223 protein-coding genes, 5 tRNA genes and 6 pseudogenes (2 of these 234 cut by a window edge) are annotated in these 230,686 nt (G+C 31.5%); 130 read left to right on the top strand and 104 right to left on the bottom strand.

Features of this window, described 5'->3' with window-relative positions; all coding sequences use genetic code 11:
- The 49 genes and pseudogenes from EAG11_RS22390 to EAG11_RS14110 all read left to right on the top strand — a co-directional run.
- Nucleotides 1-374 carry the 3' portion of a polysaccharide biosynthesis/export family protein gene (locus EAG11_RS22390; RefSeq protein ID WP_242499167.1) on the top strand. Its footprint begins 307 nt before the window's first position, so 374 of the gene's 681 nt are visible here — the last part of the coding sequence; its start codon lies off the left edge, out of view; its stop codon occupies nucleotides 372-374.
- Nucleotides 338-1,135: an SLBB domain-containing protein gene (locus tag EAG11_RS22385; protein WP_242499166.1), complete on the top strand. Its 798-nt coding sequence runs from the start codon at nucleotides 338-340 to the stop codon at nucleotides 1,133-1,135. Before EAG11_RS22390 ends, EAG11_RS22385 begins: the two co-directional genes overlap by 37 nt.
- Before the next feature lie 14 nt (nucleotides 1,136-1,149).
- Nucleotides 1,150-2,139, top strand: a complete 990-nt coding sequence (locus EAG11_RS22380) for an SLBB domain-containing protein (protein ID WP_242499165.1) — start codon at nucleotides 1,150-1,152, stop codon at nucleotides 2,137-2,139.
- Between the two features lie 14 nt (nucleotides 2,140-2,153).
- Nucleotides 2,154-2,333, top strand: a complete 180-nt coding sequence (locus tag EAG11_RS22375) for a hypothetical protein (RefSeq protein WP_242499164.1) — start codon at nucleotides 2,154-2,156, stop codon at nucleotides 2,331-2,333.
- Nucleotides 2,330-3,226: a lipopolysaccharide biosynthesis protein gene (locus tag EAG11_RS14320; protein ID WP_242499163.1), complete on the top strand. Its 897-nt coding sequence runs from the start codon at nucleotides 2,330-2,332 to the stop codon at nucleotides 3,224-3,226. Before EAG11_RS22375 ends, EAG11_RS14320 begins: the two co-directional genes overlap by 4 nt.
- Before the next feature lie 45 nt (nucleotides 3,227-3,271).
- On the top strand, nucleotides 3,272-4,393 hold the full coding sequence (gene wecB, locus EAG11_RS14315) for a non-hydrolyzing UDP-N-acetylglucosamine 2-epimerase (protein WP_129539769.1): 1,122 nt from the start codon (nucleotides 3,272-3,274) through the stop codon (nucleotides 4,391-4,393).
- Nucleotides 4,394-4,395: 2 nt separating this feature from the next.
- Complete coding sequence (locus tag EAG11_RS14310) at nucleotides 4,396-5,793, top strand: lipopolysaccharide biosynthesis protein (RefSeq protein ID WP_129539768.1); 1,398 nt, start codon at nucleotides 4,396-4,398, stop codon at nucleotides 5,791-5,793.
- A complete protein-coding gene (locus EAG11_RS14305) occupies nucleotides 5,786-6,352 on the top strand; it encodes an acyltransferase (protein WP_129539767.1) in 567 nt (188 codons plus the stop codon). Before EAG11_RS14310 ends, EAG11_RS14305 begins: the two co-directional genes overlap by 8 nt.
- A 162-nt stretch (nucleotides 6,353-6,514) precedes the next feature.
- Entirely contained in the window at nucleotides 6,515-8,128 is a 1,614-nt protein-coding gene (locus EAG11_RS14300) for an FAD-dependent oxidoreductase (protein WP_207209602.1), read from the top strand.
- 4 nt (nucleotides 8,129-8,132) lie between these two features.
- Nucleotides 8,133-9,212, top strand: coding sequence for a polysaccharide pyruvyl transferase family protein (locus EAG11_RS14295; RefSeq protein WP_129539766.1), 1,080 nt, complete (start codon nucleotides 8,133-8,135; stop codon nucleotides 9,210-9,212).
- A gap of 277 nt (nucleotides 9,213-9,489) precedes the next feature.
- On the top strand, nucleotides 9,490-10,575 hold the full coding sequence (locus tag EAG11_RS14290; RefSeq protein WP_129539765.1) for a hypothetical protein: 1,086 nt from the start codon (nucleotides 9,490-9,492) through the stop codon (nucleotides 10,573-10,575).
- A gap of 358 nt (nucleotides 10,576-10,933) precedes the next feature.
- The gene (locus tag EAG11_RS22885; protein ID WP_129539764.1) at nucleotides 10,934-11,665 is read left to right on the top strand and encodes an EpsG family protein; all 732 of its coding nucleotides are present in this window, start codon (nucleotides 10,934-10,936) and stop codon (nucleotides 11,663-11,665) included.
- Nucleotides 11,666-11,688: 23 nt separating this feature from the next.
- Nucleotides 11,689-12,804, top strand: coding sequence for a glycosyltransferase family 4 protein (locus EAG11_RS14280; protein WP_129539763.1), 1,116 nt, complete (start codon nucleotides 11,689-11,691; stop codon nucleotides 12,802-12,804).
- Nucleotides 12,805-12,807: 3 nt separating this feature from the next.
- Nucleotides 12,808-13,899 (top strand): glycosyltransferase, encoded by a 1,092-nt coding sequence (locus EAG11_RS14275; protein ID WP_129539762.1) that lies wholly within the window; start codon nucleotides 12,808-12,810, stop codon nucleotides 13,897-13,899.
- Nucleotides 13,900-13,911: 12 nt separating this feature from the next.
- The gene (locus EAG11_RS14270) at nucleotides 13,912-15,078 is read left to right on the top strand and encodes a glycosyltransferase (protein WP_129539761.1); all 1,167 of its coding nucleotides are present in this window, start codon (nucleotides 13,912-13,914) and stop codon (nucleotides 15,076-15,078) included.
- Nucleotides 15,079-15,082: 4 nt separating this feature from the next.
- Nucleotides 15,083-15,982 (top strand): NAD-dependent epimerase/dehydratase family protein, encoded by a 900-nt coding sequence (locus tag EAG11_RS14265; RefSeq protein WP_129539760.1) that lies wholly within the window; start codon nucleotides 15,083-15,085, stop codon nucleotides 15,980-15,982.
- 3 nt (nucleotides 15,983-15,985) lie between these two features.
- The gene (locus EAG11_RS14260) at nucleotides 15,986-16,951 is read left to right on the top strand and encodes a glycosyltransferase family 4 protein (RefSeq protein WP_129539759.1); all 966 of its coding nucleotides are present in this window, start codon (nucleotides 15,986-15,988) and stop codon (nucleotides 16,949-16,951) included.
- A complete protein-coding gene (locus EAG11_RS14255; protein WP_129539758.1) occupies nucleotides 16,948-17,373 on the top strand; it encodes a WxcM-like domain-containing protein in 426 nt (141 codons plus the stop codon). Before EAG11_RS14260 ends, EAG11_RS14255 begins: the two co-directional genes overlap by 4 nt.
- Nucleotides 17,366-18,505: a DegT/DnrJ/EryC1/StrS aminotransferase family protein gene (locus tag EAG11_RS14250; RefSeq protein WP_129539757.1), complete on the top strand. Its 1,140-nt coding sequence runs from the start codon at nucleotides 17,366-17,368 to the stop codon at nucleotides 18,503-18,505. The genes EAG11_RS14255 and EAG11_RS14250 overlap by 8 nt, the downstream gene beginning before the upstream one ends.
- Before the next feature lie 23 nt (nucleotides 18,506-18,528).
- On the top strand, nucleotides 18,529-19,077 hold the full coding sequence (gene rfbC / locus EAG11_RS14245; RefSeq protein WP_129539756.1) for a dTDP-4-dehydrorhamnose 3,5-epimerase: 549 nt from the start codon (nucleotides 18,529-18,531) through the stop codon (nucleotides 19,075-19,077).
- Nucleotides 19,077-19,928, top strand: coding sequence for a dTDP-4-dehydrorhamnose reductase (rfbD, locus tag EAG11_RS14240; protein WP_129539755.1), 852 nt, complete (start codon nucleotides 19,077-19,079; stop codon nucleotides 19,926-19,928). The genes rfbC and rfbD overlap by 1 nt, the downstream gene beginning before the upstream one ends.
- 42 nt (nucleotides 19,929-19,970) lie before the next feature.
- Nucleotides 19,971-20,855 carry a glucose-1-phosphate thymidylyltransferase RfbA gene (rfbA, locus tag EAG11_RS14235; RefSeq protein WP_129539754.1) on the top strand — a complete coding sequence of 295 codons (885 nt, stop codon included), beginning with the start codon at nucleotides 19,971-19,973 and terminating at the stop codon, nucleotides 20,853-20,855.
- A 68-nt stretch (nucleotides 20,856-20,923) separates the two neighbouring features.
- Nucleotides 20,924-22,888, top strand: coding sequence for a nucleoside-diphosphate sugar epimerase/dehydratase (locus tag EAG11_RS14230; protein ID WP_129539753.1), 1,965 nt, complete (start codon nucleotides 20,924-20,926; stop codon nucleotides 22,886-22,888).
- A gap of 197 nt (nucleotides 22,889-23,085) precedes the next feature.
- Nucleotides 23,086-23,954: pseudogene (locus EAG11_RS14225) on the top strand (ABC transporter permease).
- Nucleotides 23,955-24,011: 57 nt separating this feature from the next.
- Nucleotides 24,012-25,271 carry an ABC transporter ATP-binding protein gene (locus EAG11_RS14220; protein ID WP_129539752.1) on the top strand — a complete coding sequence of 420 codons (1,260 nt, stop codon included), beginning with the start codon at nucleotides 24,012-24,014 and terminating at the stop codon, nucleotides 25,269-25,271.
- 9 nt (nucleotides 25,272-25,280) lie between these two features.
- A complete protein-coding gene (locus tag EAG11_RS14215; RefSeq protein ID WP_129539751.1) occupies nucleotides 25,281-25,808 on the top strand; it encodes a methyltransferase domain-containing protein in 528 nt (175 codons plus the stop codon).
- Nucleotides 25,809-25,813: 5 nt separating this feature from the next.
- Nucleotides 25,814-27,286, top strand: a complete 1,473-nt coding sequence (locus EAG11_RS14210) for a glycosyltransferase (protein WP_164998711.1) — start codon at nucleotides 25,814-25,816, stop codon at nucleotides 27,284-27,286.
- Nucleotides 27,287-28,210, top strand: a complete 924-nt coding sequence (locus EAG11_RS14205) for a glycosyltransferase family 2 protein (protein ID WP_129539749.1) — start codon at nucleotides 27,287-27,289, stop codon at nucleotides 28,208-28,210.
- On the top strand, nucleotides 28,207-29,073 hold the full coding sequence (locus EAG11_RS14200; protein WP_129539748.1) for a glycosyltransferase: 867 nt from the start codon (nucleotides 28,207-28,209) through the stop codon (nucleotides 29,071-29,073). The genes EAG11_RS14205 and EAG11_RS14200 overlap by 4 nt, the downstream gene beginning before the upstream one ends.
- A gap of 92 nt (nucleotides 29,074-29,165) precedes the next feature.
- Complete coding sequence (locus tag EAG11_RS14195) at nucleotides 29,166-30,062, top strand: FkbM family methyltransferase (RefSeq protein WP_129539747.1); 897 nt, start codon at nucleotides 29,166-29,168, stop codon at nucleotides 30,060-30,062.
- 11 nt (nucleotides 30,063-30,073) lie between these two features.
- Complete coding sequence (locus EAG11_RS14190; protein WP_129539746.1) at nucleotides 30,074-31,006, top strand: beta-1,6-N-acetylglucosaminyltransferase; 933 nt, start codon at nucleotides 30,074-30,076, stop codon at nucleotides 31,004-31,006.
- A gap of 14 nt (nucleotides 31,007-31,020) precedes the next feature.
- Nucleotides 31,021-31,272, top strand: coding sequence for a hypothetical protein (locus EAG11_RS14185; protein WP_129539745.1), 252 nt, complete (start codon nucleotides 31,021-31,023; stop codon nucleotides 31,270-31,272).
- Nucleotides 31,273-31,376: 104 nt separating this feature from the next.
- A complete protein-coding gene (locus EAG11_RS14180) occupies nucleotides 31,377-31,985 on the top strand; it encodes a hypothetical protein (protein WP_164998710.1) in 609 nt (202 codons plus the stop codon).
- Nucleotides 31,986-31,991: 6 nt separating this feature from the next.
- Entirely contained in the window at nucleotides 31,992-32,927 is a 936-nt protein-coding gene (locus tag EAG11_RS14175) for a glycosyltransferase family 2 protein (RefSeq protein ID WP_129539743.1), read from the top strand.
- Nucleotides 32,927-33,559, top strand: coding sequence for a CatB-related O-acetyltransferase (locus EAG11_RS14170; RefSeq protein ID WP_129539742.1), 633 nt, complete (start codon nucleotides 32,927-32,929; stop codon nucleotides 33,557-33,559). The genes EAG11_RS14175 and EAG11_RS14170 overlap by 1 nt, the downstream gene beginning before the upstream one ends.
- On the top strand, nucleotides 33,537-34,229 hold the full coding sequence (locus EAG11_RS14165) for a cytidylyltransferase domain-containing protein (RefSeq protein ID WP_242499161.1): 693 nt from the start codon (nucleotides 33,537-33,539) through the stop codon (nucleotides 34,227-34,229). The genes EAG11_RS14170 and EAG11_RS14165 overlap by 23 nt, the downstream gene beginning before the upstream one ends.
- Nucleotides 34,226-35,266, top strand: a complete 1,041-nt coding sequence (locus EAG11_RS14160) for an N-acetylneuraminate synthase family protein (protein WP_129539741.1) — start codon at nucleotides 34,226-34,228, stop codon at nucleotides 35,264-35,266. The genes EAG11_RS14165 and EAG11_RS14160 overlap by 4 nt, the downstream gene beginning before the upstream one ends.
- Nucleotides 35,259-36,392 carry a UDP-N-acetylglucosamine 2-epimerase gene (gene neuC / locus EAG11_RS14155; protein ID WP_305775261.1) on the top strand — a complete coding sequence of 378 codons (1,134 nt, stop codon included), beginning with the start codon at nucleotides 35,259-35,261 and terminating at the stop codon, nucleotides 36,390-36,392. Before EAG11_RS14160 ends, neuC begins: the two co-directional genes overlap by 8 nt.
- A gap of 87 nt (nucleotides 36,393-36,479) precedes the next feature.
- Entirely contained in the window at nucleotides 36,480-37,913 is a 1,434-nt protein-coding gene (locus EAG11_RS14150; RefSeq protein WP_129539740.1) for an MBOAT family protein, read from the top strand.
- Nucleotides 37,913-38,797, top strand: coding sequence for a hypothetical protein (locus tag EAG11_RS14145; protein ID WP_129539739.1), 885 nt, complete (start codon nucleotides 37,913-37,915; stop codon nucleotides 38,795-38,797). The genes EAG11_RS14150 and EAG11_RS14145 overlap by 1 nt, the downstream gene beginning before the upstream one ends.
- 72 nt (nucleotides 38,798-38,869) lie before the next feature.
- Nucleotides 38,870-40,249, top strand: coding sequence for a hypothetical protein (locus EAG11_RS14140; protein ID WP_129539738.1), 1,380 nt, complete (start codon nucleotides 38,870-38,872; stop codon nucleotides 40,247-40,249).
- Between the two features lies 1 nt (nucleotide 40,250).
- The gene (locus EAG11_RS14135; RefSeq protein WP_129539737.1) at nucleotides 40,251-41,399 is read left to right on the top strand and encodes a glycosyltransferase family 4 protein; all 1,149 of its coding nucleotides are present in this window, start codon (nucleotides 40,251-40,253) and stop codon (nucleotides 41,397-41,399) included.
- 43 nt (nucleotides 41,400-41,442) lie between these two features.
- Nucleotides 41,443-41,997, top strand: coding sequence for a serine O-acetyltransferase (locus EAG11_RS14130; protein WP_129539736.1), 555 nt, complete (start codon nucleotides 41,443-41,445; stop codon nucleotides 41,995-41,997).
- Complete coding sequence (locus EAG11_RS22880; protein WP_371414592.1) at nucleotides 41,997-42,446, top strand: hypothetical protein; 450 nt, start codon at nucleotides 41,997-41,999, stop codon at nucleotides 42,444-42,446. Before EAG11_RS14130 ends, EAG11_RS22880 begins: the two co-directional genes overlap by 1 nt.
- Entirely contained in the window at nucleotides 42,428-43,114 is a 687-nt protein-coding gene (locus EAG11_RS22875; RefSeq protein ID WP_371414591.1) for a glycosyltransferase, read from the top strand. The genes EAG11_RS22880 and EAG11_RS22875 overlap by 19 nt, the downstream gene beginning before the upstream one ends.
- Nucleotides 43,111-44,184, top strand: coding sequence for a glycosyltransferase (locus tag EAG11_RS14120; protein ID WP_129539735.1), 1,074 nt, complete (start codon nucleotides 43,111-43,113; stop codon nucleotides 44,182-44,184). The genes EAG11_RS22875 and EAG11_RS14120 overlap by 4 nt, the downstream gene beginning before the upstream one ends.
- A gap of 160 nt (nucleotides 44,185-44,344) precedes the next feature.
- Nucleotides 44,345-44,902: a hypothetical protein gene (locus tag EAG11_RS22870; RefSeq protein WP_371414590.1), complete on the top strand. Its 558-nt coding sequence runs from the start codon at nucleotides 44,345-44,347 to the stop codon at nucleotides 44,900-44,902.
- Complete coding sequence (locus tag EAG11_RS22865) at nucleotides 44,872-45,513, top strand: O-antigen ligase family protein (protein WP_371414589.1); 642 nt, start codon at nucleotides 44,872-44,874, stop codon at nucleotides 45,511-45,513. Before EAG11_RS22870 ends, EAG11_RS22865 begins: the two co-directional genes overlap by 31 nt.
- Before the next feature lie 118 nt (nucleotides 45,514-45,631).
- Nucleotides 45,632-47,026 carry an exopolysaccharide biosynthesis polyprenyl glycosylphosphotransferase gene (locus EAG11_RS14110; RefSeq protein ID WP_129539734.1) on the top strand — a complete coding sequence of 465 codons (1,395 nt, stop codon included), beginning with the start codon at nucleotides 45,632-45,634 and terminating at the stop codon, nucleotides 47,024-47,026.
- On the opposite strand, the gene EAG11_RS14105 is transcribed toward EAG11_RS14110, so the two are convergent.
- Both EAG11_RS14105 and EAG11_RS14100 read right to left on the bottom strand, forming a co-directional pair.
- Nucleotides 47,027-48,166 carry a DUF4105 domain-containing protein gene (locus tag EAG11_RS14105; RefSeq protein WP_129539733.1) on the bottom strand — a complete coding sequence of 380 codons (1,140 nt, stop codon included), beginning with the start codon at nucleotides 48,164-48,166 and terminating at the stop codon, nucleotides 47,027-47,029. It lies immediately after the preceding gene.
- Nucleotides 48,167-48,208: 42 nt separating this feature from the next.
- A complete protein-coding gene (locus EAG11_RS14100) occupies nucleotides 48,209-49,195 on the bottom strand; it encodes a PorV/PorQ family protein (protein WP_129541107.1) in 987 nt (328 codons plus the stop codon).
- A 273-nt stretch (nucleotides 49,196-49,468) separates the two neighbouring features.
- On the opposite strand from EAG11_RS14100, the gene EAG11_RS14095 reads away from it, so the two are divergent.
- Nucleotides 49,469-50,185 carry a phosphatidylcholine/phosphatidylserine synthase gene (locus tag EAG11_RS14095; protein ID WP_129539732.1) on the top strand — a complete coding sequence of 239 codons (717 nt, stop codon included), beginning with the start codon at nucleotides 49,469-49,471 and terminating at the stop codon, nucleotides 50,183-50,185.
- A 12-nt stretch (nucleotides 50,186-50,197) separates the two neighbouring features.
- Nucleotides 50,198-51,055, top strand: coding sequence for a glycoside hydrolase family 25 protein (locus EAG11_RS14090; RefSeq protein ID WP_129539731.1), 858 nt, complete (start codon nucleotides 50,198-50,200; stop codon nucleotides 51,053-51,055).
- Between the two features lie 104 nt (nucleotides 51,056-51,159).
- On the opposite strand, the gene lptB is transcribed toward EAG11_RS14090, so the two are convergent.
- From lptB to EAG11_RS14070, 4 genes are all read right to left on the bottom strand, one after another.
- Nucleotides 51,160-51,900, bottom strand: a complete 741-nt coding sequence (gene lptB / locus EAG11_RS14085; RefSeq protein WP_129539730.1) for an LPS export ABC transporter ATP-binding protein — start codon at nucleotides 51,898-51,900, stop codon at nucleotides 51,160-51,162.
- Nucleotides 51,901-52,033: 133 nt separating this feature from the next.
- The gene (locus tag EAG11_RS14080; protein WP_129539729.1) at nucleotides 52,034-52,384 is read right to left on the bottom strand and encodes a carboxymuconolactone decarboxylase family protein; all 351 of its coding nucleotides are present in this window, start codon (nucleotides 52,382-52,384) and stop codon (nucleotides 52,034-52,036) included.
- Nucleotides 52,377-53,171 (bottom strand): twin-arginine translocase subunit TatC, encoded by a 795-nt coding sequence (tatC, locus tag EAG11_RS14075; RefSeq protein WP_164998758.1) that lies wholly within the window; start codon nucleotides 53,169-53,171, stop codon nucleotides 52,377-52,379. Before tatC ends, EAG11_RS14080 begins: the two co-directional genes overlap by 8 nt.
- 26 nt (nucleotides 53,172-53,197) lie before the next feature.
- Nucleotides 53,198-54,163, bottom strand: coding sequence for an SIS domain-containing protein (locus EAG11_RS14070; protein ID WP_164998709.1), 966 nt, complete (start codon nucleotides 54,161-54,163; stop codon nucleotides 53,198-53,200).
- An 84-nt stretch (nucleotides 54,164-54,247) separates the two neighbouring features.
- Between EAG11_RS14070 and recQ the strand changes: the two genes are divergently transcribed.
- Nucleotides 54,248-56,443: a DNA helicase RecQ gene (gene recQ, locus EAG11_RS14065; RefSeq protein WP_129539727.1), complete on the top strand. Its 2,196-nt coding sequence runs from the start codon at nucleotides 54,248-54,250 to the stop codon at nucleotides 56,441-56,443.
- 148 nt (nucleotides 56,444-56,591) lie between these two features.
- On the opposite strand, the gene EAG11_RS14060 is transcribed toward recQ, so the two are convergent.
- Entirely contained in the window at nucleotides 56,592-56,837 is a 246-nt protein-coding gene (locus EAG11_RS14060; RefSeq protein ID WP_129539726.1) for a hypothetical protein, read from the bottom strand.
- Between the two features lie 300 nt (nucleotides 56,838-57,137).
- Between EAG11_RS14060 and EAG11_RS14055 the strand changes: the two genes are divergently transcribed.
- The 4 genes from EAG11_RS14055 (at nucleotide 57,138) to EAG11_RS14045 (ending at nucleotide 60,642) form a co-directional block, all read left to right on the top strand.
- Nucleotides 57,138-58,697 carry an NAD(P)/FAD-dependent oxidoreductase gene (locus EAG11_RS14055; protein ID WP_129539725.1) on the top strand — a complete coding sequence of 520 codons (1,560 nt, stop codon included), beginning with the start codon at nucleotides 57,138-57,140 and terminating at the stop codon, nucleotides 58,695-58,697.
- A 113-nt stretch (nucleotides 58,698-58,810) separates the two neighbouring features.
- A complete protein-coding gene (locus EAG11_RS22365) occupies nucleotides 58,811-59,119 on the top strand; it encodes a hypothetical protein (RefSeq protein ID WP_242499160.1) in 309 nt (102 codons plus the stop codon).
- Entirely contained in the window at nucleotides 59,107-59,508 is a 402-nt protein-coding gene (locus EAG11_RS22360; RefSeq protein WP_242499159.1) for a hypothetical protein, read from the top strand. The genes EAG11_RS22365 and EAG11_RS22360 overlap by 13 nt, the downstream gene beginning before the upstream one ends.
- A 42-nt stretch (nucleotides 59,509-59,550) precedes the next feature.
- Nucleotides 59,551-60,642, top strand: a complete 1,092-nt coding sequence (locus EAG11_RS14045) for a hypothetical protein (RefSeq protein ID WP_129539724.1) — start codon at nucleotides 59,551-59,553, stop codon at nucleotides 60,640-60,642.
- A 221-nt stretch (nucleotides 60,643-60,863) separates the two neighbouring features.
- On the opposite strand, the gene EAG11_RS14040 is transcribed toward EAG11_RS14045, so the two are convergent.
- The 4 genes from EAG11_RS14040 to msrB all read right to left on the bottom strand — a co-directional run bounded on the left by EAG11_RS14040 (nucleotide 60,864) and on the right by msrB (nucleotide 64,585).
- Nucleotides 60,864-61,823 carry a quinone oxidoreductase gene (locus EAG11_RS14040; RefSeq protein WP_129539723.1) on the bottom strand — a complete coding sequence of 320 codons (960 nt, stop codon included), beginning with the start codon at nucleotides 61,821-61,823 and terminating at the stop codon, nucleotides 60,864-60,866.
- A 48-nt stretch (nucleotides 61,824-61,871) separates the two neighbouring features.
- Nucleotides 61,872-63,290: an aminopeptidase P family protein gene (locus EAG11_RS14035; protein WP_129539722.1), complete on the bottom strand. Its 1,419-nt coding sequence runs from the start codon at nucleotides 63,288-63,290 to the stop codon at nucleotides 61,872-61,874.
- Nucleotides 63,291-63,411: 121 nt separating this feature from the next.
- Nucleotides 63,412-64,020 carry a peptide-methionine (S)-S-oxide reductase MsrA gene (gene msrA / locus EAG11_RS14030; protein ID WP_129539721.1) on the bottom strand — a complete coding sequence of 203 codons (609 nt, stop codon included), beginning with the start codon at nucleotides 64,018-64,020 and terminating at the stop codon, nucleotides 63,412-63,414.
- Nucleotides 64,021-64,024: 4 nt separating this feature from the next.
- A complete protein-coding gene (msrB, locus tag EAG11_RS14025) occupies nucleotides 64,025-64,585 on the bottom strand; it encodes a peptide-methionine (R)-S-oxide reductase MsrB (RefSeq protein ID WP_129539720.1) in 561 nt (186 codons plus the stop codon).
- Between the two features lie 288 nt (nucleotides 64,586-64,873).
- Between msrB and idi the strand changes: the two genes are divergently transcribed.
- The 8 genes and pseudogenes from idi to EAG11_RS13985 all read left to right on the top strand — a co-directional run bounded on the left by idi (nucleotide 64,874) and on the right by EAG11_RS13985 (nucleotide 68,152).
- The gene (idi, locus tag EAG11_RS14020; RefSeq protein WP_129539719.1) at nucleotides 64,874-65,401 is read left to right on the top strand and encodes an isopentenyl-diphosphate Delta-isomerase; all 528 of its coding nucleotides are present in this window, start codon (nucleotides 64,874-64,876) and stop codon (nucleotides 65,399-65,401) included.
- 12 nt (nucleotides 65,402-65,413) lie between these two features.
- A pseudogene (locus EAG11_RS14015) lies at nucleotides 65,414-65,823 on the top strand (6-pyruvoyl tetrahydropterin synthase family protein).
- A 1-nt stretch (nucleotide 65,824) separates the two neighbouring features.
- Nucleotides 65,825-66,283: a peroxiredoxin gene (locus EAG11_RS14010; protein ID WP_129539718.1), complete on the top strand. Its 459-nt coding sequence runs from the start codon at nucleotides 65,825-65,827 to the stop codon at nucleotides 66,281-66,283.
- Between the two features lie 68 nt (nucleotides 66,284-66,351).
- On the top strand, nucleotides 66,352-67,320 hold the full coding sequence (locus tag EAG11_RS14005) for a type I phosphomannose isomerase catalytic subunit (protein WP_129539717.1): 969 nt from the start codon (nucleotides 66,352-66,354) through the stop codon (nucleotides 67,318-67,320).
- A 56-nt stretch (nucleotides 67,321-67,376) separates the two neighbouring features.
- Nucleotides 67,377-67,643 carry a hypothetical protein gene (locus EAG11_RS14000; protein ID WP_129539716.1) on the top strand — a complete coding sequence of 89 codons (267 nt, stop codon included), beginning with the start codon at nucleotides 67,377-67,379 and terminating at the stop codon, nucleotides 67,641-67,643.
- Between the two features lie 79 nt (nucleotides 67,644-67,722).
- Nucleotides 67,723-67,796, top strand: a tRNA-Thr gene (locus EAG11_RS13995).
- Nucleotides 67,797-67,898: 102 nt separating this feature from the next.
- Nucleotides 67,899-67,972 (top strand) — tRNA-Thr (locus tag EAG11_RS13990).
- A 106-nt stretch (nucleotides 67,973-68,078) separates the two neighbouring features.
- Nucleotides 68,079-68,152, top strand: a tRNA-Thr gene (locus EAG11_RS13985).
- 411 nt (nucleotides 68,153-68,563) lie between these two features.
- Here EAG11_RS13985 and EAG11_RS13980 read toward each other — a convergent pair.
- From EAG11_RS13980 to htpG, 14 genes are all read right to left on the bottom strand, one after another.
- A complete protein-coding gene (locus EAG11_RS13980) occupies nucleotides 68,564-69,274 on the bottom strand; it encodes a DUF4369 domain-containing protein (protein WP_129539715.1) in 711 nt (236 codons plus the stop codon).
- Between the two features lie 121 nt (nucleotides 69,275-69,395).
- A complete protein-coding gene (locus EAG11_RS13975) occupies nucleotides 69,396-71,258 on the bottom strand; it encodes a peptidase M61 (RefSeq protein WP_129539714.1) in 1,863 nt (620 codons plus the stop codon).
- A gap of 113 nt (nucleotides 71,259-71,371) precedes the next feature.
- Nucleotides 71,372-71,650, bottom strand: a complete 279-nt coding sequence (locus EAG11_RS13970; RefSeq protein WP_039111648.1) for a DUF2805 domain-containing protein — start codon at nucleotides 71,648-71,650, stop codon at nucleotides 71,372-71,374.
- A gap of 122 nt (nucleotides 71,651-71,772) precedes the next feature.
- On the bottom strand, nucleotides 71,773-72,600 hold the full coding sequence (locus EAG11_RS13965; protein WP_129539713.1) for a sterol desaturase family protein: 828 nt from the start codon (nucleotides 72,598-72,600) through the stop codon (nucleotides 71,773-71,775).
- A 207-nt stretch (nucleotides 72,601-72,807) separates the two neighbouring features.
- Nucleotides 72,808-73,050, bottom strand: coding sequence for a GlsB/YeaQ/YmgE family stress response membrane protein (locus tag EAG11_RS13960; RefSeq protein WP_129539712.1), 243 nt, complete (start codon nucleotides 73,048-73,050; stop codon nucleotides 72,808-72,810).
- 45 nt (nucleotides 73,051-73,095) lie between these two features.
- Nucleotides 73,096-73,803: an aquaporin Z gene (aqpZ, locus tag EAG11_RS13955; RefSeq protein ID WP_129539711.1), complete on the bottom strand. Its 708-nt coding sequence runs from the start codon at nucleotides 73,801-73,803 to the stop codon at nucleotides 73,096-73,098.
- A 30-nt stretch (nucleotides 73,804-73,833) separates the two neighbouring features.
- On the bottom strand, nucleotides 73,834-74,190 hold the full coding sequence (locus EAG11_RS13950) for a MauE/DoxX family redox-associated membrane protein (RefSeq protein WP_129539710.1): 357 nt from the start codon (nucleotides 74,188-74,190) through the stop codon (nucleotides 73,834-73,836).
- Between the two features lie 83 nt (nucleotides 74,191-74,273).
- Nucleotides 74,274-75,170, bottom strand: coding sequence for an EamA family transporter (locus tag EAG11_RS13945; RefSeq protein WP_129539709.1), 897 nt, complete (start codon nucleotides 75,168-75,170; stop codon nucleotides 74,274-74,276).
- A gap of 498 nt (nucleotides 75,171-75,668) precedes the next feature.
- Nucleotides 75,669-76,229, bottom strand: coding sequence for a hypothetical protein (locus EAG11_RS13940; protein WP_164998708.1), 561 nt, complete (start codon nucleotides 76,227-76,229; stop codon nucleotides 75,669-75,671).
- A 138-nt stretch (nucleotides 76,230-76,367) separates the two neighbouring features.
- The gene (locus EAG11_RS13935) at nucleotides 76,368-76,547 is read right to left on the bottom strand and encodes a hypothetical protein (RefSeq protein WP_129539707.1); all 180 of its coding nucleotides are present in this window, start codon (nucleotides 76,545-76,547) and stop codon (nucleotides 76,368-76,370) included.
- A gap of 62 nt (nucleotides 76,548-76,609) precedes the next feature.
- A complete protein-coding gene (locus EAG11_RS13930) occupies nucleotides 76,610-77,842 on the bottom strand; it encodes a hypothetical protein (RefSeq protein WP_129539706.1) in 1,233 nt (410 codons plus the stop codon).
- A 95-nt stretch (nucleotides 77,843-77,937) separates the two neighbouring features.
- Entirely contained in the window at nucleotides 77,938-78,435 is a 498-nt protein-coding gene (locus EAG11_RS13925) for a TIGR02594 family protein (RefSeq protein ID WP_129539705.1), read from the bottom strand.
- 90 nt (nucleotides 78,436-78,525) lie between these two features.
- Nucleotides 78,526-78,720 (bottom strand): hypothetical protein, encoded by a 195-nt coding sequence (locus EAG11_RS13920; protein ID WP_129539704.1) that lies wholly within the window; start codon nucleotides 78,718-78,720, stop codon nucleotides 78,526-78,528.
- A 277-nt stretch (nucleotides 78,721-78,997) separates the two neighbouring features.
- Complete coding sequence (gene htpG / locus EAG11_RS13915) at nucleotides 78,998-80,881, bottom strand: molecular chaperone HtpG (RefSeq protein WP_129539703.1); 1,884 nt, start codon at nucleotides 80,879-80,881, stop codon at nucleotides 78,998-79,000.
- A 184-nt stretch (nucleotides 80,882-81,065) separates the two neighbouring features.
- On the opposite strand from htpG, the gene EAG11_RS13910 reads away from it, so the two are divergent.
- From EAG11_RS13910 to EAG11_RS13900, 3 genes are all read left to right on the top strand, one after another.
- A complete protein-coding gene (locus tag EAG11_RS13910; RefSeq protein ID WP_129539702.1) occupies nucleotides 81,066-81,569 on the top strand; it encodes a lipocalin family protein in 504 nt (167 codons plus the stop codon).
- A gap of 27 nt (nucleotides 81,570-81,596) precedes the next feature.
- Nucleotides 81,597-82,286 carry an OmpA family protein gene (locus EAG11_RS13905; RefSeq protein ID WP_129539701.1) on the top strand — a complete coding sequence of 230 codons (690 nt, stop codon included), beginning with the start codon at nucleotides 81,597-81,599 and terminating at the stop codon, nucleotides 82,284-82,286.
- A gap of 134 nt (nucleotides 82,287-82,420) precedes the next feature.
- A complete protein-coding gene (locus EAG11_RS13900; RefSeq protein WP_129539700.1) occupies nucleotides 82,421-83,371 on the top strand; it encodes an ABC transporter ATP-binding protein in 951 nt (316 codons plus the stop codon).
- A gap of 106 nt (nucleotides 83,372-83,477) precedes the next feature.
- Here the strand turns inward: EAG11_RS13900 and EAG11_RS13895 are convergent, their stop codons facing one another.
- The gene (locus EAG11_RS13895; protein ID WP_129539699.1) at nucleotides 83,478-85,892 is read right to left on the bottom strand and encodes a prolyl oligopeptidase family serine peptidase; all 2,415 of its coding nucleotides are present in this window, start codon (nucleotides 85,890-85,892) and stop codon (nucleotides 83,478-83,480) included.
- 264 nt (nucleotides 85,893-86,156) lie between these two features.
- Between EAG11_RS13895 and EAG11_RS13890 the strand changes: the two genes are divergently transcribed.
- Both EAG11_RS13890 and EAG11_RS13885 read left to right on the top strand, forming a co-directional pair.
- Nucleotides 86,157-87,164 (top strand): 3-oxoacyl-ACP synthase III family protein, encoded by a 1,008-nt coding sequence (locus tag EAG11_RS13890; RefSeq protein WP_129539698.1) that lies wholly within the window; start codon nucleotides 86,157-86,159, stop codon nucleotides 87,162-87,164.
- Nucleotides 87,165-87,323: 159 nt separating this feature from the next.
- Complete coding sequence (locus tag EAG11_RS13885; RefSeq protein WP_129539697.1) at nucleotides 87,324-87,995, top strand: copper homeostasis protein CutC; 672 nt, start codon at nucleotides 87,324-87,326, stop codon at nucleotides 87,993-87,995.
- Between the two features lie 85 nt (nucleotides 87,996-88,080).
- On the opposite strand, the gene EAG11_RS13880 is transcribed toward EAG11_RS13885, so the two are convergent.
- Nucleotides 88,081-90,480, bottom strand: coding sequence for an outer membrane beta-barrel family protein (locus EAG11_RS13880; protein ID WP_129539696.1), 2,400 nt, complete (start codon nucleotides 90,478-90,480; stop codon nucleotides 88,081-88,083).
- Between the two features lie 320 nt (nucleotides 90,481-90,800).
- On the opposite strand from EAG11_RS13880, the gene argS reads away from it, so the two are divergent.
- From argS to EAG11_RS13865, 3 genes and pseudogenes are all read left to right on the top strand, one after another.
- On the top strand, nucleotides 90,801-92,582 hold the full coding sequence (gene argS / locus EAG11_RS13875) for an arginine--tRNA ligase (protein WP_129539695.1): 1,782 nt from the start codon (nucleotides 90,801-90,803) through the stop codon (nucleotides 92,580-92,582).
- Between the two features lie 63 nt (nucleotides 92,583-92,645).
- A complete protein-coding gene (locus EAG11_RS13870) occupies nucleotides 92,646-93,176 on the top strand; it encodes a helix-turn-helix domain-containing protein (protein ID WP_129538344.1) in 531 nt (176 codons plus the stop codon).
- A pseudogene (locus tag EAG11_RS13865) lies at nucleotides 93,170-94,009 on the top strand (IS3 family transposase); the annotation flags it as partial. The gene EAG11_RS13870 and the pseudogene EAG11_RS13865, both read left to right, overlap by 7 nt.
- A gap of 76 nt (nucleotides 94,010-94,085) precedes the next feature.
- On the opposite strand, the gene EAG11_RS13860 reads toward EAG11_RS13865, so the two are convergent.
- Nucleotides 94,086-94,994 carry a DUF6607 family protein gene (locus tag EAG11_RS13860; protein WP_129539694.1) on the bottom strand — a complete coding sequence of 303 codons (909 nt, stop codon included), beginning with the start codon at nucleotides 94,992-94,994 and terminating at the stop codon, nucleotides 94,086-94,088.
- Nucleotides 94,995-95,099: 105 nt separating this feature from the next.
- Between EAG11_RS13860 and EAG11_RS13855 the strand changes: the two genes are divergently transcribed.
- From EAG11_RS13855 to EAG11_RS13795, 13 genes are all read left to right on the top strand, one after another.
- The gene (locus tag EAG11_RS13855; RefSeq protein WP_129539693.1) at nucleotides 95,100-97,217 is read left to right on the top strand and encodes a TonB-dependent siderophore receptor; all 2,118 of its coding nucleotides are present in this window, start codon (nucleotides 95,100-95,102) and stop codon (nucleotides 97,215-97,217) included.
- A 17-nt stretch (nucleotides 97,218-97,234) separates the two neighbouring features.
- Nucleotides 97,235-98,329, top strand: a complete 1,095-nt coding sequence (locus tag EAG11_RS13850) for an HmuY family protein (RefSeq protein WP_129539692.1) — start codon at nucleotides 97,235-97,237, stop codon at nucleotides 98,327-98,329.
- Nucleotides 98,330-98,415: 86 nt separating this feature from the next.
- The gene (locus EAG11_RS13845) at nucleotides 98,416-99,993 is read left to right on the top strand and encodes a hypothetical protein (protein ID WP_129539691.1); all 1,578 of its coding nucleotides are present in this window, start codon (nucleotides 98,416-98,418) and stop codon (nucleotides 99,991-99,993) included.
- 343 nt (nucleotides 99,994-100,336) lie between these two features.
- Entirely contained in the window at nucleotides 100,337-101,815 is a 1,479-nt protein-coding gene (locus tag EAG11_RS13840) for an SGNH/GDSL hydrolase family protein (RefSeq protein ID WP_129539690.1), read from the top strand.
- Nucleotides 101,808-103,229 carry a GDSL-type esterase/lipase family protein gene (locus EAG11_RS13835; RefSeq protein WP_129539689.1) on the top strand — a complete coding sequence of 474 codons (1,422 nt, stop codon included), beginning with the start codon at nucleotides 101,808-101,810 and terminating at the stop codon, nucleotides 103,227-103,229. Before EAG11_RS13840 ends, EAG11_RS13835 begins: the two co-directional genes overlap by 8 nt.
- Before the next feature lies 1 nt (nucleotide 103,230).
- A complete protein-coding gene (locus EAG11_RS13830) occupies nucleotides 103,231-104,916 on the top strand; it encodes an MBOAT family protein (protein WP_129539688.1) in 1,686 nt (561 codons plus the stop codon).
- A 250-nt stretch (nucleotides 104,917-105,166) separates the two neighbouring features.
- A complete protein-coding gene (ffh, locus tag EAG11_RS13825) occupies nucleotides 105,167-106,519 on the top strand; it encodes a signal recognition particle protein (RefSeq protein ID WP_039112390.1) in 1,353 nt (450 codons plus the stop codon).
- A gap of 127 nt (nucleotides 106,520-106,646) precedes the next feature.
- Nucleotides 106,647-107,531: a bifunctional 5,10-methylenetetrahydrofolate dehydrogenase/5,10-methenyltetrahydrofolate cyclohydrolase gene (locus EAG11_RS13820; RefSeq protein ID WP_129539687.1), complete on the top strand. Its 885-nt coding sequence runs from the start codon at nucleotides 106,647-106,649 to the stop codon at nucleotides 107,529-107,531.
- A gap of 260 nt (nucleotides 107,532-107,791) precedes the next feature.
- Nucleotides 107,792-108,250: a hypothetical protein gene (locus tag EAG11_RS13815; protein ID WP_129539686.1), complete on the top strand. Its 459-nt coding sequence runs from the start codon at nucleotides 107,792-107,794 to the stop codon at nucleotides 108,248-108,250.
- Nucleotides 108,251-108,352: 102 nt separating this feature from the next.
- On the top strand, nucleotides 108,353-110,095 hold the full coding sequence (locus EAG11_RS13810) for an ATP-binding protein (RefSeq protein WP_129539685.1): 1,743 nt from the start codon (nucleotides 108,353-108,355) through the stop codon (nucleotides 110,093-110,095).
- Nucleotides 110,088-110,834: a LytTR family DNA-binding domain-containing protein gene (locus EAG11_RS13805; protein WP_129539684.1), complete on the top strand. Its 747-nt coding sequence runs from the start codon at nucleotides 110,088-110,090 to the stop codon at nucleotides 110,832-110,834. Before EAG11_RS13810 ends, EAG11_RS13805 begins: the two co-directional genes overlap by 8 nt.
- 388 nt (nucleotides 110,835-111,222) lie before the next feature.
- The gene (locus EAG11_RS13800) at nucleotides 111,223-111,567 is read left to right on the top strand and encodes a mannan-binding lectin (protein WP_129539683.1); all 345 of its coding nucleotides are present in this window, start codon (nucleotides 111,223-111,225) and stop codon (nucleotides 111,565-111,567) included.
- A gap of 172 nt (nucleotides 111,568-111,739) precedes the next feature.
- The gene (locus tag EAG11_RS13795; RefSeq protein ID WP_129539682.1) at nucleotides 111,740-112,834 is read left to right on the top strand and encodes a glycosyl hydrolase family 18 protein; all 1,095 of its coding nucleotides are present in this window, start codon (nucleotides 111,740-111,742) and stop codon (nucleotides 112,832-112,834) included.
- An 85-nt stretch (nucleotides 112,835-112,919) separates the two neighbouring features.
- Here the strand turns inward: EAG11_RS13795 and rluF are convergent, their stop codons facing one another.
- The 3 genes from rluF to EAG11_RS13780 all read right to left on the bottom strand — a co-directional run bounded on the left by rluF (nucleotide 112,920) and on the right by EAG11_RS13780 (nucleotide 115,381).
- Nucleotides 112,920-113,732 (bottom strand): 23S rRNA pseudouridine(2604) synthase RluF, encoded by an 813-nt coding sequence (gene rluF, locus EAG11_RS13790; RefSeq protein WP_129539681.1) that lies wholly within the window; start codon nucleotides 113,730-113,732, stop codon nucleotides 112,920-112,922.
- 131 nt (nucleotides 113,733-113,863) lie between these two features.
- The gene (locus EAG11_RS13785; protein ID WP_129539680.1) at nucleotides 113,864-114,199 is read right to left on the bottom strand and encodes an antibiotic biosynthesis monooxygenase; all 336 of its coding nucleotides are present in this window, start codon (nucleotides 114,197-114,199) and stop codon (nucleotides 113,864-113,866) included.
- A 15-nt stretch (nucleotides 114,200-114,214) separates the two neighbouring features.
- A complete protein-coding gene (locus EAG11_RS13780) occupies nucleotides 114,215-115,381 on the bottom strand; it encodes a cytochrome P450 (RefSeq protein WP_129539679.1) in 1,167 nt (388 codons plus the stop codon).
- A 76-nt stretch (nucleotides 115,382-115,457) separates the two neighbouring features.
- Here EAG11_RS13780 and EAG11_RS13775 point away from each other — a divergent pair, with 76 nt between their 5' ends.
- On the top strand, nucleotides 115,458-116,138 hold the full coding sequence (locus EAG11_RS13775; RefSeq protein ID WP_129539678.1) for a helix-turn-helix transcriptional regulator: 681 nt from the start codon (nucleotides 115,458-115,460) through the stop codon (nucleotides 116,136-116,138).
- A 73-nt stretch (nucleotides 116,139-116,211) separates the two neighbouring features.
- Here the strand turns inward: EAG11_RS13775 and EAG11_RS13770 are convergent, their stop codons facing one another.
- The 3 genes from EAG11_RS13770 to EAG11_RS13760 are packed head-to-tail and all read right to left on the bottom strand — an operon-like array spanning nucleotide 116,212 to nucleotide 118,996.
- Nucleotides 116,212-117,066, bottom strand: coding sequence for an alpha/beta fold hydrolase (locus EAG11_RS13770; RefSeq protein WP_129539677.1), 855 nt, complete (start codon nucleotides 117,064-117,066; stop codon nucleotides 116,212-116,214).
- A gap of 52 nt (nucleotides 117,067-117,118) precedes the next feature.
- Nucleotides 117,119-117,898, bottom strand: coding sequence for a zinc ribbon domain-containing protein (locus tag EAG11_RS13765; protein WP_129539676.1), 780 nt, complete (start codon nucleotides 117,896-117,898; stop codon nucleotides 117,119-117,121).
- A gap of 3 nt (nucleotides 117,899-117,901) precedes the next feature.
- Nucleotides 117,902-118,996, bottom strand: a complete 1,095-nt coding sequence (locus EAG11_RS13760) for a Nif3-like dinuclear metal center hexameric protein (protein ID WP_129539675.1) — start codon at nucleotides 118,994-118,996, stop codon at nucleotides 117,902-117,904.
- A 126-nt stretch (nucleotides 118,997-119,122) separates the two neighbouring features.
- Between EAG11_RS13760 and lpxK the strand changes: the two genes are divergently transcribed.
- On the top strand, nucleotides 119,123-120,148 hold the full coding sequence (gene lpxK / locus EAG11_RS13755; protein WP_129539674.1) for a tetraacyldisaccharide 4'-kinase: 1,026 nt from the start codon (nucleotides 119,123-119,125) through the stop codon (nucleotides 120,146-120,148).
- On the top strand, nucleotides 120,120-120,932 hold the full coding sequence (locus EAG11_RS13750) for a purine-nucleoside phosphorylase (RefSeq protein WP_129539673.1): 813 nt from the start codon (nucleotides 120,120-120,122) through the stop codon (nucleotides 120,930-120,932). Before lpxK ends, EAG11_RS13750 begins: the two co-directional genes overlap by 29 nt.
- On the opposite strand, the gene EAG11_RS13745 is transcribed toward EAG11_RS13750, so the two are convergent.
- From EAG11_RS13745 to lipA, 3 genes are read right to left on the bottom strand one after another with little or no spacing between them, the layout of a single operon-like run.
- On the bottom strand, nucleotides 120,929-123,049 hold the full coding sequence (locus EAG11_RS13745; protein ID WP_371414588.1) for an ATP-binding protein: 2,121 nt from the start codon (nucleotides 123,047-123,049) through the stop codon (nucleotides 120,929-120,931). The two genes, EAG11_RS13750 and EAG11_RS13745, sit on opposite strands and share 4 nt — an antisense overlap.
- Nucleotides 123,033-124,136, bottom strand: a complete 1,104-nt coding sequence (gene gap / locus EAG11_RS13740; protein ID WP_129539671.1) for a type I glyceraldehyde-3-phosphate dehydrogenase — start codon at nucleotides 124,134-124,136, stop codon at nucleotides 123,033-123,035. The genes EAG11_RS13745 and gap overlap by 17 nt, the downstream gene beginning before the upstream one ends.
- 28 nt (nucleotides 124,137-124,164) lie before the next feature.
- Entirely contained in the window at nucleotides 124,165-125,034 is an 870-nt protein-coding gene (gene lipA, locus EAG11_RS13735) for a lipoyl synthase (RefSeq protein ID WP_129539670.1), read from the bottom strand.
- Between the two features lie 275 nt (nucleotides 125,035-125,309).
- On the opposite strand from lipA, the gene EAG11_RS13730 reads away from it, so the two are divergent.
- Nucleotides 125,310-126,176: a M48 family metalloprotease gene (locus EAG11_RS13730; RefSeq protein WP_129539669.1), complete on the top strand. Its 867-nt coding sequence runs from the start codon at nucleotides 125,310-125,312 to the stop codon at nucleotides 126,174-126,176.
- A gap of 51 nt (nucleotides 126,177-126,227) precedes the next feature.
- Here EAG11_RS13730 and EAG11_RS13725 read toward each other — a convergent pair whose 3' ends face one another.
- The 10 genes and pseudogenes from EAG11_RS13725 to EAG11_RS13680 all read right to left on the bottom strand — a co-directional run bounded on the left by EAG11_RS13725 (nucleotide 126,228) and on the right by EAG11_RS13680 (nucleotide 135,009).
- Nucleotides 126,228-126,608 carry a PH domain-containing protein gene (locus EAG11_RS13725; protein WP_129539668.1) on the bottom strand — a complete coding sequence of 127 codons (381 nt, stop codon included), beginning with the start codon at nucleotides 126,606-126,608 and terminating at the stop codon, nucleotides 126,228-126,230.
- A gap of 152 nt (nucleotides 126,609-126,760) precedes the next feature.
- On the bottom strand, nucleotides 126,761-127,582 hold the full coding sequence (locus EAG11_RS13720; protein WP_129539667.1) for an energy transducer TonB: 822 nt from the start codon (nucleotides 127,580-127,582) through the stop codon (nucleotides 126,761-126,763).
- 153 nt (nucleotides 127,583-127,735) lie between these two features.
- Nucleotides 127,736-128,287, bottom strand: coding sequence for an RNA polymerase sigma factor (locus tag EAG11_RS13715; RefSeq protein ID WP_129539666.1), 552 nt, complete (start codon nucleotides 128,285-128,287; stop codon nucleotides 127,736-127,738).
- Nucleotides 128,278-129,387, bottom strand: a complete 1,110-nt coding sequence (locus EAG11_RS13710; protein ID WP_129539665.1) for a glycosyltransferase — start codon at nucleotides 129,385-129,387, stop codon at nucleotides 128,278-128,280. The genes EAG11_RS13715 and EAG11_RS13710 overlap by 10 nt, the downstream gene beginning before the upstream one ends.
- A gap of 82 nt (nucleotides 129,388-129,469) precedes the next feature.
- Entirely contained in the window at nucleotides 129,470-130,084 is a 615-nt protein-coding gene (locus EAG11_RS13705) for an FMN-binding negative transcriptional regulator (protein WP_129539664.1), read from the bottom strand.
- Between the two features lie 16 nt (nucleotides 130,085-130,100).
- Nucleotides 130,101-131,114 carry a UDP-N-acetylmuramate dehydrogenase gene (murB, locus tag EAG11_RS13700; protein WP_129539663.1) on the bottom strand — a complete coding sequence of 338 codons (1,014 nt, stop codon included), beginning with the start codon at nucleotides 131,112-131,114 and terminating at the stop codon, nucleotides 130,101-130,103.
- A 228-nt stretch (nucleotides 131,115-131,342) separates the two neighbouring features.
- Nucleotides 131,343-132,401 carry a glycosyltransferase gene (locus tag EAG11_RS13695; RefSeq protein ID WP_129539662.1) on the bottom strand — a complete coding sequence of 353 codons (1,059 nt, stop codon included), beginning with the start codon at nucleotides 132,399-132,401 and terminating at the stop codon, nucleotides 131,343-131,345.
- Between the two features lie 72 nt (nucleotides 132,402-132,473).
- The gene (locus EAG11_RS13690) at nucleotides 132,474-133,151 is read right to left on the bottom strand and encodes a DUF2461 domain-containing protein (protein WP_129539661.1); all 678 of its coding nucleotides are present in this window, start codon (nucleotides 133,149-133,151) and stop codon (nucleotides 132,474-132,476) included.
- A 13-nt stretch (nucleotides 133,152-133,164) separates the two neighbouring features.
- Nucleotides 133,165-133,866: a thioredoxin domain-containing protein gene (locus tag EAG11_RS13685; protein WP_129539660.1), complete on the bottom strand. Its 702-nt coding sequence runs from the start codon at nucleotides 133,864-133,866 to the stop codon at nucleotides 133,165-133,167.
- A gap of 64 nt (nucleotides 133,867-133,930) precedes the next feature.
- Nucleotides 133,931-135,009: pseudogene (locus EAG11_RS13680) on the bottom strand (DNA replication/repair protein RecF).
- A gap of 240 nt (nucleotides 135,010-135,249) precedes the next feature.
- On the opposite strand from EAG11_RS13680, the gene EAG11_RS13675 reads away from it, so the two are divergent.
- The 7 genes and pseudogenes from EAG11_RS13675 (at nucleotide 135,250) to EAG11_RS13645 (ending at nucleotide 142,374) form a co-directional block, all read left to right on the top strand.
- Complete coding sequence (locus EAG11_RS13675; RefSeq protein WP_129539659.1) at nucleotides 135,250-136,035, top strand: tol-pal system YbgF family protein; 786 nt, start codon at nucleotides 135,250-135,252, stop codon at nucleotides 136,033-136,035.
- An 84-nt stretch (nucleotides 136,036-136,119) separates the two neighbouring features.
- On the top strand, nucleotides 136,120-136,689 hold the full coding sequence (gene ribH / locus EAG11_RS13670) for a 6,7-dimethyl-8-ribityllumazine synthase (protein ID WP_129539658.1): 570 nt from the start codon (nucleotides 136,120-136,122) through the stop codon (nucleotides 136,687-136,689).
- 140 nt (nucleotides 136,690-136,829) lie between these two features.
- Nucleotides 136,830-137,513: a DUF6624 domain-containing protein gene (locus EAG11_RS13665; protein WP_129539657.1), complete on the top strand. Its 684-nt coding sequence runs from the start codon at nucleotides 136,830-136,832 to the stop codon at nucleotides 137,511-137,513.
- Between the two features lie 169 nt (nucleotides 137,514-137,682).
- Nucleotides 137,683-139,587: a DNA mismatch repair endonuclease MutL gene (gene mutL, locus EAG11_RS13660; protein WP_129539656.1), complete on the top strand. Its 1,905-nt coding sequence runs from the start codon at nucleotides 137,683-137,685 to the stop codon at nucleotides 139,585-139,587.
- Nucleotides 139,584-140,399: a rhomboid family intramembrane serine protease gene (locus tag EAG11_RS13655; protein ID WP_129539655.1), complete on the top strand. Its 816-nt coding sequence runs from the start codon at nucleotides 139,584-139,586 to the stop codon at nucleotides 140,397-140,399. The genes mutL and EAG11_RS13655 overlap by 4 nt, the downstream gene beginning before the upstream one ends.
- 41 nt (nucleotides 140,400-140,440) lie before the next feature.
- The gene (locus EAG11_RS13650; RefSeq protein WP_129539654.1) at nucleotides 140,441-141,307 is read left to right on the top strand and encodes a rhomboid family intramembrane serine protease; all 867 of its coding nucleotides are present in this window, start codon (nucleotides 140,441-140,443) and stop codon (nucleotides 141,305-141,307) included.
- A 21-nt stretch (nucleotides 141,308-141,328) separates the two neighbouring features.
- A pseudogene (locus EAG11_RS13645) lies at nucleotides 141,329-142,374 on the top strand (endonuclease/exonuclease/phosphatase family protein).
- 9 nt (nucleotides 142,375-142,383) lie between these two features.
- Here EAG11_RS13645 and EAG11_RS13640 read toward each other — a convergent pair.
- The 7 genes and pseudogenes from EAG11_RS13640 to EAG11_RS13610 all read right to left on the bottom strand — a co-directional run bounded on the left by EAG11_RS13640 (nucleotide 142,384) and on the right by EAG11_RS13610 (nucleotide 149,338).
- Nucleotides 142,384-142,998, bottom strand: a complete 615-nt coding sequence (locus EAG11_RS13640) for a WbqC family protein (protein ID WP_129539653.1) — start codon at nucleotides 142,996-142,998, stop codon at nucleotides 142,384-142,386.
- A gap of 81 nt (nucleotides 142,999-143,079) precedes the next feature.
- Nucleotides 143,080-144,684: a signal peptidase I gene (gene lepB / locus EAG11_RS13635; RefSeq protein ID WP_129539652.1), complete on the bottom strand. Its 1,605-nt coding sequence runs from the start codon at nucleotides 144,682-144,684 to the stop codon at nucleotides 143,080-143,082.
- 44 nt (nucleotides 144,685-144,728) lie between these two features.
- Nucleotides 144,729-146,285: a signal peptidase I gene (gene lepB, locus EAG11_RS13630; protein WP_129539651.1), complete on the bottom strand. Its 1,557-nt coding sequence runs from the start codon at nucleotides 146,283-146,285 to the stop codon at nucleotides 144,729-144,731.
- A gap of 71 nt (nucleotides 146,286-146,356) precedes the next feature.
- Nucleotides 146,357-147,055, bottom strand: a complete 699-nt coding sequence (dapB, locus tag EAG11_RS13625; RefSeq protein WP_129539650.1) for a 4-hydroxy-tetrahydrodipicolinate reductase — start codon at nucleotides 147,053-147,055, stop codon at nucleotides 146,357-146,359.
- Nucleotides 147,056-147,104: 49 nt separating this feature from the next.
- Nucleotides 147,105-147,668 carry a DUF5683 domain-containing protein gene (locus EAG11_RS13620; protein ID WP_129539649.1) on the bottom strand — a complete coding sequence of 188 codons (564 nt, stop codon included), beginning with the start codon at nucleotides 147,666-147,668 and terminating at the stop codon, nucleotides 147,105-147,107.
- Nucleotides 147,661-148,566 carry a ParB/RepB/Spo0J family partition protein gene (locus EAG11_RS13615; RefSeq protein ID WP_129539648.1) on the bottom strand — a complete coding sequence of 302 codons (906 nt, stop codon included), beginning with the start codon at nucleotides 148,564-148,566 and terminating at the stop codon, nucleotides 147,661-147,663. The genes EAG11_RS13620 and EAG11_RS13615 overlap by 8 nt, the downstream gene beginning before the upstream one ends.
- 5 nt (nucleotides 148,567-148,571) lie before the next feature.
- Nucleotides 148,572-149,338, bottom strand: a pseudogene (locus EAG11_RS13610) (ParA family protein).
- Between the two features lie 811 nt (nucleotides 149,339-150,149).
- On the opposite strand from EAG11_RS13610, the gene EAG11_RS13605 reads away from it, so the two are divergent.
- The gene (locus EAG11_RS13605; RefSeq protein WP_129539647.1) at nucleotides 150,150-150,455 is read left to right on the top strand and encodes a hypothetical protein; all 306 of its coding nucleotides are present in this window, start codon (nucleotides 150,150-150,152) and stop codon (nucleotides 150,453-150,455) included.
- 89 nt (nucleotides 150,456-150,544) lie between these two features.
- Here EAG11_RS13605 and EAG11_RS13600 read toward each other — a convergent pair.
- Nucleotides 150,545-150,619 (bottom strand) — tRNA-Pro (locus EAG11_RS13600).
- Nucleotides 150,620-150,770: 151 nt separating this feature from the next.
- On the opposite strand from EAG11_RS13600, the gene trxB reads away from it, so the two are divergent.
- Nucleotides 150,771-151,718, top strand: a complete 948-nt coding sequence (gene trxB / locus EAG11_RS13595; RefSeq protein ID WP_129539646.1) for a thioredoxin-disulfide reductase — start codon at nucleotides 150,771-150,773, stop codon at nucleotides 151,716-151,718.
- An 84-nt stretch (nucleotides 151,719-151,802) separates the two neighbouring features.
- On the opposite strand, the gene EAG11_RS13590 is transcribed toward trxB, so the two are convergent.
- The 5 genes from EAG11_RS13590 to EAG11_RS13570 form a co-directional block, all read right to left on the bottom strand.
- Nucleotides 151,803-152,636, bottom strand: coding sequence for a GIN domain-containing protein (locus EAG11_RS13590; protein WP_129539645.1), 834 nt, complete (start codon nucleotides 152,634-152,636; stop codon nucleotides 151,803-151,805).
- Nucleotides 152,637-152,715: 79 nt separating this feature from the next.
- Nucleotides 152,716-153,456, bottom strand: coding sequence for a head GIN domain-containing protein (locus EAG11_RS13585; protein WP_129539644.1), 741 nt, complete (start codon nucleotides 153,454-153,456; stop codon nucleotides 152,716-152,718).
- A 2-nt stretch (nucleotides 153,457-153,458) separates the two neighbouring features.
- A complete protein-coding gene (locus EAG11_RS13580) occupies nucleotides 153,459-155,189 on the bottom strand; it encodes a PspC domain-containing protein (protein WP_129539643.1) in 1,731 nt (576 codons plus the stop codon).
- Nucleotides 155,190-155,191: 2 nt separating this feature from the next.
- Nucleotides 155,192-155,524 carry a PadR family transcriptional regulator gene (locus EAG11_RS13575; protein WP_039112343.1) on the bottom strand — a complete coding sequence of 111 codons (333 nt, stop codon included), beginning with the start codon at nucleotides 155,522-155,524 and terminating at the stop codon, nucleotides 155,192-155,194.
- A 225-nt stretch (nucleotides 155,525-155,749) separates the two neighbouring features.
- Entirely contained in the window at nucleotides 155,750-156,229 is a 480-nt protein-coding gene (locus tag EAG11_RS13570; RefSeq protein WP_242499158.1) for a DUF4870 domain-containing protein, read from the bottom strand.
- 231 nt (nucleotides 156,230-156,460) lie between these two features.
- On the opposite strand from EAG11_RS13570, the gene EAG11_RS13565 reads away from it, so the two are divergent.
- Nucleotides 156,461-156,913: a DUF4442 domain-containing protein gene (locus EAG11_RS13565; protein WP_129539642.1), complete on the top strand. Its 453-nt coding sequence runs from the start codon at nucleotides 156,461-156,463 to the stop codon at nucleotides 156,911-156,913.
- A gap of 71 nt (nucleotides 156,914-156,984) precedes the next feature.
- Here the strand turns inward: EAG11_RS13565 and EAG11_RS13560 are convergent, their stop codons facing one another.
- The 21 genes from EAG11_RS13560 to EAG11_RS13450 form a co-directional block, all read right to left on the bottom strand.
- On the bottom strand, nucleotides 156,985-157,197 hold the full coding sequence (locus EAG11_RS13560; RefSeq protein ID WP_129539641.1) for a hypothetical protein: 213 nt from the start codon (nucleotides 157,195-157,197) through the stop codon (nucleotides 156,985-156,987).
- A 411-nt stretch (nucleotides 157,198-157,608) separates the two neighbouring features.
- The gene (locus EAG11_RS13555; RefSeq protein ID WP_129539640.1) at nucleotides 157,609-158,250 is read right to left on the bottom strand and encodes a hypothetical protein; all 642 of its coding nucleotides are present in this window, start codon (nucleotides 158,248-158,250) and stop codon (nucleotides 157,609-157,611) included.
- 46 nt (nucleotides 158,251-158,296) lie between these two features.
- Nucleotides 158,297-159,253 carry a hypothetical protein gene (locus EAG11_RS13550; protein WP_129539639.1) on the bottom strand — a complete coding sequence of 319 codons (957 nt, stop codon included), beginning with the start codon at nucleotides 159,251-159,253 and terminating at the stop codon, nucleotides 158,297-158,299.
- A gap of 78 nt (nucleotides 159,254-159,331) precedes the next feature.
- A complete protein-coding gene (locus EAG11_RS13545; protein WP_129539638.1) occupies nucleotides 159,332-159,694 on the bottom strand; it encodes a hypothetical protein in 363 nt (120 codons plus the stop codon).
- A 43-nt stretch (nucleotides 159,695-159,737) separates the two neighbouring features.
- Nucleotides 159,738-160,619 (bottom strand): alpha/beta hydrolase, encoded by an 882-nt coding sequence (locus tag EAG11_RS13540; protein ID WP_129539637.1) that lies wholly within the window; start codon nucleotides 160,617-160,619, stop codon nucleotides 159,738-159,740.
- 18 nt (nucleotides 160,620-160,637) lie between these two features.
- Complete coding sequence (locus EAG11_RS13535) at nucleotides 160,638-161,123, bottom strand: DinB family protein (protein WP_129539636.1); 486 nt, start codon at nucleotides 161,121-161,123, stop codon at nucleotides 160,638-160,640.
- A 12-nt stretch (nucleotides 161,124-161,135) separates the two neighbouring features.
- Nucleotides 161,136-161,840: a GNAT family N-acetyltransferase gene (locus EAG11_RS13530; protein ID WP_242499157.1), complete on the bottom strand. Its 705-nt coding sequence runs from the start codon at nucleotides 161,838-161,840 to the stop codon at nucleotides 161,136-161,138.
- Nucleotides 161,841-161,904: 64 nt separating this feature from the next.
- Complete coding sequence (locus EAG11_RS13525) at nucleotides 161,905-162,537, bottom strand: LysE family translocator (RefSeq protein WP_129539635.1); 633 nt, start codon at nucleotides 162,535-162,537, stop codon at nucleotides 161,905-161,907.
- 78 nt (nucleotides 162,538-162,615) lie between these two features.
- On the bottom strand, nucleotides 162,616-163,143 hold the full coding sequence (locus EAG11_RS13520; RefSeq protein ID WP_129539634.1) for a MepB family protein: 528 nt from the start codon (nucleotides 163,141-163,143) through the stop codon (nucleotides 162,616-162,618).
- Nucleotides 163,144-163,153: 10 nt separating this feature from the next.
- Nucleotides 163,154-163,636 (bottom strand): alpha/beta hydrolase, encoded by a 483-nt coding sequence (locus tag EAG11_RS21965; protein ID WP_207209601.1) that lies wholly within the window; start codon nucleotides 163,634-163,636, stop codon nucleotides 163,154-163,156.
- Entirely contained in the window at nucleotides 163,627-164,079 is a 453-nt protein-coding gene (locus EAG11_RS21960) for an alpha/beta hydrolase (protein WP_207209600.1), read from the bottom strand. Before EAG11_RS21960 ends, EAG11_RS21965 begins: the two co-directional genes overlap by 10 nt.
- Nucleotides 164,080-164,129: 50 nt before the next feature.
- Nucleotides 164,130-164,660: a hypothetical protein gene (locus tag EAG11_RS13510; RefSeq protein ID WP_129539633.1), complete on the bottom strand. Its 531-nt coding sequence runs from the start codon at nucleotides 164,658-164,660 to the stop codon at nucleotides 164,130-164,132.
- 71 nt (nucleotides 164,661-164,731) lie between these two features.
- Nucleotides 164,732-165,304, bottom strand: a complete 573-nt coding sequence (locus tag EAG11_RS13505) for a pentapeptide repeat-containing protein (RefSeq protein WP_129539632.1) — start codon at nucleotides 165,302-165,304, stop codon at nucleotides 164,732-164,734.
- A 41-nt stretch (nucleotides 165,305-165,345) separates the two neighbouring features.
- Nucleotides 165,346-165,546 (bottom strand): hypothetical protein, encoded by a 201-nt coding sequence (locus EAG11_RS13500; protein ID WP_129539631.1) that lies wholly within the window; start codon nucleotides 165,544-165,546, stop codon nucleotides 165,346-165,348.
- Nucleotides 165,547-165,616: 70 nt separating this feature from the next.
- The gene (locus EAG11_RS13495; RefSeq protein WP_129539630.1) at nucleotides 165,617-166,537 is read right to left on the bottom strand and encodes an AraC family transcriptional regulator; all 921 of its coding nucleotides are present in this window, start codon (nucleotides 166,535-166,537) and stop codon (nucleotides 165,617-165,619) included.
- A 100-nt stretch (nucleotides 166,538-166,637) separates the two neighbouring features.
- Nucleotides 166,638-167,147 (bottom strand): hypothetical protein, encoded by a 510-nt coding sequence (locus tag EAG11_RS13490; RefSeq protein WP_129539629.1) that lies wholly within the window; start codon nucleotides 167,145-167,147, stop codon nucleotides 166,638-166,640.
- Between the two features lie 17 nt (nucleotides 167,148-167,164).
- A complete protein-coding gene (locus EAG11_RS13485) occupies nucleotides 167,165-167,728 on the bottom strand; it encodes a hypothetical protein (RefSeq protein WP_129539628.1) in 564 nt (187 codons plus the stop codon).
- A 35-nt stretch (nucleotides 167,729-167,763) separates the two neighbouring features.
- On the bottom strand, nucleotides 167,764-168,300 hold the full coding sequence (locus tag EAG11_RS13480) for a GNAT family N-acetyltransferase (RefSeq protein ID WP_129539627.1): 537 nt from the start codon (nucleotides 168,298-168,300) through the stop codon (nucleotides 167,764-167,766).
- 573 nt (nucleotides 168,301-168,873) lie between these two features.
- Nucleotides 168,874-171,033, bottom strand: a complete 2,160-nt coding sequence (locus EAG11_RS13475; RefSeq protein WP_129539626.1) for a DPP IV N-terminal domain-containing protein — start codon at nucleotides 171,031-171,033, stop codon at nucleotides 168,874-168,876.
- A gap of 162 nt (nucleotides 171,034-171,195) precedes the next feature.
- Nucleotides 171,196-174,870 (bottom strand): PKD domain-containing protein, encoded by a 3,675-nt coding sequence (locus tag EAG11_RS21955; protein ID WP_207209599.1) that lies wholly within the window; start codon nucleotides 174,868-174,870, stop codon nucleotides 171,196-171,198.
- Nucleotides 174,871-175,234: 364 nt separating this feature from the next.
- Nucleotides 175,235-176,152, bottom strand: a complete 918-nt coding sequence (locus EAG11_RS13450; protein WP_129539625.1) for a bestrophin family protein — start codon at nucleotides 176,150-176,152, stop codon at nucleotides 175,235-175,237.
- A 283-nt stretch (nucleotides 176,153-176,435) separates the two neighbouring features.
- Here EAG11_RS13450 and EAG11_RS13445 point away from each other — a divergent pair, with 283 nt between their 5' ends.
- On the top strand, nucleotides 176,436-176,990 hold the full coding sequence (locus EAG11_RS13445; protein ID WP_129539624.1) for a GNAT family N-acetyltransferase: 555 nt from the start codon (nucleotides 176,436-176,438) through the stop codon (nucleotides 176,988-176,990).
- Between the two features lie 418 nt (nucleotides 176,991-177,408).
- Here the strand turns inward: EAG11_RS13445 and EAG11_RS13435 are convergent, their stop codons facing one another.
- Nucleotides 177,409-177,666, bottom strand: coding sequence for a hypothetical protein (locus EAG11_RS13435; protein ID WP_129539622.1), 258 nt, complete (start codon nucleotides 177,664-177,666; stop codon nucleotides 177,409-177,411).
- Nucleotides 177,667-178,033: 367 nt separating this feature from the next.
- On the opposite strand from EAG11_RS13435, the gene EAG11_RS13430 reads away from it, so the two are divergent.
- The 10 genes from EAG11_RS13430 (at nucleotide 178,034) to EAG11_RS13385 (ending at nucleotide 184,669) form a co-directional block, all read left to right on the top strand.
- A complete protein-coding gene (locus tag EAG11_RS13430; protein WP_129539621.1) occupies nucleotides 178,034-179,404 on the top strand; it encodes a hypothetical protein in 1,371 nt (456 codons plus the stop codon).
- Nucleotides 179,405-179,424: 20 nt separating this feature from the next.
- Nucleotides 179,425-179,985, top strand: a complete 561-nt coding sequence (locus EAG11_RS13425) for a DUF6705 family protein (RefSeq protein WP_129539620.1) — start codon at nucleotides 179,425-179,427, stop codon at nucleotides 179,983-179,985.
- A gap of 66 nt (nucleotides 179,986-180,051) precedes the next feature.
- Entirely contained in the window at nucleotides 180,052-180,468 is a 417-nt protein-coding gene (locus tag EAG11_RS13420) for a hypothetical protein (RefSeq protein ID WP_129539619.1), read from the top strand.
- A 32-nt stretch (nucleotides 180,469-180,500) separates the two neighbouring features.
- Nucleotides 180,501-181,067 (top strand): DUF6705 family protein, encoded by a 567-nt coding sequence (locus EAG11_RS13415; protein WP_129539618.1) that lies wholly within the window; start codon nucleotides 180,501-180,503, stop codon nucleotides 181,065-181,067.
- A gap of 64 nt (nucleotides 181,068-181,131) precedes the next feature.
- The gene (locus EAG11_RS13410; protein ID WP_129539617.1) at nucleotides 181,132-181,563 is read left to right on the top strand and encodes a hypothetical protein; all 432 of its coding nucleotides are present in this window, start codon (nucleotides 181,132-181,134) and stop codon (nucleotides 181,561-181,563) included.
- A gap of 66 nt (nucleotides 181,564-181,629) precedes the next feature.
- Entirely contained in the window at nucleotides 181,630-182,043 is a 414-nt protein-coding gene (locus EAG11_RS13405; RefSeq protein ID WP_129539616.1) for a hypothetical protein, read from the top strand.
- A gap of 34 nt (nucleotides 182,044-182,077) precedes the next feature.
- Nucleotides 182,078-182,500, top strand: coding sequence for a hypothetical protein (locus tag EAG11_RS13400; protein WP_129539615.1), 423 nt, complete (start codon nucleotides 182,078-182,080; stop codon nucleotides 182,498-182,500).
- A gap of 70 nt (nucleotides 182,501-182,570) precedes the next feature.
- Nucleotides 182,571-182,984: a hypothetical protein gene (locus EAG11_RS13395; RefSeq protein WP_129539614.1), complete on the top strand. Its 414-nt coding sequence runs from the start codon at nucleotides 182,571-182,573 to the stop codon at nucleotides 182,982-182,984.
- Between the two features lie 55 nt (nucleotides 182,985-183,039).
- On the top strand, nucleotides 183,040-183,468 hold the full coding sequence (locus EAG11_RS13390) for a hypothetical protein (protein WP_129539613.1): 429 nt from the start codon (nucleotides 183,040-183,042) through the stop codon (nucleotides 183,466-183,468).
- A 64-nt stretch (nucleotides 183,469-183,532) separates the two neighbouring features.
- The gene (locus EAG11_RS13385; RefSeq protein WP_129539612.1) at nucleotides 183,533-184,669 is read left to right on the top strand and encodes a hypothetical protein; all 1,137 of its coding nucleotides are present in this window, start codon (nucleotides 183,533-183,535) and stop codon (nucleotides 184,667-184,669) included.
- A 1,071-nt stretch (nucleotides 184,670-185,740) separates the two neighbouring features.
- Here EAG11_RS13385 and EAG11_RS13380 read toward each other — a convergent pair.
- Nucleotides 185,741-185,817: transfer RNA gene (locus EAG11_RS13380), tRNA-Met, on the bottom strand.
- Nucleotides 185,818-185,969: 152 nt separating this feature from the next.
- Here EAG11_RS13380 and EAG11_RS13375 point away from each other — a divergent pair.
- Together EAG11_RS13375 and EAG11_RS13370 are read left to right on the top strand one after the other, a co-directional pair.
- Nucleotides 185,970-186,362 carry an START-like domain-containing protein gene (locus EAG11_RS13375; protein ID WP_035620801.1) on the top strand — a complete coding sequence of 131 codons (393 nt, stop codon included), beginning with the start codon at nucleotides 185,970-185,972 and terminating at the stop codon, nucleotides 186,360-186,362.
- A 54-nt stretch (nucleotides 186,363-186,416) separates the two neighbouring features.
- Complete coding sequence (locus tag EAG11_RS13370; RefSeq protein ID WP_129539611.1) at nucleotides 186,417-187,250, top strand: aminotransferase class IV; 834 nt, start codon at nucleotides 186,417-186,419, stop codon at nucleotides 187,248-187,250.
- Between the two features lie 3 nt (nucleotides 187,251-187,253).
- Here EAG11_RS13370 and EAG11_RS13365 read toward each other — a convergent pair whose 3' ends face one another.
- The 6 genes from EAG11_RS13365 to EAG11_RS13340 all read right to left on the bottom strand — a co-directional run bounded on the left by EAG11_RS13365 (nucleotide 187,254) and on the right by EAG11_RS13340 (nucleotide 193,194).
- Nucleotides 187,254-187,814 carry a YqgE/AlgH family protein gene (locus tag EAG11_RS13365; RefSeq protein ID WP_129539610.1) on the bottom strand — a complete coding sequence of 187 codons (561 nt, stop codon included), beginning with the start codon at nucleotides 187,812-187,814 and terminating at the stop codon, nucleotides 187,254-187,256.
- Between the two features lie 126 nt (nucleotides 187,815-187,940).
- Nucleotides 187,941-188,213 (bottom strand): HU family DNA-binding protein, encoded by a 273-nt coding sequence (locus EAG11_RS13360; protein WP_129539609.1) that lies wholly within the window; start codon nucleotides 188,211-188,213, stop codon nucleotides 187,941-187,943.
- A 180-nt stretch (nucleotides 188,214-188,393) separates the two neighbouring features.
- Complete coding sequence (fmt, locus tag EAG11_RS13355; protein WP_129539608.1) at nucleotides 188,394-189,341, bottom strand: methionyl-tRNA formyltransferase; 948 nt, start codon at nucleotides 189,339-189,341, stop codon at nucleotides 188,394-188,396.
- Nucleotides 189,341-191,233, bottom strand: a complete 1,893-nt coding sequence (locus tag EAG11_RS13350; RefSeq protein WP_129539607.1) for an ATP-dependent DNA helicase RecQ — start codon at nucleotides 191,231-191,233, stop codon at nucleotides 189,341-189,343. Before EAG11_RS13350 ends, fmt begins: the two co-directional genes overlap by 1 nt.
- 65 nt (nucleotides 191,234-191,298) lie before the next feature.
- Nucleotides 191,299-191,832 carry an AAA family ATPase gene (locus EAG11_RS13345; protein WP_129539606.1) on the bottom strand — a complete coding sequence of 178 codons (534 nt, stop codon included), beginning with the start codon at nucleotides 191,830-191,832 and terminating at the stop codon, nucleotides 191,299-191,301.
- 471 nt (nucleotides 191,833-192,303) lie between these two features.
- Nucleotides 192,304-193,194 carry an alpha/beta hydrolase gene (locus tag EAG11_RS13340; protein WP_242499156.1) on the bottom strand — a complete coding sequence of 297 codons (891 nt, stop codon included), beginning with the start codon at nucleotides 193,192-193,194 and terminating at the stop codon, nucleotides 192,304-192,306.
- Nucleotides 193,195-193,423: 229 nt separating this feature from the next.
- Here EAG11_RS13340 and EAG11_RS13335 point away from each other — a divergent pair, with 229 nt between their 5' ends.
- From EAG11_RS13335 to EAG11_RS13320, 4 genes are all read left to right on the top strand, one after another.
- On the top strand, nucleotides 193,424-193,720 hold the full coding sequence (locus tag EAG11_RS13335; protein WP_129539605.1) for a DUF493 family protein: 297 nt from the start codon (nucleotides 193,424-193,426) through the stop codon (nucleotides 193,718-193,720).
- A 2-nt stretch (nucleotides 193,721-193,722) separates the two neighbouring features.
- Nucleotides 193,723-194,445 (top strand): DUF4290 domain-containing protein, encoded by a 723-nt coding sequence (locus EAG11_RS13330; RefSeq protein ID WP_129539604.1) that lies wholly within the window; start codon nucleotides 193,723-193,725, stop codon nucleotides 194,443-194,445.
- Between the two features lie 103 nt (nucleotides 194,446-194,548).
- Nucleotides 194,549-195,859, top strand: a complete 1,311-nt coding sequence (gene murA / locus EAG11_RS13325) for a UDP-N-acetylglucosamine 1-carboxyvinyltransferase (protein WP_129539603.1) — start codon at nucleotides 194,549-194,551, stop codon at nucleotides 195,857-195,859.
- Nucleotides 195,860-195,885: 26 nt separating this feature from the next.
- A complete protein-coding gene (locus tag EAG11_RS13320; RefSeq protein WP_129539602.1) occupies nucleotides 195,886-196,761 on the top strand; it encodes a cation diffusion facilitator family transporter in 876 nt (291 codons plus the stop codon).
- A gap of 319 nt (nucleotides 196,762-197,080) precedes the next feature.
- Here EAG11_RS13320 and EAG11_RS13315 read toward each other — a convergent pair whose 3' ends face one another.
- The 3 genes from EAG11_RS13315 to EAG11_RS13305 form a co-directional block, all read right to left on the bottom strand.
- Entirely contained in the window at nucleotides 197,081-199,573 is a 2,493-nt protein-coding gene (locus EAG11_RS13315) for a DUF5686 and carboxypeptidase regulatory-like domain-containing protein (protein ID WP_129539601.1), read from the bottom strand.
- Between the two features lie 85 nt (nucleotides 199,574-199,658).
- A complete protein-coding gene (gene aroQ / locus EAG11_RS13310; RefSeq protein ID WP_129539600.1) occupies nucleotides 199,659-200,072 on the bottom strand; it encodes a type II 3-dehydroquinate dehydratase in 414 nt (137 codons plus the stop codon).
- Nucleotides 200,073-200,205: 133 nt separating this feature from the next.
- Nucleotides 200,206-200,766: a porin family protein gene (locus EAG11_RS13305; protein ID WP_129539599.1), complete on the bottom strand. Its 561-nt coding sequence runs from the start codon at nucleotides 200,764-200,766 to the stop codon at nucleotides 200,206-200,208.
- A 270-nt stretch (nucleotides 200,767-201,036) separates the two neighbouring features.
- Here EAG11_RS13305 and EAG11_RS13300 point away from each other — a divergent pair, with 270 nt between their 5' ends.
- The 6 genes from EAG11_RS13300 (at nucleotide 201,037) to EAG11_RS13275 (ending at nucleotide 206,770) form a co-directional block, all read left to right on the top strand.
- Nucleotides 201,037-201,558 carry a hypothetical protein gene (locus EAG11_RS13300; protein ID WP_129539598.1) on the top strand — a complete coding sequence of 174 codons (522 nt, stop codon included), beginning with the start codon at nucleotides 201,037-201,039 and terminating at the stop codon, nucleotides 201,556-201,558.
- A 279-nt stretch (nucleotides 201,559-201,837) separates the two neighbouring features.
- The gene (locus tag EAG11_RS13295; protein ID WP_129539597.1) at nucleotides 201,838-202,452 is read left to right on the top strand and encodes a porin family protein; all 615 of its coding nucleotides are present in this window, start codon (nucleotides 201,838-201,840) and stop codon (nucleotides 202,450-202,452) included.
- Nucleotides 202,453-202,798: 346 nt separating this feature from the next.
- Nucleotides 202,799-203,308: a hypothetical protein gene (locus tag EAG11_RS13290; protein WP_129539596.1), complete on the top strand. Its 510-nt coding sequence runs from the start codon at nucleotides 202,799-202,801 to the stop codon at nucleotides 203,306-203,308.
- A 129-nt stretch (nucleotides 203,309-203,437) separates the two neighbouring features.
- The gene (locus EAG11_RS13285; RefSeq protein WP_129539595.1) at nucleotides 203,438-204,070 is read left to right on the top strand and encodes a porin family protein; all 633 of its coding nucleotides are present in this window, start codon (nucleotides 203,438-203,440) and stop codon (nucleotides 204,068-204,070) included.
- Between the two features lie 83 nt (nucleotides 204,071-204,153).
- Entirely contained in the window at nucleotides 204,154-205,050 is an 897-nt protein-coding gene (xerD, locus tag EAG11_RS13280) for a site-specific tyrosine recombinase XerD (RefSeq protein WP_129539594.1), read from the top strand.
- A gap of 196 nt (nucleotides 205,051-205,246) precedes the next feature.
- A complete protein-coding gene (locus EAG11_RS13275) occupies nucleotides 205,247-206,770 on the top strand; it encodes a PAS domain-containing protein (RefSeq protein ID WP_129539593.1) in 1,524 nt (507 codons plus the stop codon).
- Nucleotides 206,771-207,157: 387 nt separating this feature from the next.
- Here the strand turns inward: EAG11_RS13275 and rny are convergent, their stop codons facing one another.
- The 3 genes from rny to EAG11_RS13260 form a co-directional block, all read right to left on the bottom strand.
- Nucleotides 207,158-208,723, bottom strand: coding sequence for a ribonuclease Y (gene rny / locus EAG11_RS13270; protein WP_129539592.1), 1,566 nt, complete (start codon nucleotides 208,721-208,723; stop codon nucleotides 207,158-207,160).
- Nucleotides 208,724-208,931: 208 nt separating this feature from the next.
- The gene (locus tag EAG11_RS13265; protein ID WP_129539591.1) at nucleotides 208,932-209,225 is read right to left on the bottom strand and encodes a cell division protein ZapA; all 294 of its coding nucleotides are present in this window, start codon (nucleotides 209,223-209,225) and stop codon (nucleotides 208,932-208,934) included.
- A 7-nt stretch (nucleotides 209,226-209,232) separates the two neighbouring features.
- A complete protein-coding gene (locus EAG11_RS13260; protein WP_129539590.1) occupies nucleotides 209,233-209,523 on the bottom strand; it encodes a hypothetical protein in 291 nt (96 codons plus the stop codon).
- A 175-nt stretch (nucleotides 209,524-209,698) separates the two neighbouring features.
- Here EAG11_RS13260 and EAG11_RS13255 point away from each other — a divergent pair, with 175 nt between their 5' ends.
- From EAG11_RS13255 to EAG11_RS13245, 3 genes are all read left to right on the top strand, one after another.
- The gene (locus EAG11_RS13255) at nucleotides 209,699-211,396 is read left to right on the top strand and encodes a M23 family metallopeptidase (protein WP_129539589.1); all 1,698 of its coding nucleotides are present in this window, start codon (nucleotides 209,699-209,701) and stop codon (nucleotides 211,394-211,396) included.
- A gap of 11 nt (nucleotides 211,397-211,407) precedes the next feature.
- Entirely contained in the window at nucleotides 211,408-213,864 is a 2,457-nt protein-coding gene (locus EAG11_RS13250; RefSeq protein WP_242499155.1) for a TonB-dependent receptor, read from the top strand.
- A 101-nt stretch (nucleotides 213,865-213,965) separates the two neighbouring features.
- Entirely contained in the window at nucleotides 213,966-214,688 is a 723-nt protein-coding gene (locus EAG11_RS13245; RefSeq protein ID WP_129539588.1) for a hypothetical protein, read from the top strand.
- Between the two features lie 9 nt (nucleotides 214,689-214,697).
- Here EAG11_RS13245 and EAG11_RS13240 read toward each other — a convergent pair whose 3' ends face one another.
- The 5 genes from EAG11_RS13240 to EAG11_RS13220 form a co-directional block, all read right to left on the bottom strand.
- Nucleotides 214,698-215,399: a hypothetical protein gene (locus tag EAG11_RS13240; RefSeq protein ID WP_129539587.1), complete on the bottom strand. Its 702-nt coding sequence runs from the start codon at nucleotides 215,397-215,399 to the stop codon at nucleotides 214,698-214,700.
- A gap of 216 nt (nucleotides 215,400-215,615) precedes the next feature.
- Nucleotides 215,616-217,442, bottom strand: a complete 1,827-nt coding sequence (locus tag EAG11_RS13235; RefSeq protein ID WP_129539586.1) for an ABC transporter ATP-binding protein — start codon at nucleotides 217,440-217,442, stop codon at nucleotides 215,616-215,618.
- Nucleotides 217,443-217,494: 52 nt separating this feature from the next.
- The gene (locus tag EAG11_RS13230) at nucleotides 217,495-219,222 is read right to left on the bottom strand and encodes a phospho-sugar mutase (protein ID WP_129539585.1); all 1,728 of its coding nucleotides are present in this window, start codon (nucleotides 219,220-219,222) and stop codon (nucleotides 217,495-217,497) included.
- Between the two features lie 147 nt (nucleotides 219,223-219,369).
- A complete protein-coding gene (locus EAG11_RS13225) occupies nucleotides 219,370-220,326 on the bottom strand; it encodes a glycosyltransferase family 2 protein (protein WP_129539584.1) in 957 nt (318 codons plus the stop codon).
- Nucleotides 220,327-220,335: 9 nt separating this feature from the next.
- Nucleotides 220,336-220,869 carry a DUF4199 domain-containing protein gene (locus EAG11_RS13220; protein WP_129539583.1) on the bottom strand — a complete coding sequence of 178 codons (534 nt, stop codon included), beginning with the start codon at nucleotides 220,867-220,869 and terminating at the stop codon, nucleotides 220,336-220,338.
- Between the two features lie 246 nt (nucleotides 220,870-221,115).
- Between EAG11_RS13220 and EAG11_RS13215 the strand changes: the two genes are divergently transcribed.
- Nucleotides 221,116-221,367 (top strand): type B 50S ribosomal protein L31, encoded by a 252-nt coding sequence (locus EAG11_RS13215; protein WP_129539582.1) that lies wholly within the window; start codon nucleotides 221,116-221,118, stop codon nucleotides 221,365-221,367.
- A 178-nt stretch (nucleotides 221,368-221,545) separates the two neighbouring features.
- The gene (locus EAG11_RS13210) at nucleotides 221,546-222,721 is read left to right on the top strand and encodes a GlmU family protein (protein ID WP_129539581.1); all 1,176 of its coding nucleotides are present in this window, start codon (nucleotides 221,546-221,548) and stop codon (nucleotides 222,719-222,721) included.
- Between the two features lie 91 nt (nucleotides 222,722-222,812).
- Here the strand turns inward: EAG11_RS13210 and EAG11_RS13205 are convergent, their stop codons facing one another.
- The gene (locus EAG11_RS13205; RefSeq protein WP_129539580.1) at nucleotides 222,813-223,256 is read right to left on the bottom strand and encodes a PepSY-like domain-containing protein; all 444 of its coding nucleotides are present in this window, start codon (nucleotides 223,254-223,256) and stop codon (nucleotides 222,813-222,815) included.
- Nucleotides 223,257-223,455: 199 nt separating this feature from the next.
- Here EAG11_RS13205 and EAG11_RS13200 point away from each other — a divergent pair, with 199 nt between their 5' ends.
- On the top strand, nucleotides 223,456-225,090 hold the full coding sequence (locus tag EAG11_RS13200; RefSeq protein WP_129539579.1) for an ABC-F family ATP-binding cassette domain-containing protein: 1,635 nt from the start codon (nucleotides 223,456-223,458) through the stop codon (nucleotides 225,088-225,090).
- Between the two features lie 83 nt (nucleotides 225,091-225,173).
- On the opposite strand, the gene EAG11_RS13195 is transcribed toward EAG11_RS13200, so the two are convergent.
- From EAG11_RS13195 to EAG11_RS13185, 3 genes are read right to left on the bottom strand one after another with little or no spacing between them, the layout of a single operon-like run.
- A complete protein-coding gene (locus tag EAG11_RS13195; protein WP_129539578.1) occupies nucleotides 225,174-226,319 on the bottom strand; it encodes an ABC transporter permease in 1,146 nt (381 codons plus the stop codon).
- 2 nt (nucleotides 226,320-226,321) lie between these two features.
- Nucleotides 226,322-227,275, bottom strand: a complete 954-nt coding sequence (locus tag EAG11_RS13190; protein WP_129539577.1) for an HlyD family secretion protein — start codon at nucleotides 227,273-227,275, stop codon at nucleotides 226,322-226,324.
- Nucleotides 227,276-227,287: 12 nt separating this feature from the next.
- A complete protein-coding gene (locus EAG11_RS13185) occupies nucleotides 227,288-228,670 on the bottom strand; it encodes a TolC family protein (RefSeq protein WP_129539576.1) in 1,383 nt (460 codons plus the stop codon).
- A gap of 263 nt (nucleotides 228,671-228,933) precedes the next feature.
- Here EAG11_RS13185 and EAG11_RS13180 point away from each other — a divergent pair, with 263 nt between their 5' ends.
- Nucleotides 228,934-230,136 carry a hypothetical protein gene (locus tag EAG11_RS13180; protein WP_129539575.1) on the top strand — a complete coding sequence of 401 codons (1,203 nt, stop codon included), beginning with the start codon at nucleotides 228,934-228,936 and terminating at the stop codon, nucleotides 230,134-230,136.
- Nucleotides 230,137-230,199: 63 nt separating this feature from the next.
- Nucleotides 230,200-230,686, top strand: partial view of a porin gene (locus EAG11_RS13175; protein WP_129539574.1) — the start only. It continues 665 nt past the right edge of the window; 487 of the gene's 1,152 nt are visible here — the first part of the coding sequence; the start codon lies at nucleotides 230,200-230,202; its stop codon lies off the right edge, out of view.

Raw genomic sequence — 230,686 nt, 5'->3', positions numbered from 1 at the left:
AGGATGGCAAAAATAAAAAGACTGAATTCGGAAGGAAACAGCAAGAAATTATCAATGTTAAAATAAAAGATTCTATAAATGCTTTAATCTTTGGTTCCGAGTTATTTGATAATCCTACATTGAATTTTGAGCCTGATCTGAAATTGGCAACGCCAATGAATTATATTTTAGGGCCTGGAGATGAATTACAAATTAGTGTTTATGGTGTTCAGGAATTTGAAGATAATATTCCTGTAAGTGTTGAAGGAAAGATTACGATACAATATGTCGGTCAAATTGCTGTATCGGGAATGACTATTGAGGCAGCTACACAAAAATTAAAGCTGCTATTGCAAAAGTGTATAGTACGGTTAGATCAGGTCAATCGCAAGTAAGTGTTAGTTTAGCAAAAATAAGAACAATCAAAATTACTATTGTTGGAGGGAAACAACCTGGTAATTATTCAGTGTCTTCTTTGGCGACAGTATATAATGCTTTGCATTTAGCAGGTGGACCAGGCAAAAATGGTAGCTATAGGAATATTGAATTGATTCGTAATAACAGGGTTTATAGAAATATAGACATATATAAGTTTTTACTAAAAGGAGATCAATCAGATAATGTTGGCTTGAAAGAAAATGATGTTATTCGAATTCCAGCTTACAGCATGCGAGTAACAGTAACAGGAGAGGTGAAACGTCCAGGAATTTTTGAGATGAAAAAAGGGGAGACTTTTAATGATTTATTATCTTTTACATCAGGATTTAATGACTTAGCTTATACAGCTTCGGTAAATGTTTTACAGAAAACAGGAAAAGAGTTTAAGGTTCATGATGTTAATGAAAGTGAATTTAACATATACCAACCTCAATCTGGAGATGTTGTTAAAGTGGCAAAAATATTAAATCGATTTGAAAATCGTATTCAAGTTGAAGGAGCAGTGTTTAGACCAGATTTCTATTCTTTTACAGAAGGAATGCGTATCTCTGAATTAATAACAAGAGCAGAAGGTTTAAAAGAAGATGCTTATACAAAACGAGCCAGGATTATTCGTTTAAAATCGGATTTAACGACAGAAATTGTAAATGTTGATTTAGCAAAAGCACTTTCAGGGGATTTAAATTCTGACGTATTATTAAAAGAGAAGATATTGTAACAGTATATTCTATTTTGGATTTTAGAGAAGAATACAAAGTTACGATTGATGGAGAAGTTAAAAATCCAGGTGAGTACGAGTTTTATGAAAACTTAACATTGAACGACTTGGTTGTTGAAGTTGGAGGTTTAACAGGTTCAGCATCAAAACGAGTTGAAATTGCTAGAATGAAAAAATCGGATGCTATTAATGATGCAGACCCAAAACGAGTAGATGTATTTGAGTTGGAAATTAATGATGGAAATAATGAACAAATTAAAAACTTCGCGTTAATGCCTTTTGATGTTATTAACATACGAAGAATGGCTGTTTATGAAAAACCAGAGATGGTTAAAATAAGTGGTGCAATTTCTTATCCTGGTAAATATGTTTTGGCAAACAAAAAAGAAACGGTATATAACGTTGTAATGCGTGCTGGAGGATTAACATCTATTGCTAATTTGGATGGATTGAAAATAAAAAGACCTATTAAAGAAGAACAAATAGAGAAATTAGAAAGTATTGATTTAAATTTGAGAAATGGCGATTCTTTAAAGGAGAAACAATTAGTTAAAAAATTAAAAGACGAACTGAAATATGCAACGATTCCAATCGATTGGGAAAGAATTGTAAAAGATAAAAATCATTACTCAAATGTTACTTTGTTTCCTGGGGATGAAATAGAAGTTGCTACCTATAATGAAGGAGTAAAAGTAACAGGTAATGTATTGTTGACTTCGGAAATACCCTATAGAAGCGGGAAAAGCTTCAAGTACTATTTAAATGCTGTTGGAGGTGTTGATAATATGGGGTGGAAGAAAAAAGCCTATATAATTTACCCGAATGGAAAAGCTGCTGTAGCAAGTTCTTTCTTATTCTTTAGGTCCTATCCCAAGGTAACTCCGGATTCTCAAATTGTAGTTCCTGAAAGACCAGTAGTTAAAAAGATGACAACGGGAGAATGGGTTGGTATTGGTAGTGTGATTTCTAGTTTAGCATTATTAATTATCACTGCTTTTAAATAATAATAAGTTTTAAAATGGATAAGAGATCAATTCAAGACGATGAAATTTCGTTAAAAGGATTAGTATTAAGTGTAAAAGAATGGTATTTTTATCTGTTATCACAGTGGAAAATTATTGTCTTAGCAGGGATAATTGGAGCATCTTTGGGAATTGTATATTCTTTGATAAAAAACCTGTTTATACAGCTACTTTGACATTTGCATTAGAAGAAGAAAAATCGGGAGGAGGTTTAGGAAGTGCATTAGGTTTAGCGGGCTCTTTAGGTTTAGATCTTGGAGGAGGTGGAGGAAGTATTTTTACAGGTTCCAATTTAACACAGTTGCTTAAATCTCGTAGAATGGTAGAGCAAACTTTATTAACTTCTGTAAACTATAAAGACAAGGAAATTTCTTTGGCCGAAATGTATATTGATATTAATAAGTTTAGAGACAACTGGAAAGAAAAACCGAAACTAGCTAATATTCATTTCTTACCTAATACAAAACGTAAATATTTTACAAGAGTGCATGATAGTATTTTAGGCTCAATCTATCAAGGATTATCTAAAAGGGGATTGGTAGTTGGACAAAAAGATAAAAAAATAGCGATAATCAATATTGATGTTTCTTCTACGGATGAATTATTTGCTAAATATTTCTGTGAAGCATTAGCTAAAGAGGTATCAGATTTTTATGTGGCTACTAAAAGTAAAAAATCTAGAATGAACATGTTGATTTTAGAAAGACAAACTGACTCTATTAGAAGAGAACTTAATGGAGCAATTACTGGGGTAGCTATAGCTACGGACAAAACGTTTAACTTAAATCCAGCTTTAAATGTGAGACGGGCCCCATCTTCTAGAAGGCAAGTAGATGTTCAAGCTAATACAGCAATTTTAACTGAATTAGTAAAGCAAACCGAATTAGCTAAAGTGACATTACGTAAAGAAACACCTTTAATTCAGGTGATAGACAGGCCTATCTTGCCATTGGCAAAAGAGCATTTTGGTAAAGCTAAAGGAATGATAATTGGATATTTTATTTTTGGATTCATTTGTGTTTTAGTTATCATTGTTAAAAAATATATTAAAGAAGCCCTTTCTTCATAGTATACTATCTATTATTTAATTTAAAGTTTTAATATCAATTAATATATGAAGATTAAAAATTTAATCATTTTTGGGACAAGACCAGAAGCTATTAAAATGGCTCCTCTAGTTAAAGAATTTCAAAAAAATACAAATCATTTTGAAACCAGAGTTTGTGTAACAGCCCAACATCGTGAAATGTTAGATCAAGTATTACATTTCTTTAAAATTACTCCAGATTATGATTTAGATTTAATGAAAGCTAATCAGAATTTATATTCTTTAACTGCAGATATTATTTCAGGATTAAAATCAATTTTAGAAGATTTTAAACCTGATTATGTTTATGTTCATGGTGATACAACTACTACAATGGCAGCTAGCATTGGAGCTTTTTACTCAGGTGCAAAAATTTGTCATGTAGAGGCAGGTTTACGTACACATAATAAACGATCTCCATTTCCAGAAGAAATTAATCGCCAAGTAACTGGACGTATTGCAGATTTTCATTTTGCTCCTACAACTGCTTCAAAAAATAATTTATTAGCAGAAAACATCAACCCGAATAGCATATTAGTAACTGGAAATACTGTAATAGATGCGTTATTAGCAAGTGTTTCAATAGTTGATAATGTTGATAATGAGGAAATAGATTATTTAAAAACAATAATTGATTCTTCTAAAAAAATTATTTTAGTGACTGGCCATCGACGTGAAAATCATGGACAAGGGTTTAATAATATTTGCGAGGCTTTAAAAGAAATTGCAGAACAACATCTAAATGTTCAAGTGATTTATCCAGTACATTTAAATCCGAATGTAAAAGAACCGGTTTATGAAATTTTATCAAATATTTCTAATGTTAATTTGATTAACCCTTTAACGTATCCAGCCTTTGTTTGGTTAATGAAACAATCGTATTTGATTATAACAGACTCTGGTGGTGTACAGGAAGAAGCACCTAGTTTAGGTAAACCTGTTTTGGTAATGCGTGATACAACAGAAAGACCAGAAGCAGTTGATGCCGGAACGGTAATTTTAGTTGGAACTAATAAAGAGAGAATTGTTTCAGAAACAAATAATTTATTAATAAATATTGGGCACTATAAGTACATGAGTGCTTTACATAATCCTTATGGAGATGGTAAAGCTTGCCAAAGGATAGTAGAATTCATAAGAACAAATTAAATATGGGAGATTCTTCTGACCACCTTGGGAAAAAACTGTTTAAGGAAACATTAATTTATTCTATAGGAAGTTTTGGATCAAAAATAATATCTTTTTTACTCCTTCCATTTTACACCTTTTTACTAACTAAAAAAGATTTAGGTGAATATGATATCTTTATCACTACAATTACTTTGTTTGTTCCTCTCGTTTCTTTGCAAATATCGGATTCTGCTTATCGCTGGTTAATTGATAGAGACAAACAAAATGAAAGATTAAAAGCAGAAATAATTACCAATACCATGATTGCGTTTGGTGTTGGGTTTTTCTTTTTTTCTTTTCTTTTTCTAATTTACAGTGTGTTTGAAACTTTTGAATACAAAGAATATTTTTTTACTTTAATGTTTTTAAATTGTTTACTACCAATACTGCAAAGTATTTTAAGAGGTGAAGGAGATACTAAAAAATTTGCAGTAAATGGTTTTATTACCACATTTTTAGTAATCATCTTTAATGTTGTATTCATATATGTACTTCATTTAAGAGTAGAAGGGATTTTACTTGCTAATATTGTTGCCTACACGATTGCTAGTTTATTCATGATTTTTCAAATTAGAATATTTAAATATTGTTCTTTTAAATATTTGAATAAAAAATTATTAAAAGAGATGTGTCATTATTCACTTCCTCTTATTCCTAATTTGATGAGTTGGTGGGCTATAGGTTCAGCAAGCAAATTTATAATTTTGCATTATTTAGGACCTGAAGCTAACGGAATTTATGCCATTTCGTCTAGATTTCCATCGATAATAGTTATCATAAATTCAGTTTTTGTTTTACCTATACAAGATGCTTTCCTTAAAAAAGATATTAAAATGGAAGATTTTAGTAACTTATTGGTTCACTTTATAAAAATAGAATTTAGTGTAATCCTTATTCTTATTGCAGGAGCACCTATTTACACTAAATACGTTGTTAATAATGAGTTTTATGAATCTTGGAAATATATGCCTTTCCTGTATTTAGGTGTAGGTTTTAACACCGTAGCAGCATTAATTAGTCTTATTTATCAAAAAAGAAGAAGCACTGCAAAAATAACTTCTACTACAATAATTGGAGGTGTTGTATCTATCGTATTAGGATTTCTATTGGTAGAACGATGGGGTTTATATGGCATATCGGTATCTTATTTTTCGGGATTCTTTGTTGTATATCTATTGAGATATTTTGATTTAAAAAAAGAATTAAAACTTGGGATAAATGAGTTTTATTATATAATGTCTTTAATTTTCATCATTGCTACGATTTATTTAATGAATATCTTAGGATTCAAATTTCAGTTACTTTTGTTAGTTTTAATGTTAATTTTGGTATCGTTTATTAATAAAAAAATAATATTAAATTTTTTAAAAAATGATTAGAAAAATGATATTTGAATTTTATCAAAATGCTAAATTAAAACGATTATTGAATAGACTCAAAATAATTGGTGTTAATAATAAAATTAGTTCTTCAACATTAATATTTTACCCAGAAAGAGTATCACTTGGTAGTTATATTTACATTGGACCTAATGCTGAAATAAATGGACTAGGTGAGGTGGAAATAATGAACGGTGTTATTATTGGACCAAATTTAGTTATACATTCGGCAAATCATAATTTTAAAAATTCAAAGTACATTCCTTACGATGAAACATTTGATTTTAGAAGAGTTATAATTGGGGAAAATGTTTGGGTTGGTGGAAATGTAATTATTACTCCAGGAAGCAATATTGGGGAGGGTTGTATTATTGGCGCTGGTTGTGTAGTGTCAGGAACAATTCCTCCATTATCAATTGTTATTGGTAATCCTTGTAAAGTTATAAAAAGTAGGGATTCTGAACATTATTATCGACTAAAGAATGAAAATAAAATCTATCTTAAAGAAAAATTAATAAAGAATTTAAAGCCAGAAATAAACCTGAATTATAATGAATAATTAGGATGTTATGAGTTAGTTCGTTGTGAAGTAATATATTGAAGAGTTGTATAATGTATCAATTTTGTTAAAAATGAATTATCTGAATTTATTTGTTTTTCATCAGTTTGGAATGTATTGTTTAAATTTACGTTTCACTTTTTTTTGGGGTTCTGTTTTATTTTGTGTTCTTCTTGCTCTAAAGAGGACTATATAGCCGAAATAAAACCTATTTTACATTTCGATACGACCAATGGTGTTAAAAATATTGATACTGCTAAAGAATATGATGTGGTTGTTTATGGTGGTACAGCTTCTGGAATTATTGCAGCTGTTGAAGTTGCCAAATCTGGTAAAAGTGTTCTACTTATAAAGCCTTTGAATACTGCTTTGGGAGGTATGACTGCAAATGGACTTGGAATAACGGATGTGCTTAATGTTAGTATATTAGGAGGTATTACGAGGGATTTTTATAAAACAATAAAAAAGTATTATAGTAATTCCCATAATTGGTTTAGCGGAAAAGCAAGTAATTATGAAAGATACTCATATAATGGAGATGTAATGATATGGTTTGAGCCTAAGGCAGCTCAGTATATACTTAGGAATTTTATCATCGAAAATGCTATTCCGATTTTGCATAACGAAAGGCTTAATTTAGCTACAGGTGTTAATAAAAACGGTTTAAATGCTATTACTTCCATAAAAATGGAATCAGGTTTAGTCATAAAAGGGAAAATGTTTATTGATGCATCTTACGAAGGGGATCTTATGGCAAAATCAGGAGTTTCATATACATATGGGAGAGAAAATAATAGCCAATATAATGAACAAGTAAACGGAGTGTACACTATGGCTAATGGTGATCGCAACCAATTTCCAGATGGAATAAAAGGTTTAGGCACAGGATTTCCATTAAATATACCTAGTAACGGAACCGGAGATAGAAAAATACAAGCCTACTGTTATAGAATGTGCTTAACTAACGTAGAAATAAATAAGGTGCCAATAAAAAAGCCTTTCGACTATAATGAAGATGATTATGATTTATTGTTTGAGTACATCAAGAGGTATGAAGGTCATTCTTTTTTTGATTTAATGCCATTGCCTAATGGAAAAACAGATTCGAATAATATGGGGCCTATTTCAACAGATTATGTAGGTAAAAATTATAATTATCCTGAAGCAAATTATGCAGAAAGAGAAATGATAGTTGCAGACCATAAGCGTTATCAGATGGGTTTTTTGTGGACTTTGACAAATCATCCAAAAGTACCAGAAAGAATCCGTAATTTTTACAAACAATGGGGGTTAGCAAAAGATGAATTTGTAGAAACTGACAATTGGCCTAACCAATTGTATATTAGGGAAGGAAGAAGAATGATAAGTGAGTATATTATGACTGAAGGAAACTGTGCTGGTAAGATTGTTGCTGATAGAGGAATCTCCTTGGGTGATTATCCCATGGATTCTCATATTGTTCAACGCTATATCGATATTAAGGGAAATATAAAGAATGAAGGTCAATTTATGGCGAGAACCCCTAAGCCATATCCGATTGATTATCGTGCAATAGTCCCAAAAAGAATACAATGTACTAATTTATTTGTACCCGTTTGTCTGTCTGCAACACGTCCTGCTTTTAGCTCTATAAGGATGGAGCCTGTTTATATGTCACTAGGTCAGGTTTCAGCAGTTGCTGCTGTATTAGCCTTAAAAAACGGTACAACTGTACAAGAGTTACCATATGAGTTGTTAAGAAATGCATTGTTGGAAAAAAAAATAGTATTGCAATAAAAAAATGACAAAAATTACTATAAAAGGAGCTTACGGAGAAACTAATTTTGGAGATGATTTGTTAATGTGTGTATTTGAAAATTTTTTTTTAAAAGAATTTGAAAATGTTCAATTGAATTTTGTTGGTGATTATAATGATTACGTTCAAAATCTTTTAGTTAATAGTACTTATTTAGAACCAAATTTTTTACCAGATTGGGAGGTATATGGAGGTGGAACTCAGTTCTTTGCTTTCCAAAATAAATATGACACATCTTTACTTAAAAAAATTAATGTTGCTCTTAGGAATCCGAGTCTTATTAAAAGTAAAATAAAAAATATTTTTACTAAAAATATTATAAATCAATCTAAAATTGCTTTTTTAGGTTTTGGAATTGGACCATTTTACGAAAATCAAGTTGCAATTTTAAATGCTAAAGAAAAAATTTCTAAGGCTGAATTTGTTGGAGTTAGAGATGAAGTTTCGAATCAGTATTGTACTGATTGGAATATTCCTGCAACCTTAGGGGCTGATGTCGTTTTTTCTTCTTATTTCACAAAAGTTGAATTGAAAACAACTACTGATAGACAACCAAAAAAGAAAATAGGAATCATTGTAAGAGATTGGAACTGGGAAGAATCAGGAAAAAATTATATTAATAACTTAATAGGATTCTATAAGTCATATTCGAATGTTGAATTACAGTTTATTATCTTCGCACCTTCAAAAGACAAGGATTGGATATTAAAAACGAAAAATGAAAAAGTTTTAATTTGGGATCCTATAAAATATTCGATCAAATCATTTTTGGAAGAATTAAATGAATTTGATGGATTTATAAGTGCCCGTTATCATGGTGCAATTGTAGCAGCTTTACTGCAAAAACCTGTTATATGTGTTGAGGTAGAACCAAAATTAAAAATTTTAACAGAACAAGTTAAAGAAATAAAACTTTGGGAAAAACCTTTTGATATTAAAATGTTGGAAAAGTTAGTTGGTCAGTTAAACTATGATATTGATTATGGGGATACTTTGAAAGAAAGAAAATTAAAAGCAGATTTTATGTTATTGGACTTCGCAAAAAGATACAATGAAATAAAATAATTTTATTGAGTTAATCACTCAATTTCTTTGTGTCTATTTCTTTTGAATAAGTCTTTATCAATATACCCAAAGGTCAAAGTATGTTAAACTTTATAAAACAACTGTCAAATAATGAAGTTTGCAAAGCTTATTTGCCACAAGATAAAATGATAAGATTGGAATTATAAATACAAAAAGAATAATTTCATTGCGTAGTGGACTATACTGTGCCATTTTTTTTTAGGTGAGTTATCAAGAATTAGAAAAAAATAAAATTATTATTAGAAGATAATTAAACATGAATATATTAGTAATAGCGCCATTTCCAAATAGTAAAAATGAAAAAGATGGTTTCCTTCAAAGAATAAAAAAAGTAGACTATCTGATTAAGGAAAATAAACGTGTTTACATCCAGATTTCTTTAAAGCATTATATTGTTCCAGAAAAAGTTAATCATGATACTGATGGAGTAGTTGTTTGGAACCTTAATTTCTTTACAGGTTTCTTTTTTTTATTCTATCAGTTATGCAAAAGCGATATGGTTTATGCACATACGATTTATAATCTAATGTGGATTATTCCTTTTTTTCCGATTAATAAATCTAAAGTTATTCTTGATGTGCATGGTACTGTTCCTGAAGAGCAAGAAATGGGAGGTAAGATTGGTTATTCAAAAATTTTGAGTTTTGCGGAAAAGTTATGTTTTAATAATATAAATACGGCTGTTTTTGTAACTGAAAGTATGCATCAATATTATTTAGAAAAATATGCTAATGCAAGTTTTAAGTCTTTGGTTTATGGTATTTGGCCAGATAACATAAGAAAAGGTGATGATGTAGATAAATTAATTTTAGACAAACTTAGAGAAAAGATTGGTATTGGTACAAATGATGTAGTTGTTATTTATAGTGGAGGTTTACATGTTTGGCAAAATATAGATTTGATGTTACAATCTATTAATAACAAAAAGAATGATCAAAATGTTGTTTATATTTTATTAGTTAATGATATTGTTGAAATGAAGAAAATATTAAATAAATTTAATATTAATAAAAGAATTTATTTAGATTCTGTTCATCCTGATGAATTAGCTAATTTTTATACATTATCACATTATGGTTTTGTTTTACGAGACGATAGTATTGTAAATCGAGTTGCAAATCCTACAAAATTAATTGAGTATTTGTTTTACGGAATCACCCCTATTGTTAAACTTGAAGAAATTGGAGATTTTAAAATATATAATTATTCATATATGTGCCTAAATAAATATCTAGAAGATATTTTACATACTTTTAAATGTGTTAATAATGAACAAGTGGTGGCTGACATTTTTAATAGTTATAATGAAGAAGAATTTAAGCATGAAATTTTGATTAATTAAAGAATGGGAATTTATATATTAATATTATTAATACTGTGTTTCCTTTCAGTATTTGATTTTTTTTTCTTTAATCTTTTTGAAAATTCAATAGGTAAGAAGTTTTTATTTATTTCCATTTCTGTTTTTTTGTTTTTTTTGCCGGATTAAGAACTTTAAGCCCTGACATTGATGCTTATGAGGCTATGTTTAAAGAGGTTGAGTCTGGTAATCTAGATAGTTGGATGATTCAGTTTACTGAGCCAGGATATATTTTTTTATTACGGATTTTAAGTATTTCTTCTTTTCAAATTAGTTTATTGGTTATTGCAGCAATAGGAGTTTTATTTAAAATTAATTTTTTTTAAAATATTCTCCATTTGTGTTTCTTTCTTTAATTATATATTTTTCTACTGATTTTATGATAAAAGAGATGGGGCAAATTCGTCATGGTATTGGTATGGGGATTATTTTTTATGCTTACGATTGTCTTATAAATGAAAAAAAGAAGAAGTTTTTATTAGTAGTTTTATTGGCGACTTTATTTCATTTTTCAGCTATTTGTGTTTTACCATTATATTTTATTTATAATTTAAAAAAATCTATATTTTTTTACTTTACTTCAATATTTTTATTGCTCCCGTTTGTTGCTTTCGACATAAAAGGGATGATTTTTAAATTGATGTCTCTTTTGCCAATTGAAAGCTTTAGTTCAAAAGCAGAATTATATTCTGGTTCCGAATTTGCTAATAGAATTGGATTTAGCTCTACATTTTTTTTATTAATCATTATGTTTTGTATTTTACTTTTTTTGAAATATAGAACCACTTATAAACCTCAGATAATTAACGTTTTTGTTAATATTTATTTTTTAGGTTTAATTTATTTTATGGTTTTTAACTCCATTTCGGAATTTTCACTTCGTACAAATGTCTATTTTAGGATGTTAGATATTATTATATTACCTATCTTGATTTATAATTTTAGATATCGTATTATAGGATTGTTGTTACTTGTTCTAATTTTGTTAAATACATTTAAAACTTTAAATACGAGGTATAATGATGAGGCAATTAGTTTTACTTATTTTCCTTATCAGTCTGTTTTCGATTAATAATTCACTAATAATTAAAAATATTGAATATTTTATTTTTACTTCCAGATTCTAGCCTAAAAGGAGGTACCGAGAGATCAACCATAGAGATTGCAAATAAATTGACACATAATGAAAATAACAAAATTTTCATTTTATCTATTTATAGAAGTGTGTCCAATGATTCTTTTAAAATTGATGAAAATGTAATTCAGGAATCTCTTCATAGTGTAAAACCAAAATCAAGAAATACTTTTTCTAAAGTTTTATTTTATTTTAATACAATTTATAGATTACTAGTTTTTGTAAAGCGAAACAAAGTTAATCTTTTAATTAGTGTAGAAGTATTGTCAACTATTTTTACGTACCCAGTAGTCGCCTATTTACGTTTGTTTGGGGATATTAAGTATGTGGTTTGGGAACATTTTAATTTTACTGTTAATTTAGGTTTACGTGTTAGAAATTTTTCTCGAAAGATTGCAGCTAGAAGTGCTGATATAATAATAACACTGACAGAGAGAGATAAAAAAATGTGGTGTAAAAATTTATCTATTAAAGGGAGAATAATGTCTATTCCAAATACATCACCTTTTCCGGTTACTGATAAGATATATAATAGTAATTCCCAAAACATAGTCGCAATTGGGAGGTTAGTTCCGCAAAAAGGTTTTGATTTGTTAATTGATGTTTGGAAATATTTATATGATAATTATGATATACAAGATGGTTGGTATCTCCAGATTATTGGAGATGGACCAGATTATTCTGAATTAGCACAAAAAATCAGCAATTATAATCTTTCGGATAAAATTATTCTTGTACCAAGTAATAATAAAATCGATAAATTTTATGAAAATGCTTCTTTTCTCTGTATGACCTCTAGATTTGAAGGACTTCCAATGACTTTGATTGAAGCACAATCTTTTGGATTACCTACAATTTCTTATAATTGTATTACAGGCCCTGAGGAAATTATTTCTGTGGAGTCAGGGTTTTTAGTAGATATGAATGATTTTAAAAGTTTTAGTGAAAAAGTTCATTATTTAATGAATAACCCAGAAGTACGCTGTAGTATGAGTAATTCTGCTAAAAGTGAGGTTGCTAGATTCTCTGCTGAAGAAGTTCTAATGAAATGGGAAAATTTATTAAAAGCCATTTAACTAATGAAAATTTTGCAAATAATAAATAATCTTTCTACAGGAGGAGCAGAAAAATTAATTTTAGAAACTATTCCTTTATTGAAAGAAAAAGGAATAGTAGTTGACTTGTTGGTTTTGGATGATACTCAGTATCCTTATATGAAAGAATTACAGAAATTAGATTGTTGTAATATTTTTTCATTAGGTAAAGGCTCACCTTATAATCCAACACATATTTTTAAAATCATTCCATATTTGAAAAAATATGATTTGGTTCATGTTCATTTATTTCCTGCTCAATATTGGGTAGGAATTGCAAAATTTATAAGTTTTTCTAAAACTAAACTTATTTTTACAGAACATAGTACATCTAATAGGAGAATGCAAAAACCTTTTTTTAAGATGTTAGATAAAAACATTTATAGATTTTATGATAAAATTGTTTGTATAACTAATGAGGTACAGGAGGTTTTATTTAAACACTGTGAATTCAAATCAAAAGATATTTGTGTAATTGAAAATGGTGTTAATTTGCATTCAATTATGGGAGCGAAAGTAATGCATAAAATGCAAATTGATAATCGGATTTTAGAATCTAATAAATTATTAATTCAGGTAGCAGGTTTTAGACCTCAAAAAGATCAAAAAACTGTAATTAAAGCTTTGCAATACCTAGATTTAAATGTGAAATTATTGTTGATTGGGGATGGACCCTTGCAAGATGAATGTGAAGAATTAGTAGGTAAATTAGGTCTGAAAGAACGTGTTTTCTTTCTTGGAGTTCGAATTGATGTACCAAGCTTATTAAAAACATCTGATATTTCAGTAATTAGCTCGCATTGGGAAGGTTTTGGTTTGGCGGCTGTTGAGGGTATGGCAGTAAGAAGACCATTAATAGCGTCAAATGTTGTGGGATTAGCAAATGTTGTAAATGGTGGTGGTATTTTATTCGAAAAAGGTAATGAAATGGAACTGGCAAAAAAAATCCAGGAATTATTAGAAGATAGTCATCTTTATAATAAAATATCAGATAGCGGTTTTGAAAGAGCAAGAGAATTTGACATAAATTTTATGATAGATAAACAAATAAATTTATACAAAAGATTGTTAGAGTAAATTATTTAAAATATGAAGATTTTAATTGTTATTACAGATTATGGTAGTTTTAATAATTTTTTAGCAGAAATAAGTGTAGCATTAAGTTTAGAAAATGAAATTCATATCATTTGCTCTCGTTCTAATGTAATCAATATTGTCGACAAATTTGATTATACCCAATATGATTTAACATTTCATTTTTTAGATATACCAAGGACTACTTCTATAACAAAATTAATAAAGAGTAGTTTTAGGATTAGGAAGTTGGTAAAAGAAATTAAACCAAATTTAGTTTATGCTCATTTTACAACTGGGATTTTTCCAGTAATTTTACTTAGAAATAAAAATGTTGAGTATTGGGGGACTTTTCATGGATTGGGGATGAATGCTAGCACTGGTCTCAGAAAAATAATGTTTAGTTTTGTTGAAATGTTTAGTTTTATTAGGCTGGACAAGATATTTCTTATAAATAATAAAGATTTTGATTTAGTTAAAAGATTTTTCAGTAATAAAGCAAATAAATATCAGTCCTGCGGCGTCGGGTGTAATATTGATAAATTTGATGGGAATAAATTCCAAGAAAGCGATAAGGAGAACATAAGAAAGGATTTAAAATTAGAAAGTAAATTTATTATCACTTATACAGGTAGATTTGTAGAATTTAAAGGATTTGATTTAGTCTTTCATAGCTTTGCAAAGTTAATTAAAGAATATCCAAACGAATTTGCGTTATTATTAGTTGGAGGAAAAGATCCAATACATATTACAGGACTGACTTTAAATGAAGAAGGAGATTTAAATAATAATAAATCAATAATTAATATTGGTTATACTTCGGAAGTAGAGAAATATTTAGCAATATCAGATGTTTTTCTATTCCCAAGTAAGAAAGAAGGATTACCTGTATGTATAGTTGAATCTCTGGCTATGGGAGTGCCAGTTATTACCTTAGATGAGAGAGGAAATTCAGATATAGTAAAGAACAACTTTAATGGATATTTAATCAAATCAGTTTCAAAAAGCAATGACGCTAATGAAATTGTAGAGAAATTAAAATACTTAAATGAAGAGAATCATGCTCTTAAAATTTTATCTTCAAATTGTATGTTAGATAGAGAAATATACTCCCGTTCATTTTTTGTTCAAGAGCAATTAAGTTTAATTAATGATTTTAAAAAGCAAAATAAGTTAGATTAAATAAATGAATAAAGTAATAATAACTGGAGCATCAGGTTTTGTAGGGAAAAATGTTTTTAATTATTTATCGGACCACTCTTATTTAGTAGATTCTATTTCGTTAAGAAATCCAAACTGGAAATTAAATTTTAAAGCTAATGTAATTATCCATCTTGCTGGCAAAGCACATGATACAAAAAACACAAGTAATGCGTCAGAATATTTTAAAGTTAATACAGATTTAACCAAAAACTTATTCGATGCTTTCTTAGAAAGTGAAATAAAAAATTTTATTTATTTTAGTAGTGTAAAAGCAGTTGCTGATGATGTTTTGGAGGTTTTATATGAAGATATTCAACCTAGTCCCAAGACACCTTATGGACAGTCGAAATTAAAAGCGGAAGAATATATTTTATCGAAAGAAATTCCACACGGTAAAAGAATTTTTATTATTAGGCCTTGTATGATTCATGGCCCTGGAAATAAGGGAAATTTGAATCTTCTTTATAATGTGGTTAAGAAAAGAATTCCTTATCCTTTGGCCGCATTTGATAATCATAGGTCATTTTTAGGAATTGATAATCTTAATTTTATGATTAGAGAGATTCTTTTAAATGAAGAAATTCCATCAGGAGTTTATAATTTTGCTGATGATGAGGTTTTATCTACAAACGAATTAGTTCAAATTATATCTTCTGTTTCAAACAAAAAAAACTTATCTATTGCAATTCCTAAAGTAATTATAAATGGAATTGCTAAAATTGGAGATGTAATTAGATTTCCTTTGAATTCTGAGACAGTGCAAAAGTTGACTGAAAATTATAGAGTTTCTAATCAAAAAATTAAAACTGCGATAGGAATTGATAAACTTCCAAATACGGCCCAAGACGGATTAGAGAAAACAATAAAAAGCTTCATAAAGTAAATAATGCAATACATAATACTAGGACTTCTACTGATGATTATAATGTTACTTTATTTTAAAGTAGCGAATCATTTTAATATCATAGATAAACCCAATGAGAGAAGCTCTCATACAGAAATTACTTTAAGAGGAGGGGGAATTATTTTTTGGTTTTCTGCCTTGCTGTACTTTGCACAGCATATCCAAAGTAATTATTTTTTCTTTACAGGGATTACTTTAGTTACTTTAGTTAGTTTTTGGGATGATATACAGAGTTTATCTAATAAAATTCGAATTTCAATACATTTTATAGCTATAACTCTTGTTTTTTATGACTCAGGAGTTTTTAATTTTATGCCTGTATGGACAGTTGCTATCGCATACATTCTTGCAATAGGCTTAATTAATGCTTATAATTTTATGGATGGGATTAATGGAATAACTGGTTTGTATACTTTGGTTGTTATGGGATCATTACTGTATGTAAATAAAAACATTCAGCTATTTATTGATAGTAGTTTTATAAAATATGCAATGATAGCTAGTTTAGTTTTTTTATTTTTTAATTATAGAAAAAAAGCCAAATGTTTTGCTGGAGATGTTGGAAGCATAGCTATTGCTTTTTGGGTTATCTATCTAGTATTAAGGCTTATTGTAATCACAAATTCTCTTATTTGGCTTCTTTTTTTGGCTGTATATGGAGTGGATGCAATATGTACAATTATGCATCGTTTGTATTTAAAACAAAATATTTTTGAAGCCCATCGTTTGCACTTATATCAGGTTTTAAGTAACGAATATAAAATTCAACATAGATTAGTTGCTTTATATTACGCAATTGTACAAGCAGTTGTTTCGGTTTTGGTTGTTTTTTTATATCAAAAGGTTAATGATATAGTATTATTCATAATCGTAATCACACCGCTACTTTTGATCTATTCAATGAAATTTTATTTGTTGAATAAAAATAACTTAAAAGTCAATATATGATTCCAAAAATAATTCAAGGAGGAAATTTCTCAGACCATCGTGGGACTATTTCGTATGTAAATGACTTTAGTTTTACAGCTGTTGAAAGGTTTTACATTATTAGTAATTCAGATGATAATCCTATTCGTGCTTGGCAAGGACATAAATTAGATGCTAAAAATTTTTATTGTTTAAGCGGAAGCTTCAAAATTCATTTTGTAAAAGTAGATAATTGGGAGAATCCTTCTAAAGATTTATTAATTGAAACAGTTACCGTTTCTGCTTCCGAAAGTAAAATTGTTCATATACCTGCAGGATATGCTAACGCGATTCAGGCATTGGAAAAAGACTCCAAATTAATTTCATTTTCGACTTTGCCCTTAGTAAATGTTAGTGAAGATGATGTTCGTTATGATTCAGATTATTGGAAAATTAATGAATAATAAAAGAATTTTTTTGTCATTGTCCCAGCAAAGTGGATTTGAAGAAAAATACATTCAAACTGCACTGAATGATTCTTGGATAACTACTGGCGGACCAAATGTTGATGAATTCGAGAATAAACTAGAAGGCTTTTTTGAAAAAAACAAATCTATTGTAGCTTTAAATTCAGGTACTGCAGCCATTCATTTAGCATTAATTTTATTAGGGGTTAAGTTGGGGGATGAGGTTATTTGTCAAAGTATGACATTTGCAGCATCTGCCAATCCTATTTTATATCAAGGAGCAATTCCTGTTTTTGTAGATAGTGAGCTTGATACTTGGAATATTTGTCCAGAATTTCTTGAAATTGCAATTAAAGATAGAATTGCAAGAGGCAAGAAGCCTAAAGCCATTATTGCTGTTCATTTGTATGGGATGCCATATAAAATAGATGAAATTTTTTCAATTGCTAATCGTTATGGAATTCCAATAATAGAAGATAGCGCAGCAGCATTAGGGAGTAGTTACAAAGGTAAAAAGTGTGGAACGTTTGGTGATTACGGTGTTTTGTCATTTAATGGCAATAAGATAATCACGACATCGAGCGGAGGTGTGTTAGTTTGTGATTCACAAGGATTAAAGGAGAAGGCCATTTTTTATGCAACTCAATCTAGAGATAATGCGTCGCATTATGAGCATAGTAAAATAGGTTATAATTATAGAATAAGCAACATCTGTGCAGGAATAGGATGTGGGCAAATGGAAGTTTTGGATAAAAACGTTACTTTGCGTAGAGCTATGCATGATTTTTATAAAAAAGTATTTGAAGACATAGATGAAGTCTCTGTTTTCGAAGAACCAAATGAAGATTATTTCTCTAATTATTGGTTGAGTTCAATTTTGATTGAAGATGACTGTGAGAAGAAAATTAATAGAGAGGCTTTAACGTTGGCTTTTGAAGAGGCAAATATTGAAACGCGTCCGCTTTGGAAACCGATGCATTTACAACCTCTATTCGTAGAATATCCATATTATGGAGAAAAAATAGCCGAAAGTTTATTCGAAAAGGGTTTGTGCTTGCCTTCTGGATCGAACCTTACAAACGAAGATAAAAATAGAATTGAAGAAGTAATTAAAACTTTTTTTAAATAATAAAATAAGAATTATATTTTACCATGAAAATTGAACAAACATTTATAAAAGATTTGGTAATTGTGGAGCCAACCGTTTTTGGAGACGAAAGAGGGTATTTCTTTGAATCATATAGTAAGACTAAGTTTAAAGATTTAGGAATTGATATTGATTTCGTGCAGGATAATCAATCCTTTTCTAAAAAAGGAACTTTGCGAGGATTACATTATCAAAATCCTCCTTTCACACAAACTAAATTGGTACGTGTTTTAGAGGGAGAAATAATTGATGTTGCGGTAGATTTAAGAAAAGACTCTTCTACTTATGGAAAAGCATTTAGTGTATTACTATCTGCTGAAAATAAAAAACAATTGCTAGTACCTCATGGTTTTGCTCATGGTTTCTCAGTCATCAGTGAAACAGCTTCGGTAATGTATAAATGTGATGAATTCTATAATAAAGCTTCGGAAGGCGGAATAAAATATGATGACCCATCGTTAAATATTGATTGGGGAATGAATCTAGAGGAGGCGATAGTTTCTGAAAAAGATCAAATTCTCCCTTTTATTGACAATTGCAATAGTTTGTTTTAATGGAGAAAATACTTGTAACAGGAGCAAATGGACAGCTAGGATCTGAGCTTTCTTTGTTGTCCTCAAATTACCCTCAATTTCAATGGGTTTTTGCAGATAGAACCATAATTACTTTAGACAATCTAGATTTACTTAAAGTACAATTAAATGATATAAACCCCTCAATTATTTTAAATTGTGGTGCTTATACAGCTGTTGATAAAGCAGAAACGGAGAAGGAATTAGCTAATGTAATTAACCACTTAGCAGTAGAAGTATTGGCTAAATATGCAGCTAAAAATACAGTTAAATTAATTCATGTTTCTACAGATTATGTTTTTGATGGGGCATCTTCTGTGGCTCTTGATGAAGAAGCTCCAACAGAACCTATAAATGTTTACGGAGCTACTAAAAGAGCAGGGGAGATAGTTTGTTTGCAAGAGAATCCAAATGCTATTATCATAAGAACATCGTGGGTTTATAGCCAATTTGGGAATAATTTTGTGAAAACAATGCAACGATTAATGCAGGAAAGAGATTCGATAAGTGTAGTTAATGACCAAATCGGATCGCCAACTTACGCAGCTGATTTAGCACTAGTAATGATTCAAATCATTTCATCAGAGAAATGGATTTCAGGAATTTATAATTATTCGAATGAAGGAGAAATTAGTTGGTATGAGTTTGTATTGGCTATAAAAGAAGTTGGAGGGTATGATTGTAAAGTTGAAGGTATTCCTTCTTCAGCATATCCTACTCCTGCGAAACGTCCTTCATTTTCTTTATTAAATAAAAATAAAATAATGGAAGTTTATGCTGTAGATGTTCCAAATTACAAAGAGAGTTTAAAAAAAATGATGACACAGTTATAGTTGTTGATTTTTTGTTAATATAAATTGATTTAATTAAAAGAAATGAAAGGAATTATTTTAGCAGGAGGTTCTGGTACAAGATTGCATCCGTTGACACTGGCAATGAGCAAGCAGATGATGCCTGTGTATGATAAGCCAATGATTTATTATCCATTATCGACTTTGATGATGACAGGGATAAATGAAATTTTGATTATTTCAACGCCTCATGATTTACCAAATTTTAAAAAATTATTAGGGAATGGTGAGAATTTGGGTTGTAAATTTAGTTATGCCGAACAAGCCATTCCAAATGGTTTAGCACAGGCTTTTGTAATTGGAGAAGAATTTATTGGAGAGGATGATGTCGCTTTGATATTAGGAGATAATATATTTTTTGGAGCCAATATGCAAGAGCTCTTGCGTTCAAATACAAAGCCAAATGGAGGGGTCGTTTTTGCATATCATGTTTCGGACCCAGAGCGTTATGGGGTTGTAGAATTTGATCATGATTTAAAAGCCATTTCGATAGAAGAAAAACCAGAGAGCCCTAAATCTCATTATGCAGTTCCAGGTTTATATTTTTATGATAATTCAGTTGTTGAAATAGCCAAAAATATTCAGCCGAGTGCCCGTGGAGAATATGAAATTACCGATGTAAATAAAGTATACTTACTAAAAGACGCATTAAAAGTTGGAATTTTAAGCAGAGGAACAGCTTGGCTTGATACGGGGACTTTTAATAGTTTGATGCAAGCTGGGCAGTTTGTACAGGTTTTAGAAGAAAGACAAGGTTTAAAAGTTGGTTGTATTGAGGAAATTGCTTGGAGGCAAGGTTTCATTGATGATACTCAACTTGAACAGCTAGCGCTACCCCTGGTTAAGTCTGGTTATGGAGCTTATTTAATGGATTTTTTAAAACAAAAGAGAGCTGGAAATAAAATTTAATTTTTTAAATCTATTATTTTGTATTTTTGTACTTACTATGGAACTCTTTAATTCTAAGACTAACTAATTTGAATAATAAACCAACCAATCTTGCAATTTTATTTGCTAAGTATTTTTCTGTAACCAACTTGAGGCTTAATATTCATAATCTGAGTTATTTGCCGAGGTGGATTATAGTTTTTATGGATGTTATGGTGTTGATTTTCTCTTTTACTTTTACTTATTTATTATTTAAGGGTACAGGTTTAGGTTACATTATAACACATCATGAGTTTTACTTTGTAGGTTCGCTTTTGGGCGTTAATATTTTTTTCTTCTGGTTATTTAGGACTTATTCAGGTATAATTAGACATTCATCATATATTGATGCTGTTAAGCTGTTGTTTTCACAAATGTCAGTGCTGATTGTTTTCTTGTTCTTTAATTTTTTATTTGAACTATATCATGGTGATAAAGCATTTTTAAATACAGCGCTTTTTATAAATATAGTGCTTTCATTCTGTGGTTTGTTTTTATATAGAGTTGTTGTTAAACAAACATTTGAACTTTATTTTGCTGAAAAGACTAATGCTAAGTTGATAAGGACTATTATTTATGGGACTGACGCCAATGCGATATCGGTTGCTAATGCATTAAAATTTGAAACACCATCTCGTTTCAAAATTGTAGGTTTTGTGGATAAAAACAATCAAAATGCTTCAAAGAGAATGTTGGATTTACCCATATTGATTCAAAAGAAAAGATTGCCTGCATTGATGCGGTCGGTTGCTGCTGAGGGGATTATTATCGCAGATAAAAGTTTGTCTAAGGATGAGCAATTGATCATTGTAGATCAGTGCTTAGAATTTAATTATCGAGTGTACACCGTGCCTTTAATTTCGGATTGGGAAAACCAAAAAGAAATTTCTCAAAAGGTAAAGAATATTCAAATTGAAGATTTACTGGAAAGAAAACCCATAGTATTAGATAGTAAATCTATATCTAAGCAATTAAAAGATAAAACTATTTTAATTACAGGAGCTGCAGGGTCAATAGGAAGTGAAATTGTAAGACAGGTAATAGGTTTTAACCCTAAAAATATAATTTTATTAGATCAAGCAGAAACTCCATTACATAGTCTTTGTTTAGAAACTCAAAATATAATCTCGAGTTGTAGAATTCATGCTGTAATTGCTGATGTTAAAAGTAAAGAAGCAATGGAGAGAGTATTCAAAGTTTACGGGCCACAAGTCGTTTTTCATGCTGCTGCTTATAAACATGTGCCTTTAATGGAAGAAAATCCATCTCAGGCTATATTGACAAATATAGAAGGTACTAAAAATTTAGCAGATCTATCCTGTAAATATAAAGTAAAGAAGTTTGTTATGGTTTCTACAGACAAAGCTGTTAACCCTAGCAATGTTATGGGAGCAAGCAAGCGAATTGCTGAGAAATATGTGCAGTCACTACATTTAAAAAATCAAAAAGAAAAAGGAAACGATACTACAAAATTTATTACAACACGTTTCGGAAATGTATTAGGTTCCAATGGATCGGTAGTGCCTTTATTTACCAAACAAATTGTAGAAGGTGGTCCTCTTACTATAACACATCCTGATATTATTAGATATTTCATGACCATTCCGGAGGCATGTCAATTAGTTCTTGAGGCTGGAGCAATGGGTAATGGAGGTGAAATTTATATATTTGATATGGGTAAACCAGTTCGAATTATTGATTTGGCTAGAAAAATGATAAAATTAGCAGGGTTTATTCCAGATAAAGAAATTAAGATTCAAATTGTTGGACTAAGACCCGGAGAAAAACTTTTTGAAGAATTATTAAATGATACATCAAAAACGCTACCAACATATCATAACAAAATTATGATTGCTGAAGAAATTCAAGATGAATATGAGACCCTACACGTGGAAATCGATGAGTTAATAGGGATATCTAAATTTTTTGATAACGATGATATTGTTGCCAAAATGAAAAAAATAGTGCCAGAGTTTAAAAGTATGAACTCTAGTTTTGAAATTCTTGATAAATAATTCTTTAATTTAAGTTTATTTAAGTTTAAATATTTAAGGTGTTTTTTTGAATAAAAACACCTTTTTTTGTTTCTGTGAAAATAAAAAGATACAGTAAAAATGTATCTAATTATTATTTTGTTGTGAAAATATTCCATAATTTAGGTTATTAAAATATATTGGTTGCTCGCTTTTAATACTGAATTTTAAAGCTATTCATGAACAAATCAAAAGATGTTTCGGCTCCTTGGTTGTTTGAAATAACACCTAAGAATAATTTTTTTTCGCTACATATAAAAGAAGTTTGGCAATACCGTGACTTGTTGTTTCTTTTTGTTAAAAGAGATATCGTAACGGTTTATAAACAAACAGTTTTAGGGCCACTTTGGTATTTAATCCAGCCTTTACTTACATCTATAATATTTACTATACTATTTAATAACATTGCCGGAATCGATACCGAATCTGTACCTCCTTTTTTATTCAACCTTGCAGGAATTACTGTTTGGAACTACTTCACATCTTGTCTTACAGCAACCTCCGACACTTTTAGAGCTAATGCTGGAATCTTTGGAAAAGTATATTTCCCAAGAATAATTACACCTTTATCCATTGTAATTTCAAATTTGATAAAATTTGGAATTCAGTTTTTGATTTTTATCGCTTCCTATATTTACTATTATTCTCAAGGAGCTGTTATTAGTTTAAATGCTGTAACAGTTTTTTTCCTCTATTGGTTGTTTTAATGGGGGTTCTTGCGTTAGGTTTAGGTATGCTGATATCTTCGCTCGTTACTAAATATAGAGATTTTAGTAATTTAATTAATTTTGGAGTACAACTACTAATGTATCTTTCTGCAGTTGTATATCCAATGGCATTAATTAAAGATAAATTACCCAATTATGGGTGGATAGTACAATACAATCCGTTAGCCTATATAATTGAGACATCAAGATATATGCTTTTGAATATAGGTGATATTTCTTTCTATGGTCTTCTTTATACTTTTATTATAACAGTTATTATTTTTTTTGCAGGATTATTAGTCTTCAATAAAACAGAAAAAAGTTTTATCGATACGGTATAGTCTATAATATTTTTTATAAGAATCCTTACTATTTGGTTTAAAATAATTTTTAATAAAATGGATACAGATATTATATTAAAGGTTGAAAATATTTCTAAACAATATCGTTTAGGACAAGTGGGTACAGGAACTTTAAGTCATGATTTAAATCGGTGGTGGCATCGCATACGCGGAAAAGAAAATCCATATTTAAAAATTGGTGAAGCAAATGATTGTAGTACAAAAGGGACTAGTGATTACGTTTGGGCTTTGCAAGATGTTAATTTTGAAGTTCAACGTGGAGAAGTTCTAGGTATAATAGGAAAAAATGGAGCAGGGAAATCTACGTTGCTAAAAATTTTATCGAAGGTTACGGCACCAACTACGGGGAGTATTAAGTCTCGAGGTCGTATTGCATCTTTACTTGAAGTCGGTACAGGATTTAATCCTGAACTTACAGGAAGAGAAAATGTTTATCTCAACGGAGCTATTTTAGGAATGACCAAAAAAGAAATTACATCAAAATTAGATGAAATTATTGATTTCTCAGGCTGTGAGCGTTATATTGATACACCAGTTAAAAGATATAGTAGCGGTATGACTGTTAGGTTAGCTTTTGCTGTTGCCGCTTTTTTAGAGCCAGAAATATTGGTTGTAGATGAGGTCTTAGCTGTTGGCGATGCCGAATTTCAAAAAAAAGCAATCGGTAAAATGCAAGATATTTCAAAAGGCGAAGGACGCACCGTTTTATTTGTTAGTCACAATATGGCTGCTGTTAAAAGTTTGTGTACTAAAGCAATTGTTTTGGAATACGGCAAAGTGGTTTTTGAAGGAGAGGTGTTACCTGCAATAGAGAAATATTTATCTGATAAAAATAACATTTCGAATGTAAATATTAAAGAAAGAAAAGATAGGGTTGGGAGAGGTAGAATAAGAATTTCAGATGTTATTATTCTTAATAATTTTAAGGTGATGACAGGATCTAAATTTTCAGTTCAGATTGAATATAATAATATTGATGAAGAAATAGAAATTAATGAATTTGGAATGAGTATTTGGAACACTAGAGAGGATAAAATAATAAGCATTTCTTCTACTTTTAAAAATCAATTAAAAGACATCTCTAATAAAGGTAAAGTAATTTGTGAGCTGCCGAATCTTCCATTAGTAAAAGGTAGTTATGTTATTAATTGCTTTGTCAGTTCAATTTTTGGATTAGAAGATTATATTCTTGATGTATTAAGTTTTGACGTAGAGGATAATGATATTTATGGAAATGGAAAAACAGTAAATCCAGAATGGGGAATGATTGCAGTTGAACATAATTGGATTCAATAATTACGCATTATGATACAAGAAAAAGAAGCGTTAGAGAAATGGTATGAAACAGAAGATCCTTGGGGATATAATGAAAATAAGGAAGACGTATTAAGAAAAGAAATTTTGCTTGCTGAAATTCCAGACAAAAAGTATAAAAACGTATTAGACATCGGATGTGGACAAGGGTTTATTACTGAAAATTTACCTGGTGAGATGGTATACGGAATTGATATATCACAAGCAGCAATAGATTTTGCAAATAAAATAAGAAGAGACAATTTAATTTTTAAACAAGGGTCAATATATGATATTGACAAATTATTTGATATTAAGTTTGATTTGATAATTATTACAGGAGTTCTTTATCCTCAATATATAGGAAAATCTTCGAGTTTAATTTATTTACTAATTGATAAAATACTAGAAGATAAAGGTGTTCTTGTGTCTGTACATATAAATGATTGGTATAATGCTCAATTTCCGTACTTAAAAACAAAACAACTTTTTTATAATTATAGAAAATATACTCACAACTTAGAAACGTACTCGAAATGATTTTAATGTATCATAAAATACATCTTAGTAGTCCATCAATGTGGTGGGTTACAGTAAATGATTTTTATAGACAAATGTCTGAAATTTCAAGTAAAGAGGTTGTGTATTTAAAGGACTATGATTCAAAAAATCCAAATCATGTTGTAATTACTTTTGATGGTATTTACAAAAATGTTCTAGAATATGGACTACCTATTTTAAGACATTTTGATTATCCATTTGAGTTGTTTTTGACTTCAGATTATATAGGTTTAGATAATGAGTTCGATTCGATAGAACCAATTGCTCCATTTGTAAATTATGAAGAATTGCAATTGTTGGTTGCGAATAAAGGAAGATTACAATGGCACACTAAAAGTCATCTTAATTTAAAAAATATTCAGGATTTGGATGTTATAATTGCAGAACTTACTGTTCCAGAAAAAGTGAAGCAATTAGATGTTAGTGGATTTACTTGGTTTGCTTATCCGCATGGAGAATTTAATGAATTGGTTATTCAAGAAGTGCGAAAGCGATTTGAAGGTGCTGTTTCCTGCATACAAGGAAACAATGAAGATAAATTTGTTTACAATAGACTTACAGTTGTTAATGACACAAAACTGCGAGCTAATAAAATTGCATGTATTATTGCTTCCTATAATTATGGAGATTATCTTATAGAAGCTATTGAATCAGTATTAAGGCAAACAATAGTTCCAGATGAAATTCTTATTTCTGATGACTGTTCTGACGATGAAACAGGAATAATTGCAAATGAATATGTTAAAAAATATCCACAACTGATAGCGTATAATCGGAACGATGTTAACATGGGAATTGTAGCTCATTTTAACAAAGCAATTTCTTTGACAAAATCAGAATATGTATTTTTTTTAGGAGCAGATAATAGACTTTTAAGTAACTATGTTGAAGAGTGTGCTAGAAAATTAGATGCGAATATAAATACTGCAATTGCATACACGGACTATACTTTTTTTGGTCCGAGAGCAAGACTAGCTTATTCTAAATTTTCTGAAGATAGAAGAGCAGGAATTATTGAAAATACATTTTATCAGATTTGTTTCCCCGATTTTAATAATCGAGAAGAGTCATTAGAAAATCTTTCAAAAGAAAATTTTATTCATGGATCTTCCATGTTCAAAAGAACTGCATTTAATGAAGTTGGAGGGTATCATAAAACGGGTACTCCCGAAGATTATAATTTATTTAGAAGAATAGTAGAAAAAGGATGGAGAGCCGAGAAAGTTAAAAATACAAATTTGGAGTACAGACAACATAATATAGGGCAAGCTAACAATGTTTTAAGTTTACAGAATAAACTTAATTTTTATCAATCTGCCTATAGTAGAAAGAATACATTCGAGAAATCATTTTTATTTAAAGTCTTCTGGAAAACATACATAATCAAAGAAAAAGTAGTTAACCTTAACAAGAAAAAAGTTTTAAGATATATTAAAAGAATAACGAAAACTAAATAGATGATTAATGTCACTATAATAATTCCAAGCTATAACCATAGTAAATTTTTATTAGATCGATTAAAAAGTATTTCTAATCAAACCTATAAAAATTGGGAAGCTATTATAATTGATGATCAATCGTCAGATAATAGTGTTCAGATAATTAGGAGTTTTCTTGTAGAGAATCCAAATTTTAATTTAAAACGCTTTATTATAAACGATGTGAATTCTGGAAGCGGTTATTTCTCTTGGCAAAAAGGAATTGAACTAGCAACAACTGAATACATCTGGATTGCCGAAACAGACGATTATTCAGAATCGACTTTCTTAGAAGAATTGGTTTCTATTTTAGATATAAATAAAGAAGTTTCTTTGGCTTTTTCGGGAAGCAATTATATTGAAAATAATAGAATAATTTATGATTCAGTCAATAGAACAAAAGATTTAAATGTTCAAATAAATGATTATAAAGTTCTAGATAGTAGTGTTTTTTTAGGCAGAATGCCTTTTAATACCTATATAACGAATGGGAGTGCTGTAGTTTTTAGAAAGCCTAAGACAGGAATTCCGTCTGAAGTGTTTAGTAATAGATTATGTTCGGATATTTTTTTATGGTCTCATTTATTACAAAATAGCTCCTTTGTTTTTCATAATAAAAATTTGAATTTTTTTAGAAGGCATGAAGGATCAACTTCATCCTATTTAAACAAAAATAAATTAGAAGAAGTTTATCATGAGAAAGCACAATATTTAAATTATTTTAAACAAACGGATAAGTACGGTCAATTTATAGAGTATTACATAAAATATTACATTTGGACGCATAAGAATGATTTTTTGAACACATCAAGTATTCAGGAAATTCAATCTGGCAAGAAAATCAAAGCATTATATTTTTATAAATTGATCTGTTTTTTTGTTTCTAAAATTTTCAGAAAATGATGACTCCTTTAGTAACTGTAATTATACCAACTTATAATCGAAAGGAATATTTAGAAACTGCTATTCAATCGGTAGTAGATCAGTCTTATAAAAATATTGAAATAATAGTAATTGATGATGGTTCTACAGATAATTATGCAGTATCAATTTGTGATAAATTTTCAAATTGTACTTATTTTTATAAAGAGAATGGAGGCTTGTCATCAGCCAGAAATTATGGGATTAATTTGTCGGAAGGTGAATTCATAGCCTTTTTAGATGATGATGATTTTTGGGAAAGTTCAAAAATAGAAAAACAAGTAAAGATACTACTTGAAAATCATTCTGTTGATTGTGTGCATTCTTCAGTTGCTGTGGTGAATGAAAAGGGAGAATTAACAGGAAGCTATTTTGGAGCCGCTCAAAATAAAATAGATAAACGCTCAGGATATGTTTTTTGGAATGCTTTAGGATGCTGGGTAGTCAAGTCACCAACACCTTTAATCAGAAAAAATGTTTTTCAATCTGACTTATTATTTGATGAAACGATCAAAGTAGGGGAGGATATCGATTTTTACCAACGAATGTTTTACAGACATAAGCTACATTACATAAATGAACCTTTAGCATTTTATAGAGAACATAATAATACAGAAAGACTTTCGCTTCAGCTTAAAAAATACATTGGAATTGAAAATAAAATGTTTTTGAATTTAAAGAAAATGGGAATTAAAAATCCATTTATTTTACATTTAATCGCAGTTAAACTTTTGAAAAAAGCTATCAAAAAAAATAATTTTATATATCCAGAAGCAAAAATAAATATCTCTAGAATGCATATTTATTTTCGACCAGACTATTTCCTGAATCGTTATTTTGGATGATTATGTTGCAATGAAATAAACTATAAGCATTTAGTTTATTTCAGAATCTAACTTTAATTGATCAATATTAAATTCTATATATACCTTTAAAAATGAAGATAAATAAAATGATTAAGAATCTGAAAAGATTTGATTTTAAAAATTTATTGAAACTAGTTATATATAAATTTAAAAAAAAGATAAAGATTAAACCTTCAAAAGAAGAGTCAGATTTATATCTTTATTACTCTTATTTAGTAAAGTATGATGGCTTTTTAGTTGAGGAAACTAAAAAATATTATATAACAGATTTTAAAACTAAGTTTTCTAATTTAGTAAAGCTTAGAAAACGTCCATCAAGTGATTTTGATGTTTTTTATCAAGTTAATGAATGTAGTGAATATCTTTCGGTAGTAACGTATTATAAAAATAATTTTACATATAAAGAAAGCTACTCTCTCAATATAATAGATGCGGGATCTAATATAGGATTAACGTCTCTTTTTTTTACAGAACATTTTGAAAGTGCAAGAATAATAGCTGTTGAGCCTGATACTAAAAATTTCCAAATGTTGAATTATAATTTAAAAGAGAAAACAAATTTTGAGTTTATTAAAGTTAATGGAGCAGTATGGTCTTCAAACTCAAAAATAAAAGTTATAAATGATTTTAGAGACAGGTCAGATTGGTCATTTAGAGTTGAAGAGTCTGATGAAAGTAATGCTTTGCAGGCATATACAATAAATCATTTGGCAGAAGTGAATCATTTTCAGTATATTGATATACTAAAGATAGATATTGAAGGTGCCGAAAAACAAATTTTTGTATCTTCTGTCTCGAATTTGGAATTCTTAAGTAAAACAAAATGTATTGCTATGGAGATTCATGACGAGTTTGATTGTAGACAAGAAATTTATGCAGTTCTGGATAATTATGGATTTACAATCGTTAATGAAGGAGAATTGACTATTGGAATTAATGAAAAATTAAAAAGCAAGTTAATTGAATGAACGCCTAATATATGCAAATAAACTATATCATATTAGCTCATAGATATCCAAAACAATTAAGACGTTTAATTCAGAAATTAACCACTCCTGAAGCATTTTTTTATGTTCATATAGATAAAAATACTTCAATAGATTTATTTGCAAAAGAACTAGCTGATTTACCAAATATAAGTTTTGTTGGGGATCGTAAGCAAGGAATATGGGGAGATATAGGAATTGTTAATGCTACGGTGAATGCTTTAAAACAAATAGTAAGAGATAAGAAAGATGGTTATTGTGTACTGCTGAGTGGTCAAGATTACCCGATTAAGTCAAATGATGATATTAAATTTTATTTTGCATCAAATTTAGGAAATGAATTTATTGACATTGTTCCGTTACCAACAAAACATTTGTCGATAGATAGAATTGAAAAGTATAAATTTAATTTATCTTCTAGAAAAGAGGATTTTATTCAGATTGGGGCGATTCTAGAAGCAGATTTTTTTACAAAAGAGACACTAAAAAAAATCTATCGATTAATTAGAGTTGGGCGTTACGATTTTATTTTAAAAGTTTTAAAAAGAAGAAAATATCCTAATTATATTAAACCCTACGGAGGAAGCCAATGGTGGGCTTTGACAACACAAACAGCTGAAAAAATAATCCAGTTTGTTGATGAATATCCTGATTTTGTTAAATATCATACTTATTCATTAATTCCAGATGAGATGTTTTTTCAATCGATTATTATGTACTTGATAGAGGAGAATAACAAAATTAAAATTATGCCATTTCTCACTTATGTTAATTGGGAGAAGAAAAATTGCGATTTACCAGTTACATTCAGTACAGCAGATTTTGAAGAGTTAATCTCCCAATCTGATTATAAATTGTTTGCTAGAAAATTTGATAGTAATATCAGTGAGGTAATTTTAGATAAAATAGATGCTTTTCATTCTTAAAAGAATTAATAAAGATGCGAGTAGGTCAAAATCCAGAGAAAAAAGAATCTAGAAAATTAGTGTATAAAAAACACAGGATAATTATCCCCGTTTTTATACCGAAAAATGAAGATGATTATTATAAAGAATCTTTGGATGTTTTTAAATTTTGTATTGAGTCTTTAATTAGAACAATAGATACAGACAACACTGCAATTACTATATTAAACAATAATTCAAATTATGATGTTCAATGTTTAATTGAAAGTTATTTTGATAAAAAATAATTGATAAGTATGTAAAATACGCTGAGAATAAAGGTAAAGTATATGCTGTTTTACAAGAAGCAAGAGCTTCTTATGAAGATTTTTTAACCATTGCAGATGCAGATGTGTTTTTTTTAAATAATTGGCAATCAAAAGTTCAAGACGTTTTTGAAAAATTTAAAGAGGTTGGAGTTGTAGGTTTAACACCTGATCCCAATATGGCTTTTTACTGTAATAATTCTATTTTCTATTCAGAATATTTTAAAATTAAAAAAGGAAAAATTGTAGCCGATACCGATTTAGAATTATTTGAGAATAGTATTGGTAATGCAAATTTATTTGTAACCCAAAAAACAAATTGGAAAGAGAAACAATATTATCTTGAAAAAGAGGATGTCAGAGTTATCGTAGGAGCAAATCACTTTGCATCTACTTACAGAAAAAAAATATTTAAAAAATTACCATTTCAAAAACCAATTTATGTTTTTCCTGGAGGTGAATTAGATTTTTTGGATATTCCAATAGATAAATTAGGATATTATAGAGTTTCCTTGCCCAAAGCATTTGCATATCATATGGGAAATACTATTGATCAAAATTTAGATCTTAGTATTTTAAAAAATGATAGATTAATTAGTAAAAGAAATTCTGAAAAACGAAATCCTATAAATGTAATTCCCTATTTCTTAAAGGGATATTTTGTTAGGCTGATAAGAAAATGTTCTCTTATTTAATTTTATATGGCAAATAAAGTTTCAATAATTATCGCCACTTATAACCGAGCTCATCTTATTCTCGACACTCTAGAAAGTGTTTATGCCCAAACGTATACCAATTGGGAATGTATAATTGTAGATGATGGTTCTACAGACAATACAGAAAAAATTGTAAATGATTTAGTCTCTAAAGACAGTAGGTTTATATTTTTGAATAGGCCATCAGAAAGACCTAAAGGACCTAATGCAGCTCGAAATTTTGGTATTGAGAATTCTACTGGCGATTATGTTTTATCTTTAGATTCAGATGATTGGATTTTGCCTGAACATTTGGAATTAAAAGTTGAGGTTTTAAAAAAAGATCCTGCAATCGATGGGGTATTGTCTAAAACAATAATGGTTGATAGTAACAAATTCATAATAAAAAAAGAAGAGCGTACTCGTTTGACCAAAAACATCTTAGAGGATTTTATTTCGTTGAGAGTTTCTTGGTATATGCATGATATAATGTGGAGGAGGTCTTTTTTTGAGAATAAGGTTTTATACGACGAACAGTTACTGAAAATGTTAGACAGAGATTTTCATATAAGAAGGTTATCTGAGAATCCTGCATTAGCGTTTGTTAATGAGTATTTATCTTTATATCGAATTCATGAAAATTCTAATTCATCTAATAATAATATTAATGTAGCAGAATCACGGCATAATGCAATTGTTAAAATTGTTATTGTTTTGAATGAAAAAGGAAAACTTTCCAAAAATATTAAATTTTATTTATTCAAACATCAAGTGCAAAATTTAGTTATATTACACAAGCATCCTAGAAGTATTTATTTGTATTTGAGCTTAATAAAAAAGACATTTGTTTTTAGATCCGATTATTTAAAATGGGTTTTGAAGTTGATGGTAGGTTATTTTTCGTTTAAAATTATTGGTAAAGGACTATATTTTGTACAGTAATGAAGAAGTTTCTAAAGAAAATAATATATAAGATTTTAAACTCAGTCGAGTCAAACGATAAGTTTGAGTCTTTTGGTTATTCAAGAGGTATTCAAAATGTTGTATTTGAGGGCAAAAATGGGATACCTGATAGATGCAATTTTTCTGGCAGAATACATATCGGATATGCTACTACTTTAGGCTATAATAATTATATACATGGTGAAGTGAGTATTGGTAAATATTGCCAAATAGGAGCCGATGTGGCTATTTTTACAAAAAATCACCCAACTAATAATATGTCAATATATATTGGTAAGAATCTTTTTAACGGTGAATTAAAACAGTTGCGAGAGGAGAATAAGGTAATAATAGGCAACGACGTTTGGATTGGACATGGGGTAATTATAGTTGGAAATGTAATTATCGGAAACGGTGCAGTTTTAGCAGCTGGTAGTGTAGTAACAAAAAATGTTGAGCCTTATTCTGTAGTGGGAGGGGTACCTGCTAAATTATTACACAAACGTTTTTCTAATACAATAATTAAAGAAATTGAGGATTTGAAATGGTGGGATAAAAACGAAGCTGAAATAGAAAAATTGAAGCCATTGTTTTTTAAGAAATTCACAAATGCAAATAGTATCTATGAGTAAAACAATTGCTATAATACCAGCACGAGGAGGCTCAAAACGAATACCAGAGAAGAATATTCAAATCTTTGGAGGGTTGCCACTAATGGTACATTCAATTTTATATGCGCAAAAGAATAGTGACATCATTGATGATATTTATGTTTCAACAGATAACGATGAGATAAAAATTATTGCACTGCAGTACGGGGCTAAAGTTATTGATAGACCAGCATCACTTTCGGGTGATTTAGAACCTACTATTACTGCATTAATTCATGCTTTGGAATATATAGATAATGATGAGATAGAAAATATTATTTTATTACAACCAACAAATCCATTGCGGCCAGAAAATTTATTGAAGGAAACATTTAGCCTTTATCAAAATGAAAATCTGGATAGCTTATTTACTGTTTCAAGAAATTATCAAAAATTTGGAAAAATATCAGAAAATAAATTTATTCCATTTAATTATACAATCGGACAGCGAAGTCAGGATTTAGTTCCTATTTTTTCAGAAAATGGATTATTATATATTACTAAAGCTTCTTTAATTTTTGAAAATATTATTATCTCAGAAAATGCTTGTCCGTATGTAGTAAATCATGCTTTTGCCAATGTTGATATTGATCTGCCAGAAGATCTAGATTATGCAGAATATCTTTTTCAAAAAAACGCCCCATATTTATGAAACCATATATAGAAATTGCTGGAAGGAAAATAGGACCGGATTTTCCACCTTTAGTTATTGCAGAAATTGGAATTAATCACGAAGGGTCTCTACAAGTTGCCAAAGAAATGGTTGATGCAGCCTGTAGAGCTGGAGTTGAAATAGTAAAGCATCAAACTCATATTGTAGAAGATGAAATGAGTGGTGCAGCAAAAAAAGTGATTCCAGGTAATGCCACTGTTTCTATTTATGAAATTATGGAACGATGTTCATTGAATGAAGCTGATGAACTTGAACTTAAAAATTATGTTGAACATAAAGGAATGATTTTTATATCAACGCCTTTTTCACGAGCGGCAGCCGAACGATTGAAAAAATTTGATGTTCCAGCTTATAAGATAGGTTCTGGTGAATGTAATAACTATCCATTATTAGAGCATATTGCTTCATTTGGAAAACCAGTTATATTAAGTACTGGTATGAATACGATAGAAAGTGTTCAAAAAGCAGTAGCAATTTTTGATAAACATAGTATTCCTGTAGTGTTATTGCATACTACAAATTTATACCCAACGCCAGCCCATTTAGTTCGATTTGGTGGAATGTTAGAATTAAATCAGGCTTTTCCAGATAAAGTATTTGGTTTAAGCGACCATACGTTAAATAATAATGCTTGTTTAGGTGCCGTGGCATTAGGAGCAAGTGTCTTAGAAAGACATTTTACAGATCATATGCAACGTGTCGGTCCAGATATTATTTGTAGTATGGATGAAAAAAGTTGTCAGGAATTAATTGTTTCATCTTCAGAGATCGCTTTAATGCGTGGAGGTACAAAAAAACCAGCAACAGAAGAACAAGTAACAATTGATTTTGCTTTTGCGACAGTCTGTACAATAGCTCCAATAAAAAAAGGAGAAAAATTATCAAAAGAAAATATTTGGGTAAAACGACCAGGAACAGGTAAAATCTTAGCAGCATATTTTAATGATTTAATTGGGAAAGTAGCTACGAGAGATATTGATAATGATGAGCAATTAGATTTTATAGATTTTGAGTAGTTCAATAAAAAAAATACTTTTCCTAACTGGGACGCGAGCTGATTTTGGTAAAATAAAACCATTAATTTCAATTCTGGAAGACCAACCCGAATTTGAAGTTTTTGTCTTTGTTACCGGAATGCATCTACAAGAAATTTATGGATATACACTGATTGAAATTGAGCGTTGTAATTTTAAAAATGTCTTTATATTCGAGAATCATACTCATGAAACAACAATGGATTTAACATTAGCCAAAACGATTGAAGGCTTGTCTAATTATTGTAAAAGCATAAAACCTGATATGATTGTTGTGCATGGTGATCGTGTAGAAACGCTTGCGGGTGCTATTGTAGGATCTCTAAATAATATTCTTGTTGCTCATATTGAAGGCGGAGAAGTTTCGGGAACTGTAGATGAATTAATTAGGCATAGTGTTAGTAAACTAAGTCATATACATTTTGTGTCGAATACAGAAGCAGCGAAAAGACTTATTCAAATGGGAGAAATTTCGGAATCTGTTTTTACAATTGGATCTCCAGATATCGATGTTATGTTTTCAAATACGCTTCCAAGCTTAGAAACGGTTAAGGAATATTATCAAATTTCGTTTGAAAATTATGCACTAGTTATGTTTCATCCTGTAACTACAGAATTTCAAGTAATGCAACAGGCTGCGAAAGTTTTTGTTGATTGTCTGTTACAAGATTATCGTAATTATGTGGTTATTTTTCCAAATAATGATTTAGGGAGTCAATTTATTCTTGATGAATTTAAAAGATTGAGGCAGAACACAAGATTCAGAATTTTTCCATCGCTTCGTTTTGAGTATTTTTTGACTTTATTAAAAAACAGTCAGTTTATTATAGGTAATAGTAGCGCTGGAATTCGTGAAGCCCCATATTACGGAATCCCAATAATTAATGTAGGTACTCGCCAGCAAAATAGAGTAATAAATGCGGATATTGTAAATACAGGCTATTCTATGGTAAGTATAAAAGAGGCACTTTCTATTATAAATTCACATAAAGTTAAAGTAAAAACTACTGATTTTGGTCAAGGAAATAGCAAAAAAATGTTTTTAGATTCGCTAAAGAAAAACGATATTTGGCAGCTCAATCATCAGAAGAAATTTAAAGATATTTAACGGAATAAAATTCAAGTTTTTTAGAATTAAAAAAATCGGAATCTATGTTGCAAAGCCTGATGTTCATTAATATCATTATAATAATTTATGTTTTTTAATTCCTTAGCGTTTACTATTTTTTTGCCAATCGTTTTCTTCTTGTATTGGTTTGTTTTCAATAAAACAAAAAGTTCACAAAATGCTTTATTAATTGTTGCGAGTTATTATTTCTACTCTTGTTGGGATTGGAGATTTCTATTTCTTTTGGTTTTTTCTACCTTTTTGGATTATTATACAGGAATCCAAATAGAAAAAGGAAAATCAGAAAAGAGTAGAAAATTCTGGTTTTGGTTGAGTATTATAATCAATTTAGGTTTTTTAGGAATTTTTAAATATTACAATTTCTTTGCAGCTTCTTTCTCCGATTTATTAAATTCGGTAGGAGTTAAGGCAAGCCCTATTTTATTAGATGTAATTCTGCCAGTAGGAATTTCGTTCTATACTTTTCATGGATTGTCCTATGTGATTGATATCTATTATAAAAGAATAAAAGCCGAATATAACTTTGTAGATTACTCTTTGTTTGTGAGTTATTTTCCGTTATTGGTTGCAGGACCAATAGAGCGAGCCACTCACTTATTACCTCAAGTAAAAGTAAAACGAGAATTTAACTCTGAGTTGGCTAAAGAAGGTGTATATCAAATCATTTGGGGATTAGTCAAAAAAGTTGTTATTGCAGATACTTGTGCCACTTATGCTAATGCGATTTTTGATAATTATCCTTCAATGAATTCTTTCTCGCTTGTTTTAGGCGCAGTATATTTTGCATTTCAAATCTATGGTGATTTTTCAGGGTATTCAGATATTGCACTTGGGGTTTCTAAGCTCTTTGGTTTAGATTTATTGCGAAACTTTAATTATCCTTATTTTTCTAGAGATATTGCCGAGTTTTGGCGTCGTTGGCACATTTCGCTTTCTTCTTGGTTTCGGGACTATTTGTACATTCCATTGGGAGGTAGCAAAGGAGGAATTTGGATGAAAATCCGAAATACTTTTATCATTTTTATAGTAAGCGGATTTTGGCATGGAGCAAATTGGACTTATGTTGTTTGGGGACTTATTAATGCCATTTATTTCTTGCCTTTACTATTATCAAGCAGTAACAGAAACAATATGGGTGCTATTGAGTTAAAATTTAATTTTGATTCTGTCAGAGTAATTATGAGTATTCTATATACTTTTTTACTCACTTGTGTTGCGTGGGTATTTTTTAGAGCGAGATCTATTTCTGATGCAGTTTTATATCTGAAAAGAATAATTACAGATGGGAGTTTTAAAGCTCAATATTTATCGAATGAACGATATAATTATGAGTTGCTAGCACTGATTGGAATATTCGTTTTAGTCGAATGGAACAATCGTGATAAGATAGAGCCCTTATCGGGGAAAAGGAACATGTTAAAATTAGCTTTAGCGATAACAGCAATAATTGCTTTCGGGACCTACTCAGATTATAAAGAATTTATATATTTTCAGTTTTAATGAAGAATTTTTTAGTTTATACAGCAAAAATATTGGCCATAATAATTTTGGTTTCAGTAATTTTAGATGGACTTTATACGTATGTTTTTTTACAGTCTAAGAATAGAGGAAAGATCGAGACCGTTTTTAATTCTAAAGCTAAAAAATATGACGTAGTTATTTTAGGTTCTTCTCGTGCCAATAATCATTTTGTAACACAAATGTTTGAGGATAAAGGACTAAAGGCATTTAATTATGGAATGAGTGGAGGGCATTTGTTTGAGGCTTCATTAATGCTGAAATTAATGATTGAAAGAAAATATGTTATTAAGAATGTAATTTTAGAAGCTGATTTGAATTTGTCAAATGATGAGGAAGCAGAAGGTGTTGCAACTAAATTTTTGCCTTATATTCGTAATTCAGAAGTTATAAAAGAACATTTCTCATCACAAGAAAATTTTAATGAGTTATATTATATCCCATTTTATAGATATGTAAAGTACGATGGTAAGATTGGATTTAGAGAAATTTTCTTTACAACTATTGGCGCTAAAACAAATGCGTTAGACAATCTGGGATATTATCCATTGGGAAAATATAAAAATGGGAATATGAAAAACAATATTGTTAATCTAAACCCTTTGCCTCGTAATAAATATTATGAAGAAATTAAAAATATTTGTAAAACCAATAACATCAACTTTATAGCTGTAATGACACCTATGTGCGAAAATGTTAAAGGAATGGAATATTTTGATAAAGTTAAAAAAGCGTATCCAGAAATTCATAATTATGAAAACGTAGTTGTTGAGGATAAGTATTTTTCGTCCTGCGGACATATGAATGATGCTGGTGCTAAAATTTTTACAGCTAGAATCTTGAAAGATTTTTTTGTTAAAAACTAGCGAGATATAGTTTTAAAGAGGAATACTTGGTATGTAGGTTTATTAAATTAATAGTATTTATTGATTTTTTGAATGAAAAAAGACAAGATTTTTTTACTCTTCCCAGATGGGGTCGGAATTAAGAATTACCTTTATTCTAATGTATTTAAGGATACTGACAAGGATTTAGTGTTGTTTCATAACTTCGACTCCGAAACTGTAAATGCAATACAAAGCAATGCAGTAATTGAATACGAAATCACAATTCCTACTTATAGAGAGTCTGCCAAAGAGAAGTTTTTAAGAGAATTAATTTGTCTTTCGAGATTACGTTATAATACCCAATTAGTTAACAATGAATCCTTATTAACTAATTGGAACTGGAGCCAAAGAAGTATTTCCAAAAAAATATTTTACAAGATAATTGAGAGACTAGCTCCTTTTTTTAAGATGTATTCTAGCATTTTAAAATTAGAAGAGAAATATCAAAAGGCTATTCGTCAAAATAGTTTCTATGATGAGGTAAAAGAGATCTTAATAAAAAATAAACCAAAGACTATTTTTTGTTCACACCAACGAGCTCTAAAAGCGGCTACAATTTTTGCAGTTGCTTCAGATCTTGGAATCAAAACGACAACAGTAATTTATTCATGGGATAATTTACCGAAAGCGCGTATGGCCTTAAGAGCAGATACTTATTTAGTATGGTCAGATTATATGAAAAAAGAATTGAGGTTGTATTATCCTGAAATTCCTTTGAGTAATATTCATATTACTGGAACCCCTCAATTTGAGTTCTATGAAAATGATGAAAATATAATTGATAAAGAAGTTTTTTATAGAAGATATAATTTAGACCCAAATAAAAGAATCATTTGTTTCTCGGGTGATGATACTAAAACGTCTCCTGATGATCCGAGTTATTTAACAGACATCGCTACAGAATTAACGAAAGCCAACTTGCAGAATAAATATCAAATTCTGTTAAGAAGATGTCCTGTAGATTTTTCAGGAAGATTTGACTCGGTAGTAAAAAATTATAGTAACTTTATCAAAGAAGCAACCCCTTTGTGGCACTTTAATTCATCAAAAGAATGGAATGCTATTTATCCTTCTGCCGAAGATGTGAAACTACTTGTCAGTACTGCTTTTTATTCTGATATAGTTGTAAATGTAGGATCTACAATGGCTTTTGATTTTTCAATGTTTAATAAACCGTGTGTGTTTATTAATTATGTGCAACAAAATAAAAAAGTAAAAGATTGGTCAATTAAAACAATTTATCAATTTCAACATTTTAGAAGCATGCCGAGTAAAAATGCAGTGATTTGGCTCGATAGTAAAGATGAAATTGTAGAAAAATTAACTTTAGATACGAACTGTAGCCCAGTTATGGTTATATGGAGAGCTATTGTTCTAGAAGATTATAAAAATTCTTCGGTTAAAATAAAAGAAATTATTAATACAGACTAAAATGCACATCTGTTTCCTAACAAATGAATATCCAAAAGAAGGCTTCCCGCATGGGGGAATAGGAAGCTTTACAAAAACATTGGCTGTAGCATTAATTGACAAGGGAATCAGAGTTTCGGTAATAGGATTGAATTATACTTCGAATAATGAAACCGAAATTGTATATGGAGTTCATATTCATCGCCTTAAAAGGAGTACTATAAAAATGATTTCCTGGCATTTTAATTTTAAAGCAATTAATAATAAAATTAAAGAAATTCATAGAGAGCATCCCATTAATATTATTGAAACTTCTGAATTAGGTCTGGCTTTTATATCAAAAATAAAAAATATTAAATATATCATCAGACTGCACGGAGGACATCACTTTTTTGCAGAAGGCGAAAACAGAGGAATTAGTAAATGGAAAGGATTTCAAGAAAAAAAATCTTTCAAAAACAGTGATGGATTTATAGCAGTTTCTCGATATGTAAAAAATCATACCGAGAAGTATTTAAGCTATTATGATAAACCACTAGGCTATATCAATAATCCGATAAATAGTAAACTTTTTAAACCCACTGAAAAGTATTTAGCTAAAGCTAAAATTGTTTTTGTTGGTACCGTTTGCGAAAAAAAAGGAATACGTCAATTAATTCAGGCTTTCCCATTCGTAAAAGACATATATCCTGAAGCAATATTAGAAATATACGGTAGAGATTGGTTTTTTTTAGATGGAAGTTCTTATATTCAGTTACTTAAAGAAAAAGAATTGCCTAAATTAGGTGAGATTTCAAAAGATATTCATTTTTATGGAGCTGTTTCGCAGACACAGTTACCTGAAATTTATGAAAAAGCTTCCATATGTGTTTTTCCATCCCATATAGAAACTCAAGGCTTAGTAGCACCAGAAGCCATGGCAATGGAAAGACCAGTTATATTTACAAAATTAGGACCTGGACCAGAAACAATAGAAGATTATAAAACAGGATTGTTATGCGATCCATATGATCCTGAAGATATAGCCGAGAAAATCATTTGGGTTTTTTCAAACCAGAACAAAGCAAAAGAAATAGGGGAAAAGGCAAGAGAGTTTGTACTTAAGAAATATGGACTAAGTCCTGTTGTTTCTCAGAATATTTGTTTTTATCAATCAGTGATTAACGAGTAATATTTTTTGATTAGTGAATTAAATTAGTAAAGACAAAAGTTATATGAATTTATTTCAATTGATAGAATCAGATTATAAAAAGTATAAAAAATATGGAGGCAATTTTTTTGTCATCTTATTTCTTACCCAAGGTTTTTGGGCAATATTTCAATATCGTATTGCAAGTTTTATTTATAGAAATGTAAAGATAATTGGAATAAGACAGGTTCTATTATTTGGTTGTTTATTATGGCAAAAAACAATTGAAATCTTAACTGGTATTTCTTTACCAGCATCAATTAAAATTGGAGGATCTTTTTACATAGGTCATTTTGGAGGTATAATATTGAACAGTAAAACTGTAATGGGCAATAATTGTAATCTTTCTCAAGGGGTTACAATAGGGGTTTCAGGACTTGCAATGCAACGAGGAGTACCGAGCATTGGTGATAATGTTTATATTGGAGCAAATGCGACTGTTGTCGGACAAATTACTGTAGGTAATAATGTTCTAATTGGAGCAAATACATTTGTGAATTCAAATGTCCTAGATAATGGAGTTGTATTAGGAGTACCAGCTATTAGAATTTCAGATAAAGGTTCGGAGGGCTATATTTAATGAAATTACTTATCATATCTTCTGCTCCCTTAATAGCTTCTCATGATAAATGGTATGCCTATAGTCCTTATATAAACGAAATTAAGATTTGGAGTCATTATGTAGATGAAGTACAATTTTGTGCTCCTATTTGGGAAACAGATGAAGGTTTATTAATTTCAGAAATTCCATTCAATATGCTTCCGCCAATTCAATTAATAAAATTTAATATTAAATCAGTTGCCGCGGTATTGAATTCATTCTATAGTGTTTTTGTAAACATGAAAATTATTTATCAGGCAATGAAAAATGCAGATCATATTCATTTACGTTGCCCAGGAAATATTGGTTTATTGGGATGTTTTGTCCAAATTCTTTTTCCCAACAAAAAAAGACTGCTAAATACGCAGGAAATTGGGACCCTAAGAGTAAGCAACCATGGTCTTATAAATTGCAGAAATATATTTTAAGTAATACTTTCTTAACTAAAAATATACAGGTTTTGGTTTATGGAGAATGGCCAAGGCAATCTAAAAACTGTAAACCTTTTTTTACGGCTACCTATTCTGAAAAAGATAAAGAAGTTATTCAAAAAACAGATTTTAATAAAACTATAGAATTTGTTTTTGTTGGAAATTTAGTTAGGGGTAAAAATCCGCTCTATGCAATACAACTAGTTGAACAACTTATTAGAAAAGGAAAAAATGTAAATTTAAATTTATATGGTGAGGGAATTGAAAGAACTGTTTTAGAAGAATACATTCAAAATAATCAATTAGAAAAAAACATCTTTTTAAAAGGAAATCAAAACCAAGAGACAATTAAAAAGGCATATCAAAAAAGTCATTTCGTATTGCTCCCATCTAAAAGTGAAGGATGGCCAAAAGCGATTGCAGAGGGAATGTTTTGGGGATGTGTTCCCGTAGTGACAGCTGTTTCATGTGTGCCATTTATGTTAAATCATGGCGATAGAGGAGTTTTATTAGAGATGAATTTGTCTAATGATACAATTCAGTTAGAAGCAATTATAGAAGACAGGAAATGTTATGTGGATAAAAGTATAAAAGCATCAGAATGGTCGCAACAATTCACAAAAGATATCTTTGAAACTGAAATAAAAAAAATACTGCAATCATGAGGGTTTTGCAAATCATAGATTCATTAGAGGCTGGTGGGGCCGAACGGATGGCAGTAAATTTTGCTAACGCCCTTGGCAAAACGATTGAATTTTCAGGATTAGTAGCTACGCGTAAAGAAGGTAGTCTTAAGACACAAATTGATTCAGATGTTTCTTATTTGTTTTTAAATAGAAAACTAGTAATAGATTTTAAAGCAATTTTAAGGCTTAGAAAGTTCATAATAAAGAATAAAGTTACTATTATTCATGCTCATAGCTCCTCTTTTTTTATTGCAGTTTTGCTAAAACTGACATTGCCAAAAATTAAAATTACTTGGCACGATCATTATGGTAAACGCATAGATGAAACTCAAATTAAAAACAGATATTTAATTCTGTTGTCTCCTTTTTTTTCATCTGTTTTTGTGGTTAATCCGTTATTGGAACAATGGAATAAAAAAAATATGCTGTGTTCAAAAGTGTATTTTATTCCTAATTTTATAAAAATTATAAATAAAGTTGAAAAAGATCCATCTTTAAAAGGCGTTGCTGGTAAACGGATACTATTTTTAGCAAATTTAAAGGAGCCCAAAAATCATAGTATAATGCTAAAGGCTTTTGAGAATTTGAAATTAAATCATTTAGGATGGAGTTTGCATTTAATAGGTAAAGACTATTTAGATGATTATTCGAAATCAATAAAAATATTTATAAAAAAACATGCTCTAGAAAATGATATCCATTTGTATAATTCAAGGAGTGATATTACTTCTATTTTATCTCAAGCAACAATAGGAGTTTTAACTTCTACACATGAAGGTTTTCCGTTGACTTTATTAGAATATGGACTTGCTTCATTGCCAGTAGTTTCAACAAATACAGGGTATTGTTCTTCAATAATCAATAACAATAATTCAGGTTTATTATTTAATCCTTTACAAATATTGGAATTAGAAAATCAGATAATTAAGTTAATTTTAGATGAGGAACTAAGAAATGAACTAGGATTGAATTTAAAAAAAACTGTATTAGAAAATTATGTAGAGGATGTTGTAATTCAGAAATTAATTTTAGCTTATAACAGATTATAATTATGAAAAAATATTTTTTTCGTATTACAGATTAGTTTTTATCCACACATTGATTGCTTTGGTGGTTTTTGTAGTGCCTTTTTCTTCTAAAATTTACGCACTTTTAATACCAATCATTGGTATGTTCTTCGTTGTTAAAACAAAGAACAAAAATAATGAAGTGCTTTTAGTAGTCGCTTACTTAGTTGGAGTTGAGGTTTTTTTAAGAATGACTGGAGGGAATTTTAATAATGAGTATATTAAGTTAAGTGTGCTTTTTTTTATGATATTAGGCATGGCCTATAGTAGCTTTACGATTAACTCATTTCTATATTGGTTTTTCTTGGTGTTATTAATTCCAGGTATTTTATTAACGGCCACTGCAGATATTTTATCTGTAGATATAAAAAAAGTTTTAGTTTTTAATTTATCGGGTCCTTTTTGTTTGGCCTTTTGTGCGATATATACTTTTAATAGAAAGATAACTTTTCAAGAATTACAGAAGATAATTATTGCAATGGGATTGCCGATCATATCAATTACTACTTATTTGTTCTTATATAATCCTAGTGTACAGAGTGTTGTTACAGGAACTCAGTCTAATTTTGAAACTTCAGGAGGATTTGGACCTAACCAGGTTTCTACTATTTTAGGATTAGGAATGTTTGTGTTTTTTACTCAATTGATTCTCTTTCCAAATCAAAAAAGATGCAAATCCTCAACGGGATATTACTTTTAGTTATTAGTTATAGAGCAATTGTTACTTTTTCTAGAGGAGGTGTAATTACTGGGGTAGTTATGATTGTTATATTATTATTGTTACTGTATTATTATTCGAGTACAAAAGTAAATTATAAACTGGCTTTAGTATTTATCGTTACTGCTATAATGGGAGTAGGAATTTGGAGTTATACTTCTATGCAGACTTCTGGATTGATAGAGAAGCGTTATGCTAATCAGGACGCAGCAGGAAGAGTCAAAAAAGATAGATTAGGAGGTAGGGAAGCAATTATTGCTGTAGATATTAAAACCTTTTTTGACAACCCGATAATGGGAGTTGGAGCTGGACTTGGTAAAGAATATAGGAAAGAGGCTTTTGGAGTAGATGTTGCATCACATAATGAAATAACGCGTCTGTTAAGTGAGCATGGAGTATTTGGAATAACTGGATTACTGATACTTATCATAATGCCTTTTGTATTGTATTATACCCACACAAGTAACCTATACTTTTTGTCATTTTATGCCTTTTGGCTTTTAACAATTAATCATGCTGCTATGCGAACCGCAGCGCCTGCATTTGTTTATGCATTAACTCTTGTTAACGTAATTAAGAATAAAAGTAGGTAATTACACAAAAAGGACTAGTATTTATAGTAAGCATTCTGAGCGATTAATTTTAGATTATTTTCTCTTGTATGATTTAATTTAGTAAATTTAATCATACAACATAATTGATATAATTTTAATGCCTCAAAAAAATAAAATCCATTTTGATATATCAGAACGAAAAGTCCTTCTTCGATTTTTTGATTCTTTTTTTGTCTTAGTAGCATTGTATTTTCTAGGTCATGTTTTTGATTACCATTATTTTAATGTTTTAAGTACTAACTATCTTGGAGCAATTGTATTGGTAATATATCTCAATACTTTTGGGCTAATTTTCGAAATGTATAATTTGCAAGTAGCAAGTAATCAGTTTCTAATACTTAGAAGTACTGTTATTACTGTTTCCACTACAGTTTTGGTTTATTTGCTAACCCCAGTTTTATCACCAGAATTACCAAAACAAAGAGTTTCGATAATTATATTCTATTTTACGATACTGTTTGTTCTCCTTTTTTGGCGTTTTTTTTATGTTTACTTTCTTGCCTCACATCGTTTTTTTCAAAATGTAGTTTTAATTTGTGAGCAAGACCAATTAGAAGAATTAGTTCTGGGATTAGAGAATGTTGATCCTAATTATAAAATAATTGCCTTTGTAAACTTAGATACTCCAAGTAAGAATCCAATAGTGTATCGGTATATAAAAGAAATTAAAAAGAAAGAGTTAAAAGAATTTGTTCTTGAAAATGGAGTTTCAGAAATTGTTATTGCATCACAAAAGGCAGACGGAATTACTGCTGGTTTATATAAGCAATTATTACATTTACTTGAGTCGGGTAAAATAATAAGAGAATATACTCAAGTATACGAAAGTAAGACACAACGAATTGCTTTGCAATATATAGCGAGAGACTTTTATCGCTTTTTTCCATTTAGTCGTAGCAACAGTAACAAGTTGTATTTAGTGGCTGTACGTCTTTTTGAATTTGTTTTTTCTTTGTTTGGACTCTTAACGGGATTGATTTTAATACCATTTATCTTTATTGGAAATTGTATAGGAAACAGGGGAGAACTTTTTTATACCCAAGAAAGAATAGGGAAAGACGGGGCAGTTTTCAAAATATACAAGTTCCGAACAATGGTAAAGAATTCCGAATCTAAAGGAGTTGCTTTTGCTAGAACAAATGATGTCCGAATAACTCCTTTTGGTAAAATGATGCGTAGATCGAGAATTGATGAATTACCTCAGTTTATTAACGTCATAAAAGGAGATATGGCAGTTATAGGCCCCCGACCAGAACGTCCTTTTTTTGTAAAAGAGATTGCTCAGGTTATGCCATTTTATGAAACAAGACATATTATAAAGCCAGGTTTAACAGGTTGGGCACAGGTAAATTATCCCTATGGAGAATCATTAGAGGAAAGTTTAATAAAACTACAATACGATTTATATTACATCAAGCACAGAAGCATTTTCCTTGATATGAGTATTACCTTTAAAACGATCACTACAGTTTTATTTTATAGAGGACAATAATTATATAATAATAGGTATTGGTTTCTTATTCTTAATAGCAATACGTATAAGGACAACTCCACTAGTTATAATCAAAGGTAAAACGATTAGGAATGACGCTTTGTTAATCATAAATAACGCATACGTAATTAGTGAAATTAGATGTATTAATGAAAAACGATACGTCCATTTTTTATTTTTCATGAGATTAAGAACCAAAAGAATTAATAAGAAAGGACTAAATAATAGGATGTTGTAATTGTATTCTAATTCTTTGTGTAGAGAATAGAAACTGACAAAGACGAAAAATAGACCCAATAGTCCCATTATTAAAAGATAAAATTTATCAACACTTCTTTTATTTATGAAGATGATAAATGCTAATACAATAATGTAAGTGTACCAATTATTCCACCAAGAGTGACTTGGCACTTTATCAAAAGATAAAATAGTTTTAGTTTCTTTAACTAAAGGGTGATTCTGAAAAGTTGTTTTAGCTAAACTGTTTTTTAGCTCAAAAGGCAAGAATATTTTTGTTCCTAATTCGTCTACTTTCTTTCCAAAAATGATACTAATACCTAATTTTTCATAAAAATGTCCGTCAAAGTAAGGATAAAGAATTGTTCGGTAGGTTTTGTCTGTATCCCCCTTTTTTGTAATTACTGTTCCGTTGAGAGATTTGTTGATAACGTCAACAACCATCGAAGTACAGTTTTTATCAATAAATTTATAAGTATAATATCTGTCTTCTGATAGGAGTGTTTTATTTAAATTATCGAATAACTTTTGTTTCAGATTTTCCGGAATATTTAATTCTTGTTCGTAAACACTTCGTTTGTCATTATCGTATTCATTTATAAAATCGATGTATGGATGTACGGTAGCATAATATTGTAAGTCCCCTTTTGTGAATTTAGCAACAAAGTTTGGCGTTCTGAAATCAAAAGTTCCATAATTATAAACTAAGTCAATAGCATTGATAGAATCTTCGATTCGAATAGCTGTATGACCAAAAAGAGAATAGGATTCATTACCAGTACCACAAGTTATAACGCTAACTTTGGCATCATTAGACAATACAAGACTTTGTCCAAAACTATGGTTGATAAACACAAAAAATAAAAGTAGTAACAATGTTTTTTTCGATGAATATGTTTTCATAAATATTTTTTTAAATGAATTATCAATACTCTTTTGATATTTTTATTTTCTGAATACGCCTAAATCAACTTTCAGCGAGAATATATTTGAATATAAAGCTGCACTCTGATTTCCTAAATCCGTTAAGGCATAATCTACCTGAATACCTTTGTATTTAAAACCGAGTCCGATGTTAGGTTGAAAACCAACTTTTTCAGAATTGTCTAATTGTGTTACATTTTGAAAATTTCCAACACCAGCTCTTAAGAAAACAAGGTCAGTATAACCAAACTCTAATCCTAACGCAGGATCAATACTAACAAAGTTACTAGAAACGATGTCTTTTGTTCTTTCAAAACGCATATTCATATTTGTAGCAACCAAAACACTATAATCGTATCTAATTATAAATTTTTTCGCAATACCTAATTGTGCTTTAGGTAATGTAATTTCGGTGCTTTCGGGTAAATCTTGATTTTCTCCAGGAATCGCATCCGATATTTTTTTGTATTCTTTCTCATCAATATTCCAAACATTATAAGTCGTTGTGATATCGCGTATCATTAAACCAAAATGCCAGTCATTCTTTTCAAATTGCAACCCTAAATCAAATCCAAAGCCCCAAGAGTTAGCAAATTTTCCAATAATACGTCGGATAACTTTAGCATTTACTCCATATTGAAATCCTGCAACAGGTAATTTCCTAGCATAAGAAAAAGTAAAACCATAATCGGCAGTCGAAAAAAGACTAATTCGATTGTAGTCAATATTGCCTTGACTATCGATTAATTCAGTCGTGTTTAAAATGTCATCTACACCAAAACGAATTAATGAAATTCCCCATGCACTTCGATCATCTATTGGACTCGCATAGCCAATATAATCATATTGCGCAATATTGGCAAAATAATTTGCATGCATTAAAGCAACTTGATGATCTTCTAAATTGGCTAATCCGGCTGGATTCCAGTAAACTGAATTTACATCTTTAGTAGAAGCAACAACTGCGCTCGACATAGCGAGAGCTGCGGCATCAACACCAATATTCATAAACTCATTAGAGTATTTTCGAACAGATTGGCTGTAATTGGTTGTGTAAACACAAAACAGTAAAAACAATAAAATTTTCTTCAAGAGCTAATTTTTATAAACCGAAGTCTGTTTAATTTTTATCAAAAATATAATATTTTACTGAGCTTATTTATCCCTTTTAGTAAATAATGCTAAAGTCTCACTTTTGTGTAAAAAACTCTAATGAAAACGTACAAGTCATTCAGTTATTATAGTAAATTTGTCGTTTATCATACTTAAAATATATTTGCAATGAATATTAAAAAACATGTTCCTAACGCTATTACATTAATTAATCTTTTCTGTGGCTGTATAGCAGTTGTTTTTGTTTCTAAATTAGATTATGAAATGGCCTTCTATTTTGTTTGTTTAGGAATATTTTTTGATTTTTTTGATGGGTTTTTTGCTAGATTATTCAAAGTATCCAGCCCGCTTGGTTTACAATTAGACTCATTGGCAGATATGGTAACTAGTGGTGTTGTGCCTGGTTATGTAATGTACAGCTTGTTTATTAGTAGTTCAAGCTCTCATGATATATTAGGACCTGTATTTACTCCATTTTTAGGATTTATAGTTACTTTAGGCTCTTGCTATCGATTGGCAAATTTTAATATTGATACACGTCAAACGGACTCTTTTATTGGTCTGCCAACTCCTGCAAATGCATTGTTTATCTTGAGTTTACCTTTAGTTTTGAAATATTCAGATTCATTGATGATTCTTGAAATTCTAACAAATCAATGGATTTTATTGGCAATAGCATTATTTAGTGCTTATATCTTAAATGCTGAAATTCCTTTGTTTGCATTGAAAATTAAAAAATTCAATTTAAAAGATAATGCTTTACAGGTTGGGTTTTTAGTGTTCTCATTATTGCTATTGATTTTCTTTAAATATCTAGGAATTCCATTAGTAATTATTACTTATGTATTATTGTCTGTAATAAACAATAAGTTCTCTAAAAAGTAGTTTTTTTATTGAATGAAAAGAAAAGTTACTAAAAGAAAGCAAACTTCAAATCGTAAATCAAAATCAAGTAGTTCATTTGGTCGCGTTTTTCGGTTTCTTATAGTATCAATTTTTATAGGTCTTTTTCTAGGAGCTGTTTATCATTATCGTAATGGTTTAGCTTATTACTTTAGTTTTAAAACAGACAAAGTTGTCGAAAAAGAAACCGATGATAAACGTCTTTCTGATGTTAGAAATTTTCAGGTTTTAGCAAATCACAAAGGTAAATCGATTGGATTAGATGTGTCCGAATATCAAGGAAAAATTAGTTGGTCTTATGTTGATACCTTAGAGCAAAAATACCCTATAGATTTTGTGTTTATTAGAGCAACTGTTGGAAAAGATAGAAAAGATTATCAGTTCAAACGAAATTGGATAGGAGCTAAAAAAAATAAAACAATTCGTGGAGCGTATCATTATTATCGTCCAAATGAAAATTCTATTGAGCAGGCAGACCTTTTTATTAAAACAGTTAAACTAGAAAAAGGCGATTTACCTCCCGTTTTGGATATCGAAAGATTGCCGAAAAATCAATCTCTTGATAGTTTGAAAAAGGGATTAAGAAGATGGTTGGATAAGGTTGAAGCACATTATAAAGTGCGCCCAATAATTTATTCAGGCGAAAGTTATTATGATGATTTCTTAAAAGAAGAATTTAGTGATTATCTTTTTTGGATAGCCAATTATAATTTTTACAGAGAAAAAATCGATGAGGATTGGCTATTTTGGCAATTTACAGAAAAAGCAACTGTGCCAGGAATTAAACATACAGTAGATGTAAATATCTACAACGGAGATTTACAGCAATTACAATTTATAACAGTCGATTAAGTCTTAGTTTTTAGTTGAAGATTACAGTCTCAGTAAAAAAAAATCGCAGTATTCAAGTTTTTTTAGACCGAATACTGCGACTGGATACTGAATATGAATTCGTTTTAAAATTCCAATTTCTTCTTACGTAGTTCAAAATTTTGACCTAGATATACACGACGTACCATTTCGTCTTCTACCAATTCTTCAGGTACACCTGCTTTTAGGATACCTCCTTCAAACATTAGGTATGTTTTATCAGTGATAGCAAGAGTTTCTTGTACGTTATGGTCAGTAATTAGGATTCCGATGTTTTTATTTTTTAATTGAGCTACAATTCGCTGAATGTCCTCTACGGCAACAGGGTCAACTCCTGCAAAAGGCTCATCTAGTAAGATAAACTTAGGATCAGTAGCAAGAGCTCTTGCAATTTCGGTACGACGACGTTCTCCTCCCGAAAGTAAATCCCCTCGGTTAGTACGAATGTGTTCTAAGCTGAATTCTTCAATTAGGCTTTCCATTTTTGCCACCTGTTCTGCTTTGGATAACTTTGTTAATTGTAGTACGCTTAATATATTGTCTTCAATGCTTAGTTTTCTAAAAACAGATGCTTCTTGTGCCAAATACCCTATTCCGTGCTGTGCCCTTTTGTACATAGGGTAATCGGTGATGTTTAAATCATCAAGATAAATATTACCCGAGTTGGGTTTTACCAATCCTACAATCATATAAAATGATGTGGTTTTTCCAGCACCATTTGGACCTAAAAGGCCAACTATTTCTCCTTGATTTACCTCGACAGAAATACCTTTTACTACACTACGGCCTTTGTAGGTTTTGATTAAATTATCGGCTCTTAGTTTCATTTTTTTTAATTAGATAATATGTCAATTTGATAATGAGATAATTATATCTCCAATGAGCAAAATAAAAGAAAATAAATCAATAGAATAAATGAATTAACATATTGTCAAGAAAATTATCTAATTATCCCACTTTCTAATTCCCTTGCTCTTCTAGTGCTTCCCAAAATTCGTATGCTCTTCGCAAATGAGGAACTACGATCGTGCCACCGACTAAGGTTGCTATTCCCATTGCTTCCATCATTTCTTCTTTGGTGACACCTTCTTTAAAACTAGTTTCAAGATGGTATTTTACACAATCATCACAACGTAAAACGGCTGAGGCAACTAAGCCTAAAAGTTCTTTTGTCTTAACATCAAGAGCACCTGCAGCGTATGCGTTAGTGTCTAGGTTGAAAATTCGCTTTACAATTTTGTTGTTATCTGCTAGTAATTTCTCGTTCATTTTAGAACGATAATCGTTAAATTCTTGAATGATATCAGACATTTAATTCTTTGTTTTGGTTTTTATATACAAGTACCGAAATGAAGATACTTAATTCATATATTAGTAACATTGGTACAGCTACAATTGTCTGACTCACAACATCTGGAGGAGTTACAATTGCTGCTACAATTAAAATTATAATCACAGCATATTTCCAGTATTTTCTTAAAAAACGAGGAGTAACCAATCCTAATTTGGTAAGGAAATAAATAACGATTGGTAGCTCAAAAAATAGTCCGCCAGCTAGGATACTTGTTTTTACCATTCCCATATAAGACTCTAGTGTGAATTGATTTTTTACAATATCACTTACTGTAAAAGTCGCTACGAAGTTTACTGACATTGGTATTACTACAAAATAACCAAATATTACGCCTAAAAAGAAAAGTAATGAGGAAACAAAAATGAATACTTTGGCATTTTTACGCTCTTTCTCGTATAGTGCTGGACTAATAAACTTCCATATTTCGTATAAAATATATGGAAAACTCAAGATGAATCCTGCTAAAATACACATCCATACAAAGACATTTACCTGACCCTCCATTTGCGTATTCTGAATGATAAATGGCATTTCGGTAATACAAATGTTCTCAGCAAATCCTAGTTTATGCGATAACTCACAAAAAAACTGGTAGGTGAAGAAAGTTGGTCTTGTTGGTCCGAAAATAATTACGTCAAATAAGTAGTCACTTATAAAGTAAGTTAAAAAGGCCATTATGATTATGGCAGTTGTGCTTCTAACTAATAGCCATCTTAATTCTTCAAGATGGTCTAAGAACGACATTTCGCCTAGGTTTTTTTTCTTTGTCATTATACGATTCCTTCTTTTAAAATGTCATGTAAGTGTAATACGCCTTTGTATTCTCCGTTGTCAGAAACAATTAGTTGCGTAATTGAGAAATCTTCTAATATGTTCAATGCGTCGACAGCCATTGTATCTGATGATACCATTTTTGGATTTTTAGTCATAATGTCTATTGCGGTTAAATCGGCAAAAGTATCTCTGTCGTTTAGCATTCTTCGGATATCACCATCAGTGATAATTCCGATTATTTTATCATTTTCTACAACAGCAGTTACGCCTAGTCGTTTTTCTGATATTTCAAATATAACTTTTTTGATTGGAGAATCGGGGGCAACAGCAGGTTTTAACGAATGTTCAATCATGTCTTTTACACGAAGTAAAAGTTTTTTCCCTAATGCGCCTCCTGGATGATAAACAGCAAAGTCTTCTGGTTTAAAATCACGCATTTCCATCAAACAAACCGCAAGAGCATCTCCCATTACCAGTTGAGCAGTAGTGCTATTGGTTGGAGCTAGGTTTATCGGGCAAGCTTCCATCTCAACAGTAGTGTTTAAGACATGATCACTGCCTTTTGCTAAAAAAGAAGTTGTGTTTCCTGTAATAGCAATTAGTGTATTACCAAAACGTTTTAATAACGGAACTAAAACTTTGATTTCTGGACTGTTACCGCTTTTAGAGATGCAAATGATTACGTCTTTATTCTGAATCATTCCTAAGTCACCATGAATTGCTTCAGCGGCATGAAGAAATAATGAAGGTGTTCCAGTAGAGTTGAAAGTAGCAACCATTTTTTGTGCAATTATTGCACTTTTTCCTATTCCGGTGACTACTAATCGACCTTTTGTTTCGTATATCTGTTGAACAGCTTGAGTGAAATTTTCATCTAAAAAATTTATTAGCTTTGCAATTGCTTCACTTTCAGATAGTATTGTTTTTTTAGCAATAGCTAATATATTTTCTTTTGTTATCAAAACAGAATAGTTAAAATTTGTAAGTGTAAAAGAAAGTTGTATCTTTATTGATGCAAATTTATACAAAATACCATAAAATAAAGAATGAATTCAAACGAAATTGAAATACATAAAGAATTAAAGAAGTATTTCGGCTTTAGCCAATTTAAGGGATTGCAAGAAGAGGTTATAAAAAGTATACTCAATAAAAAAAATACTTTTGTCATTATGCCCACTGGGGGAGGAAAATCGCTCTGCTACCAATTGCCCGCTTTAATTCAGGAAGGAACAGCAATAGTTGTATCTCCTTTAATTGCTTTGATGAAAAATCAAGTAGACGCTATTCGGAGTCTCTCTTCAGAAAACGGAATCGCTCACGTTCTGAATTCTTCACTTACCAAAACAGAAATTGCTCAAGTAAAAAAGGACATTACTTCTGGTTTGACAAAATTGTTATATGTTGCCCCCGAATCATTAACCAAAGAAGAATATGTTCAGTTTCTTCAAAATGTACCTATTTCATTTGTCGCTATCGATGAAGCGCATTGTATTTCAGAATGGGGACATGATTTTAGACCTGAATACAGAAATCTAAAACATATTATTAAACAGTTGGGTGATGTGCCAATTATTGGTCTTACTGCAACTGCTACACCGAAAGTTCAAGAAGATATTTTAAAAAATCTTGACATGTCCGACGCTAATACTTTCAAGGCGTCGTTTAACAGACCAAACTTATATTACGAAGTTCGTACGAAAACTAAAAATATAGAATCGGATATTATTCGTTTTATAAAACAACACAAAGGAAAATCCGGAATTATATATTGCTTAAGCCGTAAAAAAGTAGAAGCAATTGCAGAGGTTTTGCAAGTAAATGGAATTAGTGCAGTTCCTTACCATGCAGGATTGGATGCAAAAACAAGAGCAAAACATCAAGATATGTTCCTTATGGAAGATGTAGATGTTGTAGTAGCAACTATTGCTTTCGGAATGGGAATCGATAAACCCGATGTGCGTTTTGTAATACATCACGATATTCCAAAATCACTCGAAAGTTATTACCAAGAAACAGGTCGTGCAGGACGAGATGGAGGTGAAGGACATTGCTTGGCATATTACTCCTATAAAGATGTAGAGAAATTAGAGAAATTCATGTCAGGAAAACCAGTTGCTGAACAAGAAATTGGATTTGCCTTGTTGCAAGAAGTTGTGGCTTACGCCGAAACATCGATGTCACGAAGAAAGTTCCTACTTCATTATTTTGGAGAAGAATTCGACAGCGAAACAGGAGAAGGAGCTGATATGGACGATAATGTTCGTAATCCGAAAACCAAAATCGAAGCCAAAGATCAAGTGGTGAAATTATTGGAAATTGTACGTGATACAAAACATATTTATAAATCTAAAGAAATAGTATTTACATTAATAGGACGTGTAAATGCAGTAATTAAAGCACACAGAACTGATTCGCAATCTTATTTCGGGTCAGGTTCAGATCATGACGAAAAATACTGGATGGCATTACTTCGTCAAGTATTAGTAGCAGGCTATTTGTCAAAAGATATAGAAACCTACGGAATCATAAAAATCACCAAGGCAGGATTGGATTTTATTAAAAAACCAGTTTCGTTTATGATGTCAGAAGATCATGAATATAATGAAAGTGAAGATGAAGCTATAGTAACGGCATCAAAATCAGGAGGTACTGCCGATGAAGTTTTGATGGGGATGTTACGAGAACTACGAAAAAAAGTTGCTAAGAAATTAGGTGTTCCTCCATTTGTGGTTTTTCAAGATCCTTCACTCGAGGATATGGCTTTAAAATATCCAATCTCTATTGCCGAATTGTATAATATTCATGGAGTAGGTGAAGGAAAAGCAAAAAAATATGGAGGAGATTTTGTAGCCTTAATAAATAGGTATGTTGAAGAAAACGATATTATTCGTCCCGATGACTTGGTTGTAAAATCTACAGGAGTTAATTCTGTAAATAAATTATACATTATTCAGAACATCGACCGAAAATTATCACTTAATGATATTGCTTCAGCAAAAGGACTTTCGATGGATGCCTTGATTAAAGAAATGGAGCAAATTGTATATTCAGGAACAAAACTTAATATAAAATATTGGGTAGATGATATGCTTGATGACGATCAGCAAGAAGAAATTCACGAATACTTTATGGAATCAGAATCAGATAAAATAGAAGATGCTCTTAAAGAATTTGATGGAGAATATGATATCGATGAATTACGCCTAATGCGAATAAAATTTATTAGTGAAGTAGCTAATTAAAAGTGTACAGTCGCAGTTTTTAGTTTTCAGTTTTACTGAGATTATAACTGCGACTGTTTTTTTGTTTCAAGTTCTGCACTGCAACTGAAAACTGCAACTGTTGTTTTGAATCAAGTTCAGTACTGCGACTGAAAAATGTGACTGCAAACTAAGAAGTCTCAGGGAATACTTCCCCTCGGTGCGGTTTTAAAGCATCACGTACCTGAATCATGTTTTCATCGGTTACAACCATATAGGCAATAGCATACATATCGTTTAGGATTGTAAATCCAGTTATATTCAAAGGTAGCTTTTCGATAGCAATGAATTCTTTTAAATGAATCTCATGATGTTCTGCAGTTTTTGCTGAGGCAGGACCACGGAAATCCCATATTAGTTTTATTTTTCTTGACATTATTTATAGGTACAAAGTTTCAATGAGGCAAAGGTACAAAGTCTTTCTTATGAAGACTGAAAAACTTATTGTGGAATTAACCGCAAAGTGCGCAAAGAGCTAATTTTATTTCATGTATAGAAAACACAAAGTTCGCAAAGCTTTGTGTTGATCTAGCTTTGCGAACTTTGTGTTTTGTAAAAACATAACTTTAAAAAAAACTTAGCGCACTTTGCGGTTAATTATATAAAGTCAGTTCAAAATGTTATTTTTGCACGTTCTTTTCATAAATAGAAAAGCTAATTGAATAAATAAAACAAAATGCCAAGAGAACTTTTACTTCAAGTATCGCCCGAAATAGCCGCAAACGAGTTGTTGCTAAAAGAACATTTGTCGAAACAAATTAAGGTTTCTCCAAAGGAAATTCAACATGTATCTATTTTAAAGCGTTCGATTGATGCCCGACAGAAAGCAATAAAAATCAATCTGAAAGTGATGATTTATTTGCAAGATGAAGTTTTTAAGCCAGTTAAATTTGAAATTCCAGATTACAAAAATGTATCGGGAGCACAAGAAGTAATTGTTGTGGGAGCAGGTCCTGCGGGTCTTTTTGCAGCTTTACAATTAATAGAATTAGGATTGAAACCAATTGTACTTGAAAGAGGAAAAGATGTTCGTGGTCGTCGAAGAGATTTAAAAGCAATAAACACAGAGCATTTTGTAAATGAAGATTCTAATTATTGTTTTGGAGAAGGTGGGGCAGGAACATACTCAGATGGTAAATTATATACTCGTTCAAAAAAACGTGGAGATGTAACAAGGATTCTTGAGTTATTTGTGGCTTTTGGTGCTTCTGAAGATATTTTGATAGAAGCGCATCCGCATATTGGAACTAATAAGTTGCCAAAGATTATTCAGGATATTAGAGAGAAAATTATTGAATATGGAGGTCAGGTTTTATTTGAAACCCGAGTGACTGATATTCTTTTGAAAAATAACGAAGTTCAAGGAGTTGTAACTCAAAATGGAGATACGATAAATGCTAATAAGTTAATATTAGCAACGGGGCATTCTGCTCGTGATATTTTTGAACTATTAGATAGAAAGAAAATTTTTATTGAGGCTAAACCTTTTGCCTTGGGTGTAAGAGCCGAGCATCCTCAATCTTTAATAGATAGTATACAATATAGTTGTGATTACCGTGGAGAGCATTTGCCGCCAGCGCCATATTCTATAGTGAAACAAGTGGGAGGGAGAGGGATGTATTCATTTTGTATGTGTCCAGGTGGTGTAATTGCTCCTTGTGCTACAAGTCCTGGTGAAGTAGTTACCAATGGTTGGTCTCCTTCTAAAAGAGATCAGGCTACGGCTAATTCTGGAATTGTAATCGAATTAAAATTAGAAGATTTTAAGCCGTTTGCTAAATTCGGAGCTTTGGCTGGAATGGAATTTCAAAAAAGTATTGAACAGAAAGCTTGGCATTTGGCGGGAGAAACTCAAAAAGTTCCGGCACAACGTATGGTTGATTTTACTCAAAATAAAGTTTCATCGGATATTCCTAAAACATCTTATGTTCCTGGAACTACTTCGGTAGAAATGGGACAGGTTTTTCCAGGTTTCTTATCTCAAATATTACGTGAAGGTTTTTCTGAATTTGGTAAATCAATGCGTGGTTATTTAACCAATGAAGCAATACTTCATGCGCCAGAAAGCAGAACATCTTCACCAGTAAGAATTCCGAGAGATCCATTAACTTATGAGCATTTACAGATAAAAGGGTTGTATCCTTGCGGTGAAGGAGCTGGATATGCTGGCGGAATTATATCGGCAGCTATCGATGGAGAAAAATGTGCTTTGATGATTGCCGAAGCTTTAAAATAATTTGCGGGATGCTTATATAGCGGTAAAAATATTCTTATTTTAGTTGCTTGGTAGTTAAATTGTAATTTTAGATTACGGTTTAATTACCAGGCAATTTTTTTTAAATATATATTATGATGTTATTAGATATTGAAGAAAAATATGGATTTACATATCCAATTATTTATAAGAACCTTTCTCTAGACGGGATGCTTACTGTTGGGGAATATGGTCCTGATTGGTATTTGACTGTTTATCCTAAATTAAAAGAAAACCCTCCGTTGCTTTTACATTCTTATGATTTTGAGTTGCTTGATCTCAATAATGTAAATGAAGCAATAGAAGAGTTATTAGATCCAGAGGATTATCGTCAGATAAAAGAAGAATTCAAATTTATACCATTCGGACAAAGCGGAGCTGGAGATCATTATTGTTTTTTTTAAATGAAGAAAATAATGGAGAGAATCCTGTGGTTTTTGTTTGGCATGATGCGAATGAAGTAAATTATCTAGCAAAGAATATGCAGGATTTTATTTTTAGAATGCTTTTAACAGATATGTCTGATCAAGATATTTATAATGATGTAAGTGACAAGGAGTTTAAAGATAATCTTGATAAGGTTCTTAAAACTCATAAAAAGTACCTAACGGATAAGCAAAATGATATTTTGCAGACTATATTTAATCGAGAAATTATAGACTATGAAATCTTATTGCCTAAAGCGAAAGAAACTAAAAGAGGGTTATTAAGTGATGTCGAATTAAAAAAGATATTAGTTGAAATTATCCCATTTGATAAAATGGATGCTAGTTTTGAGTATTCAGATAATTAACGTTTATTAGCGTTTAAAAATTAAATCACTTAATAAATTGTAATGAAAAATTTCTTTTCTAATTTTTTTGGCAGAAATAATGATCCAAAATCAATTGTTTCTTTTGATGTTATATATTCCATCTACTCTTATTTATATAACGAGGTAAATAGTGTTGAATTTAAAATGAAAGGGGTTCATGATACTGTTTCTGTAAATTTTTATTCATTCCCAAGTTCGTTTGATCATGAAGAAGGAAGGGATGGAATCAAGAAAAATGGTTTCAAGAATGCATATGAGGTTTTAAATGAATTGTATAAAAAGATTGATATCGGAGTGCTTTCGGAAGAGGTTATACAAGAGAGATTAGAATACGATTATATTCATATTCAGTTTTATTCTGAGCCAACTCCAGAATCAAAAAAACACCTAAAACATGTCTTGCATAATTTTATCATTTTCTTTTGTTGTACTAATAGTTTAGAGACAAATGATTTCAGAATTTTATACAATAACAGTTATTTTTTGGATTATACAAAAGGGATTTTGGATACGGAATATATTGATGTAAATAATCCTAAAAATGAAATCCAGAAAATAGGATTCAAGGAATTCGAAAGAATCTTGCAGGGGATTTGTCAATATATGGGAATTGAAATATCTGATAGTGTTGCACTTCCTTCACAAGAAAATTTATTGCCAGAAGAAGTTGCGGTTACTCAGGAAACTTTTGAAGAATTTATCAAATTGGTTTCTAGAGGAGATGTAGATGAAAAATTGGTTAAAAAACAGTCAAAAAAACTTTTAAAGAATTTTAAAAAAGAGGCGACAGAGTATCATGCGATAGTTGAAGGGCAATGGGCCTTTTTTGAAAGTATTGATTGTTGGAACAGTGATTGGAAATTTGATCCTGAAGATGCTGAGAGTTTTATTTCTGAAATGATAGGTGAGGATCTTAATTTCGAATATCCTGAAGAAACGTATAGTCATGATTTGTTTCCTTATATTCAATCGGCTTTAGAAAAAAGAGGTCTTGAATTAATGACTTATGATACGCACGGAGATAATTATTTGTTTTTTGTGGCAAATAAAAGTGATGTTGCCAGAATTTTAGAATTATCTGAATTGACAAAAATTGAAGTTGAACAGTTGTAGCTTGTCGCTACGAATTCATGAATTGTTTTATATAGCCTTTGTTAAAGTTTAGAACTTTGACAAGGTCTGTAGAAGTGAAAGCTGAGACTGAATACTGTTCCGCATGAGGGATAGAGCTAAGCTACCGAAGTAGCAGTGAAAGCCCGACAGCAATATAAAAAGGGGCGACTAAGCGATGCAATAGTTAGTCCCTTTTTATATTAGTGGCACGCCCAGATTATTTACGGAATCAAAATTATTTTCCCTGTGCTTTTTCGGCTTTCTAAATAATCATGTGCTTGTTTTCCTTCGGATAATTTAAAAGAAGTGGGTGTGGCAAGAGAAATTTTTCCTTCGATAATCCATGTAAATAGCTGATTGACTCTTTTAATCCTTTCTTCTTTTGTGGTTAGATAACTCCATAAATCGCCACCAGTTAATGTTTTAGAAGTATCCATAAGCATTCTTGGATCAACTGGCTCAGGATCACCACCAGCCATTCCGAAAAATACGACTTGACCACAATTTTTGGTTACTTCGAAACTATCATTTAAGGTACTGCCAATGCTATCGTAAACAACATCGGCACCATTTGGTGCTACTTTAAAAATTGATGTTTTCCAGTTATCATTGTATAAGAATACATAATCGGCTCCTTGCTCGATAGCGATTTTAGCTTTATCTGATGATGAGGTTAACCCAATTATGGTTGCGCCCAAAAGTTTGCTTATTTGTGTAAGGAATTGTCCTACTCCTCCGGCAACAGCATGAATAATAACAGTTTCTCCTTTTAATGTTTTGTGACTATCTTTTGCAAGGTAATGCGCAGTTAATCCTTGTAGTAAAATAGAAGCTCCTGTTTCAAAATCGATTGCTTCTGGTAGCGGAATTACATGATTTACATTAACGGCAACGAGTTCTGCATTTGCAAAAGGAACATCAGCAAAGGCAATTCTGTCTCCAATTTTGAACTCGGAGTGGTTGTTTGTGTTTATTACGATTCCAGAACCTTCGTAACCAGCTATAAAAGGAGGATTTCCTTTAAGGTGATAGTTTCCTTTTCGACGATATACATCTGCAAAATTTAATCCAATGGCTTTCATTTCGACTAAAATTTCGTCGTGTTTTAATTGCGGATCAGGGATATCAATGTATTCGAGTACATCGGAATTGCCAAATGTGGAAAAAGTTAATGCTTTCATTTTTGTTTAATTGTAGCTGTAAAAGTTTATGAAGAGAGTGATTTTTGTTTATAGTTTAGGTAGATTGAATTCATTGAATTTGCTTTTTTGAGAAGCTAGTTTCTCAATATCTTGCCATTTTCTAGGAGAATCGATAGATAAGTTTTCGTAGGAGTCTTTTTTTATGAGAATATCATCTTCGATACGTACGCCTATATTCCACCATTTTTTATCGCATTTGCTATTTGCTGGAATGTAAATTCCTGGTTCAACTGTAATAACCATGTTTTCTTTAAGCAAGCTTGTTGGGCCTTTGTAATTTCCTTTATCGTGAACGTCTAGGCCAAGAAAATGGGAACATCCGTGAGGGTAGTAGATGTTTACTTCTTTTAAATCATTGATGATTCCTAGTTTAAGTAGTCCTTTGGCTAAAACTTCTTTGGCCTTGATGTTTAAATCTGCAAGTGGGGTTCCTTCTTTGCAGATTTTAAAAATTTCTTCTTGTGCATCATATACCAATTGATAAATGGCTTTCTGTTCTTCTGTGAATTTTCCGTTTGCGGGAATGGTTCGAGTTACATCAGCAGAGTAACCATGGTATTCTGAACCTACATCCATTAATAATAATTGATTGTCTATTTTTGTGCTATTATTTTCGCCATAATGCAAGATACATCCATTGGCTCCAGCACCCACAATTGGTGGGTAGCCTTCTCCTTCTGCTCCATACTTTCTGTGAATATAAGCGTGAATACCATCGGCTTCATTTTCACTCATATCAGCAGTAATAGCTTTCATGACTTCATTATGTGCAATGCAGGAAAGTTTAACTGATTTACGCATTAAATCAATCTCTTCAGGGGTTTTTATTTCTCGTAGTGTTGCTGTGATGTTTTCAAATAATAGTAAAGAATTGACATCTTCATTTGTAATTGCAGCTTTTGTCTTAAATGTTTGTAATAATCCAAAAAGGTCGAAACCACTTGAGTCTTTGCCAATGTCGGTTGGGATTTTATCATAAATGAGTTTGTCAAATTTTTTAAAATCAATATCAAAATCTTTGAAGTCTTTTCCGTTGTAAACTGCCTTAAATCCTAATTTAGATTTTGTTCCATTTATGCCCAAACGTCTTCCTGTCCACATTTCATGGGCAGTATTTTTTTCTCTAACAAAAAACACTTCATTATAAGCAGTATCACCGCTTCCTTGTGTCTCCTTAAATAATAATAAAACCGCATCTGGTTCTTTGTAACCACTTAGGTAATATAAATCAGGATTTTGATGAAAATTATAATTAATATCTCTTGAGAATTTTCTTTCGGGATACGAAAAAATTATTGCGACAGAATTTAAGGGCATCAAATTTCTAAAAGCTTCTCTTCTGTCTTTGTGAAATTCTTTCGAAAGATAATCTGTAGGTATGTTTTCTTGCGCATTATTTTGGTTGAAAAACAATAAGAATAAAAGAGATAGGAATAGGTGTTTCATTTCTTTTGGTTTGGTTAAAAGGTTCATTGTCTTATAGATTGATGCAAATTACGAAATTTTACCTTTGATTCTTAAAATAAAAAAGCCACTTATTTTTGTAAGTGGCTTAGTGAATTAATAATTACTTCTTTTTTAATTTGTCTTTAAAAACTTTTTCAAACTTTTCTATTTTTGGCTGAATAACCATTTTACAATAAGGTTGGTTTTTGTTATTATCATAATAATTTTGATGATAGTCTTCGGCTTTGTAAAACTTTGTAAATGGTTCTACAGCGGTAACAATAGGATCATTATATACTTTTGCTTTTTTTAAAGCGTTTATAATGTTATTTGCAGCATTTTTTTGTTCTTCATTTTTGTAAAAAATAACAGAGCGATATTGACTTCCTACATCTGCACCTTGTCTGTTTAATGTTGTGGGATCATGTACGGTAAAAAAAACTTTAAAAATCTCATCTAGGTTTGTTATGTTTTTGTCATAAGTGATCTGAACTACTTCAGCAAAACCAGTTTTTCCTGTTGAGACTTCTTCATAACTTGGATTTGTAGTTTTTCCTCCTGAAAATCCAGATACAACAGATTTTACCCCATTTAAGTTTTCATAAACGGCTTCTACACACCAATAGCAACCTCCGCCAAGTGTAATAGTGTCGTAGTTGGATTGCTTTTTTGTTTGTCCAAAGCTATTAAATGATAGAATCAAAAGGCTAATTAAAATTGTATTTTTCATAATGTTATTTATTATCAGGTATAAAGTCAAGTGCAATTGAATTCATGCAGTATCTTTTTCCAGTAGGAGCAGGTCCATCATCAAATAAATGACCTAAATGGCCACCACATCTACCACAAAGAACCTCAGTTCTTTCCATACCTAGTGAGTTGTCTTGTTTGTAAATAGTACTTTTTTTGTTTTCTTGCTCAAAAAAGCTTGGCCATCCGCAACTACTTGAAAATTTGGCGCCAGATCTAAAAAGTTTATTTCCGCAGGCTGCGCAATAATAGGTTCCTTTTTCATCAGTGTTCCAGTATTTTCCAGTAAAAGGTCTCTCAGTATCGGCCTGTCTCATTACTTCGTAAACATCATTAGGTAATACCTTTTTCCATTGAGCATCTGTAAGATTTAGTTTTGTAGTGTCGGTATTCGAGTAATATGGATTATCAGGTTTACTGATTTTATTTTCCATAGGATTATTTTTTGTTGATGTATATTGTTCTTTTTTATTTTGTCCACAGGCTTTAAAGATAAACAGCGGAAGCAAAAATAATAAGCTTAAAAAGCGGGCTCTTGTTTTCATAATTAATTGATTTAGTGATGTAAAAGTAAGGTGTCTTTAATTGGTGAATTGTCGTGCACTTTACAAATAACTATGTATTTAAGTAAGTTTTAACTATTGTTATTTACGTATAAAAAGTAATTTTAGTTTTAAAATGAAAGACTACTGCCTGGATGTCTTTAATACACTCATAATCATGATATAAAATTAAAATTTTACTGAATGCAAGGCTCGTTAAACTTTTCACAAACTTTTTCTAGGCTCTAAAGCAATTTCTTTTTTCGTATTTTTGTGTGTTTAATACCAATTATGATAGAAGAAAACGTAATATTAGTTAATCAAAATGATGAGCAAATAGGCTTGATGCCAAAAATGGAAGCTCATGAAAAAGCGGTTCTGCATCGTGCATTTTCAGTTTTTGTTTTAAATGATAATAATGAAATCATGTTACAGCAACGTGCGCATCATAAATATCATTCTCCGTTACTTTGGACTAATACATGTTGTAGTCATCAGCGAGAGGGTGAAACTAATATCGAAGCAGGAAGTCGAAGATTGTTTGAAGAAATGGGGTTTAAAACGCCACTTAAAGAACTTTTTCATTTTATATACAAAGCTCCTTTTGATAACGGATTGACAGAACATGAATTGGATCACGTTATGATTGGATGTTATAATGGAATGCCTACTATAAATCCAGAAGAAGTAGAAGCTTGGAAATGGATGAAAATAGAAGATGTAAAAACAGATATGCAATTACATCCTGAAATTTACACTGTTTGGTTCAAAATAATTTTTGACGAGTTTTATTATTTTCTAGAAGACCATAAAATTTAAACCAAAACCTACATGAGAGTAACGATATCAAGGAAAGCACATTTTAATGCTGCTCATCGACTGTATAGAAAAGATTGGACTGCAGAGAAAAATGATGCCGTTTTTGGGAAATGTAATAATCCCAATTTTCATGGTCATAATTATGAATTAACTGTTAGTGTTACTGGAGAAGTTGATCCAGAAACTGGTTTTGTGATAGATGTGAAAATATTGGCAGATATTATATATCAAGAAGTAGAATTGCCATTTGATCATAAGAATCTTAATCTTGATGTGCCAGAATTTCAAGATTTGAATCCAACTGCAGAACATATTGTAGTAGTGATATGGAATAAAATTAGAAAAAAATAAATCCCGATTTTGATTTAGAAATCGTGTTATATGAAACTGCTCGTAATTTTGTAACCTATAAAGGAGAATAAAATGTCATTAAAAGTAGGAGATATTATCCCGAATTTTACAGCTAAAGATGCTAATGGAGAAGTGTTTGAAAGTAAAGATGTGCTTGGTCGTAAACCTTTGGTTATTTATTTTTATCCTAAAGATAATACGCCAGGCTGTACAACAGAAGCCTGTAGTTTTAGAGATCAATATGAAGACTTTGTAGCTTTAGGAGCCGAAGTAATAGGTATCAGTAGTGATAGTGTTGATTCTCATCAAAAATTTTCTCATAAACACCATTTGCCATTTGTACTTCTTTCAGATGCAGATAAAAGAATAAGAACTCTTTTTGGAGTTCCTTCTGGACTACTTGGATTATTACCAGGAAGAGTAACTTATGTTGTCGATAAAAATGGAGTTATAATCCTGATCTATGATAGTATGGTTGCTGCCAAGCATATTCCTAAAGCGCTTGAAGCAATTAAAGAATTAGTATCATAAGTTTAAAAATATAGTATCATACAAGATTTTTTAAATGAATGAGTTTGTATGAAAAACAAATAACATAGATGGATCTAAAATTATATCCCTTGCAATTCGAACCAATCTTGAAAGACAGAATTTGGGGAGGAGAAAAATTAAAAACTGTATTAAATAAGCCAATTACGTCTAAGATTACTGGCGAAAGCTGGGAATTATCTACTGTAGAAGGGGACGTAAGTATTGTTGAAAACGGAAGTTTGAAAGGAAAGACACTTACTGGTATAATAGAAGAATTGCCAAATGAAATTTTGGGAACAAAAGTTTACAAACGATTTGGAAAACAATTTCCATTACTTTTTAAATATCTTGATGCTCGCGAAGATCTTTCGATACAGGTACATCCTAATGATGAACTAGCCAAAGAACGACATAATTCTTTTGGTAAGACAGAAATGTGGTATATTATGCAGGCTGATGCCGATGCAAGGATTATTGTAGGTTTTAAGGAAAATTCAAGTAAAGAGGAATATCTTGAAAATCTAAATAACAATTCGCTAGTTTCTATTCTTGATGATGTAAAAGTTAAACAAGGAGATGTTTTTTTTCTGGAAACAGGTACAGTTCATGCGATAGGAGCAGGACTGGTAGTTGCAGAAATTCAACAAACATCAGATATTACGTATCGTTTGTATGATTTTGATAGAGTAGATGCAAAAGGAAATAAAAGAGAATTGCATGTAGATTTGGCGTTGGATGCTATTAATTATAATAAAGTAGATACGTATAAGAAATATGATAAAGAGCTAAACAAATCTAATGGAGTAGTTGATTGTTCTTATTTCACTACAAATTTTATACCGTTAGAAGGTCAGGTTGAGGTATGTAAAAACAAAGAGAGCTTTACTGTGTATATGTGTGTTGAAGGATCTTTTTGTATAGAATATAATGGAGAAAAATTTATATACGTAAAAGGAGATACTGTGTTAATTCCTGCTACTATGAATGCATTCATTCTCAATGGAAAAGCTTCAATTTTAGAAATTTACATTTCATAGCTACTAATACAAAGATTATGTGTATTTTTGCAAACGCAAATTAAAATTAAAATAAAATGGCAAACGTTAAGAATTTAAAGAAAGACATCAACTACGTTTTAGGAGATATTATTGAAGCAGTTTACTTATTTGAAATTTCTACTACAGGGAAACCATCTACAGAAACTAATGCTTTAATCGATGAGGCTATTGCTGCTTTTGATGCTTTGATCACAAAAGTGAACGCAAAGAACGTAGAAAATAAAAAATCACACTTCAAACAAATCAATGTTGAATTGGAAGAAACTGCTAATCAATTGATTGCTAAAATCAACGAATTGTAGTCGGAAAAAACTATAAAAAAGTGCAAATTTATGTTGTGAGATTCAAAAAACAGCTATATATTTGCACCCGTAATGAGTCGCCAGCGTAGCTCAGTTGGCTAGAGCAGCTGATTTGTAATCAGCAGGTCGTGGGTTCGAGTCCCTCCGCCGGCTCAAAATAAAACCATCCAATAAGGGTGGTTTTTTATTAGTATTGAAAGTGTGAAATTATTTTGGTAAACCAAATTATTCTTGCATTTCCGCCCGTAATGAGTCGCCAGCGTAGCTCAGTTGGCTAGAGCAGCTGATTTGTAATCAGCAGGTCGTGGGTTCGAGTCCCTCCGCCGGCTCAAGATAAAACCATCCGATAAGGATGGTTTTTTATTTGTATTAAAAATGTAAAATTTTTTTTGGAAAATTCAAAAAAGCACTTTACATTTGCACCCGTAATGAGTCGCCAGCGTAGCTCAGTTGGCTAGAGCAGCTGATTTGTAATCAGCAGGTCGTGGGTTCGAGTCCCTCCGCCGGCTCAGAGTTAAAACCATCATAGAAATATGATGGTTTTTTTTTGCCTTGTATTGAGTTTCTATTGTTATTATCGGATCAATACTAAAACTTGATAGCTATTAGTTAGCTTGTAGAAAAAAGAATTTGGTGTTTCTCAGCTCTTAAAATTAAGGCTTAAAGATCTTTATTTTTAATGTGAAGTAAAATAAAGATTAACTGGATTGACATTGTGTTTTAAAGAGGTGATAAATGCGTTAGCAGAGGTATGATATGTTTAAGCTTTGGTTTTTAAATGTGATTAAGTTCTAGTTTTGTAGGTTTCCTGAGAAGGATATGAAATTATAGGATTCGTAGAATGTAATTTGAAAAAGTCAAAAAAAAATCCTGCTTTTATTAAAGCAGGATTGATATTGTTGTAATGATCAGAGTCTATGTTATTGTTCTTTCTTTATTTTGGCAACATACTCGGTAAGTTTTTTTCCATAAAGAGATTGAGCTACTTTAGGAGTCATCGATTTTTGGATTGTATCCAAGAATTTAATATTAATGTCATATATGTCAGATAAAGCAATATATGGTGCTATTTCGTAATCTTTGTTGTTGATAGCAAAGTTTGTAGCATATAAGTATTTTCGTTTGATATTTGACTCTTGTCTTTCGTTGATGCTATCTAATGTTTTCTGGTTATTGCTTTTCATTGCTTTAAACCTTAACGCTACAAGATCAAGATTAGAATCATTAAAGCGTGAGCTTATTTTTCGGTAATCCTCATATAATTCTTGATTTTTTGATCCAGTAATTTTAGCGCCTGAAATGTATGTGTCTAGATTTGTATCGATGTTTATATTACCTGGTTCAGCAAAGAATAATATATTGTTGTCTAGTGAGTTACTTACTCCGCGATCTAGAAATAAATAAAGCATTTCTGGAGACTTTAATTCAATGTTAGTTTCGAAAGTTGAATTACCATCGATTTTAATACTATCAATAGCGACTAATGAGGTGTCAACAATTCGTTGTATATATAAGGTACCATTTTTTAATCCTTTAATATTTCCTGTAATATGCAAATTGGTTTTTGATTCGTTTTTGCTACAAGAAGCTAAAAGAACAAGGGTAACGAATGCAATAATAGTTTTTTTCATTGTTTATAGATTTTCGTGCAAAATAAAGAAAATAGTTTTAATATAAACATAGCTAAACTTTTAATTTGTAAAAAAATCTCAATCTATTTCTAAATTGAGATTTCTTTGTTTTTATTTCTTATTATCCTTTTAACCAAGCGTTTCTAAGAGTTTGCTTGGAGTTGTCTGATGCTTTAAAAGTATTTTTTTCTTCGTAAGGAAGTTTAACTACTCCTTTTAAAGTTTGTTCCTTACCATTGCGTTTTATCTTAATGGTTATAGGGGTGTTTTCTTTCCATGATTGGCTTTCGGTTATCATGTCGTATATGTTTATCAATGAATAAGGCTTTTCGTTTATAGATAAAATATAGTCACCTCCTCTTAGATCAAGTGCTTTGAAAAAAGGGTTTAATTCGATTTCTGGAATAACCATAATTTCTTTAGTCTCAGGGTTTATAGTGATGTATGGAACTTGGCCTTTTAAGAAAATTGTTCCAGGAACTTTCTCTGTGGCTTTAGTTACTCCAACTTTACTTAAGTAAAAATCGTATGGGATTGGAGTTGTTCCTGCTACGTAAGTGTCTAAAAATGATCCAACTTCAGGATAAGTTAATTGTGTGATTTTAGCAAAGAGTTCATTGTCGTTAAATGGCTTAGTGATGCCATATTCATCCGATAACTTATGCATTAAGTCTAGAATTCCTCTTTGACCATTACTTTTTTCTCTAATAATAATATCGATACACATTCCAATAAGTGCTCCTTTTTCATATACATTTAAGTATTGGTCTTTGTAGGGTTGCTTTAAGACATTGGCACTCATTTTTGTAAAGGACATAGTGTCGTTCATTTTTTTTGCATGTTCTACTTTCTCAGCAATACGGGAATAAAATTCAGGTTCGTCAATTAGGCCTTGATTGATCTGGAAAAGATTTGCAAAATATTCGGTAACGCCTTCGTACATCCATAAATGCTCAGACATTTTGGGTGCATTATAGTCGAAATATTGAATTTCTTTTGAGTGAATGGTTAATGGAGTTACAATATGGAAGAATTCATGAGAAACCACATCTTTCATTGATTTTATTAATTCATCTTTAGGCATCATTTCAGGTAAAACAACAGTTGTTGCAGTAGGATGCTCTAAAGCTCCAAACCCATGCGCATCATCAGGTTTCATGGTTGATAAATATAATAAAACAGTATATTTTTTAGTTGAGTTTATTTTTCCTAAAAAGTTTTTCTGAGCAGTCATTATTGTTTTCATTTCAGGAGTGATACTTTCTGCGGTATACTTTCCTGTTGGTGAATATACAGCTATTTGTATTTCCATTCCGTTTACATCAAATGAGGTGTAATCGGGTTTAGAGTACATGATTGGGTTTTCTACCAAAACAGCATAATGAGAGGTTGTAAATACGTCGCTAGTATTGCTAGCATCTTCATCAGTCATTGAGGTTGCTCCCCAAAGTGATGCTGGATGTGTAACGGTTACTTTGTAAGGAATGTCTAATTTGTCTTGAAAATAGCCTACAAAACCATGCGTGTTTATCATGAAATTAACCCCAGAATCGATATTTGTACCTGCTGGAGAGAAGATATCGTCATTGCCAAATCCTGTACCTTTTTCAGTATCGAAAGTGTCGTTGACTAAATAAGTAATCGTTTTTAATGTTTTTGCATTAGATATTGACCAAGTGTTGTCATCTGTTTTTTTTACAGGAAGGAGTGTTCCTTTTGAATCAAACGCTTTCAGGTCCTCAATGAATCTACCGTAATTATCCTCAGAATATGTTCCGGGAACAGTTTTAGGGATGCTGTAAGTTACTTCATCAGTATTGATTTTAGGGGTTGTAATCGTAACTAGGACTTTGTCTTCTTTTACATCAGTAAGATTTATACTGACCCCTATTTCTTGTTTTGCAACTGTATTATTCGTTGAGCTAGCTGTTTTACAGCCTATAAATACAGCTACTAATGCTAATGTGGCTATTATTCTTTTCATAACTTATGAGTTTATTTTTACTATTGGTCTTTATAGATTGAAGTAAGTTACAAAAACATTTTAATTTTATTTATAGGTGTAAAAAAAAACTCCTGTTTCCAGGAGTTTTATAGTTAGTCTAATTTGTTCTTTATGTAATATTTACCATCCAAATCTTCATCAAAATCATCTATTTTGACTGGTTTTGGCTTAGGTTTGTTAGCAATAGCTTTCTTTTTCCACATTTCAAATTTCTCTGCGGGCATTTTCTTTTTCATAATTTCTAAAACCTCTTTTTCAGCCAATCCAAATTCTTTTTTGATAATTTCAAAAGGATTCTTTTCTTCTAGGGCTAATGTAACAAGTTTTTCTGTTTGTTCCCAGTTCAATTCTTTACGGTTACTCTTTTTCATCACGTGAAAATTAATTCAAATAGGGGTTAATGATTAATAATAGATTGATTTTCAATTTAGATATCAATATTAATGAAAAAAATAATTACTTCGTCGCTTATGGTAGATTTTTTTTGTTGATTTTAACCGTTTTTTTGCGAACGTTGTTTCTGAAACGGAATTTGTAATAAATTCTTCAAGTTATTGTGTTCTTCAGGGTTCATATGAGTGTCAACTCCATAGATGATTTTTTCTTTTGGTAGTGTCATAAATGTTCCGAAAAGACGGTCCCAAACAGAAAAAATATTTCCGTAATTGCTATCTGTATAGGGTAATACATAATGATGATGTATTTTGTGCATATTTGGAGAAACAATAAAGTAACTCAAAAAAGAATCGACTTTATCGGGTAGAGAGATATTCGCATGGGTAAATTGAGTAGATATAACAGATAATGTTTGATATAGAAAAACCATCCACATGGGGCTCCCCACAATTAAAACACCAAAAGTTGTAAAAATAAACCGAATTATACTTTCTCCAGGATGATGTCGATTGCCACTTGTGGTGTCAATCCAGGTGTCAGTATGATGAATAAGATGAAAGCGCCATAAAAATTTAATTTTATGTTGGGTGAGGTGAGCCAAATACGCTCCTATTAAATCTAATAATAGTAATCCTATAATGGTATATAGCCATAATGGTATTTCGGGTAACCATTGTAAAATGCCGAAATTGTTTTTAATTGCCCAATCAGCAGTTTTTAATAAGATAAATGCTAAAACAAAGTTGATAATGATTGTAGTAAATGTCAAGAAAAAATTGATTCCAGCATGATTCCATTTTTTATAGTTGAACTTAAAGAGAGGAAAAGTGTTTTCTATGAGCCAAAAAAAAGTTATTCTGCTTACGAGAATTAAACTTCTGTGTGAAGATGGAATAGTACTGAAGTAAGAAATAATTTCATCCATTACGAAAGTATTTACTCAAAATTAATGATTTTGTTGATATGAAATTAAAATGGGGCTTAAAATTGTGATTTTCAGTATTGTAATTAAAGCATGATTGCTATAAAGTAAAAAGAGAAGAAATGAAGTGGTAAGACTTATTTTCTTCTCTTTGTATAAAACGATATTACTTGTTTGGTGTTTTGTAAATGCAACAAGTAGGTAAGGGGTTTATGTTCTTTTTATTAAACTAATAATGAATAATAAAACCCAAGCTCCACCAACAGCAATTATAATTTGCCATAGTAAACCGCCACCACCGATACCTAGTTTGCCAGCAATCCATCCACCAATAAGTCCACCAACTATTCCAACAACAATATTGCCAAGGATTCCAAAACCTGAGCCTTTCCATATTTGGCCAGCTAGCCAACCAGAAATTGCTCCAATAAGTAAGAAATATAAAAATTCCATATTTTAAAAGTTTAAAGGATTAATAATCGATTTTAATATAATAATTTAAGCTGCGTCATGATTTTGTAACAATGTTTTATATATAATTCCTGCTACAATTGCTCCTAAAATTGGGGCAACCCAAAATAACCAAACTTGAGATAATGGTTCACCTCCAACGAAAACTGCTTGCGATAAAGATCTCGCTGGATTTACAGATGTATTTGTGATCGGGATGCTTATTAGGTGAATTAATGTTAATCCTAGACCAATTGCCACTCCTGCAAATTTTCCATTTGCAAATTTATCTGTAGCGCCAAGAATGATTAATAAGAAAAATAAAGTAAGTACAAACTCTGCTATAAATGCCGATTGTAAGGAGTATCCGTCTGGTGAAAAAGCTCCAAAACCATTTGATGCAAAGGCACCAGCTTTGGTATTGTCTATCATGAAACCTGCTTTGCCAGATGCAATTGAAAATAAAGTTCCTGCTGCCGCAATTGCCCCAATACATTGTGCAATAATGTATGGTGCTAAGTCTTTTGCGGGGAATCTTCCGCTAGCCCAAAGTCCAAATGATACAGCTGGATTAAAATGGCCACCAGATATATGTCCTACAGCATAAGCCATTGTTAAAACTGTTAATCCAAAAGCTAGAGCTACTCCAGCAAATCCAATTCCTAGATCTGGAATTCCTGCCGCGAAAATTGCACTTCCGCAACCTCCAAATACAAGCCAGAATGTTCCGAAAAATTCTGCAAAAAGTTTTTTCATAATAAAAGTTTTTAAATTAATGTCTAAAGGTTAAAAAGTATATTGATAAGCCCAATAAATCAAAACTAACTGAAAAGGTATGCGCAATAGTAGAATCCATCTAGGTAATCCAAAACTTGCTTTTTCATTTTGATACATGTATATATGTGTTGGGAAAACTGCGACTAATAACGCAATAATCCCCCATGCCGCAAAATGGGATGTCGCTGAGACTAATAGGAGTGATCCTAATATAATCTCAGCGACACCGCTTAAAATATTTAATAATTTTGGATTTGAAAAATAAGATGGAATGATCTTTAGATACATTCTGGGACTTCTAAAATGATTTATCCCAGCAATAATATAAAGCGAAGCCATTAAATAGATATGCCAAGGTAAATTCATAATAGTTATTTATTACGAATTTATGAAATAATTAGTAATTTAGTATGATATATTAATTATTTTTAACAAGTATCATGAATTGTTTATTTCTGCTTCTGAAAATTTAGATTCATAATAATAATCGCAAGTATGATTAAAATTATACCAATCCATTGAAGAAATATTACTTCTTCATTTAATAGTACGTAGGCCATCATTACAGATACAGGAAGTTCTAATGCTGAAACGATACTTCCTAGTCCAATTCCTGTAAGAGGGAAACCTGCGTTCATAAGCATAGGAGGTATAATTGTACCAAAAAGTGCAAGAATGATACCCCATTTTGTGAAAATTTCGAAGTTAAAAGGAGTTACTTGTGTCGCTATTCCAAATGAAAAGACAATAACTGCTCCTCCTAAAAGCATATATAAACTACGTTGTGCTGACGAAATTTCGGTAGCAACTCGGTTTGCAGTAAACATGGTTGTGGTAAATGATGCAGCGGCCAAACAACCCCACATAAGACCACGCCAATCTAACTGAATCTCGTTTTGAGTAATATTAGTAGCCAAGACTGTACCTCCTAAAACAATAATTACAGCGATTACTTTTTGTTTAGAAGGAAGTTTTTTCTCTAAAATCATTTCTAGTAAAACTCCCATCCATACCGTTTGCATCAATAAAACAATTCCGATAGAAACAGGAATGTATTTTACAGCTAGGTAATAAAATAAACTAGTCATACCTAATGAAGTTCCAGCTATCATTAACTGTGCAATGTTTTTTGGAGATGCCTTAACAACTGTATTTTTATGTTTTGCTTTTTGAAAAGCGTTGATGATTAGGATTCCAATGATTCCTAATATAAATTGAGAAGTAGTTACTTCTGCTGTAGTGAATCCTTCATCGTATGCCATTTTTACAAAAGTAGCTAACATGCCATAACTTGTTGCGCCAAATGCTACTAGAAATACTCCTTTTAATACGTTACTTTTTATCATTTTATGTAATTTATTGCTTCTGTTTTTAAAAATAAAGCCTGCAAAGATAGTCTTTAGTAAGTAATTAAAAAAATGGATTTAATTTGGATATTGTATTTAGAGTATTGTTTCGATGGGTGATTTTACAGATAATCTTCCGAAATCGTTTTATTTATAGATTATTCATAATAGTTTAATCACTCTACTTTTCTAACACTTCCGTTAGGAGTGTCCCACCAATTTTTAAGACCGCTGAGTTTTGGATTGGCGCTCTCAGTTAAAAAATACCGTTGTATGATATTCTGTACCCGGCTATCATTTAGGAATAAACCATGAAAATCGAGATTGTTACTTATTTCATCAAAGAAGTTTTCTTTCTTTACAGCAAATGTTTTAATGTCTTTTGCATAGATAGAAGAGCTTTTAAACGGAACAGTTCCGTCACCAGATTCTCTACCGTCGTTAAGAGAACTTAAGTCTACTAAATTTGTAATGTTGTTGTTTCCTTTTTTAGAACTTTTACTTTAGTAAATGTTTTGTCATCTTCCCCACAATAATTATCATTCTGTCTTTTAGCACCTGAGGTAAATCAGATAAATTTTTTAAACCTGTAGGAGAACGAAATTCTTTTAAAAGTGCTAATCTAGAATCAAAAAGAGGTTCGATATCTCTATATAAGTTGTCTTGCCAATATTCTTTTTTCAAAAGATCTAGTGGTTCGTTATTATCCGTATAAGTTAAAGCATCTTTGTAAATGGGTAATAATTCATAAACTCCAGGATAAGTTCGAATAACTTTGCGCATATCCTCATTTCTTCCTATCACCCAATTTAGGATACTTCTTAAACCACCATCGCCTTTTACCATGTGAACTAATGCATAAGGAGATCCTAAAAATGGAGGAGCATTCATGACTATTTTGTCAATTCCGGTAAAATCATCTTTTAATAAACTTAAGTAGCAGTTTAAAACCAACCCTCCCATACTATGAGTAATAAATCGAAATCCGTCGATATTTTGATCTTGGAGTTTGTGCTTGAGGTATTCGATATAAATCTTTAAACGTTTGGCACTTTCCATATTCGACATTCGCAATCGTAACCAAATAAAAATGCAGGTGTGTTTTTGTATGCTCTGGTTTCGTTTAGTTTGTTTTTTAATTTAGCAATGGAATTTTCATATGGAAATTTAGCGATATGATTGCGTTCTATTATCGTTTCAATTCCTTGATCGTAAAGGATTAAATTGTAGGTTTTCGTTAATATAAGCTCCAAAAATTGATGAACCAATAGAGGAGCCTAATGTGTCGTAAGCATTCCAGATATAATTAAAGTCGAAAGTGTTACTATTAACAAGACTCGTAGCTTGAATTCCAGGAATAAAGATGATAGGTTTCATGGGGCTAGTTTTTGTTATCTAAATTAATACTTATTTTTAGTGATTCGTTGGCAACCTTTTGTCTATAAGTATTTGTTGTCGATTAATTTAGGTAATAATACTTTCATGCAACTCTGACCTATTGTGCATTTGTCCCAATAACACCTGTGCATCTTAATGCTATTTAAGGAGAAAAAAGCAACCAAACCAGACTTGTCGGATGTGATTTCGTAGTTAATGTTTTCTGGAGTTAGCGAGATATCTTTTATGCCAAACTCAGCTTCACCTCGTGTATTATCTCTTCTGTGATTGGTAGAGAAAACATCTGCAATAGAGTAAATATTTAACCATTTTATACGGTCTTTCATTATGTCACATCTATCGTTATAAAAAGTGGGGTAGTAGGCATTGATAAATTCGAATGGGTTTCCTATAGTAATAAGCAGTTTGGTTAATTTTTGAATATTGTCTGATGGAGGTATTTTTGCAATAGGAAAAAGCGTATCTATGGCAAGTATGCTCCCGAAACTGTAAGCATGAAAATGTATTTCAGGATTAACTTCTTTTTCCGCAATATATTCTATTAATAAATCTAGATTACCTAGCAAAATTTGGCTTTGCTCCCCATTTGTAATATAGCTATCAACACATGAAAATTCGGTTGCAAGCGAAGTAATGATTGTTTTAGATTTCGGAATAAATAGAAGAATTAAAGTTGTTATTGCAAGTACTTTTTTTCCGAGGGAATTTATAAGCTTTACTGGTATAGTTGGTATAGACTCTGAGCAAAGGAAAATATTTATTTTTTCGATTAAGGTTTGATTTTTAGGATCATCTGTTGTTAAAAGTTCGATGCAACCAGGAATTAAAAAAAGAATACAAATTGAGATTGTAAATAAGATAGAAATGGCATAAAAGGTTTGTAGAGGTCTGCTAAAGCCATTGCCATTAAAAAGGCGTAAAAAGATTTGAGGAAGTTTTTTTAAGACTAAACCAAATAAGACCAAGTTTTTTACAATGATGTTATAATGATTAAATCTGTCGGTTAAAATTCGATGATATTGAAAATCGTATATTTTGTAAAAAGGACTTTTTTTCTGGTTCTTATTTAGTGTATTCTTATTCTTTTGAAAAAGACTAACAACAGTACATTCTTTATCGGTTTGATAGAATTTTTTTTCAATTTTAAGACTGTAACTAATGTTGCTAGTTTTAAAACTTAATTCATTTATAAGTCTTTCGGCATATTTCTCAACAGTTTCATTATCTATAGACTGCCCAAGGCCAGTGACGTATATTCCTATTTTGGTTGACATGATAATTTAATTATAAAATCAAATACCTATTATGAAATAAAAAATAATATTTTCAATCAAATCCTAAGTTCTGAAGACTGGGGATTAATTAAAAGTTACTGCTCTACATTGGAAATTTCTCCTGAATTAGTCAAAAATATTCGTCTTACATTTTTAGGCTGAACTTTATAACTAGGTCTTCGGGATGTATACAGTCGTGCTTTTTCTTTTCGTATAATGCATACTTTATTAATTTGGTTTCCGCCAAGAACGTGATAGCAAGTGTCGTCTTCGCCAACATATAAGCCTACATGACCAGCTTTTTTTCCGTCAGCTGTTTTTCTAGTAAAAACAAGAACATCTCCCAACATAGGAGTCTCGACATGTTTACCAAAAGTTCCCCAGTTTAGAGCCCATAATGGGTCTTTTACAATTTCTTTAGCGCTTTTTTGGGCTACAACTGCAATAAATAATCCGCACCAAGCAATCTCATCTGCTTTATAAACGTTTGCAACGCTTCCTCCAACCTGTTTTGCCCAATCGATAATTACAGGGTTGTTTTTTGTGCCAGGAGATTCTATTGTATCATAGAGAGCAAGTGCGTTTTGGATCATTAATGGACCATTTTCTATTGTGAGCCATTCATATTTTTTTCTAGTGCCATGATATTAAGTTTTAAATTAATAAATAGTAAATTCGTGTTTTTATGTCTTTTTGTAATTAAACTCCTTTCCGGTTGAGTCTGTTCCAAAGAAGGACATTATGGTTTCTCCTCCTTGAGGGTTTTTTCCAGAAATGATTATTGTATAAATTCCATTTGATAAATTAATACTTTCTGTAAATGATTCTGATCTTGTTATATGTATATCATCTAAACTATCAATTTTGTCGATGTACACTTTAACTGGTACTGGAGCAATCCTCTATATATATTTACTCTAATATGAATCATGATTTTAAGATTGTGTTTTAATGAATATGTTATTTTGTGCTAGGTTGATTTTGAACTTGAAATAAAGTAATAAAATTATATAAATAATTTTTATTGTAAATGCGTATATATACTTGATTAATAATTTATTGTGTTAGTGTAGTTTTGGTTGTAAATAAAAAAAGCTCCTCAAGTATAACTTGAGGAGCTTAGTAATGATATAGCTTTTAGAGCTTGATATCTTCTTATTTAATCATTTCAAAACTTCTTTTTACAAAAGCAGTTAATGCTTCACCTTTTAATAAGTTTTGAGATAATTTAGCTAAGTCTAATGCTTGTTTAACTAAATGTTCTTGGTGTGTTTTGTCTTCGGTATTCAAGATGTTAGTAGCTAAATCAGAATTTGTGTTTACTACTAAGTTATACATCTCAGGCATATTGCCCATTCCGAACATTCCAGAACCACCAGACTGACTCATTTCTTTCATTCTACGCATAAATTCTGGTTGCGTAATGATAAACGGAGCAGCTTGACTATCCATAGCTTCCAATTGTACACTGTACGCTTTAGGGATGTATGCTTCTAATGAAGTTTTTAAAGCTTCTTTTTCTTCGTCAGATAATTTAGAAATTGTGTTTTCGTCTTTTTTGATTAAGTTATCAATATGGTCTGAATCGACACGAACGAATGTTAAATCTTTATTATCTCCTTCAATTTTTTGAATCAAGTGAGAAATGATCGGAGAATCTAAAAGCAATACTTCGTATCCTTTTTCTTTTGCTGTTTCAATATATGAGTGTTGAGCATCTTTATTTCCAGCGTATAAAACAACTAATTTTCCGTCTTTATCAGTTTGGTTTTCTTTTATTTTCTCTTTTAATTCTTCTAGCGTAAAATAAGTATTATCTACTGTTGGATATAAAAAGAAAGCACCAGCTTTTTCATAAAATTTGTCTTCAGAAAGCATTCCGTATTCTAAAACAATTTTAATGTCATTCCATTTTTCTTCAAAGTCAGCACGGTTCTCGTTGAATAATGCTTTCAATTTATCAGCTACTTTACGGGTAATGTAGTTTGATATTTTCTTAACTGCACCATCAGCTTGTAATCCAGAACGAGAAACGTTTAATGGAATGTCTGGTGAATCGATAACACCTTTTAACATTGTTAAAAATTCAGGAACAATTCCTTCTACGTTATCAGTTACATAAACCTGATTTTGGTATAATTGGATTTTGTCTTTCTGAATTTGCATATCTGAACCTAATTTTGGGAAATATAAAATTCCTGTTAGGTTAAACGGATAGTCAACATTTAAGTGAATATTAAATAATGGGTCTTCGAATTGCATTGGATACAACTCACGGTAGAAGCTTTTATAATCTTCATCAGATAATTCAGTTGGCTGTTTTGTCCAAGCTGGATTTGGGTTATTGATGATGTTGTCAACTTCTATAGTTTCATTTATATAATCTTCCGGAGCATCTTCTGGCTTAGGAAGTGTTTCAGTTCTTGTTCCGAATTTAATTGGAATAGGCATAAACTTGTTATACTTATTCAATAATTCATGGATTTTAGAATCTTCCAAAAATTCTAAAGAATCCTCAGCAATATGCAAAACGATTTCAGTTCCACGTGTAGTTTTGTCAGCTGGCTCCAAAGTAAATTCTGGGCTACCATCACATGTCCAATGAGCAGCTGGCTCATCTTTGTATGATTTAGTGAAAATTTCTACTTTTTCTGCAACCATAAAAGCGGAGTAAAAACCAAGACCAAAATGACCTATGATTCCTGAATCTTTTGCTGAATCTTTATATTTGTCCAAAAATTCTTCAGCTCCAGAAAAAGCAACTTGGTTGATATATTTCTCAACTTCGTCAGCTGTCATTCCAAGACCTTGATCGATGATATGGATTTTTTTTCCTTCTTTGTCAATTTTAATTTCAATAGTTGGATTGCCATATTCTACTTTGGCTTCACCGATACTTATTAGGTGTTTTAATTTTAGAGTAGCATCGGTTCCGTTAGAAATCAACTCACGCAAGAATATTTCGTGATCGCTGTATAAGAATTTCTTGATTAAGGGAAATATGTTTTCTACTGAAACATTAATTTTACCTGTTGTCATATTTTTTTAAATTTTAAGTTTAACATTATGCATTTCAGATTCTTCAAATAGAATACCAATTGCAAATGGGGTGACAAATTGTCGTAAGTGTTAATTCTGAAATAAAAAAAATAAATTTTTAAACATATTTAATTTTTTTGCATTGTATCTTTGTAGGAGTATTAATTTTAAATTTGCTAAAACGATGAGAAAAATTATTTTAATATGCATAATAGCCGTAACGCTTTTTGCATGCAAATCAGCCTCAACAACAGCTACATCTAATGGAGCTGAACCACTTTCTACAAAACTTGATAGGCCTTCTCAAGTAGCAATTAAAGGAAATTGGATTTTAACCAATGTTTCTTATCCGGGGTCAGAGTATATTAAAGTAAATTCATTTGATCTTGCTGACTCTAAATGCTTTATTGGTAGTACTTGGAATTTTATTTCAAACAATAACAAAGGGTCGATGGCTTTAGCATCACCTAGTTGTACTGCTTTTTCTTCTCCTATTGTGTGGAGTATCAATAGTCAAGGTATGTTTGTGCTTAAGATTCTTGATGCTGGTGTAAAGGCAAAAAAAGTGAGAGACGGATATTTACTAAAAGTGGCTGGCCTAACTGAAAATTCATTTCAATTAATTGATAACATTAATGTTGGTGGACAAGTTAAGGATGTAACATATCAATTTCAAAGAGCTAATTAATATTAAAATATATAAAAATATAAACACATGAGAAAGATAACAGTTTTAGGTTTGAGTACTTTACTTGTATTAACAAGTTTTTTTACAAGTTGCGATTCGGTAAAAAACGCAAATAATACTCAAAAGGGTGCAGGAATAGGTGTTGCTGCAGGTGCTCTTATAGGAGGTATTTTAGGGAACAATTTAGGAAAAGGTGGGAACGCTGCTTTAGGAGCTGCTATTGGAGCTGCCGTAGGTGGTGGAACTGGTGCTCTTATTGGAAACAAAATGGATAAGCAAGCTAGAGAGATCGATCAAGCTTTACCAGGTGCAGATGTAGAGCGTGTTGGAGAAGGAATTCACTTAGTTTTAAATGAAAATGCAGTACGTTTTGATACTAATAAATCAACTTTAACTCCTCAGGCAAAAGCTAATTTAGATAAATTAGTTCCAGTATTTAATGAGTATGCTGATACTAATATCGAAATTTTTGGATATACTGATAATACAGGTAAGCCAGAATATAACTTAACACTTTCTGGACAAAGAGCTGCATCTGTAAAAGCGTATTTAATTTCAAAAGGATTAAATGCAAGTAGATTCAAAACTTCAGGTATGGGAATTGTTGACCCAATTGCAACAAACGATACTCCAGAAGGAAGAACTCAAAACCGTCGTGTAGAATTTGCTATTACTGCAAATGACAAAATGGTAAATGACGCAAAAGCTGGTAAATAAGCATTGTATCTTAATAAATAAAAAAAAGCTGCTTTTTAAAGCAGCTTTTTTTTTGTAGATAATTTAATAACTTTCTCTGATTTAGTTTTGGTAAAGGAACTATCTTTGTATCCTCAATTTTTCAATGCCAACCAATGCTTCAAGTTCAAGATATTTCCTTTTCGTATACCGAAAAGCCTGTAATAAAAAACGTTTCTTTTACCATAAATAAAGGTGAAAATATTGCTATTATTGGTGAGAGTGGCTGTGGAAAAAGTACACTTCTTAAATTAATATATGGGTTATATGATTTAAATGAAGGCAAGATTTTTTATAATGAAAAGCCAATTTTAGGTCCAAAGTATAATTTGGTTCCAGGGATGCCGTATATGAAATATTTAGCCCAGGATTTTGATCTGTCTCCTTTTGAAACAGTTGCTGAAAATGTAGGTAAGTTTCTTTCAAATGGTTTTGCTAATATGAAGAAACTACGTGTTCAGGAACTATTAGAAATGGTAGAAATGGAACAGTTTTCTAATGTAAAGGCAAACTTATTGAGTGGAGGGCAAAAACAAAGAGTAGCTTTGGTAAGAGTTCTGGCTTTAGAACCCGAAGTAATTTTATTGGATGAGCCTTTTAGCCAAATCGACGCTTTTCGTAAAAATGCTTTACGCCGAAACCTATTTAGATATTTAAAGCAAAAAGGAATTACTTGTATAATAGCTACCCACGATAGTACAGATGCTTTGTCGTTTGCAGATGAAGCAATTGTAATGCGAAACGGTGAAGTTCTTGTTAAAGATAATCCAACAAAAATTTACGAAGACCCTGAAACTAGATATGTAGCGTCGCTCTTTGGGGAAGTAAATGAAGTTCCTACTCATTTATTGGTTTCTTATGAAGATGAAATGCATAAAACGCTGGTATATCCGCATCAATTAAAAATGGTGGTAGAATCTAACTTGCCAGTAAAGATTAGAAGAACTTATTTTAGAGGGAATCACTATTTAATTGAAACAGTTTATAAAAGGCAATTGATCTTTTTTGAAAGTGAAATAGATTTGCCTCTGGAGCAGGAAATATTTTTAAGTTTAAATTATCTGTAAATTAGATAATGTGGTAATTAGATAATTTTTTTAGCCCTATAAAACAATAAACCCGACAGATTTTAAAAACCTGTCGGGTTTGTTTTATAAATAGTCTAATGAAAATTTAGTTTTTTAAATTTTTCTCTAAGAACTGATCTTGCTCCCAAAGCAAATGTAAAATATTCTCTCTAGCTACATAGCTATGAGATTCTTTTGGTAAAATAACCATTCTCGTTGGTCCACCTAATCCTTTTATAGCTTGAAAATAACGTTCTGTTTGTAAAGTAAAAGTACCAGGGTTATTATCAGCTTCACCATGTACTAAAAGCAGTGGTGTTTTCATTTTATCAGCATGCATAAAAGGCGACATTGCATTGTAAACATTTGGAACTTCCCAATAGTTACGTTGCTCTGTTTGGAAACCAAAAGGAGTTAATGTTCTGTTGTAAGCTCCACTTCTTGCAATTCCACAAGCAAAAAGATTAGAATGTGTAAGTAAGTTAGCAGTCATAAAAGCTCCGTATGAATGTCCTCCAATTGCAACTTTCTTTTTGTTTATGTATCCTAAAGCATCAACCGCATCTATAGCTGCTTCAGCATCATCAACAAGTTGTGTTATAAAATTATCATTAGGCTCAGTAGTTCCTTCTCCAATAATAGGGAAAGAAGCATCGTCAAGAACAACGTAACCTTTAGTCACCCAATATATAAATGATCCATAATAAGGAAATGTAAACTCATTTGGGTTCTGGCTACTTTGTCCTGCACTGTTTTTATCTTTGTATTCTGCAGGATAAGCCCAGATTAACAACGGTAGTTTTTCTTTTTTCACCTTGTCATATCCAGCAGGTAAATATAAAGTTCCAGATAATTCAACACCATCTTTTCGTTTGTATTTAATAACCTCTTTGCTTACATTTTTAATGCTTTCAAATGGATTTTTGAAAAAAGTAATTTGAGTTAAACTATTTTGCTTCTTGATGTTTCTGAAATAATAATTAGGATAATCATTTTTGGATTGAATTTGTACCAAAACTTTTCCTGTTTTAAAATCTTCAATGCTTAAAATTTCTTCTTTTTTATCTTTAAATGATGAAGTATAAAGACGTTTTGTTTTTAATGTTTTAAGATTAAGTTCGCTAATAAAAGGAAATTGACCATCTTTTGTAAATCCTTCTCCAAGAAGAAAAGCATTGTCGTTTTCTATAGCAAGAACATATTTATTGTACTGATTTTTCTTGTACTCAAAATTACCTGGATCTGCGTAGATGTCTTGTGAATTTCTATCAAAAAGCAGTTTTGGTTTTTGAGTAGGTTCAGCTGGATTAATCAAATAAGTTTTAGTATTGCGTGTGTCATACCACTCATCTGAGAGGATTGCTGTATTGTCATTCCCCCAAATAATTCCATTATAACGTTGAGGTGTTTTAACTAATGAAGTTGCTTCGGTGTTAAATGGTGCATTCCAAAGAAATACTTCATCTCTAAAATCAACTTTATTAGCTGGATTTCCTTCATCTAAAGCTACCACATAAGAAAGTGTTGCAGGTTTGTCATTTCTCCATGACATTTCTCTTTTTCCATTACGAACAGCCATAAAACCTTTTGGCATAATTTCATAAAGAGGTACTTCGTTTACGGTTTTTATTTCAGTACCGTTTTTGTCATAAACAATTGCCCTTGATGGAAATCTGTTTAATGGAACAATATAAGAGAACGGTTTCTCAATTGTTGTTAGCATTATGTAGTTTCCGTCAGGAGAAATTCTTTCAGAAGAATACATTGCTGCATTTTTAAATAAAGTAGCTGTACCATTGTTGATGTTTACTTTATAGATTTCAGAAGTAATGATGTTTTCAAAATTGATTTCGTCGTTTTTGTTTTTCAACATATCTGCATAGGTTCTATTTTGTGATTTAGAACCATCGGCATTTGAAACAATTGGACCAGTAGGTAAATCTTTTTTAGAGTCTAATAATGCTGGTTTGTTTTTAGGAAGCATTTTTACTAAAATAGTTTCATTGTCATTAAACCAGCTAAATGGAGTTCCAAGATTAGCATTTAATGTAGCATCGGTTAGTTTAGTTGCTCTTGCTGTAGCAACATCTATAATCCAAAGTTCTACTCCAGTTTTTGTGGTATTGGTAAATAAAATCTTCTTATCATTTGGTGACCATGAAGTATAGCTAATTTGTGGATTTGTTGGCAGATTTGCTATTTCTATTTCTTTAGTATCGCTGATTTTTCTCAATTTGAGATTTTTAGCATACGTTATTGTACTCGAAATATTAGTTATAGGATTAATTCTTAAACCAGCTAAACGAAGTTCTTCTTGGCTTAAATCATCTAAGGTTTTATAGGTGTTTCTGTAGCTTAACAGCATGTATTCTTTTTTTGTATCCATTGATACAGTGGGAGCTCTTTCGTAATCAGCTAAATCCAAAATTGATTTTGAAGGCTTTTGATACGTTAGGTTTTCTTGGGCGGAAGCTACTAAGCCAAGATTTAAAAATAGGAGTAAGATAATTTTTAATTTCATGATTGAAACTTTTATAATTAAGGATTGTTATAATTTGTCTAAAGTAGTTTAAACTTGTTACATTATAATAATGAAAGAGAATATAGATATGTTTTTTTATAATATAAAGGTATTTTTCTTATGATTTAATATGAAGTTGTAAAAGGAAGTCAGTGAGAATAGTATATCGAATTGTTAATTACGAAAAAATGACTAAATTGTGTACATGATTTTTAAAAGATGTTTAGATTTGCAATCCAAATTTTTAACGAATAATAAAAAAATATGTATCATTCAAAAATAGCGGGATTAGGATATTATGTCCCTTCAAATGTAGTTACCAATGACGATTTGTCAAAAATAATGGATACTAACGACGAGTGGATACAAGAACGAACAGGAATCGAAGAACGCAGACATATTATTCGTGGAGAAGATACTACAACTTCAATGGGAGTAAAAGCTGCTGAAATAGCTATCCAACGTTCTGGAGTAGCAAAAGAAGATATCGATTTTGTTGTTTTTGCAACATTAAGTCCAGATTATTATTTTCCAGGACCTGGAGTTTTGGTACAACGTGATTTAGGATTAAAAACTGTTGGAGCATTAGATGTAAGAAATCAATGTTCAGGTTTTGTATATGCTATTTCTGTAGCGGATCAATATATTAAAACTGGGATGTATAAAAATGTTCTGGTAATTGGTTCAGAAGTGCATTCTACAGGTTTAGATATGACTACCAGAGGTAGAGGTGTTTCTGTAATTTTTGGAGATGGTGCAGGAGCAGCAGTTTTAAGTAGAGAAGAAGATACTACAAAAGGAATATTATCTACACATTTACACTCAGAAGGGCAACATGCTGAAGAATTATCACTAACCGCACCTGGAATGGGCGCACGTTGGGTGACAGATATCTTAGCAGATAATGATCCGAACGATGAAAGCTATTTTCCTTATATGAACGGACAATTTGTATTTAAAAATGCGGTAGTTCGTTTTGCAGAAGTTATAAATGAAGGTTTGGTAGCCAATAATTTGCAGGTTTCAGATATTGATATGTTGATTCCTCATCAGGCAAACTTGAGAATTTCTCAATTTATTCAAAAGAAATTTGGATTGAATGATGATCAGGTATATAACAATATTCAGAAATACGGTAATACAACAGCAGCATCTATTCCTATTGCATTAACAGAAGCATGGGAAAAAGGAAAGATTAAATCTGGAGATACTGTAGTTCTTGCTGCATTTGGTAGTGGATTTACATGGGGAAGCGCAATTATCAAATGGTAATTTAAAAATATTTTGTTTTTTAAGAAAACCTATTCAGTACTGAATAGGTTTTTTTGTTTAATTTCGGTTCAACATAATTTTATTATCAGATAGAGTTTGTTTGATTTTGTTCAAATGTATTCAAGTCAAAGACTATAATTGTTTAAGTATAATTTTAAAATGGAAAAAAGTCAATTAGAGATTGCGTGTTTTAATCTTGATTCTGTCGAAATTGCTCAAGCTAATGGAGTAAATAGAATTGAGTTATGTGTTAATATGAAAGAAGGAGGAACAACTCCTGATTTGAGTTTAGTTCAAGCTGCTAGAGAAAAAGCTGCGATTGATTTGAATGTTATTATAAGACCTCGTGGAGGAGATTTTGTCTATAGTGATGCTGAATTTCAGGAGATGAAAGAAAGTATAATCCAATATAAAAACGATAAGGTTGATGGTTTTGTATTTGGGAATCTTAATGCAGACGGAAGTGTCAATTTAGAGCAAAACATTGAATTAGTTAATTTAGCAGCACCACTACCTTGTACATTTCATCGTGCTTTTGATGTTGTTTCAGATGTGGCTAAATCTCTTGAAGATGTAATTAGTTGTGGTTTTAAAACAATCTTAACATCGGGGCAAGGAAAAAATGTGGTAGAAGGAATTGATGTTCTTATCGACGTTGTTCAAAAAGCAAATAATAGAATAGTAATTATGCCAGGCGGAGGGCTTCGATCTTCGAATATAGGATTGCTAAAAGAAAAATTAGGAAACACTTTTTTTCATTCATCAGCGATTACTGATTCAGGAGAAACAGCAAGTGCAATTGAAATTAATGCTTTAAAAGCGCAATTGTAAACCCTTTGAATAAAAAAGCCCAGAGTGGCAATTCTCTGGGCTTTTACTACTAAAATAATTCAAAAATTAAAATTAGGGTGATAGATTAAAACATTCCCCCACCACCTTTATTGGTGTTGTCTTCTCTTTGCTTGCGTTGTAAGCTTTTGTTTTTACCACCACCAAAGTTGTAGCTAAGACCAAAATAAACAGTTTGACTCTCCCATGTAAACTCTCCGTTTTGAGGGTAAGGGTTTGTAGCATCGAAAGCATATTTCATAGTATCGAAGATATCGTTAAAACGTAAACTTAAAGTCATTTTGTTGTCTAGCAAGGTGTAGCGAGTACCAGCATCCATTTTGTACATATCGTGACTGTTGTTTTGTATTCCATCAACAGGGCCTCTGTAAAATCCAAATAATAAGAAACTCAAACGTTTATTTGCTTTAAAATTTGCATTAAGTCTAGCGTTAAATGAGTTAGCATCAATTTTTTTATCGATTGCTGTTGAAGCGTTTGTTACTGGGTCAATAATAAAAACAATTCCTTGCTGTTTTATACTTGAGAAATCGATAGACGGTTGAACGTCTAGCCATTTTGTAGCTTTGTAATTTGCTGACATTTCGAATCCATACGCAGTATTGCGGTCGAAATTGGCATAAGTCATAATTTGTTTCTGATTTGTTGGATCACTGTCATCAGGTTTTAGCGTACGGCTAATTTGATCATTGATGCTTCTTACATAAACTCCTGCTGTAAAAGTACTTTTGCCAAAAAGTTTAGTGTAGTTTATTTCAACCGAATTAGTGAATTGTGGTCTTAATTCTGGATTCCCTAAAGACGTTGTCAATGGGGTAGAAAATTCACGGATTGGTTTTGTTTGTTCTAAACTAGGACGATCTACACGACGGCTATAACTAAATTGGAATGTGTTATTTTCATTAAGGTTATAAGTGAAATAAGCCGATGGGTATAGCGTGATATAATCATCGTCAAATTTATATTGATTATGATTTAAGTTAGCTTGAACTTTATAACTTTCAAAACGTGCTCCTAATTGGTAGCTGAATTTTTTGAATTTTTGACCAAAAGTTACATAAGCTGAATAAATATCAATATCATATGTATAATTTGAAGCTCGCTGTGCAGGAACAATTAGAGGATTTTCTGTAGCGTAATCATTTGTTGTTCTTGTGATTCTTGCTTCGGCACCAGCCTCAAATGTTGTTTTCTCATTTAACGGATTAACATAATCGACGTTTATAGTACTATTTTTTCTAGCATCTTTTATGTAATCGTTGTAAATTGACGACTCTATATTGTTAATGTTTTTTGAATCGAAATAAGCAGTTTGAGGTTGCTTGAAATCATTATAATTTCCTTCAACGTCAAGAGTATGGCCTTCTTTTTTGAAAAGATGCTTGTATGCTAAATTATAGGTATTGTTATTGTTCTTATTGTCATACTTTGATTTTTGAAAACCATTTGTAGTACCTACACCATAATTAATATCAGTATTTACATTCGTAAAACCATCAAATGAGTTTTGATTCGTGTAAAAAGAAATAGTATTGTGGTCATTGATGTAATAATCCATACCAATTTTATAAAGGTGAGAATCATTATCACTTGTAACATCAATTCCTTGAGTTAAATCTCTGTCTAATCTATTAATTTGACCGCCATTAGCATAAACTCCAAAGTTGCGCCCAGCAGTTCCAAAGAAATTTACCTTTCCTACTTTGTAATTCAAATCTAATGAATTATTGTATTTAGCTGTTTTACCAAAAGTTATTCCAGCATTGAAATTTCCATTAAAACCAGTATTGGCATTTTTATGTAAAACGATATTTATAATTCCAGACATTCCTTCTGGGTTATACTTAGCACTTGGGTTAGTAATTAACTCAATTTTTTTAATAGATGTAGATGGAATCTGTTTTAGCAATTGAGCAGGATCAATGTTAGATGGTCTTCCATCAATTAATACACGTACATTAGAGTTTCCACGCAGCGATAATTTACCATCCTGATCTACATTTACCGAAGGAATATTATTCATAATATCCGAAGCCGAAGCACCAGCAGTAGTAAGGTCTTTACCAACAGTAATTACTTTTCTATCGATTTTTTGTTCGATAGTCGAACGTTCGCTAACGATGTTTACTCCCTTAAGTTGTGTAGCTTCTTCTTCAAGAGCAACTTTAAAAGTGTATTCTTTTTTTGATTCATTAAAATAAAGATTGGCTTTGTATGATTTAAAACCAATATATTGAATTTCTAAAAGGTAATTTTTTAAAGGAATGTTTTTTATGTTAAAATCTCCCTTGTCATCAGTTACTCCGCTTGCAATTGTTTTACCTTCTTCTTTTACGGCAATGGTAGCATAAGAGATTGGAGAATTAGTGGCTTTCTCTAGTACTTTTCCAGAAATACTTCCAGAATTTTGAGCTTGTACCGATGTTATTACTCCGATAAGCAATAACATGATAATTTTAAGTTTCATAGGATTTGATTTTGTTAGAATAGGTTAATTGTTTTTTGATTGATGATTTATCTTTAAATACAAGTTGATTATTCTCGTTTAAAATTTATTTAAAGTTTCTATTAAGACTATTCTTTTGGTTTTATGTTACAGGATTTTTGAAAAAAATAGAAAAAATATGAAGTGTGCTTTGTATTTCAATGATTTATAGTTGAATAAATTGTTGATGTTTTAATTGTTTCAGTATTAATTGTGCATGATATTCTTAGATTTTAAATCTTTTACATTTTCTGTAATTGACGAATAAGCAGTATATTTGCAGTCTTTAAAATTAAGTTTACATGTCATTATCACAAATTCTTACGCCTTCTATACAAAAAGCAATACAAGCCTTATTTGATGTAGCTGTAGATAAAATCGAATTTCAAACTACTAGAAAAGAGTTTGAAGGAGATATTACGATGGTTATTTTTCCTTTATTAAAAGTGATTAAAAGCAATCCTGTTGAATTAGGAAATAAAATAGGGAACTATCTTGTAGAAAACCTTCCAGAGGTAGCTCGTTTTAATGTGGTTTCGGGTTTCTTAAACATTGTTATCGCAGATACTTATTATGTGAATTTCTTTAATAGCATAAAAGATGGAAAAAAATATGGTTTTGTAGAACCAAATCCTTCAGATAAAGCAATTATTGTTGAGTACTCTTCTCCAAATACAAATAAACCATTGCACCTAGGACATGTTCGTAACAATTTGTTAGGATATTCAGTTGCAGAGATTATTAAAGCATCAGGTAAAAAAGTATATAAAACTCAAGTTATAAACGACAGAGGAATTCATATCTGTAAATCGATGTTGGCCTGGGAAAAATTTGGAAACGGAGAAACTCCCCAAAGTACAGGATTAAAAGGAGATAAATTGGTTGGGAATTACTATGTCAAATTTGACAAGGTTTATAAGGAACAAATCAATGAATTAATTCAAGCAGGTAAAACCGAAGAGGAAGCTAAGAAACAAGCACCGATAATTTTAGAAGCACAAGAAATGCTTTTAAAATGGGAAGCTGGAGACGAAGCTGTAAAAGAACTTTGGGCCAAAATGAATCAATGGGTTTATGATGGTTTTGCTATTACATATAAAAATCTTGGAGTAAATTTTGATAGTTATTACTATGAAAGTAATACCTATTTATTAGGAAAAGATGTTGTTCAGATAGGCTTGGATAAAGGGATTTTTGAAAAAGATCCTGATGGTTCAGTTTGGATTGACTTAACAGATGAAGGATTAGATCGTAAAATTGTACTTCGTTCGGATGGAACGGCAGTTTATATGACGCAAGATATAGGAACTGCAATTCAGCGTGTAAAAGATCATCCTGATGTTGGAGGAATGGTTTATACAGTAGGAAACGAACAAGATTATCATTTTAAGGTATTGTTCTTAATTCTTCAAAAACTAGGTTTTGATTGGGCTTCAAGCTTATATCATTTATCATACGGAATGGTTGATTTACCTTCGGGAAAAATGAAAAGCCGTGAGGGAACTGTAGTAGATGCCGATGATTTAATGCAGGAAATGACCGATACAGCTCAAGAAATATCTGAAGGCTTAGGTAAGCTAGATAGTTTTTCTGACGATGAAAAAGCTAAGCTATATAATACAATCGGACTTGGTGCTTTAAAATATTATATTTTAAAAGTAGATCCAAAGAAACGTATTTTGTTTAACCCAGAAGAGTCTGTTGATTTTGCTGGAAATACAGGTCCGTTTATTCAATATACTTATGCCAGAATCCAGTCGATTATTCGTAAAGCAGATTTTGATTTTTCTGTTACATTAACAGGAATCGAAGAGCTTCATGAAAAAGAAAAAGAATTGGTGAAACAAATCGAGCTTTACCCAGAAGTAATCCAAAATGCAGCACATAATCATAGTCCAGCATTAATTGCTAATTATACATATGATTTGGTAAGAGAGTATAATTCCTTTTATCAATCAGTACATATTTTAGGAGAAGAAGATTTAACCAAAAAGATTTTTCGAGTACAGTTCTCTCAGAAAGTTGGAGAAATTATAAAATCAAGTTTCAGTTTATTAGGAATAGAAGTTCCTGAAAGAATGTAAAAATAAAAGAGCCGTTAGTTTAGACTGCCCCCAAAAAGTTAGACACTATTTGGGGGCATTTTTATGGAAAGAAAAGTCAAGTATGATTACGCATTCAAACTTGAATGTGTAAGGTTAGTTATCGAGAAAGGATACTCCAGTGAAGCGGTATCTAATGAAAAGAGTATTAGTGAGTCAAATATTCGTAGATGGGTTAGCTTTTACAGAGCATATGGAACAATCGGATTGTTACCACGGAAGAATCGTGTCTATTCCATTGATTTTAAACAAAAAGTATTACTATCAATAGATAAGGATTTATTATCACTAAGGGAAGCTCGTTTAAAATTTAACATTCCCTCAGACTCAATTATTATCAGATGGAAAAGAGATTTTGCTAACTTTGGTTTAGAGGGATTATCATCTAAACCTAAAGGAAGACCCAGATCTATGAATTTTAAGAGAAAACAGAGAAAAACAGACAAACCCTTAACTAGGGAAGAAGAACTTTTAAAGGAACTGGAGTATTTACGAGCTGAGAACGAAATTTTAAAAAAGTTCAACGCCTTAGTTCAAGCCGAACAAGCCAATCAAAACAAAAGGCTCAAACCATAATGGAACTAAGGCATAAATATGATTTAGACCTCTTGCTAAATTGTACGAACATGGTTAGAAGTACTTATTATTACTATGAAAAAAGAAGTCAAGTAATTGATAAATACAAAGATGTTAAAGATTTGATTAAACAGATTTACAATCATCATAAGGGTAGATTAGGTTACAGGCGTATTACTTTATTAATCAAGCAAAAAGGAATTTTAATTAATCACAAGACAGTGTTGCGATTGATGAAAATTTTAGGATTAAAAAGTTTAATCAGAATCAAGAAGTACAGATCATATAAAGGAGAACAAGGAAAGATAGCTCCTAATATATTGCAGCGCAATTTTAAGGCTGATAAACCCAATCAAAAATGGGCTACCGATGTAACTGAGTTTAATATCTCAGGTAATAAATTGTACTTATCACCTATAATTGATCTTTTCAATGGGGAAATAATAAGTTATGATTTATCTGAAAGACCAAATTTTAATCAAATCACCAATATGCTTAAAAAGTCTTTTCGAAGAATATCAAATGATACTAATTTAATATTACACTCCGATCAAGGCTGGCAGTATCAAATGAAGCGATATCATCAGCTTTTGAAGGAGAAAGGATTAGTGCAGAGTATGTCAAGAAAAGGAAACTGCTTAGACAATGCAGTTATAGAAAATTTCTTTGGCATATTAAAATCAGAACTATTTTATATTATGAAATTTAAAGACATAAATCATCTAAAAAAGGAAATTATAGAATATATAAAATATTACAATAATGAAAGAATCAAACTGAATTTAAAAGGAATGAGCCCGATACAATATCGAGCTCATCATTATCAAAATTAATTATAAATTTGTCTAAACTTTTGGGTGCAGTCTAGTTTTAAACTAACGGCTCTTTTTATAACTAACACAAAATATTTTATTTTTTTACAAACTTGTTGATGATTGCATCTGTTTCTGCTTTTGTAGCAGTTGGTTTTAAATCAAACAAAAGAGAATAAAGTGCTTTTCTATCTACTTTAGCTTCTAAGTTTAAGTCTTGATGTCTGTCAAAAAGAGTTTGCCATTTATCACGAACGTTTTTCCAAAGTGCATTGTTTTCCTTCCACCATTTTTGCCCAGCGATACATTTAATGTCTGCAACTTTAGTGTACACATCCATTCCTTTTTCTTGTGCTAACAAAACATCTTTTCCGCTATCACCGCGAATCAATTTGTCATTGTCTTGCTCATGATTCCATCCAGTAGCTGTGATTTCATGAATGTTTCTTCTTTTTAGAACATTATAATAATTACGTTTTGTTTGTTCTCTACGAGGTAGCGGCGCATCGGTAGTATTTACCCAGTAATCTTGCCCGTCTACATGTACCCATGAAGAAGAACCTTCATATCTTGGGCTATCATCTACTTGATATACTTTTTGAGACCATTGCCCTTTTACCGCTTTTGTATCTAATTTTTTATATTTCCAAGAAGTTCCTTTGTCAAATAAATACAAGTCAGTGTTTTCATATAACCAGTCTTGTCTCCAGTGTTTGATAATCATATCATCACTTACTATTAATAAGTGCTGCATCACTATTTTGTTAGGAGTATCTTCTAATAACTCTACCCATTCTAAAGCAGATTCGTGTTTTGTTTCTGAAGGTTTGTAAGTAAGAGAATCTTTAGGATACTGGAACGTTTCAGCAAAATTAAATTTCACTTCATAACAACCGCACATTGACTTTATTGATTTAATGTCTTGTTGTTTTTTCGATTCCTGACTAAATCCAAAATTTACTGATAACACCATAACGGCTGATAAACAGAGGTTTTTTGTAATCATAACTAGTTTTTTTGATTTAAAATTTTTAGCAAATATATAAATTTTATTTAGAATGAATTAAAATAATTATATATTTGCCGAAGTTATTAAGACTAATTAAAAATAATGAAAATCAAAATCATCCTATTTGTTGCTCTAGTATTTTGTAAAACGCTTTCTGCTCAGCAAAAACAAAAAGATAGTATTCGTTCCAACGAATTATCAGAAGTTGTTGTTACGGGGCAATTTGAACCACAATCTATAAAAAAGTCAGTTTTTAATGTGCGTGTGATTACAAACAAAGACATTCAGAATTTGGCTGCCAACAATTTATCAGATGTTCTGAATCAGTATTTGAATATTAATGTAAGGCCAAGCGGAACAAGTGGGCGCTCTACAGTATCGCTATTTGGATTAGATGCACAATATTTCAAGATTTTGGTAGATAATGTGCCTTTGGTAAATGAAGCTGGTTTGGGGAATAATACCGATTTATCTCAAATAAATTTGAATGATGTTGAGCAGATAGAAATTGTGGAAGGTTCGATGGGAGTAGCATATGGAGGTAATGCTGTTAGTGGTGTTTTAAATATAATTACAAAAAAATCATCAAAATATAAATGGAGTATGACAGCTTCAGTACAAGAGGAAACGGTTAAAGACGAATATGCGCTTTTTAATGAAGGACGTCATATACAGTCACTTAAACTTTCTCACACTTTTAATAAAAATTGGTTTGTAAGTTTAGGAGCTAATCGAAATGACTTTAGAGGCTTTTTAGATGACAAAAAAGGGAAAGATTATATTCAAAATGATGAGTCTCGTGGATATAGATGGCTGCCGAAAGAACAGCTAAACAGTACAGCTTTAATTGCTTATCATAAAAATAATTTTCGATTTTTTTACAAATTTGAATATTTGAAGGAAGATGTAGATTACTATAATGCTACAGTACAATCACAATATGATCCTGCATTAGGCTCGTATAGATACTCAGATGATAAAAGATATTTTACTAATAGGTATTTTCATAATTTAAATGCTACTGGTAAATTGTTTTCACAATTGAATTATAATGTTTCGCTTTCGCATCAAAAGCAACAAAGAGATGTTGAAACATTTAAATATTATTTATTTACTAAAAATGAAGGAGATAATGCGACTACTAAAGATCAGTCAATGGAAGTCCTTTATTCTACGGGAACTTTAAGTAATTTTTTCTCAGACAAAAAAGTTGATTTGCAATTAGGATATGAGTTTGTAAATAATCAAGGCTATTCATTGGTTCAGGAAGGAAGTAATAAGTTTACTCCAGTTCGTAAAAGACTTGAGAATTATGATTTTTTTGCTTCTTCAGAAATTATGGCAACCGAAAGATTTTCAATTCGTCCAGGACTGCGTTTTTCAGCTCAATCTAAATTTGATAATCAATATGCATCATCATTAGGTTTAAGATATTTATTTGATAAAGGAATTGAACTTCGCAGCTCATTTGGAAGTTCATTTAGAACACCAACTTTTGAAGAGTTGTATTCAAAATTAATTTTTGACGGCCATTTTTTTATTGGAAATGAAAATCTTATTCCAGAAACTAGTAATTCTTTTGAAGCCAGTTTGAAAAAGATATCTTTTTTAGCTTCAGGATTACAAATATCAAATACGCTAGCAGGAAGTTTTCTTAATGTAAATGATCGAATTGATATGGCTTGGGTAAGATCTAATCCAGATACAGGAAATCCAGAGTATCAATATTTTAATATTAGTAAATACAAAATGTGGAATTTATCTACAATGAATCAATTCAAAATAGAGAATTTGACATTCAATTTTGGGGCATCTTTGGTTGGTGTTTCTCGTAAAATAGAAAATCTAAAGTTTTCTTCGGATGATAAATTTTTATACTCATTTAACTTAAATAGTAGTGTTTCTTATTTAATCCCGAAATGGGGAACAACTCTTTCTGCTTATTATAAATACAACGGAAAATCACAACAATTTATAGAGACTACTTCAGAATATGTCATTTCAGATATATCAGCAAGTAATTGGCTTGATGCATCTCTTCGAAAAACTTTTTTACAAAACCAGTTAGAAGCTACAATTGGAGCTAGAAACATATGTAATGTAACCAATGTTAATCAGACTAAAACAAGTCAATCTGCGGGGCATGCAGGGCCTTCTGATCTGATGCTTGCTTATGGACGCTCTTATTTTATAAAATTAGCATATAACCTTAATCTTTAAATATAAAATCAAATAAAATGAAAAAGACATTTTTACTATTATCATTCGCATTATTGACGCTTGGAGCTTGTTCAAGCGATGACAACAATGATACAAATACACCAGTTGGTCCTTCTGTTGGACAAGTATTACAGCCAAGTGTGGGCGGGCCAAATCAGCCAAATCAGGTTTTTGTAGATTTAAGTACTGGAAAGATAGAGTCTGTGAATAGAGCAACATGGGATTTAGGATTTTCTAGTGGTTCAGATTTTAGAGTTGCAATCAACGGATCTGTTAAAATGGCTGTGAAAAAACTAGAAACTTCGGATATTACTTTGGTTCAGGAAATTAATTCTGATGTATCTGTTGGAGGAGGTGAAACTTTAGCATCTAATGGTTATGTAGATAATCCTACTGGAGTTTTAAAAGGAGCAGGAGCAGGAGTTGGAACTGCAATTGCAGAGATTTCAGCTACAGATGCAGATAACAAAGTATATTTAGTAAACCTTGGTGCACAAATTGCAACAAAAAAGGCAGCTATTGGTAGTGTTGAAGTTGATGGAGATCCAAGAGGATGGAAAAAAATTAGAATTTTAAGAAGTGGGAATGGATATAAAATCCAATATGCTGATTTAGCTTCAACAACTTTTCAAGAAAAAATTGTTACAAAAACGTCAGATTTTAATTTTACTTTTTTCAGCTTAACTGATGGGAAGCAAGTGTCTGTGGAGCCACAAAAAGCGAATTGGGATTTGAATTTTACCACTTTCACAAATTACTTCAATGGAGGAAAAGGTGATGTAAGTTATGGTTTTTCTGACTTCATCGTTTCAAATATGAAAGGTGGAACTCAGGCATATCAAGTTTTGGTTGCAACTGGAGGATCTTATGCCGATTTTACAAAAGCGAAAGTTGTTGAAACTGATTTTGCAAAATCAACAACTGATCAGAGAGTTATTGGTGCTAACTGGAGAAATGGCGGAGGACAAGGTTCATTACCAAGTATCAGGACAGATCGTTTCTTTGTCGTTAAAGATGTAGAAGGGAATTACTATAAAGTTAAATTCCTTACTATGATAAATACTGCAGGAGAAAGAGGTAATGTATCATTTGAATATGCGTTATTAAAATAATCTAAGAATAAGGAATCTTAGTGTTTTACTAAGATTCCTTATTTTATCATAAAAGTCCCCCAGAGCTATTAATAAAATAAATTACTATGAAAACAAAAATACTATTAGTGGTTTCACTGGTCTTTTTTAGTGTTTTTTCTTACGGACAGTTTAGCGTGACGCTAAGTAATATGACAGTTAATAGTCAGTCTGCGGAAAAAATAGATTTTGGAGTTAAAGAATCAGTTTCGGTATCGTTCCATATTAGAGTAAGCGCAACAAAATCACCAAGTGACGGTACTCCAGGAAGTATAAACGTCTATTATAAAAAAAATGGATCTTCTCCTGCTAATAATCCATTAGGTGGTTTCGGAGGGAATTTACTTTTTTCAGGAGGAGGTTCTGCAGGGCGGACAATGACAATTACTTTGAATGCAAGTGATTTCGATCTCACGGGGGGTGTTTTGTATGCAGAATATAAAGCTTATTCAGGGTCAACTTATAAAAGTGGGGATAAAAAAATCACAAAAAGTAGCTCTACAACCAATCCTACGAACCCTACGAACCCTACAAATCCAGTTTTAAATACTGATATTACCATATATGCAAATTATAATGGCACAATAGTATCAAATCATACTATAAATGAAGGGGATTTATCCCCAGTTGTAGTTTCTACTCAAGGAATATTTGGATATAATTTGCAATGGGAGAGTAAAACTGAAAATGGAGTTTGGACTTCTATTCCTGGAGCAGTAGATACTAGATATTCGCCAGGATTACTTTTTGAGACAACTAGTTATAGAATTACTGCGACTAGAGGTGTTTTATATATTGGTAATGAGGTTACAATAACAGTTAATCAAGCACCAGAATTACAAAATAATTCGATTATGTTAAGTGGTTCTACAATTATTGGGAGTTTACCAACAGGTGGGACTAGTTCTTATAAATATTCATGGGAGTTATGGGGTGGAGAAGATCCTTATATAATGCTGACAGGGAGTGGGCAGAATTTTGAACTTACTCAGAGTATATATGATTATTTAAAGATTTATCCTGGCTTGGCTATAAGGAGGTATGTGAATTCTGGTAGACAAACCAAAGTGACAAGTTTTGTGAAGATATTACCTACTCCCGATATTGAGAATAATATAATTTCAATTAATGGGAGTAAAATAACAGGTAGTTTGCCAACTGGAGGGACTGGATTTTACAAATATTCATGGGAGTTATTGGGAGGCGAAGAACCGTATTACATTTTACCAGATACGGGACAAAGTTTTGAACTTAAACAGAGTATGTATGACTATTTAAAGAATTATCCTAGTTTGGCTATTAGAAGATTTGTAGGGTCTGGAGGGCAAAAATCAATAAGTAATTGGGTCACTATATTGCCTATTTCTACTTTAAAGCTTAATTCAGAATTAGATTCGTTAGTAATGTATCCTAACCCAACATCAGATGCAGTTAATTTTGCTACTGGTTTTTCTGAAAATAGAGCAATAGAGCTAGTTGTTTATTCTGAGAACATGAGTAATAAAATAACTGTGTTTAAAGGGACAGTTACTCCAAATCAAGTTGTAAAATGGAATATTCCAACTCATTATAAAAAAGGGTTGTATTACTATAAAATCATGTCAGATAATCAAGAAGTAAAGTCAGGGAAGATTATATATCAATAATTGTAATATCTAAAACAGCTTATTTTAAGATTGTGAAAATAAAGTTTCCAATTTTAATGGAAACAAAAAATGATAAGTTATTTCAACAGGTAGCGTTATGGTTTATCGACTTATATAAACAAGACTATGTTTAAATTCAATTAGAAGATTACTTGGTTTTTTTTATTTTTTTTTTGGAAAGAGGTTAGATTTATCTAGCCTCTTTTTTATTTTTCATTTAATCAAAAAAAAAGAAAGATAGATTATTGTTTATTCTATCTTTGCAAATGTTTTAATTAAATTAATAGGAAATTTGAGTAGTAGGATTCTTATTGATTTTAGTCTTCAAAATTTATAATTACAAGTGAATACAAAATCTTATTTTTTTCAGTCTTTTGCAATTATTGCATTAGCATTTGTAGCTTTCATTGGTTTTAAACAAATATTACCAGATAAAATTTTCCCTGAAAGTAAAGTTGACTCCAAAAATGTACTTGTGGATAGTATGCTTTTAGAATCATTTGAAAAAGAGGGAGTATCTAAAAAAGGAGATAGTACTGATGCTGACCAGCAAGGACAGGAGAATATTACTTTTAATTCTAATGAGGGTATAGAATTTCCATCGGAAACTTTCGATGATTATAAGGGATATCAATACCTGATTTCTTTTTACGATAAATTATACCAATTAGAAAAACATCCAGAAGCAAAAGTAAGAATTGCCTATTATGGTGATTCAATGACAGATGGTGATTTAATCGTGCAAGATGTTAGAAATAATTACCAAGAGCGATTTGGAGGTACAGGAGTTGGGTTTGTTTCTATCAGTTCAGAGTCATCTGCATCACGAGCTTCGGTGAAATCATTATCTTCTAAAAACTGGAAGGCACAATCATATCTTAATGTAAAGAAACCGATAAGTCCTTTTGGAGTAAATGGACACGTCTTTTTTGCAAATGACAAGTCAAATTCAACTTGGGTTTCATACGAAGCAGGTTTAAGTAAATTTGCTACTAGTTTGGATAATCCAACTTTGTATTACGGAAAATCATCAAAATCAGGGAAAGTAAATTTCATAATAGGTAAAGATACTATATCCAAAATTCTTGCTCCAAATAATTTGGTCAACACTATAAAAGTGACTTCTAAAAGTATAAAAGGATTTAAAGCTAATTTTATTCATGCAGATTCAATTCCAATTTATGGCTTTAATTTTGATAATGGAAGTGGAGTCCATGTAGACAACTTTTCGCAAAGAGGGAATTCGGGAATGCCAATTTCTATTTTTGACGCCAATGTAATGCAAAGTTTTAATGCCAATTTAAAATATGACTTGATCATACTTCATTATGGAACTAACGTTTTGAATTATGGTACAAAAAATTATTCTTGGTACGGAAAAGGGATGACTAAAGCGGTTAATAAAATAAAAGCATCTTTTCCAGGAGTTTCTATTTTAATCATTTCGACTGCCGATAAATCGACAAAATATGATATGCAAATGAAAACTGATTCAGCAGTTGTTCCTTTAATGAAAGCTCAAAAACGTTATGCTTTAGAGACAGAATCAGGATTTGTGAATTTATATACTTTGATGGGTGGAGACGGTTCAATGGTAAAATGGGTAGATGAAGCACCAGCAAAAGCGAATAAAGATTATACGCATTTTAATCAACGCGGAGCCAAAGCAATTGGAGGATTACTTTATGATCAATTAAATAAAGGATACGAACAATATAAAGTTTTACGTGAAAAAAGAGAAGCGGGCATAAAAAAAGGAAAAACAGTCAGGAAAACAAATACAGACTCTATGTCTGTAATAAACGATAGTGTAGATGAATAAACTTATTATTTTCTTTTGTTGTCTTCTTTTTGCGTCTAATAATAAAGCACAAAAGGCAGAGCCAATTTTAATGACCAAAAAAATGATTAGCAATATAGATACAACAACTGTAGAGCCTTTGGTAGGAAATCAAATTTATAATGCGAAAGTATTAGATAACTTTTTTAAGAGATTAAAAGACAATGAAAATCATAGTAACCATAAAATAAATATTGTTCATATAGGAGATTCACACATTCAGAGTGATCTGATGACAAATGAAATTCGAAAAGATCTCCAAAAAGAATTAGGAAATGCAGGAAGAGGTTTTATTTTTCCATATTCATTAGCAAAAACAAATGGTTCTTATAACGAACGTTTCCGTTCGAATAAAGTTTGGGAAAGCTATCGAAATATTCTTCCAGTAAAAGATTGTCCAATGGGCTTAAGCGGAATAGCACTTTGGAGAAACACAGATGGGTTTGTAATCGAAGTTAATGTAAAAGATCCAGTGTATAAGTTTAATACAATCAAGATCATTACACCTAAAAACCAGCATATGTTTGATTTGGCAACTCGCATTCAAACAAATATGATTCAATCCTCGGAGCGAAAAGTAATTACGCATAAAATCAAAAAAGGAGAGGCAATCTCGCTTATTGCGGATAAATACAACGTTTCGATTGCGGAGATAAAAAGAGCCAATCATTTAAAATCGAATGCTATTAGAGCGGGGAGGACATTAAAGATTGTAACAAATGAAACACGCCCTAAAACAATCTCACAATCACAATACGTTCCTTTAGATATAGAATCAGATTCATTCTCACATTACTATAATACAGAGCAAGCGTTAGATAAAATTTATCTTATTCCAAATAAAGATGCTAAGAAATATGAGCTTAACGGATTGATTCTCGAGAAAAATTCGTCAGGATTAATTTATAGCGGTATTGGAGTAAATGGTGCAAAGTTCTCTGATTATAATAAATATCCAGTTTTCTTTGAGCAACTAAAATCGTTGCATCCTGATATGATAGTTTTGTCATTAGGAACAAACGAAAGTTATGATAGATTAGAAGCTTCGAGTTACATAAAACAATTAAGAGAGTTTATAAGCAATCTAAAAGCGCAAAATATTCATGTTCCTGTACTAGTTATGACGCCACCGCCATCATTATTAAAAGGAAGAAAACCCAATACATTTGTTGCCGATTATACAAAACACATATATGAAACAGCTCAGACAGATGGATTAGCAGTTTGGGATCTGTATAATGAGTTTGGAGGTATGCAAGGAATCGGAAAGCTAAAAGCCGAAGGATTAATAGGTCCAGATTGGGTACATTATTCCAAAAAAGGATATGAAAAACAAGGAAACTTGTTCTCGAAAGCATTATTAAACGAATACAATAATTTTAAATTAAAAAAATAAGTTGATAACAGTTGATAGCATTAATGATTGGTTCGTTCAAAATTTTGGTGCGCTTACATTAGAACAAGTTAAGGGTTGGTTTATATATAATCCAGAAGAAAAATTATTATTCAATACCGGTTTATTCTTAGGATTGTTTTTGGTTTTTTATTTTGTGTATGCTTTTTTACGCAAAACATTTTATTTAAGATTAACGTATGTTATTCTATTCTCGCTTTTCTTTTATTATAAATCTAGCGGAATATATTTTTTACTATTATTAGTCTCCTCAGTTGTAGATTACGGATTGAGTCAAATAATTTACAATGAAACTGTAAAGTCTCGAAAGAAAATATACCTGATAATAAGTGTAATCCTAAACTTAGGATTGCTAGGGTATTTCAAGTACATGAACTTTATGATTGTTACATATAACGATATGTTTCATGGTAATTTTGAGCTACATGATATTTTTCTTCCAGTGGGAATTTCATTTTATACATTTCAATCGATGAGTTATATCATTGAGATTTATCGTGAAGAGATTAAACCAACGAAAAATTATATTGAGTATTTATTCTTTGTTTCTTTCTTCCCGCAATTAGTTGCTGGACCAATTGTAAGAGCCAAAGATTTCTTGCCACAGATATATCAAAAATTAAACCTTACCAAAGAGGATGTAAATAATGCCTTGTTTTTAATTATTGGAGGTTTAATTAAGAAAACAGTGATTTCGAATTATATCTCAGTCAACTTTGTAGACCGTGTTTTTGATACGCCTATGAGTTACACCTCATTCGAGAATTTAATGGCGTCTTATGGATATGCAATCCAAATTTATTGTGATTTCTCAGGATATTCAGATATGGCAATCGGAATTGCATTATTACTTGGGTTTAAATTACCAGCTAACTTTAGAACACCATATAAATCGGTGTCGATTACTGATTTCTGGAGAAGATGGCATATTTCGTTATCAACTTGGTTAAAAGACTTTTTATATATATCTATTGGAGGAAACAGAGAAGGGACATTTGCAGGATTTTTATTTCCTAGTTTATTCTTCTTCGGATTATTACTTTGGGGAATTACAAACTCAGCAGAGAGTATTGTTCCGCTGGTAATAGCAGTAGGTGGAATAGCTGTTTTTTGTTTGTCATTTTTGCTTTCAAGCAAATTAAAACAGACGATGGTGACTAATTTTAATTTATTTACAACAATGCTTTTAGGAGGATTGTGGCACGGCGCAGGAGCCCAGTTTATAATCTGGGGAGCATTACACGGATTAGCTTTGGCAGTTCATAAAATAGTTGTAGAGCTTTTTCCTTCTAAGAAAGAAAGTAACGGATTCAGTTCTATTTGGAAATTCTTCTCGATATTACTTACATTTCACTTTGTAGTTTTCTGTTGGATATTCTTCCGTGCAAAAGATTTTGATACGGCAATACAAGTAATTAACAATATTGGTCAGTTAACATTTGAACCAGAGCATTGGCAAACAATAATAATAGGATATAAAAATGTATTTTTATTGATGTTATTTGGTTATGTATGGCACTTTTTACCAGAAACTATTATAGCTAAAATGAAGTTTGTGTTCGATAATACTCCATTAATAGGAAAAGCAATAGTTTTAGGATTTGTATATTGGATAGTTTACGCAACAGCAGTTGCAGGTTCACAACCATTTATCTATTTTCAATTTTAATTTAAAGGTTCATAGACAAAAAGTTACAAAGGCGCAAAGGTTTTTTCTTTTGCGCTTTTTTCTTTTGTACTTTAAAAAATAATCTGCTAAATCCGCGAGAAACAAGAAACTTTGCGAAGAAAATGCATTGCGAGCTTTGCGTAATACTTTGCGAACTTTGCAGTAAAATCAAAACGTATTTTGCAGTTAAATAAAAATTGCCTGAAATGTCTAATTAGATTATCTTTGCACTTCAAATAAAGAAAATAGTATGTTTGATAATTTAAGTGATAAGTTAGATAAAGCCTTCCATATATTAAAAGGACACGGTAAAATTACAGAAGTAAACGTTGCCGAAACTTTAAAAGAAGTTCGTCGTGCCTTACTTGATGCCGATGTTAACTTTAAAATTGCTAAAGATTTTACTACCAAAGTAAAAGAAAAAGCAATAGGTCAAGACGTTTTAACTACGTTACAACCAGGACAATTATTAGTTAAGTTGGTAAAAGACGAACTTACTGAGTTAATGGGGGGTGATGTAGCAGGAATAAACTTGTCAGGAACACCAAGCGTTATCTTAATGTCAGGATTGCAAGGATCAGGGAAAACTACTTTCTCAGGAAAACTTGCTAATTATTTAAAAACAAAAAAGAATAAAAAACCGCTTTTAGTAGCGTGTGATATATACCGTCCAGCGGCGATAAACCAATTGCATGTTGTAGGAGATCAAATAGGAGTTGAGGTTTACTCAGAACCAGAAAATAAAAATCCTGTAGAGATTGCACAGAATGCGATTAAACATGCTAAAGCTAACGGATTTAATGTTGTTATTGTCGATACAGCAGGACGTTTAGCCGTAGATCAGGAAATGATGGACGAGATTGCACGTGTTCACAAAGCAATCCAGCCGCAAGAAACTTTATTTGTTGTGGATGCTATGACAGGTCAGGATGCTGTAAATACTGCAAAAGCATTTAATGATATATTAAACTTCGACGGAGTTATCCTTACCAAGTTAGATGGAGATACACGTGGAGGAGCTGCTATTTCAATTAAATCAGTAGTAAACAAACCAATTAAGTTTGTAGGTACAGGAGAGAAGATGGACGCAATCGATGTGTTCTATCCTATTCGTATGGCAGAGCGTATACTTGGTATGGGTGATGTTGTGTCGTTAGTAGAAAGAGCACAAGAACAATTTGATGAAGAAGAAGCAAGAAAAATTCAAAAGAAAATCGCTAAGAACGAATTTGGTTTTGATGATTTCTTATCGCAAATTCAGCAAGTAAAGAAAATGGGTAATATGAAAGACTTGGTAGGAATGATACCAGGAGCCTCAAAAGCCATGAAGGATGTAGAAATTGAAGATGATGCTTTCAAGCATATTGAAGCAATCATACACTCGATGACGCCATTAGAAAGAAGTAAGCCAGCAGTAATCGATGTGAAAAGGAAAGCTAGAATCGCAAAAGGTTCCGGAACCAAAATCGAGCAAGTAAATCAACTGATGAAGCAGTTCGACCAAATGAGCAAAATGATGAAAATGATGCAAGGCCCAGGCGGAAAGAATTTAATGAAAATGATGGGAGGCATGAAAGGAATGCCAGGAGGAATGCCGAGATAAAAAAGATAGTTTCAAGTTTCAGGTTTCAATTTTTTGAGACTGAAATTTGAAACTTTTTTACTAATATAAATATTAGGTTTCTATTTTTGAAACCTAAAATACTAAACTTGAAACTTAAAAAAAAACAATGCAACTACTAGACGGGAAAAAAACAGCTGAAGATATTAAAAACGAAATTGCAATAGAAGTGCAAGCGATTAAAGATGCAGGAGGTAAAGTGCCTCATTTAGCTGCTGTAATCGTTGGTAACGATGGAGCTAGTTTAACTTATGTAGGTAGTAAAGTAAAATCATGTCAACAAATAGGTTTCGATTCAACTTTGGTAAGTTTACCAGAAACGATTACTGAAGAGGAGCTGTTGGCTAAAATTAAAGAATTAAACGAAGATGATAATCTAGACGGATACATCGTACAATTGCCTTTACCAAAACATATCGACGAACAAAAGATTTTAATGGCTGTAGATCCAGATAAAGATGTAGATGGTTTTCATCCTACAAACTTTGGTAAAATGGCTTTAGAGATGGAAACTTTTATTCCAGCTACACCATTTGGAATCATGCAGTTGTTAGAACGTTATAAAGTAGAAACTGCAGGAAAACATACAGTAGTTATTGGACGTAGTCATATTGTAGGACGACCAATGAGTATTTTGATGAGCCGTAAAGGAAATCCAGGAGATTCAACAGTAACGCTTACGCATAGTAGAACTAAGAATATAGAAGAGTTTACTAAAAATGCCGATATTATTATTACAGCTTTAGGAGTTCCGAATTACTTAAAAGCACATATGGTAAAAGATGGAGTTGTAGTTATCGACGTTGGAATTACAAGAGTTGAAGACGCTACACATCCAAAAGGATATGTAATTACAGGTGATGTTGATTTTAATGAAGTAAGTAAGAAATCATCATTTATAACACCAGTTCCAGGTGGAGTAGGACCAATGACCATTGCAATGTTACTTAAAAACACATTGCAGGCAAGAAAAATGCGAAGTGCTAAAAACTAAACATATATAGTAAAATTGAGTAAAAACCTTAAACATTTGTTTAAGGTTTTTTTATACAAAGTATTCAAATGTATAAAAACCTAGTTGTCAGGTTATTATTTTTAAAAGTTTAAAACTTATTAGGAAATTCTTTGTTATATTTGATATAGAATTAACACTATTTATGCATTAGTAATGTTGATATAGGTTATTCGGTATTTTTAAAATAATTTATTAACTATTATTAGGTCCCAAACCTATAAACTAACAACCTTAAAATTATGAGTACAACAAATTTAAATTCGGAAGTTTTAATAAAATACCCTCCTGGGGTATGTATTGAAAGTATTGATGCAAGACCAATTGGTTCAGTTTCGTTCCCAGAAAATAGATCGAAAGCACTATTGCCTCCAATTGTTCAAGCAAGTTTTGAAAACAATAAAGAAAAGCTTGTTGTGCAAGCTGTAGTTTTTATAGCTGAAGATGAGCAAACTGATTTGTGTTTAAGTATTTATCAGAATTGCTATGTAAATATCGAAGGAATTCCTCAGTTGCAATTTTTTGTTTGCTACGATATGGTAGAGACAGTAGCTAAGGAATTTAATGTTTACGAAGTTACCTTTTATGCAGATCCAATACCGTTTGATGATTTTTCACAAATAAAAACAATCGTAACTTTCCTTTGGGATGTTGATCCAATAGGGTCAAGAGGGACTGTAACAACAGTTCAGGCTGGATAGCCAGTTTCCTTATGTATACAAGATAAAAGTGCTATAGATTAAAAATCTATAACGCTTTTGTTTTAATTCGTAAAAAAAAAATATATAAAGTACAAGAGTGTAATGACTAAAATTAGATTGTTAACCACTTCAATATTATTTTTTCTTTCCTTCTTTCTTTTTTCTCAAGAACAACAACGTGTTGGTAATTTAATGTCCATTGCAATTGAAGCAAAAGCCCAAAAATTTAAAGAAAGAACCAATTTTAATAAAGCTCAGATGTTTTTTAGACAAAGTAATTGGGATTCAACTTTGGTCTATTCTATGAAAGAAATTAGTAATGTTAAAAATAAAGAACTAAAAGATTTCTGCCATTATTTTAGAGGAATTAGTTTTAAAGAAAAAAAACTCTTTAAGGAATCTAAAGAAGAACTAAGAAAAATTTCTAATAATTTTCCGTTCTTTTATAAAGTAAAAATGAAATTAGGTGAAATTGCATTAGAGCAAAATGAATTAAAAAATGCCTTGCAATATTTTCAAGAAATAGAAAAGCTGCCTAATGAATTTGTCTATGATATTAAAAATAGTACTGTTTTACATAACATAGGATTATGTTATTTACACCTCAATAAATTTGATAAAGCAGAAGAGTATCTCTTTAAAGGTGCCAATCTGCAAGAAGCTGAAAAAGACACTTTATTATTGATAGGATCTTATATGGATATAGCTACTCTGTATTATGACCAATACAAAGACAAACAGGCAATTCCTTATTTTGAGAAAGGATATCATTTATCTAAAAAAGTTAAATCATTAGAATTAAAGCAAACAGCAACTTTAAATATGGCTGTGGTTGAAGAAAATAGAAAAAACTTTCCATTAGCCTTGGCATATCGAAAAGAGTATGAAGCTTGGAAAGATTCTTTAAATGATCAGAATAAAGTATGGGCGATTGCTGACTTGGAAAAGAAATTTGCATTAAAAGAAAAACAAAAAGAGGTTAATGTACTTGAGGCGAAGAATAAGGTGAAAATAGCCGAAAGAAATGGTTTGCTAATATCTTCTATATTATTATTAATCTTGTTTGTTACGGGGGGGTATTTTTACAGGCAAAAAATAAGAAATAATAAAATTATACTAGCTCAAAAAAATGAATTAGATGAATTAAATGCGGCAAAAGATAAATTGTTTTCGATAGTAAGTCATGATCTTAGGGCGTCAGTGAGCGCTTTGAAAATTAGTAATACTAAATTAATTGAGAACCTTGAAAGTAAGAATTTTGCCGAACTTGATGTGTTGCTCCATAACAACAGTATGATTGCCAATGGTGCTTATAATTTGTTAGACAACCTGCTTAATTGGGCTTTACTACAAACAAAACAAGCTTATTTTTATAAGGAACCGTTGCAATTGTATACTATCATACAACATGTAGAATATAATTATAAGCCTTTAATGCTTAATAAAAATATTCATTTTGAAAACAAGGTTGCTACTTCAGATTTTGTATATGCAGATTTGGATTCGCTAAAGATAATTATTCGAAATGTACTTGATAATGCTATTAAATTTTCAAAAGAGAATGGGAAAATTTCGATTTATTCAAGACCTTCAGATGAAGATTTTTGTTATTTAGTGATAGAAGATACAGGAGTTGGAATGAGCACTGAAACGAAGGAAATACTTTTAAAAGAAACAGTTTTACTTTCTAGAAAGAAAAACGATGACGGGATAGGAACGGGATTAGGAATGCAATTGTGTAGAACAATGATTTTTAAAAATGGAGGAAAGTTTGAAATTGAAAGTGAAGAAAATATTGGAACTAAAATAATTATAATATTACCAAAGGCTAATAATAATGGATAATATAAATGTTCTTATTATCGAAGATACTCCTGCAGAAAGTGATGCTCTTTCTAAAGTGCTTATTGCTAATAACTATACTATTGTAGGAGTAGCAAGAACCTATGCTGAAGCCCTAGATTTGTTTTATAAAAATACAATTGATATAGTAATTATAGATGTTTTTTTAGACGGAAAGCCTGAGGGGGTAACTTTTGCAGAGACAATCACAATAGTGCCTAATGGAATAAAACCATTTGTGTTTTTGACAAGCTCAAAAGATCGTCAGATTTTTGAAAGAGCCAAACTGACTAAACCTTTTAGTTTTTTGTTGAAACCATTTAATGAATTAGAAATTTTGTATGCACTAGAAATGGCTGTTGAGAAATTTTATGGACAAACAAATGTTTTTCTTAACGAAGATCAAAATACAGTTATAAGCGAAGAATATCTTTTTATAAAGAAAAATAAAGCTTTGAAAAAAGTACGAATCGAAGATATTATTTATGTAGAAGTAGAAGATCGCTATTGCAATATAATTACCGATACCGAAAAGTTTGTAGTTTTAATGTCGTTAACTAAAATTAGCCAATTTTTAAATCCAGCTAAGTTTAGTCAAACTCACCGTAATTATATTGTGAATTCAAGTAAAATAGAAGAAATAATAGTTAATGATAATCTGGTTGTTCTAAAAGGGAATCATAAGATTACATTAAGTGATAAATACAAAGACTTTGTTCGAAAGTTTCGGATATTGAGATAAATCTGCACTTTTTATGACTTGACACCATTTGAAAAATCCTTCATTAAATAAGAAGGATTTTTTTTGCCTGTTTTTTTCTGTCTCTAACGTTATACCATCTTTTCATTTTCTTATAACATTGATTCTTTGCTTTGTAACATTTTTGTGTTGAGGGATAATGTTCTTATGTAGCTTTACTATAGAAAATTAAAGATAGGCTAGCATGTTTTAATTTTTTATTTAAGTGATCAATAAATAATAACCTACCGTTATTTTTAACCTATAAAAAGTTGTTTGTTGATTATTTAAATATAAATGAAAGTGGAGTTCAGAAACCACTCAAAAAAACGAGGCATATCTGAAAAAGCCTTAAAAGTCAGAAATAATAAATTTTTAAATAATATTTATCATGGCAACATTTAAAGTTAATATCCCAGCAGGTCCTATTTGGAATCAACAAGATGCAAATGAAAAAGCCCCTTTAGTAGCAGCTGCACATCAAGGTAAATGGACAGGACAATGGAGTACCGTTGTAGAAAATCAAATGAGTGTAGTTGAATTAGAATTAAACGTAAAAAGTGGAGGAAATAACGAATTTAAAACTAATGTTTTGGCTGGACCATTATGGAGTAATGATGAGGCTCAAAAAGTGGGCTCTGTAATTGCAGCTTCATATGGCGCAGAATTCACAGGACAATGGTCAACAATCGTACAAGGGCAGATGAGCGTAATAGAAATTAAATATACTTTTTAATTTTTAATTAGTTTATTCTTAATTCTAAAACTAGAAATGCTCTTTATGTATTTCTAGTTTTTTTATAGGAATAAAATCACATAATTTTTATATGCTGAAATTTATTTAAAAAGGATAAATGTACTTTGGATTAATAGATTTTAGAAAATAATAAATTTTAAAAAAAATAGAAATGGCCTGGATCAAAAAAGCTAATTCGGCAATGTTTAAAGGTGCAGACTGGAATACTTTAATTAAAAAAGTTCCGAATTGTACTCTAGAAGAAGCGAAACGTATTGCAATTAAAAATCCAAAAATTACCTTCTTCTTCTTTTGTAGAGAAGGAATGATTCTTGAAAATTTGGGGGATAAAGGGATTTTTAATCCTGGAGATGCAGTATTTTTTAGTGGAGAGCCTTGGTATGGAAGTGCACCGCAATGTGATTCATATCAAAAAACAGGTATGTCTGTCGCTTATGTAACTTTAAGTGAAATTCAAACAGCTGGTTGTTATACAATGGCAGATGGGAGCGCCGCAGTTGATGTAGTTTGCATTTTTGCAGCTAATATAAATCTGAAGCCTTTTCCTTCAAAAATGATAGAATTGGCTCCCAATACCAAAGTGCCTGATGGATATCCATATGCAGTTGGTAACCCTGAGTATGCTGGACTTACATCAGCAGTAGTTCAAGAGCTACAAAATAAAGGGATAACGGTATTGCTAACTTTTTTGAATAATTGGGATGATTCAGGATGGTCTGAGTTTCCAGATGCCGCAACAGCAGCAAATTTTGCAGAACAGTTAAAAGAGGTAGTAGACAGATTGGGATTAGACGGAATTGATATTGATGATGAATACAGTAAAAATCCTAACCAGAATCCATCTTCATTAGTTATGGTTACTACAATGATGAAAAGACTTATGCCTGATATCATTATTTCGAAGGCTTTATTTGAAGATAGTCAATATTTTACTCCTGTTTACCAAAACAGGACTTTGGTAGATAACCTTTCTTATGGTTGGGAGATGTCTTATTGGGAAACGCCAGAAAATAGACTTCCTGTTTATTATGAATTGGGAATGGCTAAAAATACATTAGTTTGTGGTTTCGAATCAGGGAAATCACCAGAACCACTAACTACGGCTGTTGAATGGTTGAAGAATAATAGTTACGGAGGAGTTATGGTTTATGCATTCCAAGAGCAACCCAATGTAGATTTGTTAGGTAATCTTGTAAATGATTGGTATGGAAGTGGTAATTGGAATAAATTACCAAATTGTTCCTAATACTTATTGATAGAATAATAATGTAGTCAAAAAAAAATCCTCATGTTGAGGATTTTTCTTGAAATATATTTTATAGAAGATTAGATTAATAATCTCCTTTTCTCTTAAATCGAGGATCATCTCTTTTTATAAACTCAGTTCTCTTTCTTGGAGCTTCAATTTTAGGTAAACTGGCTTCTTCTGTTTTACTAGAAGGTTCAATAAGCTCATTTAACTCTTTAATTTCGGCATCGGTTAAATCACGGTAGCGACCTAGGGGAACATCAAGAGAGATATTAATAATACGAATACGTTTTAAGGCTGTAACTTCATATCCTAGATATTCAGCCATTCTACGAATCTGACGGTTTAAACCTTGAGTCAAAATAATCTTAAAAATGTATTTGCTTATTTGTTCAACTTTACATTTTTTAGTTACCGTGTCCAGAATAGGAACTCCATTTCCCATTCGCTCAATAAAACGATCAGTTATAGGCTTGTTTACCGTTACAGTATATTCTTTTTCGTGGTTATTTCTTGCGCGTAAAATTTTGTTTACTATATCGCCATCATTAGTCATAAAAATTAATCCTTCACTGGCTTTGTCTAATCTTCCAATTGGAAAAATACGCTTAGGATAGTTAAGATAATCTACAATGTTATTACGAACTTCTAAATTAGTGGTGCATTCTATTCCGGCAGGTTTATTAAAAGCTAAATAAACGGGTTTTTCGTGCTTTTCTACGATTAACTTTCCGTCTATGCGTATTTCATCATTAGGTGAAACTTTTGTTCCCATTTCGGGCACAACTCCGTTTATGGTTACGCGTCCTTCTTCGATTAGTTTGTCAGCTTCACGACGAGAACAATACCCAGTTTCTCCAATGAATTTGTTGAGGCGTTTTAGATTTTCTTCCATAATGCAAAAGTAATCAAAAAATAGACATCTTGGGATTTAGACCTTTTAGACTTCTTAGATTTCTTATATTATTGAATTTTAATAATAACTAAAAAAGTAGCATGCTTTTTTAGTTCAGAACCTCCGAACCTCTAAAAAGGACTGTCTTTTGGTGTTTCTTTTCTGTTGAACATTCCGTAATCCCTTTTTACATCGGCAATCCTTAAATGGTAATCTTTAAAAATTTCTTGTCTCCCTTTAGATTGAGCATTACGATGCATTTCGAGATTTCTCCATTGTTGGATGCTTTCTTCATCTTTCCAAAATGACAAAGACAAAATCTTTCCCGGATCATTAAGACTCTGAAATCGCTCTATAGATATAAAACCAGAGATTTTATCTAGCTCTGGCCGTAAGCTTGCAGCGATGTCAAGATATTCTTGTTTTTTTTCTTCGTTAGGAATTACTTCAAAAATTACTGCTATCATATTATTTTATTTAAATTATTGAATCGAAATCCAGATGTTTTTAGGTAATCTGGCATTTATCAAAGGTTCGTACAGAATGTTATTTTCTAGAGATGTAATTGTTTTATAATTATTTAATAAATAAAATAAAGTCTCGGTTGTAAGATGAATCGAAAAGTATTTAGCAAGGCACATATGGCTGCCAATCCCAAAGGTAAGATTATCATTGTTATTGATTCTCTCGATATCAAAACTCAGTGCATCATCGAATTTTTTAGGATCACGATTTGCCGAAGCGAGTACCAATAATAGAATTTCATTTTTTTTAATTACTGTTTTATCTAATATAATATCTGTAATTGCAACTCTTCTTGTATTATGGATTGGTGGATCAAATCGTAGAGTTTCGATAACCAACTTTTGTATCAGGGTTTTGTCAATATTGTTCTTAGAAATTAGATTTGGATTATTAGTGATTTGTAATAAGGAATTACTCAAAATTCCCCTGCCAGCATCATAACTTTGAATCAATAATCCGATCAAATTACTCACAGATATTGTTGTCGTTTCTTCTAAAGTAATCTGATGTGATTCAGATATTTTATCTAGTAAAGGCTGATAAAAACTGAGATTCGACAGCTGTTTTTTTATTATTGAATAACTGCTTTCGGAGATTTCATTAATAGCCTGAATTTGTTTAGCAGATTTATTAGGGTGCATTATTTTTACAAGATGTTCTATTTTTTCAGAAATGAATTTACAATCATCTTGATCAAAACCAAAGCTTTTTAAAATAACCAAAACAGGAAGTTTTTTGCAAACAGAGTCAACCCAATCTATTTTGTTTTCGGTTAATCTGCTATCTAGTAATTCGGCTATGATTTGATTAATGTCAATTGATTTCATGTTAGCAAATAAAAGCATTGCAGTTTCTTTTGCTATTACATGCTGAATTCCGTTTGATAATCGGGATAAATGATTGATGATTTTTAGAGTATATTCATTAAGTTCTTGTTCGTTATTAGGATTAATAGCAGGGATATTTACTTTGGGACTATTTAGAATTTTGGTGCAATATTCATAAGAATAAATCATCCAAATTTGGTTTGCATCATCCCAAAATATAGAATGCTTTTCAAGCATTGTTTTATATACATAATAAGGATCTTTGATATCCGATTGAGAGAATAAAGTGGGTGACATAGGTTATGATTTTTAACAAAGTTATTTAACTTTACGTATTTATACTTCAGTCTGGATTTAACTATGATTGCATAAAATGGAAGAACAATTTATAAAAATCGCAACATTAATAGGTGACCCAACACGAGCATCGATTATGTGGGCATTGCTTGATGGAAAAGCATTTACAGCTACGGAATTGGCAATTGTAGGGAATACATCGCCACAAAATATAAGCATGCATCTGGGGAAGTTATTAGATGCCGATTTACTTTGTGTAGAAAAACAGGGGCGTCATAAATATTATAGATTTTCAAGTAAAGAAATTGCTTATGCTATCGAAGCAATGGCAAATCTTATTCCTCCACAAAAAATTCCTCAAAAAAAGAATACCGAAAAACTTCCGCCAATAAAATATTGCAGAACTTGTTATGACCATTTAGCGGGGAAAATAGGTGTGGCTTTAACAAATAGTTTATTAGAGCAGAATATAATTATCGAGACTAACAACGATTTTGAAATTAGTGAAGAAGGAATAAAATGGTTTTCGGACTTCGGAATAAATGTAGATGAAGTCAGGAAACAAAGACGGTTATTCTTGAAGACTTGTCTTGATTGGAGTGAAAGAAAAAATCACATGGCAGGATCCCTGGCCACGTCGTTATTAAATAAAATGATAGCTAATGATTGGTTAAGAAAAACTGAGAATTCCAGAGCAATAATTATTACAGGAAAAGGAGAAAAAGAATTATACAAACAATTTAAAATAGTTGTTTAGACTTCTTAGATTTTTAGTCAATTTTTTTTAAAAAAAGCAACATGCTTTTTTTTAGAACCTTAGAACCTTTTCTCTAATCTTCAAGAAACAAAAAATCAACAACTTTCTGATACAATTCATCGTCATGCATGCCGTGACCTAAGCCATTTGTAGCTATAAATTGGCTGTTTTTCCATGTGCTGGCTATTTTTTCTCCTTCTTCAAAAGCGACAACATTATCAGCAGTATCATGTGCGATCAGTCCTTTTATAGTAAAATTTGATGCAAATTTTTTTCCAGAGAAATCATCTAGTTTAAAGTTGAAACGAGTGATGAAACGATTTTCTAATAGAGGAATCATTTTTTTGTTTAAACTTAACATAGCGATATAATTATTGATCAGGGTTTGTAAATCGGATGGAGCTCCTAGAATAACCATTTTCTGAATACTACTTTCAGGAAATAAGTACTGATGATAGACACAAGCTGCTCCTCCTATAGAATGACCAATTATAATTGTAGGTTGGTATTTTTGTACTGCTTTGTTAATGAATTCAGCATAAAGAGGTACGTTGAATTCTTTACCGCTACTTTGCCCGTGAGCAGGAGCATCGATAGCAATAATAGTACTTCCGGATTTTTGTAAGTGAGGTAGTGTTTTTTGCCAACGTGCAGCATTACTTTCCCAGCCATGAACGAGTAAAATTTTAGTTTCATTTCCTTCCCAAGTGTAAGTTTGAAAATGATGCTCGTTATGATGGAACGTTTCTGTTTTAGTGTTTTGTAATATTTGTGGTAAGCTGTCTTTTCTTAATCTGCCTTCTCTAGGTTGACTAAATAGAGCATACGAAATTTGTGCAGCTTTTTTGGGACGAACATAACTTAAAAAGTTGATATACTTCCCAACGGATTTTAGTGTTATGAAACGAATTCCTTCTTTAAATCTCAAAGTTGTAATTTTTGATATAAAAAAAGCCTCGAACTTCGAGGCTTTAGATTATTTAGAATTTAGAAAATAATTGTTCCATTTTTTCTCTTTCTTCCTCTGCTAATGTACTGTCAACTAAGATTCTTCCAGAATGCTCATCAGTGATGATTTTTTTTCTAGATGCAATCTCAACTTGAGTTTGTGGTGGAATAGTAAAGAAAGATCCTGCAGATGCACCTCTTTCAATAGATACTACTGCTAAACCGTTACGAACACTTGTTCTGATACGTTTGTATGCAGCTAATAAACGCTCTTCGATTAAACCTTCGTACTCAGCTGATTTTTCAGATAAGAAGATTTCTTCTTTTTGAGTTTCAGCCATAATCGCATCTAATTCAGATTTTTTATGCTTTAGATGTGAGCTTTTAGACTCAAGTTTTTCTTTTAAACCAGAGATAACTTCTTTTTTATGCTCAATAGAAACTTTCATTTCTTTGATTTGCTTTTCAGCCAATTGAATTTCTAATTCTTGAAACTCAACTTCTTTAGTCAAAGAGTTAAATTCTCTATTGTTGCGAACAGATTCTTGTTGTTTTGTATACTTTTTGATAGATTCTTTATGATCATCAATAGCATTTTTTCTAGTCTTGATTTGCTCTTCAACTATTTCTAGTTCGCTTTTCAATTTTTCTGAACGTGTGCCTAAACCTGCAACTTCATCTTCTAGATCTTCCACCTCTAATGGAAGTTCTCCTCTTACGTTTCTGATTTCGTCAATTCTAGAGTCAATTAGCTGTAAATCGTAAATTGCTCTTAACTTGTCCTCAACACTTAATTCTTTCGTATTCGCCATATTCTATAAGTACTTAACTGGATTTGTATTTTCTTCTGATAAAATGATTGCAAAATTAAGGATTTTTTTCCGAAGATAATCAACAATATAATTTTTTGTATAGCGTTCGCTTTCAAAATGTCCAATATCGGCTAATAGTAATCGATTTTCGGCTTCGTAAAACTGATGGTATTTTAAATCAGCTGTCAAAAAAGCATCAGCTCCAGCCTGAATTGCATTTTTTATAGCGAAGCTCCCAGATCCACCAAGGACAGCAACTTTATGAATTTTCTTTCCAATATAAGCAGAATGTCTAATGCCATCAGCTATCATTTTTTCTTTTACAAAAGGCAAAAAGTCAGTTTCACTCATCGGAGTTTCAAATTCTCCAATCATACCCAAACCTATGTTTTGATGAGCGTTTTGCAAATCGTAAATTTCATAAGCTACTTCTTCATAAATATGAGTGTTGAAAAGAGCTTTTAAAACCTTTGATTGTAAATGTTTTTCAAAAACAACTTCAATTTTTATTTCGTTTCCAGTGTGTAATTTTTCCTTTTCGCCAATAACAGGATTGCTATTTTCGTTTCCTTTAAAAGTGAAAAAACCTTCCGTATTAAAACTACAATTATCGTAATTGCCAATTTTACCAGCCCCAGCTTCAAACAAAGCATTGCGAACTTTTTCAGAATTATCAGGAACAGTATAGGTTATTAATTTCTGAATGTATTGCTGTTTCGGAATCAGGACTTTCGTATTTGTCAAACCTAAAGCATCACAGAATATTTTGTTTACACCTTGTGAATGATTATCCAATGCCGTATGTACAGCATAAATAGCAACGTCATTTTTAATTGCTTTAAGAATAGCACGTTCTACATAGTTTTTACCAGTTATCTTTTTGATGCCAGAAAATAAAATAGGATGAAAGCAAACTACAAGATTGCAGTTTTTGTTAATTGCTTCGTCTATTACATTTTCGAGAGCATCATGACAAACCAAAACTCCTGTAGCTTCTGTAGAAGCATTTCCTACTAACAAACCAACATTGTCAAAATCTTCGGCATATCCCAAAGGAGCCATTTCTTCAAGTACAGAAAGTATTTCTTGTATTTTCATTTTTAGATTTTTTAGATGATTAGATTGTTACAATTTTGTAATTATGAAATAACCCAATCCAATTTCTGAACAACAAATTAACGAATAAACAAATCAACTTTGAAATAAAAAAATTACTTTCGTATTATGAATTTACTTCGAAAAATACTTTTTCCATTTGCTGTTTTATACGGAATCATTACTTCTATTCGGAATTTTCTTTTTGACAAAGGAGTTTTAAAATCAACTTCATTTGATATACCAATTATTGCAGTTGGAAATCTAAGCGTAGGAGGAACAGGGAAAACACCTCAAATTGAATATTTAATTCGATTATTATCAGACAAATATAAGGTTGCAACTCTCAGTCGTGGTTATAAGCGACAATCTGAAGGTTTTGTTCTTGCCGATGAGAATTCTAATGCTGTTATTTTAGGAGATGAACCTTTTCAGTTTTTTCAAAAGTTTAAGAATATTCAGGTTGCTGTAGATGCAAATCGAACAAATGGAATTCAGCAATTACTTTCACAATCAAAAAAGCCAGAAATTATTTTGCTTGATGATGCGTTTCAACATCGAAAAGTAAAAGCAGGATTTTATATTTTGCTAACTTCATATGGCGATTTGTATGCAGATGATTGGATGTTACCGACAGGTAATTTGAGAGAGAGCAGGAGCGGAGCTAAACGAGCTAATATTGTTATTGTTACCAAATGTCCTGCTAATCTTGAGGAATCAGAACAAGAAAATATCCGTAGAAAATTAAAGTTAAAAGCTTCACAACAACTTTATTTTACTTATATTGATTATGATGATTGTATTTATTCTCAAAAAGAAAAAATAGCCGTTGAAGATATTAAAAACAGTCAAAAGTTACTTTTGGCAGGAATTGCAAAGCCAACACCATTTTTTAAGTTTTTAAAATCTGATAATGATGAATGTCTTACATTCCCTGATCATCATCATTTTACAGAGACAGATATTGCAACGATTGCAAATAAAGCAAAAGCGCATAAAATTATTACAACCGAAAAGGATTATGTTCGCTTAAAAGACACTAATATTGCGCCGCAATTGTATTATTTGCCAATAAAAAGCACTTTTATTAATTATCAAAATAATTTTGATACAACAATTTTAAATTATGTGGGAAAAAGTTCAAGAAACAGTTAGTTATATAAAGTCGAAAACACAATTTACTCCAGAATATGGTGTGATTTTAGGTTCAGGTTTAGGTGGTTTTACAAATGATATCGAAATAGAATTTACATTACCATATAATGAGATTCCTAATTTTCCAGTATCAACAGTTCAAGGACACAAGGGAGCCTTGGTTTTTGGAACTATTGGAGATAAAAAAGTGGTTGCAATGCAAGGTCGTTTTCATTTTTATGAAGGATACTCAATGGAAGAAGTTACTTTTCCTGTTCGTGTAATGAAGTTTTTAGGAGTTAATAAATTAATGGTTTCTAATGCTTCGGGTGGAGTAAATGCAGCTTACAAAGTAGGTTCGATTGTTATTATTAAAGATCACATCAATTTTACGCCAGAGCATCCTTTGCGTGGTAAAAATGATGAACGTTTTGGGCCTCGATTTGTAAATATGAGTGAGCCTTATTCTAGAAAAATGATTATTAAAACCAAAGAAATTGCATCAAGATTGAATATAGAAATTCATGATGGAATATATTTTGGTTTACAAGGGCCGACTTTTGAAACTTTGGCTGAATATAAGATGGTAAAGATTCTTGGGGCAGACTGTGTAGGAATGTCTACCGTACCAGAAGTTATCGTTGCTCGCCATATGGATGTAGAAACTTTTGGTATCTCAGTAATTACTGATATGGGGAACGAAGAAAGCATAGATACAATCTCACACGATGAAGTTCTTGAGGCAGCAAAAATGGCGGAACCTAAAGTAAGGGCTTTGATAAAAAACTTGATTTTAGAATATTAATTGATATTTGCAGTAAAGCATCTAGCAATAATAGTATAAAATTCATCAGGAACAAAGGGTTTTGTTATTACGTCATTCATTCCGAAAGACAATAACATTTCCCTGTTCTCATCGAGTGAAATAGCTGTTAAGGCAATGATTGGTGTGATTTTGTCAAATTCGCGTATGTGCTTAGTGGCAGTAGTTCCATTTATTCCTGGTAAATGAACATCCATTAAAATCATATCAAATCGTTTGATTTTCAATAATTCTATAGCTTCCTCTCCATTGTCGATTACCTCACAAGAAATGCCTTTATTTTCAAGCATTTTTCGAGTAATCATTTGGTTAATTCTATTATCTTCAATTAATAGAATATTTTTACCTTTTAGTTCGTAGTCGTTATACAATTTGGTTTCTTCTTTAATTGCTAATGGTTCTTTATCTATTTGGAATTTTAATTTAAACGTAAATGTAGAGCCTTTGCCAACTTCACTTTTAAGGTTGATTTCCCCACCTAGCATTTTGGTTAATTTTTTTACAATTGTAAGTCCTAAGCCAGTTCCTCCATATTTTCGATTGACTTCTATTGAGCCTTGCGAAAAACTTTCAAAAACTGTTTGTAGTTTGTCTTCAGGAATACCTATTCCAGTATCAACTATTTCAAAATAAACAGTTGCTTCTTCGTCTTTTAATGAATGTAGTTTTATAATAACATTTACACGTCCGTTTTCAGTGAATTTTAAGGCGTTATTAATTAGGTTCATTATGATCTGAGACAATTTAGTTGGATCGCCAATTAGATTGTCAGGAATACTCTCGTCAATGTCTAGATTAAAAAAATTTTTATTAGCAGTAGCTAATTCCTTTAATGAACTTTGTATGTTTATTAGTAATTCTTTTAGATTGAAACTTATTGATTCTGTCTCGAGTTTGTTAGAGTCGATTTTGTTTATTTCAAGTATTTCATTGATGAATGTAGTTAAATAATTGCCTGAAAATTTTAATGATTCGAGGTATTTTTTTTGTGATTTTTTCGGATTATCTTCTATTAATAAATGAGTAATTCCATTAATTGCATTAAGAGGCGTTCGTAGTTCGTGACTAACGGTCGATAAAAATTCAGATCTTGCTTTTGATGCTTTTTCGGCTTTGTTCTTTGCAATAATTAATTCATTGTTTTTTTCTCTTAAAATGATGTTATTCTGATTTCGAATAATATTGTTTTTATAAAGAGACAAACTCAAAAGTGATAAAATAGAAATTAAAGCAATAGCAAGAATACTTATTAGTTTTGAATATTTGTATGCCTTTTTATCTTCAAGATCTTTTTTTTCTTTTTTAATTGCAGTGTTTATGATCTCTTTATCCTTGAATTTTTTAAAATCATCAAAGTCAACTTTTGAATTTTTTAATTTATAGATGTAGTTTTTAATTTGGTAGTGCTCATTTAAATAAGAGTAAGCTCTATCGTAGTCTTGATGTGTTTTGTAAAACTGACTTAACGCTAATAAAATTATTGATTTTTGGTTAAGGTCATTGCTTTTTGAGGTGAGTTCTAGTGCTTTGTCCAGATAATATATGGCAGCTTTATTTTGTTTTAGATCTTTTTGAATAAGTCCAAGTTGATAGTAAGCATCTGTTTTAGTTCTTAACATGGACTTACTATCCGGTTCTTCGATTATTTTTTTAAATGTTGCTATAGCCAAGTCGTATTCTTTGTTGGCTTTTAAGGCAATCCCTTTTTGAAGATTTAGTGTTTGACTCGAATCAACAATGTTTAGTTGTTTAAAAATAGATTCTGACCTTTTAAAATAATCTTGAGCAAGATTATGGTTGCCTTTTTCGGTATTTGTTATGCCGATATAATGAAGGGCAAGTGCTTTGGTTACTGTTGAGGTGTCTTTAAGTAAAGTAAGGCTTTTGTTAAAGTTAGTTAAAGCCTCATTGTATTTTTTCTGGTTATAATAAATCTTGCCTAGCTTAAAGGTCTGGTTGGCTTGGTTTTCTATTTTGTGATTTGTTTCACAAAATAGAATAGATTTTTCGGTAAGAGCAATCGTCTGACTGTATTTGTTGTCTTTGAGATTAGAATTAGCCAGTTGGTTATAGTATACTGCACTATCCGTATTCTTCATTAATTGAGAATACAAAAGTGAACTGAAAAAACTGATTATAATAAAAAGATATTTCATGTGTTGTAATACTTTTTATAATTTGTTTATTTTTTTTTGTCAGCAATATTAAATCGATTAATCTTGACGAATAGCCAATTTCATTGTCATACCAGCCTACAACTTTAACCATTTTGTCGATTACAGAAGTGAGTTGCGCATCAAATAAACAGGAATTTTGGTTTCCGATAATATCAACAGATACAATAGGATCTTCGGTATAATCTAAAATTCCTTTTAAACTAGTTTTAGCAGCATTCTTAAATGCTTCGTTAATTTCTTCAATAGAAACGGCACGATTTACATTAAATGTAATATCGGTTAATGATCCATCAGGAACAGGAACACGAATACCGCAACCGCCAATTTTATTTTGCAATTTAGGGAAAATCTTTGTTAATGCTTTAGCTGCGCCCGTTGTTGTAGGAACAATTGATTGGCTCGCACCTCTAGCTCTGCGCAAATCTTTATGGGGTTGATCGTGCAGACTCTGATCTGTTGTGTACGAATGTATCGTAGTAATGTAGGCTTGCTCGATACCACAAAGATCATCGATTATCTTTATCATAGGAGCTGCATTATTTGTTGTGCAACTCGCATTTGATATTATTGTTTCAGTTCCATCTAATATTTCTTCGTTTACACCTAAAACTACCGTTTTAATAGTGTCTACTTCAGAAGGAGCAGATAGAATTACTTTTTTAGCTCCGGCAATAATATGCGCATTAATTTCTTCATGCGTTTTATATTTTCCAGTTGATTCTATGACATAATCGATGTCGTATTCTTTCCAGCTTAAGTTTGAGATGTTCTTTTCGTGGAAAAATAAAAAATGCCTTCCATCAACGATTATTCCATTTTCGTCACTACTTACTACATAGGGTAATACACCATGAATACTGTCGTATTTGATTAGGTGCGCCATAGTTTTAGTATCAGCAATATCGTTTATAGCAACAACTTCAATTTCGGGATGATTAAAAAGTAATCGAAATAAGTTTCGACCAATTCTTCCGAAACCGTTAATAGCAATTCGTGTTTTTTTATTCATTTAAAAGGAAATATTCAACATTTAGAAATTAAAGAATATGTTTTTGAGCTCTATAAGAAGAACGAACTAATGGGCCACTTTCTACATGGCGAAATCCTAATTCTAGTCCAAATTTTTCGTATTTAGCAAATTGATCCGGAGTGATAAATTCTTTTACTGGTAAATGCTTTTTACTTGGTTGTAAATATTGTCCAATTGTTACCACATCTACGTTTGCATTACGCAAATCAGTCATGGTCTGAAATACTTCTTCTTCGGTTTCCCCAAGGCCAAGCATAATTCCTGACTTGGTTCTATTGATTCCTTTTTCTTTTAAGTAGCGTAATACTTCTAGGCTACGGTCGTATTTGGCTTGTATGCGTACTTCACGAGTTAATCGACGAACAGTTTCTACGTTATGTGAAACAACTTCAGGGTTAGCTTCTACAATTCGATCAAGATTTATTTCTATTCCTTGAAAATCAGGAATTAATGTCTCTAAAGTCGTATTCGGATTCATACGGCGTATCGCCTTAACAGTTTCAATCCAAATAATCGAACCACCATCTTTTAAATCATCTCTATCTACACTTGTAATAACTGCGTGTTTGATGTTCATGATTTTAATAGAGCGTGCCACTTTTTCTGGTTCGTCCCAATCTACAGTCTCAGGTCTTCCGGTTTTTACACCACAAAAACCACAAGAACGTGTACAAACGTTACCTAAAATCATAAAAGTTGCAGTTCCTTCTCCCCAGCATTCACCCATATTAGGGCAACTACCAGAAGTGCAAATTGTATTTAAACTATATTTGTCTACCAAACCACGTAGTTCGGTATATTTTTGTCCAATCGGGAGTTTCACCTTCAGCCATTTTGGTTTTCCGACAGGTAAATTATTATCTATAACGCTTTCCATATTCAATATTCAAAGTACAAAGATACGGAATGTTGTTTATTTGTAGATTTGTTTATGCTTTAATTTGTAAAATGATAGCAAAAACCATGTTTTATTTTGTTTTTAGGAGGAATCAGGAAATTAAGATCAATCGAGTTTTTTTAGGATAACTGGAATAAACAATCTTGTTACTTATGAAATTATATGTTTTTTTCTTCTAAAATTAATTGGTTTCTTATTAGATGAGTATTTTAAAGTTGTATTATATTTGTTATGGTTAATTTAACATTAAAAGGATGAAAAGAAAATCAATAGCATTGATTGTATTACTTGCAACTTTTGGATTTACAAAAGCTAATGCACAAATAAATTTAGGGGAAAAAGCCCTAGGAGCTGTTCAAAAAGGAGTTGCAGGATTTACATTTAGTGATGCCGATGCTGCAGCGTTATCAAAAGCAGCAGTTGCAGAAATGGATGCCAAAAATCAAATTGCACCTGCTACGGATGGGTATGCAATACGGTTAAATAGATTGTTTGGAAAACATACCGCGGGTAATGGATATACTTTAAATTATAAGGTTTATATGCTTAAGGAAGTAAATGCTTTTGCAACTGCAGATGGTAGTGTTCGTGTGTATTCAGGTTTAATGGATATTATGGATGATAATGAATTGCTTGCGGTTATTGGGCATGAGATTGGTCACGTAGCGAATCATGATTCAAGAGATGGAATGAAAGCAGCTTATAAAAAAGAGGCTTTAATCGATGCTGTGTCTTCACAATCAGGAAAAATTGCAGCGCTTACTGAGACCCAATTAGGGAAAATTGGAAGTGCTATGATTGATAGTAAACATAGTAGAACACAAGAGTCAGAAGCAGATTTGTTTTCATACGACTTCTTGAAAAAGAATGGTTATAATGTTAATGCTGAGGAATCTGCATTTAGAATTCTTGCAAAGATGAGTGAAGGTGCCGAAGGATCTTTCTTGGATAAAATGATGAGTTCTCATCCAGATCCTAAACAAAGAGCTGAAGATGCTAAAAAAAGAGCTGAAAAAGACGGGTTGTACAAGCCGTATGTGCAGCAAAAAATAGTGAATACAATACCAGTTGCAAAGAAAACAACTACTAAAAAGCCAGTTAAGAAAACGACTAAAAAATAATTAGATTTATTTTTAGAGCATAAAAAAGCAGAACCTAGGTTCTGCTTTTTTTTATTTTAAAACGTGGTGTGCTAATATTTTTTGAACCTCATAAACATTAACTGATTTGTTAAATTGTTTTATGATACTCGGATTTAATTCGCTAGAAACCCATATTTTTAGTTCGGCATCAAGGTCAAAAGTTCCTGCTGTTTCTACACTAAAGCGTGTGATGCTTTTGTATGAAATTGACTTGTATTCGGTTTTGCTACCAGTTAATCCTTGTTTGTCAACCAGAATTAATCGTTTAGTAGTAAAAATAAAAGTATCACGGATAAGTTTAAAACCCAATTCGATTTCTTCATTGTCGGTTAAAAGTAAACCGTAATTTTTAGCTAAATCTTCTTGACTTACTGATCCTGCATTACCTAGTATTGCTGAAAATATTCCCATAATTTATTGTTTGCTTTGATGATTCAAAAGTGATTTTACTCAGTAAAGATACATTTTTTTATAAAAGACTTGCTGTGGATTATTGAGTAAGAATTATTTTTTTGAAACATTAAAACATAAAAAAGCAGAACCTAAGTTCTGCTTTTTTAAACTTATTCTGCCTTTATTGTAATTGGCAGATTATATGCGGTACGAACAGGTTTAGAGTCTACCATTCCTGGACTCCACTTTGTTCTTAAAGATTTTAAAACTCTAACAGCTTCTTTTCCTAATCCATATCCTGGATCATTTTTTACAAGAATGTCAGTCATGCTTCCATCTCTTTCGATTACAAAAGATACATATATACGAACTGTTCTTTCACTGTCTAATTCTGGGCGATTAAAATTATTTCCTACATAGGTGTAGAATTTATTTATTCCTCCCGGAAATTCTGGTAGCTTGTCTAGAGAGCCAGTTGTTACAAGTTCGTTGCCATTACCAGGTGTTTTTACAGTTTCAGTTCCACTACCGTTTCCTCCAGTTGTTAAAACATTAGTTGATATTCCAGTACCTCCTTCAGTTGGTGTTACTACCACAGCATTCTCTGTGTTTTTAGCAATTTCAGGAGTAGCTTGACTTGCTTCTACAATTGTAGGGTTAACAAGTTGGCTTTTTTCAATAACGGTTTCTGTAGGTTGCGATTTTACTGCAGGCATTGTTGCTGATTTCTCAGTCACCACATACGGAATGTTAGTTAGCTTTAGCTCTATTGCTGGAGTCTCGGGTAAAACTGGAGAGACGTCAGTGTGATTCAGCTTACTAATTAACATTGCAGTAGATGCAATAGCCGTAATGAGTAATAATCCCATGAAAAGAGCCTTAATGGAGTTTCTAGAACTCTCATGTCGTAACTGATACGCGCCATACTCTTTGTTTCTGTTTTCGAATACAAGGTCAATCCATTTGTTTTCGTAGATGCTTGATGTTGACATAATTCATGGTTTTAAAGGTTAAGTAGCAGTTTAGATCATAAGCAAAAATAGTTTACCTAATTAACGTTAATAATAAGAACTTTAGTGTGCGGGATTTTTGTTTATTTAAGAATAAGTGTGTGGATATTTTATCCTTTGATTAAAGATAGTAAATTATCTTTTGTTTTTAATTACTTCTGCTAATAATTTTTTAGCACGAAGTAATTTTATTTTTACATTGCTTAAAGGTTCGTTGATTTTGAGTGCAATTTCTTGATAACTCATTTCTTGAAAATAGCGTAGCTGAATTACTTCCTGGTAATGTGGTTTTAATTCTTTGATGCAATGTAATAATCGGGATAAATTTTGTTCAGTAATTAATTCATCCTCTACCGACGGAGTAGTGTCGGCAATATTATAAGCTTGTTGGTTTTCTTGATCGGTAATTTCTATAAAAAGATTGGCTTTCTTTTTACGTAATAAATCAATATGGACATTCTTTGCAATTGCAATGAGCCAAGTATTGAATTGAAATTCGGGATTATAAGTTTTTATTTTATCAAAAGCTTTAGAGAAGGTTTCGATAGTAATATCTTCGGCAATGGTTTCGTTTTCGGTACGTTTTAGCATGAAGCTATACACTTCATTCCAATAATGGTCCAACAAAAAAGTGAAGGCGATTTGGTCTCCATTTTTTGCTTTCTCTATTTTAGAATTTATTTCCAATGTACTGGTTTTGAAAAAATATTAGTTATAAAGATATTAATTTGAGTGAATATAAGTACAATTTCTACAATAGGAAACCAAATCTTCAAATCATTTTCTTTTAATTTTCCAGCAGAAAACCCTACAACTAGCCATACTGCGATGTAACGCGCTAAAAATAAGCTTAAAACAATAATCCATTGAAATTGGAAAGACAATAAAATAATAGCTAATACAAAGAATAGCAATTGAGAGAAATAAAAAATTCCCAATTGTATTTTGTCAAAAGTTTTATAATAATCGGCAGTAGCTACATGTCTTCTTTTTTGAATAAACCAATCTTTATATTTTTCTTTTGGTTTTGAATATGTGAAGCTCTCTGGAGAGTAAGCAATGGTTGTATTGTTACCATTAGCAGCTTGATTAATAAATAAGTCATCATCTCCTGAGCGAACTTGAATATGACTGATAAAACCATTTACATTAAAAAATTCTTCTTTTTTATAGGCTAAATTACGACCAACTCCCATGTATGGGCGTCCTACTTTTGCCCATGAAAAATACTGGATTGCCGTTAGTAAAGTTTCAAAACGAATAATCTTATTTAAGAATGATTTCTCAATTTTGTCATAAGCGCCATATCCTAAGACTATGGTCTTGTTCATTGTAAATTGAGAGCTCATAGCGGTAATCCAATTTTTAGAAGTAGGATAACAATCGGCATCAGTAAATAATAAGTATTCTTTTTTAGCAGCTTTTATTCCTAATGTTAAGGCGTATTTTTTATTTCCCCAAAAAGCTTCGTTATTTTTTACTTTAACTAATCGGATAAGATTTGGGTATTGACTTTCGAAAAGTTCAAAAATTTCTAATGTTTCATCGCTTGAAGCATCATCTATTAGTACAATTTCGAAATCTGGGTAATCTTGTTCAATTAATAACGGAATGTATTTAACGGCATTCTCTGCTTCGTTTTTTGCGCAGACAATAACTGAAATAGGAATTCTCTTTGTAGTGATATTCTGTGTTTTAGCAAATGAAAATTTACTAAATACACCCAAATAATAAGAAAGCTGTATTACAACGATAGCAATAAAAAAGTATAAAATAATTGTAAGCATCTGATTTTAATGTCTTTTGATTTTGAATCTTGCGAGTGCAAATGTAATTATCAATTCTCGATTTTCAACCCTTAAAGTGTAATTACTTTCGGCATTTTGACATTTCTTTTGCAACCGCAATAGACTGAGGGTTTTCTGTTTTTTCTAAGGCTGTGATTATGTTTTTGTAGTTGACATCGTCTCGATTTTGAGACATTTTTTTAGTTGCCTCAATTTCATCTATTTCAATTTCAAAAGCAATTATTCCATGTGCTTGGCGCATTGTTTTTTCAGATAAATCTTCTATGCGAATCGGTTTTTCAGAACCAACTTCATATTTGTCTACTAATTTTTTTAACGATTCAATTGCTGCTTCGTGGTCTAAAATTTTTATCCGACCGTATATATGTACAGCGCTATAGTTCCAAGTTGGTACATTTTCATGGTCATACCATGACGAGGAGATATAGCTATGTGCTCCTGAAAAAACAGCTAAAACTTGATCATTTTGAACAAATCCTTCGCCTTGTGGGTTTAATTTAGAAATATGACCACATAATACTTCCTTTCCATTTTCTCTTGTTTCTATCTCTATCGGAATATGTGTTGCCCACAATTTTCCGTTTGTCTGATTGATTAGTATTCCGAAACTATTTTCTTTTAGGAAAGATCTAATTGCTTCAGGGTCTTCGTTTTTGAAAATACTTGGTGTGTGCATCTTATATTTTTTTAATTTAAATCACATTAACTTCTGCTTCTATGTGTATTCCAAATTTTTCAAATACTGTTTTTTGGATGTCTTTCGAAATAGCTAGAATTTCTTGCCCAGTTGCATTTCCGTAATTAACGAGTACTAAAGCTTGATTTTTATGAATCCCAGCGTCTCCAAAACGTTTTCCTTTAAATCCAGCTTGTTCGATAAGCCAGCCTGCAGGAACTTTTACTTCAGTTTCTGAAATATCATAGTATTTCATTTCTGGAAATTTTTGATGGATCTTTTCGAAATCTGATTTTAATAATATCGGGTTCTTAAAGAAGCTACCGCTATTTCCTAATTCTTTTGGGTCTGGTAATTTACTTTGTCTTATCGCAATTACAGCATTGCTGACATCTTTTAAACTCGGGTTTGTAATGTTGTTTTTTGCTAACTCGGCAGTTATGTCCCCATAAGAGGTATTAATTTTATGATTGCGCTTTGTTAGTTTGTAAGTTACAGATGTAATGATATATTGGTCTTTTACTTCATGTTTAAAAATACTCTCGCGATATCCAAAATTACATTCGGCATGAGTAAAAGTTCTTATTTCCTGAGTTTCGATATTCATAGCTTGGCAAGAAACAAAAGTATCTTTTATTTCAGTTCCGTAAGCGCCAATGTTTTGAACAGGAGTGGTTCCTACGTTACCAGGAATAAGCGACATGTTTTCTAGTCCTCCAAAATCTTGTTCGATTGTCCAGAGAACAAAATTGTGCCAAGTCTCTCCAGCCTGACTTTCGACCCAAACAAAATCATCATTTTCATCAACTATCTTTTTCCCTTTTAAATCAATATGAATTACCAATGCATCGATATCTTTGGTTAAAAGCATATTGCTTCCGCCTCCTAAAATAAATTTTGGCTGATTTTTGTTTTCTTCCAATACTTTTTTCAATTCATCAATTGAATGTACAGCAATAAACTGTTTTGCTTTAGCTTCAATGCCAAATGTATTATGATTTTTTAAAGAAAATTGAGATAGAATTTCCATAAATGCGAAACTTTTTTGTAGAATTAATCGAGAGTTCAAAAGTAAGGATTATAATTTATCTGACTCGATTTTTGTAATAAATATAGTAGTTTCTTCAGTCTTAAAAGATTAAAAAGAATGAGGTTGATGTAATTGTGAGATTTTACCACAGAGAGCGTAGAGTTTGGAAAGTTATTTCGAAATAAACCAATTAGCGTGAAACTTTGCATTCTTTACGCTTAGTTTTATTTAGCTTCGTAAATCCAGTAATTCATGATATTTATCTGCAATAATTTTCATGTTGATTTTGTAGTTTGCATTCTCTTCTACAAATTTCTGATTTTGTGTTATTGCTTTGTTTCTTAAATCAGGATTTTTAAATGACCAGATAAGCGCATCAGCAAGTTTGTTGTAATCATCAATTGGTATCAATTGTCCGTTGTCACGATGTTGTATCCAGCTTTGGTTTCCGGGAATATCTGAAACAACTGGGTAGCAATTGCAGGCCATTGCTTCAAATAATGAGGCCGAAACGCCTTCAGTGCTAGGCATGCTAATATAAAAATTGGCTTGTTTTAATAATTGAGGTAGTACTGTATTTGCAATTCGACCAGTAAAAATTACTTTATTTTGAATGTTTAATTTTGTAGCTAGTTTTTTTAGATGTTCTAATCTGCTTCCGTTGCCAACAATTGTTAAGTTGAAATCAATGCCTTTTTTATCTAAAATGGCAAATGCTTTTAAAATGCAATCATGTCTGTATTCAGGTTGTAAGGAGCGAGTGATAATTGCTTCTATTTTAGTAGAATTGTTGACTGAAGCTTCAAAAAGAGATAAATCAATTCCTTTTGGTATAACTAAAACCTTATTCATATCAACACCAATGGCTTTCATCGAGATTGTCATTACAGGACCCCAAGCGTGTATTAAATGTGCTTTTTTAAATGCGTGTTTCTGAATGATTTTTTTAAGGGGTAGTAATATTGAATCTTCAGGCCATAAATCGGTTCGGCCTTGTTGTGCAATTACAATAGTATTGACGCCTGATATTGCAGCAAGAAAACCATAACTGGTCGTTCTTTCGGCAATAACCATGTCTGGTTTTTCTAATCGGATTATTTTTTTAATTGCGAATGGAGCAAAAATGTATTCTAGTATTCGTTTGAGACGGTTGGATTTGGTGTTATTCGAGGTTTTAAGTTCCCAAGTACAAATTTCAAAATTACCGAATTCTTTTAAGCCTCTCATCCATGTAATGGCATCGGCTCGATAGGATTCGCCAAGAAAAAGTATTTTTCTTTTTTTCATTCAGTGATTTGTCTTTTTTCTGCCACAGTTAAGAAGGTTTTTTAATCTGTGGCAAAAAATGGATCTTATTTTTTAAAATTCGTCAGTTGTTAAAGCGCGATTGATGAATTCATTTAATGGTTTTAATGCAATAAGTTTTTGACTCATTTTGGTAACAAAATCTTTTTGAGTTACTTCTTTGATATCGTATTTTTGAGTAGCAGTAAAACTTTTTAATTTTAAAAAGTCAATTGCAGGATGCTCTTTTTCGTATCCGCGCGGTGGGTTTTTTAGCGAATTGGTTTCGGTTACATCTAAGTTTTCGAATTCTTTGCTGAATTTCTTATCGGCAATAATTGCTTCTAAGTCATCATGAAAGAAAGCGATTTCTTTGCGTACTTTTTTTAAGTCTTCGGCTTCTGGGGAGTATAAGCCACCAGCTATAAAACTAGCGCCTTTTTCGATGTGAACATAGTATCCAGCACGATTTTGTCCTTTTACTCCAGTCGAGAGCCAAACACCTAGGTGCGCTTTGTATGGTGATTTATCTTTAGAGAAACGAATATCTCGGTTAATTCTGAATGTGCAATTTTTTACTTCTAATAGCTCCAATGAAGCGTCCATAGGTTTCATTGCGTCCAAAAAATCGGAAACTAGTTGATGGTAATCTTTTTTGAAGATTTCATAACGTTTTTTGTTTTCCAAAAACCAATCTCTGTTATTATTGACTTTTAAATCATCTAAAAATTGTAAACTTTCTTTAGTAAGCATATTTTTAGTTTTATTATAGTTGTTTTTTTAATTCATCTTCACTGATAAATCCTGTGTTTTTCCATTTTACTTCTTTATTCTCGTATAATAGTAGAGTAGGAAGCTGGTCGATTTTCATGTCTTTTACCAAAGTTTTATTTTGGTCAACGTCTATACGAATGATAACTACTTTATCGGCTAGTTCTTTTTGCATTTTAGTAAGGTATGGAGTCATTTGCTTGCAAGGACCACACCATTCAGCATAAAAATCAATCAAGACCTTTTTGTCTGTGTTTAATAAAGCAGCATAGTCTTGGCTTGACATTCCTACTGTTTTAGCATTTGGATTTGAATTAGAACGTCCTTCAGCGTTCCATTTCATAATTCCGCCATCAAGTTCGTATATGTTTGTAAAGCCTAATTCTTGTAGCTTTTGAGATGCTTTTTTACTTCTTCCGCCACTTAAGCAATATATAAAAACTGGTTTAGATTTATCAAAGGTTGCTGCTTTTGTAGCAAAGTCTTTGTCGTTCCAGTTTACATTTACTGCACTCTCAATATGTTCTGATGCAAATTCCTCAGGAGTTCTTACGTCTAAAATTTGAGGATTTTGGTTCGCGCTTAATTTTTCAGCAAAAGCAGTTGGTTCAATAACTTGGATGCTTTTAGAGGATTGTCCGTTGCAGGATGCAAATACAAAGGCAATTATGATAAGTAGTGTTTGTGGAAATTTCATAGTCTTTAAATTTATTATGTAGGCTAATTTAAGTGTTTTTTTTAATTTAAAAAACTACGCAAAATCATAAATTAAATATTTTGTAGCTCTGATGTGTAGATTTTACAATAGCTTCAGTTCGATCTGGATGGGTGTCTGAGATAAAAAGTTGTCCGAAAGTGTCATCGTTTACCATTTCGATAATTTTGGCTACCCGACTTTCATCTAATTTATCAAAGACATCATCAAAAAGTAAAATTGGTTTTACACCACTTTGTTTTTTTAAGAATTCAAATTGTGCCAATTTTAGAGCAATTAAAAATGATTTTTGCTGCCCTTGTGAGCCGAATTTTTTAATTGGGTGATTGTCGATTTCAAATGACAAATCGTCTTTGTGAATTCCGACACTTGTATAATGTAAAGCACGGTCTTTATTTATGTTTTCTTGTAACAGAGTGAGTAAGTCTTTTTCGAACAAGTGACTTTCGTAGACTAATTGAACTGTTTCTTCAGAACCTGTTATTGCATGATGATGTGCGTTGAAAATTGGAATAAATGCTTCTATGAATTGTTTCCTTTTTTCAAAAATAGATTTTCCATAGCTGTCCAATTGCTCATTATATATAGACAAGGTAACGTTATCAAAAACATGATTTAGTGCAAAATATTTAAGCAATGCATTACGTTGACTAATTACTTTTTGATATTGGATAAGCTGTTGTAGATAATGTGGGTCTAATTGTGAAATCACAGTATCCATGAATTTACGTCGCGTTTCGCTTCCTTCAACGATTAAATCTCTGTCGGCTGGCGAAATTATTACTAAAGGTATGAAGCCGATGTGATCAGAAAATTTATCATAGGCTTTGCCGTTTCTTTTTAGGATTTTTTTTTGTCCTTTTTTTAAACTGCAGACGATTTGTTCATTTCGTTCATTTTTTCTATCTCAGCATCTATAACAAAAAACTCTTCTCCGTGCTTGATATTCTGCACTGCCAAAGGATTAAAATAGCTTTTTCCGTAGGCTAGGTGGTAAATAGCATCGAGTACATTAGTTTTTCCAATGCCGTTTTTTCCAACGAAACAATTTATCTTTTTGTCAAATTCGAAACTGGCTTCAGAGAAATTTTTATAGTTGAATAAAGAAATTTTTTTTAAATACATTTTAAGCTGCTGAAATAAAGTTTGTTGTTGTTTTAATGTAACAATTTTTAAGCGTGTGCAAATTATCGAAAAATATCGATATAAACCGTTTTTTGGGGCTTGTGTGTGAATTATTTTGATTTTACTACAAGAAAAAGTACTATTTTGAGGGATATTTTTTTTAAATTAATTTAAAATTGATTTTTTTCATGTAAGTTTCAATAAAAATTTTATTTTTGCCGTTCACTAAATTAATTTTAAATGGCTACTTACAATAAAAGAGGATATAAAGCACCAAAAGAAAAAGAAGTTAAAGATGAAGTTGTTAATGAAGAACAACAAGTAATTCTTGATGGGAAAAACAGTAAAACTGCTGAAGTTTTTTCTAAATTAGATGAAACTGCTTCTAAGACTGAAGACTGGGTTGCTAGAAACCAAAAAATTATTATTGGATTAGTTGCTGCAATTGCTGTAGGAACTATTGGTTATTTGGCTTACCAAAAATTCATTGCTTCTCCTAAACAAGAAGAGGCAGCTAATGAAATGTTTGTTGCTCAACAAAATTTTGAAAAAGCAACTAATGGTGTAGCTAGTGATTCATTGTACAAATTAGCATTGAATGGTTCAGAAGGTAAATTTGGATTTTTGAAAATTGCAGATGAATACTCAGGAACAGATGCTGGAAATTTAGCAAATTATTATGCAGGTATTGCATACTTAAATACAGGTAAATATGATGAAGCTATCTCTTATTTAGGTAAATTTAAGTCTAAAGATTTAATTTTAGGTGCTTTGGCAAAAGGTGCAATAGGTGATGCTTATTCTCAAAAAAACCAACCAAAAGAAGCTTTAGATTATTATGTAAAAGCTGCTGAATCAAATAAAAATGATTTCACTACGCCACGTTTCTTGCTTAAGGCTGGAAAAACGGCTTTGGCTTTAGGTCAGAAATCAGATGCTCTTAAATATTTTACAGAAATTAAAGAGAGCTATGAGGCAACTCCAGAAGCTGCTTCTGTAGATGTTTTGATTGGTTTAGCACAATAAATAATTTATAGAGTTAGAAATTTAGATTTAAGATTTGTATTTTAGCAGTCTTAAATTGAAATTCTAAAATCTTAAATAGTAAAGATGGCTACCGAAAATAAAAATTTATCAGATTACGATAAAAACACAGTCCCAAATGCGAAAAATTTTCGATTTGGGATTGTTGTTTCTGAGTGGAATGACACTATAACAGAAGGTCTTTATAATGGCGCTTTTGAGGCATTCCTTGAAAATCAAGTTCCTGCTCAACAAATTATCCGATGGAATGTTCCTGGGAGTTTTGAGTTGATATATGGAGCAAAAAAAATGTTGCAAACTCAAAATGTTGATGCAGTTATTGTTATTGGATGTGTAATTCAGGGACAAACAAAGCATTTTGATTTTGTATGTGAAGGTGTAACGCAGGGAATTAAAGATTTGAATGTTCAAACAGATATTCCTGTTATTTTTTGTGTATTAACAGATAATAATATTCAACAATCTATTGATAGAAGTGGTGGTATTCACGGTAACAAAGGTACCGAAGCAGCTATTGCAGCTATAAAAATGGCATACATCCGTCAGCAAGCATCTTTAAATCAGTTTCAAGACCAACAGTTGTTGTCAGCTGGGGCACTTCAAATAGAAGACAAGCCATTGGAACTAGAAAAATAAAAAAAACATTTGTAAGAATATTGAAGCCTATACTGTGTAAAAACAGTATAGGTTTTTTTATGCTTTTTTTGTGATAGTTGTTGCTTTAAGGGTAGCTGGAAATTTAATATATTTAGTTGAGTTTTTAATTTGCTATTTCTATGAAAAAATATTTGCTTGCTATTCTTTTTATTTCTCTTTTTGGACAAGTTCAATCTCAGAATACAATTAATCAAAATCTAAAAGCCGAGTTAGATAGTATTTATAAATCGGATCAATTTTTTAGGGAATATCTTGATTCTGAAACCACTGATGCTCGTAAAAGTGAAATTTTGAAGGAAACAGGTTATGCTGATGATGGTTCTTTTAGAAGTAGAGTATGGTCAATGATTAATGTTCAAGATTCTATTAATATTATTAAAGTAGAAAAGATAATCTCAAGGTATGGTTATCCTGGGAAGAGTTTGGTTGGAGAACCAACAAATGAGTCTGCTTGGTATGTTATTCAACATAGTAAGAAAATTTCAAATTATTTACCGTTAATTGAAGAGGCTGCTACTAAAGGCGAAATTCCGTTTACGCGTTTTGCTATGATGCAAGATCGTTATTTGACACAACAAGGTAAAGAACAAATTTATGGAACGCAAGCACAAGGGAAATTAATAGCGAATAAGCAAACAGGAAAGAAAGAGTTCTTTACTTATATTTCTCCAATACAAAATCCAGAAAAGGTCAATGAGCGAAGAAAGAAAGCTGGTTTTACTACTACAGTCGAAGAAAATGCTAAAAGAATGAGGATTGAATATAAAGTTTATACGCTAGATGATATTGCCAAAATCTTTTGATTTGTCTGTAATTCCTTTAAGTGATAAGTACAATGTTTCTGTTTTTTAGGAGATTGTAGTTTTTGTTTTTTTATGAGTCTTTAAGCCAAAAAAACCAGCTAAAATTCATTAAATTTGTGCTTCTTGGTTTTGAAACTTTAAACCTTAACCTTTAATCTATTTTTTCTTAATGTCGAGTATTATACAATTACTACCTGATCATGTTGCCAATCAAATTGCTGCTGGAGAAGTGGTTCAAAGACCTGCTTCTGTGGTGAAAGAGCTTTTAGAAAACGCAGTCGATGCTAAAGCAACAGATATTAAATTAATCATCAAAGATGCAGGAAAGTCATTGGTACAAGTCATTGATAATGGTTCTGGGATGAGCGTTACTGATGCGCGTTTGTGTTTTGAACGTCATGCAACTTCTAAAATTCGCCAGGCTGAAGATTTATTTTCATTACATACCAAAGGATTCCGTGGAGAAGCGTTGGCTTCTATTGCGGCGATTGCTCATATGGAAATGAAAACGAAACAAGATCAGGAAGAGCTAGGAACACATATTGTTATTGAAGGGAGTAAATTTGTTTCACAAGAAGTTGCTGTTTTACCAGTAGGAACTTCATTTGCGGTTAAAAATTTGTTTTTTAATATTCCTGCCCGAAGAAACTTCTTAAAGTCGGATACGGTTGAATTTCGTCATGTTATGGATGAGTTTCAGCGTGTAGCTTTGGCACATGCTAATATTCATTTTACTTTTTACCACAACGGGAGTGAAATGTTTAATTTACCTCCTTCAAGTTTTAGACAGCGTGTTGTAGGTATTTTTGCAGGTAAGACAAATGAAAAATTAGTTCCTGTAAATGAAGAAACTGAAATCGTAGCCATAAAAGGGTTTGTAAGTAAGCCAGAATTTGCTAAAAAAAGTAGGGGAGAGCAGTTTTTCTTTGTGAATGATCGATTTATTAAAAGTAGTTATCTACATCATGCAGTTATGGCTGCTTATGATGGGATTTTAAAAGATGGTGCCCAGCCCAGTTATTTTTTATATTTGTCAGTGCCTCCTAATACTATTGATATTAATATCCATCCAACAAAAACTGAAATTAAGTTTGATGATGAACAGGCTTTATATGCTATTTTGAGAGCGTCAATTAAACACAGTTTAGGGCAATTTAATGTAGCTCCAGTTTTGGATTTTGATCGTGATGCTAATTTAGATACACCTTATCATTATAAAGATTTAGAAGGAGAAACGCCAACAATTCAAGTTGATGGTACTTATAATCCTTTTACAGATGACAAAACAAATAAACATTATTCGAATGCTGGGTCTAGCTTTAGTAGCGGATCTAGTTCAGGTAGTTCTGGTTCTAATTCGTATTCTAGCTATAAAAAGCCAGAACCAACTGCTAGTTGGGAAAGTTTATATGTTGGTTTAGAGCAAGATACCGAGGAAGTTGGGATGATGTCTTTTGAAAATGAAGAAGTAACTTCATCTTTGTTTAATGATAATGAAATTGAGCAAACAGTTCATAAGACTTATCAAATTCATAAAAAATATATTGTTTCGCCTATAAAATCAGGAATGGTGATTGTAGACCAACAACGGGCTCATCAGCGTATTTTATACGAACAGTTTTTGCATAATATGACTGTTAATCAGGCTTCTAGTCAGCAATTGTTGTTTCCTCTCAATTTGTTTTATTCATCTACAGATTTAGAAATTATCAAGGAATTGCAATTATCACTTGTAAATACCGGTTTTGTTTTTGAATCTTCTTCTGAAGATCATATTGTTATTTCAGGAATACCTGTTAATAGTACTGAGAGTGAAGTGTCGTTGGTTATAGAACAATTGTTGAGTGATTTGCAAGAGGGTATTCCTGAAAGTAGTTTTTCTCAAAATGATACCATTGCCAAATCGATGGCAAAAAGTATGGCAGTAAAAACAGGTTCGTACTTAACCGAAAAAGAACAAGATAATTTAGTAAACGGACTCTTTGCTTGTAAAGATCCAAATATTTCTCCATTTCAAAAACCAACTTTCATCACCATGCGTGTGGAAGATATAGATAAAAAGTTTGCCTTATGATGAATATGACTCCATTAGTAAAACAATTATTGATAATTAATATTATCTTTTTCCTTGGTTCACAATTAGTGCCAGTTTCTTATGAATATTTTTCGCTGTATTTTCCAGAGAATTATCAGTTTAAAATTTGGCAACCAATTACGCACATGTTTATGCACGGAGGATTTATGCATATTGCATTTAACATGTTTGCATTAGTTTCTTTCGGATCTGCGTTAGAGCATTTTTGGGGTGGCAAAAAGTTTTTATTCTTTTATATTTCATGTGGATTAGGAGCTGCTTTGTTGCAATTAGGATTTAATTATCTTCAAATACAGAATACTTTGGAAGCGGCATCTACTTTAGGGCTGTCAGATAATGCAATACATCAAATATTAAACGTGAATTTCACAGATGGTACAAGTTATCGTGGTGATTTATTTATGGACGGAATCAGACCAATTTTAGAGAAAGCTGGGAAAATTAATTTATTAAATGAAGTTAATTTTAAAAGTTTATTCGATGCCTCTATAATTAACCAAACTCCAATGGTTGGGGCTTCGGGTGCGATTTATGGGCTTTTGGTTGCTTTTGCGTTTATGTTTCCTAATGCAGAGTTAGCACTTATGTTTATTCCAGTGCCTATTAAAGCTAAATATTTTGTTCCAGGAATTATCGCAGTAGATTTGTTTTTAGGTTTTCAAGGAAATTCATTGTTCGGAAGCGGAGGTACAGGAATAGCTCATTTTGCACACGTTGGAGGTGCACTTGTAGGATATTTAATGATGTGGTATTGGAAAAAGACACAGTTTAATAATAATCGTTGGAATTAATTTTTTAGCTTTATTACTTAAATTTTAAACACAAAACACATATGAATATTTTAGATGATTTAAAGTTACAATACAAATTAGGAGGCATCGCTCAGCGAGTAATCTATTGGAATATTGCCTGTTTTCTTATTTCATTGGTGTTTTTTTACCAGTTTTCAATAGGGCAATTTGCTTTTCCGAGTTGGTTGGCGCTATCATCTGATCCATCAGATTTTTTATTCAAGCCTTGGACATTTCTTACGTATGCTTTTTTTCATGATGGATTTTTGCATTTGTTGTTTAATATGTTGGTATTGAATTTTGCAAGTTCTTTGTTCTTGACTTTTTTTACTGAAAAACAATATTTGGGATTGTATGTCTTAAGTGCAATCTTTGCAGGTGTTGTATTTGCGCTTAGCTTTTATTTTCTAGACCTTAGTTCTTCTGTAGTTGGAGCTTCGGGTGCTATTATGGCAATTTTAGTTGCTACAACAACTTATCAGCCATTAATGACTGTGCGTTTGTTACTTATTGGTAATGTAAAATTGTGGCATATCACTCTTGTTATATTGGTATTAGATCTAATGCAGTTTCGATTAGGTAATATGGGAGGACATATTTCTCATCTTGCAGGAGCAATATTTGGATTCGCTTTTATTAAATTATTGCAAAGTGGGTATGATCCTAGTAAGATTGTAACTCGTGTTTTAGATTTTTTTACTAATCTGTTTAAGAAATCACCATCAACACCTTTTAAGAAAGTACATAAAAATTATAATAACGTACCTACTCAAAGAACTACTTCTAAGATTATTACTAAAGATAAAACGCAACAACAAATTGATGAGATCTTAGATAAAATTAGTCAGTCAGGTTATGATTGTTTAACAAAAGAAGAAAAAGAATTTTTATTTAAGGCAGGGAAATAAAAATTACTAATTAAAAAGGGAATGAAAAATCTTTCATGGTTTAATAAAATAATGTTCTTTTTGAATATAGTACTTACTGTATTGACATTTAGCGCATATATTTTACCTTTTTAGCTCCCAAGATTTTTCCTCTTTTGTCAGTATTGACTTTGTTTATGCCGTTGTTCTTTGTTTTTAATGCATTGTTCTTTTTTTATTGGGCTATCCAGTTTAAAAAACGAATGATTCTATCAGGATTGGTTCTTTTAATGGGGATTACTTTTATAAATAAATTCTATAAATTTTCTGCCAAAGAATATGTTGAGAGCGAAAAGGATTTTACAGTCATGAGCTATAATGTACGACTGTTTAATGTTTTTAAATGGATTGATAGAGAAGATGTTTCTTTGGATATAAAAGCTTTTATAGATGAGAAAAATCCAGATATTTTATGCATTCAGGAATTTTCAAATTCTGCACATATTGATCTAAAAGCATATCCACATAGGTATATCTTTATGGAAGGAAATAAGATTAAAACTGGTCAAGCTATTTTTTCTAAGTTTCCTATATTATATCAAGGTAATATTGTTTTTCCTAATTCGAATAACAATGTAATCTATGCTGATATAAAACGTGGTAAGGATATTATTAGGGTTTATAATATGCATTTGCAGTCAATAAAAATTTCACCAGATGTTAATGAGATTTCTGATAACATTGATGTGATGAATCAAGAAAAATCACAGCTTATTCTTTCTAGAATTAGTAAGGCATTTAAGCAACAACAAGAACAGGCAGAAATATTTAGAGAGAATAAAAAAGAATGTGCCTATCCTCTTATTATATGTGGGGATATGAATAATAGTCCTTTTTCTTACGTATATCGTAATATTAAGGGTAAACTAAAAGATAGTTTTGAAGAAGCTGGAGAAGGATTTGGAGCTACATATAAGTTTCGTTATTATCCTGCGAGAATCGATTACATTTTTGCCGATAATAAAATGAAAGTAAAGAAATTTGAAAGTTTTTCAGATTTTGAAAACTCAGATCATTTTCCAGTTTTGGCAACACTTTCTATGGAATAATACAGAAAACTATATTTTCTGATTCTTTAAATATTCCATTGCATACTTTCCTTCGTTAAAGATTAGGTCTAATACACTCAGATTGTTTATAAAACCGTGTTTATCATCAAAGACCTGAGTATAGGTTTCGAAGGTGTTATTGTCTTTTTTTCCGTTTGCTAAGGCTCTAAAATCTAAAACAGCACTATCTGTATCGTGAAAGTATTCTGAGGTCTTAGTGTACTCTAATTTCATGCGTAAGCATTTAGAAATAATATCCAAAGTCTCAAAATTTAAATCTATTAAAAATTGATGTTTTTTTTCGAAAATAGGACGGATGTCATCTTCAAAAAATTCAAAAAACGGCGAACTTCTATAAGCGGCTTCCAATGATTTAAAATGCTGTTTTTGCCAATCAAATTCATTTTCTATTTGAATCTCTTTGGTCTTTTGATGTGCATTTTTAGAATGTTTTACAGGTATGTTTAGTAGCTGTATTCCGTTTGGACTATAGATATAAGTGCGGTTTCTATTGGTTTGTTTTTGGAAATTATCTTCTATTTCAAATGTAATGCTTTCAGATTGTGCCATAACAGCACAATGACTAATTGAAGGGAAATAGGTTGGAAGTAATAGTGAATTCATGTGATTTTTTGTTTGATTGGTTAATCATTTAATTGTCTAGAAATACAGGTAAACAATTAACCAGTTCAACGAATAAATGGATTATGCTTTTTTCTCTTTTCTTTTTCTCCAGAAGTACTCACCAACAAAGTAGGCTGCCAAAAGGAATAAGAAATGTTTAAAGTAAGATTGTGGTTGTCCTTCGCCATCTACAGTAGTAAAAACTCTATCCCAACGAACTTTATTAAGTCCTTTACCATGAGTATCCCAGCTCATCCATATAAACACTGGTTTCCCTATAACATGATCAAAGGGCACAAAACCCCAATATCTGGCATCGATAGAGTTGTCTCTATTATCACCCATCATCCAATAGTAATTTTGCTTAAATGTATAAGTGGTTGTAGGTTTGCCATTAATTAAAATTTGATTTCCTTTAACGACTAGATTATTGCCTTCGTATTCTGTAATTAGACGTTTGTAAAGAGGTAAAATATTTAAATTGATTTCGATTGTTTTTCCTTTTTGAGGAATATAAATTGGACCAAAAAAATCATTGTTCCAATTGTAGTTTTTATTGTGTGGGAATATCTTAGAATCCCTTTCGCCTTTGTTTTCTTTTCTTAATTCAAGACTTTCTATATATGGATTATTTTTTGCTATGGCAATGGCTTCTGGAGTCGCTTGTATGTAATAAGTATCCGTTTTAGAATCGTAACCTAGATCATCAGTAATATCATATTGTCTTAAAAGATTAGCCACCTCTTCGTATGACGAGAATTTAACTTTAAATTTGACATTGTAAGAGAATTGTAGTTTGACTCTTTCTGTCGATTTCATTTCCTTTCCATTAATAAAAACAAGACCATTCCTTATTTCCAGAGTATCTCCAGGAACTCCAACGCATCTTTTTACCAAGTTAGTTTTTTTGTCAATCGGTTTGTAATAATTTCTATCAGGTGAAAAATTATTCATGTCCAAAAGAGTATCTGCTGGTTGATTAAATACAACAATATCATTGCGTTTTATTTCTTGAAAACCAGGGAGTCTTAAGTAAGGTAATTGAAACTTGTTTAAAAGTGAAGTTTTCTTTTTTGTGATGTCATCGCTGAATAGATAGGATTTCTTTTTGAAGAAAGGAATCGTATCGTGTACCATTGGTAGTGCTACTGTTGTCATTGGTACTCTTGCTCCGTAATTTATTTTACTTACAAATAGAAAGTCTCCAACAAGTAATGATTTTTCTAATGATGAACTTGGTATAGTAAATGGTTGAATAATATACGTATGAACTAAAGTTGCAACTATTATAGCAAAAAGGAGTGAGCTAAATGTGTCAGCAGTTTTATTTTCGGCTTTTAAATTTCTATTGGCATTATAATCTAATTTTTGTGTATAGTTTACATAATAGATATAAAACCCGAAAGTAACAAGGCCTAAAATAGTATCTAAGGTTGTTTTTTTACCAAAAGTTCGTAGCGTTTCAATCCAAACTATAGGAAACATAATCAGGTTGATAATCGGAATAAAAAGTAACAACGTCCACCAAGTAGGTCGCCCTATAATTTTCATCAATACAATAGAGTTGTATACAGGAATTGCAGCTTCCCAGCTTTTTCTTCCAGCGGCCTCATATAATTTCCATGTTCCTAAAAAATGAATTACTTGGATAATTAAGAAGTATACAAACCATGTATAAAGTGTCATGTTGATTTTTTTTTAAGTCAAGATTATTTTTTAAGACCTAGATGTTATAGGTTTTTTTTCTCTTTTCTTTTTTTCCAGAAATATTCTCCAATGAAAAAAGCGGCTAGGGCAAATAAGAAATATTTAAAGTACGACTGTGGTTGTCCTTCACCGTTTACAGTAGTGAAAACTCTGTCCCAACGAACTTTGTTTATTCCTTTTCCATTAGTATCCCAACTCATCCAAATAAAAACTGGTTTTCCTACAATGTGATTTTCTGGAACGTAACCCCAATAACGGCTATCTTCTGAGTTATGACGGTTGTCTCCCATCATCCAGTAATAATCTTGCTTAAAAGTATATGTTGTTGCAATTTTACCATTAATAAATATTTCAGAACCTTTTACTTCTAAATTGTTTCCTTCATATTCTTTTATAATTGCTTTGTAAAAAGGCAATGATTTGGTTGTCAATGCAACCGTTTTTCCTTTTTGAGGAATGTATATCGGACCAAAATTATCTGCATTCCAATTGTCTAATTGTGGAAAAATTCCAGGGTCAACGCCTTTTGAAATTTCTCTTTTTACATTAGTAATTCCAGGAATGTTTCTTAATCTTTCTGCGCTAGCTTCAGTTAAAGCTCTAAAATAAAGCGTGTCTCTTTTTACATCATCTTTAAAGCCTGCGCCGTCAGTGATATCTAATTCTCTTATTAAAGATTCAAAATCGATAGGGGTTTTTCCGTCTAGGGCTACTGCATAAGAGTATTGTGGTTTAGCCCTTTCTGGTAAAACCAATACTTTTCCGTTAATGTAAACGATTCCATCTTTTATTGCTAAGCTATCGCCAGGAATACCAACACATCTTTTTACATAATTTGATTTTTTATCAATTGGTTTATCTGCTCTTCTTCCAGAAGTATCAAAAAACTTATAAACGGTATCCATTGGCCAGTTAAAAACAACAATATCGGACCTTTTTATTTGCTCAAAAGCAGGAAGTCTAAAATAAGGTAATTGTGGCCATTTTAGATATGATTTTTGTTTAGTCATTGGTATAGAGTCATGAACCATTGGCAAAGCAACGGTAGTCATAGGAACTCTAGGACCATAGTTTAACTTGCTTACAAATAAAAAGTCACCAATAAGTAATGATTTTTCTAATGAAGAAGTTGGGATTGTATATGGTTGTACAATATAAGTATGAACTAAAGTAGCGACAATTATAGCAAAAAGGAGTGAGCTAACTGTATCGGCAGCTTTGCTTTCTGGAACTAGACTTCTATTTGGATTATGAACTAATTTTTGAGTGTAATTCACGTAATAGATGTAAAAACCAAAAGTTACAAGACCTAAAACGGTGTCTAAAGTAGATTTCTTTCCAAAAGATCTTAAGGTTTCAATCCATACAACAGGAAACATAATCAAGTTAATGATTGGGATAAAAAGCAATATTGTCCACCAAGTTGGTCGACCAATGATTTTCATTAGTATGATAGCATTATATATAGGAATCGCTGCTTCCCAACTTTTTCTTCCTGCAGCTTCATATAATTTCCAAGTCCCTATAAAGTGAATAACTTGCACTGCTAAGAAGAATACAAACCATAAATATAGTGTCATACTAATTTGTTTTAAAGTTTAAAATATAAGTTTTCGCTAAACGAATTTTTATATTTCTAATGTTGTTTTATTTAAAATTCCAAGACATCTTTCATTGTAAAGATACCTTGTTTTCCAGCAAGCCATTCTGCAGCCATTACTGCTCCAAGAGCAAAGCCTTCTCGATTATGTGCTGTATGTTTAATTTCTATACTGTCAATACCTGAATTGTATGTTACGGTATGTGTACCAGGAACAGTGCCAATTCTTTTGGCTTCGATATGAATTTCTGTAGGTTTTGCCTCGTCTAGAGTCCAGTTGGTATAAGGGCTATTTTCGATTACGCCTTTGGCTAATGAAATAGCGGTCCCACTTGGAGCGTCTAATTTTTGAGTATGATGGATTTCTTCCATTTCTACTTTGTAGCTGTCAAATTTAGACATGATTCTGGCTAAATGCTCATTAAGTTCAAAGAAGATATTTACGCCTAAGCTAAAATTTGAACTAGAAATGAATCCTCCTTTTTTTTCATTGCAAAGAGCAACCATTTCATCATAATGTTCTAACCAGCCCGTTGTTCCGGAAACTACAGGAACATTGTTGTTAAAACAATTGGAGATGTTTGCAACTGCAGCTGTTGGAACGCTAAAATCGATGGCTACATTGGCATTTTCAAGTCCTTCGTAAGTATTGAATTCATCTTTTTTCAAGACAATTTCGTGACCTCTTTCTAAAGCAATTCTTTCGATTACTTGCCCCATTTTTCCGTATCCTAAAAGCGCAATTTTCATTTGTGATTGTGTGTTATGTTTTAAAAATGCTGTTTATATGTGCAGTATTTTAAAAGTGGTAATTAAAAGTTAGTCCAACGTTTGGTCTTAATGTTACATCGTCGGGGTAAATTTCTGGGCGTAATGATAGTCTTTCGTTAACATTAAATTGAATCAATGCTGCGTCAACATTTGCATCTATTATATTTAAAACATAAAAGCCCAAGGTTACTAGGGCAGATAGATCTCGATTACGTTGATAGAATTTTTGACCTGCAATAAGTCTGCTGTCGTCTAAATATTTATAGTCGTCATCATTGTAGCCTTCCAATCTTCGTTTGTAAGCATCTCTATATTGATGGTATTTTTTGTTGTTATCAAGATAGAAATATAAACTTGTTCCGATGGCTCCATAGACAAGGGGGATTTTCCAATATTTTTTATTGTATGCTTGTCCTAAACCTGGCAAAATAGCAGAGTAAAACGCCGCCTTTGCAGGAGTAAGTGGATCTATGTCATTCGATTTAAGAGTGTCTTTTGCTACCAAGGTAGCATCTTCTTTTTTTGACTGAGCAAAAACAGTTGTGCTTCCTAATAAGAAAAATAATAGACCTATGAAAATTATTCTATTCACTGCTATTTATTAATTTAATGATTCTAGCAAAGTCTTGTTCTGAGTGGAATGGAATTGTAATTTTTCCTTTTCCGTTTCCTGCTACTTTGATGTCAACTTTTGCGCCAAAATAATTTGTAAATGTACTTTTTTGATCTTCTTCAATATCAAATGAAGAATTGTTTGGTTTTCCTGCAGGTTTTGGTTTTAAACTTTCATGATAATTTTTTACCAATGCTTCTGTTTCGCGTACAGATAAATTACGGCTAACTATTTTTTGATAGATGTCAGTTTGAACATCTAAATCTTCAATGTTTATAATTGCACGACCATGTCCCATACTAATAAAACCATCACGAATACCAGTTTGGATAATCGGATCAAGTTTCAAAAGACGTAAGTAGTTTGCAATTGTAGAACGTTTTTTACCAACACGGTCACTCATTTGTTCTTGAGTTAACTGTATTTCATCAATTAAGCGTTGGTAAGAAAGTGCAATTTCTATCGGATCTAAGTCATGACGTTGAATGTTTTCAACCAATGCCATCACTAATGATTCGTTGTCATTTGCAATTCGGATGTATGCAGGTACAGTATTTAAGCCAACTAATGTTGAAGCACGTAAACGACGTTCTCCAGAAATTAATTGGTATTTGTTAAAGTCTAATTTTCGAACAGTTATAGGTTGAATCACACCAAGTTCTTTGATAGAAGTGGCTAGCTCGCGTAACGATTCTTCATTAAAATTGCTTCGTGGTTGAAACGGATTTATTTCGATAGCACTAATTTCAAGCTCTATGATATTTCCAACAACCTTATCAGCATTTTTATCATCTACGGATTTTATATCGTTTTCCGGATCTTTTAATAATGCAGACAATCCTCTTCCTAAGGCTTGTTTTTTAATCGCTTTTGTCATAAAAACTATTTACTGTTTTTCTTTATAATTTCTTGAGCCAAGTTGATATAGTTAACCGCTCCTTTACTTGTAGCGTCATAGTTTATAATGCTTTCGCCAAAACTAGGAGCTTCACTTAATTTTACATTTCGTTGGATAACGGTATCAAAAACCATATCGTTAAAGTGCTTTTGAACCTCTTCAACAACTTGATTTGATAATCGTAATCTCGAATCGTACATGGTTAGTAACAATCCTTCAATATCCAAGTCAGGGTTGTGAATTTTTTGGATGCTTTTAATAGTGTTTAGTAATTTTCCTAAACCTTCAAGTGCAAAATATTCGCATTGAATTGGAATAACTACAGAGTCAGCCGCTGTTAAAGCATTAAGAGTTAAAAGCCCTAATGAAGGTGCACAATCAATAATGATATAATCGTACTCATCTTTAACACTTTCTAATGCTTTTTTTAGCATGTATTCTCTGTTTTCTTTATCGACCAATTCGATTTCGATAGCAACAAGGTCAATGTGAGCTGGAATCACATCTACATTTGGAGCTGTACATTGAACAATAGCTTCTTTTGGCGTGTGACTGTGTTCCAGTATTTGATAGGTTCCAATCTCAACAACTTCTACGTCAATACCAAGTCCCGATGTAGCATTGGCTTGAGGGTCAGCATCTATTAGTAATACTTTTTTTCTAAAACACCTAATGAGGCTGCAAGATTTACAGATGTTGTAGTCTTTCCAACGCCTCCTTTTTGATTAGCAATCGCAATGATTTTGCCCATTTATTTTCTGAATTTTGAACCGTAAAAATACGATTATTTATGGTTTTTGAAAATCTATTTTGTTAACATTTGTTAAACCTTGATTAATTGTAGTTTGACAGCGTACTATTTTTAAAATAGATAATATTTTTAAAAGACGATTTCAATTTGTTTGTTTCTTTTTTTTGTTTTCCTATTTGCATATTGTTCGAAATAATAACTTATTAGAGAGGGTTGAATGTTAATTGATTGTTCTAAAATAGTTTTACGATACAGATGATGTATTGTTATTTGAGAAGGTTTTCAGGTTTGTTGATTATTCTCTCTTGTTTATTTGTATTTTGATGATTTCTTCTTGTGTAATTTTAAAAGTAGAAGATCATGTTTTCTCAATAGACGTATTTCTTAATAATAGAAAGAGGAGGGGTTTCTATTTGTTTCTTTGTAGTTTTATCATTGGGTTATTTTCTTTCTTGGTTTAAGTATAGCTTTTGTTGTTCGTAAAGAATAAACTAAAAAGTCAAATAATAATCGCAAAAGGAAAATTTCATTAAAAAAAATAATAAAACACTTTGAGTGGTAAATATAATAACATTTTAATACTGTTGAAGTATTTTGATGAATTTTATCTGTATGAAAATAAATTGATTTTAATGTGGAGTGGTTTTTGTTGTTTGTCTTCTAGAGTCTTTTATATTTTTAAGTGTACTGCTTACATTAGATATTGTGAGAGGATTTGGTGAAAAAAGAACATAGATATTTTCTGCTTCGCCTGTTTTTATATACTCCTAGTCTGCTGATTCATGATGTTATTTTGCTGTTGATGGTTTAAATGCAGTTTGAAAACAATAAAATAACTTCAAAAAGTTCTCTTGCCACGGGTTATGAAGCCGATGGTTTTGAAGCGTTATTAAATAAGGATATTGATAAATCTTTGACTGCTTTTAAAAGCTGCTACACTGTTTATCCGACTTTTCGCAATTGTGATGAGATTAGAAAGTTGTTGCTTTCTAATCAAAGTGCTTTAAAAGACCCTGGTAGTAGTAAATGGAGAGATATCTATAAGACTATTTTGGCAAGTTTGACGTATCGTCTTAGTCCAAGTATTATTCAAAGGCTGGAAAGAGCATCTCAATGATTACGTAGAATTAAAAATAGTTTTGTTTCTTGATCAACAATATATTGGAGCAAAAAAAAAGTCTTTTCAAATTGATGAAAAGACTTTTGTCGGGGTGGCAGGATTCGAACCTGCGGCCTCCTGCTCCCAAAGCAGGCGCGATAACCGGGCTACGCTACACCCCGTAAGCGGGTGCAAAGATACACAAATATTCCAGTTGTCAAAACTATTTTGCAAAATAAATAAAATTTATTTTGATATAAATATTTAGGATTCATTTAAGACACTAATTTTTAGAATAAAGTATACATTTGTATTTCAGAAAAAAATAAAATTATGTCAGATACAATTGAAAAAATTAAATGCCTAATTATAGGTTCTGGGCCAGCAGGTTATACCGCTGCTATATATGCCGCCAGAGCTAATATGAATCCAGTTTTATACCAAGGAATGCAACCTGGAGGACAATTAACAACTACAAACGAAGTAGAAAATTTCCCAGGATACGTTGATGGAGTTACAGGGCCAGAAATGATGATTCAATTGCAAAAGCAAGCGGAACGCTTTGGTGCTGATATCCGTGATGGTTGGGCAACAAAAGTAGATTTCTCTGGAGATATTCATAAAGTATGGATTAATGATACTATCGAATTGCATTGTGAAACAGTAATTATTTCTACTGGAGCATCTGCTAAATACCTAGGTTTACCATCAGAACAACATTATTTAAAAATGGGAGGTGGAGTTTCTGCTTGTGCTGTTTGCGACGGGTTCTTTTATAGAAATCAAGAAGTTGTTATTGTTGGTGCAGGAGATTCAGCTTGTGAAGAAGCACACTACCTATCTAAACTTTGTAAAAAAGTTACCATGTTGGTAAGAAGCGAGAAGTTCAGAGCATCAAAAATAATGGAAGAGCGTGTTCGTAAAACGGAGAATATTGAAATCTTAATGAACCATGATACGGTAGAAGTAATCGGAGATGAGCAAGTAGTTACTGCGGTAAAAGCAAAAAACAAAACTACAGGTGAAATTTTTGATATTCCAGCAACAGGATTTTTCGTTGCAATTGGACATAAACCAAACACCGATATCTTTAAAGATTATTTAACGCTTGATGAAACAGGATATATAATCAATACTCCAGGAACATCTAATACTAATGTTGCAGGTGTATTTGTAGCAGGAGATGCTGCAGACCATGTATATCGCCAAGCAATTACTGCTGCAGGTACAGGATGTATGGCTGCCTTAGATGCTGAAAGATATTTGGCTTCAAAAGACTAATTAGTTTTTTGTTCTTTATAAAAAAAGTCCCAATCGATATAGATTGGGACTTTTTTTATGATTTTGATACGGTTAGAAATCTATTTATTTCGATCTTTTAATCAATTTAGCTTCTTCTGTAAAACGAGTTAATTCAATTTTAGGTGTTCCTAAGAGTTGCACTTCGGCTTTGTCACCTGTGGCAATACTAATTGTCGTTTCGGCAAGTAAACTACAAGTCGAATAGCTTTCGGCTGTAAGATTAGCATTCTTTACAGTGAATTTACTTCCTATAAATGAAGAGTTGTTATCTAATCTAAAAGTTCCATTTGTTGCAGAACCTTCAATAGCCGCACTTGCTTTTTGATACAAATCACATTTAAAATCTGTTGCTACAACTAATGCCTTTAAACCTGCATTTTTGCTTAATTGTACACTTCCGTTTTCTGATTTTAAATTTAATTCTGTTTTCGATTTATCATCGGCTATCAAAGCAAATTTCTTAGCGTTTACATTCAGGAATAATTTAGAGTAATCTACAGAATTAAAAGTGATGTCGTCAAGTTGAAGTTCTTGAATTGCATTTACCACGGTAGTGTTTTTTGCAATAACTTTAGTTAAATCCTTTGTATAAGTGACTCTTACAATTAATTTTTTAAAGATACTTGCTTCTTTAGATGTATAAATTCTAAGTGCTTGACCGTTTAAATCCATTCCAATAATCTCATGAAGATTGTCATCGGCTTCGATTTTTATTTCGTTTTTTTCTCCACGCTCCAAGTAAACTTCAAGATTGTCATTAACTTCAAGACTATTGAATTCACCTATTTCTTTGGTTGCAATGGTTACCGTTTTCGATCCTTTTATCTTTTCCTTTTTTTGTGCGAAAGTTGTCATTGAGGCAACTAAAAGTAGAAGCACTAGCGTGTAATTTTTCATTAAATTTAGTTTTTTACAAATATAAAAAAATCATCCACTTTCGATGGATGATTAATGTAATTTTAAGGACTATTTAGGATTACTCTTGATCGATACTTCCTCCTGAACTCGATTTCTTTTCGATAGATTTTGGAATCGAGTTGTAATTAATATTTCCTCCGCTACTTGCTTTTGCTTTTAAGCTTACAATAGGATGAATATATATTGAAGCGCCACTTGATGCCTGTGCGTCAATATCATTTGCCAACATTTTTTTTGCATTGATATCACTTCCGCTAGAAGCAGATACATTTAGAGTTAATGCTTTTCCTTCAATAGTTATATTGCTGGCGCTACTAGTTTCACAGGTAACAGCATCAGATTCTACATTTACATTTATCTCTGCAGCGCTTGATGCGTCAAGGTTGATGTCTTCTCCTCTTAAAACGTTTATGCTTTTTACAGTTGATGCGCTTGAAGCTTTTATGTTAGTAATGTTTGGCATTTTTACAATAACTTTTTTAGATTTTATGTTATTAAAAGTGTTGTAGTTACATTTAATTACTAAAGTATTTCCTTCTATCTTAGTAGTTATTTTATTTATTAAATTATCATCAGCTTCTACAGTAATTTCTGTTTTGTCTGATTGTTCAATTACAAGATCTATAGCATTGCTAACAGATACATTTTCAAAATTTCCCTGAACATTTCGCTTTTCAGTAATAACGTTTCCGCTTCCATTTATTGATTTAAAGTTGGACGAGAAGTTGCAAGAAGTAAATAACAAAGCTGTTAAAGCAACAATTATAAACTTGGTAAAACAAATAATTATCTTGATCATGATTAGTTAATTTTAATTATAACTCCGTTTTTATCTGTAGTCAAGTGTCCTGAAGTTTTTTTTCCATTCAGGACTTCTTTTCCATTTATTTTAACCGAAACTTCATTTATAGTATCGTTTGCATTGGTCTCTTGATTCATTTCTACATCATCAAAACCATTTTCAGAAATAGGGCAGTTCAGGCATTTAATTTTAGAACTTCCTACTTTATAGATGTAATCGTCAGAACTAAAATGCAGATTAAAGAAATCATTATCAGACTCATCATAATCTTCTACCGAAGCATCTGGTTTTAATAATTGCCCTTCAGGTAAGTATAAGTATATGTTTACTTCTTGATCTCTGAATTTGTTCTTAACATCAGTTAAAAGATAGTTGTCAAGTAGTAGTTGATTCCCTTTTATTTCAAATTTATAGTTAATCTTTTCAGCTCTTTGTTTAGCATCCATAAAAGATTTTCCTCTGGCATTTTTTTCGATCTGAATATATGCTGTTTTTTCGTCTGTGTGTAATACATGCAAACTTATATTAGTAGAATATATCAATTGGTTGTTTACAGAGTCTTGTACAAATTCGAAATCATCACGATGATTCAGATCTTTTGAGTAATAATCATTGTATTTAAATTTTACAAGAAGAGTATCCGTCGGTTTAATGTTTAAAGGATATTTTTGAACAGTTTTGTTTTCATATGAAACCTCAGTAGCTTGTTTTATACCAATACTTATTGCTAATGCCATTGCAATAATCCAAATAGCAAGTAAGGTGTATTTTGCAATATTACCTATAGATTTCATGTTTGGAGCCAATAATTTAAAACCTAATAGGGTCATAAAGAAAAACGGAATTCCAACAGCAAAGAACATCAATAAACCAAACATCCAGATAGGGTAGTCAGTAAAGTTACCTGCATCTACAAAGTTTTGCCAAGGAAATTCAACAAAAAGATTCGTTCCTAGAGTAAAAACTCCGATTAACAAAAACATCAATACTGTTATTCCAGAGATGATTAAAATAATTCCTAAAAACTTAGCAAAGATTTTAAAAATAGTCATAATAAAATCACTAAAACCACTTCCTATTCTTTCGGCACCCGACTTAACTTGGTTTCCCATTTTGTCATAATCGGCATTTTTGAATTTATCCGAAAGAGATTCAATTTCTTCACGTACCTTTTTTTCGATATTCGAAATTGTAACAGGCTCACCAGTCATTTCTAGTTTTTCCGAAGTTGTTACAGCTTCGGGAGTTACAATCCATAAAACGATATAAGCTATGATACCAGTTCCAAATCCAGCAAAAACAAATATCAAGAACATAATTTTTAACCAAACTGGGTCTATCCCAAAATAATGTCCCAAACCTGTTGCTACACCGCCAATCATACCTTTTTCTTTATCGCGGTATAATTTTTTGGTTCTTCTAGTTCCAGAGTCGCTAAATGATTGATTAGATGAATTAGCCTCTTCTTCTAGAATGTAGTCTTCAGGTTGTCCCATTACTGCAATAACCTCATCTACATCTTTTAAACCTACAACGTGTTTTTCACTCTTTTGTTTCTCGGTTAATAATTCCGATACACGCATTTCAATGTCTTTAATGATTTCGTCTTTACCAGAAGAGTTACCTAAAGAACGTTTTATAGCGTCAAAATAGCGCGTCAGTTTCAAGTATGCATCTTCATCTATATGAAAGAACATGCCTCCTAAGTTAATATTTACAGTTTTGTTCATGACTATTGTTTTTGATTGGTGATTAGTGTTACAGCATCCGAAAGTTCATTCCAGGTACCATTTAGTTCGTTTAAAAATGTTTGACCTATTTCGGTTAATCCATAATATTTTCGTGGTGGTCCTGAAGTCGATTCTTCCCAGCGATAATTAAGTAAACCGTCGTTTTTCAATCTGGTTAATAATGGATAAATAGTTCCTTCTACAACCAGTAATTTTGCGTTTTTCAAAGTGTCTAATATTTCCGATGTATAAGCATCTTTTTCTTTCAGTACAGATAAGATACAAAACTCAAGAACACCTTTGCGCATCTGTGCTTTTGTGTTTTCAATGTTCATAATTTCATTTTGTTTTGTTTAGATTGACGATTCGTTTTTTGATCGATGATTGATTGTGATTGATTGATGATTTTTTTTTGAAGCTATTTCCTGCTCTCCGCTATATCTTTTTCTGGCAAAAAGAGCCAGAAAAAGGATGCCGCTTCTATCAGGGCTAGACTCATATATTGTATATAACTTTTAACTATTTATCTTGTCATCAAGAGATGAGTCGAAGGATAAATATTACTTAATAAAAGGAATCGTAAGCGGGTATTTGTATAATTCACCGTTCGAAGCTTTTATCGAAGCATAAATAACCAAGAAGAACTCAACTACTTTAAGCATTCCAAAAATTAAGATTGCTAAAACTCCAATACTTAAGATTCCGATATTGTCGCTAAGATTAAAATTATTCATTGTAAAATCATTGTCATTAATAATTACATCCATTGGAATGTTCTTGAAGATTACAAAAACAAAAATTGGAATAGCGATTAATGCAAGAATCAAAGTGTATAGCAATAAACTTAACTGAAAATTTAAAGCTTGTTTACCATGATGATCCACAAATTCTGATTTGTCTTTTTTACTCGACCATAATAGTATTGGGAAAATATAATTCCCAAACGGAATGAAATATTGAGTTAATGTACTCAAATGAGTAAACGTTGCGAAGTTTCTTTCTGATGATGTTTCCATGATTAGTGGTGTTGATGTTTCCATGATTAAAAGTATATAGTAATTTCTTATACAAATATATGGCTAAAAGACAGTATCTTGTTTTACATAGTACTAATTATTAACAAAATTTTAACAAGTTTAAGATTTGGATTCATTCAAAAAAGCATTGAAAATCAGTGTGAGTAGCCGTATTCATTGGTGATCCATGAAAGTGAAAACAATTTATTGTGCGCGCATAGTTTTTTTGTATTTTTACATAAAAAAATAAATCTAATGGCAATTTCAGTTTCTAAACTCAACAAATTTGTATTATTCAAATTACCATCGGCCTTTATTTGTGGGGTACGTGTAAAAGAAATCGACGAGAATAAATGCGTCGTAACGGTAAAGCACCGTTGGATAAATCAGAATCCATTCAATTCTATGTATTTTGCAGTACAAGCGATGGCCGCTGAGCTTACGACAGGTGCATTGGTAATATCCGGAATTCAAAAAAGCGGACGAAAAATTTCGATGCTTGTAGCCAATAATAAAGGGAACTTTACTAAAAAAGCAACTGGAAGGATTACATTCGTATGCAATGACGGTCATTTAATAGCCGAAGCCATACAAAGAACAATCGAAACTGGAGAGGGACAAACTTTTTGGATGAAATCTATAGGGACCGATGAAAAAGGAATTCAAGTATCCGAAATGGATTTTGAGTGGAGTGTTCGAGTGAAATAAAATATATCAAATAATGAGATATAAAAAAAGCTTCAGTTTCCTGAGGCTTTTTTTTATGGACTTAAAAAGGATTACTTTTTAGAGCAACATTTTTTGGCATCTTTTTTAGCCATGTCTTTATCGCATTTTTTTCCATCGGCTTTGCATTTAGCTTTACATTTTTCAATGTCAGCTTTGCTCATCGTTTTTGTTGTAGCTTCTTTTTTAGCAGTTGGATTAGCTTCTTGAGCACTAACACCCATACTAAATAGAGCAATAGTTAGAATAGTGATTACTTTTGTCATTTTGGTTTTTTTGAATGTTGATGATTTCATTTCTAGATAGTTCTAAAATGATCAGTCAAATATAATAGGATTTAGTGCTTGTAAGAATAAGTGTAATGTTAATTTTTTTGTAAAAAAGAGGAAGGTTCTTCTAAGGTTCAAAGTTTCCTGTAGAGACGTACCACAGTGCGTCTACGTAATATAGGTTTGCGCATAAAGTAACCCTGATCTTGTCTTTCTGAGGAACGAAGAATCTCCGTTAGTAGCTCGACTAAGATTATGGAGTTTCTTGTGGAGATTTCTCTTTCTTCGAAATGACAAGATTGCGAGAAAAGCAAGATTAGAAAGCTACTACTTTACATAACCTGTAATACGCGTATATCTTTGTGACAGTTTTGAACTTTGTCAAAGACTATGAGGTGGCTAACAGAATTACAATACCATAAAAGGCAATACTCTATTATGATTTAGTAAATCTTCATCCGAGTCACTATAAATTTTTTGCCAATCAAAATTCGGAATCTCTATTTTTGTAAGAGCAGTTCCATCCCAAATGACTTCAAAACCATTATCTTTTAGTTTTTCGGCAACTTTTTTACCTACTTCTATTGTAACGGCATCATCCGAATTGTCAATTTTTTGGAACGCTATCATTAAGTTTCTGCTATCAGGATCAATAGCTCTTTCTAAATCTTGTTGGTGGTAAAAACAATATCCATCGGATTGTACTTGTTGTTTTCTTAATTCTATTTCTACCTCAACAACTTCATATTCGCCTTCGCTAGTGGTGTAGCCTGCATTATGTAGTGCAATAATATTTGATTTGCTCAACTCATTGAAAGCTTTTACAAGTCTTTCGGTATCTGTTGGTGATTTCCAAATTTTACTTGCTTCTTGGTGTTTTTTAAATTCTGCATCAATAGTTTTGTTTACCCATTTTTCTGAGATATCATCTTCCATTCCTTCATCTTCCACTTGTTCCCAAATCATATCTTTAATCTCATCAATAGGAAAAAATCCCATTTTTATTTGGTTTACTAATGAATCGTATATGTATTCTTGATCTTCGGTCATGATTTTTAAATTTATTGATTGAGGTAATTTATCTTATAATGAGGTATTATAATTTTACTTTAAATTCTTTAGAGGCATTATATTCAGGTTCATAAATAATAAATTCATTATCTAAGTTTGAAACTACTGCAAGCATGATATATTCTGGATTTTTAGGCATCACATTTTCAGGCTTTATATATTTCTTAAATTCATCAAAAGTAGCATTTGGGTTTTTTGAGATAAAATTATAATAAGTACTATCTATTCCTCCTGTGAAGAGAAGTGAATTTTGAGCTCTGTTGCTATTATCGGATACTATTAGTTTTTTATTTTTGTCAAATAATAGTATTTTAATGTTTCCATCATATTTAAAATCATAGAGTTTTTTTAGAATAATCTTATTACCAGCTATTTCTGAGACTTCATATTTTAGATGGTTTAAAACGATAGTTTTTCCAATATCTTGCTTTGTTAATTTCTGAGTAGAGTAATCAGTTATAAATGATAGTTCATAGGTAATGTCACCTTTTATATTTGCATTATTAGCAAAAGCAACGGTCTGGTTTTCGATACTTCTGTATTCAAGTTCAGAATTAGAATTTTCTTTTATTTTTCCTCCCATACTATTGGAATTGGAATTTGCCATTTTGATTTCTTTGCCCTTGGAGTCTGTTATTGCACTGTTTTTTCTTTTTAAATTAACGATGCCAAACAATTCTTCCTGATAATAGGTTGGGAAATCAGAATTTAATAAAACATCGAGTTGGTTTTTATCTTTTTGTACTAATGAGATTTTTGCGTTTGTAATAAAAAAATCGATATAAGTAACCAAGGACTCTTTACTGTATTTTGATTTAATGAAAGTTATATCAGGATTATATACAATCGATTTTACTTTTTCGAGAGTAGGATTTTTATAATCTTTATACATTTCGTAGCTAAACCTTAATAAATCGTCGTTTGATTGAGAAAATACATTTGAGCTTAGAAATAATAAAAAGTAAAGTGCAATATGTTTCATTTAGTTTTAGTGTTACTATAAGGGTTGGGTTAATTAGTTTTATTTCGCGGGAATGTTTGGTATATTTAGAAGCTAATTTTAAAGTTCCATTTTGGGTACTTTCAATCCACACCAAGTAGTTATGTCTTCAGGATTAAACGCTGTACAATTATCAATATCTTTTTTAGGGAAAACAAGCACACTATTATTAGTATCACTTAAGTTAAAGTAATAATTAGTATAATCTTCTCCATATCTCCATACATCACTTGAACCATCATTATGCACCGTTTCATTAAAAGTGAAAATAGAAGATTGCTTCGGGATAAAGTATTCTTTCTCGATAACTAAAGAAAATATATTTCTTAAAAGTGGTGTGAAGAATAAAACAGTAAGGAACGCAAACAGAATAATAAGAAATATATTTTTCTTGCTTAGAGTCCTTTTTTTATTAATGTTCATACAAGGGTGTTAGTGTATTCTGTGCAATAAATATCTTTTGGTTTTATTTCTGATATATGCTTTTTGGATAAAAGGCTTTAAAACCATTGTAAACTGCTTGATGCATTACGGTTGAATGTATTTCATTTTGTATATAGTCATAATACACTTTAGTATTCTTTTCATCATTTTGTTTTAGCGTTTCGCTTAGGGACATAGCAACGTCATACATAGTTTTATCTTCGTCTTTATCGCAAGCAGCAATATATACTAGTGCAGGTTTATTTTCTTTTGCTTTAAGCAATTTGGGAGCTTCTGTTAATAATGATTGATCTCCCCACCATAAACTTGGAGCTATGATTATATAGTTGTCAAATAAATTGCGATGCTTTAATAAAATTTCAGTTGCCAAAAGTCCAGCCAACGATTCACCGATGACAGTTTTATGATTACTCGTATTGAATTTTTTATCGATATAAGGTTGCAGTTCCTTTTCAAGAAAAGCAATGTATTTTTCAGATCCACCATATTGAGGGAAGTTTTGTTTCTTGAACCCCATTTTTTCTACAAAGTCTAAATTAGGAACGCTAAATGTAAAGTCGCGTCTTCGATTAGTATTTTCTATTCCAACCACAATAGATTTAGGGAATCTCGCAATCCATTCTTCAGTATTAAATCGGACAATTCCTGTAATATGAATAAAGTCCTCTTCGACGCCACCATCAAGGATATATATAACGGGATATTTTAAAGTATCTTTTTTATTGTATCCCTGGGGTAAGTATATGTTTATAGTTCTCGTTTCTCCCAGTTCTGTCGATTTTAATTTATCAGTGATACCAAGAACTATCGGTTGGTTTTCATTTGGAGTTTGCTTGCTTTTTGTTTGAGCAAAATTAAGGTTGCTATATAAAAGGAAGATAAAGATGTAGAATATTTTTTTCATGATTTTTTTGGTGATGTATTATTGACGTACGATGATTTTATATTTTTCTATTTGACGGCGATGCCTTAAAACGTGTACAATGGCATGCTCTACTATTTGTTCGATATCATAAACTTGCCCCCAAGAAGTGGTTAGCTTTTTATTGTTGTCCGATTCCTCAAGCTGATTATCTTTTATATCTTTAAAGGAATCAATCATAAAAATAAAGGAATCATCCAAGTGATTGTTATAATCTTGTATAGAAGTATGAAATATTTCATTTTGAAAATCTATAGTTTCACCCTTAAATTGTCGGATATAAATACCGTAAGCATAAGCAGAACAAACAACATGGGATAAAATTGTCTGGATTGATTTACAGCTATCGTCCGTAGTTTGGCTGTCTACAATGATTATAAGTTCTGCATCTGAAATATCCGAGATAGTCTGTTGTAAATCTCTAATTGCTCCTTCATATACATCAAGTAATGCCCCAGTTGCTCCGTGTCTAAATGTTTTTGTCATATCGTTAACCTTTTATTTAGAAATGTGCCAAAGACTCATTTTTCGTCTGGTTGTAAATCCTAGTTTTTCGTATAGTTTTATTGCGCCAATATTGTTTTCTACTACATGCAAATAAGGAATTTTGTTTTGATCAAAAATAATATTTACAGCATGAGCGATTAATTGTTTGGCGTATCCTTGTCCCGTATGGTCAGGATGTGTAACGATTGCACTTACTTCGGTAAAATCATTCATTTTCATACGTTCGCCAGTAACTGCAATAAGTTTATTGTTTTTAAAGATTCCGAAATACTTGCCTAGCAAAGCAGTTTGTCTTTTAAAATAACCAGGTTGAACCAAATTAACCAATTCAAATAAAGCTTCAATATGGTTGCTGGTTGTAAGAGCAATGATCTCTTCTTTTATCTCAACATTTATTCGATTATTGAGAATCATTTGCAAACAGATTAATTCTCTGTTTAATTTTAGTTGATTTGGAAGTTGAGGTTTTTCGCCAACAACAAAAAAGCCATCTGTTAATTCAGAATATTCACCAATAGATTCAGAAATGTTTTCAGATGCTATAAATCCACCGAAAGGGCAATAATCAGGATTGTAAAATTTGATAGTATTGTAGTTTATTGAAAATTCTTGGTGTGTTTCGGATAAAGAATACCAAGCCGGATTGTCTAGTTTTGTATAATCGGCATTCATAATGTTTGATAGTGCCAGAATCATCTTCTCGCATTTAATATTGTGAGTTTATATCAGAAATGTAATTTAAGGATGCTTAAAAGATGTTCTATCTTTTTGTAAAAGCAATCTTTATTCCAAGTAAGATGAAAACAATTCCAGTCATTTTGTTCAATCTGCTTTCGGCATTTTTATTTTTATTAAAAAGAGTTGCAACATTACTTCCCATTAATGCCAAAAATGAGCACCATACTAAGGCAATAATAAAGATAATGAATCCTAATATCAAGTAAGGAACAGGATTGTTTATCTCAGAGGTTTTTATAAACTGAGGTAAAAAAGCTAAGAAGAAAATTGCAATTTTAGGATTTAGGACATCGCTTAAAAGAGCCGTTAAAAATATTTTTTTATTTGCTGTATTTTTGACTTCAATAGATTTTATTTCTGCTTGGTTCGTTTTTGCTGTAAGTGATTTGTAACCCAAATAAAATAAATAGGCTGCGCCTAAATATTTAACAAGACTAAATGCAAAAGCAGATTTTGCTAAAATAAGTGAAAGTCCAAATGTAGCAGCAATAGTATGGATGACAAGTCCTAAGCTAACTCCAATCGCCGAGTATAATCCTGCTTTCTTACCAAGCGAAATACTTCTTGTTAATACCATGATAGTATCAATTCCTGGAGTAATAATAACAATTATTGCGGCGATTATAAATGTTCCCAAACTGTCTATTCCTGTCATGGCTATCTTTTTTAGTATTAATAATTGGCTCTATTGGATGCTTAAGCTGTTAGCATTAGCTAAAATATAATTTATTTATCAGGGAATCAATTTTTTTATTAACTCAAAATCAATTGGTTTTTCATTTGAGATAGGCACAAAATAGGCTAATTGCCATTGTTGTGTTTTCTGAGCTTGTTTACTTGTTGTACTATCCCAAGGAGGATATACACGAATGGCACGTTTGCCTTCTTTCTTATCATCAGATAAAATTCCTTTTTGATGCAACACTGATTTAGGAAAAATAAATTGTCCGAAATGAGAACCATTTCTAGTACTTATAATAAACAAATCAATAGGATCAGTAATTTCAAAAGGAGCAATTGGACCTTTATCGCTTCTTTTCCACAACGTAACAAATTGTCCCACTTTAGTTGGAGTAATTTTAGCTACACGATATATAACAGCTTGTTTGTTAATGTTAAACGTAAAAGCCCCATAATCGGCACTTTCGGCTTCGGCTATTGGTTGTGCACATTCTAAGTTGCACGTATCGTATAGTAGCTCTTTTGCTTCAAGCAAGTCTTTATGAATAGTATTTGTATTAGACCAAGTTGACGTTAGCATTATTATATATTTATTTTTTATTAATCTTCAAAATCCAATCAATGCAATGAGCTATCCATTGTACATCGCTGGTAGGATTGTCCATCCCGAAACCATGACCACCATTGGCATAAAAGAAAGATTCAACAGGAACTTTGTTTTTTTGCAAAGCAGCAATAAATACAAGAGAGTTTTGTACAATAACATCATTATCATCTATAGCATGGGTAATAAATGTAGGAGGAGTTTCTGACGTTACATGCAATTCATTCGAAAATTCTTTAATTTCTTCAGCAGAAGCATTTTTTCCAAGCAAATTATTTCTTGAACCCATATGCGTTAGCTCATCTGTCATGCTAATAACAGGATAAGTAAGAATCATAAAGTCGGGACGTAAGTTTGTTTTTAACGGATTATCAATATATGATTTTGTATAATGAGTACCAGTAGTAGCAGCCAAATGTCCTCCAGCTGAACTTCCTTGGATTCCAATTTTATTTGGATTTACTCCCATTCTTTGGCATTTTCTCTTACCAACTCAATAGCACGTTGTGCATCTTGTAAAGGAACTATCTCTTTGTTTTCGACAAATTTTGTAATTGGTAAACGGTATTTTAATACAAATGCAGCAATGCCACTTTCGTTTAGTTTTTTGGCAATAGCGTAACCTTCATGATCAATTGCCACACCCGAATAACCACCCCCAGGGCAAATGATTATAGCAATTCCATTGGCTTTATTTTTATCGGGAAGAAAAACAGTAAGATCAGGAGTAGCAACTCTGGTAATTACAGTGATTTTTTTTGCACCAGTATCATAAACCATAATTGAGTCTGTTAGGTCTGCAATTTCTTTGGAGTTTGGTACTTTTCCATTATATAAAGGAATAACTTTTTGAGCGTATTGAGAATGGGACATTCCGATAAGTAAATAAAGGGTTAGAAGTAATTGTTTCATGAATTGTAAAATAGAACTTGAAATATAAGGAAAATATAAGAAATAACGGTTTACATTACTACTCGATTCTCTGTTTTGGCAAGTTCATATTCTTCGGAGTTGTGAAGTTTTTGCAGATTATCAATTAGATAATCTATTTGAGCAAGTCCTATTTCTTTATATTTTTTTAGGTGTTCCTCGCTTAATTTTATTTCACGTTGCACGTCGGCAAAACCTCCCAGAAAACACCAAAGAAAGTAATCGTTGTCTCTTTTCTCAAAAATATAATCCCAGTCTTTCCAATAAATTAGTTTTCCTTTTAGTTTTTTGATTTCCAAATAAGCAGGCTCAATTTTAAAATGTTCGTATTTGGTATAGGTATATCTATGAGATTTTATTTTTTTGTTTTCAATGCATTTCTCAATTTCTTCAATTTGGGTTTGATTAAGCTTGTACTCATAAGTAAGTTGTTTTATGAGTTCATTATCATCAATAAAAGCGGTATATCTAACAAATTTATCCAGTTTTTCGGCCCATCCTTTAACCGAAAGTTCTTCTCGGGTTATGAGATTTGTGTTTAGGGAATTAATTATAAATATCATTTTAGAAATTCTTTTATTCTAAACGAAAATACAAATAAAAAATCTACTATAATTCCATCTTTCTCTTAGATTTACTGAATATCAAGATTAAATTTTTCTAATAATCCGGCAAGTTCTAGTCGTGAGAATTTTGCGTTTTTGACTTTGTTTTCTTCGGGATCGAAAGAATAGTTTTTTGCCGTACGAAAATCAGCTTTCTCTAGAATGCTTCGTACAAATGTTGCGTTCGAAAGGTCGCAGTTTTTAAATACAGCCTGAGTTAAATCGGCTTCAGAGAAATCTACATCCTTTAGAGAACAATCGAAGAAGTTTGTTTTCTTTAATTTTCTTTGTAAAAAAGTAGAGTAATCAAGTATGCAACCCTGAAAGTTCATAGAGAAAAGAAAAGCATTACTATAACTAAAATCTAATCCCATTAATTTGCAATCTGTGAATTTAATGTTTTTCAATCCTGTGTTTCGTAACGTTGCCAAAGAGAAGTTACAGTTCTTAAAGTTGCAATCTATAAAATCATTATTGCTTAAATCGCTTTTAGAAAAGTTACAGTTTATAAAGTCGCAATTAAAAAATTCGAAATCGACTAATCTCTTTTCTGAGTAATCGATGTTCTCAAATGTCTTGCCTTGATGAAGTAATGTGTCCATAGTAAATAGATGATAAAAGTTAATTGTTGCAAATGCGATAGTTATTCTAATTCGATACAATCGAAAACATCATTGTTTAGTATCATTTCGACTATATTGGTCTCACTATCAATTCTTAAAACATTGTCCCAATCGTCAAGGTCGAAGTTCCACTTTGCGTCTGGTAATAATTCGTTAAGGATTGTTGTTGCCGATTCTAATTTCGATGCTGTGTTTACCGAAGTTTTGAAAACGTAGATCATTATTTGCTTTTTTTAGTTTGCAAATGTCAATAATAAAGAGACAATCCTATTAGGATTCAATAAGCAAGAGTTAGGATTTATCAATCATTTTTCGGTACTCAATAGGAGTGACGCCTTCATGTTTTTTGAAGATACGGCTAAAGTACGATTGATCATAATGACCTACTTGTATGGCAATTTCATTAATCGTAAGATTGGTCTGGTATAATAAGTATTTGGCTTCTAGTAGGATTGTTTCGTCTATCCATTTTGTAGGCGATTTTCCGGTAACCGATTTTATAGATTTGTTTAAATGATTTGGAGTGATATTCAGAATTGAGGCATAATAACTCACCTGATGTTGGGTTTTTATATGCGTATAAATAAGCTCCTTAAACTTAGTTGTAAGTGTAGTTGCAGCTGTGATATTTTTATTGGTTTTTATAGAGTTTTTATTGATCTCACTCAGTAAAGTGATTATGTATGGCTGTATGATATCTAGATTAATGCAACCTGTTTCAGAATATTCGATATGTAGCCGACTTAGTAAATTCAAAATGAATTCAGCTTCTCGGTTTTGGAAGCTTACGTGCGGATTTCCCCAAATTTTTAAAAATTCAAAGTCATTTAGCATTTCCCGATTACCATATTTTCCAATTAGAATTTCCTGATGAAACTGACAAATGATGCCTGTAGTTTCTTTATCTATAGATTTTATCGAGAAAATTTGACCAGCTGGAATTATTATAATTTCATTTGATTTAGTAGTATATTCTTCAAATCCTACTTTCATTTTATGAACTCCAGATGTAATAAAAACTAGCGTATGACAAATGTGTTTTGAGGGTGGAATTGTATCTTTTAATTGATTGATATCCTCAATTTTTAAGCAAAAAAAATGTTCTGAATTAGATTTGAAAAAATGGGATATTGTATTTTCTGATTCGAAAAATTTATCCCGGAAACCTTTCGAATCATAGGTTTTTATATCTTCCTCTTTTTTCGCTTTCATTTATTTTGTTTGGTATTCGTAGTAAATTTTACTCAGTGAAAATAGGAATTAAAAAAGAAAATTCTATTTCCATTTCAATCATCCGAAAATGTAATATCATTTACGGTTTTAGAATTGGGCGCTTTCTCCTTTTATGGATTTCCGTATATTGATTATTCTTATTTATATATTTTTTACGATTGTATATTTTATAATAGATAGAGTAAATTAGAATAATCGCTACAAAAGCTACTAACATTACGAGGTCGAATACGCCATAGAAATTATTAATAGTTTGCCTGTTTATTGATAATACTTTTGAATTTGTATTTCCTACGTACAATTTTTTTAATGTAACAGAATCACCAATACTAATGTTGTAATTAATCCTTTCGTAAGAGGTTAAAAAAGATACATTTTTTGTAGTATTCAATTTAAATCTAAAAGCATTGAGAGTGCCACCACCATTTTTTGAATATGTGTTTAATGAATTGACAACAGTGACTTTTCCACTAATGGTTTCGTTTTTAAGTATATGTTTTAAATTGTTGAAAGTTGTTAGGCCAGCAACAACAAAAATGAATAAGCCCAATAAGTTTGCAATAAGTATAGCGATGAAATTTTTCAACATTCTAGTTTTATGTATTCTTATTTCTCAATTTCAATCCCGAAGCCATTCGTAGGGAAGATTACCCAACGATTATTTACTTTCATTGCTTTGTTAACTTTTAAACGATATACTTTATTGTCATTTAACTCGATTACGATTTTTAAATCATAAGTAGTAGCATCGATCATGACTTTGTTTCTTATGGTGTTTACTTTTTTAGTTTCTACTAAAGCAGATTCTGTTTTTATAGATTTGATTTGATTCCAATCAAATACAGTATGTGCTTCCGAAATGAATTTATCGATACGTTTAATATCATCCGGCTTTTTTTGAGTTCCCTTTCGTATAATCAGCTTCATTAAATCTTCGCTCGATTTTAGTTTCGAAGATTCTTCGGGTGTAATTGTAGCACTTGCAAAACCATAGGATGCATTTTCCTTTGGAGATAAAAATAAAGCATACAATCCTTCGGAATCTTTATTTTTAATATTGTTTGTAATTTCTTCAGCAAATTCATCGATTGTTTCTGGTCCGTTGTTACAAGAAACTAATGAGATAAGACCAAAAAGGAATAGGAGTTTTGTGAATATTATGTTTTTCATTTTGTGCTTTTATTTTTTAGAAGTACTTAAGTATTTTACTTGATATCATTTTTAAGAAGAGAATATAAATTCAAGTCAATAAATTGGTCATAAAGTAATTCTCCCTGACGAAGAATTCCTTCGTGGGTAAAGTTAAGTTTTTCTGGGATTGTTTTACTTTTTAAGTTTCCAGTTCCGCATTTTATTTCAATCCGGTTAAGCTGTAAATCCGAGAAACAAAAGCCGATAATTGCTTTGCAAGATTTGGTTATGATTCCTTTTCCTTGTAGATTTTCGGCAAGCCAATAGCCAATTTCTCCAATTTTATTCTGACCATCAATTTTATAAACACCAACTCTTCCAACTACTTTTTCATTGGTAATAATTACAAAAGCAAATTCATTTCCATTTTGATTTCGTTGCATAGTTCCTTTTACAAAATTATTTGCAAATTCAACTGTTTGCATGCTATCTACAAAAGGCAACCATTCTCTTAAATGTGCCCTGTTTGCATCAACAAGATCAAAGATTGGTTGTGCGTGATTTTCGTGGATTAACTCCAGTTTTAGGTTTTGATCTATGTTTATGGTCATTTGGAATTAGCTTATGTCGGTTGATTTAGAAATTTTGTCGCCTGAAGATTCAAAGATCGATTTTCCTTTTGTTCATGATAAGAGTCTTATGTTTTAGAATCTATTTCTTTAAGCTAATATATAAATATTTATTAATAATTTCTTCAAATGTGTCTTTCCTAATGACATCGGGGAAAACTTTGCTGTTGATTTTTTGCCACAGATTAAAAGGATTGAAATGATTTCAAAGCTTTGCGAACTTTGTATAATCCTTTGCTACCTCTGCGGTTATTTTCCTATTATAAACCACAATCTTGTCACCCTGACACAGGAAGGGGCTCATCAAGTGGCTCGATAAAGATTATGGAGTTTCTCGATGAGATTTCTCGTTCCTCGAAATGACAAAATTGTAGGGTTACTCAGGTGGTTCTTCGACTCCACTAAGAAAGATAATCTCGTGATTTAATTGCGGATAAGTTTTGTCTCAGAACCTTAGTAGCTTAGAACCTTAGTGCCTTAAACAAAAAAAACTCAGTCCCACCATTCCTAAGAATGACAAGACTGAGAAAGATGACACAATAAAATGTCTTTAAATTATTTTGCTCCTGGAGGAGAATTTTCTCTTATGTATTTCATGAAGGTATCTGCAAGATGTTTTCCAGTTCCTTCTCCTTCGTGAATACTATGTGAGCGATTTGGATAAATCATCAGGTCGAACATCTTATCGTACTTGACCAATTCATTAATTAAAACTTCGGCGTTTTTATAATGTACGTTATCATCGCCTGTTCCATGAATGTATAATAAGTTTCCTTGAAGATTTTTAGCATGAGTTACAGGTGACGCTTTAATATAAGTTGCTTCGTTTTCGCTCGGCAATCCCATGTATCTTTCCGTATAGATGTTGTCATAAAAATGCTGATCGGTTACAGCAGCAACTGCAATTCCCGTTTTGTAAATCTCAGGATATTGAAACATTAAATTCAATGTTACTGCGCCACCGCCACTCCATCCGTGAATGGCAACTCTATCATTATCGATAAATTTCCATTTTAATACTTCTTTCGCAGCCATGGCTTGGTCGCGAGTATTGATGATTCCGATATTTTTATAAATAGATTTTCTCCATTTAGTACCTTTCATTACAGGAGTTCCTCGGTTATCCATTGCTATTCCTATATATCCTTCAGGAATTAAATAAGCGATATACGGATAAAAATACGGTTCGTCATTTGCCACAGAGGCCATTGGTTCGCCATAAACATAAAAGAATACTGGGTATTTTTTAGTAGGATCAAAATTTAATGGTTTAGCCATTATCCCGTCTATTTCTACACCATCAACAGTGGTAACCTTAAATTTCTCTAACGAATAATCACGTTGCGGAACTGAAAATGAATCAGGTGTTAATGGTAATATTTTTTTGTGACTTGGTAAAGCTACCAAACGTGTATTGTAATCACGATTAATACTTGAATTGGTATGTTTGGCATATTTACCATCTGTAGAAAAACGATATTCATTTGTTCCTTCAAATTCTTTTGGAGTAATGCGTTTTGTTTTCTTGGTATTCAAATTGGTTTCGTACAAGTAACGTTGTGTGGCATCTGTAGGACTTGCAATATAATAGATAGAATTTGTCTCCTGATTGTATGCCTTATAATAAGCGTCGAATTTTTCAGTAGTAATTAATTCTTTCTTTTTGCCATCGGCACTGATTTTATAAACATGCATCCAACCATCGGCGTCCGAACTCCATAGAAAAGCTTTTCCATTATCTACAAACTGGCATGGGAAAACATCGTATTCTCCCGAAGAGATATCAAAAACATCAATCCATGAATCTGATTTTTCTTGGTAGATTAAATTGGCTACCCCAGATTTCGAATCGCATTTATAAATGGAAGCTTGATTTTGAAGTCTGTTTAATTGTACAACCATTACATTTTGATTGTTGATCCATTCCATTCTAACCAAATAATTATTATCAGGCTCACCAGGAATATTTAACCAATTTGTTTTTAATGAAGGTATATCGATTACGCCAATTTTTACCGATGATGGTTTTTCACCAGCTTTAGGATATTCAACAGGAATAGTAAATGGATAAAGCGAATCGGTGTTGTTTATCATTAAATGGAATTTTGTATTTGATGCATCTACGCGCCAAAACGAAATGCTTTTTCCATCAGGACTCCATCTAAAACCATCTCGAGCAGCTAATTCTTCTTCGTAAACCCAATCAAAAGTCCCATTGATAATTTTATCCGTTCCATCGGTTGTTAAAGGAGTTATTTTTCCAGTAACTAAATTTTCAAGATAAATGTTGTGTTGCGAAACGTAAGCTACATTTTCATTATCATTAGAAAATTTAGCAAACATTAATGATGACTTCTCTAAGTCTGCACCAAGCTGCTTTCCTTTTCCTGTTGCGAGATCAAAATACCAATAATCTCCTTTCGTATTTGCTCTCCAAACTTTCTTAGAATTGGTGTAAACCAGTACTTTGGTTTTGTTTTGGTTCCAAACTAATTGTTCTATTTTTCCTGTAAAGCCAGAGCTGTTTAACTGTTCTTGGGTTAAAATAGTGGTGTTTTGGTTTAATTTATCGACATCGTAAACAACTACGTTCCCTTTAGCGTTTACCCAAAAAGAATGGGAGTTTGGTAACCAGTTTAACCGATTAATATCAATGCTTTCCTGAGCAAAAACACTCGAACAGATTAATAATAATAGTAGAAAATGCTTTTTCATTATACTTAAATAATTTTAGATTAATAATAGCGCTATGGTTAATAGCGCTATAAAATTAATGATTAATGCGAATCAAGAGTTGAATTTGTAAATTTTAGTTTTGATGTAAATTCTAATCTTACTATGTAGTTGTGGTGTTTCGTCTCTTGATTCACATTCTTGTTATTCTTTTATTAATTTGCTTACTGAAATTTTTCCGCTTGACGATTTAATTTTTAAAATGTAAACCCCATTTACTTTTCCTGATAAATCAATTGTTAGTGCATTTGAGTTTATCTTCGATGAGGTTGCGTTCAAAATTAATTGTCCTGTAACGCTGTAAACAGTCACTTCATATTGTTCTGTATCTATTGAAGGAAGAGATATTGTAAATAGATCTTTGGATGGATTAGGATACACAGCGATTCCGTCAATTTTATTTTCTTTAATGTTTAATGTTGGACTATTATTGATTTTGAAATTATCAAACCAAACTCTGGTTCCATAACCCGATGTGTTTCTTACTTTAACCAAAACACTCGATTGGTTTTTTACTGCACTTAAATCTACGGTTTCACTTCTCCAATCAGAATCCTGTGTTGGTTTCCAGTCATTAGTTTCATTTGCTTGATTGGTAGCAGGATCATCCTGAATAGGAGGGGATACGGTTTGTAATTGCAATTGATTCTTAGAATATACATTTGTCCAGCTAACACCACAATCAGAAGATACCAAAATATCGATTTGATCAGGCGCAGGTGCAGGATCATAAGCGCTTAAATATTGCGTATATGCAAGGTCAAAATGCAAATGGGGTTTATCAGCAGTTGTAAAATCCATCGATTTTAAAATCAATTCATCGACCATTCCAGTTGGAGCATCGGCATTATTAATTACCAAGCAAGATAAATCTCCTTTACCTACATCGGTGCGTTGTTCCCATGTAATAGGATCTCCGTCTAGATTTAGAATTTGCCAATCTTGTTTTGGGAAAGCATCATTGAAATTCTCACTAACAGGTAAAGAGTTCTTGCCTTTTATTGTTACTGCGCTAGTTTTTAACATGCTTGTTCCTTGTCCATAAGTATTGGTCGCTACTAAAGTAACATCGTAAATCCCTGGAGTATTATATATTACTGTTGGGTTTCTGCTTGTAGAGGTTGCAGGTGTTCCTCCTGGGAAAGACCATAACCATGAAGTTGGCTCGCCAAAAGAAGCATCTGAGAACTGAACTGGCAAATCAGTACAAATCATAGAACTTGTAATATTAAAATCAGAATATGGTTTCTCTTTGCTATCAAAAATAAATTTTAAATTATCAATCCAAATTCTCGCTCCGTAACCAGATGTATTGACAAATTTAATTAGGACGTTAGAGTTTCCCTTAAAAGCGGTCAATGAAACTCTTTCAGCCCTCCAATCAGAATCTGATGTAGGGATCCAGTTATTGGCATCAGTACTTATAGCAGTTTCTAATACAGTATGAGTTTTAGAGTATAAGTTTGTCCAAGTAACTCCACAATCTTTAGAAATTAAAACATTCAAAACATCAGGACTATCCGCATCAAATTTTGCATAAGCTACATCAAAAGAAAAATCAGTCGCGCCTATAGCTAAATTTAAAGGATGTAGCGTAATTTCATCTACATCTCCTGTAGCATTATCAGCATTATTTATAATCATACAAGAAGAAGAGTTTCTGCCAGCAGCAGTACTTTTTTCCCATGTTAAATTTTCACTCAAATTAGTGATTTCCCAACCAGTTGGAGGAAATGTTCCTTCAAAAGTTTCTGTATAAGAGGTATTTGTTGGAGTAACTACTGTAATAAAGTTTGATTTGGTTACTGAAGTTCCTGTGCCTGATAGATTTGTTGTTGCTAAAGAAACCGCATAGGTTCCGTTTGTATTATACGTTACAGTTGGATTTTGTGCTGTCGAAGTTGCAGGGGTTCCGCCTGGAAAAGACCAGGACCAAGTAGTTGGATTTCCTGTAGAAGCATCTTTAAAAGGAACAACTAAGCTAGTGCAATTTGTTCTGGTAACAGCTGCGGAAAAATCAGATATAGGTGTCGAATTTTGAACAATGGCTACATTTACATTATCAATCCAAATACGAGTTCCATAACCAGATTTGTTTTTAAAACGAATAGTAACATTTGAATTTCCTACATAAGCATTGAGATCAACAATTTCTTTTCTCCAATTTTCGGCTTTTTTGGGAATCCAATTATTAGGAATAGCTATAGGAGTAGTCGTAGTTTCTAGATCAGTATGTGTTTTAGAATATACAGTTGTCCAATTAGTGCCACAGTCAGTAGAGACTTCAACGTCAAGAATATCCGGGCTTAAAGCATCAAATTTTGTGTAGGCAACGTCAAAATAGAGTTGACTATTTACTCCATTTGTAAAATTATAATAAGGAAGTTGTATGTAATCTAGTTCGCCAACAGTAGCATTATCAGCATTGTTCATCACCATGCATGCTGAGTCTCCATTTCCGGCATCGTTGCGTTTTTCCCATTGTAAATATGCATCTGCATCTGGATTGGTAATAGTCCATCCGTCTGGAGGAAAAGCTCCTGAAAAATTTTCTACCATATTTACAGTAGTTCTTTGGTCAACTTTTATATAGTTGATACTAGTTTTTGTATCGTTTCCTAATGCATTGGTTGATGTTAATGTTACTGTATATGTTCCAGGAGTTGCATAAGTAACAGTTGGGTTTATTGCTGAAGATGTAGCTGGTGTACCGCCTGCAAAAGTCCAGGTTCTAGAAGTTGGTATCCCTAAAGAAACATCATTAAAAGTTACACTTTTATTAGTACAAATAGCCGTTGTGCTCACAATAAATTTGGCTGTAGGAACGGCACTTATAACTCCTGTAGCTTCAAGATTACTGGCTTGCCACAATAAACCTCTTGGATATTTAGCAGTTGTCATATCATCTAACCAATAGGTCATTGCATTCGTTTGGTCTTTGGTAAACATAGATTGACAATTTACGTTATAGTCCATCAAATTCTCATAATTTGCAATAACACCGCAAGGATTTACTTTCGTTAAATCACAACCAAATCCCTGAGTTGTTGGTGGAGTATCTGCCATACCATCATTAATAGGGTCACAGCCATTTTGGAAAGTATGTTGTAAACCAAAATAATGACCAAATTCATGTGACATTTCTTTAGCAAATTGAAAACCCGCCTCTGATCCGCCTGTAGTACCTATATACCTATGGTTAAAAGTAACGTGAGGCACAACATCCTGAACTGGCAAGAAAGCATGACCAGAACCGTAAACACCATCAGATGGGTTGGGTTCATCAACAACAACTATATCTAGGTAATATTTTCCATTTTTCCCGTAATACATATAATCGTATATTTTTGGATCATATCCATCAGAAATACGTGCATTTGGGTGCCAATTCATACCGGGAGTTTCTAATATGTTACCATCTGGATCAACAGTGGCCAAAACAAATTGGATGTTCATTTTGCTTTTTACAGCTTGAAAGAGAGGATCTACAGTATTGTATGCAGGATACAAACCATTAAAATCTTTGTTGCAAATGTCTATTACATCATTGATTCGACTTTGCATTTGAGCTTTGGTATATGGAGTCCCAAGGTTAGCACCATCGCTTAAGATGTGAAATACTACAGGTATAATATAAGGAGCAGCATCTATTTTTTTGCCCAATTTAGCTTTTTTTGCAGTTTCAATTTTTGGTAGAGATTGTTTAAATAGATCCTGCTCTTTTTGGGATAGATTGGTTCCACATCCCATAATGGTCTGTGCAGAAGAATTTAATGCGTAGCCCAATAAAAACACAAATACTAAGTAATTTTTTTTCATAAAAAATAGGATTAATTTGTAATTAGCTTAGATTCAGCAAAGTCAATATCTATTTTTGAAAATTCGAAATTGATTTTATGTCGTGGTCTTAATCTTAGGCTAAATATTTTTTTGATAAAAGTACAGTAGTGAATTGTGGTTCATTTATATTATATTAACATTAAGTAGTGCTATATTATCTTATTTAATGTTAAAAAATATGTTTTTGTTTTGATATATTGGTTGTGTATGAGGTTTGTTCTTGTTTTTTGTGGTGAAAAGATATCGAAAATATAAGGTAGCATGAAGCCTTGTAGCGTTTTGCTACATCATAGGCTAAGTAACATCAGAATGATTTTTTAATTGGTGATTAAAGACTCAATTTCTAGGTAATATAATAATCGTTTGAGTTATTTTGTGGAGTTATTTTTTTGTCATTTAATTCTAATAGTGTGTTCTCAATCATTTGTGCCATGGTGTCTAGAGCAAGATCGTTAGGTTGAGTTCCAAAAGGATCTTCTAATTCATCAGCAATTGCTTCTATAGCGACATAAGTATAGGCAATAAAAACGATAGCAAAAGGAGTAACCCAGCCTAATGTTTCTACAAAACCAAAAGGAAGCATAAAACAGTAGATATAAACCGTTCGATGTAATAATACACTGTAAGTATATGGAATGGGAGTACTAGAAATTCTTTCGCAACCTCCAACAATATCAGAAAGTTTATTCAGATTTTCTTCAAAAGCCAATTGGGTAATGCTATCTAGTTTACCTTCATTTTTTGCTCTTTTCACCCAATTACCCAATTCTCTCAAAATAATAATAGGTTTAAAATGAACTTCCTTTAGGTTATTTGCAAAATCCTTAGAAACAAGACGAGTAATATCATCATTTGCATCGGTCTGTCTGAGTTGGTGTTTTAGAGAATAAACAAAAGCAATAAGTAAATTGATGAATTCTTCGCGTTTTTCATCATAGTCTGAACTGCTTATTAATGAATGACTTTGTCGAGCTAAAGATCTGGTATCATTAAGTAATGCTCCCCAAAGTTTTCTGCCTTCCCAAAATCGATCATAACTTACACTATTGCGAAATCCTAAGAAGATGGCAAGTGCTATCCCAAATAGAGTAAATATGTTTGGGTTAATATGAAGATTGTGCTCTAACAAAAAAGGTTTAAAGTACACTACTAATATTGAAAACAATAGCAATAATAGTAGTCTTGGCATAAGCTGAGGGAGAACAGAACCATGCCATTCGAACAACATTTTAAACCAATTGCTTTTTTTCTTTATAATCATTGGGCGAAATCTATCTGTTAATTACAAAAGTAATAATTATATAATTGAGTCTTTCTTAAGTTGAATGGTAAGTGTAGTTGAGGTTTATTATTTCTTGAGGTTTTGGGTGATAATTTAGAGTTTTAAAGGTAATACCTTTTGGCGAAAGTTGATACTTGTATCTTAAATAGTTGTAAATGAGGAGAGAGTGGAGTGTTTTTGTTTAAATGAATGGTATAATTTATTAAATTTGTTATTCATAAAAGACAATTTCACGGTAAGGTTAATAAAAATTAAAAATAGCATGAAAGTAATTGCAGAAACGGAACGACTAATTTTAAGAGAATTAGAATATACAGATGAAAATGATTTATTCGAGATGGATTCTGATCCCGAAGTTCATTTATACATTGAGAACAATCCAGTAAAAGAAATATCAGAAATTACCAAAGTGATAGAGATGCTTAAAAAGCAATACCAAGAAAATGGGATTGCACGTTGGGCTGTAGTCGACAAACAAACAAACGAATGTTTAGGCTGGTCAGGATTGAAATATTTTAATGAATCCCTAAATAAGCACAACAATTTTTATGAGCTTGGTTATAGGTTTAAGAAAAAACATTGGGGAAAAGGTTTTGCAACAGAAGCCGCAATTGCGATTTTAAACTATGGATTTTCAAACTTAAAAGTCGATTCGGTATTTGCAATTACAGATCCTAATAACTCAAATTCAAAAAAAGTCTTGACCAAGCTAGGTTTTGACTACCAAGAAACATTTGATTATGAGGGAGACATGACAGATTGGTTTGAATTGAAAAAAATAAATTGGGAGAAAAGTAAACCGACTATTAATGAATGATTTTGTGAAGCGAATGATAAAGTATCGCTTTACTTATGTCTTTTGATTTCTATTCACGAATTTATAAACTAGAGGAATAATAATGTAGAGCCAAAGTAGTGTTGAAAGGCTAAGAAATAGATCTCCTAAGGTTTTATGTCCTAATAATTTGATTAATGTGCCTATAATCAATCCAATGATTGCTATAAATAATATTTTTTTGTTATTCTTTTCCATTGAAATGATTTTATTGCAGAAGTTTATTTAAAATAAAAGTATGCTATTTAATTTTACATACAAATATCAAAGCGGTATCCTTCACAATATCAGATAATAAAATTTATGCCTCCTAAATAATAAACCCTTAAACAGTAACTGCTTAAGGGTTCGTTTAGGTAAGGATGCAGAGCGTTCTCTCTGCTGAATTGTAATCTATGGTCTATTTCTCCTGTTCTAAATTGTCAATAGCAGAAATCTGATCAAGAATATTTGTTTGGTTAGGCGAAACATAATTTTTCATCTCGATAGCATTTTCTTTCTTAAAAAGAAGGTCTAGTGCATTGTATAGTCTTAATAAAACCTCTTTGTCTTCTTTCTCAATCTCTAAAGCGGTGTTGAAATTAAAAACATAATTATTCGAATTGCGTACTTCTACTTTTATCGTTTTTGATGTGATTTTAAATTTAACTATATCCATGTTTTTTCTGTATTGCTTTATGACGCTACAAAGTTATTGTAATTATAATTAATTATATAAAATAGATCTCTTTAAAATTTAGAATTTGAGTTGTATATTCTTTTGGATTTGTAGGTGCGCTACCTGTGCTTTTACTATCTGATAAAAGATCAAAAAAAGAATTGCAAGGAAAAGCTTTTGCTGAACAACATGGGAATGTTACAAGTTTAGTTTTTAGGTAAAATTAAAATCTCAATAAAATCAATACTTCAGTCAATATAGCATTAAACAAAAAGATTTTTTTGTAGTCTTTTTATGTTAAATTATAAAAATTAACACGTAATTTGGTAGAAAAGTATTACTATTGTTTATTCAAAACAATATATACATGAAAAAAGCTATCTTTAATATAATAAGTTATTCTTTATCTTTATTTATTCTTTTTGTCTACTCTTGCAGTACTGAAGAGACTGTATCTAATCAAACCTTAGATGCTCAAACTTGGTTTAAAAAGTATGAAGCTGAAAGCCCAAATTTTGATTTATTCCAAAATTTAGAATACAATTGGAATCAAGCCAAAATGACAACCTCAGAAGACGGAACTGAAACTATTATTGTTCCTATTGTTGAGCGCAAAAAAAATGTATCAGAAATTTGGAAACAAAAATTGTATATTTATAAATTAAGTGCAAACAATTATCAAGCTGTAGTCTTTGAGATATTTCCCGATAAAAATTCAAAAATCAGTAGTCAATCAATAGACGGTGGCAATTTTAACGGATACATTGGTTCTTGGGATTTGAAAAATGGTTTTATAAAAGCAGCTCAATTTGAAAACAACAAAGTTGTTCAAGAAGGAATAATTGCAGTGTTATCATCTGCCAGTAACAATGAACAAAGCAAAATGGTAGCCGACCCTTGTTATTATTGTCCTGATGAAGAAGAACCAACTGGTGGTAGCGGTGGTTACCCAATACCTCTTAGAGAGGTTATAATTACATCTCCATCAGCACCACCATCGTTTCCTCCTATGACTTTTATCCCGCGTGGCCCCTCATATGGTGCGGTTGATCCACCCGAATATACAAATCCGCCTCGAGGAGGAGGGGGTGGTGGTTCAAGTTCAATAGGGAATACTGAAAACCCTTGCGACCAAATTAAAAAACAAAATGCAAATGCTAATTTTAAAGCTAAAATCGATGATTTAAAATCGAGAACTGCAAAATTAAATGAAGTAGGATATGCACAAAAAAAAGATGGTAGCTATGTAAAATTAGAAGATACTAAAGACCCTAATAAACAAAGCCTTGCTCCTGGAGACTATCTTGGTTCCATGCATACGCATGTAGACCCTTATCCATCAGGAAAGTATTACCCAGATGGCTCTCCTAAAATGATTAAACCTATTCCAATGTTTTCTCCTACAGATGTTCATCAGTTTTTAGTGTTCTTAAAAAACACTAAAACCAATAAAATACCACAAAAAGATATTTACAGCGTGATGGTTTCAAAAGACCTAACCTATGAATTGAAATTCACTGGAAACATTAATGATATACAAACAAATTTTAATCCTGATGATTTAACGGATGAATACCTTGAAGCAATATACGAATACAAGGAAGAAGTAGGTTTTTTGAAATTTTTAGAAGAAAATATAAAAATAAAAGGTATCGAATTATATGAAATAAAAAGCGATGGTACTTCAAACAAAAAAACTATAGGTCCCAATAACCAAGTAGATCCTATTCCATGTTAATAATTATAAAAACTTATCATATGAAAAAAATGCTAATTTTAACATTCTTCATAGGAATTACATTTTCCTGTCAAGCACAAATTTTACCCATAGAAAAGAAAATTGATTATATATCTTCTAGGGATGGTATTCCTGAAAGTGTTACTTATTTTAAAGATATCAATAATGTATTGGACAAATTTGTTGGCACTTGGAAAGGAATTTATGATGGTAAAAACTATGAATTTAGAGTTTCAAAAATTACAACCAAACCTAGGAGAGTTACAGAAGATAAGCTTGTAATGCGTTATCTTATAACAAATAGTAATGGGATTGTAATTGAAGATACTAGGGCGTTACCAGATTCTAGTCCCTATGTAATCAAAGGAAACTATATTGAAAAGAATACTTATTTTTTAACTTATATTGGTAAAAATGCAAAGTGTGGACAAAAAGGTACTCTCATGATTGATTTCTTAAAAGATAATAGTAATACAAAAATGAATTTGTTTTTCTCATCTTCAAGGGAAATAATTTATGAAAACGATTGTAGCGGATTTAAGCAAATTATGCCTTTAAAAGAAATCATTTTAACTAAGTAGAAACAAATTAAACATTCAATCCCCGAGTCATAAAGATTTGGGGATTTTAAAGGGTTTTGTTTAAGAATGAAAAACACAATAAAAACATTTGCAATTCTATTCTTGCTTTTAAGTTATGGCTGTAAAGCACAACAAATGGTACAGGCACCTAACGAGGCACATAAATTGAAGGAAAATGAGCAACAGTTCCTTAACAAGCCTTTAAAAAATCTGTTGAAAGAAATAAAACCTGAAATTAAAAATGTATCTGGTAATATAGATACTCCATCCTATTTTGTATATAGGTTCGTAGATAATGAAGAATTTAGTAAGGGAATATCAATAGGAAAAAAACCTTTAATATTATGTGTATACGTAAAAGAGCCTTTAGACTGGAAATTTGATGAAAGACCAAAAGGGACAGCATACCAATGGACAAAAGCAGATGTGGCTAAATACGGTAATCTTACAGTAATCAGAATTAGGGTAATTGGTAAAGATTAGTCAAGCAATTGAGTTCATTATAATTCTATAAAATGAAAAATATATTAACTTTAGGATTAATTATTCTCTCAATAATATCATGTAAAGCACAAGTACTACCTGTTGAAAACGTGGTGAACTATGTGAATTCAAAAGACGGCATCCCTAAAAATATTACTTCTATTAAAGACGTAAATCATCTTTTAGATAAATTTATAGGTACTTGGAAAGGAACTTACGATGGTAAAAATTACGAATTTAAAGTTTTAAAAATTACGGTGGATTTAGGTCGACTTACAGAGGAAAAGCTTGTAATGCGTTATCTCATAACAAATAGCAATGGGACAGTAATTGAAGACACGAGAACGTTACCAGATTCTAGCCCCTATGTAATCAGAGGATACTATCTTGAAGAGGACACTTATTTTTTAACTTATATTGGCAAAAATGCAAAATGTGGACAAAAAGGCACTCTCTTGATTGATTTCTTAAAAGATAATAGTAATACAAAAATGAATTTGTTTTTCTCACCTTCAAGGGAAATAATTTATGAAAACGATTGTAGCGGATTTAAGCAAATTATGCCTCTAACTGAGACTGTTTTAACGAAGCAATATTAAATTAAATAAATTCTCGTTCTAAAGATTTGGGGATTTTAATTGTTTTAAAAAACTTTATTTACAAATGAAAAATACAATAAAAACATTTACAATTCTATTCTTGCTGATAAATACTAATTGCAAAGCACAGCAAATGGTACAAACACCTAACGATGTAATTAAATTAAAAATAAATGAACAACAATTTATTAATAAGCCGTTAAAGAATCTACTTAAGGAAATAAAACCTGAGATAAAAACGGCTTTTGGAACGTTGAATCCTCTAGGTACCCCATCATATTTTTCTTTTATGTTTTTAAGCCCACAAGAACTAAAACAACACGTAAAAGGAAGAAAACATATAAATTTATTTGTATATGTGAAAGAGCCTGTGGATGAATGGAATCTTGGTAAAAGATCAAAAGAAATAGAGTTTCAATGGAGAAAAGAAGACCTTGAAAAATATGGCAACTTTACTGTAGTTAGAATCAAAGTTATTGAAAGAATAGAAGACTAGATATATAAGATTCCCAAGATCGTAAAAATTTGGGGACTTTAATGGTTTTAAAAACTTTGTTTATAAATGAAAAATATAATAAAGACCTTTGCAATTCTATTCTTGCTTCTAAGTTATAGCTGCAAAGCGCAACAAATGGTTCAAAATACAAAAGATGTTTCTAAACTAAAAACAGATGAGCAACAATTTATTAATAAACCTTTAAAAAATCTTCTTAAGGAAATAAAACCAGAAATTAAAACAGCAGATGCTACTAATGATAATCCCTACTATTTTAGTTTTAAATTTAGAACATTGGAACAACGAAAAAAAAATGAGGGAAGTAAAGAAGATGCTGTATCTCTTTTTGTCTACGTAAAAACTCCAATTGATTGGAAATATGAAGAAAGACCTAAAGGTAAAGAGTTAATGTGGACAAAAGAAGACGTAGAGAAATATGGTAACCTTACTGTAGTTGCAATCAAAGTTATTGAGCATTGAACGAATAGAAGATAAAAAAAACCTTTGTTTAAAAATGAAAAACTTAATAAAAACATTTGCAATTTTATATTTACTTATAACCTATAGTTGCAAAGCACAGCAAATGGTACAAACACCTAACGATGCAATTAAATTAAAAATAAATGAACAACAGTTTATAAATAAGCCATTGAAAAATTTGTTAGTACAAATAAAGCCTGAAATAAAAATGGCTTTTGGTACACTGGAAATGCCTTCCTATTTTTCTTTTAGATTTATAAGCTCAGAAGAACTAAAACAAAAAGTAAAAGGAAGGAAGCTTATTGGTTTATATGTATATGTAAAGGAAGATATTAAAGAATGGAATAATGGTACAAGACCAAAAGAAAAAGAGTTTATATGGACAAAAGAAGATTTGGAAAAATATGGTAACTACACTGTTGTTAGAATCAAAGTCATTGAAAGAATAGAAGATTAAATATATAAGATTCCCCAGGTCGTCGTAAAGATTCAGGGATTTTAATTGTTTTAAAAACCTTTGTTTATAAATGAAAAATATGATAAAAACATTTGCAATTCTATTTTTATTAATAAATCCTAATTGCAAAGCACAGCAGTTGGTACAAGCGCCTAATGATGCTTATAAATTAAAAACAAATGAACAGCTGTTTCTAAACAAACCCCTTAAAAATTTGCTAGCACAGATAAAACCTGAAATAAAATTTGTCTTAGGTACTGTTGATTCCCCATCTTATTTTTCTTTTAGATTCATAACTCGTGAAGAATTGAGTCGTAAATCAATAGATGATAAAATATTAGGGTTATATGTATATGTAAAAGAGCCTTTAGACTGGGATTTTGATAAAAGACCTAAAGGAAAAGAATATGAATGGACAAAAGCAGATGTAGCAAAGTATGGAAATCTTACAGTAATTCGAATCAAAGTTATTGGTAAGAATTAAATAGAAAACCTTTTAATGCTAAAATTTATATAATTTCAAAATTCTTTGTTTATAAATGAAAAACACAATAAAAACATTTGCAATTCTATTCTTGCTGATAAATACTAATTGCAAAGCACAACAAATGGTACAAACTACAAAAGATGTTTCTAAACTAAAAACAAATGAACAACAATTTATTAATAAGCCGTTAAAGAATCTACTTAAGGAAATAAAACCTGAGATAAAAATAGGTTATGGAAGCAATGATGAAGGTCATTCCTATTTTTCTTTTAGATTTACAACATTCGAGCAAAGAGAAAAAAAACAAGGAAGTAAAGAAGATCGTGTCTCGTTATATGTTTATGTAAAAGAAGGTCCTATTGACTGGGATTTTGATAAAAGACCTATAGGAAAAGAATACGAATGGACAAAAGAAGATTTAGTAAAATACGGCAATCTTACAGTAATTCGAATTAAAATAATTCAATCAGCACAAGATTAAAAAAATTAAACATTCAATCCCCGAGTCATAAAGATTTGGGGATTTCTATTAAAAAGATCATAGAATGAAAAGAAAGATAATATACTCAATTTTGTTGCTACTGCTTATTTCTAACAATGCAAAATCACAAATTTTGAAGGATAGTTTATATGGGAATGTGAAAAGGTTAAGTGAAAAAGTAATTTTTTTAACTAAAAAAGAAAATCCGCAATTAATGTATTATGACGATTACGGGCATTACGGTTTTATGGGACCTCAATCAACTATTTATAATTTTCGTAACCTTTGGTTTTCTTCACCATTGTGCTATTATTTAAATTACAAACGAGATTTTGACAAAAAAAGAAGAGTAGTAAATGAGATATGGTTTGATAAAAAAAATGATTTTATAAATTCTTATCGATATGTTTATGATAAAAAAGAGAGATTGATAAGTGCAATTGATTCCTCTAAATATTCAACAGCAACAGAGAATTATTATTATACAGATAATGGGGATGAAAATATCATTAGAGAGAATTTAAGTTATAACTCGTTTTCTCATACCTATAAAAAAAATAAAGACGGGAAAATTATGCTTTTAAAAAAATATGATGAGAATGGTGTAATTGATGAATATAGGTATCACTATACGGAAAATGATAAGTTAAAATATAGATTGTACAAAAATCCCAATAATTGGAAAAAAGAAAATGATAAATCTTTTTCTTATGGGGTGCAAGATTCAGTTGGAAGAACATATAAAGATTTAATCAACGAATATGATGATAAAAATAGACTCATTAAACGCCAAACATTCGGTTTGTATGAGGATGAAAAATATCAAAATCCAGTCTTAACAAATGAACGGATATATAAATATCAAAATGATAGTATTATTGGAATTACAGAATATTCTCGAGGAGCCAGTTTTATCACTTATTTACACCTTAAAAGGGATAATTTTGATAGATTGATTGAAAGATATTGTTGTAATAAAGAAATCTCTCAAGCATCAATAATTGAAAAATACTTCTACAAAAACAATAAAATAGCAACTCTGGATTATGCTGTGAGATCGGATAACCATAAAAGAAAAATGGATAAATCTCATATTGTCTTCACCTACAAATTAGACGGTCAAAATAACTGGATTGAAATTATTAAAAATGTAAATGGAGTCGATCTGTACAAATGGACTAGAGAAATTGAGTATTATTAAACGATTGATAATGCTTTAAAATTCGTTTATATACGTATTCTTTCGTAAGTAATATTAGTTTAACCCGTTGCGTGTAATTATTTGCAGTAAAATAAATTGATTTATATATTTAATTGCCTTCTCAATAATATCATGTAAAGCACAAGTGCTACCTGTTGAAAACGTGGTGGACTATGTAAAGCTTTTTAACCTAAATCTGCAAAATGAAAAATTATTACTTGTCTTGGTATTTATCTCTTTTTAAGCGCTTGCTCAAATGATGATGTAAACTAATACGTATTTATTATTCTATAAACGCAAAATATGATGCTCAGATTCTGTAATTCCCAACATTATTTCGTCCAAAAAGAAAAGCATTTTTGTCATATTTGTTTAAATCGGATAAATCATCAATTAATATTTGAGGTAATATCTTGAATTTTTGATTTGTTGTTTTGGTTTTAAGTCAATTTTTTTGTCAACTAAATCAATATCGCTTATTGTTAGCCTACAATACTCAACTGATCTTAGGGGATTACAGGGTGTAAAATTTACAAATAAGAGCATTTAAGGGGCGTTATTCTGCATGTAATCGAAGATTGCATCTTCTTCTTTTGTGGAATAACTTTTATTATGCTCTGGCTTTGCTTTTAAAATATTGACATTAGTGATGAAGTAGGTTGCAATTATTTAATTTTCTTCAAAAACTTGGAATATTCCTTAGATATCTATTCTTGTATTATTTCTATGATTTATTCTCTCAAGTACTTCATATCAAATAAGCGATAACTGTTTTTTTCTGTTACTGAAGTAATATTTCTTTTTTCAAATTCATTTGAGTTAAATCAAAGGTCGAATTTCAGGATTCTATTTTTAAAGTTTAGATATGCAACTCGTTTTAAAGATTGTTCTTCTATTTCCTATACAGCACGTCAAATTCCGACTTAGATAATTGAATAACAGAATCATTTTATGCTCGAATTTCTGTAGCGTTCACACTTCAATAGTTCAATTTTAAAGTTTCTGTAAAAGATTTTCGTAATTTAATCCCAATAAAAAACCCTTAAACAATTGTTGTTTAAGGGTTTGTTTTGGTAGCGAGACCGAGATTTGAACTCGGGACCTCAGGGTTATGAATCCTGCGCTCTAACCAACTGAGCTATCTCGCCATTTGGCAGTAAGAGTATGTCTCTCATTGCGGGTGCAAATATATGAATTAATTTAGATTTGACAAGCGTAAAGTGAAGAAAAAAAAATATTTTTAAAAAATTGTTTTTTACGGAGATATATTCTTATATTTCCGAAAAATTAAATCTGGCACATGGATCTAAAAGTACGTTACGAAATTGAGTTTCCTATAAATTCATCTCCGCAGTTGTTATATCAATATATATCTACACCATCAGGACTATCTGAATGGTTTGCAGATAATGTAAACTCGCGTGGAGAGTTTTTTACTTTCATCTGGAATGATTCTCAGGAAAAAGCACGTTTAGCATCCAAGAAAACGGGCGAAAAAGTTAAGTTCAAATGGGTTGACGAAAGCAGCAAAGACACAGAGTATTTCTTTGAATTGCATATTCTCGTAGACGAAATAACTAAAGATGTTTCGCTTATGGTAGTCGATTTTGCCGAAAAAGATGAGCTTGGAGAAGCAAAACAATTATGGGAAAATCAAATTTCCGATCTTAAACATCTTATTGGATCAGTTTAGTAAAAGTCTATTTTATAACTTATATTTGCCCTGAACAAAATTCAGGGTTTTTTTATGATTAATTTTAACGGAAATATAGTAGCACAGAACGACAATTTACTAATTCAAAATCGCGCTTTTTTATATGGAGATGGTGTTTTTGAAACCTTTAAAGTAGTAAACAATAAAGTTCTTTTTATTGAAGATCATTATTTTAGACTAATGTCTTCAATGCGAGTAGTTCGAATGGAGATTCCAATGAACTTTACAATGGAATATCTAGAAGAACAAATACTTTCGTTGCTTAATTATAATTCAATTTCTGATTCGGCTAGAGCTAGAATTACAGTATATCGCAATGATGGTGGATATTATCTGCCACAAAATAATACAGTTTCGTTCTTAATTCATGCAATTGCCTTAGATAATAAAGAATATCAAGTAAGCGAGAATCAATATGAAGTTGATTTGTACAAAGATTTTTATGTTACCAAGCAATTATTGTCATCAATTAAGACAACTAACAAAATTATAAATGTTACAGGAAGTATTTTTGCAAACGAAAACGGACTGGATAATTGTATTTTACTAAACGATAGTAAGAATGTTGTTGAAGCATTACAAGGGAATTTGTTTATGCTGTTAGGTAATAAGTTAATTACGCCACCAGTATCTGAAGGATGTTTGAATGGAGTAATGCGTAAGCAAATACTAGCATTAGCCAAAAAACTAAGTGACATAGAAGTTGTAGAAGAACCAATATCGCCGTTTGATTTACAAAAAGCCGACGAATTGTTTCTTACTAATGTGATAAAAGGAATTCAGCCAATAACTAAATACCGTAAAAAAGAGTTTACAACTAAATTATCAGGGGTGTTAACGCAAAAACTTAATGAAAGTATTGCTTAAATATTAGTTGAGGTACGGATTCTCTGGTGCATTAGACCAAATGAGATAATCTCCTCCTAGTTCGATAATTTGTTGTTTCCAAAAATGTGTTGGTGATTTTCCGATAATTTTATTTTTATAATTATTATCAGCTATAATCCAGGAATTATTCTGCATTTCTGTTTCTAATTGATGTTCATCCCAGCCAGTGTAACCCAAAAAGAAACGTATGTTGTTCTTGTTGATTGCACCGCTGTTAATTAGGTCTTTTGTGGATTCAAAATCTCCTCCCCAATATATTCCGTTTGAAATCTCAATACTATTTGGGATTAAATCGGGTATATTATGGATGAAATAAAGATTATCCTGCTCTACTGGACCACCATTATAGATTCTGAATGTGGCCTGGATTTCTGGAATTAAGTCATTAATGGTGTATTTTAGTGGCTTATTTATGATGAAACCTATCGAGCCTTCTTCGTTGTGATCTGCTAATAAGATCACTGATCTATTAAATGATAAGTCTCCAATTATAGAAGGCTCAGCAATAAGTAGGTGTCCTTTTTTTAATTTTTCTGAAATCATATCGTTACAATTTTTATTAAATTTAAGAATAAATTTTTTAAAATCGTAAATAAAATCGTCAAAGAGCAAAAAAAAACCCTCCATATGGAAGGTTTTAATTATATTAAAAGCGTATGTAACTTGTTATTAGTTAACTGCACTTTCTAATTCAGCTCCTGCTTTAAATTTTACAACATTCTTAGCTGCAATTTGAATAGTTTTTCCAGTCTGAGGGTTTCTTCCGTCTCTAGCAGCTCTAGCTGATACTGACCATGATCCAAAACCTACCAATGATACTCTCCCACCTTTTTTCAAAGTTGCACCTACGTTTCCTAAAAATGATTCTAAAGCTAATTTTGCTGCAGCTTTTGTAATTCCTGCATCAGCAGCAATAGCATCGATTAATTCTGATTTGTTCATAATAATTAGTTATTAATTGTTGGTTAAAAAAAATTGTCAATACACAAATTTAGTAGGAAATACGTTCCTTGCAAGCGTTTTGTTTAATTTTAGTTTGAATTGTTAATAACTTGCTTTTTTTGTTCATAAAACCACCTAAAAACATCACTAAATTTAGTAAGTAGCCTTATTTTGTTGATGTTAGTACACTTTTGCCTTGTCAGAAAAAGTGATCCCATTTAGCAATTCTGCAACGGTCATTCGTTTTTTCCCTGGTAATTGCAAACTCAATAATTGAATATAACCATCAGCAACTGCAATTTTAATCTCCTTTTTGGTGCTAATTAGGCTACCAATTGGAAGATCATGCGTTTCGAAAATAGGCTTTGCTTCATATATTTTTATGCTTAATTCTTCACTTTGGTCTTTTAAGAAACACCAAGAAGCTGGATAAGGACTTAATCCTCTTATTAAATTATTGATTGTTGATGCTGGTTTTGTCCAGTCAATCTTGCAATTTTCCTTGTTTAGCTTGTAGGCAGTTTTAATTTCTGCAGATTCTTCCTGAATTATTGTAGTTACATTTCCAGCTTCAATTGCTTGTAATGTTTCAATAACAGTTTTGCTTCCTAAATGCATTAATCGGTCATGAAGTTGTCCTGCGTTTTCGGAAGGTTCAATTTCTATTTCAGAACTAAGTATCATAGCTCCAGTATCGATTTTATCATCTATAAAAAAGGTAGTAACACCAGTTTTTGTTTCTCCATTTATTATAGCCCAGTTAATAGGGGCTGCACCACGGTAATTAGGAAGTAGGGAAGCATGAAGATTAAAAGTTCCTAGTGAAGGCATCTCCCATACAACTTTTGGAAGCATTCTAAAAGCTACTACAATTTGTAAATTAGCATTCAGGGCTTTTAATTCAGATAAAAAGACTTCGTCTTTTAAATTAGTAGGTTGTAATAAATTAAGATTATTAGCTAATGCATATTCTTTTACAGCCGAATATTTTATTTTTTGACCACGACCAGCTGGTTTGTCTGCTGCAGTAATAACACCAACAACATTATAATTGTTCTTTATTATAGTGTCCAGAATTCCAACAGCAAATTCGGGAGTCCCCATAAATATGATTCTTAATTTTTCCATTATGATTTTAAAGTGTATTTATTATTCGGTTTTATTATAATGTGATTCTCTTCTAATAATTCTTGTAATGTATGAACAACGTCATCAGCGGTACTATTAGTTCGAGTCTGTATGTCTCTGGAGCTTAACTCTTCGTTTTTTAATAAATCTAGAATGTCTTGTGCAATAGAGTTTTTTGATTTTTTGGCTTTCTTGGTAATGCAATAGGAGCAAATACCACAATCAGTAGTTGTTTTTTCTCCAAAATACTCTAGAATCAGTTTGCTTTTACATGTTTTATGTTCATTAACGTAATCCAAAACCGATTTTAGTTGGTCTTTTTTCAGATTGTTTTGTTTTTCAAGATATTTTGCAATTCTATTAATTGTGAGTGCATCCTCGCGAATTTCATTAAATAATATAGTCGCATCGTTGTTCTTGCTATTATATTCTATAATTTCTTTTTCTTTTAGTTTTTGCAAAACGGTATGTACTTCAGCTTCTGAACTGCTGGATTTTTTGGCAATAAGTTGAAGGTTAAATGGAGTCTTCATTTCATAGATGCCAGGATAAGTTCGTAAAATGGCGAGAATAATTTCCTCGTCATTTGGATTCATACTTATATATCGAATAACTTCTTTAGACTCTATTAGAAATTGCATGGTTATTTTTTCAGAAAAACCTTGTGATAAAGTAATGATGCCTTGTCTGTCTAAAAACTGTAATGCATTGTAAGTTTTTAAAGTGGGAAAATCGTATTTATGACAAAAACGATTCAGATTAAAAGAAAACTCTTCATCGATTCCTTCACCGTAGGCAATTCGGAAATAATTACAAAGTTTAATATACATCGCAGTTAAAAACTTTTTGTCGGCCAAATTTTGAATAAACTGACTTTCGGCATTAGCAGTATCAGAAGCACTGGTAAGTAAAACTGAGAAAGATTTTTCTCCATTACGCCCAGCACGCCCAGATTCCTGATAATAGTTTTCTATATTTTCGGGTAATTGAGTGTGAATTACAGTTTTAACATTGGGTTTGTCAATTCCCATTCCAAATGCATTAGTGGCAACAATAACTTGCGCCTTTTCAGTCATCCACAATTGCATGTTTTTATCTTTTTCTTTAGTAGTAAGACCACCGTGATAGTAAGTAGCCTTAAATCCTAAAGATTCTAATTGAGCCGAAATAGTTAGACAAGATTTTCGATTGCGTACATATATAATAGAAGGTTGTGGATTTTTTTTTAAAATCTGTTCTGTTCTATATAGCTTGTCTTCAACTTCAAAAACCATGTAGGCTATGTTTTCTCTGGCAAATGATTGCTGGAAAAGTTTTGTATCTTTTAATCCCAATTCAGTTTTGATATCTTCTATAACTCTTGGAGTTGCTGTAGCGGTCAAAGCTAGAAAAGGAATCTTAGGGAAAAATTTTTTAAGTTCAGAAATTTTAAGATAAGCAGGTCGGAAGTCGTGCCCCCATTGCGAAACACAATGTGCCTCATCTATGGCAATAAAATTTATAGGTAAGTTCTTTACACGATCAAGAATCCAGTCCGATTGAAGTCGTTCAGGAGATAAGTAAAGGAATTTATAATTCCCAAACTGGCAATTGTCCAGAAGATTAATAATTTCTTCCGTATTAATTCCACCGGTAAGAGCAATTGCTTTAATGTCGCGTTTTTGCAAATTAGCAACCTGATCTTTCATTAAGGCAATCAAAGGCGAAATCACAAGGCAGATTCCTTCTTTCATCATTGATGGAACCTGAAAACAAATTGATTTTCCTCCACCCGTTGGTAATAAGGCAAAAGTATCTTGCCCTTCTAAAACGGAATCGATGATTTCGTTTTGTAAAGGACGGAAACGATCATGTTTCCAGTATTTTTGAAGAATTGCTAATGCTTCGTGCATTTGTCAGAATTAAAGTTAACAATTTAGAAAGCAGCTTCTAGTTTTACCAACCTTAAAAACTCCGACTAAATTTTATCTAAGATATAAAGAATTCGGTTAGTTACTGTGTCTTTAGGAACTTCAATTAGTTCGTAGCCATATTTTTTGTACGTTTCCACTAGATGATTGTAGATCGTTTTTGCTTGTTCGAAGTTTTCGTAACGTTCACCGTCACTCTTGTAGATTTCTTCCCAAGGCGGAAGTAGAAAAATTTTAGAATATTTGCAAACTTCGCATGCTTCTTTAAAATGTTCAGGGTAATTATCGCCTATGTAGTCCATATAAGCCACAACATCAGGAATTCCTCTATCAATAAAAACTACTTCCGCTGGTTCTGCTTTAGCATTTTCGAATTGTTTTATCCTTCCCTCCAGTAGCTTTTCACTAAATAACAAGGGTTTTTCAAGAAACAGTTGTTCGATTCCTTCTTTTTGAGCCTCAAGGGTTACTTGTCTAGAAATTTCGGGATAACAGCAATATCCATCGGCTACTAAACCATCAATAATTGTAGACTTTCCCGTACCTGGGCCACCAATAATAACAATAATTTCTTTCTGCACTTTCTAAAAATAAAGTGCAAATTTACCTAAACTTATTGGTATAATACAAGATTTTTTTTTTGAAGCGAGCGATTTATTTATTTTTAGTAGGTAAAGTTCCTGCTGTTTGCTTCAATCTTTTCCTTTTTAAAGAAAAAAGAAAAAGGATTTTCACTTCCATCAGGGCTATGGAGGTTATATTTGGTTTTTTTTGGATTTATTAGATTTTTGGACTGTCAGATGAAATGTTTAAAGTTTAGCACATAACCCGTCTGAATCCAGTTCTTCGCGATAGCGAATCTGCCTAATCAGTGATGAGTTATGTGTTTGTTTGGTTATCTTTAGTAAGTTAGGTGTGAAAAAAAAACTACAAGATTTAATAAGTCACGCTGAAAACAAAGCCCTAGATTATTAGATTGTTTTTTAAATTGCCGTTGGTTTTAACCAATGGATTATTTGTTTTGTGTGGTTATTGATTTTAGCTAAATGTTCTTAAATCTTTTTCTCGGCAGGAATAATAATATGCGATTCGAATTTTCTTTTTGCAATAACATTATCTATAAAGTCCAGAACATAATCAGGTTCTTCTCTAAATAAATAGCCACAAAATTCATGTTCGGCTCCAGAAGAAGTAATTAGTTCGATATCTTTTTTTAATGAAATCATACGATTGTAAACCGAATAAGAACCAGAAAGTATCATGAAGCCCTTCGAGTCTGTAGGGCAGGAGCGATGTGATCCCGTAGCATAAGGAACAGTTGAGTCTTCGCTTCCATGCGAAAGTAACATCGGAATAGCATTTTCAGAAGTAATTAAATCTACATTTATAATCGCTCCAGAACCTCCGATAAGGCCTTTGTATTTAAATTTTTCTGGTAAATTATTAGAATACAAATTCATTGATTTGTAGTCCCAAAAAGAAGCATGAAACGCAATTTCACCACCGGCACTAATTCCTGCAATAAATATTTTCGAATCATCAATATTGTAAGTGTTTTTGTTTCTAATTAAATAAGAAGTTGCTTGCCATGTATCACTAACAGCAATTTGTATGGTTTTAATTTTTTCAGACAAAGGTGAGGTGCATCCAAAATCTTTGTCCTTCATGTAAAGCGTGTATGAGATACTCGCTACGGCAATTCCTTTTTTAGCAAGACTAGTGGCAAAATTTCTTTCGCCAAAACGATCTCCACCTGAAAAACCGCCACCATGAGCAAAAATTACAAGAGGTGTTTTTTTGTTAGATTTTTTAGGTAAATATAAATCAAGATCTAGTTTAATTGAGTCATTCTGGAAATAGGTTAAGGTCTTGACTTCTTGTGCTGTAATAGAATTTGAAATAAAAGAAAAAATAAATAGTAAGTAGAAATAAGGCATTCTCATTGTAGTGATTTTTTTATTATTTGGAATTTTGAATCAATCAAAGATAAAATAATAAAATAGGATAGGCCAAATTCTGTTATTTTAACAATTTTAACCAATAGCAATTAGTCTGATAGAAGGTGAAAATAAAGCTAATTTTAACGAATGTATCTCATTGAGAAAAAATCCCAAAAGCTAAATATAAATTCTCAAATCAAAACCGTATATTTGCGTCTATTTTAATGAGATAATGGACGAAGATAAAGAAAAAACCATCGCCGAATTTTACGAAAGATTAAAGGTTGAGTTAGATAATACTAACACTTGGCCAGCAGAGTATTTGTATAAATTTATTATGCCTTCAGTAGGGGATAATGTCGAGCGCGTAGAGAAAGCTTTTGATAGTATGGGAGCAGTAATCAAAACTACAAAATCTAAAACAGGTAAATTTACCAGTGTTTCGATAGATGTTACTATGAAAAGCTCAGATGATGTAATTAGTAAATACAAAGAAGTTTCTATAATTGAAGGTATAGTTTCACTATAATTATGAGCGAAAAATATAAAAAAGAAAATGCGAATGATGTTGTTTTTAATTTAGAATATAATTCTGAAAGACAGCATTTAATCATTCCAGAATACGGTCGTCATTTGCAAAAATTGATAGATCAGGCTACTGCTATTGAAGACCCTGAACAGCGTAATAAAGCAGCGAAATATATTATTCAGGTAATGGGGAGCTTGAATCCGCATTTGCGTGATGTGCCCGATTTTCAGCATAAGCTTTGGGATCAGCTTTTTATTATGTCTGATTTTAAATTAGATGTAGAATCTCCATATCCAATACCATCTCGAGAAGTATTACAACTAAAACCAGATGTATTAAAATATCCGCAAAACTATCCAAAATACAGATATTACGGTAACAACATCAAGTACATGATTGATGTTGCAAACAAATGGGAAGATGGTGAGATGAAGAATGCATTAGTATTGGTAATTGCCAATCATATGAAAAAATCTTACCTAAGCTGGAATAAAGATACAGTAAAGGACGATGTTATTTTTGAACATTTGTACGAACTGTCAGATGGGAAAATTAACCTGCTACAAAGTTCAGAAGAACTTTTAAATACAACAGATTTATTACGTACAAACAAACGTATATCAAATAAAATCACACCAGCTGGACAACCTAAAATTCAGAATAATAAGAATACAAAAGGGCAAGGAAAGCAAAAACCGTTTCAAAAGAATAATAATCAAAAATAAAAGTTGCTAAGTATCTAAGTGACTAAGTTGCTGAGCCTTTTATTTGTAAAGAAAAGCCTTAGTGTCTTAGAGCCTCAGTGACTCAGAACCTTAAAAAAGTAATATGGGAATTTTTAAAATTGAAGGTGGAATTCCTTTAAAAGGAGAAATCACTCCACAAGGAGCAAAAAACGAAGCATTACAAATTTTGTGTGCAGTACTTTTAACCTCAGAAAAAGTAAAGATTAATAATATTCCTGATATTATAGATATCAATAAATTGATTACGCTTCTAGGAAATTTAGGAGTGAAAATCCAAAAAAACGAACCAAGTTCAATTACATTTCAAGCTGATGAGGTTAATGTGAATTATCTTGAAACAGAAGCTTTCAAGAAAGAAGGAGGAGCACTTCGCGGTTCAATTATGATTGTAGGGCCTCTTTTAGCACGTTTTGGAAAAGGATATATTCCTAAACCAGGGGGAGATAAAATAGGTCGCCGTAGATTAGATACACACTTTGAAGGATTCATTAATTTAGGAGCTAAATTTAGATATAACAGAGAAGATCACTTTTATGGTGTAGAAGCTCCAGAAGGATTAACTGGTACAGATATGTTGCTTGATGAAGCATCTGTAACAGGAACTGCTAATATCGTTATGGCAGCGGTTTTGGCAAAAGGGAAAACTACTGTTTATAATGCGGCTTGTGAGCCTTACTTACAGCAATTATGTAAGATGTTAAACTCAATGGGAGCTAAAATTTCAGGAGTAGGTTCAAATTTATTGACTATCGAAGGAGTTGAAAGCTTAGGTGGTTGTGAGCACAGAATTCTTCCAGATATGATCGAAATCGGATCTTGGATTGGATTAGCAGCAATGACTAAAAGTGAAATCACTATCAAAAATGTAAGCTGGGATAATTTAGGATTGATTCCAAATACATTTAGAAAATTAGGAATTACAATAGAAAAACGTGGCGATGATATTTATATTCCTGCTCACGTAAATGGATATGAAGTAAAAACAGATATTGATGGATCAATCTTAACCATTGCCGATGCACCATGGCCTGGATTTACACCAGATTTATTAAGTATTGTTTTGGTTGTAGCAACACAAGCAAAAGGAGACGTTTTAATTCACCAAAAAATGTTCGAAAGCCGTTTGTTTTTCGTTGATAAACTAATCGACATGGGAGCAAAAATTATGTTGTGCGATCCGCATAGAGCTGTTGTTATGGGACATAACTTCGAATCACAATTAAAAGCGACTACAATGTCATCACCAGATATTCGTGCTGGAATATCATTGTTAATTGCTGCTTTATCAGCAAAAGGAACAAGCACAATTCAAAATATAGAACAAATCGACCGTGGATACGAGCGTATCGACGAACGATTGAGAGCAATTGGAGCAAAAATCGTGAGAGCGTAATAAAATTCTCAAATGACGAATGAAGAATGACGAATGAAGAAAAAGCTATAAAAGCTACATACTTTAGTATAATCGGAAATACCTGCTTGGCCATTATAAAAGGCTTGGCAGGTTTTTTTGGCAATTCTTATGCCTTAATTGCAGATGCAATAGAATCAACAACAGATATATTTTCGTCTTTTTTGGTTCTATTTGGAATCAAATATTCAAGTAAACCCGCTGATGAAAATCATCCCTATGGACATGGACGTGCCGAACCATTAATTACCTTTTTAGTAGTTGGCTTTTTAATAACATCGGCAACGATTATTGGTTACGAAAGTATTGCTAACATCCGAAACCCACACGATTTACCAAAATCATGGACATTGTATGTTTTAGGAGCAATTATTATATGGAAAGAATATTCTTTTCGATTAGTAATGAAACGAAGCAAGCAAACCAATAGTTCATCATTAGCCGCAGATGCTTGGCATCATCGTAGTGATGCAATTACATCTGTAGCTGCATTTATCGGGATTTCGATAGCTCTGTTTATGGGTAAAGGATATGAAGCAGCAGATGATTGGGCTGCACTTTTTGCCGCATTTTTTATTTTATATAATAGTTATAAAATTTTTAGACCAGCGCTTGGAGAAATAATGGACGAAAGTCTTAATGATGATTTGGTCGAAGAAATCCGAATAGAATCTTTGACTGTTGTAGGTATTCTAGGAACCGAAAAATGTTTTATTCGTAAAGCAGGAATGAAATATCATGTAGATCTCCATGCTATAGTATCTGCTAAAATTTCGGTAAAAGAAGGACATGAATTATCACATAAATTACAAGATACACTAAAAGAAAAAATACCTCAATTAGGGAACGTTCTGATTCATATTGAACCAGATGATTATCACTAGAAAGAGGTTCAAAGGTTCTGAGGTACTAAGGTTTCTTTGTTAAAGTTTTTTATTTTGCCAAAGAAAATAACGAAGACAAAAAAAATGAAATCCGTTTATTCTTTTATAGAGTAAACGGATTTTTTTTGATTCAAAGGAACTATGATTCTGAGCCGCTGAGATATCTTTGTCATAGTTTTTTTTACTTTGACAAAAATTCCACCTCAAAAATTCATCCTCAAAACTTTATTTAAGCAATTTTATATAATAAACATGATGTGGAATTCGGCTTGTTAAAATCTATCTGATCTGTTTTAATCTGTGTGAAATTACCACCAAACTACTCTAAAATATTAAGAAACTTTAAGCCAAAAACAACTCCATTTTGCTCTATACCATTTTGATAAGAATGAACATAATCTACGCGTAGCATTCTGAATTTTCCAAAACCAAGATTGTCCAATCCTACTGTAAATTCTGAGTATGGTTTTCTATTAGGAATTCCAAGAGAATGAAAACCTATGTTTAAAGTTGATTTTAGCTTATTTAATAATGGAATTTTGTTCATGATATAACCATTGTCATTATGTTCCATATGAACTTCAAAATAGCTATCGTTTGTACTGTTGCTATAATAAGGGAGCAAATTAAAAACATTTAAATAGCGACTGGCTTGACTAATATGAGTTTGATTTCCATTAAAGTGTTTGTAATCCATAAAAGCAATATTTTCTGCATTAAAAAAGGTGCCTGCTTTAATATTGATTCCTAAGAGCCCTTTGTTAGCAAGTCCCAAATCATATCTTACCGCAACGTTTATGTGATCAAATTCATATTTTTTGTTACTAGCGGCCAATCCTTTTTCGTAGCCTAAGTATATAGTAGGATATTTTTCATTTCTAATATTATATTTCCCATCTGGTCTTGATATGTATTTATTGCCAAAATTAATTCTAGTAGACAGATTGGTTTTTATCAAATGGTGTTTTTCAAAAGGAGTGTTTTCAAAATCATTTGGTGAAAACGGATTGTTAGAAGAATATAAATCTCCTTTATTAAAGAAAGAATAATCAGTTGAGTTAAAAAGGGGACTGCGTTGTTCGTAGGCAATTTTACCATTTAAAGTAATTCCATTAGCAATGTTTTGATAATAGGCTATTTGAGCAAATTCGAGATTGTAAACTTTCATGTAATTGTCCTTAAAGAATAAAGAACTAACCGAATTGATGAAACTGCTAATAGGTTCATTGCTATTGAACTGTTTTACTTTAGTTCCTCCGGTAACGTTAAGTGTTGCATAATTTTGATGATTAAAAGTGTGCTTGAATTCTCCAGTCATGCGCAATCTTTCATCCGAAAAACCATAGTTAATTGCTGTACTTATTGTGGTTTCTTTACCTTTTTCTTCATTCCATTTTTTATATAAAAAGCCAGTTCCAATATTAAAACCTTGTACGGTATTAAAACTAAGCGCGCTCAAATCGAATAAACCATTGTATGTAAATGAATATTTCTCAAAAGTATTCTTGTATTGGTGACCGAGTAATATATCAGAAATAGTGAACTTGTTATTTTTAGCATCAATAGAATCGGTGTACTTTCTAGAAGTTCGAATAGTTTGTAAACTGTCTTTTTTAATGTAATCCGTACTTTCCTCGATTGTTAAAGGAATTGGACGAATTGTATTCCAATACGAATTGTCTTTTTTATTTGCATTAGCTTCAAAACTTACGATTTCATTAGTGAAAGTTTTCTTTTCAAATGATTCGGGAAACTCATAATTAGTATATACATAATTGAATTTACCTGTAAATACAACGCCAAAAGCTCCCGCGGTAAAGGACAGGCTTTGAGCATTTTTAGCCCACAATTTATTTTTGGAGTTGTAGCTGAAACTTTGTTTGAGATTCATTATTTGAGTAACCTCATTTTTAATTCGGTACCCTTTGATATCAAGATCAATTGCGTAAATAGCAAAACTATCATCAATAATATAAATATAGCCTTCAAAAACGGGTTCTTTGTCACGTTTAGGAATTACTTTTATTTTATTAATTTCTTTATTATTTTCATCGAAGAACGTTCCTTCGAGTTTGTATTTATAATAATTAAAAGCATTATCTGCAATAGGTGAAATCATATTTACACCAAATTTCAGAGTGTTATTATAAAAATCATAAGTAGATAAACTGGCCGTATTATAGCTAAAACCTTTGTTGTTTCCTGAAATTTTAGAAGCAATAATGTTTTCTTTCAGGTTGTTAGGTTTTTCAAAAGTAATTTTAGAAATAGTTTCAGACAGGTATAAAACTCCCGTTCCAGTAGAATCAAGATTGGAGGCCATTTCTTCTCCAATATCTACTTTTATTCCCATGATTTTTTTGGGTAAATCCTTTATTTTGAATAAGCCTTTTGAATAGAAATCTGCTGTATAGCGTTGTATTTTTTTAGCGTTTTCTTTTTTGTTAGCTATGGTACTTTTTATAATGTCGTTTGCAGGATTATTTTTAGGATTTATAATTACTTCATTAAGAGTGACGTTTTCTTCCTGTAGTTTTACATCTAATGTATAAGAAGCTGAAGATGTATTTTGAATAGTTAACTTTTGGGCCTTATACCCTAAAAATTGAAATATGATTTTATTCTTGCCTATTTCTTTTACGTTTAGTTGGTATTTACCTTGCTCGTTAGAAGTAGTGCTATTGTATGTGTTCTCTTCAAAGACAGAAACAAAAGAAAGTGGATTTCCATTCTCATCCGAAACGGTACCTTTTATCTGCGCGAAATTTGAAATAGAAAATAGTAAAAAAGTAAGTAACGTAAAGTTTTTCATAAATAGGTTCATTTCTTGTTTCAAAAATAGAAGAACTTAATAATGAACCTATTAAAAGTATGTTAAAACATTTGTAATACTATGACTATAAAAAAGAACGTATTGCAAGCTCGTAACTTTTTAAACCAAAACCAAGAATAACACCTTTAGCATTTCCTGATATATATGATTGATGACGGAAGCTTTCGCGCGCATAAGTGTTAGATATATGGACTTCTATAACAGGAGTAGTAACAGCTTTAATAGCATCTCCAATACCAATAGATGTATGAGTGTATGCACCGGCATTTAAAATAATACCATCATAATTAAAACCAAACTCTTGTATTTTTCCTATTAGCTCTCCTTCAATATTGCTTTGGTAATAACTTAGTTCAATATTTGGAAAAGAATTTTGCAACGTCACAAAGTAATCTTCAAAAGTTTGAGATCCGTAAACTTCAGGTTCTCTTTTTCCTAAAAGATTTAAATTTGGTCCGTTTATAATGATGATTTTCATTTAGAATAATTTAGTGTATTATGGAATTGTTTTCATTTTATATCTTAAAGAAAACATTTTACTAACTGTGTAAAAATAAAAAAACCGTCCCAATAAATAGAACGGTTTTCATAAAAGTATGTGATATTATTTTTTAGAACATAAATCCAGCAGAAAGTTGGAAAACAGAGTTCTTAGCTTTCGCTTCTTTTGATATTTCTGTTAATCCTAAGCCATAACGACCTTGGATGAAAATGTTTTCGGTTAACTTAAGGCCTAAACCTGCATTTACTCCGAACTCAAATGTTTTAGGGTCTTGTACATCAAATTCTTTTTTATTACTTAATAAAAATGATGCTTGAGGACCAACTTCTAGGCTAAAGGATTTATTTAAATAAATTTTTGCCATTACTGGAATTGTTAAATAACCTAATTCATTTTTAAAATCTTCAACGGCTGTTTTATAAGTTGCACCTTGTGTTGAGTACAAAAGTTCAGGTTGGATAGAGAATTTATCTAATAACTTAATTTCGGCTACTAAACCAGCATGATAACTAGTTATACCTTCTTTGTCTACTGAAATGCCTTCAAAACCAGCATCTCCATTTAGATTGGCAAAATTTACCCCAGCTTTTACTCCAAATTTTATAAATTGTGCTTGCATTGTTGCCGATGTTGCTACGAACAGTACAGCTACTAAAATTAATTTTTTCATAAGTTTTTTTTTAACGATTTGATTGATTTTTCTTTAGAGAAAACGGTTATAAATTGCAAATATTGCTTAAATAATTTGAAAGATTCTAATCTTTTGTATTAAATTATTTTAGCGAATTGCTTAGTTCGTTAGCAAAATTACATGCTGTTCATCGGTTTAGTTTATATTTAGGTGCTATTGTTTTACAGAATTTACATGTATTTATTTTTTAGTAGTATTATATTTCTAATTATTTAATATATTTGTAGTATTAATTTTATAATAAAAAACATGAAAAAAATTATTTTAACTACGTTGGCAGTTTTAGGATTCACATTTGCAAATGCGCAAGAGCAAACCGCAAAAGGAAAATGGCTTATTGAAGCAAACACTGGTTTTGGTGGAGAAGGAACAGGAAATACTTCTTTTAGACTTACGTCTGAAGATGGAGATACTGCTTGGAATGTTGGGGCGGAAGGAGGTTATTTTGTAATGGATAATCTAGCTGTAAAAGCAGGATTAGGTTATGGAGATAATGGTGAAGATTTTGCAAATAGTGTATTCTCATACAAAGTAGGAGCAAAATATTATTTACTAAATAAATTTCCTTTAGAGATTTCTTACAACGGAGCTAGTATTAAAGATGCAGAGGAAAATCCTTCATATATTGGTTTTCAAGGTGGATATGCATGGTTTGTAGGAAATAATATTTCTGTAGAACCAGGTATTCGTTACAATGCTACTTTAAATGAAGATTATGGAAGTGGTAAAGGTGCTTTTCAATTTAATATTGGCTTCGCCTTACATTTCTAGACGTTTACATTCAGTTTTAAAAAAAACCTTTCATATTAATTATGGAAGGTTTTTTTTTGTTTTATAAGTTTTATTTGGTTAATTTTTAATATAAAAAAAATAAAATGGGCATCACTAAATTTAGTGAGAAAAGAAGTAATAATATGTTGTAATACAGTGTTTTGTAGATGCAAATTTGATAGGTTTTATTTTTTGTTTTTTATTTTTTTTAACATGTATTTTTGGAATTTAGATTTCACTTATCTACGTTTGCCGCATAAATTTTAACATAAACAAAAAATGAAAAAAATTACTTTATCAATTGTTGCGGTTTTAGCATTTGGATTTGCAAATGCACAAGAAGTTAAATTTGGAGTAAAAGGTGGAATCAACCTTTCTACTTTAACAGGAGATATTGAAGATACTTCTTCAAAAGTTGGTTTCCAAGTTGGTGGTTTTGCTGAAATCAAATTATCTGATAAATTCTCAGTTCAACCAGAGCTTTTGTACTCTGCTCAAGGAGCTAAACGAGATTTTAATGGATTTGATATTGATGAAATGGAGGTTGTTTCTGCTGATTTGACTTATAAATTAGCTTACATCAATGTACCAGTTATGGCAAAATATTATGTTGCTGAAAAATTTAGTTTAGAAGCAGGACCGCAAATTGGTTTTCTTGTAAGTGCTAAAGGTAAAGTTTCTGGTGGAGGTGATTCTTCTGAAGAAGATATTAAAGATCTTTATAAATCAATTGATTTTGGTGTAAACTTTGGTGCTGGTTACGATTTTACAGAAAATGTTTCTGTTGGAGTTAGATATAATTTAGGTTTGTCTAATATTGCTAAAAATGAAGAAGGTGACAATGCTAAAATTAAAAATAGTGTATTCTCTTTATCAGTTGGATATAGATTCTAATAACTAATTATAGAACACTTTTAGGGGTGTTCTTGAATTTATTTTTACAATTTTAAAGCCCTTAAATAGTAGTATTTAAGGGCTTTTTTTATTTGAACTGTATAGGTATTTGTTATTAGAAAAATTTAGTTTATAAGTTTTTTAAGGTTAATTTTTATTGCTTCAAAAATAAATTTTTCCTCACTAAATTTAGTGAGAAAAGCAATAATAATGTAGTGTAAATCAATGTTCTGTGCTTAAAAGAATAACTAGGTTTATTTTTTTTATTTTTATTTTTTAACAGTATTTTTGGAATTTAGATGGGACTTATTTACGTTTGTCGCATAAAATTTAACATAAACAAAAAATGAAAAAAATTACTTTATCTATTATTGCAGTTTTAGCATTTGGGTTTGCAAATGCACAAGATGGTCATTTCAAAGTAGGAGCACACGTTGGTTTACCTATGGGTGATATTAAAGATGCTTATTCAGTAAATTTAGGAGTTGACGTTGCTTATTTATGGGAAGTTGCTGATAAATTCAGTGCCGGAGTTACTACAGGTTATTCTACTTATTTGGCTAAATCACACACTTTTTCAGATGGTTTAAATACTGTTAAGATTAAAGGTGATGCTGCGGGTTACATTCCAGTTGCTGGTACAGCACAATATTCTATTTCAGATAACTTATTTGTAGGTGCAGATTTAGGATATGCAATTTATGCAGGTAGTGGAGATGGAGATGGTGGAGTTATCTATCAGCCTAAATTCGGATACCAAGCAGAGAAATATGAAGTTTATGCTGGTTATAAAGGAATTTCTGTAGATGGAGGAACATTTTCTTCAATCAATGTAGGATTCAATTATAAATTCTAATTATAGAATTTTAAAAATACAGTTTACAACCCTCTACTATTGTAGAGGGTTTTTTATGAAACTTAATAAAATAATTAATAGCTATTTATAGAAAATATAATTTACGAATGATAGCAAAATAATAAAACAATGAAAAAAATTACTTTATCTATTGTTGCAGTTTTCGCATTTGGATTCGCAAATGCACAAGAAGTTAAATTTGGAGTAAAAGCAGGGATGAATCTTTCGACTTGGACTGGAGATACAGAAGGAGTAAATTTAAAATCCAAAGTTGGATTTAACGGAGGTGGATTTGTAGCGATACAATTTTCAGAGAAGTTAACCTTACAGCCAGAGGTTTTGTTTTCAACTCAGGGAACAAAAATAGATAATCAGGCGGTAGACATAAATGAAGATGGAGTGGTGGATGTAGTAGGTGATGTTTGTTTTAATTTATCGTATATAAATGTTCCAGTAATGGTTAAATATTATCCTGTTAAAGGATTTAATGTTGAATTAGGGCCACAAATAGGGTTTTTAGTTGGGGCTAAAACCGTTACAAAATTGCAAGGTTATAGTGGTGAAAGCAAAATTGATGTTAAGGAGATTTTTGAATCTATTGATTTTGGAGTTAATTTTGGAGCAGGATATGATTTTACAGAAAATATCTCAGCAGGAATTAGATATAATTTAGGTTTAGCTAATATTGCGAAAACTGAAGCTGGAGATGATTCTAAAATTAAAAATAGCGTTTTTTCTCTATCAGTTGGATATAAGTTCTAGTTTTAAAATTTCAAAAATAATTTATGAACCTTCTACTGCGGTAGAAGGTTTTTTTTATGCAGAAAATGTTTTACTTTGTGAGTATGAATTGGAATAGGTATATAAAAGATTATCAATCCTATCTTAAGATTGAACGTGGTTTGTCAAAAAATACAATCGAGAATTATGTTTTTGATATAGAGCGATTATGTCTTTTTTTAGCCCAGAACCAAATTGAAGTTTCTCCATTAAAAATTAATGAAGAAACGATTCAGCAGTTTATTTATTCAGTATCTAAAGAGGTAAACGCACGTTCGCAGGCTCGCATTATTTCGGGATTGAAAAGTTTTTTTAATTACTTAATTTTCGAAGATTATCGTAATACTAATCCGTTGGAACTTATAGACTCTCCTAAAACAGGAAGGAAATTACCAGATACATTATCTGTTGATGATATTGATAAACTTATTGCAGCAATCGATTTAAGCTCTAATGAAGGAGAACGTAATCGTGCGATGCTGGAAACTTTGTATAGTTGTGGACTTCGGGTTTCTGAATTGGTAGCTCTGAGAATATCGGATTTGTTCTTTGAAGAAGGATTCATAAAAATTACTGGTAAGGGAAATAAAGAGCGGTTTGTTCCTATTGGAGAATCTACTCAAAAATATATTTTAATTTATGTTAATTCAGTTCGACTCCACTTAAATATTAAAAAAGGACATGAAGATACTTTATTCCTCAACAGAAGAGGGAGTCAGTTAACAAGAGCAATGATTTTTACTATTACAAAGGACTTGGCTTTTAAAATAGGTTTGAATAAAAATATAAGTCCGCATACGTTAAGACACTCTTTTGCAACACATTTACTAGAAAATGGCGCCGATTTAAGGTCAATACAATTGATGCTGGGTCATGAATCAATCACTACAACCGAAATATATGTTCATCTGGATAGAACATATTTAACGCAAGTAATAAACACTTTTCATCCTAGAAGGTAAGTTTTTTTGTTAAAATATGTTGTAAGATTGTGTTTTTGTCTTAAAAAAATAATATCTTGGAGGTGTATTGTTCATAATAAAGAGTATTTGCTTTTATGCTTATAGTAAGAAGTGAAAATGATTTTTTTGGTATTAAATAATGACATCAATTTTATTTGTTTTTTAGATGAACTAGTCAACTTACACAAACACAATTATGGTTTTTGATTTAAATGAAGATGAAAATTGTCAGAAGTTGAATAACTTTTACAAGAAATTATTTGCCGAAATTCCTGACTTAATCTTTCAGTTTGTTGTCGATGTCGATAACACTTATTCTTTTCCTTTGGTAAGTAAGTCCATGGAAGAGATATTTGAGTTGTCTATAGCTGAATTTACTAATCGTAGTAAATTTTTTATCTATGAAAGAGTGCATCCCGAAGATCAGCATCTGTTTATTTGTTCGCTATCCAAAGCTAGAAAAACTTTGACAGCGTGGGAAATTGAATTTCGAGTAGTATTACCCAAAAAAGGAATTCGTTGGTTAAAAGTTTGTTCAAAAACAGAGGGTTCTCTCGATGGTAGAGTTAGTTTTTATGGAAGAATGTCTGATGTTACCGATATAAAAGATCAAGAGCTTAAGCTTAAATTATCTGAAGAACGTTTTCAGTTTGCTCTAGACGCTTCGACTGTTGGTGTTTGGGATTGGGATATGGTAAGTAATAGAGTTTTTTACTCCTCTTTATCCTTAAAGATTTTAGAATTACAGTCTAATGATATTTTTGATGATCCTGAACGTTGGGATAAAATTGTGCATCCAGATGATTTGCCTCGATATTACTCAGATATTCAAGAACATTTTGACAATAAAGTGCCCTATTACGAAAATTATCATCGCGTATTAACGTCTAGTGGTAAATACAAATGGATATTAGATAGAGGAAAGGTTATTGAAAGAGATCTTAACGGTAAACCCTTGCGTGTATTGGGTACGCACACTGATATTTCTTATCAGAAAGAGAAAGAGTTAGAACTTATTAAAACAATGAAATTGTTTAGCGATCAAAATAACCGATTGCTTAATTTCTCTCATATTGTCTCTCATAATTTAAATACGCAAGCAGGAAATATTAAAAGTATTCTTGATTTTATAGATGATGATCATAGTAAAGATACGATTGACGAAATGTTAGTTCATTTGCGTACCGTTTCTAATGATTTAAATGAAACAATTTCAAATTTAACGCAGGTAGTCCAGATTCAAAGTAATCTTAATATAGTGATAAAACCACTTAAATTAAGTTATAATATAGATAAAACAGTTTCGGTAATCAAGGCTTTTAGTAGTAAAGCTAAAATTACAATACTTAATAATGTTCCTGATTATGTAACTATTAGTTTTAATCCGGCTTATCTAGAAAGTGTTTTGCTGAATTTTACTACCAATGCAATTAAATACGCACATCCTGATAGAGACCCTATAATCGAGTTTGTTTTTGTAATTGAACCTGATGGTCGCAAAGCTTTAAAAATTAAAGATAACGGCATTGGAATTGATTTAAAGCTATATGGTGATTTGATATTCGGAATGTATAAAACGTTTCATAAGCACAAAGAAGCGCGCGGAATAGGATTGTATATTACCAAGAATCAGATAGAATCAATGAAAGGGGAGGTTTCTGTAGAAAGTGTCGTTGGAGAAGGGACTACATTTAAAATTGTCTTTAATGATGATTTGTAGGTTTTAAGGTACTGAGTGGCTAAGTTTTTAAGGTTCAAAGCATGAAAGATGTGATTTGTAATACCTGCAAGCTTGTCTTTGTCAAACAAACTAATAGCTCAAGAACTGATTGCTGGCAAAAATAACACGCCATAAACATGACCAACGGTTTTAACCGTTGGTGCGCAATGAATTATCGCAATTTGCATCGCACGGTTGAAACCGTGAGCTATAGTTAAAATAGGATAGAATTTATAAATGAAAGAAATAATACTCTTTGCGAACTTAGCGTAAATCTTTGCTTCCTTTGTGGTTAATGCGATATGGATCTTGACATCTTAATGAAAAAAAGTATCATAAAAAAAACTCCTCGATTGAGGAGTTTTTTTTATGATATAAGTAAAGAGCTTATTTTGCAATATTTACTGCTCTTGTTTCTCGTATTACTGTTACTTTAACTTGACCTGGGTAAGTCATTTCGGTTTGTATTTTTTGTGAGATATCAAATGATAGGCTTGCAGCATTGTCATCAGATACTTTTTCGCTTTCTACAATAACACGAAGTTCTCTACCAGCTTGAATTGCATAGGCGTTTTTAACTCCATTAAATCCGTAAGCTACTTCTTCAAGGTCTTTCAAACGTTGGATGTAAGAATCTAATACTTGTCTTCTTGCACCTGGTCTTGCACCTGAAATAGCATCACAAACCTGTACGATTGGTGATAATAGTGACTTCATTTCGATTTCGTCGTGATGCGCACCAATTGCGTTGCAAACTTCTTCTTTCTCACCGTATTTCTCAGCCCATTGCATACCTAATAAAGCGTGAGGTAAATCACTTTCAGTATCTGGAACTTTACCAATATCGTGAAGTAAACCAGCTCTTTTAGCTAATTTAACGTTCAGTCCCAATTCGGCAGCCATAATACCACACAATTTAGATACTTCTCTAGAGTGTTGTAATAAGTTTTGACCGTAAGAAGAACGGTATTTCATACGTCCAACAACTTTAATTAATTCAGGGTGTAAACCGTGAATTCCTAAGTCTATAACAGTACGCTTTCCTACTTCAATGATTTCGTCATCAATTTGTTTAGCTGTCTTAGCCACAACTTCTTCAATACGTGCTGGATGAATACGCCCATCTGTAACTAATTTGTGTAAAGCCAAACGCGCAATTTCTCTACGAACAGGGTCGAAGCAAGAAAGGATAATTGCTTCAGGAGTATCATCTACAATGATTTCAACGCCAGTAGCAGCTTCAAGTGCACGGATATTTCTACCTTCACGTCCAATGATTCTTCCTTTTACATCATCTGATTCGATATTGAACACAGATACACAGTTTTCTACTGCTTCTTCAGTTCCAACTCTTTGGATAGTATTGATGATGATTTTTTTAGCTTCTTGTTGTGCTGTAAGTTTTGCCTCTTCAATAGTATCTTGTATATAAGACATCGAACTGCTTTTTGCTTCAGCTTTTAAACCTTCCATTAGTTGGTTTTTAGCTTCTTCGGCAGAAAGTCCTGAAATAACTTCTAATTGCTGTAATTGACTTTTGTGTAATTTGTCAACTTCAGCTTGTTTTTTGTCTAAAACCTCAATTTTAGTATTGTACTCTTGTGTTTTAGCTTCGTAATCATCATTAGTCTTTTTAGCTTTCGACAATTCATTAGAAACTTGAGATTCTTTGTCTCTAACTCTTTTTTCTACTTCAGCTACTTTTTTATCTCTTGCAAGAATTACTTGTTCGTGCTCTGATTTTAATTCAATAAACTTTTCTTTTGCTTGAAGAATTTTATCTTTCTTAATGTTTTCAGCTTCTAGATTAGCATCTTTTAAAATGGATGCTGCTTCTTTTTTTGAATTTTTGATTAAATTGGAAATATTGCTTTTCTCAATGATCTTGGCTATCCCAAAACCTGCTGCAATACCTATAATTCCTGAAATAATGATCGTTATTATACTGTCCATGTTTGTTAAAATTTATATATAAAAAAGCCTACATTAGGTTGCTTGTATAAACTCGAAAAGACAAGTTTTGAGCTAACTCACTGTTCAAGTTTCCTCGCCGAAGCGTGGCATGCTTTAGTAGTGATGATTTGCTCATTCTAATTTGTTAGTGTTGAGTTTACCAAATATGAACTAATGTAGGCAGTATCTTAGTTTCTGTAAAGAACGTTTAATTTTCGAGATATTGATCTAAAAGGGTATTTAATCTTTTAATTCGTTCGATAGTTTCGTCACTATCAATTACTTTATCAATTTGTTTTTGCTCTACTTGAGAGGCAAATTGTAATGCACACATGGCTAAAACGTCCTGTTTGTCGCGAACAGCATAGTTTTCTTCAAATTGCTTTATCATCACATCAATTTTTTTAGAAGCGCTCCTAAGGCCTTCTTCCTGAGAGAGATCTACCGTTAATGGGTAAACTCTGTCTGCGATTGATATTTTAATTTTAAGCTTTTCGTCCATGTTGTTACTAGTCTGATAGTTGTGCTATACAGTGATCAATTTCACGAATTAATGAATTTATTTTAAGCTTTGTATCTCTTTTATTATCGTTACTGCCAAGTAAAGAATTGGCGATTTTGAGTGTTTCGTACTGCTTTTTCAAGGCCTCAATCTCTCCGGACTGTCTTTGTATAGTCTGTTTAGCCTCTATTAATTCTGACTTTAGTTCTTGATTGTTCTTTTCTAAACCTTTTAGCTTCGCAAAAAGTTTTTCAACTTTATATTCAAGAGTATCAATTATTTCGGCAATTACACTCATTACAAATCCTATTCATTACTTAATCATACAAAGTTAGTATTCCTTTTTATTAATGCAATATTTTATCGATTTTTTTGCATTAAAAATAGCAAATTAATGGAATTCAAGGTATTGTATTTCGTAGTTTTCCTAATTATTTTACTAACTTTTTTTTATCTTAGCAAAAATGTAAATCATGAAATATTCTGTACTTTTTCTCCTGTTTTGTAATTTTATTTCTGCTCAGACAGATTATCCAAAAGACTATTTTAGACCTCCTTTGGATATTCCGATGCAGCTTTCGGGGAATTTTGGGGAACTAAGACCGAATCATTTTCACGCTGGTTTTGATTTGAAAACGAATCAAAGAGAAGGTTTAAATGTGTATGCTGTTGCTGATGGTTATATATCTAGGATTAAAATTTCGACTTTCGGGAATGGGAAAACTTTGTATGTAACCCATCCAAATGGATATACATCTGTATATGGGCATCTGCAAAGTATGGTAGGTTCAATCCAGGATTATGTAAAGAAGACACATTATAAAGAGAAGTCTTTTGAAATTGAAATGTTCTTAAAACCTGGTGAAATGACTGTTACTAAAGGTCAATTAATAGGCTTATCTGGGAATACTGGATCATCAGAAGGGCCGCATTTGCATTTTGAATTTCGTGATTCAAAAACAGAATTTGTTATAAATCCTATGTTTTTTGGTTTTGATAAATATATAAGAGACACCAAAAAGCCTGTTGTTTCTAATTTATATGTTTATCCGCTTGATGATAAAACGATAGTTAATCAGTCAAAAATACCTTTAATGCTTAATTTGTCATTGCAAAAAGACGGAACATATTTGTCTAGCAGTGTAGCTACAAATGGGAAAATTGGTTTTGGAGTTACTGCTGTAGATTACGATGATGTTTCTTTTAATAAAAATGGAGTTTATAAAGTAGAATCTTTTTACAACGGAAATTCAAACTATGGATATGAGTTCAACACGTATTCATTTGATGAAATGAGATATATAAATGCTTTGATCGATTATTCTAGATATAAAAAAACAGGTCAAAGAGTACAAAAGTTGTTTATGAAAACTCCTTTTGCTTTGAGTATTATTAAAAAAGATTCGCTTAATGGGGTGCTTCCAGTTGTTCCAAATCTAGCTTCGGCATATCGTATAGAAGTTTCGGATTTTTATGGAAATACCAATACAATTAATATTCCTGTTCAGTACAATTCATTGCCTGCAGTTGTAGATTCAAAGCCTGTGGAGTCTAAATATTTGATGAAATATAATAAAGATGCTAATTTTTCTAAAGATAATATGTCTGTATTTTTTCCTGCAGGAACATTTTATGATGATTTTAATTTGAATTTTGATGTAAAAAATGACCGTATTTATGTTCATGACGATACTGTTCCGGTTCATTCTAATTTTACAATAACTATTGAGGATGATAAATATCCTGAAAATCTTAGAGACAAAGTATATATTGGTAGAATGACTGGTAAGAGCAGTAGTTATAATGCGACATCACGAAAAGGGACAGAGTATAAAGCAAAGTCAAGAATTTTAGGTCAATTCGGATTGGTTGTTGATACAATTAAGCCAACAATAAGCATTGCAAAACCAATTGAAGGTAAATGGATAAGCGATGTAAAGAAAATCCAGTTTACAATTAGTGATGGTATGTCGGGGATTAAATCCTACAATGGTTATTTAAATGGAAATTGGATATTGTTTGAGTATGATAATAAAGCCAGAAAAATAACTCATGATTTTAATGATGGAATTGTTGCTGAGGGAGCAAACGATTTAAAAATAGAAGTTGTTGATAATGTGGGGAATTCTGCTATCTTTGAGACACGTTTTTTTAGAAGTCAAATAAAATAAAAATATAACGCTTGAATAAGAACCTACTATTTGTTTCCCTTTTATTGTGTATTGGTTTTGCTTCGTTTGCTCAGAATGCCCGAGTAAAAGGAATAATCCTAAATGAAAACAATTTACCTGTTACTGATGTAAATGTTTCTCATTCAGGAAATGTTACACAGTCTAATTCGGATGGTTTTTTTGATATTTCAATACCATCTAATAAAAAAGTAATTATTATTTTTACTCACGTTTCTCAGAAAATGATGGCAGTAACAGTAACTTTAAAACCGAATGAAATATTCGTTTTGAATCCTGTTATGAACAGTTATGCTGAGCAAATGGGAGAGATTGTTGTTATGGCAAATAAAAAACGCATACAAGGAATTACAACTGTAGACCCAACTACTATCAAGAAAATTCCAGGTGCCAATGCGGGAATCGAAAACATATTAAAAACATTACCTGGAGTAAATTCGAACAATGAATTAAGTACACAATATGCCGTTCGAGGTGGGAATTATGATGAGAATCTTGTTTATGTAAATGAGATTGAAGTATATCGTCCTTTTTTAATTCGCTCAGGGCAACAAGAAGGCTTGAGCTTTACCAATACAGATTTGGTTCAGAATGTTGATTTTTCAGCAGGAGGATTTCAAGCAAAGTTTGGAGATAAGCTTTCGTCAGTATTGGATATTACATATCGAAAACCAACTCAGTTTGGTGCCTCTTTTGAAGCAAGCTTGCTTGGTGGAAGTATTGCTGTCGATGCAGTTTCTAAAAATAAAAAATGGTCAGCAATCACAGGAGTTCGTTATCGAAATAATAGTATGCTTGTAAATAGTCAGGATACACAGACTAATTATACGCCTTCTTATACCGACATCCAAACAAATATTAATTATGTTGCTTCTGCAAAATGGCAATGGAGTTTTCTTGGTGCTATTTCTCAAAATAAATATTTGTATGAGCCATTAACCCGAGAAACGAAATTTGGAACTATTGATAAACCAATGGCGCTTGCAGTATATTATGAAGGGCAGGAGAGAGATAAATACGATACTTATTTTGGAGCAATAAAATCAACATATGCTCTTTCTTCGGATTTTACGTTAAAATTCATAGGCTCGATATTTCACACACAAGAACAGGAACATTATGATATTTTAGCACAATATCGCTTAGGTGAGGTAGATAGTGATGGCTCGGTAGTTTTACAAGAGGTAAATTATACGAAAGGAATTGGAACGCAATTAAATCATGCGCGAAATGATTTAGATGCTTTAATTGTTAATGCTGAATTAAAAGGAATTTATAATTGGAATGATAATCTTCTGGAATGGGGAGTAAAATATACTCGTGAATCTATACGTGATCGTGTGGCGGAATGGGAGGTAATTGATTCAGCTGGATTTTCTGTAAATCCACCAATTGTAAATTTTCCTAAAAATAATCAGCCATATGAATCTTATGCAGGGCCGCTTTTGCCGTATCAAAATGTGAGGGCAATAAATTTTAATACTATAAATCGATTTTCAGGTTATGCGCAATGGAGCCGAAAAGGAGTTTTAGGTTCTAGTGAAGTTTGGTATAATGCTGGAGTCCGTTTTCAGGATTGGAAAGTGTCAGGGGGAATTGTTGAGGGTAAAAACCAGTTGGTGTTTAGTCCGCGTGCACAATTTGCAATAAAACCAGATTGGGATATGGATATGGTTTTTAGGGTTTCGGGTGGATTGTACCATCAACCGCCATTTTATAGAGAATTGCGAAATGAAAATGGAGAAGTGTTACCAGATACCAAAGCGCAGCAATCGGTACATGTAGTTTTAAGTAATGATTATAGTTTTAAAATGTGGAATCGACCTTTTAAACTTGTTTCGGAGTTGTATTATAAAACATTGTCAGATGTAAATGTTTATACTATAGACAACGTTAGAATTAGATATGTTGCTGATAATAATGCGAAGGCTTATGCCCAGGGTTTGGATTTTAGATTAAACGGTGAGTTTGTTCCAGGAACAGAATCATGGTTTAGTTTTGGGTATTTAAAAACCGAAGAGAATTATGAAAATAAAGGATATATAGCAAGACCAACGGATCAGCGATTAAAATTTGCACTCTTATTTCAGGATTATATGCCTAATATTCCGAGTGTAAAATTGTATTTAAATATGGTTTATAATACAGGGTTGCCTGGAGGATCTCCTTCGTATTCAGATCCGTATTTATACCAAAACCGACTCAAAGATTACCGTCGGGCAGATGTTGGATTTTCTAAAGTTTTTATTGATAATAATAGAGTCGCAAAAAGCAAACTATTTAAAGAATTTAAAGAATTGTCTTTAGGATTTGAAATCTTTAATCTTTTTGATAATAAAAACGCTATTACTAACACTTGGGTTCGGGATGTATATTCTAAAAATCAATATGCAATTCCTAATTATATGACTTCTAGAGTTTTTAATATAAAATTAACTGCTAGGTTGTAATAACCAATGAAAAAGCTAGTTTAGAATGTATAAATTGACTGTAAAGGGGTGAACCATTTTTAAAATTCATTACATTTGAAATTATTTTTTAATAAAACAACATGAGAAAATTACATATATCTATTATAAGTCTTTCTGTTTTACTCTTAGTGAGTTGTAAAAAAGAAATCGAAAAACCAAAGGTTACTTATGATGCTTCAACAGCTTCAAAAGTAATTGCTAAGGTCGATTCCACGCAAGTTGCAATTGCTGATTTGCCAATTCAGATGGAAGGAACAGATTATTTAATTCACCCAGTTGGAGATGTAAGAGTTTATGAAAGAGGTGTTAAAGCACGTTATGGCTCATCGAGTGTGAATGATATAAGTTTTACAATTTCGAATATTGGGGAATATGAAATTACTGGATATTTGCAAAATTTAAAATTTCAGAAAATAGATTCAGATTCAATAAGACCATTGACGGATAAGGCGGTTTTGATACAAACGGCGACTTATTTAAAAACAATTGCCGATAAAACACATAACCATGTTATGGTATATACCATGGTGGATATGGATACTAATAAAGACGGAAAATTAGATACTAGCGATATAAAAGCATTGTATTTAAGTGATATTAGCGGAGAGCGATTTGTTAAGGTTTCTGAAGATTTTCAAGAGCTAATAGATTGGAGTGTTATAGATTCGAAAAATCGTTTGTATTTTAGAACTATTGAGGATACTAATAAAAATGGACAGTTTGATAAAAATGATGTTTTACATTATAATTATATTAACCTAGGAATTAAAGATTGGAAAGTGGTTAGTTATAAGCCAATTTGATATTTATAATTATATTAAAATATCACTTTCAAGATCTGATTTTTCTATATCAAAATCATGACCTAATTTGTGAACCAAATCGATTACGAGTTTCTTGTACCAGTTCTCTGATTTGGGGTGAATGTATATTTTTTCGATAAGATATTTAAGATTGACATTAATTCTTAATCCGTCATTGATTTTAATATCGCTTTTAGAGGTATCTGTAATAATGCGTACTTCGCGTTCATATTGAAAACTTTTTCTTTTAAATAAAAACGGAAAGAATAAATCGTCAAAAGGGATGTATTCTTTTTTGTAATCAATATAGTTTACTTCTCCTATATATTGATCAAAATTATTCTCTGGTTTTAAAGCCTTTTGTAATCTTCCAATGGTAGATTGAATTGCTAATCCTTCGCTATTTTGAGTGAATATCTGCCACATGGCAAATGATTCGTATTCATTGATGTGCCAACTGCTTATTGCTACTTTTTCGCGGTGTATTTTATAGTAATTTATAAAGTCAGGATTGTCTATTGCGAGTTTTTTAATCTCTTCGTAAGTAGGTTCGCTAAATGTCCCCTCATACTGATCTTCAAATTTGTCAGAACGAGACATAAAAAGTTTTTTAGACATCAATAGGTCCAAGAATTTAGATAAATCCAAGTATTTCCATACTATCGTATTAGGGTCTTCAGGTAAGTTTATGTTTGAATTGTGACGATACATAGGCGTTTATATATTGATTCGTTGCTGGTAAGCGTTTTTAATTCATTTAAAAAGGGATTTTATAGAATCCAAAAAAAAAGGTGTTTCATTTTTTGATAAGTCGCTTCCGACTCTTCGAAAAATGAAACACCTTAAGATAAAATTTAGGATATCTATGTATTAATTGTCTTTATTTTCAATGGGTTTACATCTTACGTATCCCTAAATTATGAAAAATTATTCAAACGATTGCATAGTAACTAATTTATTATAGGTTCCGTTTAAAGCTATTAGGTTCTCATGAGTTCCTTGTTCTACAATTTTGCCTTTTTGCATAACAACAATTAAATCTGCTTTTTGAATAGTAGATAAACGGTGAGCAATAACAATTGAGGTACGGTTTTGCATCATGTTCTCAAGGGCAACCTGAACAAATTTTTCGCTTTCGGTGTCTAGTGCAGATGTTGCTTCATCTAGAATCATAATCGGAGGATTCTTTAATACGGCACGAGCAATTGATAAACGTTGTTTTTGTCCGCCAGAAAGCTTGTTTCCGCTATCACCAATATTAGTGTAGATGCCTAGGGGTAGTTCGCTTACAAATTCAAAAGCATTGGCTATTTTTAGAGCTTCAATAATTTCTTCATCAGTAGCATCTAGTTTTCCTAATGAAATATTAGCTTTTATGGTGTCATTAAATAAGATACTGTCTTGAGTAACTAGTCCCATCAAGCCACGAAGAGAATGTAAAGACATATCCTTGATATTGATGTTGTCAATCTTTATACTGCCTTCGTTTACATCGTAAAAACGAGTTAGGAGATTGGCAATTGTGCTTTTTCCGCTACCAGATTGTCCAACAAGAGCAACAGTTTGTCCTTTTTTTATTTCAAGAGAAAAGTCTTTTAATACATTTTCTTTCTCATATTTAAAGTTGATGTTTTTTATTGTGATGTCTGAGTCAAAAGAAGATTTTTCGATAGCATCAACTTTGCTTGTAATAGGGTTTTCTTGGTCAAGAATTTCTAATACACGTTCTGCTGCAGCGTTCCCTCTTTTTACCCCGTAAGATGCTTTAGAGATTGCTTTTGCAGGAGTAAGGATATTGTAGGCTAAACCCATATAAGCGATAAATGAAGCTCCGTTTAATGTTTTTTCAATTAAAACCATTTGGCCACCATACCAAAGTAAAATCGCAATCACCATGATTCCCATAAATTCACTTGCAGGAGAAGCTAAGTTTTGACGATTACCAATGCTGTTTGATAGTTTAAAGAAACGTTGAGTAGAATTCTGGAAAACACTATTGAAATAATTCTCAGAATTGTATCCTTTTACCACTTTTAATCCGCCTAGAGTTTCTTCAATAGTAGATAAAAATGTTCCTTGTTCTTGCTGTGCTTTAGTTGATTGTTTTTTTAATTGTTTTCCTATCAATGATATTATATATCCAGAAACAGGAATGAAAATAAAAACAAAAAGAGTTAATTGCGGGCTTATGGCAAGCATAGCAATGATGGTAAATATAATAGTTAGTGGTTCTTTTACAATAAGTTCTAAAATTGCAAGAAATGAAGACTGAACTTCGCTAACGTCACCAGCAATACGAGAAATAACATCACCTTTTCTTTTTTCTGAGAAAAATGATAAAGGTAATTCAAGTGTTTTTTTGTACATCGCATTTCGCATATCTCTTAGAACACCATTTCTTAAAAAAGTAATGAAAAACATAGCGAGATAATCGCATAGATTTTTTAATAAAAATATCGAAATAATTACCGCCACCATTACCGATAGAGTGTATCCTACGCCATAATTATCAGTTGCTTGTGTGATAAAATAACTTAAGTAATTTTCGGCGTAATCTTTTATTTCCCAAATGCCCTTGTAAACGGGTATTGTGGTGTTTCTTTTTGTTTGGTCAAATAATACCTGAATCATAGGAATTAATGCCATAAACGAAAGTGTGCTAAATAATGCATAAAGAATATTAAATAAAATATTCATGTATGCGTATCTTTTATAAGGAAATATAAAAGGAAATATTCTTTTGAAATTGTTCATTCAAGATGTTTTTTATTTTTTAAATCAACTTTATAAGTCAGAAGTAAAAAAATTAATTCAATTGCATCGCAGCAATAATGTTTTTTATCTTTTTATCTAAAATAGCATCAGTTGTATCAAAATCTTCAACAGAATCTAATTGAGTGTTTACGCTAATGTAGAATTTAATTTTTGGCTCCGTTCCGCTTGGTCTTGCGCAAATTTTAGAGCCATCTTCAGTATAATAGATTAGTACATTCGATTTTGGAATAGTCATTTCAGATACTTCACCGCTCAATAAGTTTAATGCTGTTGATGATTGATAATCTTCTACCATTATTACTCTTTGTCCGTTTATTTCTTTTACAGGATTTTCACGTAAATTAATCATCATCTGATTAATTTCTTGTAACCCTTCGATTCCTTTTTTTGTTAATGCAACCAAATGTTCTTTATAGAATCCATGCTCAACATAAAGGTTTAAGAGTTCTTTGTAAACAGAGCTTCCGTTTGCTTTTGCTTGTGCAGCCATTTCGCATATTAATAAAGTTGCAGCAACAGCATCTTTATCGCGAACGGCATCTCCAACCATAAAACCAAAACTTTCTTCTCCGCCCCCTATAAATTCAAGTTCAGGAAAATCTTTAATCATTTTAGCAATCCATTTAAATCCTGTTAAGCCTATTTTGCATTCAACGTCATAACTTGTTGCAAGTTCCATCATCATAGGAGTCGAAACAATAGTAGATCCTATAAATTGTTTTCCGTTAATTTTACCTGCTTTTTCCCATTCTTGTAATAAGAAAGCAGTCATCAAAATCATGGTTTGATTCCCATTCAGCAAAATCATTTTACCTTCATTATTACGAACAGCAACTCCTAAGCGATCGCAGTCAGGATCAGTTCCAACAACAATATCCGAATTTGTTTTATCAGCTAACACTAGTGCCATTTCTAATGCCTCAGGCTCTTCTGGGTTAGGTGATTTTACCGTAGGGAAATCACCATTCGGAACAGCTTGTTCAGGTACAATATGTACATTAGTATAACCTGCTTGAGATAAAGTAGGAGGAATTGATTTTATAGAAGTTCCGTGTAAAGATGTAAAAACGATTTGTAAATCCTCTTTAGCTTTAGCTGGAGTATTGAAGCTTGCGTTTTCAATAGATGACTTGATAAAAGCGTTGTCGATTTCAGTATCGATGTATTCAATTAATTTCTCGTTAGCGTGAAATTTAATTTTAGCATAATCTAGGCTTTCGATAATGGCAATGATTTCAGCATCTTGTGGAGGAACGATTTGTCCACCATCTTCCCAGTACACTTTGTATCCATTATATTCAGGTGGATTATGTGATGCGGTAAGTACAATACCACATTGACAGCCTAAATGTTTAAGTGCAAAAGATAATTCTGGAGTCGGACGCATATCCGAAAACAAATAAACATGAATTCCATTTGCAGAAAAAACGTCGGCCACAATTTTAGCAAGCGTGTTGCTATTGTGGCGACAATCGTAAGCAATCGCTACTTTTAAAGTTTTGTCAGGGAAAACTTTGTGCATATAGTCAGAAAGTCCTTGTGTATTTCTTCCAAGCGTGTATTTATTGATTCGGTTGCTACCAACACCCATAATACCACGCATTCCGCCTGTTCCGAATTCTAAATTCTTGTAAAAACTTTCTTCAAGATCTTTAGGCGATGTCGTCATCATCTCTTTAATCGCCTCTTGTGTTTCATTGTCAAATGCTGGCGTTAGCCATTCGTTTACAGCAGTTAAAATGTTAGGTGCTATATTCATTTGTATATTATTTTAAATTGTAAGTCAAAAAAAGCTATTTCAGGAGTTGTTACAATTTCTTGAAGCAATCTCCTGCTATTCGCTATATCTTTATGTTTTTAAAGAAAAAACACAAAGGATGCCGCTGCTATCAGGGCTAGTATTTTGTTATAAATTAACCTGATTGGCTATTTTATAACGCTCTTCGTTATTTTTGGTACGCAAAATAATTTCGCCCAAGAAACCAGCAAGAAATAATTGAGTTCCTAATATCATAGTTGTTAATGCGATAAAGAACCAAGGATTGCTTGTAACTAAATTATAACGCATTCCCATATACATATGGTATAATTTGGATATTCCTATATAACCAGCTAATAAAAATCCAATGATAAACATAAACGATCCAATGGCACCAAATAAGTGCATTGGTCTTTTTCCAAATCTAGAAAGAAACCAAATCGTAATTAGGTCAAGGAATCCGTTAACAAAACGTTCCATTCCGAATTTAGTTTCGCCATATTTACGAGCCTGGTGTTGTACTACTTTTTCTCCAATTTTGTTAAAACCAGCATTTTTTGCTAAAACAGGGATGTAACGGTGCATTTCACCCGAAACTTCAATATTTTTAACAACTGTATTTTTATAAGCTTTTAAGCCACAGTTAAAATCATTCAATTCAACTCCCGAAGTTTTTCTGGCAGCCCAATTGAATAATTTTGATGGTAAATTTTTTGCTACAACAGAGTCGTAGCGTTTCTTTTTCCAACCCGAAACCAAATCAAATTTCTGGTTAGTAATCATTTCGTATAATCCCGGAATTTCTTCTGGACTATCCTGTAAATCGGCATCCATAGTAATGATAACATCGCCATTTGCTTTAGCAAAACCAGCATGTAAAGCTTGCGATTTACCAAAGTTCTTCATGAAGCGAATACCTTTTACGTTTGGATTTTCATTAGAAAATCCTTCAATAATATTCCAAGAATTATCTGTACTACCATCATCTACAAAAATGATTTCATATGAGTAATTGTTAGATTTCATCACTTTAATGATCCATGTGTATAGTTCTGTAAGTGACTCCTCTTCGTTAAGAAGCGGTATAAGTATAGATAAATTCATTTATTTATTTTATTCTTGATGTGTAGTTTTGCTTTTAAAAATGGCAGCCATAATTAATCCTAATATAGAATAACCAACAATGCTGAAAACCAAAGCTTTTAATAGTTCAGCTGTAGCGTATGGGTTACTTTCTTTCATTTTTGCTAGAGTTTCGTTTATTACCGACGCAGGAGTTCCGAATTTTTGCAATGTTTCAGCCATATATTTTCTGATTAATTCACCTAGAGTTTCTTTTGCGCTAGGGTCAATAACGTTAAATAAGATAATGTTGAAAAAAGTTGAAATTAAAATCCCTACAAGGATAGCAACGAAATAAGTTGTAAAAGCATCTTTAAAAGAGAAAATACCCTTTAAATCTTTTTTAGTTTTTGATAATAAAGTAATAGTAATTATTAGAAAAATAACAAAAGTCATGCCTCCAATCCAACCTGAAACAAATAATTTAAGATCGATCGCGTACATAATTGCAGTGATAAGAGCTAAAACAGCACCTATAATTATACCATAGGTAATTCCATTCTTTTTTATAACTTCATTAATCATAATTTATATGTTTTAAAATTAATCCACAAATATAACAATTCCCAATATAATCATGGATAAAAAATGCTTTTCGATTTTGGATAAAAAAAAATAGGCAAATGTTTGTTTATTGAAAAAAATATGTAAATTTGCAGACTGAAATAATTAAAAGATTTTAAACAAAAAGAGTAGTTGCATTTACACCTTTTTCTAACCACGAAGAAGCTTCAAAATTAAAACGCTCCAAACAATAAATAAAAAGAAAAGATGAAAAAAGGAATTCACCCAGAAAATTACAGATTAGTTGCTTTCAAAGACATGTCAAATGAAGAAGTTTTTGTTACTAAATCTACTGCAGATACTAAAGAAACAATAACAGTTGATGGTGTTGAATACCCACTTGTAAAAATGGAGATCTCTAGAACATCTCACCCTTTTTACACAGGTAAATCTAAACTTATCGATACTGCAGGACGTATTGATAAATTCAAAACTAAATACGCTAAACACGCTAAATAATTTTAGTTTGTTTTTAAATAAATCAAAGCCTTCCTTTTTGGGAGGCTTTTTTGTTTATTATACAGTCTTAATGCTTGATTTAGAGTGTTTATGGTTTATTGAAACAAATAAAATATTTGTAACTTTGAAGTCGATAACCAAATCAAGATTTTAAAATATTGCCAAATTAAATTAATATATGAATTACATTCTATTCGATGGACCCGTCCGGAATGCCTTGTTGCCTTTTACGTTTACCCGACCTGTTGCTGATATCTTGATCGGAATAATGACAATACGTCAAAAATGGGAGATGCATTTAGGATCAACTACAACAACAATAACCGAAGAGTATCTATCAGAGAAATATCCAATGGTAGAGCTTGAGGAAAACGTAATGATAAATGCTTCGTTTTTACCAAATTATGATTTAGCGGAACTAGTTTCGGATTTAAAAGCAAATCAGGCTATCTTTAAAGGAGAAGAAGTTATTGCTTTTTATACAAGTGAAAATCAAGAAGAGGTTGATTTTGATACTTATGAAATTATTCAATACAGCGGTAATTGTATAACTGTAGAAAATACTTGGGATATTTTCTCAAAAAATGACGCTGCAATACGTGAAGATTTTAACTTTTTAACTGAAGATAGAAAATCGCAACCAATCCCTAAAAGTGTAAATACAATTGCTCCTGAAAATATTTTTATAGAAGAGGGTGCAAAATTAGAGTTCGTTACTTTAAACGCATCTACTGGGCCTATATATATAGGTAAGAATGCCGAAATCATGGAAGGTTCTGTTATTCGTGGACCTTTTGCTTTATGTGAAAATGCACAAGTTAAAATGAATGCTAAAGTTTATGGAGCTACAACTGTAGGAGTAGGTTCTAGAATAGGAGGAGAGGTGAAGAATTCCGTTCTGTTTGCAAATTCGAATAAAGGACACGATGGATTTTTAGGAGATTCAGTTTTAGGAGAATGGTGTAATATAGGTGCGGATACTAATAATTCGAATCTAAAGAACAACTATGAAGAAGTAAAGCTTTGGAGTTATGAAACAGAAGGATTCGCTAAAACTGGACTTCAGTTTTGTGGTTTAATGATGGGAGATCATAGTAAGTGCGGAATCAATACAATGTTTAATACAGGAACAGTAATAGGAGTTAGTGCTAATATCTTTGGTACAGGATTTCCTCGCAACTTTATACCAAGTTTTTCTTGGGGAGGAGCAGCTGGTTTTACAACATACGTTACCAAAAAAGCTTTTGAGACTGCTCGATTGGTTATGGGGCGCAGAAATATTGATTTTGACGAAAAAGAAGCAGCAATTTTAGAGCACATTTTTGAAGAAACAAAAAAATGGAGAAAAGACTGATTTAATTAGATAATGAGTCAATTTTAAAATTGGATAATATATTAAACCCGACAAGTTTTTAAAATTTGTCGGGTTTTTATTTAGTTAAATACTATTTATCGATTTTGGTAAAATCGCCTTTTAGGTTGAATTTTAATTCTAAGCCATTGGTTAGTTTTGTTTCATAGCCAAAAGTTCCTATTTCTATTTTGGTTATTTTTTCTTTAGGAAAATTTACTTTTATGTAAGTAGCAATTTTTTTAGGAATAATAGAGTTTGGGATTTTAGCGCCTTTGCCATCAACTTCTTTCCAGTTTCCTTTTTTATCAAATTCTATTTCAATTTTATTATCAAATTGAACTTTGTATTCTGTAGAGAGGATCTCTTTGTCCTGCAATATATAGCTGGGTTTTTTAGATCCGAAGTGAGTCTTTAAGAAAGTTTGTGCATTTGCCGGTAAGGCTTCTTTTTTTATTACCGTTTTTTGTGCATTTGCAGAAAGTCCAAATATTAATCCTGCAATAAGGCAAACTACTAAGTTTAATTTTGTTCTCATGTTTTTTCTGATTTTTAGATTCTTATACAAGGTAAGATAAAAAAAATAAAATATGTAAGAAAAATGATGAAACTTAAAAATTGGAGGAGTCAGGAGTTTAATTGTATTGTTGAATACTCTAATTAATATATCTTTGCACCACGAAAAAAAAAGGTTGTCAGTTATATGATTAACCGATTAAATAAATTCACACGAAGTAATGATTACAGTTAACGATATTTCAGTTCAATTTGGAGGAACTACATTATTTAGCGATGTTTCTTTTGCTATAAATGAAAATGATAAAATTGCCCTTATGGGTAAAAATGGTGCGGGAAAATCGACACTTTTAAAAATTATAGCAGGACAAAGCAAACCTTCTACTGGAAGTATCTCAGCTCCGAAAGAAGCTGTTATAGCTTATTTGCCTCAGCATTTATTGACTAAAGACGGTTCGACTGTAATGGAAGAAGCATCAAAAGCTTTTGGTGAAATTTTTAGAATGAAAGCTGAAATAGATGAAATCAATGAGCAGTTAACTGTTCGTACTGATTATGAAAGTGATGCTTATATGAAGTTAATCGAAAGAGTTTCGGACTTAAGCGAGAAATATTATGCAATCGAAGAGGTTAATTATGAGTCTGAAGTTGAGAAAATCTTAGTTGGTTTAGGTTTTGATCGTGAAGATTTCGGACGTCAAACTTCAGAATTTTCTGGAGGATGGAGAATGCGAATCGAATTGGCTAAAATCCTTTTGCAGAAGCCAGATTTAATTTTACTAGATGAGCCAACCAATCATATGGATATTGAAAGTATTCAATGGTTAGAAGATTTTTTAATAAATGCTGCAAAAGCAGTTGTAGTAATTTCGCATGATAGAGCGTTTGTAGATAATATTACCAATCGTACAATTGAAGTTACGATGGGAAGAATCTACGATTATAAAGCTAAATATTCTCATTATTTAGAACTAAGAAAAGATCGTCGTATTCATCAACAAAAAGCATACGATGAACAACAAAAAATGATTGCTGATAACAGAACTTTTATTGATCGTTTTAAAGGAACTTTTTCAAAAACTGATGCGGTTCAGTCTCGTGTTAAAATGCTTGAAAAATTAGTGATTGTACAAGTTGATGAAGTAGATAATTCTGCACTTAAATTAAAATTCCCACCAGCAGCACGTTCAGGACAATATCCTGTTGTGGTTAAAGAATTATCTAAATCATATGGTGATCATGTTGTTTTTAAAGATGCTAACATAGTTATCGAAAGAGGTGAAAAAGTTGCTTTCGTTGGTAAAAATGGAGAAGGTAAATCGACTATGATTAAAGCAATCATGAAAGAGATTGGTATCGACGAAGGAAGTGTTGAGATTGGTCATAATTCTCAAATTGGGTATTTTGCTCAAAATCAAGCTTCTTTGTTGGATGAAAATGCTACCATTTTTGAAACTATCGATGCTATTGCTGTTGGAGATGTTAGAACGCAAATTAAGAACATTCTTGGTGCTTTTATGTTTCAGGGAGATGATATTACAAAGAAAGTAAAAGTGCTTTCAGGAGGAGAGAAAACTCGTTTGGCAATGATAAAATTATTGTTAGAGCCAGTTAATTTATTGATTCTTGATGAGCCTTCGAATCACTTAGATATGAAAACAAAGGATATTATTAAAGATGCTTTACGTGATTTTGATGGTACTTTGATTTTAGTTTCTCACGATCGTGATTTTCTTGATGGATTAGCGACTAAAGTTTTTGAATTTGGTAATAAACGTGTTAAAGAACATTTTGAAGATGTTGCTGGTTTCTTAGCGCATAAAAAAATGGATTCAATGCGAGAGATAGAAAAATAGTTTTTTATTATAATGAAAAACGGCATAAGTTTAATTCTTATGCCGTTTTTTTATGTCTTATAGTTAGAAAGTTTATGCTTCTTTTAAAGCACTTTTTTCTTGTAGTATAAAGCGATAAAGGCAGCAATTGAGCAAACTAATCCAATAATAACCATATTCCAAATAGGTTGTGTTGTTTGTGAAAAAGTTCCATCTTCGATGATTAAAATTCTAAAAGCTTTTAAAAAATGTGTTAATGGGATCACATTCGCAATTGCTTGCACAGCTTGTGGCATTTGACTTAAAGGCCAAGTAAATCCGCTTAGAATAAAGCTAGGAGTTGCAATAACCATTAGAACTTCTGTAGCTTTTAATTGATTAGGAATCAAAATACTTACTAGAATACCAATAAAAGAAACTGATAGTACAAAAATCCCAGCTATAAATGTAAGTGGGAGGAGGTTTTCGTAAAATGGAAGTCTAAACCATAAAGTAAATAGCCAGTATATAAACCAAATACCAAAACTCATTAACATATAAGGAATGATTTTTACAGCCATTAGATTTAAAATCGAAGGGCATCTTTTGACTAAGTCTTTAAAGGTTCCGTTTTCAAACTCAGAAGCAAAAGAAAGTGCTAATCCCAGTAAGAGAACTTGTTGCAAGACGGTTGCCAAAACACCTGGCCAAAGGAAATACATATAGTTGGTGCTTCGATTGTATTTCTTTATAAAAGTTGTTTTAAAAGGTTCGTATTGTGACATAAGTAGGCCTTCAGGTACACCTTGTTTTCTTAAAGTTTCAATTTGAATACCAGCCTTTAATGTTCCAAGACAAACTTGTATTGCTGTTGATGCGTAATTAGCTGTTAAGACATTTGATGTATTTACAATGGTAGTAATTTCAGGATATTTTTTTGTGAGAGTCATTTTTTCAAAACCCTTTGGGATGATAACGACACAAGTAGCCTCTTTTTGAATGGCAATCTCAGAAAGATTATTTTGATCATATAGAATTGAAGCTATATGTACAACTTCATTGTCTTCAAACATCTGAATTGCTTTTGAACTCATTTCAGTACGATCTTGATCGACTACAATTATAGGTAAATCGGTCACTTTACCTTTGCCGTAAACATAGCCTAATAAAACACCATAAAGTATTGGTGCGCCAATAAAAAGCAATCGAAGCACTTTGTTTTTCCAGAATAATTTGAATTCCCGTTTAAGCAATGAAAAGAAATTTTGCATAGTTAAAGAGATAAGGTAACAGTTGTTTTTGTAATTAAATCTTTTGTTTCATTGCTATTAGAAGGAGTTATTTTTATTTCGAATAAACTTTCCTGCATTTCGTAATCTGGATAAGCAGTTGCAATGTTACCGTATGCTCCCAGTTGTTTTATTGTGCTAATATTTCCTTTAATGTCGATTTTCTTGTAAGGAATATGTACGGTTACTTCTTGTCCTTTTTTAAATTTTTCTAGTTGATTTTCTGGTATCGTAAAGCGGAAGTAAGTACTGTTAGCAATATAACCATTAAATAAGGTGTAACCTGGTAATGCCAGTTCGCCGATAGTTAAAGTTATGGTTTCAATGCTCATGTCTTGCGGGGCTACAATATAGCGTTCTTTGTCGGCAGTTTCTACTTCTTGTAATGCTCCCAGAGCTCTGTCTTGTTGGCCTAAAGCCATTGTTTGTTGCTCAATACGAGCTCCCTTTTTTGCATCGTCTAGTTCAGCAATAACAGCATTATATTGGGCTTGTGCTCCTTGGTATTTAGCAAAAGTCTCGTCATAAGTCTGCTGAGATATTAAGGAGTCTTTAAGCATGTTTGTTAATCTTTTAATCGATTTTTGAGCAAATTCATATTGTTCTTTTAGTCCCATTTTTTTTGCTTCCAATTGCTTAATTTGGTTTTCTGTAGCTCCTTTTACGGCCATTCTGTATTGGGCTTTTGCAGATATAACAGCTCCTTCGGCCTGATTTTTTTTAGCATCTACTTCTGGAATATCAAGAATTGCAAGCGTGTCTCCTTTTTGGACAATATCTCCTTCTTTGACAAATATTTTTAAAATTTTGCCAGGAATTTTGCTAACAACAGCAATTTGTTCTTTTTCTATTTTTCCCTGAATCAAATTTTCTTTTTTCTCTTTTTCGCAACTTGTAAAAATGAAAATTAAATGGATTATAATAATTGCTTTTTTCATAAAATAGAACTTTTATTTAGATAGTTTTTTTGATAAATCGCCAGTAGCAATTATTGTTTCAATAGCTGATAATCGTTGATCGATTAAAGTAGTTGTTTTGTTTACAGATGCTTTGTAAGAATCATTTTCGGCTTCAAGGCGTTCTGATATATTGATAAGACCTTCTTTGTACTGTTTTATGGCAAGATTTAAATTATTACCTGCTACTTTTTCTTGTTGTTGAGTAATGTCAATTTTTTGTGTTAAGACACTATAGTCAACTAAGTTTTTTTCAAGTAGTAATTCTAACTTTTCTTTGGTGTCATCAATTTGATTCTGCATTTGTTCAATATTGATTTTTGCTTCGTGTACTTTGTGTTTTCTTTCAAAACCAGAAAACACTTCCCATTTCATTGCAGCACCAACAACCCAGTTATTGCTTATAGTCGCTTCGTTTAATCCTAGGTATAAAGCTTGATTTATACCGGTAACTATTGGTGTTGTAGCATTAGCATTAAATAAACTTGAATACGAAACACCCCCAAATGCTCCTAAAGTTGGTAAATAAGTACCTTTTTCTTTCTTTAGTAAATACTCGTATGCAGTTTTAAAAGATTCTAGAGCTTTTATTTCTTGCTTGTTTTGAGTGTTTAATTTTTGATCTGTAATTAAATAAGGAACCAAGTCGTATTTCACATTCTCTATTTCGGGAATCGTATACCCTGTTAAGTATTGAATTTTTTTATAAACTAATTTTCGTTTGCCGTCCAGTTCAATTTTTTTAGACGCTAATTCAAGTGAAGCTAGTTTGATTTTGTCTCTATCGTATGGAATTGCTAAACCTTGTTCTATTGCTTTTGTGACACGCTTCGTTTCAGTGTCTAATCGTTTTTCGCTTTCTTTTATAAGTCTGTCAATTTCTTTTAACAATTCTAATTGATCAAATGTGTTAATGACATCTTTTATGATTCCATCTTTCTCCGATTCTTTTAGAAATACAGTTCCTTTGGTTTTTTCATGTATTGCTTTGGCTCCGTTTGGGATTTGCATACCACTAAATAAAACTGTTTTTGCCATTACACTTCCGTTAAAAATATTTCCATAATTTTTAAAAGCTGTTTTTCCATCAAATAAAGGATAGTTTACAATGGGAATAGTAGCTGTTGGAAGATCTACAGTTAGTTTATTGTCGAAATAAGTGTATAATGCACTTGCTTCGACAGTAGGAATGTATTTGTTCCAAACTCCTTTCTCTTGAAGGTTTAATTTTTCAATATCTAAATCTTTGTTTTTTAAAGAAGTGCTTTTTTCTATAGCTTTATGAATGGCTCCTTCTAAAGTTGGTGAGACTTCAATTTGAGCATATCCGTAAGTTAAGGAAAGAAAGAAGAAGAAAATAGGTAAAAGTTTTCTCATTGTATTTTTATTTCTATGATATGGTAAAACGTGACAGATTTTGTAAGGTACTACAGGAAAAATGAGCGTGTTTAAAATGTGGATATAAGCAAAGTTAAGAATATTAGTCTTACAATCCTTTTTTATAAGAGGTAAATACAGGGCAGAGTTGAATTTTTTTTTGATATTTTTATTAAGAAAATAGAAAGTTTTAGGATGGTGTCAGACTTTATTTGTTTTTTTATACCTTAGTATGCATATTTATAAATTAACTACTTATTAACATGAAAAAAAATGTATTATTTTTAGCTATTATGTTGACTAGTCTGTTTAGTCTTCCTGTATTTTCTCAAGCAAATGATGAGCCAGTTGCTTTGGGTTTACCTGGGGATAATCTTAATTTATTTGCAGTATTAGATGTTTTTCAAAAGTCAAAAACATTAGAAGATTTCGAAAGAGTATTAAATGATCCAGATAGTAAGGTCAATAATTTAGACTTAAATGATGATGGGGAAATCGATTATATTGAGGTAGAAGGTCATAAGGAAGGTAATACTCATGTAATAGTGCTTCAGGTTGCTGTAAATAGCAAAGAAACACAAGATGTTGCGGTCATTGAGGTTACTAAAGATAAAAAGAATAAGATACATGTTCAGGCTATAGGTGATGAAGATTTATATGGTAAAAATTATGTTGTAGAGCCTTCAGATACTGTTTCAGGAACGCCTAATCCAGGATATAAAGGAGATGCTACTGTAATCGTAAATAATAATACAACCAATAATTATAATACAACAACTAGTCCAAGTTATGTGAGTACTAGTGTAAGTGCATGGCCAGTGGTTTTGTTTTTATTTTCCCCAGTATATGTAGTATATAGATCTCCTTGGCATTGGGGGTATTATCCTCCGTACTGGCGTCCTTGGCGTCCAGTTTATTATCATGATTATTGGGGGTATCATGGACATTATTACAGAAGTCCTTATTATCGAAGAACAGCTGTTATAAGATATCCTAGGTATTATAATAATTATACTAACAGAAGAAATACATCGGTAGTTGTTAGAACTAATAGAACCAGCGGACGTTATAATTCAACTTATAATGGCAGAGAGTATAAAAGGCCAGCACCAGTTACTTCTACAAGGCCATCTAGACCGGGCAATACGACTAGGCCAGTGACTCGTCCGACTAACCCATCGACTAGGCCAGGTAATACTACCAGACCAGTAACTCGACCTGGGAATGGTACTACTAGACCGGTGACTCGTCCAACAAATCCATCAACAAGGCCAGGGACAGGTACGACAAGACCAACGACACGTCCGGTTACTCCAGTAAATCCATCAACAAGGCCAGTGACTCGTCCAACGACACCATCGACAAGACCAGGGTCAGGAACGACAAGGCCAGTACAGCCCATAGCGCGTCCTACTGCTAGACCAGCAGCGACTAGACCAGCAAATACGGGTTCTGATAGAAGATAGGGTCATGAATAAGGAAATGTTTTTTTTTGACTATTTGCTAGTCTAATTTTTATTTTAATATATATGAGGAAATTTGAGCTAATTAAAATTGTCTTTGTTATCTTAATGTTGCCCAGTTTTATTAATGCTCAAATTGATGTGAATCAGGCTACAACAAATTCGGAAGAAGTTGCTAATTATCCGCAATTTAAGTTCAAAGGGCTCTTTCAGGCTCGATTTTTAGGAGCACTTTCAGATAATGTAGATGTTCTAGGAGTTCATAATTCGGCAGGTGAAGCCACTCAAACTTCATTTGATGTGAAAAGAATGCGTGTTGGACTCAATACAAAATTGAGTGAGCAAACAGAAGTAGTGATTCTAGTAAACCTTGCTGATTTTAAATCTGATCCTAAAAATAAAGTTCTAGAGAATGCTTATGCCAAATATACTTTTAGTAAATACTTTGCAGTAACAGGTGGTCAATTTCGCCCTGCCTTTGGTATAGAAGAGCTTGTTCCTGTTGATGTTATTAAATCTTTTGACTTTTCAAATCAATATTATGAATTTGGAA

It is taken from the genome of Flavobacterium sp. 140616W15, assembly GCF_003668995.1.
Lineage (GTDB): Bacteria > Bacteroidota > Bacteroidia > Flavobacteriales > Flavobacteriaceae > Flavobacterium.
This window is presented reverse-complemented; position numbering and strand designations above follow the sequence as displayed.

Bases quoted from the DNA above. Each gene is read 5' to 3' on its own strand.
- murB (WP_129539663.1), bottom strand. From the start codon at position 131,114: ATGGAAATTCTATCTCAATTTTCTTTAAAAAATCATAATACATTTGGC.
- EAG11_RS13365 (WP_129539610.1), bottom strand. From the start codon at position 187,814: ATGATTTCAGAAAAATTAAAAAAAGGACACCTACTTATTGCTGAGCCT.
- EAG11_RS13640 (WP_129539653.1), bottom strand. From the start codon at position 142,998: ATGAATTCACTATTACTTCCAACCTATTTCCCTTCAATTAGTCATTGT.
- EAG11_RS14130 (WP_129539736.1), top strand. From the start codon at position 41,443: ATGAATTTATTTCAATTGATAGAATCAGATTATAAAAAGTATAAAAAA.
- EAG11_RS14210 (WP_164998711.1), top strand. From the start codon at position 25,814: ATGTATCATAAAATACATCTTAGTAGTCCATCAATGTGGTGGGTTACA.
- EAG11_RS13930 (WP_129539706.1), bottom strand. From the start codon at position 77,842: ATGTCAACCAAAATAGGAATATACGTCACTGGCCTTGGGCAGTCTATA.
- EAG11_RS13705 (WP_129539664.1), bottom strand. From the start codon at position 130,084: ATGCACACACCAAGTATTTTCAAAAACGAAGACCCTGAAGCAATTAGA.
- EAG11_RS13965 (WP_129539713.1), bottom strand. From the start codon at position 72,600: ATGGATGAAATTATTTCTTACTTCAGTACTATTCCATCTTCACACAGA.
- EAG11_RS14190 (WP_129539746.1), top strand. From the start codon at position 30,074: ATGCAAATAAACTATATCATATTAGCTCATAGATATCCAAAACAATTA.
- trxB (WP_129539646.1), top strand. From the start codon at position 150,771: ATGTCAGATACAATTGAAAAAATTAAATGCCTAATTATAGGTTCTGGG.
- EAG11_RS13315 (WP_129539601.1), bottom strand. From the start codon at position 199,573: ATGAAAAACTTTACGTTACTTACTTTTTTACTATTTTCTATTTCAAAT.
- EAG11_RS13950 (WP_129539710.1), bottom strand. From the start codon at position 74,190: ATGAATTTACCTTGGCATATCTATTTAATGGCTTCGCTTTATATTATT.
- EAG11_RS14110 (WP_129539734.1), top strand. From the start codon at position 45,632: ATGCCTCAAAAAAATAAAATCCATTTTGATATATCAGAACGAAAAGTC.
- EAG11_RS14040 (WP_129539723.1), bottom strand. From the start codon at position 61,823: ATGAAAGCATTAACTTTTTCCACATTTGGCAATTCCGATGTACTCGAA.
- EAG11_RS13200 (WP_129539579.1), top strand. From the start codon at position 223,456: ATGATTACAGTTAACGATATTTCAGTTCAATTTGGAGGAACTACATTA.
- EAG11_RS13330 (WP_129539604.1), top strand. From the start codon at position 193,723: ATGAGCGAAAAATATAAAAAAGAAAATGCGAATGATGTTGTTTTTAAT.
- EAG11_RS13235 (WP_129539586.1), bottom strand. From the start codon at position 217,442: ATGAACAATTTCAAAAGAATATTTCCTTTTATATTTCCTTATAAAAGA.
- EAG11_RS13225 (WP_129539584.1), bottom strand. From the start codon at position 220,326: ATGAATTTATCTATACTTATACCGCTTCTTAACGAAGAGGAGTCACTT.
- EAG11_RS13520 (WP_129539634.1), bottom strand. From the start codon at position 163,143: ATGCTAACGTCAACTTGGTCTAATACAAATACTATTCATAAAGACTTG.
- EAG11_RS13450 (WP_129539625.1), bottom strand. From the start codon at position 176,152: ATGATTATAAAGAAAAAAAGCAATTGGTTTAAAATGTTGTTCGAATGG.
- aroQ (WP_129539600.1), bottom strand. From the start codon at position 200,072: ATGAAAATCATCATTATAAACGGACCAAATTTAAATCTTTTAGGAAAA.
- EAG11_RS14010 (WP_129539718.1), top strand. From the start codon at position 65,825: ATGTCATTAAAAGTAGGAGATATTATCCCGAATTTTACAGCTAAAGAT.
- murA (WP_129539603.1), top strand. From the start codon at position 194,549: ATGGGAATTTTTAAAATTGAAGGTGGAATTCCTTTAAAAGGAGAAATC.
- EAG11_RS13430 (WP_129539621.1), top strand. From the start codon at position 178,034: ATGAAAAAAGCTATCTTTAATATAATAAGTTATTCTTTATCTTTATTT.
- EAG11_RS13885 (WP_129539697.1), top strand. From the start codon at position 87,324: ATGGAAAAAAGTCAATTAGAGATTGCGTGTTTTAATCTTGATTCTGTC.
- EAG11_RS13405 (WP_129539616.1), top strand. From the start codon at position 181,630: ATGAAAAATATAATAAAGACCTTTGCAATTCTATTCTTGCTTCTAAGT.
- EAG11_RS13240 (WP_129539587.1), bottom strand. From the start codon at position 215,399: ATGTATCGTCACAATTCAAACATAAACTTACCTGAAGACCCTAATACG.
- EAG11_RS13530 (WP_242499157.1), bottom strand. From the start codon at position 161,840: ATGATTCTGGCACTATCAAACATTATGAATGCCGATTATACAAAACTA.
- EAG11_RS14200 (WP_129539748.1), top strand. From the start codon at position 28,207: ATGATGACTCCTTTAGTAACTGTAATTATACCAACTTATAATCGAAAG.
- EAG11_RS13910 (WP_129539702.1), top strand. From the start codon at position 81,066: ATGAGAAAAATTATTTTAATATGCATAATAGCCGTAACGCTTTTTGCA.
- EAG11_RS13785 (WP_129539680.1), bottom strand. From the start codon at position 114,199: ATGATAGCAGTAATTTTTGAAGTAATTCCTAACGAAGAAAAAAAACAA.
- EAG11_RS14145 (WP_129539739.1), top strand. From the start codon at position 37,913: ATGAAGAATTTTTTAGTTTATACAGCAAAAATATTGGCCATAATAATT.
- EAG11_RS14250 (WP_129539757.1), top strand. From the start codon at position 17,366: ATGAATAATAAAAGAATTTTTTTGTCATTGTCCCAGCAAAGTGGATTT.
- EAG11_RS13655 (WP_129539655.1), top strand. From the start codon at position 139,584: ATGATGAATATGACTCCATTAGTAAAACAATTATTGATAATTAATATT.
- EAG11_RS13375 (WP_035620801.1), top strand. From the start codon at position 185,970: ATGGATCTAAAAGTACGTTACGAAATTGAGTTTCCTATAAATTCATCT.
- EAG11_RS13695 (WP_129539662.1), bottom strand. From the start codon at position 132,401: ATGAAAAAAAGAAAAATACTTTTTCTTGGCGAATCCTATCGAGCCGAT.
- EAG11_RS13690 (WP_129539661.1), bottom strand. From the start codon at position 133,151: ATGCTTACTAAAGAAAGTTTACAATTTTTAGATGATTTAAAAGTCAAT.
- EAG11_RS14175 (WP_129539743.1), top strand. From the start codon at position 31,992: ATGGCAAATAAAGTTTCAATAATTATCGCCACTTATAACCGAGCTCAT.
- EAG11_RS13350 (WP_129539607.1), bottom strand. From the start codon at position 191,233: ATGCACGAAGCATTAGCAATTCTTCAAAAATACTGGAAACATGATCGT.
- EAG11_RS13180 (WP_129539575.1), top strand. From the start codon at position 228,934: ATGAAAAAAAATGTATTATTTTTAGCTATTATGTTGACTAGTCTGTTT.
- EAG11_RS14275 (WP_129539762.1), top strand. From the start codon at position 12,808: ATGAAAATTTTGCAAATAATAAATAATCTTTCTACAGGAGGAGCAGAA.
- EAG11_RS13900 (WP_129539700.1), top strand. From the start codon at position 82,421: ATGCTTCAAGTTCAAGATATTTCCTTTTCGTATACCGAAAAGCCTGTA.
- EAG11_RS13725 (WP_129539668.1), bottom strand. From the start codon at position 126,608: ATGGGAATATTTTCAGCAATACTAGGTAATGCAGGATCAGTAAGTCAA.
- EAG11_RS14165 (WP_242499161.1), top strand. From the start codon at position 33,537: ATGCAAATAGTATCTATGAGTAAAACAATTGCTATAATACCAGCACGA.
- EAG11_RS13845 (WP_129539691.1), top strand. From the start codon at position 98,416: ATGAAAACAAAAATACTATTAGTGGTTTCACTGGTCTTTTTTAGTGTT.
- EAG11_RS13295 (WP_129539597.1), top strand. From the start codon at position 201,838: ATGAAAAAAATTACTTTATCAATTGTTGCGGTTTTAGCATTTGGATTT.
- EAG11_RS13475 (WP_129539626.1), bottom strand. From the start codon at position 171,033: ATGAAAAAGCATTTTCTACTATTATTATTAATCTGTTCGAGTGTTTTT.
- EAG11_RS21955 (WP_207209599.1), bottom strand. From the start codon at position 174,870: ATGAAAAAAAATTACTTAGTATTTGTGTTTTTATTGGGCTACGCATTA.
- rfbD (WP_129539755.1), top strand. From the start codon at position 19,077: ATGGAGAAAATACTTGTAACAGGAGCAAATGGACAGCTAGGATCTGAG.
- EAG11_RS14260 (WP_129539759.1), top strand. From the start codon at position 15,986: ATGCAATACATAATACTAGGACTTCTACTGATGATTATAATGTTACTT.
- idi (WP_129539719.1), top strand. From the start codon at position 64,874: ATGATAGAAGAAAACGTAATATTAGTTAATCAAAATGATGAGCAAATA.
- EAG11_RS13370 (WP_129539611.1), top strand. From the start codon at position 186,417: ATGATTAATTTTAACGGAAATATAGTAGCACAGAACGACAATTTACTA.
- htpG (WP_129539703.1), bottom strand. From the start codon at position 80,881: ATGACAACAGGTAAAATTAATGTTTCAGTAGAAAACATATTTCCCTTA.
- EAG11_RS13485 (WP_129539628.1), bottom strand. From the start codon at position 167,728: ATGAAAAACATAATATTCACAAAACTCCTATTCCTTTTTGGTCTTATC.
- EAG11_RS13935 (WP_129539707.1), bottom strand. From the start codon at position 76,547: ATGAAACCTATCATCTTTATTCCTGGAATTCAAGCTACGAGTCTTGTT.
- EAG11_RS14185 (WP_129539745.1), top strand. From the start codon at position 31,021: ATGCGAGTAGGTCAAAATCCAGAGAAAAAAGAATCTAGAAAATTAGTG.
- mutL (WP_129539656.1), top strand. From the start codon at position 137,683: ATGTCGAGTATTATACAATTACTACCTGATCATGTTGCCAATCAAATT.
- EAG11_RS13185 (WP_129539576.1), bottom strand. From the start codon at position 228,670: ATGAGAAAACTTTTACCTATTTTCTTCTTCTTTCTTTCCTTAACTTAC.
- EAG11_RS14055 (WP_129539725.1), top strand. From the start codon at position 57,138: ATGCCAAGAGAACTTTTACTTCAAGTATCGCCCGAAATAGCCGCAAAC.
- EAG11_RS14205 (WP_129539749.1), top strand. From the start codon at position 27,287: ATGATTAATGTCACTATAATAATTCCAAGCTATAACCATAGTAAATTT.
- EAG11_RS13340 (WP_242499156.1), bottom strand. From the start codon at position 193,194: ATGAGAATGCCTTATTTCTACTTACTATTTATTTTTTCTTTTATTTCA.
- EAG11_RS13245 (WP_129539588.1), top strand. From the start codon at position 213,966: ATGAGAAAATTACATATATCTATTATAAGTCTTTCTGTTTTACTCTTA.
- EAG11_RS13260 (WP_129539590.1), bottom strand. From the start codon at position 209,523: ATGAGTGTAATTGCCGAAATAATTGATACTCTTGAATATAAAGTTGAA.
- EAG11_RS14170 (WP_129539742.1), top strand. From the start codon at position 32,927: ATGAAGAAGTTTCTAAAGAAAATAATATATAAGATTTTAAACTCAGTC.
- EAG11_RS13905 (WP_129539701.1), top strand. From the start codon at position 81,597: ATGAGAAAGATAACAGTTTTAGGTTTGAGTACTTTACTTGTATTAACA.
- EAG11_RS13395 (WP_129539614.1), top strand. From the start codon at position 182,571: ATGAAAAATATGATAAAAACATTTGCAATTCTATTTTTATTAATAAAT.
- fmt (WP_129539608.1), bottom strand. From the start codon at position 189,341: ATGGAAAAATTAAGAATCATATTTATGGGGACTCCCGAATTTGCTGTT.
- EAG11_RS22375 (WP_242499164.1), top strand. From the start codon at position 2,154: ATGGATAAGAGATCAATTCAAGACGATGAAATTTCGTTAAAAGGATTA.
- EAG11_RS13540 (WP_129539637.1), bottom strand. From the start codon at position 160,619: ATGAAAAAAATATTCTACATCTTTATCTTCCTTTTATATAGCAACCTT.
- EAG11_RS13560 (WP_129539641.1), bottom strand. From the start codon at position 157,197: ATGACAAAAGTAATCACTATTCTAACTATTGCTCTATTTAGTATGGGT.
- EAG11_RS13615 (WP_129539648.1), bottom strand. From the start codon at position 148,566: ATGACAAAAGCGATTAAAAAACAAGCCTTAGGAAGAGGATTGTCTGCA.
- EAG11_RS13190 (WP_129539577.1), bottom strand. From the start codon at position 227,275: ATGAAAAAAGCAATTATTATAATCCATTTAATTTTCATTTTTACAAGT.
- EAG11_RS13265 (WP_129539591.1), bottom strand. From the start codon at position 209,225: ATGGACGAAAAGCTTAAAATTAAAATATCAATCGCAGACAGAGTTTAC.
- EAG11_RS13535 (WP_129539636.1), bottom strand. From the start codon at position 161,123: ATGACAAAAACATTTAGACACGGAGCAACTGGGGCATTACTTGATGTA.
- EAG11_RS14310 (WP_129539768.1), top strand. From the start codon at position 4,396: ATGGGAGATTCTTCTGACCACCTTGGGAAAAAACTGTTTAAGGAAACA.
- EAG11_RS13835 (WP_129539689.1), top strand. From the start codon at position 101,808: ATGAATAAACTTATTATTTTCTTTTGTTGTCTTCTTTTTGCGTCTAAT.
- EAG11_RS13410 (WP_129539617.1), top strand. From the start codon at position 181,132: ATGAAAAATACAATAAAAACATTTACAATTCTATTCTTGCTGATAAAT.
- EAG11_RS13890 (WP_129539698.1), top strand. From the start codon at position 86,157: ATGTATCATTCAAAAATAGCGGGATTAGGATATTATGTCCCTTCAAAT.
- EAG11_RS13205 (WP_129539580.1), bottom strand. From the start codon at position 223,256: ATGAGAACAAAATTAAACTTAGTAGTTTGCCTTATTGCAGGATTAATA.
- wecB (WP_129539769.1), top strand. From the start codon at position 3,272: ATGAAGATTAAAAATTTAATCATTTTTGGGACAAGACCAGAAGCTATT.
- EAG11_RS14000 (WP_129539716.1), top strand. From the start codon at position 67,377: ATGGCAAACGTTAAGAATTTAAAGAAAGACATCAACTACGTTTTAGGA.
- EAG11_RS14150 (WP_129539740.1), top strand. From the start codon at position 36,480: ATGTTTTTTAATTCCTTAGCGTTTACTATTTTTTTGCCAATCGTTTTC.
- EAG11_RS13675 (WP_129539659.1), top strand. From the start codon at position 135,250: ATGGCTACTTACAATAAAAGAGGATATAAAGCACCAAAAGAAAAAGAA.
- EAG11_RS13710 (WP_129539665.1), bottom strand. From the start codon at position 129,387: ATGCTTACAATTATTTTATACTTTTTTATTGCTATCGTTGTAATACAG.
- EAG11_RS14220 (WP_129539752.1), top strand. From the start codon at position 24,012: ATGGATACAGATATTATATTAAAGGTTGAAAATATTTCTAAACAATAT.
- EAG11_RS13585 (WP_129539644.1), bottom strand. From the start codon at position 153,456: ATGATCAAGATAATTATTTGTTTTACCAAGTTTATAATTGTTGCTTTA.
- EAG11_RS14120 (WP_129539735.1), top strand. From the start codon at position 43,111: ATGAGGGTTTTGCAAATCATAGATTCATTAGAGGCTGGTGGGGCCGAA.
- EAG11_RS13925 (WP_129539705.1), bottom strand. From the start codon at position 78,435: ATGATCCAAAACGCACTTGCTCTCTATGATACAATAGAATCTCCTGGC.
- EAG11_RS13940 (WP_164998708.1), bottom strand. From the start codon at position 76,229: ATGGAAAGTGCCAAACGTTTAAAGATTTATATCGAATACCTCAAGCAC.
- EAG11_RS13815 (WP_129539686.1), top strand. From the start codon at position 107,792: ATGAGTACAACAAATTTAAATTCGGAAGTTTTAATAAAATACCCTCCT.
- EAG11_RS13960 (WP_129539712.1), bottom strand. From the start codon at position 73,050: ATGGAATTTTTATATTTCTTACTTATTGGAGCAATTTCTGGTTGGCTA.
- EAG11_RS14140 (WP_129539738.1), top strand. From the start codon at position 38,870: ATGAAAAAAGACAAGATTTTTTTACTCTTCCCAGATGGGGTCGGAATT.
- EAG11_RS14105 (WP_129539733.1), bottom strand. From the start codon at position 48,166: ATGAAAACATATTCATCGAAAAAAACATTGTTACTACTTTTATTTTTT.
- EAG11_RS13765 (WP_129539676.1), bottom strand. From the start codon at position 117,898: ATGGCGAATACGAAAGAATTAAGTGTTGAGGACAAGTTAAGAGCAATT.
- EAG11_RS13880 (WP_129539696.1), bottom strand. From the start codon at position 90,480: ATGAAACTTAAAATTATCATGTTATTGCTTATCGGAGTAATAACATCG.
- EAG11_RS13390 (WP_129539613.1), top strand. From the start codon at position 183,040: ATGAAAAACACAATAAAAACATTTGCAATTCTATTCTTGCTGATAAAT.
- EAG11_RS13445 (WP_129539624.1), top strand. From the start codon at position 176,436: ATGAAAGTAATTGCAGAAACGGAACGACTAATTTTAAGAGAATTAGAA.
- EAG11_RS14080 (WP_129539729.1), bottom strand. From the start codon at position 52,384: ATGTCTGATATCATTCAAGAATTTAACGATTATCGTTCTAAAATGAAC.
- EAG11_RS13435 (WP_129539622.1), bottom strand. From the start codon at position 177,666: ATGGATATAGTTAAATTTAAAATCACATCAAAAACGATAAAAGTAGAA.
- EAG11_RS13685 (WP_129539660.1), bottom strand. From the start codon at position 133,866: ATGAAATTTCCACAAACACTACTTATCATAATTGCCTTTGTATTTGCA.
- EAG11_RS13565 (WP_129539642.1), top strand. From the start codon at position 156,461: ATGGCAATTTCAGTTTCTAAACTCAACAAATTTGTATTATTCAAATTA.
- msrB (WP_129539720.1), bottom strand. From the start codon at position 64,585: ATGAAAACAAGAGCCCGCTTTTTAAGCTTATTATTTTTGCTTCCGCTG.
- EAG11_RS14095 (WP_129539732.1), top strand. From the start codon at position 49,469: ATGAATATTAAAAAACATGTTCCTAACGCTATTACATTAATTAATCTT.
- EAG11_RS13780 (WP_129539679.1), bottom strand. From the start codon at position 115,381: ATGTCACCCACTTTATTCTCTCAATCGGATATCAAAGATCCTTATTAT.
- EAG11_RS13650 (WP_129539654.1), top strand. From the start codon at position 140,441: ATGAATATTTTAGATGATTTAAAGTTACAATACAAATTAGGAGGCATC.
- ribH (WP_129539658.1), top strand. From the start codon at position 136,120: ATGGCTACCGAAAATAAAAATTTATCAGATTACGATAAAAACACAGTC.
- EAG11_RS13820 (WP_129539687.1), top strand. From the start codon at position 106,647: ATGCAACTACTAGACGGGAAAAAAACAGCTGAAGATATTAAAAACGAA.
- EAG11_RS13420 (WP_129539619.1), top strand. From the start codon at position 180,052: ATGAAAAACACAATAAAAACATTTGCAATTCTATTCTTGCTTTTAAGT.
- EAG11_RS13665 (WP_129539657.1), top strand. From the start codon at position 136,830: ATGAAAAAATATTTGCTTGCTATTCTTTTTATTTCTCTTTTTGGACAA.
- EAG11_RS13505 (WP_129539632.1), bottom strand. From the start codon at position 165,304: ATGGACACATTACTTCATCAAGGCAAGACATTTGAGAACATCGATTAC.
- EAG11_RS13255 (WP_129539589.1), top strand. From the start codon at position 209,699: ATGAAATATTCTGTACTTTTTCTCCTGTTTTGTAATTTTATTTCTGCT.
- EAG11_RS13230 (WP_129539585.1), bottom strand. From the start codon at position 219,222: ATGAATATAGCACCTAACATTTTAACTGCTGTAAACGAATGGCTAACG.
- EAG11_RS13210 (WP_129539581.1), top strand. From the start codon at position 221,546: ATGAATTACATTCTATTCGATGGACCCGTCCGGAATGCCTTGTTGCCT.
- recQ (WP_129539727.1), top strand. From the start codon at position 54,248: ATGAATTCAAACGAAATTGAAATACATAAAGAATTAAAGAAGTATTTC.
- EAG11_RS13335 (WP_129539605.1), top strand. From the start codon at position 193,424: ATGGACGAAGATAAAGAAAAAACCATCGCCGAATTTTACGAAAGATTA.
- EAG11_RS14195 (WP_129539747.1), top strand. From the start codon at position 29,166: ATGAAGATAAATAAAATGATTAAGAATCTGAAAAGATTTGATTTTAAA.
- EAG11_RS21965 (WP_207209601.1), bottom strand. From the start codon at position 163,636: ATGGGAGTAAATCCAAATAAAATTGGAATCCAAGGAAGTTCAGCTGGA.
- EAG11_RS13850 (WP_129539692.1), top strand. From the start codon at position 97,235: ATGAAAAAGACATTTTTACTATTATCATTCGCATTATTGACGCTTGGA.
- rfbC (WP_129539756.1), top strand. From the start codon at position 18,529: ATGAAAATTGAACAAACATTTATAAAAGATTTGGTAATTGTGGAGCCA.
- EAG11_RS13810 (WP_129539685.1), top strand. From the start codon at position 108,353: ATGACTAAAATTAGATTGTTAACCACTTCAATATTATTTTTTCTTTCC.
- EAG11_RS14045 (WP_129539724.1), top strand. From the start codon at position 59,551: ATGAAAAATTTCTTTTCTAATTTTTTTGGCAGAAATAATGATCCAAAA.
- EAG11_RS14305 (WP_129539767.1), top strand. From the start codon at position 5,786: ATGATTAGAAAAATGATATTTGAATTTTATCAAAATGCTAAATTAAAA.
- EAG11_RS13805 (WP_129539684.1), top strand. From the start codon at position 110,088: ATGGATAATATAAATGTTCTTATTATCGAAGATACTCCTGCAGAAAGT.
- rny (WP_129539592.1), bottom strand. From the start codon at position 208,723: ATGGACAGTATAATAACGATCATTATTTCAGGAATTATAGGTATTGCA.
- EAG11_RS13480 (WP_129539627.1), bottom strand. From the start codon at position 168,300: ATGACCATAAACATAGATCAAAACCTAAAACTGGAGTTAATCCACGAA.
- EAG11_RS13775 (WP_129539678.1), top strand. From the start codon at position 115,458: ATGGAAGAACAATTTATAAAAATCGCAACATTAATAGGTGACCCAACA.
- EAG11_RS13795 (WP_129539682.1), top strand. From the start codon at position 111,740: ATGGCCTGGATCAAAAAAGCTAATTCGGCAATGTTTAAAGGTGCAGAC.
- EAG11_RS13510 (WP_129539633.1), bottom strand. From the start codon at position 164,660: ATGATATTTATAATTAATTCCCTAAACACAAATCTCATAACCCGAGAA.
- EAG11_RS14090 (WP_129539731.1), top strand. From the start codon at position 50,198: ATGAAAAGAAAAGTTACTAAAAGAAAGCAAACTTCAAATCGTAAATCA.
- EAG11_RS13300 (WP_129539598.1), top strand. From the start codon at position 201,037: ATGAAAAAAATTATTTTAACTACGTTGGCAGTTTTAGGATTCACATTT.
- EAG11_RS14035 (WP_129539722.1), bottom strand. From the start codon at position 63,290: ATGAAACACCTATTCCTATCTCTTTTATTCTTATTGTTTTTCAACCAA.
- EAG11_RS13975 (WP_129539714.1), bottom strand. From the start codon at position 71,258: ATGAAAAGAATAATAGCCACATTAGCATTAGTAGCTGTATTTATAGGC.
- EAG11_RS13730 (WP_129539669.1), top strand. From the start codon at position 125,310: ATGAAAAGAAAATCAATAGCATTGATTGTATTACTTGCAACTTTTGGA.
- EAG11_RS13980 (WP_129539715.1), bottom strand. From the start codon at position 69,274: ATGAAAAAAACTATTATTGCATTCGTTACCCTTGTTCTTTTAGCTTCT.
- EAG11_RS13545 (WP_129539638.1), bottom strand. From the start codon at position 159,694: ATGAACATTAATAAAAAAAGGACTCTAAGCAAGAAAAATATATTTCTT.
- dapB (WP_129539650.1), bottom strand. From the start codon at position 147,055: ATGAAAATTGCGCTTTTAGGATACGGAAAAATGGGGCAAGTAATCGAA.
- EAG11_RS14270 (WP_129539761.1), top strand. From the start codon at position 13,912: ATGAAGATTTTAATTGTTATTACAGATTATGGTAGTTTTAATAATTTT.
- EAG11_RS13320 (WP_129539602.1), top strand. From the start codon at position 195,886: ATGACGAATGAAGAAAAAGCTATAAAAGCTACATACTTTAGTATAATC.
- EAG11_RS13580 (WP_129539643.1), bottom strand. From the start codon at position 155,189: ATGAACAAAACTGTAAATATTAACTTAGGAGGCATGTTCTTTCATATA.
- aqpZ (WP_129539711.1), bottom strand. From the start codon at position 73,803: ATGAAAAAACTTTTTGCAGAATTTTTCGGAACATTCTGGCTTGTATTT.
- EAG11_RS14265 (WP_129539760.1), top strand. From the start codon at position 15,083: ATGAATAAAGTAATAATAACTGGAGCATCAGGTTTTGTAGGGAAAAAT.
- EAG11_RS13195 (WP_129539578.1), bottom strand. From the start codon at position 226,319: ATGCAAAATTTCTTTTCATTGCTTAAACGGGAATTCAAATTATTCTGG.
- EAG11_RS22365 (WP_242499160.1), top strand. From the start codon at position 58,811: ATGATGTTATTAGATATTGAAGAAAAATATGGATTTACATATCCAATT.
- EAG11_RS13970 (WP_039111648.1), bottom strand. From the start codon at position 71,650: ATGAAAAAGAGTAACCGTAAAGAATTGAACTGGGAACAAACAGAAAAA.
- tatC (WP_164998758.1), bottom strand. From the start codon at position 53,171: ATGTCGTTCTTAGACCATCTTGAAGAATTAAGATGGCTATTAGTTAGA.
- EAG11_RS13870 (WP_129538344.1), top strand. From the start codon at position 92,646: ATGGAAAGAAAAGTCAAGTATGATTACGCATTCAAACTTGAATGTGTA.
- EAG11_RS14215 (WP_129539751.1), top strand. From the start codon at position 25,281: ATGATACAAGAAAAAGAAGCGTTAGAGAAATGGTATGAAACAGAAGAT.
- EAG11_RS21960 (WP_207209600.1), bottom strand. From the start codon at position 164,079: ATGAAACAATTACTTCTAACCCTTTATTTACTTATCGGAATGTCCCAT.
- EAG11_RS13855 (WP_129539693.1), top strand. From the start codon at position 95,100: ATGAAAATCAAAATCATCCTATTTGTTGCTCTAGTATTTTGTAAAACG.
- lpxK (WP_129539674.1), top strand. From the start codon at position 119,123: ATGAATTTACTTCGAAAAATACTTTTTCCATTTGCTGTTTTATACGGA.
- EAG11_RS13425 (WP_129539620.1), top strand. From the start codon at position 179,425: ATGAAAAAAATGCTAATTTTAACATTCTTCATAGGAATTACATTTTCC.
- EAG11_RS13500 (WP_129539631.1), bottom strand. From the start codon at position 165,546: ATGATCTACGTTTTCAAAACTTCGGTAAACACAGCATCGAAATTAGAA.
- EAG11_RS13275 (WP_129539593.1), top strand. From the start codon at position 205,247: ATGGTTTTTGATTTAAATGAAGATGAAAATTGTCAGAAGTTGAATAAC.
- EAG11_RS14160 (WP_129539741.1), top strand. From the start codon at position 34,226: ATGAAACCATATATAGAAATTGCTGGAAGGAAAATAGGACCGGATTTT.
- EAG11_RS13945 (WP_129539709.1), bottom strand. From the start codon at position 75,170: ATGATAAAAAGTAACGTATTAAAAGGAGTATTTCTAGTAGCATTTGGC.
- lepB (WP_129539652.1), bottom strand. From the start codon at position 144,684: ATGACACTTTATACATGGTTTGTATACTTCTTAATTATCCAAGTAATT.
- EAG11_RS14295 (WP_129539766.1), top strand. From the start codon at position 8,133: ATGACAAAAATTACTATAAAAGGAGCTTACGGAGAAACTAATTTTGGA.
- EAG11_RS13490 (WP_129539629.1), bottom strand. From the start codon at position 167,147: ATGTTGAAAAATTTCATCGCTATACTTATTGCAAACTTATTGGGCTTA.
- EAG11_RS13760 (WP_129539675.1), bottom strand. From the start codon at position 118,996: ATGAAAATACAAGAAATACTTTCTGTACTTGAAGAAATGGCTCCTTTG.
- EAG11_RS14135 (WP_129539737.1), top strand. From the start codon at position 40,251: ATGCACATCTGTTTCCTAACAAATGAATATCCAAAAGAAGGCTTCCCG.
- msrA (WP_129539721.1), bottom strand. From the start codon at position 64,020: ATGAAAAATACAATTTTAATTAGCCTTTTGATTCTATCATTTAATAGC.
- EAG11_RS14255 (WP_129539758.1), top strand. From the start codon at position 16,948: ATGATTCCAAAAATAATTCAAGGAGGAAATTTCTCAGACCATCGTGGG.
- EAG11_RS13605 (WP_129539647.1), top strand. From the start codon at position 150,150: ATGCAGTTTGAAAACAATAAAATAACTTCAAAAAGTTCTCTTGCCACG.
- EAG11_RS13860 (WP_129539694.1), bottom strand. From the start codon at position 94,994: ATGATTACAAAAAACCTCTGTTTATCAGCCGTTATGGTGTTATCAGTA.
- lepB (WP_129539651.1), bottom strand. From the start codon at position 146,285: ATGACACTATATTTATGGTTTGTATTCTTCTTAGCAGTGCAAGTTATT.
- xerD (WP_129539594.1), top strand. From the start codon at position 204,154: ATGAATTGGAATAGGTATATAAAAGATTATCAATCCTATCTTAAGATT.
- EAG11_RS13290 (WP_129539596.1), top strand. From the start codon at position 202,799: ATGAAAAAAATTACTTTATCTATTATTGCAGTTTTAGCATTTGGGTTT.
- EAG11_RS14060 (WP_129539726.1), bottom strand. From the start codon at position 56,837: ATGTCAAGAAAAATAAAACTAATATGGGATTTCCGTGGTCCTGCCTCA.
- rluF (WP_129539681.1), bottom strand. From the start codon at position 113,732: ATGGAAGAAAATCTAAAACGCCTCAACAAATTCATTGGAGAAACTGGG.
- EAG11_RS13215 (WP_129539582.1), top strand. From the start codon at position 221,116: ATGAAAAAAGGAATTCACCCAGAAAATTACAGATTAGTTGCTTTCAAA.
- EAG11_RS13285 (WP_129539595.1), top strand. From the start codon at position 203,438: ATGAAAAAAATTACTTTATCTATTGTTGCAGTTTTCGCATTTGGATTC.
- EAG11_RS13745 (WP_371414588.1), bottom strand. From the start codon at position 123,049: ATGAAGAATACGGATAGTGCAGTATACTATAACCAACTGGCTAATTCT.
- EAG11_RS13575 (WP_039112343.1), bottom strand. From the start codon at position 155,524: ATGAACATTGAAAACACAAAAGCACAGATGCGCAAAGGTGTTCTTGAG.
- EAG11_RS13525 (WP_129539635.1), bottom strand. From the start codon at position 162,537: ATGACAGGAATAGACAGTTTGGGAACATTTATAATCGCCGCAATAATT.
- argS (WP_129539695.1), top strand. From the start codon at position 90,801: ATGTCATTATCACAAATTCTTACGCCTTCTATACAAAAAGCAATACAA.
- EAG11_RS13305 (WP_129539599.1), bottom strand. From the start codon at position 200,766: ATGAAAAAATTAATTTTAGTAGCTGTACTGTTCGTAGCAACATCGGCA.
- EAG11_RS13800 (WP_129539683.1), top strand. From the start codon at position 111,223: ATGGCAACATTTAAAGTTAATATCCCAGCAGGTCCTATTTGGAATCAA.
- EAG11_RS14290 (WP_129539765.1), top strand. From the start codon at position 9,490: ATGAATATATTAGTAATAGCGCCATTTCCAAATAGTAAAAATGAAAAA.
- lptB (WP_129539730.1), bottom strand. From the start codon at position 51,900: ATGAAACTAAGAGCCGATAATTTAATCAAAACCTACAAAGGCCGTAGT.
- EAG11_RS13750 (WP_129539673.1), top strand. From the start codon at position 120,120: ATGTGGGAAAAAGTTCAAGAAACAGTTAGTTATATAAAGTCGAAAACA.
- EAG11_RS13495 (WP_129539630.1), bottom strand. From the start codon at position 166,537: ATGAAAGCGAAAAAAGAGGAAGATATAAAAACCTATGATTCGAAAGGT.
- rfbA (WP_129539754.1), top strand. From the start codon at position 19,971: ATGAAAGGAATTATTTTAGCAGGAGGTTCTGGTACAAGATTGCATCCG.
- EAG11_RS13220 (WP_129539583.1), bottom strand. From the start codon at position 220,869: ATGATTAATGAAGTTATAAAAAAGAATGGAATTACCTATGGTATAATT.
- EAG11_RS13550 (WP_129539639.1), bottom strand. From the start codon at position 159,253: ATGAAACATATTGCACTTTACTTTTTATTATTTCTAAGCTCAAATGTA.
- EAG11_RS13415 (WP_129539618.1), top strand. From the start codon at position 180,501: ATGAAAAATATATTAACTTTAGGATTAATTATTCTCTCAATAATATCA.
- ffh (WP_039112390.1), top strand. From the start codon at position 105,167: ATGTTTGATAATTTAAGTGATAAGTTAGATAAAGCCTTCCATATATTA.
- EAG11_RS22865 (WP_371414589.1), top strand. From the start codon at position 44,872: ATGCAAATCCTCAACGGGATATTACTTTTAGTTATTAGTTATAGAGCA.
- EAG11_RS14100 (WP_129541107.1), bottom strand. From the start codon at position 49,195: ATGAATATTGGTGTTGATGCCGCAGCTCTCGCTATGTCGAGCGCAGTT.
- EAG11_RS13570 (WP_242499158.1), bottom strand. From the start codon at position 156,229: ATGGAAACATCAACACCACTAATCATGGAAACATCATCAGAAAGAAAC.
- gap (WP_129539671.1), bottom strand. From the start codon at position 124,136: ATGAATAAAAAAACACGAATTGCTATTAACGGTTTCGGAAGAATTGGT.
- EAG11_RS13895 (WP_129539699.1), bottom strand. From the start codon at position 85,892: ATGAAATTAAAAATTATCTTACTCCTATTTTTAAATCTTGGCTTAGTA.
- EAG11_RS22880 (WP_371414592.1), top strand. From the start codon at position 41,997: ATGAAATTACTTATCATATCTTCTGCTCCCTTAATAGCTTCTCATGAT.
- EAG11_RS13555 (WP_129539640.1), bottom strand. From the start codon at position 158,250: ATGACCGAAGATCAAGAATACATATACGATTCATTAGTAAACCAAATA.
- EAG11_RS13720 (WP_129539667.1), bottom strand. From the start codon at position 127,582: ATGTCAACATCAAGCATCTACGAAAACAAATGGATTGACCTTGTATTC.
- EAG11_RS13400 (WP_129539615.1), top strand. From the start codon at position 182,078: ATGAAAAACTTAATAAAAACATTTGCAATTTTATATTTACTTATAACC.
- lipA (WP_129539670.1), bottom strand. From the start codon at position 125,034: ATGGAAAGCGTTATAGATAATAATTTACCTGTCGGAAAACCAAAATGG.
- EAG11_RS13360 (WP_129539609.1), bottom strand. From the start codon at position 188,213: ATGAACAAATCAGAATTAATCGATGCTATTGCTGCTGATGCAGGAATT.
- EAG11_RS13385 (WP_129539612.1), top strand. From the start codon at position 183,533: ATGAAAAGAAAGATAATATACTCAATTTTGTTGCTACTGCTTATTTCT.
- EAG11_RS13590 (WP_129539645.1), bottom strand. From the start codon at position 152,636: ATGAAAAATTACACGCTAGTGCTTCTACTTTTAGTTGCCTCAATGACA.
- EAG11_RS14005 (WP_129539717.1), top strand. From the start codon at position 66,352: ATGGATCTAAAATTATATCCCTTGCAATTCGAACCAATCTTGAAAGAC.